The following is a 230,686-nucleotide window of genomic DNA, read 5'->3' on the forward strand; positions in this document are numbered from 1 at the left end:
TGACTTTTAACACAATAAACGCTATTTTTGGCGGGGGACCGGGGGAAGATTAACTTAAAGTGTTTTACGATTTAATAATTAAAAAAGATAAAAAAAAATATAAATCTTTATATCTGACATTAAAAATATTTAAATAAAATTTTATTAAATATGGTTATATATAGATATTTCTGGATTGGTAGTGAAAAATGGAGAGAAAAGGCAGATTAACTTCATTTCCAAGATTGGCATACCACCAACTACACCGTTTGAAGCAGCATTGGTAAGCTATTTCACCCGAAACCCTCTTATTTAGTTAAAAGGCTAGGGCAATCACCCAAAAGAAACCTGCCTCTGAAACCTGTTTTTCAAGGCCGCAACCGAACCATAACCGACCAAAAGCTTATAAAAAATAAGGGCAGCAAGCTCAAAATTACCTGAAAACTAGTAATGGCTTAACCTAGCCCAGGCAGAGGAACGTTGGCCTTCAACTCTACTCTATGGTAATTGGGCTTGCCTCTTGGCAAAGAGAAGGGCAAAAGGCTGATAAAAAGAAAACCCCCACCGTTGGTTTGGTGAGGGTTGAAAGGTTAAAAGCAATCTATAGGTTCCGCTTCTAACTATAAGGTGAACATCCGTAGATGCCTTGGTTAATCAGTACCTGTTTTAGGCCTGCTTTCCTGAAAATAGCCATAAAACGTACCTACCTCTTGTTCTGCATACCAGAGCTAAAATATTTGCCAGACCTATCTGGTGAGGCTCTGCCGGAGAAACAGGTTTTAGCTGTTCTTGTCATATAAAGACTCCAAGGCTTCGGGCAGGTAGTTGTACTCAAAGGTAAACCCAGTCTGCAGTATTTTTGTGGCGCTCACGCGGCTACCTCCCAGTACAATCTCGCTCATTTCGCCCATCATCAGCTTCAGACCGAAGGCCGGAATATTAGGGAACACCAAAGGCTTGTTCATGACCTTGGCCAGGGCTTTGGTCAATTCTTCATTGGTGGCGGGGTGCGGGGCCACCGCATTGTAGACACCCTGCATCTGGCGGTCTTCTATGGCTTTGATGAACAGGCGGCACAGGTCATCAATATGAATCCAGGACATGTACTGCTTTCCCGAACCCAGGGCAGAGCCAGCCAGCATTTTAATGGGTTTGGCAATTTGAGGTAGGGCGCCGCCCTTGTTGCTCAACACAATGCCAATCCGGAAAATAACCGTCCTGATGCCCAGGTTGTGTACCTGCCACGACGCGTGCTCCCATTGTTTGCAGACCTCAGCCAGGAAGTCAGAGCCGTAGCTGCTTTCCTCCGTCATGAGCTTGTCTCCGGAGTTGCCGTAAATGCCCACCGCCGACGAGCCCAGGTAGCCTTTTACGTGGTGAGGGGTTTTCTCCAGGTAGTGGCAGAGCAGGTTGGTGCTCTGGACGCGGCTATCCAGAATGTCTTGCTTGCGGGAAGCCGTCCATTTCTCTCCGGCTACGCTGGTGCCTGCCAGGTTAATGATGTAGTCTGCGTATTTAATGGCATTCTCATCTATCTGCGATTTGCCAATATCCCACTTAAAGGTTTTATAAGAGGCGTATTTATCTGGGTTTCGGCTCAGGTGGGCCACCTCATAGCCGCTGTCAATCAGCATCTCTGATAAACGTGATCCCAATAATCCGGTGCCCCCGGCAATCAATATCTTTTCTGACATGCTGCTTTCTCTACAATCTAGGCGCTAACCTGCTTATACGGTTTTATTCCTGAAGGGGAAAAACAGTTCCCGCTCATTATAAAGTAGTGAAAATGGAAACACGTGCTACGTCTGAAAGATTCACCTCCCGCCACTTTCCTGCCGCTTTTTATTTAGGGTTTCTGATCGCCTGCAGAAACTCCAGCCGGTAGCCATCCTGCTCAAACAAACCTGAGTACTCAGAGGTGATGGTGCTGCTGCTCACGTCGTTCACGCCGCGGCTCATCACGCACAGGTGATCTGCCTCAATGAGCACGGCCACGTTGTCAGATTTGAGCACGTCACGTAGTTCCTGGGCAATCTGGCGGGTAAGGCGCTCCTGCACCTGCGGCCGGCGGCCGTAATACTGCACAATGCGGTTCAGCTTGGAAAGGCCAATCACGTGCTCATTGGGGATATAGGCCACGTGGGCTTTGCCGATGATGGGCACAAAGTGGTGCTCACAGCTGGAGTACAGGGTAATGTCACGCTCAATGAGCATCTGGCGGTAGCCGTACTTGTTCTCAAACAGGCGGGCCACCGGGCGGTTCTTGGGATTGAGGCCGTCAAAGATCTCTTTCACGTACATTTTGGCCACGCGGCGCGGCGTTCCTTTCAGGCTGTCATCTTCCAGGTCTAGGCCCAGCAGCTGCATGATCTCCGTGAAATGGTGGGCAATGCCGTCTATCTTCTGCTCATCTGTGAGGTCAAACGCGTCTGGGCGCAGGGGGGTGTCTAAAGAACCGGCCACGTGCTCTTCTTCGGGATCTTCCTCGTTCCAATCCCTTCTATCCATGGTATTCAACAAAATTTCTTTCGGTTTCAAATAAGGTGACGGACAAGGCAAAGCTTTCCGGTAAGTGGGGGCGTAAACGCTGCCAGGTAACTACGGCTATATTCTCAGCGGTGGGATTCAGGTTTTTAAACTCCTCAGTGTCCAAATTTAGGTTTCTGTGGTCAAATTTATCTAAAATTTCCGCTTTTATCAGCAGGCTCAGCTTTTTCATGTCATAGACATACCCCGTGTCTGGGTCTACCGGCCCGGTAAGCTTTACAATAAGGTTATAGTTGTGCCCATGGTAGTTGGGGTTGTTGCAGAGGCCAAAAACCTTCTGGTTCTGCTCGTCAGACCAGGCGGGGTTATGAAGCCGATGGGCCGCGTTAAAGTTTTCCTTTCTACAGATGGTAACGTTCATGCAGGTTAAACCCCAAACAGGGCATTTTGGTTTTAGGCCTTTTGTTGGTGGGCAGCCGAGTGAGCTTTCAGGCCGGCCAATTCTGTTTTTTTGCCTAATTTAAGGGTCTAATTTCAGAGTAGTTTATCATGCGCGTAAAACGTACACATTTTTTGGCCATCGCCTTGCTGGTGGCATTTTTTGGATTGACTTCCGTTGCCAGGGCGCAACGGGCCGCCGTAGAGGAAACCGAGCAGGAGATCAACGGCATCAAACACAAGGGCCAACGCCTCCTTATCCAGCTGGACCCCAAGACCGTGGAGAAAGCCTGGGCCGGTTACCTCAAGGAGAAATCTGGCGGAGCGGTGAAAGGCCCCTCTATGTTGCCCACCGCCAAAGCCCAGGCCTCCAAAGGAATCTACACCGTGGAGCAGGGCAGAATAGACACCATCACCAGTAACCCCGTACGCATTGTCTCTAAAGTGGAAGGCACCCGCGAAGGAACCCAGGTGTGGTGGACGTTTGACATGGGCAACGCCTACCTCACCAAAAAAGAAACCGCCAAAGAGTGGGCTGCCGCCGAGGCCCTATTGCAGCAATTCGCCCGCAACCTGTATATCCAGGACGTGCGGCAGCAGATCGCAGACGCTGAGAAAGTGGTGGTGAACACCCAGGCAGACGCAGACCGCGTGGTACGGCAGGCCGATGAGCTCAAAAACAAGATCGCCAGGAACCAGCAGAAGAAACTGGACCTGGAGGCCGCCCTGGCCGCGAATGCCCAGGAACTGGAACAGCTGAACAAAGACGTGGCGCAAAACCTTAAGCAACAGCAGGAGGCCCAGAAAGAGGTGGAGAAAATGCGCCATGCCGTAGAATTAGTGAAAGGCAAGCTGGAGAAGATCAACTAACCTTACTAGTGAGCGTGTTTTGGAGGTGTTTTCACTAAAACAGGCTGAAAACGGAAACTTCCCTGGCTTTTGAAAAGAGGGCTGTGAATTTAAGTTGACATCTCCTTCAGGTTAAAGTTAAAACGGCGAGGCCCTCTGTTGCAAAACAGAGGGCCTCGCCGTTTTAAAGCTATTTTCCGGAAAACGTCCTCAAAACGCAGGGCGTGGCTTAGTGTGTCCAGGACCCGAATTTGCCTGCCTGGTAATCGGCGTAGGCTTGTTGGATCTCGGCCTGGGTGTTCATCACGAACGGCCCCTGCGCCACCACGGGCTCATTGAACGGCGCGGCATGCCCGAAGAGCAGAATGCTGTCCTCAGAAGCCTCTACCGTTAACTCTGTTCCATCATTATTGAATTCCACCAGATTCCGGAAGGGCACCTGCTGGCCGTTCACCGTGAGGGTGCCTTTGATAATGTAAAAAAAGATGTTGCGCTCAGCGGGAACGGGCACAGCCAGTTTTCCGCCCGGCTTAAAGTAAACGGTGCTGAGCACAATGTCTGAGAGGGTCTCAAAGGCGCCTTTATGCCCGCCCCAGGTGCCGGAAACCAGGTTCACGGTTACCCTGCCATCATCTAGCGTGAAGCTGGGAATTTGCTCCTTCTGCAGGCCTTCATAGCGGGGCTCGGTCATCTTGTATTTGGCCGGCAGGTTCACCCAGAGTTGCAGAATCTCCAATGGGCCGCCGTTTTGCTTGAACGCATCAGAAGAAACCTCGGCATGGATCAACCCGCTGCCGGCGGTCATCCACTGCACGCCACCCGCGGTAATCACGCTCTCATGACCCCCCGAGTCTTTGTGCATGATGTCGCCTTCCAGGATAAAGGTGACAGTTTCCATGCCTCGGTGCGGATGCGGACCGAACGGCAGGCCCCGGTTGTTGGGCTTGTACTCCTGGTACCCGTGGTGGTTCAGGAACAGGAATGGGTCTACCTGCTGCAGGCTACGCGAGGGCAGCGGCGAATAGGTGATCAGGTCAGCGATAGGGGAGTATTCGGCTTTATGGATTTTCTTGATGGTTCTCATGTGGGTACCTTTAATACGGTGCTATATACGCAGCCTGCCGCAAACCAGTAGCCCATGGTTTTCTCTGGGTAAGTATCTTTTCCCCTGATCCTACTGCAGGCAATGCTTTTCAATAGCCATGGCTACCCCGTCCTCGGTGCTAGGAGCGGTCACTTCCTTGGCCACGGCTTTCACCTCCTCGCGGGCGTTGCTCACGGCTATGCCCAACCCCACGGCCTGCAGCATCTCTATGTCATTGTAGTTATCACCGAAGGCCATCACAGACTCCAGCCCGAAATCATATTGATGTTTCAGGAGCATTTCCAGCGCCGAGGCCTTGGAAATGGATTTGGGCGCAATCTCCAGGTAAGTGTTCTTGGACCGGTACACATGCAGCTGGTCGTCAAAGGTCTGGGTGAGATTTTGATAAATGCCCTGGATTTCCTCCTCGGGGCCCATACACATCACCTTGTGCGCGCCGATGGCTTGGCGTTGCCATTCCTGCACTACCTCCAGGGTGGTTCCTATGGTTGGAGTAACCTTGGTGTTCCTGATTTCGCGCTGGGTCCAGTAATCTTCCTGCGGGGCGTGCCAGGCATCATCCTGGTACAGGCTCACGTGAACGCTGGTGCCCTGCGCCAGTTCCTGAATGTACGCGCAAAGCTGCGCCGGAATCTGCACCGTGTCCAACACCTGGGGTTCCTTGGTGCCGTCCTCAAACAGCAGCACGTACCCACCGTTGAAACAGATCAGGGGGTGGTGTAGAATGCCCAGTTCTTCCTGCAAATGGCGCATAGCACTAGGCATCCGGGACGATGCCAGAATAAACGGCATATCCTGGGGCAGGCGTTGTACGGCAGCAATGGTTCTGGCAGAAAGCTCGCGGTCACTGTCTAGCAACGTGCTGTCAATATCGGTGCAAATGGCGCGGATGTTCATATGGGTAAGGGGAAGCATAATGTTAGTTTGCCAAAGGTACGGGAGTTACCATGTGATTTGGCATTAAAGTAGGCGAAAAGCGTTTCAGGGGTGTTTTAGGGAAAACAAGCTCGAAACACTAAGACCTTAATAAACCGCAGACTCTCCCCTTGAGGGGAGCGCAGAGGGGTGTTTACATAGGAGAGCAGGCATTGAGTGAATCTCATAGACCAAAGTCACGGAAGTAAATCCGCGCCATAGAGGAGTTATATGAGAAGCCACTGGCGCAGACACTCGTAGGAGCTGCGCGCACTACGAGATCTTTTGATCGGATAGCATCGTAATTTCTAATCCCAACTCAGAACTCCCTCCTTAAATTTCTCGCTTCTCCATGCCCAAAATCTCTCTAAAGGTTTCTTGGCCAGGGATGAGCCGTTTCAGGTTTTCCAGGAGGGTAATAGAGCGATCAATTCTGAGTTGAGAGCTTTTCACGGCGCTTACGTGGTTGATGATGTAGCGCTGCATGCCGGGCTTGAGTTGGTCAAAGCGGGCCTTGCCGGCGTCGTCCTGGCGCAGAAGCTCGGCCAGTTCCTCGGGGACCGGCGTGCCGAACTCGCTGTCGTCTTTCTGCAGGAGAACCGAGGCGGGGCTGCCTTCCTTTAGGCCAAGCTGTTTCAGGCGCGCCTTGGTGAGGGTGATGTAGGCCCGGCCCTGGCCCAGCGCCACAATGCCACATTGGTAAGTAATGGTGCTGTTCACGGTGCAGTGCAGCCGCACGTTGAATTTTCCGCCTAAGGCCTGCACCACGTTGGCGGGCACTTCCAGGTAATGGGTGCCCATGAGGTGCTCTAGCTTGCCAATGTGGGTGGTGAACTGAAGGGGAGTCATAGCGGTGAGGGTGGAAAGGGAAATCCGTTTTGGGGCTGTTTTCTGCAAAACGGCCCCAAAACGGATTTTATATATTTTCAGGAAAGCAAAGCCCGTCTACGCTTCTTGCCGGAAGGCCTTGAACTGGTTGATCAATCCGTTGGTGGAGCTGTCGTGGCTGGTGACTTCCTCGGTAGAGGTCAACTCCGGAAGGATTTTCTTGGCTAGTTGCTTGCCCAGTTCCACGCCCCATTGGTCAAAGCTGTAGACGTTCCAGATCACGCCCTGCACGAAGATCTTATGCTCGTACATGGCAATCAGGCTGCCCAGGGTTCTGGGAGTCAGTTGCCTGAACAGGATGGAGTTGGTGGGCCGGTTCCCTTCAAAGACCTTGAAGGCCTTCAGGTTCTGGACGTCCTGCTGGGTGCACCCTTGCTGCTGCATTTCCTCGGTTACCTGCTCCTCGGTTTTGCCGTTCATCAGGGCCTCAGTCTGCGCGAAGAAGTTGGCCATCAGTTTGGCGTGGTGATCGCCGATGGGGTTATGGCTGAGGGCCGGGGCCAGGAAATCACATGGGATAAGCTTGGTGCCCTGGTGGATGAGCTGGTAAAACGCGTGCTGGCCGTTGGTGCCCGGCTCGCCCCAGATGATGGGTCCGGTCTGGTAGTTCACGGTCTCGCCGTTGCGGTCTATGTACTTTCCGTTGCTTTCCATATCGCCCTGCTGGAAGTAGGCCGCAAAGCGGTGCATATACTGGTCATACGGCAGCAGCGCGTGGCTTTCCGCCTCATAGAAGTTGTTGTACCAGATGCCTAGCAAGGCCAGAATCACGGGCAGGTTCTGCTCTAGCGGCGTCTTTCTAAAGTGGTTGTCCATGGCGTGGGCGCCGGCCAGCAGTTCCCTGAAGTTCTCATAGCCTACGGTGCAGGCAATAGACAAGCCAATCGCCGACCACAGCGAGTAACGACCACCTACCCAGTCCCAGAACCCGAACATGTTCTGGGTGTCAATGCCAAACTCGGCCACGGCCTGGGCGTTGGTGGAAAGCGCCACGAAGTGCTTTTTGATATGCTCCTCGTCCCCGGCCTGCTCCAGAAACCAGGTGCGCGCGCTGTGGGCGTTGGTCATGGTCTCCTGGGTGGTAAAGGTCTTGGAGGCAATCATGAAGAGGGTGGTCTCCGGGTTGATCTTTTTCAGGGTCTCAGCAATGTGGGTGCCGTCCACGTTTGAGACAAAATAGGTAGTGATGTTGGGTTTCTGGTAGGCTTTGAGCGCCTCGGTGACCATAACCGGACCCAGGTCAGAGCCGCCAATGCCAATGTTCACAATGGTGTCAATGGGTTTGCCAGTATAGCCTGCCCAGGCTCCGTTGACCACGGCATTGGAGAATTTCTCTACTTGCGCCAGCACCCGGTTTACCTCGGGCATCACATCCTTTCCGTCTTCCAGAATGGGGGTGCCAGACAGGTTGCGCAAGGCCACGTGCAACACGGCGCGGTCCTCGGTGAAGTTGATTTTCTCCCCGGTAAACATGGCTTCAATGGCCTCCTGCAGCCCGCATTCCTCGGCTAGCTGCACCAGCAATTGAGTGGTTTCCTGGGTAATCCTGTTCTTGGAGTAGTCCAGGAGAATGTCTTCAAAGGTGACGCTAAACTTCTCAAACCGCTGCGGGTCTGCCGCGAAAGCGTCTCTCAGGTGATGGTCTTTGGTTTGCGCGTAGTGCTGCGTTAGTTTCGCCCAGGCTTGGGTAGTGGTAGGATTTATGGATGGAAACATGCCAGATTCTTTTAGTCAATGTTAAGAGGAGCGAAGATAGGGATTGTGGCTAGTTTAGGAAACCGTTGGGTGAAAGTTAGGCGTTAGATGATAACCAGGTACTTCTGTTTTAAGGCGGATTTCCTGAAAACAGGCCCAAAATGGAGCGCATGTCTACTGCACCCACTTTTGGATCAGTTGGTCGGCGTAGGCTTCGTCTTTCCAGCCAACCAGGCGGGTGGGTTTGCGGGCATCTACGTTCAGGTACCACTGCTGCAGAATGCTCTTGACCGCCGGGTACCGGGCCGAGAAATCACTGTACGAGTTGGGGGAGATGGTCTGTTCGCTGGGCTTGGCCGGTACGCTCACCACTATATGACGTAGCTCGCCGCCGCTTTCCAGAATCAAAACGCCCACGGGCAGAATCTCCAGCACCGTACCCGGCTCTTTCTGGTTGCAAAGCACGATCACGGGCACCGGTGCGGCGGGCCTTCCGGTCACCGAGTCTACCAGGGTGGAGGGGATAAAGCCCTCGTTGCCCGGATAGGGGAGGAATTCCAGCTTGCGGGGCTGCCCGGCCTCCAGTTGCGGGACAAACTTCTTCTCCTGCCGGTCATACACCTGCGGCAACGTAGACCCCGAAGGCGTTTCTATCACCGCCTGCCACTGCTTGGTATCGGCTATGGCCGGTAACTCCTGGTAATTGGTGGTGCAGCCTGCAAAGAAAAAAAGCGCCAGAAAGAACAGTGAAAGCTGCCGGATTTTGATTGCAAAAGATGGTAGGAAGATGGGCATGAAGAGAGAAAAGCGTTTTGGGCCTGTTTTCCCTAAGTTAGGCTAAAAACAGCATTTCACACCAAGCCCACGAGGAGAATCAGCTGCAATTTTTATGGCTTTGCAAGAAATATTTTCAATACTGGTTCTGAATGCCATCTAACATTTTTGCCCCTCCCAAAGAGTCTTGTGAACGAGCTGTAATTGCTTTTACTCAAGCGTTATTACCGTTCGCCCACAATTTCCTTTCAGGATGACAGCAAGAGGGAAATCATGCCATCCTTCACTCAATCACTCATTAACCTACTGCATCTCATCCAGCAACCGGAATGGGTTTAGCTTCTGGAGGTCCACGGAGTACCGGATGTTGCGGGTAAAGTCCTTGAAACTCTTGGGCAAGTCACCGGAGTAATTGCTGCCCGCCACCGGAAAATAAATCTGGACGGCCTTCCGCAGGAAGGTCCATTGCAGGCCCGTGCCGTAGAAAAGTTTGTCTTGCTCCTGAATACGGCCCAGGTCCAGGTAGGCAGCCAGCGGGGTCACGGGTAAATCTGCCGTCAAGTTAAGGGTAGCCATCCATTCTTTGCTGATGACCGGGACTCTGTTACGGAAACCTCCATCCTGGCGGTCGGTTTGCCTAATGGCGGCCGGGTTGCTGGCGCTGGGCGTGAACATGTCCTGGCGGTTAAAGAAAGGCGTCTGCTTGAGGTAATCTGGGCTTCCGGCCAAGCCCAACACAAACAGGTTTTGGGGCGATTGATCTCCGGTCATGACACCTACAAAGCCGCGCAGTCGTATTTCCTTGTCTTCTTGGTACTTGCGCCAAGCGTCAACGGAGAGCCGCAGCCGGATGGGGTTGTAATCTGTAAAGCCTTTTTCAGTCAGGATCACCGGGGAAGAGGGAATCAGGCGGTACCGGTGCATGGTTGCGTCCAGGTCTACCTTAATGCCGGCTATGGCGTTTTCTGTGAATAATTGGTAGGCCACTCTGGGCGCTTCCAGGTCAGTGACCAGGTCATCCAACACAATATGATAGGCCAGAGAAAGCTGCTGGCGCGGCGTGCCTGGGGTGTTCAACCGATTCTTGAAGGTGAGGCTGGGCGTAAAGGCCTTAAAAGTAGCGAACCGCTGCGCCTGCACGCTTATTTCTACTTTCCTCAGGAATCCCTGCGCAGGAATTCGGTACCGTACCTCAGCTAACCCCGTCAAGTGGCTGCTCCCGAAGCCGTACATGGGCATGACCAGATAGTTGAACCTGTGCTCGGTGAGTAAGGAGTTATAAAAAGCGGCGCCCACCTGCAACTTGTCTACGCTGTTATAGCCGGCGGTAGGTGCCCAAAAAAGCTGCTTACGGTCGTTCCGTTCTACGCCGGCCAGCGGCTGTAGGTGCAGGGGCTCGTCTTTGGGGAATAGGCGGCCCAGGCGGTATTGGTTGTCGCGGCGATCTAGTTCCGGGAACAGATACTCGGGGTCCAGCATCACGCGGTCAATGCCCCGGGCAGTGAAGGTGACCGTCTGTTCCTTCTGCCCCGGCTTGGTCCAGTAAGATTCCAAGAGCTGGCCCTCTGCGTTTAGCGCGGCCACCTGCACTGGCAACAGCAGCTTTCCGGTCTCCGTTACTACCACCTGCGTTTCGCGGGCAGAGGCATACACCTTTTTTAAATGCGCATCTGGGATAGTGGTAGACGGCAGATACTCCTGGAAAAACCAACCCAAAGACTCCCCGGTAGATTTTTCCAGCACGGCCTGCAGGTCCTTAGGCGCCGGGTGCCGGAACTGCCACTGGCGGTAATACTGGTGCATGGCGCTGTCCAGGCGGGCAGTACCCAAATACTTCTCCAGGTACAGAAACAGCTGCGCGGTTTTGAGGTAAACGCCGGTGCCATAGTTGATGCTCCTGAACGAGGCCGCCGGACCCGTGATAGGTTGGTCAAGTCCCCGGCTCGCCGCCGACAGGTAGGCCGGGGCGTCAATGCCGGCGGGTGGCAGGTCATCCACAGATAGCAGCTTGCCCAGAAAATTCTGGTTCACCTCACTGGAGACCATGCCGGCATACGGGCTGCGCTGCGCCTTCGTCCTGAACTCATAGTAAGAATTGATGCCCTCGTCCAGCCAGGGGTGCTCGCGCTCGTTGCTGCCCAGAATACCGTAAAACCAGTTGTGCCCCACCTCATGAATAATGGCGGCTGGCTCGGTGACGGTCACCATAGGGTACTCCATTCCCGCGCCGGCACTCAGAGCCGCATCTACCGCCGTAGCCTGACTGTACGGATAGTCACCTAACCACAGGGAGTAAGAATACACCGCATCATTGATGTCCTGCACCGACTTTACCCATTCCCCGGCGTCTTTATTGGTGAACAGCAGCCAGGTGGTGACCGCGCGTTTGGAGTAAGGCAATTTAACTTCGCTTTTGAGCACGTTAAACCGCTTGTCCGCGAACCAGGCGAAGTCATGAATACGGTCTTGTTTGTAGTGCAATGTTTTGGTGGCTTTCGCAGAAGGCGGAAAGGCCAGGTCCTGCGCATCAAACTCTTTCCTGGCGGCTGTCACCAGGGCCAGGCTATCCATGCGGGCTTGTTCCTGCGGGTTCTGCAATTCGCCGGTGGCGCCCACGGTGTAGTTGGCGGGCAAGGTAATGCGCACATCAAATGACCCGAACTCCGAGTAAAACTCGCCCTGATCCAGATACGGCATGGGGTGCCAGCCTTCCTGGTCAAACACGGCTGGCTTGGGGTACCACTGCGAGATCTGGTAAGACTGCCCCACATGCCCAAGCCGGGAGAAAGAATCGGGTAGCTTCACCTGGAAGGGCGTAGTGACCGTGATTCTGCTGCCTGGCGCCAGCGGCTGGTTCAAGATGAGCTTCATGATATCCGGGTTCCTAGGGTCAAGTTCCCATTTCACCGGCTGCCCGTTTACTTTGAAATCAAGGCCTGAAATGGAACCCCGGGCTTCTTGAGGCGAAAAATGAAAGGTGGCATCATTGTTTACCAGTTGCTGCTTGGCGAAGGCGGTGTTGCGGTCCTGGTAGGCGTTGGGCCACAGGTGGAAGTACAGAAATGTAAGCGTCTCCGGGGAATGGTTCACGTATTCCAGTTGCTCTTTGCCCGTGAGGGTATGGTTCTGATCATTGAGCGCGACCTCAATTTTGTAATTCACTTCCTGCTGCCAGTACGAGAGCGTTTGGGCAAAGCTGGTAAAGGAAAGCAGGAGCAACAGGGGGAGCAGGAGACGGGAAGGCAGCATTAACAGAAAGATTTGCTTCAAAATACGATTTTCTATGCAATAGCGGGGCTGCAAAGAAAAGAACCTTTTCCCTTAATTTCTCATCGGCTTGCCGCCTGGCATTATGTTTATCGCGGGCAAAGGTGTATTTTAGACGTTTTAGTGCCGTTTTCCTGAAAACAGGCTCAAAACGCAAACCCACAGCTTTTACTTCTACCGCATATGAACACATTCCAAAAATGGACAGCCGTGGCTGGCCTGCTGGCTGTGGCCCACACCGCCCCGGCCCAGAACACCAATCTGCACGCCCTCATAGACCAACAGGCAGATAAACTGGAGAGCAAGGTCATCCAATGGCGCCGTGATATCCACCAGAACCCTGAACTAAGCAACCGTGAGGTAAAGACCGCCGAGAAAATAGCCAAGCACCTGAAAAGCCTGGGTTTTGAGGTACAGACCGGTGTGGCCAAAACCGGCGTGGTGGGCATTCTCAAAGGTGGCCAGCCCGGACCCGTAGTGGCCCTTCGCGCCGATATGGACGCCTTGCCCGTGACTGAGCGTAACAGCCTGCCCTTTGCCTCTAAGGTGAAGACTACCTTCAATAACCAGCAGGTGGGCGTGATGCACGCTTGCGGCCATGACACCCACGTGGCCATGCTCATGGGGGCCGCCGAGATTCTGGCCCAGCACAAGAAAGACCTCAAAGGCACCGTCAAGTTCATTTTCCAGCCCGCTGAGGAGGGAGCCCCGGCCGGGGAAGAAGGCGGCGCCGATGTGATGGTGGCCGAAGGGGTGCTTGCCAACCCCAAAGTAGACGCCATTTTTGGCATTCACATTAACTCCGCCACTGAGGTAGGCACCATGAAATACCGTCCGCAGGGCACCATGGCCAGCTCAGATAACTTCAAGATCAAGGTGAAAGGCCGGCAGGCGCACGGCGCGTACCCCTGGATGAGCGTAGACCCCATCGTGGTGTCGGCGCAGATCATCAACGGCATCCAGACCATTGTGAGCCGCCAGATGGAGCTCACCAATGAAGCCGCGGTGATCACGGTGGGCGCCATCCACGGCGGGGTAAGGACCAACATCATCCCTGAGGAAGTGGAGATGATTGGCACCATTCGGTCGCTGGACCCCAAAATGCAGGACCAGCTCCATGAGAAACTGCGACGTACCGCCGAGATGATTGCCGCCAGCGCCGGCGCTACCGCTACGGTGGAGATTGTGAAAAACACGCCTATCACCTATAACCACGAGAAACTCACCGCCCACATGCTGCCTTCGTTACAGACGTTGGCGGGTCAGCAGAACGTGGTGCTTACCAAAGCCGTAACCGGGGCCGAGGATTTTGCCTACTACCAGCAGAAAGTGCCGGGTATGTTCGTGTTTGTGGGGGGTATGGCCAAAGGGCAGGACCCCTCTAAAATGCCGGCGCACCACACACCAGATTTCATGATTGACGAAAGCGGCCTGAAATTAGGCGTCCGCACGCTGGCCTACCTGGCCGTAGATTACCTGAACAACCCGTTGAAATAACACTTCACGAGAACTATTTAAGGCATTGTGTTTCGGCCCTGGTTTCCCAAAACCTGGGCCGAAATGGTTTATTAAAGATGCTGTAGCCTAATCTTTCAAGGATGTCTTGAGGTTCACAATCTGTCCACAAGCATTGCCCTCATTTTCGTCCCCCTTTGAAGGGGGTAGGGGGATGGCCGCACGTTCTGAAAAGTACGTTTCAAGCGTATTTTCCTTAAAACAGTCTCAAGGGGCCAGCGGTTGTGACAGGTGGCCAGGAGAGGGCCTGTATAAAAGCCCTACAACGGAAGCAGGGCAACTTTACTAATGATTATTCCAACACCGGCCACCGCCACCCGCCCCATAAAATTCCTTTTCTTGATTGTGCGGCGTACTTTTGTGTTTACGGGCTGTTTTTCCTGAAACGGCTCCAAACTACTTAGCTACTTATGCTTCTCCCTAATAGAATATTTCCCCTTTTTGTTAGCTTCCTGGCCCTGGCCACTGCCGGTTTTGCCCAAAGTGCTACGGCACCCTCCCAGCTAGACCAACTGGCAGACAAGGTAGAACCCAAAGTCATTCAATGGCGCCGCGACCTGCACCAGAACCCCGAGCTGGGAAACTTTGAGGTGAAGACTGCCGAGAAAATCGCGAAGCACCTGAAAAGCCTGGGGCTGGAGGTAAAGACCGGGGTAGCCAGAACCGGTGTGGTGGGTATTCTCAAAGGCGGACAGCCGGGGCCGGTAGTAGCCCTGCGGGCCGATATGGATGCCTTGCCGGTGGTGGAGAACAACACCCACAACCTGCCCTTCGCGTCTAAAGTGAAGACCACCTTTGAGGGACAACAGGTGGGCGTGATGCATGCCTGCGGCCATGATGCGCACGTGGCCATGCTTATGGGCGTTGCCGAGGTGCTGAGCGTAATGAAAAAAGACCTGAAAGGAACCGTCAAGTTTATCTTCCAGCCCGCCGAGGAAGGCTCGGCTCCCGGGCAGGTGGGTGGCGCGAAGCTGATGGTTCAGGAAGGTGTGCTGGAAAGCCCTAAGGTAGACGCCATTTTCGGGCTGCACATTAGGTCAGATGTGGAAGTGGGGACCATTACCTATCGGCCGCAGGGCATGATGGCCAGCTCAGATAACTTCAAGATTACCGTAAAGGGCCAGCAGGCGCACGGCGGAACCCCCTGGATGGGTGTGGACCCCATCGTGACCTCGGCCTACATTGTCACCGCGCTGCAAACCATTGTGAGCCGGCAGATGGACGTGACCAACGCCGGTGCCGTCCTTACGGTGGGAGCCATTAACGGCGGCGTGCGCGCCAACATTGTGCCCAACCAGGTGGAAATGATCGGGACCATCAGGGCCCTGGATGTGCCCATGCAACTACAGATTCATGAGCGCCTGAAGAAAACCGCCACTAGCATTGCCACCGGAGCCGGGGCTACCGCCGAGGTGGAGATTCAGGAGATGACGCCAGTGACCTACAATCATGAAAAACTTACCGCGCACATGCTGCCTTCGCTCCAGCGCGTGGCCGGTACCAGCCAGGTGAAACTGACTAAGCCCGTGACTATTGCCGAAGACTACGCCTATTTCCAGCAGAAAATACCGGGCCTCTACCTTTTCCTGGGCGGCATGCCCAAAGGTCAGGACCCTGCTACGGCACCTTCGCACCACACCCCAGATTTTTACATTGAGGAAAGCGGCCTGAAGTTAGGCGTGAAAGCGCTGGCGGCTCTGGCTGTTGACTACCTCAACAACCCTTTGAAGTAACAGCTGTTTTGAGCCTATTTTCCAGAAAACAGGCTCAAAACAGCTTACTGGTCCTGCTTCATCTTATAGGCTAAAGTACAGGGCCACTATCAAATTAAATTTACCTTATACTCCTCTCTTTCAGATTTTGAAACTAGCATTAGTTACCTATGAGGCCATTAACAGCTATGGCTCCATTAGCAGCGCCGAAGACGGGTTGCTCACCGATTTCCTCTCCGCCAAAGGCCTGGACATTACCCCCGAAGTATGGGACAACCCCGCCGTTAACTGGGAGCAGTATGACCTTGCTATTTTCAAATCGCCATGGGATTACTTTGACAAGTTTGCCGCCTTCCGGGCATGGCTGGACAAGATGGAAACGCAAGGCCTCCGGACCCTGAACCCCATCTCCACCGTGAAGTGGAACGCCGACAAGCACTACCTGCTGGACGTGGCCGCGGCTGGCCTGCCCATTGTGCCCACGGCCTTATTGAAGAAAGGAACAACCGTGCACCTGCACGAGTTTTTCACTCAGTTCCAGACCGAGAAGCTCATTATCAAACCCAGCGTAAGCGGCGGTGCGAAGAACACCTTTATTGTGCCCCGCGAAGAAGAGGAACTGGCCATACCCAGGCTGCAGGAACTGTTGGCGTCTGAAGATTTTCTGGTGCAGCCGTTCATGCCCCAGATTCAGGAAGAAGGGGAGTGGTCGTTTCTGTTCTTTAATGGGCACTACAGCCATTGCCTGCTTAAGTCGGCGAAGGCCGGTGATTTCAGAGTGCAGCATTTCTTTGGGGGGACCATCCATCCGCAGGAAGCACCCGCGCACCTGTTGCCCCAAGCCCAGAAACTGGTGGACCAGTTCGCCAAAGGCTGCCTCTACGCCCGCGTAGACGGCGTAGCGGTAGGCCAGGAACTGCAATTGATGGAGCTGGAGTTAATTGAGCCCTTTCTGTTCCTGCACACCAACCCGGAAGGCCTTGAGAATTACTACCGCGCCTTAATGGAAATGCTGTAAGAGATTTCTCTTGAATGCGTAATTAGAAAAGCCTTCGGGGTTTGAGCTTGTTTACTGGAAAACAGGCTCAAACCCCGAAGGCTTTTCTTTAGTTCTAAATAAGCTGTACCAAAGGCAAATATCTATTTGTTTTTGATTTTAGGTAAGTGCCTTCTTTTCTTCTGAAATGTATTCAAGTAAAGAAATGAGTATTTCTATGTTCCAGTTGTCTTTGTAATATAAGTTTAACCAAATGGAATTGTCTTTACTGTCTGTAAAAGTGAGGCGGTCAAATTTTTTGTCGAAATGAAGATTTTGCCACAAGATGAAAATTCGCTCTTTTTGAATTAAGCCTTGCTTGTGACTTATAATACCATCATCGCGTAATTGACAGCCAGCAATATTTACAAGCCTATTCTCAGACCATTCTCTAAGATTTCTTTGGAATATTCTTTGAGTTAAGGGGTCCCAAACCTTGTCTAATATTTGATTAAAAAGGTGTAAGAAATAGCGGTCACTTATACCAAGATAGCTTCTTAAGTGAATATCTATTTGATTTTTTTCGGTTTTGAAGCCAATCTGGTAGTGTTTGCCAATAGAAAACTTATAAAACTCTACACTGCTGATCCAGAACTTGAGCTCTGTGATGTCTGATTTAAGAATAGTCTGCCCATCAAACAGAATACTATCTTCATCTATGGCCAATTCTATAGTCTTTACTTCGAATGAACTGGGTTTAAGAATTTCCTTCACTTTAAGCTTGGCGTTGTTTTATTACCCAAACAGGTTAATGCTCATACCGCCGTCCACGGCAATGCATTGGCCGGTAATGTAGGCAGCAGCGGGCATGCACAGGAAGGCCACGGCCGCAGAAACATCCTCTGGGTTGCCAATGGTGCGCGAAGGGGTGCGGCTTAACACGCTTTCCAGGTATTCTGCGTTCTGAAGCACCTGCTCAGCTAGAGGGGTTCTGATGTACCAGGGCGCCACGCAGTTCACCCGTATGCCGTCTGGTGCCCACTCGCCGGCCAGGTTCTTAGAAAGCTGGATAATGGCCGCCTTGGTCATGCCGTAGATGGCGCCGGTGCGCACGTGCCCCAAACCTGCCACCGACGACACGTTCACCACATTGCCTTGCCCAGATTGCTTAAGGAGCGGGTGCGACAACCTGCAAAGATCAAACGCCGAGGTGAGGTTGGTCTGCAGCAGGTAATTATATTCCTCTGGCGTGTAGTCGCCAATTTTCTTGCGGATGTTGGTGCCTACGTTGTTCACCAGAATATCAAGCGCCCCCCACGTGTTCTCCACCAACTGAATGAGGTTATGGCGGTCGGCGGGCTGGCTGACGTCTGCCACCATGCCCGAGGCGTTCAGGCCACGGCCGCGCCAATCGGTGACGGCCTGGTTTACTTCCAGTTCCTTGCGCGCCACAATCAGGACCTCGGCCCCCAGGTTAAGTAATTCTTCCGCAATGGCGGCGCCTATGCCTTTGGTGCCTCCGGTTACCAGAGCCTTGCGGCCCTCTAAACTCCAACGGTTGTTCTGCATTTGTTCTTAATAGAAGAAGATAGAATGAAAAAGCAAGTGTACGCAGAAATTAACAGATTGCTCCATTATTGGTTGCTAGTTGTTGATTGTTCTATTGTTGATTGTCAATTGCTGACCTTAGAAAACGTGAGGGACGCGACTAAGACTTGTTTTTCTTCTGTCTCTTAGCTCTCACAAGCTTGTCGTCTATCTGATAGGAAAACAAAATAAACTGTTTAGTTTGGAACAGGAAGCACAAGAATAGACAAGCCAGCCGCCCTTGTTGGTGTTCTCACCAACAAGCTCTATAGCGGGATAAGATGGATTGGCCTTTCAGTTTGCTGGTGAAAGCACACAGCAAGGGCGATAGCTAGTGGCGGGTCCTTTGCTAAACAGTATCAAAAATCAACTATAGAGCAATCAACAAAAAATCAGAGCAACAAAAAAAACCGATCGGTGAGGATCGGCTTTTTGAAACTATAGGTAAAACTAGCTTTTGAAAGACTAGCTTCTTCTTTCTTTGATACGGGCAGCTTTACCAGAAAGGCCTCTCAGGTAGAACAGACGGGCTCTTCTAACTTTACCTCTGCGGATAACCTCAATCTTCTCGATGTTTGGAGAAAGAAGCGGGAAAATACGCTCAGTCCCGATTTGGTTAGACACTTTTCTTACCGTGAAAGTCTCGCTAACACCAGAGTTTCTGCGTTGCAATACCACGCCTTGGAATTGCTGGATACGCTCTTTGTTACCTTCACGTATTTTCACGTGAATATTCACGGTATCGCCAGCAGCAAAAGCAGGGATAGATGCACGCTTATCTGTGTATTCCTGCTCTACTAATTTGATTAAATCGCTCATGACTATAATATAGTGTCTATTTTATCTGCAAAATTCGGAGTGCAAATATAGACGTTATTTTTGTAATTGTAAATCAGTCAGTACTTTTTTTATTCTCAGCCAGTAAATCTGGCCTCAAACGCTTGGTCCGCTTCACAGCCTGGTCAAACCGCCATTCCTCTACCTTAGGTGTATTGCCAGACAACAAAATGTCCGGTACGCTACGCCCTTCAAAGTCGGCGGGCCGGGAATACACCGGGGGGGCCAGCAGGTTATCCTGGAACGAGTCTGAAAGCGCACTGCTCTCATCATTCAACACCCCAGGGATGAGCCTGATCAGGGAGTCTGCCAACACCGCCGCGGCCAGTTCACCGCCAGACAATACATAGTCTCCTATGCTAATCTCATGGGTAATGAACATATCCCGCACGCGCTGGTCCACACCTTTGTAGTGGCCACACAGAATGATTACGTTCTCCAGCAGTGACAACCGGTTGGCCATGGGCTGGTTCAGCGTCTGGCCGTCTGGGGTCATGTAGATCACGGCATCATAGCTGCGCTGGGCCTGGAGCTCCCGTATGCACTTGGCAATGGGCTCAATCATCAGGACCATGCCGGCGCCTCCGCCAAAGGCGTAGTCGTCAATCTGGCCGTGCTTGTTGATAGCGTACTTGCGCAAGTCATGCAGGTGCACCTCCACCAGGCCTTTGTCCTGTGCCCGCTTTAGAATAGAGTGGTCAAAGGGGCCGGTAAGCAGGTGAGGCTGGCAGGTGATGATATCAAACCGCGTCATCGTCATCATCTTCCTCGCCTTCCAGGGGTGGTTCTTCCACCTGGCGGTTAGAGGGTTGGGTGTAGACTTCCAGCAGGCCCTCAGGCAGGTTCACATAGATCTTGCGTTCCTCTTTGTTGGTGCGCAGCACAATCTCGTCCTGTACCGGTATCAGTACCTCGTGGCCCTGGTAGTCCATGGCCAGTAGATCCTGATTGGGCAGGTCAAAGAAGGTGCTTACCGTGCCTAGCTCGCCCAACTGCTCATCTACCACCGTGTAGCCAATCACCTCATGGAAGTAGAACTGGTCTTCTTCCAACTCGGGCAGTTGGTTCAGGGGTAGGTAAATAGCGGTGCCTTTGAGTTTCTCGGCATCGGCCACGGTTTTCACATCTTCAAACCTGATGATGCTGCGGCCGCGGTCCTGCGGGTTGAGGTCATCAATGAAAAAAGGAACCAGCTTCCCGTTTATCAACAGGAAAACTGATTCCAATTCATCGTACTCTTCCGGAAAGTCAACGTCAAAGAACGCGACCACCTGGCCTTTGGTGCCATGCGTCTTCATTATGTACCCCAGCTGAAAGCAGGCGTCTAACGTCATGGCCGGTAAAATTAAGCTTGTGCTTCTTCAGTAGCGTCAGCGGCAGGAGCCTCAGCTTCGCCTTCAGTGGCTTCACCTTCGGCGGCGGCAACTGGAGCTTCTTCTTCTACTACTGCTTCTGGCTCAGGCGTGTTTTTCAAACGGATGGCCTCTGCACGGGCAGCGTTTACTTTAGACTCAGCCTCTAAAGCAGCTTTTTGCTTAGCAGATTTTTCAGTACCTAATTTCTCTACTTTACCAGTGATTTTAGCGTCTTTGGCAGCTTTCCACTCTTGGTAACGGGCATCAGCCACGTCCTGGGTGATAGCACCTTTGGCAACACCAATCTGTAAGTGTTTTCTGAACATAACACCCGTGTAAGAAAGCATGGCTTTCACGGTGTCAGTTGGTTGCGCGCCTTTCAATACCCAATCCAACGCTTTGTCTTCGTTGAAGTTGATAGTGGCAGGGTTGGTTAATGGATTGTACGTACCCAGTTTCTCAATGAAACGACCATCACGTGGTGAACGGGCATCTGCAACTACGATATCATACATCGCAGCTTTTTTGCGGCCTCTGCGGGCCAGTCTGATTTTAACAGCCATAGTAAACTTTGTTAAAGCGCCGGAACCCGTCCGGCATTGGGGTGCAAATGTACGCACATAATTTTAAATGTGCTAACGGTTTGTGAGATGAAGATTTGAGAATGAGGAGATTTGGAAGTTAAGGGTACGTTTTAGAGCCGTTTTTCTGAAAACAGCCCTGAAACGGAAATGCGCTAAGCAGCTTTACCGGAACGGCACCAGGCTATAAGAACCACGCCCAAATAAATCGCCGGACAGAAAAAATCTCTGGGGCCGGGGAGTGGTCATGGTTTCCAGCAGAGAAGGTCCATATTGTTGCCGCACCCACGCAGGACTGTAGCCTTGCAGCCGAAGCAGGGTAGGGAAAATGTGCTCATGGCTGTAGCCCTGGCGGGTCTTTGCCGCCCTAGTGGCTCCTGACAGCTGGCCGGGGTCCCATATCCATAAAGGCACGGCGGCTTCTTGCGGGGAGGTGTCATGGACGGAGGCGTGCGTGAGGCTGAGGCCAGCCTGGGTCAGGTTCTGCCCGTGGTCTGAGGTATAGACTACCACGGTGCTGTCTGCCGGAGAAATACTGTGCATAAGCTGCCGCCAGAAATGGTCTACCGTCCAGCGCAGGGAGTTATGGTAGGTATTGAGGGTGCGTTCCGGGTCTTTGTAAATACTGCGTGGGGAAAGGACCGGGGTGAAAACGGCCGAGTCTGCCGGGTAGGTTCGGGCGTAGGGCCAGTGCGCGCCTACCTTCACCACAAACGCAAACACTTTGGTTTTTTCCTTGGCCAGCTGCGCCAGCCGATTGGCTACCCACATGTCGCGGTCATGGTAAGGCTTCTTTGGGTGCTGGTTAGCGGGGCGCTCCACGTAGTCAATGTACTTTAAGTCTTCAGGAGACATGAAATTCTGCAGTACCTCGCCGCCCTGCTGGGCATCAATGTAATAGGTAGTGTACCCTGCCTTCCGGGCAAACTGGAAGATATTTGTGCTGGAGAAGGTGTGAAAACCGGTATCGGGCAGTTCGCTCATCCGGGTACCGCTCATTAGGGCAATGTTAGAGCCGCCGCTCTGGTTGGTCATAGAGCTGGCTATGCCAAAATCCTGTATCTGCTCCCGCACCGAGTTCAAAAACGGAGTGGTCAGCAGGTGGGGGTTGTGCAGTGTCAGTTCAGTGGCGGTAATGCTTTCATCCACAATCAGGAACAAATGCGGAACGCCCTTAGCCACCGTCGACACAGGCACCGGCCGACGGACCGGTTGGGGCAAGCGGTCGGTGACGGCGGCCAGGATAGTAAGCGGCACCCGGTACGCTGCTGGAAAATCATCCACCACGCCGGTAGTACTTTTGATCTGATAAAAGATGGCACCTGCGGTAAGGGGGAAGAGAATGGCGGACCAGGGGGCGGCCCGCCAGGCTACCTTCTTTCTGGCCCAGATGATCCCTGCCGTAATGGCTAAAGCCGAAGCAAAGGCCGCCGCTACCTGCCAGTTGTAATTCTGCACCGCGGTGTCCGCCAGCGCCAAGTTGTTCCAGGCCAGCACCGCATCGGTGTACATGAAATTATAGCCCGTTACAAACCGGAAGGTAAGGCTGATGATCATGCAGGGGAGAAGAAAGGCCAGCAGGCCGTAAGCCAGTAGTTTGCTCCTGTTGAAAAGCAGCAGCAAAAGCCCGGTGAGGGAGACTCCCAGCAAGAGCAAATACTGGAGCAGATGCACCAGGCTATCCTGAAAGAGAAGGAAGGATGTGATAAAGTAAAACCGGCCGGGCCGCATCTCCACTACCAGGACAAATAAGGCCAGCACGCACCATAATAAGAAAGGAGTATGCCTCAATAAGCGGAGCCTCCTGGATTTCCTGTAACTTGCTCTCTCAACCATTAAGAACCGAAGGTAATGGAACTCGTGCAATCTGCCAATCTAAAGGACTCGCTGCCAGGGCGCATAGACCAATTAGATGTGCTGCGCGGGTTTGCCCTGTTGGGCATTGGCCTGGAGAATATCTTTTCCATGCATACGCCCAATGCGTTTTTCTCTGACTACGCCGCCAATTACGGACAAGGGCTTAACCACTTTCTGCTGCTAGGGCTCATGGTAATAGTGCGGGGAAAGTTCTACCCGATATTTTCTTTTCTGTTCGGGGCATCCGCCGCCTTAGGTCTCCCAAGCCAAGGCGCGGGGTTCTTCCTGCGGCGGTTAGGCGGTCTTTTCCTGTTAGGAGCGCTGCAGATAGTTTTTATCTGGGAAGGCGATGTGCTGGTGCAATACGTTTTCATGGGGTGCCTGCTGTTGCCTCTCAGAAACTGGAGCCCACGCGCATTGGCGGCGGCAGGAGCTTTTTTGTTGCTCTTTAGCTTTGCGGGCAGGATATGTGAACCCCCCTTAGGGGTAACTGCTCCGGAAAACCTGGCCATATATGAGACGGGTACCTTTTGGGAATTAGCCTCCTTCAGGCTTCAGGAATACCAGAAGCATATCTTTACCTGGACTGCCTTGCTGTTTTACAGCCGTATTTTCGCGTTTATGCTGTTGGGTTTTGCCTTCGCCAAAGGGAAAAGCATTCAGTGGCTGGCCTCTCCGGCGCAAGTGAGAAAAGTCTTTATGGGGCACTTGGCCATAGTGGCAGTTGTTGCGTTGCTGGTGCAGGTTGCCGGGTGGCGGGGTGGGGCTGGTCATATGCCCTGGCTAAAGGAAGTAAGCGTAGGTATTTACTTCTATGCCGCTGTGGTTTGTTTAGCCGCCTTGCCGGGTCTGCTTTGGCAACTGCCCGGGTTTCGTGCCTGCCTGGAGCCTCTCAAATATTTGGGCAAGCTCACCCTTACCCATTACCTGTTCCAGAACCTGTTGTTTAGCCTGCTGTTTTACCGGTACGGGTTGGGTTTGTTCGGGGACCTGGCGCCCTGGCAGATCTCACTCTTATACTTGGCGGTAATTAGCTTGCAACTGGCCGTGTCTAAGTGGCTTCTGCGCAAATGGAAGCAGGGCCCTGCCGAACACCTGGTGCGTTGGGTGGCCGGGAAAAAGAAGAAGGCGCCTCTTGGGTAAGAGACGCCTTCTTCTTTTCTATGGCTAAACCTTTAGGAGGGGTTACGCTCTGGCTTTCTTCAATTTAATGATGCCAATCTTATCCAAGGTCCAGATAACCGGGTAGGTAGGATCCACTTCGTACCATTTCACCCCGAAGTTTACGCGGTTAGGCAGTTTGTGGTGGTTGTTCTGGAACAACTCACCGCCGGTTAAGAAGTCAAAGAAAAGCGAGTTGCGGGACTTGTCATGGTTGTCAAAGTTCTGGTAGCCGTATTTGTGGCCAGACCAGTTCACGATCGCGCCGTGCAGAGGACCCATCAGGAAGTGCAAGGGCAACAGCAAATACATCCACCATTCCGTGGCGAAGTTGATGTAGAAAAGCACGTACCCCACGCCCCACGCCAAGCGGGAGCCCCAGTGGTCGCCTATGCTCTCCAAAGGACGCCAGGTAGGGTAGTTGCCGTCAAAACGCATCTCGGGCTCCACCCGATTGTTGAGGAAATCATTGTAGATATTTTTGGTCTTCCACATCATGGAAAACGCGTTGCCGGAGAAATGCGGGGAGTGCGGGTCGCGCTCAGTGTCTGAGAACGCATGGTGCATGCGGTGCATGATAGCATAAGCCCTGGGCGATAAGTAAGAAGAGCCCTGGCTGATGTAGGTAAGCATAAAGAAGAATTTCTCCCAGAACATGTTCATGGTGAACATTTTGTGGGCGGCATAGCGGTGCAGGTAAAACGTCTGTACAAAAAGCGACAGGTACCAATGCACTACAAAGAAGATAAGAATAATCATGCTGGGTGATCCAATTAATAAGGTGAAGTCACAAAGTAAGCGGTATCCATGAAACAGCCTTCTGGTGAATAAGTTCACAAAGCTACAACGTTGGCGGCAAACCCTGCAAAAACAGATCGTAGAAAAACCGTTTTAATGACGAAAATCATTTTCCGGGCCGGAAATGAAAATCTAGTAACTACGGTTGGAACGGCTGCCAGGCGGCAATGCCGGGAGGAAGGGCCTCTACCGTAATCCAGGTTTTAAGAATGGGGTGCTCAAAGCCAAGAGAGCGGGCATGAAGGCAGATGCTCTTGTTGGGCAGGGGCTCTGGCGCGCCGTATTTGAGGTCGCCCAGGATAGGGCATTTGAGCGAGGCAAGCTGCACCCGTATCTGGTGGGGTCTGCCGGTCACGGGCCTTACTTCCACCAGGTATTTGCCTCCTACGCTTTTGAGTAGGGAGTAACTGAGTTCGGCGCGCTGGCTGCCGGGTTTTTCCTGGGTAAGGGCTTTGGTGACGTTGCGTTCCTGGTCTTTTATCAGCCAGTGCACCAAGGTGCCGCTTTCAGGCTGCGGCGCGCGTTGGGTAATGGCCCAATAGACTTTTTCCGTTTTACGGGTCTTAAACTGCTCGTTCAGCCGGGTCAGGGCCTTGGAGGTTTTAGCGAGAAGCACCACACCGCTCACGGGCCGGTCTAGCCGATGCACCACGCCCATGAACACGTTGCCCGGTTTCTGGTATTTCTCTTTTACGTAATCCTTGGCCAGTTCTGAGAGCGGCTTATCGCCGGTCTCGTCCCCCTGCACCAACATCCCGCTCGGCTTGTTCACCACCAGCAGGTGGTTGTCTTCAAAAAGAACGTCAAGCTTGGGAGAGGGCATAAGAATAGTTGTTGGTGTTTAGTTATTAGTGATTAGTTAAGGGAACAAAGTGTGTTAGGAGAGCTTAACTGTTTTGGGGCTGTTTTGTGAAAAAGAGCCTAGAAACAGGATATCGGCGTAGCCGATTCAACAACTGGACTAGTGAACTCTCTAATCACTAATAACTAAACACTAACAACTAGTAAGCTTCTTCGGCGGAAGGGAAGTCCTGGGATTTTACGTCTTTGATGTAGCTGGTCACGGCCTCGGTGATGGTCTCATGCAGTTCGGCGTAGCGGCGCAGGAAACGGGGCTTGAATTCCTTGGTGATGCCCAGCAGGTCATGAATCACCAGCACTTGACCGTCTACATGCGGACCGGCGCCAATGCCAATGATAGGGATATGCAGCTCATCAGCCACGCGCTTGGCCAGGGCCGCCGGAATCTTTTCCAGCACAATGGCAAAGCAACCCAGTTCCTGCAGCAGGCGGGCGTCTTCCAGTAATTTATCGGCCTCGGCTTCTTCCTTGGCGCGCACAGAGTAGGTGCCAAATTTATAGATGGACTGCGGGGTTAGGCCCAGGTGGCCCATCACCGGTACGCCGGCGCTCAGGATTCGGGTCACGGAGTCTTTGATCTCCAGGCCACCCTCCAACTTCACGCCGTGGGCGCCAGACTCTTTCATGATCCTGATGGCCGAACGCAGCGCCTCAGAGGAATTACCCTGGTAAGAACCGAACGGCAAGTCTACTACCACAAAGGCGCGTTTCACGCCCCGCACCACCGAGGAGGCATGGTAGATCATCTGATCCAGGGTAATAGGCAGGGTAGTCTCATGGCCGGCCATCACGTTAGAGGCCGAGTCCCCTACCAGTAATACGTCTGTTCCGGCGGCATCCAGGAGGGTGGCCATGGAGAAGTCATAGGCGGTGAGCATGGAGATTTTCTCGCCACGCTCTTTCATGCTATGCAGCTGGTGGGTGGTAACTATTTTGACTTCGCGTTTCTGAACCGACATAACTTTTGGGTATTGGGCTTGGGCAAAGGTAAGGAGTGCGGAAATAGGAAGTAAGATTAAGAATCAGAAATTCTGATTTTCTAAATAGGTGGGTTGAATGCGTCTGGGCAAGCGCTAAAAGACCTTTTCCGTTTTAGGGCTGTTTTCAGGAAAACGGGCCTAAAACAGGAAGACCACCGTTTTGCGGTGGTCTTCCTGTTTCTAGAACTGGCGCCCGGTGGCGCTTTCGCTTCTTCGTATGCGCAGGTCCTGCAGAATAGAGGACTTGGCGTTGATGTTGATGGAGTAGCGCTGCAAGGCCCCAAACGGCACCCAGTCAATGGACATCTGCCAGCAGTGCAAATCGCGGGTAATGCCTATGTTGGTGTAGCTTAAGAGCTGGTTCTTGAAGTCATAGGTGGTGGTGTAGGTAAAGGCCCATTTGTCTGTGAGCGTGACCGACCCGTTGAAACCCGCCGAGGTGGCGTTGTTCATGAGCTTGTCGGTGAGGTTGTCTCTGGTAAAGTTAGAGGTCATGTCTACTGACAGGGTCCAGGGGATGTCAAACTCCACGTAATCTGCGGCCGTGAGGTTACGCTGCAAGGCCGGCAGGTTGGTGGTGGGCGGCGCGCCAGATTCCGCTTGCTGCTTCCTGGCCGTGGGGTTAAACTCAAAGCTGGTGTTGAAGAACACGTTCATGAGCCGTGCCGGCTTAAAACCGCCTTCCTCCAGCAGGAACTGGTTGCGGCGCTGCCCGTTCACGTAGCGGTAAGGGTCAAAAGTGGCACCGGTGGTAAAGGAAAGGGTATTGAACAGGCGGGTGCTCAGGTCAATGTTGATGTTAGACATCTTGAAAGAGTCGGCGGCGAAGTTGTAGGCCGATCTAAGCGCGAAGCGGTCCACCAGACTCACCTTTTTGTACACCCCGGCGCTGTCTGTCTTCACCTTCATCTCAATGTTGTTATCAATCCCGAAGGAGATGGCGCTGTTCAGGCCGGCGCCCGGCACGTTGCCCTCCAGCCCCTGGAACCTGGAAAGCAACTGCGTTCTGCCCAGGCTGTCTTGCTGCACCCGTTGGTAGAACCCAAATTCCTCGCGCCCAAAGTCTGGCCTGAAGTTATAGGAGATGTTAGGGGTAAGCGTGTGCCGGATGGCCTCTACTTTCTTTCCCTTGATCTGGGCAATGCCGTACAGGTTGGTGGTCAAAGACACGCCACCCTGGTACTGGTAGGTTCTCTGCAGGCCTTTGGTAGTATCAACCGCCAGGAAGGAAGAGCCAGGTATGCTTCTATAGGTATATTTTTTGGTGAACCAGCTCTCACTGTAACTCACGCCCGGGGTCAGCTTAAAGTATTTGAACAGACTGATGGTCCCCAGGGTGATAGGAATATCATGGTTGATGCTCTGGCGGCCGTTTTTCAAGATAGCAGACAGGTTGCTGCCATTTATCGCCAACACGGTGTCACGACCTCTGCCGGCAGAAAAAGGATAGCCCAGGCTTTGGCCGCTGGCCAGGTTATTGGAGACATACTGGCGGGCGTTCAGGTTATACCCTATCCGGATGCCCTCAATCCAGCGGCCGGTCAGGGTGCCGCCAAACCACTCAATAGGGCTCTGGCTGGCCACCCCAAAACTAAAGTCTGGCAGGGTAAAGCTCATCACCTGGGCTGGCACCTGCTCGCCGTTGGCGTTAAGCTGGCTTCTGGTGGTCTGGCTCTGGGAAACCGTCACCGCGTAGTTGATAGGGGAATTGGGGCTGCTCTTTCGGTAAGAGATGGTGGAGTTGAAGTTAGGCGAAAGCGACTGCCGCGGATCCAGGGAGTTACGCTGGTTGTAGAACTGGCTACCGGCGTTTACGCTGGCAGAGAACTGACCTTTGCCGGGACGTGTCACAGGGCTGTGGCTCCAGCTTATCCAAACGTCACGGGAGTCTGTGCGGTAATTGTACACCTGGTCTGTGCTACGGCCAATGCCCACGTCTTCGCTGCCTTTAATATAGGTGTGGCTCACCGAGAAATTTCCGTTGAACTTGTAGCGCTTGGTGTAGGTAGACTGCACGCGGGCGCCATAGCCCCCCAGGGAGTAGATGTCGCCGGTAATGCGCATGTCCATGTACTCATTCATGGCCCAGTAAAAACCGCCTTCACGCAGGTAGAAGCCTTGCTGGGCAGACTCACCGAAGGTAGGGATGATCACCCCTGAGCCTCTTTTGCGGGGTGAGGGGAAGAACCCGAACGGAAGCCCGATGGGCGTGGGCACATCAGCGAACACCAGATGAAAAGGCCCGGCAATGACGCGGTCATTGGGGATCACCTTCATCTTGGTGGCTTTTATGTAGAAGTGCGGGTGCTCCAGGTCACAGGTGGTGTAGCGGGCATGCCGGCCGTAGATGTTGCCTATGGAGTCGCGTTTAATGGTCTCGGCGTGAATGTAGCCTTCGCCCTGGGTGGTCACGGCGCCAATCACGCGGCCCTTCTTGGTTTTATAGTTATAGGCAATGCGCTCGGCCTGGTAGGTCTCGGCAGCGTTCTTGAAAAGAGGCTTTTTCTGGAGCACGCCCGCAGAGTCTAAAATACCGTCTGCGGTAAGGATATTGGTTTTCCAGTTGATCTGGATAAGGGCCGCGTCCAGGGAGATTTCGCCATAGTCTATATGGGCATCACCGTACAGGTACATGATCTGGTTGATGGCGTCATACCTGATGGAATCTTTGGCCTTATAATTGATAGTGGTCTCAATGGCACCGGTAGGTTTTCTTTTAACGGTGTCCTGGGTAGCTGAAGCAGGTTTAGCGGCCGGCAACACGGCGGCGGGAGCCCCGGTTGCGGTGGTGGCCCGCTTAGGCGCTACCTGGGCAGATCCCTCCTGAGCGGAGAAAAAGGCAGCCACGTAGAAAAGGGCAATTGCCAAATACTGGAGGGATCTCTTCGGATTCAAGTAAAATTTTTGTTATTTTGTTAATTAGGACAAAGTTATTAACAATAGCTTTTAACTAACGCATCTCGTGAAAAATATTGTCTCTCTCTCCGTGTTTGCTTTTTTGTTGTTTACCTCTTTCACCACTTTTGAGCGGAAGGATGTAAGAATACGAACCATTGTCATTGACGCCGGCCACGGGGGAAAGGACACGGGTTGCAACGGGGCCTCGGCCAGGGAAAAGGAGATAGCCCTGAAAGTGGCGCTGCAACTGGGCGAGCTGATTGAAACCAACCTGCCCGACGTGAAGGTGATCTTCACCCGTAAGAATGATACGTTTGTGGAGCTGATTGATAGGGCCGGCATCGCAAATAAAAACCACGCCGACCTTTTTGTCTCCATCCATTGCAACTCGGGCCCCAGCAACGCATTCGGTACCGAGACCTATACCATGGGGCTGCACAAGTCCAGCGGCAACCTGGCCGTAGCCACCCGCGAGAACTCCGTAATTCTGCAGGAAGACAACTACGAGAAGAAATACAATGGCTTCAACCCCAGCTCCCCCCAAAGTCATATTCTTTTCAGTTTATACCAGAGCGCCTACTTAGACAATAGTCTGCGGTTCGCCCAAAAGGTGGAGCAGCAGTTCAAGCACAAGGTGGGCCGCAGCAGCCGCGGGGTAAAACAGGCGGGATTCCTGGTACTCTGGAAGTCGGCTATGCCTAGCACCTTGATTGAGATTGGTTTCCTCACAAATCCAAAGGAAGAGCAGTTCCTGAACGATAAGACCAACCAATCGTATATGGCATCAGGCATCTATCGGGCTTTCAAAGAGTATAAGCAAGAGCTGGAGGCCATGAACTAACTAACCATACCCCTGTGAAATTTTCCAAAGAACTCAAAGTAGCGTTGCTGGGCATTGTAGCCCTGGTAGCGCTCTACGTGGGCTTCATGTTCCTGAAAGGGACCAATATACTTTCCTCCAACAAAACCTATTACGTTGTCTATGATTCTGTAGAAGGCCTGGCGGTTTCTAACCCCGTGCTGGTAAACGGCTATAGGGTGGGTTTGGTAAAAGAAATGAAGCTGGACCAAAAGAAAGGCAACAAAATTCTGGTCACCCTGGACATTGAGCAGGACATAGCCGTTGGGGACTCCACCATAGCCATGCTGGTAAGCTCAGACTTGTTGGGCAGCAAAGCCATTGACCTGTACATAGGCCGTAACAAACACGTATATAAAGGAGGGGAATACCTGATCCCGTACGTGAAGCAAAGCATCACGGACATGCTTTCAGCGAGGGCTATGCCGGTGCTGGGTACCGTAGACTCTACCCTGCAGCGCCTGAACATGTTCCTGGACAAGGACGCCAAACGCAGCATCCAATCCATCTTACTGAACGCCGAGGCTACCTCTGCCACCCTAAAGGCGATCACTTTGGCCAACCAGGGGAACATTAATGAGATTACCTCCAACCTGGCGCGGCTTACCTCGGCGTTGCGGGGCACAGAATCTAAGTTCAACCAGCTGGCCAATAACCTCAACACCATCACAGACACCCTGGACGTGGAGTCTATGAACCGGGCCATCAGGGGGCTGGACAGTACCATCACGCAGGCGCAACTGGCCATGCAGCGTATTAACCAAAACAACGGGAGCCTGGGCAAACTCATGAACGATGACTCGCTCTACAGTAACCTCAACGCCTCCAGCGCCAGCCTGAACGAGCTTTTGATAGACCTCAAGGCCAACCCCAAACGCTACGTGCATTTCTCCCTGATTGGCGGCGGCACCAAAGTGAAGGAGGCCAAGACCGTGAAAGAGGCTGTAAAGGTGAAAAAGGCAGATACTGTAGAAAAGGCCGGTACCGTAGACCAGTAACCTTAACCTACGCCACTTAAAACCCGTTTTAGACCTGTTTTGCAGAAAACAAGCCTAAAACGGGTTTTTCATTTTAGGGCCGTATAAAGTATTCACCTAACAAGTGTTAGGCAAGCCTGTTTTTGCTATATTTGTACAGCACACATACCCACCACCAACCTAACCAAACAGCAATTCCTCCCGCATGGATTTAGAATTCAACAAGAACGAAGACAGTCTTAAACAGCTTTCCTTCCAACTCAAGAGCAGACACAGCAAAGTAGCGCTGGGCGGTGGCGAGAAAGCCATTGCCAAGCAGCACGAGAAAGGCAAACTCACCGCCCGTGAACGCATTAAGTACCTGCTGGATGAGGATTCTGAGTTTCTGGAGATTGCCACCTTTGCCGGTGAGGGCATGTACCAGGAGTATGGCGGCTGCCCGGGCGGTGGGGTGGTGGCCGGTATTGGCTACGTGAAAGGGCGCCAATGTATGGTGGTGGCCAATGACGCCACTGTGAAAGCGGGCGCCTGGTTTCCTATCACAGCCAAAAAGAACCTGCGTGCCCAGGAGATAGCCCTGGAGAACCGCCTGCCGGTTATTTACCTGGTAGACAGCGCCGGCGTATTTTTGCCCATGCAAGACGAGATCTTCCCGGATAAAGAGCACTTTGGGCGCATGTTCAGGAACAACGCCATCATGAGTTCTGAGGGCATCGTGCAAATCTCGGCCATTATGGGTTCCTGCGTGGCGGGCGGCGCGTATTTGCCTATCATGAGCGACGAGGCCATGATTGTGGAAGGCACCGGCTCCATTTTCCTGGCCGGTTCTTACCTAGTGAAGGCCGCCATCGGTGAGACCATTGACAACGAAACGTTAGGCGGCGCCTCTACCCACTCAGAGATCTCGGGCGTGACCGACTATAAATTTGAGACCGACCAGGAGTGCCTGGACCATATCCGGAACATCTTTGACAAGATGGGCGAGAACCCTAAGGCCGGTTTCAGCCGCGTAACCTCGGCAGCCCCTAAGCTGGACCCCAAGGAGATTTACGGCCTGCTACCCCAGGACCGCGTAAAGCCCTATGACATGATGGACATCATCAATCGTCTGGTAGACAACTCTGAGTTTGAGCCTTACAAAGACCTGTACGGGCAGAGCCTGATCTGCGGCCTGGCCCGCATAGACGGCTGGGCCGTGGGTATTGTGGCCAACCAGCGAAAGATTGTCAAGAACAAGAAAGGCGAGATGCAGATGGGCGGCGTGATCTACTCAGACAGCGCAGACAAAGCGGCCCGCTTTATCATGAACTGCAACCAGAAGAAAATTCCGTTGGTGTTTTTGCAAGACGTGTCTGGCTTTATGGTAGGCAGCAAAGCCGAGCACGGCGGCATTATCAAGGACGGCGCCAAAATGGTGAATGCCATGAGCAACAGCGTGGTGCCCAAGTTCACCATCTTAATAGGCAACAGCTATGGCGCGGGTAATTATGCCATGTGCGGCAAGGCCTATGACCCGCGTTTGATCTTCGCCTGGCCCACGGCCCAGTTGGCGGTGATGAGCGGCGCCTCAGCGGCCAAGACCTTGCTCCAGATCCAGGTGGCTTCGCTTAAATCTAAAGGCGAGGTGATTACCCCTGAGGCCGAGAAAGAGCTGCTGGACAAGATCACTGCCCGCTACAATGAGCAGTTGAGCCCGTACTACGCGGCGGCCCGCCTCTGGGTAGACGGCATCATTGATCCCCTGGAAACCCGCAAGGTCATTTCTATGGGCATTGAGGCAGCTAACCACGCACCTATCACCAAGCCTTTCAACGTGGGCGTGATCCAAACCTGATTTTAATTAGGAATTAGGAATTAAGAATTAGGAATGGAAAAAGCTGGGCACGAGCTGAGCCTTTTGCGTAAAAGCAGGGGAGGGCCGGGGTAGAACGCGTTTTGGGGCTACTTTTAGAAAAACAGGCCCAAAACGTATTTGCCGGTTTATGGCTGCCCACGTGGGAAAGACAAAATTGGCAGAGACGTTTTCACCCACAGATTCAGCAGAATCCATTCTTAATTCCTAATTTTAGATTCTTAATTAAAGAGTTTTGACCAACAAAGAACTAAAGGCGCTTATCTCACTGCTGGACGATGAAGACCCCGGGGTGGTAGAGCATGTGCAGCGGAAAATAGTGGAGCTGGGGGAAACCATCACCCCTTTTCTGGAAGAGGCCTGGGAGGAAAGCCTGGACCCCGACCACCAGAAAAAGCTGGAAGACCTGATCCATGACCTTCAGTTTGAGGCCCTCTTGCGGCGCATGAAAGCCTGGAAAGAAGAAGGCGCCTCTGACCTGCTGTACGGTATGTGGTTGGTGAACACCTACCAGTACCCGGACGTGAGCCTGGAGCAACTCAAGCAGACCCTTGCCGAACTCTATTATGAGGCCTGGGTGAACGTACGCCCCGAGATGCACCCCTATGACCAGGTCAAGGCCCTCAACCACGTGCTCTTCAAGCTGCACCACTTCGGGGCCAATACCAAGAACTTCCATGCGCCGGCCAACTCCATGCTCAACCAGGTGCTGGAAAGCAAACGCGGGAACCCCTTGACGCTGTGCGTGATCTATATGACCCTGGCGCAGAAGCTGGGCCTGCCCGTGTATGGCGTGAACCTGCCCAACCTGTTCATTCTTACCTTTAAAGGCGACGTGCTTCCGCAGTTCTACATTAACGTGTACAACCGGGGCCTAATCCTGTCTAAAAGCGATATTGATAATTACCTGCTGCAACTCAACCTCAACCCCATTGACATTTTCTATGAGCCCTGTGAGCCCATTGACATTGTGCGGCGGGCCCTGCGCAACCTCTCCCTTTCGTATGAGAAACTGAACGAACTGGAGAAGGCCACCGAGATTGAGAAACTGCTGGATGTACTGGGCGTGGAACCCACTACTTCCCACAGAACCAGTGAAGAAGCCGGCGAAGACGAAGAAGGTACTGAAGACGGAGATTTCACAGACGAGGAGGACGAATAGCGTTTTGAGCCTGTTTTGGTGAAAACACCCCTAAAACAGAAATAACCCATACCCACAGCAGAAGGTCGCCCGGCAACAGGCGACCTTCTGCTTTTTCTGTTCCCCTGTTTTAAGCCTGTTTTTGGGAAAACAAGTCCGAAACAGGTGATTCATTTGCGCATCTTTCTATCTTTAGCGCTTCATTTACAGCAGCATGATACAGAAGAGTACCCGCTTAGATAACGTTTTCTACGAGATTAGAGGTCCCATCTTTGAGAAGGCCATGGACCTGGAGAAGCAAGGCTACCGCATTACTCGCCTCAACATTGGTAACCCGGCGCCCTTCGGGTTTGACGCCCCAGATGAGATTGTGCATGACATGATTGTGAACCTGCGCAACGCCCAGGGCTACACAGATTCCAAGGGGATATTCGCGGCCCGCAAGGCCGTCATGCACTACGCGCAAAGCAAACACATACAAGACGTAACAGTAGAAGACATTATTATAGGCAACGGCGTGAGTGAGCTTATCCTCATGGCCATGCAGGCGCTGCTCAACCCCGACGACGAGATCCTGATCCCCTCGCCGGACTACCCGCTCTGGACCGCTGCCGTGAACCTCTCGGGCGGTAAGGCGGTGCATTATGTCTGTGACGAAGCCTCAGACTGGTACCCAGACCTGGCGGACATAGAAAGCAAGATCACCCCGCGTACCAAAGGCCTGGTACTCATTAACCCCAACAACCCCACTGGCGCCGTGTACCCCTCCGAGGTGCTGGATGCCATAGTGCGGCTAGCCGAAAGGCACCAGTTGATTGTGTTCTCAGATGAGATCTATGACAAGATCCTGTATGACGGCACGGTGCACCACTCCACGGCCGCCTTATCCAATGAGGTACTGTTTCTCACCTTCGGGGGGCTGTCCAAGAACTACCGGGCCGCTGGATTTAGGGCGGGGTGGGTGATCATCAGTGGCAAAAAACACGTGGCCAAGTCGTACATAGAAGGGTTGAACGCCCTGGCCAGCATGCGCCTGTGCAGCAACGCGCCTGCCCAGTTCGCCATCCAGACGGCCTTGGGCGGTTACCAGAGCATCAATGACCTGGTGTTGCCTAGCGGCAGGCTGCACAAGCAGCGGGAGGTATGTTATGAGAAACTGACGGCCATACCTGGTATTACCTGCGTTAAGCCTACAGGGGCGTTCTATATGTTCCCGAAGATTGATACGCGTAAATTCAACATCGTCTCAGACGAGAAACTGGTACTGGATCTGCTCATTGACCAGCACGTGCTGCTGGTGCAGGGCTCGGGGTTCAACTGGAAACAGCCCGACCACTTCCGGGTAGTGTACCTGCCCACGGTAGAAGAACTGACCACCACGCTAGACAAGCTCCGGCAGTTTCTAGCGGATTATGACCAAAGTCTGCTAGACGAATAAAGGGTGGTGTTTTGGGCCTGTTTTCAGAAAAACAGGCCCAAAACACCACCCTTTGAAATTATCTTAAGCTACGTTGTCAGGCGTTAAGCCGGCACGTACTGCAGAAAGCTAAGGTTCTCTTCGCGCAGCGTATTATTAGCCATTTCTGAGAGATTGTTGGCCGTCACGGCTTTGATCTGGGCAAAAATATCATTGAGGCCTTCAATGGTGTTCAGGTCCAGAATGCTCTTGCCCATCATCATCATAAAGCCCATGTTGCTTTCCTCGGCCATGGCCAATTGCCCCATCAATTGCTCTTTGGCCGTGTGTAACTGCACAGAGCCCATGGGTTTCTCGCGCAGCAGTTTCATCTCCTTCAAGACCAGGCCAATGGTGCGCTTGAGTTGCTTTTTCTCGGTGCCAAAGTAAATCCCAAACAGACCGGTGTCTATATAGGTAGAGTAATTGGCATCAATGGTGTAGACCAGGCCGTGCTTTTCACGGACGGCCAGGTTCAGGCGGGAGTTCATGCCAGGCCCGCCCAGAATGTTCACCAGCATGAAGAAAGTAAGCCGGCGCGGGTCAGAGAGCGGGTAGGCCGGGCAACCAATCACGCAGTGCGCCTGCTGAATGGCCTTCTCCACCTCCAGAGTCTGAGGCGTGTAGCTGTCAAAGGTAAGCCGCTGGCGGGGCTGGGTTTTCTCGGGTACCTGCCCAAGGTATTTCTCGGCTAGCTTTACCACGCGGGCAAGAGGCCAGTTGCTCACCGAGCAGAACACCAGCTTATCGGTGCTGAGGTTGCGGGCAATAAAGGCCTGGAAATTCTCGCGGGTAAAGCCGCTCACGCTCTCGCGGGTGCCCAGAATGTTGTAGCCAAGGGGGTGGTTCTTGAACACGACGCTGTCAAACTCGTCAATGATGGCGTCCTCGGGGGTGTCCAGGTACATGGCCATCTCCTCCAGAATCACGCCGCGCTCCTTCTCAATCTCCTTGGTAGGGAAGGTGGAGTTAAACGTGATGTCGGTGAGCAGCTCAAAGGCTTTCTCAAAGTGGTTCTCCAGCACCGAGGCGTAGAAGCTGATCTTCTCCTTGGTGGTATAGGCGTTGAGTTCGCCGCCCACGCTTTCCAGCCGGTTGAGAATATGGAACGACTTCCGTTTCTGGGTACCTTTAAAGGCCATGTGCTCCCAGAAGTGGGCCAGGCCCTGCTCATGCGGTAACTCGTCACGGGAGCCAATGTCCATCATAAAACCGCAGTGCGCGATTTTGGTATGAGGCACCTGCTTGTGCAGCACTCTAATGCCGTTGGCTAAGGTATGGATATGGTAATCAGGTAATTTCGTCAAAGTCAATCTTTTTTATCAAGGGATAAACCCACTTGTCTATGGTTTGTTTTTCAACCGTGGCAAGCAGCCTGCAAAGGTACGGAGGAAAGATGTGAAACGGATGAATTTTAGGAAGTCGGGGTTACCTGTTAAGGTTTTTATACCTAACCCCACCAAAAGGCTGCGTATATCTGATAATGAGAAAGAGATTACTGCAATATGTCCGTAAGTACTACAATCTGGTCATCAAGAGTATAGCCTTCTATCCGGCGCTCATTTCATTGGCTTTTCTGTTGGTGTCCTACCTCATGCTTACCATTGATTTCTCGCCTTACGGGAAATCCATAAAAAGCCAGTGGGATTTCCTGACCCTTAAAGACGCCAGCACTGCCCGCACCATTGCCGCCACCATTGCCGCCGGCATTTTGTCTTTGACAGTATTTAGCTTCTCCATGGTGATGATCATGCTGAACCAGGCGGCTTCCAATATGAGCAACCGGGTGTTGGACAGTATGATAGGCAACCGGTTTCAGCAATGGGTGCTGGGGTTTTACATAGGAACCATTGTGTACGCCCTGTTTCTGCTGAGCACCATACGTGATATTGATTCAGGAATCTATGTGCCGGCCTTAAGCGTGTACCTGCTCATTCTGCTCACCGTGGTAGATATTTTCCTGTTTATCTATTTCCTCCATTACGTGACCCAGTCTGTAAAATATGAGGTCATTATAGAGCGCATTCATAGGCAAACCCGGCAAAAACTGGAGCAGCAACTCCCGCTCAGGCAAGTCCCTGGTGAGGTGCTTCCGCTTTTAGTGCAGGCCCACGAGGTGAAAATGCTGACCTCGGGGTACTTTCAGGGGTTTGACCATAAACGGCTGGTGGAGTACAGCGCCCGGAAGAACTGGATTTTTGCTTTTCTGTACCCGGTGGGAACGTTCATCCTGCAGGGAAGACCCTTTGCGAAGGTTCTCTCCCCGCAGCCCATTACCCATGAGGAATACGACCAAATTCAGCTGCTTGTAGACTTTTACCGAGGCGAACCCATAGCCAGTAATCCCCTGTATGGCTGTAAACAGTTGGTAGAAGTAGCAATTAAAGCCCTAAGTCCCGGCATTAACGATCCGGGTACGGCTGTTCTGAGTTTGCATGTATTAGTAGATCTGCTTTCTTTTTACCTCACGCACTTTTCGCACCACCTCTTTTATGATGAGGAAGGCGGGCTACGCATTGTCACGGAAGAGACTACCTTCCAGGAGATATTCCAGAGCACGCTGCTTCCCATCTGGGATTATGGCAAAGAAGACAGAATTCTGAGAGAGGCCATGGAGCAGATCCTGAAGCAATTGCTGGAACAAGTCCCTGAAGGAGAGAACAAAGAAGTGATTAACGCGCTCTGGCTGCGGGTAAGGGCGCAGGAGGCAATGCAACCATATTAGCCAGAAGAAAGCAACCATAGCACACGCCCCCGAAGAAAGTTTAGTGGCTATAACAACTCATTATGGAAAAAGTATTTTTTGACAGTTGGGAAAGTGTTCTCAGGACCTTGATCATAGGTGTGCTGGCCTATGCGGTGCTGGTGCTGCAGTTAAGGGTGTCAGGCAAAAGGACCCTCTCAAAGATGAACGCCTTTGACTTTATAGTAACCGTAGCATTGGGCTCCACGCTGGCCACGGTATTGCTGTCTAAAGACGTCGCCTTATTAGATGGCCTTCTGGCTTTTGGGTTATTGATCCTGTTGCAGTTTGTCATAACCTGGCTTTCTGTAAGGCATGCCGCCATTAGTGATTTGGTAAAGGCCAAACCTGTATTACTCCTGTTCCAGGGTAATTATCTTTGGGAAGCCATGAAAGCAGAACGCATTACCAAAGAGGAGATTCTGGCCGCCATGCGGAGCCAGGGAATAAGCGCCGTAGAAGAAGTGGGGGCCGTAGTGCTGGAAACCGAAGGCAGCCTTAGTATTATCAAAAAAATAGAAGGCAATGAGAGCAGTGTGCTGGAAGACGTAAGCAAAAGGGAGGCCTAAAAAGTGGCTTGCATGGTCTCAAAAACCACTGTCTGAGGTTTATGCCAAGTGAATACCTGTTCATGTTACCCCGCAAACACCTGCTCGTACAGCCTATGCAGCTGCGGAATAGTGACACCCGGCCGGAATATTTGGGCGTGTTCCAGGCCTTGCTTCACCATCATTTTCTGCCGGTCTGGGCTGGAGAGGATATCCTGAATGGCCTGGGCCATGGCCTCGGGGTCAGTAGGGGAGACGTACCGGGAGCCAGATCCGCCGGCCTCAGAAAAGCAGGAGCCGGTAGAGGTAATCACAGGCACGCCACTGTTCAAGGCCTCCACAATAGGTATCCCGAAGCCTTCAAAGATAGACGGGTACACAAAAAGGGTAGTCAACTGGTAAATGATAGGCAACTCCTGAAACGGGATGTAGGGCAGAAACAGGACCTTTTCCTCCAGGCGGTGCTGGGCAATAAAAGCCTGCATCTCTTTGTAATACTCGGTCTTGCGCCCGATGAATACCAGCGGGACCGGTGCCCCGGCGGCATGCCAACCTTGCAGCAGATGCAGTTGGTTCTTCCGACGTTCCAGGGTGCCTACGCACAGGATAAACTCCTGGGGCAACCTATACTTTTCCCGCACCGCGTTTTGGGCCTCTTTTTCCGGAATCAGCTGAAAAACAGGGTCACAGTCCTGGTACACCACCTGCACCTTGTCACGGCCCACCCCGAAAAATTCCTCCAGATCCTGGGCTGTCTGCTCACTTATGGCCACAATCTGGTGCGCCATGTCACAGGCGTCTTTGAACTTTTTGCGGTAAATGTAGCGGTCAATGGTAGGGTAGAGTTCGGGAAACCTAAGAAAGATAAGATCATGGATGGTGACCACCAGTTTGGTGCGGTCGCGGTCCAGGCCGTAAGGCAGCTCATTGCTGAGGCCGTGGTACACCTGCACCCCGTGCTTGGGCAGGGCAGCCCGCAGCCCGAAGGTGCGCCACAGAGAAGAGAAGCGCTTGCCCAGCCCGTCCGGCTGCACCACCTGGGTCTTGGCCACCGGCGGGAAAAAGTCTTTGAAAATCTCTTTCCGGCGGGGCGTGAACAGGGCGTACTCCTCCTGGGGGAAGTGCGTCATCATACCCGAGATGACAAAGCGGCTGTAGTTTCCCAGGCCAGAGGTATTGGTAAAGGCGCGCTTGGCGTCGTATCCTATCTTCATAAAGCAATTGCAAGGTAGGCTTATTTCTCTTTTTCTGCCACGTCTTCTTCTCCTTTCCCTGGTATCTTTTATCACCCACCGGTAAAGCAGCCAGAAAAAATAATTTAATAAACTAAAACTTTAGTTTGAAAACTAAGTAATTAGTTATATGTTTGAGCAGTTGCCTAACCTACACCCTATGAAAGAGTTAACCAAAGCAGAAGAACAGGTCATGCAGATTCTCTGGCAGCTGGGCCAGGGGTTTGTGAAAGACATTCTGGACCAGTTGCCTGAACCCAAGCCCGCCTACAACACCGTCTCCACCATTGTCCGCATTCTGGAGAAAAAGGGCTTTGTGGGCTACAAGGCCTACGGCAAAACCCATGAGTATTACCCCCTCATTGCCCGCGACGATTACCGCCACTTTTACCTCAAGAATTTTATGGCTGGTTACTTTGGCGGGTCGCTCAAACGGTTGGTTTCCTTCTTTGCCAAGGAAGAGAACATGGACCTGAAAGAGCTGGAAGAAATGTTGAAACATGTAAAAGAAGACCTTAACAACCCTGAAGATGAATGAGACCTTGCTGCAGTACCTGTTAGAATCAGGCATAGGCCTTGTTCTGCTGTATCTCTTCTTTGTGCTGGTGCTCCGGCGCGAAACCTCTTTCCAGTTCAACCGCCTCTACCTGGTAGCCTCTCTGCTGCTGGCTTTTGCGGTGCCCCTCACCAGACTACCGGGCATTAATCTTTGGCCTACCCAGCAGGAGCAGGAAGTAGTCACGCTGCCGGCCTTTGACCAGGCGCCCCTGGATATGACTACAATAGCCCCCGTTATGGAGAGTCCCCAGGAGCCATTTGACTATTGGCTTCTGCTGTACCTGGCTTACGGGGTGGGGGTGTTGGTTTTCGCCATCAGGTTTTTGGCCCAGATAAGGCGGCTCCGGCATTTTGCGCGGCAAACGGGTACGGCTTTCTTTCTGCCCGGCCAGGTGCCCGTTATCCTTACCCACGGGCAACTGCCCACGTTCTCTTTCTGGCGCTCCATTTTCTTTGATAACAGCCAGGCGCTGAGCCCCCAGGAAACCGAACGAATTCTGCAGCATGAGCAGGTGCACATACACCAGCGGCACACTCTTGACATTCTGCTGGTGTCTTTGGCTGGCATTGTTTTCTGGTTTAACCCGCTGCTGCTGCTCTATAAAAAGGCCTTGGAACAAACCCATGAGTTCATTGCCGATGCCCACGTAGCCAAAGACGCCGGTACCAGCGCCTATTCCTCCTTACTGGTAAAACAGGTGCTCAGAACCGCAGATTTCCCCTTAGGCAGTTACTTCTTCCTCAATAAATCCCTCACCCTAACCAGAATCAAAATGATGAAAAAATTACATCAATCGCCCCGACTCAGCCGGTTGTTGCTGGTAGTGCCTACCGTGGCTATTCTTTTGGTTGCCATCGCCGCCATGCGCCCGGCCCCGGTGGAAGTACCCGGCGCTCCTGAAGGAACTTCCCAGTTGGTAACCAAAGTTAAAGACACGCCCGTAGTATTTCCGGGTGGCCCCGATGCCTTGAGTGCCTTTGTGAAAAGCAATTTTGAGTTGCCTGAGGTTGCGTTCCAGAAGAGAAAGAGCCCCAATGATTTTGTGAAGGTGACGGCAGTAGTAGAGGTAACTATTCAGAAAAATGGCGCTCCGGTGTACCGTAAAACCACCAGCCTGCAAGTAAACCCCAACACGCCGGAAGTAGGGGTGGCGGTGCAGAAACAGTTAGAGAAACTGGTGCAGCAAATGCCGGCCTGGGCACCTGCTCAGAAAGATGGCCAGGCAGTGGAGTCTGTAGAGAAGTTCTCCGTTTCCCGGACCAGCGGCAATTTTGTGAAGCTGGAGGGTACCGATGCCAGCCAGCAACAGAAAACCAAGGTAACTTCTGAGGCAGCCAAAATTCCAAGCAAAGAAAACGCAAAAAAGGGCAGTACAAATGTTGTCCCAGAAACTGTACTGGTCTATTATCCTTCTCCAGATAAGATACCTGCTGATTACAAAAAGGAAAAAAAGTCTTCTGGAGATGTGGTAATGCCAATTAGGACGACCGCCTCTGGCGAGAAAATTTATATGATTGCAGAGAAGATGCCAGAGTTTCCGGGAGGAGTGCCCGCCATGCGAAAATTCTTGGCAAGTAAAATCAGGATTCCTTTAGCGGCTCAACACTCTGAAATAGAAGGTACAATGATTGGTGCCGTGGTAGTGTCAACCTCGGGCACAGTGAGCAGTGTGGACGTAGTCCAGAGCCTGTCGCCTAGCCTTGACCAGGAGATGAAAAGAGTACTTAGCGCACTTCCTGCCTTTACCCCCGGTGAATTAGAAGGAAAGCGGGTACCAGTACTATATCTTGTCCCTTTCAGAATAGTGGCCAAACGCGCAGCGGAAACAGCTACAAAACCCACAGACATTAAAACTACTACCGTAGAAGGCCAGCCTGTTTTCATAGCCGTAGAGAAAATGCCAGAGTTCCCCGGTGGTATGGCAGCCATGATGCAGTACCTAAAGGAGAACACCGTTTACTCTGAGGAAGCCAAAGCCGCCAAAGTAGCAGGAACCGCAGTGGCCTCTTTCATTGTCACCAGTACGGGAAAAGTTAGGGAGGTGACGCTGCTCAAAAAACTGCACCCTAGTATAGACCAGGAGCTCATAAAAGCCCTTCAGAATATGCCACTTTGGAGCCCGGGCATGCAAAACGGCAAAGCAGTGAATGTCAAATTCACTGTGCCCTTTAGAGTCACTAGGCAATAAATTGAAGTATTCCAAAAAACTAAAAAGAGTGCCCGGAATTCTCTCCAGGCACTCTTTTTTTTGGTTGATGGCATAGCTGAACGTTATCTTCTTTTGGATGGAGGTGAAAACCTTCACTCGGTACAGCTACCGCCACACCAACTCCATCACCGTTGTGCCCACTTGCAGCGTGGTATGCGTCTCGCCGGGCAGGCGCTTCACTACAATTCTTTTCACGCGGGAGGAAAGCTTCTGCTGGGCCATGACCAGGGTAGGCGACTGTTTCCGGAAGAGCACAATGCCGCCGTTGTCTGCAATGTTATTCCTGGATTTGGGCTTGTAAATGAACCGGTTCCCGTGCACTTCCAGGGGGACGGCCTTAGGGAAAGCCGAGAGGTTGTGCGCCAGTTCCAGGGCTTTGCCAGCATTGGGCACCCCATAGCCCACGTAGTTATTCCCGAAGGGGTAGAGGTGGCTGCTTCGGTGCAGAATATCGGTGAGTTGGGCGGCGGTAAGGGAAGGTTTTTCTTCCAGCAGGCAAGCAATGAGGCCGGTAATGATGGGCGCCGAGAAAGAGGTGCCCGAGCTGGCAAAGCAGGCTACGTCTGGCTTCAGGTACGGCAGAAAACCGGGGCCGATGCCGCTGTAGCCCTGCTTGACCCAACTAAAGTAATCGGTGGCGCCTACGGTGAGCACGCCGGGGGCGTCGGCGGGGGTATTCAGGATCTGCCATTTCTTGTTGCCACCGTCATTGCCGGCCGCAATCACCAGCATCATGCCTTTCTGCTCCACGGCCATCTGCACGGCCTTGGCAATGTAGCTGCCGCCGTCCATCTGGTCGGGCCGGTAATTCTCAGCGGGGTTGTCAAAGCCAGTGCCGTACCCCAGGGAGGAATTCACCAGCCGTACGCCCAGGCTGTCCATCCACTCCAGGGCGCGTACAAAATACTCTTCTTCCACGCGGGACTCCAGGCTGCCATGGTCAGTGCGGGCCAGGTAATAGTCTGCCTCGGGGGCCAGACCACTGATCACTTTCTGGTAAGGGTCATTGCCTCCCAGACAGAGCAGCACCTCGGTGCCATGGGCATCTAAACCACTTTCCTTTTCCCCGTAAAGGTCCTGGCGACCCGGGCTTACAAAGTCGCGGTATTGTTTTATGCGGCCATTCTCAAACAAGGTAGCCAGACCCGGCTTCTCAGGGGCCTGATAAAAACCGGCATCTATCACGCCAATCTTTACGCCCCGGCCGGTAAGGCTCTGCACAAAAAGCGCCTCAGATTTCAACTGAGACAACGCCTTGGCAATATAGTTGGGCTGGAAAGGAACGGCAGTAGAAGTGGTTTGAAAATACCCGGTAATGGGGCGAATCTCTTGTATATAACCCGCCTGCTGCAACGCCGTTGCCTGGTGAGGCAGCACCGAGATGACGGCCGCGTTCAACCACTTGGAAACAGAGGTGACCGAGAAGCCGCGCCGGGCCAGGCTGTCCAGGTAAGGCTGGTGCACCGGCGCATCGCTTGGCTGGTGCACGGGCAGGTGCTGAAGACGCCGCTGGGCCACGGCTTGCTCGCTTACCCATGGCCCTTCGGCCAAGGCCGGTTTGTCCTTGAAAAGCACCCAGTACCGTTGCTGTGCCTGGGCCGCCGGGGTAAAAAGCCCGGAGACAACTAAGACACAGAAAAAAAATAGTTTAGTACAAAGGCCCACGCCAGGAAGATTAAATGAAGGCTATTTGCCTGCAAATTACCATTTAAAATCATACATTTAAGCTTTCAAAAAGTGCCTGTTTCAGGCATGTTTTCTTAAAAACAGGTCCAAAACGCCTGCTGCCCGCCGGTTGGCACCACAAACTCTACTGCTATGAAATACGAGTCTATCGGGAAAGATCTCTACATCCACAACCGCCAGAAGTTTGTTCCTTACCTCAAGCCCCATTCACTGGCCATCTTCCACTCCAATGATGTCATGCCCACCAACGCAGACGGCACCATGCCCTTTAGGCAGAACAACGACCTGCTCTGGCTTAGTGGTATAGACCAGGAGGAAAGCGTATTGATTCTTTTCCCCGATGCCCGCGAGGAGCGCCTGAAGGAAATCCTGTTCGTGCGGGAGACCAATGACCATATTCTCACCTGGGAAGGCTACAAACTCACCAAAGAGCAGGCCCGCGAGGTGTCCGGTATTGAGACCATCTTCTGGACCCATGAATTTGACAGCATCCTCAACTCGCTCATGCCTTACGTGGAGAATGTGTATCTCAATTCCAATGAGCACCTGCGCGCCGTGGTGGAGGTGGAGACCCGTGATGCCCGTTTCATAAAGAAAATACAAGCCAAATACCCGCTGCACAACTACATGCGCAGCACCCAGCACCTGCATTACCTGCGCTCCATCAAGCACCCCCGTGAGATTGAGCTCATGCGCACCGCCTGCAACATCACAGAGAAAGCCTTCCGGCGGTTGCTTAAGTTTGTGAAGCCCGGCGTGATGGAGTATGAGATTGAGGCCGAGATCTCTCATGAGTTCCTGCGCAACCGCTCCCGCGGACCAGCCTACGGGTCTATCATCGCCTCTGGCGCCAACGCCTGCATCCTGCACTATGTAGACAACTTCCGGGAGTGTAAAGACGGTGACGTGCTGCTTATGGACTTCGGGGCCGAGTATGCCAACTACTCGTCTGACCTTACCCGCTCCATACCCGTGAACGGTAAATTTACCCCGCGGCAAGCCGAAGTGTACAACTCCGTGCTGCACGTCATGGACACGGCCAAAAAGATGCTGGTGCCCGGCAACACCCTGGACCAGTACCACAAATTTGTGGGCAAGGTGATGGAACACGAACTCATCAAACTAGGTCTTCTAAACGAAGGCGACGTGCACAACCAGAACCCAGACGCCCCGCTCTACAAGAAATACTTCCCGCACGGCACCTCCCACTTCCTGGGTCTGGATGTGCATGACGTGGGTGACAAATACCGTCCGTTTGAGGAAGGCATGGTCTTCACCTGCGAGCCGGGTATCTACATCAGGGAAGAAGGTCTGGGCATACGCCTGGAAAATGACTTCCTCATCACCCATAACGGCGCGGTAGACCTTATGGAGAACATCCCGCTGGCGCTGGAAGACATTGAGCGCGAAATGCGCAGTTAATCAAGATTATAGTTAACCTGTTTTGGGGCTGTTTTTACGAAAACAGCCCCAAAACAGTATGTGCTTTTACCAAGGGCCCTGGCCCTTAAAGTTTTTTAGAGTGAACGTGAGTACCAAACAACGAGTAGCAAGAACCAGCCGTACGCTTTCCTTTTTCTGGGTCTGGGGCTTTTTCTGGGTGGCCTTTTCCGCCGCTGGGCAAACAAAAGAGCTTCCGTTACTAGATGGCCAGGAAGACCCCAACACCCGCCGCCTGAGCCTGGTGGAGGTGATCAAGATGGCCAAGGAACTATCGCCCAGCTACCAGCAGGCGCTTACCCAGCTGGAGAACCGTACCTGGCAGTACCAGACCTATAAAAGCAATTACCTGCCCCAGCTCAAGCTGAATGCCACCCTGCCAGACTATACCAAAAGCATTAACCCCATTGTGCAGCCGTCTGGTAATATTGAGTTCCGGCGCCAGCACGTGGCCACTACTTACACTGAACTTGCCCTAAGCCAGAACATTGGCCTGACCGGCGGTGTGGTTTCCGTGAACTCCAACCTCAAGAGGATTGACGACTTCATGCGGCCCTCCAATGTGAGCCGGCATTCCTACTCCTCGGCCCCGGCAGTGGTAACGTTGAGCCAACCTATTTTCCGGTCTAACTACCTTAAATGGGACCGCCGCATTGAGCCCCTGCGCTATGAAGAGGCCAAACGCAGCTTCTGGGAGGAGATGGAGCGTATTTCCATCAGGGCCACCGACCTGTATTTCTCCCAGCTGCAAAGCCAGATTGGCTTTGACATCGCCTCTAAGAACGTGGCCAACAATGACACGCTTTTCAAGATTGCGCAAGCCCGTTTTTACCAGGCCAAGATCAGCGTAAACGAACTTCTGCAACTGGAGCTGAGTTTATTGACCTCCCGGCAAAGCCTGGAGCAGGCCAAGCTGGACATAGAGACCAGTACCCTGCGCTTGAGGTCTTACCTGGGCATCACCGATGATTACCCCATCAGGCTTTCCACGCCAGACGCCATTCCGCAATTTGAGGTGAATGAAGCCTTTGCCCTGGAGCAGGCCAAAGAAAACCGGTCCCGCATGGTGGGGCTCAAACGGGAGGAACTGGAAGCCGAGCGCAACATGGCCCAGGCCGAGGGCGATGCTGGCGTGAATGCGAACCTATACCTGCAATACGGCCTGGTGCAACAATCAAATTCCGTTGGCGAAGTATACCAAGACCCCTCTGAGCAGCAACGCGTGGTGATGACCGTGAGTGTGCCTATCATGGACTGGGGTCGCACCAAGTCTAAACTAGGTACTGCCCGCGCCAACCAGAAGCTGGTAAAAGCCAACCTGGAGCAGCAAAGGGCCAATTTTGAGCAGGACGTTTACCTGCAGATCAAACGCTTTAAGATGCTGCGCGAACAGATGAAGATTGCCCAGCAAGCCAACGGCCTGGCCGAGCGCCGCTTCCTGGGCGCCCGGGACCGCTACCTTTCCGGCAAGATTGGTATCCTGGAACTGAACCAGGCCGCCACTGAACGTGACTCGGCCCGCCGAAGCTACGTAAGTAACCTGCGTAACTTCTGGGACGCCTATTACAACGTGCGCCTGCAGACCCTTTATGACTTTGAGATGAACCAGCCGCTGGTGTTGCCGCTGCCGTTTTAAGTAAGGTTGTTGTTATCACTGCTATTTTTCTGTCATCCTGGAAGGACCTTGTGGGCGAACTAGTAAGGCGTTGTGGTAAGCGCTATTACCGTTTGGCACAAGGTCCTTTCAGGATGACAGAATAGGAGCGAAGCCTAGGAGAGAAGAAGGATAAAATTGAAAGTAGGGGCAATCCCTTGTGGTTGCCCTACTCTGGAACGCGATGCTTAGCAAGTGTAATCATCCCCCTACCCCCTTCAAAGGGGGACGAAATGCGATTGGGTTATTTGCTGTCATAAAACTTGTTTTAAGCCTGTTTTTAGGAAAACAGGCTTAAAACAGAAAGTCCCGCAAGCAAAACTTGCGGGACTTTCTGTTTTATAAGGTAATTCTTTAACGTAAGGTGAAGCGAGGCTTATCCTTTACTAGCCAACAGGTACAACACCGCCATTCTAATGGCAACGCCGTTTTCCACTTGGTCAAGAATAATGGAGTGGTGGGAGTCTGCCGCGTCTGAGGTGAGTTCTACCCCGCGGTTAATGGGGCCGGGGTGCATGAGCACAATCTCTTTGTTAAGCTCATCCAGCATCTTTTTGTTGATACCGAAATACATGGCGTACTCGCGCAATGACGGGAAAAGTTTGCCTTGCTGGCGCTCCAGCTGTATACGCAGCACGTTGGCCACATCGCACCATTGCAGAGCCTCGCGCACGTTCCAGAAGACCTTTACGCCTAGCTCGCCAATGAACTTGGGCAGCAGGGTAGGAGGCCCGCAGACGGCTACCTCGGCCCCCTGCATCTGCAGGGCAAAAATATTGGAAAGGGCTACGCGGGAGTGAGTAATATCCCCGATGATGGCTATTTTCTTGCCGGCTACCTCACCAAGTTTTTGCCTGATGGAGAAGGAATCCAATAAAGCCTGGGTGGGATGCTCATGGGTGCCGTCGCCGGCGTTCACGATGTTGGCCTTGATCTTGCGCGATAAAAAATGCGGGGCACCGGGGCTGCTGTGGCGCATAACTATCATGTCTACCTTCATGGCCAGAATGTTGTTGACCGTGTCCAGCAGCGTTTCGCCTTTCTTTACGGAACTCCCCGAGGCCGAGAAATTGATCACATCCGCCGAGAGGCGTTTCTCTGCCAGCTCAAAGGAAAGCCGGGTGCGGGTGGAGTTCTCAAAGAAGACGTTGGCAATGGTGACATCGCGCAGCGAGGGTACTTTCTTAATGGGTCTGTTTAAAACCTCCTTGAACTGGTCAGCAGTCTCAAAAATCAACTGAATGTCCTGGGGGGTGATCTCTTTGATGCCCAACAGGTGCCGGACGCTAAGCTGTTGCATGAGGTTGTTCTTGGTCTGGGGTAATATCTAATAGCCAAATGGCGTCTTCACCGGCGTCTGGGCCTTTCCAGGTTACTTCTACCCGCTGCGAGTGCTGGGAGTCAACCCGTTGGCCGGTATAGGTGGCTTCAATGGGCAAATCACGGGTGTATTGGCGGTCAATAAGCACGAGGAGTTCTACCTGCGCCGGGCGGCCGTAGGAGATCATGGCATCCATGGCGGCGCGCACCGAGCGGCCGGTGTAGAGCACATCATCTACCAGGATCACCCGTTTGCCTTCCAGGGAAAAGTCTACGTGGGTGGCATTAGGGGCGAGAGGAGTGGCGCGGCGCCGGAAATCATCACGGTGGAAGGTTATGTCCAGGTAGCCGGTCTGTACGGTCACGCCCAGAATGTCCTGGAGGGTTTGCTGCAACCGATCTGCCACGTAAATGCCGCGGGGCTGCAGCCCCAGGATCACAGAATCAGAAAAATCATGGTGCGTTTCTATCAGTTGGTGCGCCAGGCGCCTGATCATGATCTGGAACAGCGCGTGCGGAACAATGAGGCGTTTATGCATGACCCGGGTTTTGGGCAAATATAAAGACTTACCGTTTGCCGCGGCACTAAAAAATCATTTATCTGCGGAAGAAAGGCGCTACCGGTCAGACTAAAAGTTACTCCTTTTAAAAGCCAAAGGCATGGTTATGCCGGCTAGATTTAATAAAGAGCCATCTGCTGAAAGCAAAAGTTATTTCACGGCCGCGGCCTCACCGGCAGCGGCGGGTTGCTCAAACGAGATGTTCTGCAGGTAGAACACCGTGCGGCCATCTCCGCCGGCGGGCTTAATGCGTTGGAACCCGAAGGCCACAAAGTTGCCGCCGTACCAGTGACTGATGCCTTCATTGTTGCTGGAAACCATTTTCTCAGATTCAGCCCCTACGCGCACTTCCACTTTCTCTTCGTCTGAATAGGTGGTGTTGGGGCTCAGGGTCTTGTACCACAGAAATTCATCCTCGGGGTAGAGAAGGGAAATGGAGCCGTCTGGGGCCACGCCGGCCTCCACTGTTGGGGCCAGGTCTGGATAGGTATTGTTCTGGAGCTGGTAGGAATTGTCCCAGAGCAGGTTGCCCTCTTTGTCAAAAACGCAGGCGATTACATGGCTGAAACGGTAGCCCTGGGCCCGGTCCAGGGCTCTTCTGGGCTCGGGAGACATTCCGTAGGGCATATGGCGGCCGTAGTTGAAATAGTTAAAGTTGTCGCCGCGGTATTGCGGGTAGTAGATTTCGCCCACCAGGGCATACCCCTGCGGGTGCGGCATAATAGGGTGCAGCAACATTCTATACCTGAGCACCAGGGGCTTTTCTTTGGCTTCCTGACGGGCCAGCTTGGCTTTCATGCGGCGTTGGGCCCCCGGACCCAGGTAATCAAAGAAATGGTTCAGCTTGTTGAAATCATGGTATTTGATATCGCCGGCAAGGCCGCTAGTGTACAGGCCTTTGGAGAAGATGGAGGTGCGGTACCCAAAAGTGCCTATCAGGAGCTTGCTGAGGGTGTCACCGGGGGCGAGGCGGGCCGCCTGCAGCACATTGTCTACGCGTTGCTGTACCTCGGGCTGAATGAAATACGTGCCAATGACTTCTCCTTTGGTGTTCATGCGCTTGGCCTGGATTCTGGAGCGTAAGCCATTAGACTCAGACACCACAAATTCCACGGCCCGGGTAAGCGTGTCTACCCTAAACTCGCCCAGGTCCTCTTCCATGCCAAAGACCGCCGGCAGAATTTTTATCTCTTCCTGGGCGGGGTTCAGGTGCAGCATGTTCAGGCTAAATTTCTCTATTCCACTAATAAACACCTGGCCGTCTATGGCGGCAATTTCATTAATGGTAATGTAGGTAGAAGGCAGTACGTGCTCACTGGACGTTACGCCGCCGGTTTTGGTGTTTACCTGGTAGAGCAGCAGCTTTTTACTAGAGGAGGAGGTGGAAAAAAGCAGGTAAACTTTGCCACGTTCTGCTGTCACCATGAACAGGTCATGGTAAGGTTTATGCTCCTGTTTGGTCTGCCATACCTGTTTCAGGTGCCGGTCAAACCTGGTCAGGACAAAGTCATTCTTGCCAAACCAGCTATTTCTTTTGGTGGTGATCACCAGCAGTGTGCTGTCTGGCAGGGGCTGCACCCAATGGTCCTCGTCAAAGGAATCGCTTTCTATTTCTGCTCTATAGGTTTGAGCCGGCGGGGCAGGTTTTTCCTTGTCTTTGTCCTTCTTTTTAAATTGGGCATGGGCAGCAAGCGCCACCCCCCAGCAAAGCAGGAGCAGCAGGAACTTGCGGAAATCTCTTCTGAACAGCACGTACATAAAACTCTTTTAGAAGATTCAAGGCCACGCCTGCTACCTGCCAGAAATGGTCGCTGCTTATTGGCCCAGGTTCAGGAGAAGGTCAAATTCCTCTGGCGTTAGGGGCATAACCGATAAGCGTGACTGGCGCAGCAAGGCGATATTCTGTAAACGGTCATCTTTCTTGATCTGGTCCAGGGTCACGGGCCGGGCAAAGGGTTGCTCGGGTTCCAGGGTGACCGCTACCCAACGCGGGTCATCGGCTGAAGGATCTGGATACGCCTCCTGGCTCACTCGGGCTATGCCCATGATGGCCTTCTCTGAAACACTGTGGTAATACAGCACCAGGTCATTGGCCTGCATTTTCTGTAAGTTGTTTCGGGCCTGATAGTTACGGACACCGTCCCAAGTGGTTTTGCCGTCGCGGGTTAAGTCAGTCCAGGCGTATTTTTCAGGTTCAGTTTTTACGAGCCAATAGTTCATATACGGGTAAAACGCAGCGCAGGTCCATGGGAGCAAGGCTGTAAAATGGTTAGGTAAAAGGAAAGCGGTTTAAGGAAGGTCTCTCTTCAGGCGAAGCCTGATGACTTCTTCTGAAACGGAGACAATCTCCAGGGTTTCTGGTTGGTGTTTTGGGTTATCAAACTGCACGTGGATCTCGTTTTTCCCGTGGGCTTTCCAGCGGCCCGGCTGTTCTTCCAGGCCGTCTGTGGGGGCAATGCCGTAGCGCACAAAAGTACCGTTCTCCTGCATAGAAAAACCGGTACGGCCTCTGGAGGGCGGGAAGTCAAAGGTATTGGGCCGGTAAGACCGTACCTCCGCGGAGTCTTCCTCATAGGAGTGCAGCCACGTTTTGCCGTAGACCGCAGAAGGTAAGTTAGCCGAAGACCCGCATTTTGCCGCCGCCAGAATAAGGACCACCAGGCCCAGCCAGAAATAGTGTTTCATGGGTTGTAAGAAGTGCTTCTGCATTCACTCAAAAGCAATCTAGGCCCAATATACAAAAAAGTGTCTTGACTTCAGAGGGTTCTCCCGTCCATCTGGTTTTTGTGTTTTAGGGTCATTTTGCGGAAAACGGGCTGGAACCGGAAAAACTTATGCGGCTTTGAATAAACCAACTGGCGCGAGTCTTCAGACTCGTGACGAAGGATGAAGTGAGTCTTCAGACTCACGGGGGCCAGGATCGGAAATGTTTGTGTTTAGGAATGCGTGGCATCGCTGCCGCAGCGAGGGTAGTCCGGAGACTACCCAGTATCCCAAGTCACGATTCTGAAGACTCGCGCCAGTGCCTCTTATTCTATTTTCTCTCCTGTGTAAACACCCCCTTCGCCCCCCTCAAGGGGGGAGTCTGCGGTGAAGAGGCGGGACAGCGTTTTGAGCCTGTTTTCCAGAAAACTGCTCTAAAACGCAGAAACACAATTATCACTGAATTACCACGCATTTCCCGATTCCAGTCTTTACTCCGAGCGCCTCGCTTGTGGCCCTGTAATAACTTTAGCTAAGAGCGATAAGCAAAGATAGGCCGCAAGGGCAGTGCGAGGGGGAAAGACGGGGCCCCGCGGCCGTGAGCGCTCGGAGGGAACCAATGCAACAACAAAGCATAAGGACTCAGGCAACAGCGGCCAATCCAAGGCGAAAGCAATATGCGTGCACGCCAGCGAAAAGCAAATTCTTTATCCTTAAATTAGCTAATCCCTTAAAACCGTCTTAATCGCTTATCCCATACCCAGCAATCACACAACTCAAAAGGATGTTCTTATCTTTGTTCAAACCACAATCCCAACCCACCGTGGAGAACAAAGACCTCATCCGTATGTTCCGGCTAACGGCTTCCTTGATGGAGCTGCATGACGAGAACCCGTTTAAAATAAGATCCTATACCAATGCCATAGCGGTGCTGGAGCGCCTGGAATCGCCCATTCACCAGATGAGCCAGGCCCAGTTGGAGAAGCTGGACGGCATTGGCAAAGGCATGGCCGCTAAAATCATGGAAGCCATCCAGGCTGGAAGCCACGCTGACCTGAACCGACTGCTGGAATCCACCCCCGAGGGCGTGGTGCAGATGCTCAACATCAAGGGCATCGGGCCAAAGAAAATACGCACCATCTGGAAAGACCTGGGCGTGGAAACGTCAGAGGGTTTGCGCGAGGCTTGTGAGAAAAATGAATTGTCTAAACTGAAAGGCTTCGGGGCCAAAACCCAGGAGACTATTCTGCAGGCGTTGCAATACTCAGACGCCAGCAAAGGAAAGTTGCTTTGGGCCGAGGCCGAGCCCCTGGCGCTGGATTTGCTCTCTTTCCTGAAAAACAGGCCCGAAACGGTATCTGCTGAACTGGTGGGAGACATGCGCCGCAACCTGGAAATCATTGACACGCTGCAATACCTCATCAGCCTGAAGGACGACGCTAATTGGCCCAGTTTCTTGCAGGAGTTGCCTGGGATAGCGCCGGTAGAAGCCTTTTCCGGGCCGTTTGTGTGGCGCGGTCAATTAACAGAAACCGGTCTTAAGTTGGAGATACGGCTGGTGCCGGAACGCCGCTTTGCCAACCAGGTGTTGCTGTACTCGGCGCCCCCGCAGTGGCTCACGCAACCTTTGAACCCCACCGGCGATACCCTTATGGCCGAGGCCTACGGCGAGCCCGCTGCCTCTGAGGAGGAAATCTTTGCCCGGGTCAACCTGCCGTTCATTGCCCCGGAGCTACGCGAAAGCGGGCGCGTGCTGGAACTGGCCCAGGAAAACAAGCTGCCCACCCTGCTGCAGGACAAGGACCTCAAAGGCATTCTGCACAACCACAGCACCTACTCAGACGGCGCGCATACGCTGGAGCAGATGGCGGTGCATTGCAAGCAACTGGGCTATGAGTACCTGGGCATTTGTGATCACTCCAAATCGGCGTTCTATGCCAACGGGTTGCAGGAGTTCAGGGTACAGGCGCAGCAAAAGGAGATTGACCAACTTAACCAGCAGCTGGGGCCGTTCCGGATTTTCAAAGGGATTGAGTCTGATATTTTAGCCGATGGCTCCCTGGATTATGACCCGCAGGTATTGGCCTCTTTTGACTTCATTGTGGCCTCCATCCACAGCAACCTGAAAATGGACATCGTGAAAGCGACCGATCGCCTGGTGACTGCCATCCATAACCCGTACACTACTATTCTGGGCCACCCTACAGGCCGGTTGCTGCTGCGCCGCGAAGGCTACCCCATTGACCATAAAGTCATGATTGATGCCTGCGCCGCCAATGGGGTAATCATAGAAATAAACGCCAATCCCCGCCGCCTGGACCTGGACTGGCGCTGGGTGGAATATGCCCTCAGCCAGAACGTGCTGCTCAGCGTGAACCCAGATGCCCACAGTATGCGCGGCTATGAAGACATGCGCTACGGCGTGCTGGTAGGGCGAAAAGGCGGCCTAACCGCCGATATGACCTTCAATGCCAAAAGCCGGGACGAGGTGGCCACCTATTTCGCGGAGCGGAAGAAGGCAAAGGGGATATAGACCTCTGCCTTTTTCATTCTACTTCACCTCAAAAGTAAAAGGCCTGGTCCGAGCTATTATCGCTCGGACCAGGCCTTTTTTTCTTAATCAGCTTGAAGCCGAAAACTTTGTTAATGCCCCCTTGCCTGTGGGTTCTGGGCGGCCAAAGGGTCATAGCTAATAAAAATATTGATCCAGATGGCCCGGGAAAGCTTAAAGATGGCCGGCATGAACAATACCAAGGACAACAGCAAGGCTCCCATGAACATCCAAAGGGTTAGTTCCTCTGAGAACAGCATCATAAGCCCTACAATGGCCAGGGTAGGCCCAGCGGTAAGGCCATAGCTAATAAACATGGCACCGTAGTAATAGCCGGGTTCCGGCTCATACACCTGCTGGCATACGGGGCAGTGATCCAACATTTTGGACATTTTACTATACCCTAGCAGACTGTTATTCTCAAACAAATCTCCCTCATGACAGCGGGGGCATTTCAATTTAGCAATGCTGTATAGTTTTGAGCCTTTTCCTAACATTGGTTTATGGCGTTGGTCAAACGGTTAAAAAATAGGGCCTGACTGTCAAGCAGCAGGACATCTACAGACAAAGGTACATTTATGCCCCGCCCAGCCTTTCATACGATTACGTAAAATTGTTACAAGAATATGTTTTAGGGTCATTTTTCAGAAAACAGGCCTAAAATGCATGGCTTAACCTAATGCAGCGCAGGAAGCCGGTAGAGAAGAGTCTGTCAGGCGGCGCTTGAGTGCAGAAAGAGGAAAGGGCATCTTGTGGGCTGGGGCAGAAAAATCAAAGGCTCCCAAATTGCGATCTATAAATATAGTTCCAGAGGGGAAGGTAACCTGTCTCTCCAAAAATATCTCTTTCATAAAAAACTGCCATAGGTAACTGTAATAAAAGCAAGGGTTTGGCTACTAACGCTTGTGAGCCGGTGCCTGATGGAGGTTTTCAAAGAAGACTTTTATTCAGCTTTCTTCAAAGAAGCCTTTTGCCTGGTCTCGTTTTCATAATTGATTTTAAGCCAACCCCTCCATTGCCTAAAATCACGCACGCAGCGCAGTTTTACCCTTTTAGATATTTTTCAAAATTAAATCCAGTATGTTTTCAAAGAAGCATCTTTTGGTTGCGGCAGCAACGGCATTGCTCTCTTCTACGGCTGTGCAAGCACAGAAAGTAGAATACACAGAGTATGATTTACCTAATGGTCTGCATGTGATCCTGCACCAGGACAAAAGCGCCCCTGTGGTGGCGGTGTCTGTGATGTACCACGTTGGCTCTAAAAATGAGTCATTGAACCGTTCGGGCTTTGCCCACTTCTTTGAGCACCTGCTGTTTGAAGGGTCGCAGAACATCAAGCGCGGCGAGTTTATGAAACTGGTGTCCAGCAACGGGGGCCAGAACAACGCCAACACCTCGCATGACCGCACCTTTTACTATGAGGTATTTCCTAGCAACCAGTTAAAGCTGGGCTTGTGGCTGGAGAGCGAGCGCATGCTGCACCCTGTCATCAATGAGATTGGCGTGAAAACCCAGAACGAGGTGGTGAAAGAGGAGAAGCGCATGCGCATTGACAACCAGCCGTACGGCCAGTTCAGCAATGAGATCTTCAAGCGCCTGTTCACCAAGCACCCGTACCGCTGGCAGCCCATCGGGTCCATGGCCGACTTGGATGCCGCCAAGCTGGAGGAGTTTCAGGCCTTCTTTAAGAAGTTCTACGTGCCTAACAACGCGGTCCTTTCCATTGCCGGCGACATTGACATTGCCCAGACCAAGGAACTGGTGAATGCCTACTTCAGTGCTGTGCCCAAGGGTGCCCCGGTTGAATACAAGAAAATAGAGGAGGCTCCGCTTGCTAAAATGGTGGTGGACACGGTGTATGACGCCAACATCCAGATTCCGGCCATTATGTCGGCGTACCGGGTGCCGGGCATGCCAGACAAAGACTCCAAAACCATGCAGATGATCTCGTCTATTTTGTCCAGCGGCGCTAGTTCCAAGCTGTACAAGAAGATGGTGGATGACAAGAAAAACGCCCTGCAGGTGGGGGCTATTAACCTCACCCTGGAAGATTACGGCGCTTACATCACCTTTGCCCTGCCTAACAACAACACCCCACTGCCTACGCTGCTCACAGACATAGATGAAGAGGTGGCCCGTTTGCAGAACACGCTTATCTCAGAAGAGGATTACAAGAAAATCCAGAACCAGTTTGAGAACAACTACGTGACCGCCAACTCCAGTATGTTGGGCGTTGCCGAGAACCTGGCCAGTGGCTACACTTTCCACAACAAGAATACCAACAACATTAACCAGGAACTGGACAAGATACGGAGCATCACCCGCCAGGACATTCAGGCTGCCGCCAAGAAATACCTGCAGCCCAATGCCCGGGTAGTCCTGTACTATTTACCGGCTTCCGCGAAAGCGGCTAAATAATCTTTAACCTATTGACCGCTGCCTGTGCCAGCCCTTTTTGCCAGGCCAGCCTTATCTAGAAATCATGATGAAAAAATATTTATTACTGTTTGCCAGCGCCCTTGTTCTGTTCACGGCAGAGGGACAGGTGAAAATAGACAGATCTCAGAAGCCAGCCGCCGGTCCGGCCCCCACCATTACGTTCCAGGACCCGGTTACCTTTAAACTGAAGAACGGCATTACCGTGTTGGTGGTGGAAGACCATAAACTGCCCCGTGTGTCTGCGTCTTATTTCATTGATGCCGGTCCTATCACCGAAGGCCAGAAAGCCGGGGTGATGAGCCTGATGGGCCAGATGCTGAACGAAGGCACCAAAGACATGCCGAAGGCTGCTTTTGACGAGGCCACAGATAAGATAGGCGCTAGCGTGAACCTTTCTTCTTCCGGCGGAAGCGCCGCAGCCCTTACCCGCTATTTCAAGGAAGCGTTTACCCTTATGGGCAAAGGCCTGAAAAATCCGGCCTTTACGCAGGAGTCGTTTGACAAGATCAAGACGCAGGCGTTGACGGGCATTAAGAGCAATGAGAAAAACGTGAAGGCAGTTTCTGGCCGCGTGGTCAATGCGCTGGCCTACGGCAAGAACCACCCCAGCGGCGAGTTCACCACCGAAGAATCTATCAAGGCCCTTACCCTGAACGATGTAAAAGAGGCGTACAATAAGTTCATCACGCCTTCCAGAGGCTACCTGACCATTATTGGCGACATTAAGCCTAATGAGGCCAAAAAGCTGGCCGAGGATGTATTGGGTGATATGAAAGGTCCAGGCCTCACGTTGCCTTCTCTGGCCTCTGTGGCAAATCCTGCCAAGACCGAGATCAACGTGGTAGACATGCCCAATGCGGTACAGTCTGAGATCACGGTGACCAACCTGGTAGACCTGAAGATGAACCACCCAGACTATTTCCCGGTGCTGCTGGCCAACCAGATTCTGGGCGGGGGCTCAGAAAGCCGCCTGTTCAATAACCTGCGCGAAAAACACGGCTTTACCTACGGTGCCTACTCCGGCATTGGGGCCAGCCGGTTCCAGAGTGCCTTCTCTGCCTCAGCCTCGGTGAGAACCGCCAAGACAGACAGTGCGGTGGTGGAGTTTATCAAAGAGATAGACCACCTGCGCAAGGAGAAAGTATCTGACCAGGAGCTGAGCAGCGCGAAGGCCCTTTATAACGGCTCTTTTGCCTTGGGCCTTGAAAACAAAGGACGTACGGCCACGTTTGCCCGTAACATCTTAATCAATGACCTGCCTAAAGACTTCTACCGCACCTACCTGCAAAAGGTAAATGCCGTGACCAAAGAAGATATTCAGAGGGTAGCCCAAAAGTACTTCAACAGCGCCAACACCCGCGTGGTGGTAGTGGGCAACTCCAGCCAGATGCTAGGTGACCTCAAGAAACTGAACTACCCGGTAAAGCTGTATGACGTATTCGCTAACCCAATTGCAGAAGGAGCAGCTTCCTCTTCGGCAGCGGCAACCACCAATGTAAAAGCCACCGATGTATTCAACAACTACATTAAAGCCCTGGGCGGTGAAGCTGAACTGAAAAAGGTGAAGTCTATTCTGGCCAACATGACCATGAACATGCAAGGAGCCACCTTGGCGGTAGAAGCTAAATACATGGCCCCTAATTATGAAGCCATGACCATGTCTATGGGGGGAAATCCAGTGATCAAATCCAGGTTTAACGGCACCGCCGGTTACCAGGAGCAAATGGGTCAGAAAAAAGTAATGACGCCAGAGGAGATCAAAGAGAAGGCCGTTGTGACCACCCTGTTTGAGCAGCTGGATTACGTGAAGAACCCAGCGTTCAAAGCCGAGGTGAAGGGCGTAGAGAAAGTAAATGGTTCAGATGCCTATAAAGTGGTGATCACCTATCCGGCCGGTAAAACCAAAACCGAGTTCTATGACCTGACCAGCAAACTGTTGGTTAAAACAGAAGAAGCCACTACCGCCAACAATATGACGGTGAACAACAGCACTGAATTTGGTGATTACAAGAAAGTGGGCGCTATCCTGTATCCGTATGCTATCACCATTACAGTGTCTGCGGCTGGTCAGCAGCAAGTACTAGACATGAAAGCCCAGTCTGTGAAACTGAATGAAGGCGTAACCGCGGCAGATTTCAACTAATCAGCAAGGTGTCACAAAGTAAAAGGGGAGCAACCGTCACGGTTGCTCCCCTTTTTTGTTGGTATTCTACAGTTTATGTATCTTTTACTGTAAGTGCTTTTCTTTTTTAATCAATTGAATACGGGAAGCTGTTTTTGAGCCGTTTTTCAGAAAACAGCCCTAAAACGGCTACGTGTTTATCGTTTCACCACTACCTTTTGCACCATGTTGCCGTGGGAGGTTTGGAGGTGCAGTAGGTAAAGACCTGCGGGCAACCCTGCTACTGGAAAGGCCCATCCGTCCGGTGTTTTACTGGGAACGGGCAATGGCACCGGGGCACCCAGCGCCGTGTATAGGTACGCACCCCGCAATTGTAGGTAAGCTGGTAATTTCAGGTTTAACGTAGACGCGGCTGGGTTAGGGTACGTGGAAATCATTTGGTGCCAATCATCAGAAAGGCCGGTAAGCAGAGGTTCTGCTGCCGCGTACAGCAACATATCTCTTGTCACGGTCCCTATCAGGCGGCCGTTGCGCCATTCCTCCACCAGAATAGCCAGATTGAAAATGCCTTGTTGGCTAGGCGTATTCCAGGTCAATAGTCCCGTTTCCCGGTGCAGGTTCAGGCCGGCGGGTGCCGTAGGGTTGGCAGGTCCCAGAAAATTCTCCAAGCCACTAATTCCGGGTGTCTGTATTCCAATGGGGTTTCCGCAGGCGGTTTGCCCGTTGGAAGTAGCCGGAAGCACAATTTTATAGGAGAGACTGTCGCCGTCTGGGTCCAGGGCTCTTGAATTATGTGCAAAAAGCTGGTGGCGGATGGGAATATCCAGAAGCGGCCGCTGAAACACCGGGGATTTGTTGGGGCTAAGCAAGGGGTCTACCGTAATCATGCTTTGCAAAAAAAAGGTAGGCTTAATGGAAGACGCTATGTTCACCAGCCCGCCCTGATTGCTGTCTCCTATGTAGGTCACTTTAAATTCGCCGGGCCTGGCATAGGTGTGCTCAAACTGGTAGGTATTTACAAAGGTGTTCAGGGCCGCATCGGGCAGCAATACTCTGGACGCGCGGGTTACCCGCTGGTTAGTACAATCCCCAAAGTGCAGGGTAGCCTCCAAGTCTTCCGCGTAAGGAGGGGCCACACTGTAGGTAACCAACGTGAAAAAGTACCTTAAAGGGTTGCGGGCGGCGGTGGTATCGCTTTTATAGTAAATCTGGCCTCCTCTTATATGCGACGCCTGAACGGACTGTCCCCAAGCCAGGAAAGCCAGGAAGAAGAAAGGAAGCAGGATGGGTTTTCTGGTTTTCTTACAAGAATAGAGCATGATAGGCAGGGGGTTAAAGTAAATAAAATATGGAATAAGATTTTTGATAGAAATAATTATACGAATAGTAAGATTAAATGTAGAAAGAAAATTGCTTACGCACAAGGCATAACGTGAAGAATCACAGCAAGTAAGCAGGTGCTTTTTGGGCAGGTGTTAAAGGGGGGAAACCCAGGAAACTAGTATCTTGCTTCCTGTTTTAAGCCCGTTTTTAAGAAAAGTAGGCGAAACTAACCTCTGTATTCTGTATGCTTATTTTTCTAGTACTGCTGTACCTGGCCCTCAACGTGGCCCTGGGCCTGTGGGCCGCCCGCCGGGTACACAATTCTGCGGACTTCATGCTGGCGGGGAGGGCGTTGCCTTTGCCTATGGCTACGGCGGTGGTGTTTGCCACCTGGTTTGGCTCAGAGACCATTCTGGGTGCCTCTGCCGAAGTAGCCGAGGAAGGCCTGATGGGCATGGTGGAAGACCCGCTGGGCGCGGCCCTTTGCCTGGTGCTGGTAGGGTTGTTCTTTGCCCGGAAGCTCTACCGCATGCGCCTGCTCACCTTCGGGGACTTTTACCGGGTCAAGTTTGGGCGTACCGCCGAGGTGGTGGCTTCTTTCTGCCTGGTCATTTCTTACTTCGGCTGGGTGGCCGCGCAGATGGTGGCTTTGGGCATTGCCTTTAATTTGCTGTTGGGCACCACGCTCACGCAAGGCATCTTGATGGGCAGCTTTCTGGTGGTGCTGTATACCTATTTTGGCGGTATGTGGAGCGTGAGCGTGACCGACTACGTGCAGACCATCATGATTATCCTGGGCCTGCTCATTGTCACGGGCTGGGTCATGCGCGAGAAACCCCTCTCTGAGGTTACCGCCACCTTGCCCGCAGATTTCTACCGAATCACCCCTAAAACCGGCACCTCTTTTTCTGGTTGGCTCAACTACCTGGCCCTTTGGATGACCATCGGTCTGGGCTCCATTCCGCAGCAGGACGTATTCCAGCGGGTCATGGCTTCCAAGTCTGAACGCGTGGCGGTAAGTGCCTCATTGCTGGCGGCTTTCCTGTACGTAACGGTGGCGCTGTTGCCTTTGGTGCTGGCCCTCTACGCTAAAGTGCTTCACCCGCATTTGGTGGGTAATGATGCGCAGCTGCTGGTGCCCAGCCTTATTCTGGGGTATAGCCCGCTCATCATCAAGGTGCTTTTCTTCGGGGCGCTTATCTCGGCTATTATCAGTACGGCCAGCGGCGCCATCCTGGCCCCAGCCTCCATCCTCAGCGAAAACCTGATCAAACCCCTATTTAAGGAGATGACCGATAAAAAGCTGTTGGCCTTGTCCAGAGGCAGCGTGCTGGTGGTGGCCGTCATCTCGCTGGGGTTTGCCTTGTCCAAGAGCAATATCCATGAACTGGTGAGTGAGTCGTCGGCGCTGAGTCTGGTGAGCCTGCTGGTGCCGCTGGTGGCGGGCGTGTATCTCAAGAAGCCCTCGGCTATGGCCGCCATGCTTTCCATGGTGCTGGGCATGGGCACGTGGTTGTTTTGCCTCACCTTAGAAACTACTGTGAACCCTATGCTTTATGGCTTGGCCGGAAGTATGGCCGGTTACCTGTTGGGCATGCTTTTACCCCGGAAAGAAGTTCCTGTTTCTTTGGAACAGGAGCGGGCCTATCAATAACCGTTTTAAGCCTGTTTTAGCGAAAACAGTTCTAAAACGGTTAGGTGGTATCCCTAAAGCCACTTACCCTTTTGTACCTTTTCCTGGGTAGACGCGTTTTTGTAAAGAGCACGAAGCTGCGGCCTTGTCTTTTTACTTAAAAAGAAACCCATGGAAATTACCCAGATAGTATTGGCTAGCCGGCCGAAAGGAAACCCCACACTAGAGATTTTCAGGTTTGAGAAAGCTGAGTTACCAGCCTTGCAGGAAGGGCAGGTACTGTTGGAACCGCTGTACATCTCCGTGGACCCCTACATGCGCGGACGCATGAACGATGCCAAGTCCTACACGCCGCCTTTTCAGGTAGACGCCCCGTTGGAAGGGGGCGTAATAGCCAAGGTGGTGGAATCTAAAAGCGAGGCCTTGCAATCCGGCGATGTGGTCTTGGGTGCTTTGCCCTGGGCTACCCAAACCGTAGCCGAGGCCCGGAAGCTTCAGAAGATTGACACCAACCTGGCGCCCGCAAGCTACTACTTGGGTATTTTGGGCATGCCCGGCCTGACCGCCTATTTCGGGTTGCTGGACATCGGGCAGCCGAAGGAAGGGGAGACGGTAGTAGTGTCTGGCGCGGCCGGGGCTGTGGGCATGGTGGTAGGCCAGATCGCCAAACTCAAGGGCTGCCGCGTGGTAGGCCTGGCGGGATCAGACGAAAAAGCCGACCTGCTGAAAAAGGAATTCGGGTACGATGAAGTGATCAACTACAAAACCACCCAGAACCTACGCGCAGATTTAAAAGCCGCCTGCCCCAACGGCGTAGACGTGTATTTTGACAACGTGGGCGGTGAAATCACCGATGCCGTCATTTCGCTCATCAACTTCCACGCCCGCCTCATCATCTGCGGCCAGATTGCCCACTACAATGACCAGCAACCACAACTAGGACCTCGTTTCCTGCCCCTCATCTTAACCCGCAGTGCGCTAATCAAAGGCTTCATCGTGAGCAACTACCACGCCCGCTTCCCCGAAGCCATGCAACAACTGGCCACCTGGGTCAAAGAAGGTAAACTCCATTACCAGGAAACCATCCTGGAAGGCTTCGAGAAACTTCCAGAAGCCTTTCTAGGACTGTTTACTGGTCAGAACCAAGGCAAGATGCTGGTGAAGGTGTAAGGTTAAATTCGGTTAAAAACGAGAAAGCCTCTTGAACTAGTATGTTCAAGAGGCTTTCTCGTTTTTGGCTTGTTTTCTGGAAAACAGGCCAAAAACGTTAATTATAGAGAGGGTTAGCGGCAGTTTCAAGGCAGAGGCAAAAGGAAAAGAAAAGGCGCTTTTCGGGAGTTACTAATCCCCCGTGGCCTGTAAATGAAGGAAGGGTCCCTAAGGGGATTGCAAATCCCCATATCGATACTTCCGGATTGCAAATCCTGAAGAGCGGCTTTTTTACCGCGCATTCCCCGTAGGGACAGGGCTTGACCTGTCCGTGACGCATTGCCCTCTTCCTCTTCCCCCTTTGAAGGGGGTAGGGGGATGACCATAGCGGCAATTCATAGCCAATGCTATTCTAACTGGCAACCTAAATCCCCTCACCCTAACCTTCTCCCTCAGGGAGAAGGAATTGCGTTTTGAGGCTTTTTTCCGGAAAACAACCTCAAAACGGTTTACGCCAGCAACTCCTTTATCGCTTTGTCTACTTTCTCAAATTGAAAGCCTTTCAGCACCTCGTCCATCAGGCCTTTGATATCAGCCGTGCACAGATTCCCGATGCTGCCTTCATGGGTGTGGTGCACTTTCTCGGGACGCTCAAATTCGCCTTTTTCAATGGCCAAGCCTACGTTTTTGTAGGCATCCCGGAACGGCACGCCACTAAGTACCTGGTTGTTCACCACTTCCACGCTGAAGAGGTATTGATATTTCTCATCCTTCAGGATGTCTGGGTTCAGTTTCAGGTGCGGCAGCATGAAGGTCATCATCTCCAAGCAGTTCCTGATCTCGGTGAAGGCCGGGAAGAAGCTTTCCTTGAGCAGCTGCAGTTCGCGGTGGTAGCCGGAGGGCAGGTTGCCCAGCAGCATCTGAATCTCGGTGGGAAGGGCCTGTAGGCGGTTGCACTTACCGCGCATGATCTCAAACACGTCGGGGTTCTTTTTGTGCGGCATGATGCTGGAACCGGTGGTCAGTTCATCTGGTAAGGTCACAAACGCGAAGTTCTGACTCATGTACAGGCAAACGTCCATGGCCATGCGGCCCACGGTGCTGGCGATGGAGGCCAGACCCATACTCACGCTGCGCTCGGTCTTGCCGCGTCCCATCTGGGCATAGACCACGTTGTAGTTCAGCGAATCAAATCCCAGCAGATCTGTGGTCATCTGGCGGTTCAACGGGAACGAACTTCCGTACCCGGCCGCCGAGCCCAGCGGGTTCTTATTGCTGATTTTGTAGGCCGCCTGCAAGAGTTGCAGGTCATCTACCAGACTCTCGGCATACGCGCCAAACCACAGGCCAAACGACGACGGCATGGCTACCTGCAGGTGCGTGTAACCGGGCAGCAGAATGCCTTTGTTCTTCTCGCTCAGTTCCTGCAGGGTATTGAACAGCGTATGCACGGTCTCCACAGTCTCTTTGATCTCATGCCGAATGAACAACTTGAGGTCCAGCAGCACCTGGTCGTTGCGGGAGCGGCCACTATGGATCTTCTTGCCCGCTTCGCCCAACCGGCGCGTCAAGAGTAGTTCTACCATGGAATGGATGTCCTCTACGCCCGGTTCCATAGAAAATTCGCCACGCTCAATGGTCTGGTAAATAGCCTTGAGTTCGCGCTGCACGGCAGCCAGGTCTTCCGGCTCCATCAATCCTATGCTTTCCAGCATGCGGGTGTGCGCCAGCGAGCCCAGCACGTCAAAAGGAGCTAGTTGCAGGTCCAGTTCGGCGTCTTTGCCCACGGTAAATTTCTCAACGTTCTGCGCGACGGAGGTTTCTTTTTGCCAGAGTTTCATGCTACGCGGTAATAACGGGTGTCAATAATTGTATGTACAGGGCAATGCCCTCTTCCAGTTCGGAAAGGTAAATAAATTCATCGGCGGTATGCGACCGGGCCGAGTCGCCGGGCCCCATCTTGAGCGATGGGATATCCAACAGCGCCTGGTCTGAAGTGGTAGGGGAGCCATACAGGTTCCTACCCAGCTTGATACCTGACTGCACAATGGGATGCTCCCGGTCAATGGACGAGGGCTGCAACCGCGTAGACCTTGGCGTGACCTCGCTCTTCACGTGCTCTCTTATGATGCTTAGCACTTCTTCGGGCCCGTAAGCATCCGTCATGCGCACGTCTACGGTGAATTTACATTGGTCAGGCACCACGTTGTGCTGCGAGCCAGCCTGGATCACGGTCACGCTCATCTTCACCGGGCCCAGAAAACTGCTTTCCTTTGGGAATCTATACGTCCGGAACCACTCAATATCAGGCAGCGCCTGGTAAATGGCGTTGATGCCTTCCTCGCGGGCGGCATGTCCGCCCTGGCCATGGGCCACGCAATCCAGCACCATCAGGCCTTTTTCGGCCACGGCCAGGTGCATCTGGGTAGGTTCGCCTACTATCGCAAATGCTATTTCGCCAAGCTCTGGGTACACCAGCTCAATGCCGTTCCTTCCGGAGATTTCCTCTTCGGCGGTAGCCGCCAGTACCAGGTTATAGGTTAAATCTGTGCGATCATAAAAGTGTAGGAACGTGGCTATCAACGAAACCAGACACCCACCCGCGTCATTGCTGCCCAAACCGTAGAGTTTGCCGTCCTGCACGGTGGGCGTTAACGGGTCAAACGTCCAACTGGGATGCGGCTTTACGGTATCATGATGTGAGTTGAGGAGTACCGTGGGCAAAGCTGGGTTGTAATGCTTATTGAATGCCCAGACGTTGTTTTCCTTACGGTGAATCTCCACACCCCGCGCCTGCAGAAACTGCGCAATCGCCTCGGCAGTCCCTGCCTCCTCACGGGAGAACGATTGGATGGAGATGAGCTGCTTTAGTAATGCGAGTGCGTCTTGGTATAAGGTGTTGGTCATTCTTTAGTTTGTTTTTCCACTGGCACGAGCCTAGAGACTCGCGTCACATTTTTGTTTTGGGCCAGTTTTCAGGAAAACAGGCTCTAAACGGAAGATGCCAATATTCGTCTCTACTTCTCGTCAGTATACAATTTCTCTGCCTTCTGCGCCGACATTCTAATGCCTTTGATCATGGCCGAGCTGAAGCCGTTGTGCTCCATCTCATTGAGGCCGGCAATGGTGCAGCCTTTGGGCGAGGTTACTTTGTCAATCTCGTTCTCAGGATGGCTCCCGAAGTGCAGCAGGAGGGAAGCCGCACCTTTGGCGGTTTGAGCCGCCATACGTAGGGCATCCCCAGCATGGAAGCCAATCTCTGTGCCGCCCTGGGCTGCTGCCCTAATGGAGCGCAGGAAAAAGGCAATGCCGCAGGCCACCAGAGCTGTGGCTGAGGACATGAGTTCTTCCTCAATTTCCACGGTTTCGCCTACGGCCGAGAAGATTTCCTTTACCAGTTCCATGTTCTGCGGGGAGGCGTTCTTGCTGGCAATACAGGTCATGGACTCTTGGATAGCGATGGCGGTGTTGGGCATGGCGCGCACCACTTCCACCACTTTGCCAATGCGCGTAATAATGTCGGTTACGGCCACGCCGGTCACAATGGAGATGAACAGGTGGCGGCTGGGGTCAATGCTCTCTGAGATGTTGTCCAGGACACTATCCAGTTGCTGCGGCAGTATGCTGAGCACAATGATATCTGCCTCGGCTACGGCCAGCGCGTTGTTGCTGGAGGCGCGGTAGCCTTGGGCCACCATGGGTTCTAGCAGCTTGGTGTTGCGGCGGGTGAGGGTGATGTCCTCGGCGCGATACTTCCCGGAGGCTACCATGCCCTTTGCCAGCGCGATGCCCATGTTGCCGCCGCCCAGAATGGCTATTTTCTTGTACTGTTCGCTCATTGGTTCCTGTATTTTAAGCCACTGTTTAAACTATACTTTCTCCTGAAAGGACATTACGAATGAATTAGGTGAGCCTAAAGTAAACGCTGTTACAGCTTGCCCACAAAGTCCTTTCAGGATGACAAAGAGGGAATTTATCACCACGTTTTTCTCTGTTTTGAGCCTGTTTTTTAAAAATCAGGCCAAAAACGCAATTAAGGAACTGGCTTCCAGACCCGGTAGTATGTGCAGCTCCTACGAGTGTCTTTAGAGCGTAATCCTGGTTCCTGCTTTTCCGCCTGCGGCGATGTCCTGAAGCTCGGCGGCATCGCCAATAATGACTGCTTTTACGCCCTGTTCCAAGGCAGCAAACGCATTGTCCAGCTTGGGGAGCATGCCCGCAAAAATGGCCCCTGTGTTTTTCAATTCCTGATAATAGCTTGGCTGAAGGTGATGAATAACGCTGGATTCATCGGTTACATCCAGCAGGACGCCTTTTTTCTCAAAGCAGTACACCAGGTTCACCTCAAACTGCCGGCTCAAGGCTACGGCCAGGGTGGAGGCGATGGTATCGGCGTTGGTGTTAAGCATATTGCCTTCGCCGTCATGGGTGAGGGCCGCAAACACTGGGACAATGCCTTGGTGGGCTAAAGATGTCAGAAACTCCACGTTTACTTTCTCCGGACTTTCCACGTCGCCCACAAACCCGTAGTCAATATCTTCGACAGGGCGCTTGTGGGCGGGAATGACGTTGGCATCGGCGCCGGTCAAGCCCAGGGCATTGCATTTTCTGGCCTGTAGTTGCGCCACAAGGTTCTTGTTCAGCAGACCCCCATAGACCATGGTCACCAGGTGCAGGGTATTGGCATCGGTGACGCGGCGACCGTTGATCATGATGGGCTCCATTCCCATTTTCTTCCCTATCTCAGAGGCAATGGTTCCGCCGCCATGCACTAGCACCTTCAGGCCCGGCACCAGCGCGAAATCCGTCAGGAACCTCTCCAGGTTGTCGGCGTTGTCCAGCACATTGCCGCCAATTTTGATGACGTTTAGTTTTTGAGACACTAGATGTTGGACGTTAGATTTAAGATTTCCTTCTCCTTGACCTGTCTCCTGGCAGGCCAGTTGTTATTGGTGCGTAATCATTTCGGTCTGTCAGGGGACAGACCGAGGAGGCTGTATTGAGGAGGCTTCCTTCTCTCTTTTTCTGTCATCCTGAAAGGACCTTGTGGGCGAACTAGAAATGCGTTTACTCTGACGTCATTACCGTTCGCTACCAAGATCCTTCCAGGATGACAAAGTGGGTAGGAGAGGATGGGTAGGCCTAAGTTGTATTACTTTATCCCTTCCAGCAACCGTTTCAACACCGCCTGCGCGGCGAATTCACGGTTGGCGGCTTCCTGCACCACCAAAGAGTTGGGGCCGTCCAGAATTTCATCGCTGAGCTCCACGTTGCGTCTTACCGGCAGGCAGTGCATGACTTTTGCATTATTGGTATTGGCGAGGTGCTGGTTGGTGAGCATCCAGCTGGCGTCCTGGGTGAGTACTTCTCCGTAGTTAGGCTGGAAGGTGGACCAGTTCTTAACGTAAATGAAATCAGCGCCTTCCAAGGCTTCCTGCTGGTTGTAGGTGATGGTGGCTCCGTTGGTGAACTGCGGGTCCAGCTCGTAGCCTTCGGGGTGGGTGATGACAAAGTCCACGTCCGCAGCGCACATCCATTCGGCAAACGAGTTAGGTACGGCCTGCGGCAAGGCTTTCACGTGTGGTCCCCAGGTCAAGACCACCTTCGGCCGACGGCCTTTGGGGGCGTGCTCGGTAATGGTCACCAAATCTGCCAGACTCTGCAACGGGTGGCGGGTAGCGGATTCCAGGCTTACGAAGGGCACGTTGGCGTACTGGATGAACTTCTTGAGAATCTCCTCTGAGTAGTCTTCCTCTACGCTCTGCAGCTTAGGGAACGACCGAAGACCCAGCACATCGCAGTACTGGCCCATCACAGCGGCGGCGTCCTTGATGTGCTCCACGGTGGTGCCGTTCATGATGGCGCCGTCCTTTGTTTCCAGGGCCCAGCCTTCCTGGCCCATGTTCATCACCATCACGTTCATGCCTAGGCTTTGCGCAGCTTTCTGCGTGCTCAGGCGGGTGCGTAAGCTGGGGTTCAGGAAAATAAGGCCCAAGGTCTTGTGCTTGCCCAGGCTCTCATAGGCGTACGGATGCTGCTTTAACACCAGCGCTTCGCGCACCAGGGCCTCTAAATCTTCTACGTCGTGAACGGAGGTGAATTGCTTCATATTTTATGTGGTATCAAGTATCGCGTAGCAAGTAGCACGACACTAGGTTTGACAAAAACTAAAATCTTGATACGTGCTACGCGCTACGTGATACTAGCCCTGCAAATGCTTCTAAGAACCGGTCAATCTCGGTCTGCGTCACATTTAAGGCGGGCAGGATGCGGATGGTGTTTTTGTTAGAGGCCGAGCCGGTGAAGATGCGGTACTCGTCCAGGAGGGCTTTGCGGAGCGGGGCGCAGGGCCCTTCCAGTTCAATGCCCACCATCAAACCCTGGCCGCGCACTTCGCGCACGCCCGGTAAGGCTTTGGCTTTCTCCATGAGATAGTCGCCCATTCTGGCGGCGTTCTCCATCAGGTTTTCCTGCTCCATTACTTCCAATACGGCCAAAGCGGCCACGCAGGCCAGGTAATTCCCCCCGAAGGTGGTGCCCAGCATGCCGTGCTTGGCCTGAATCTCCGGCGAAATCAACACACCGCCCACCGGGAAACCGTTGCCCATGCCTTTGGCGATGGTAATCAAGTCTGGCCGGATGCCCGCATGCTGGTGCGCGAAGAACTTACCCGAGCGCCCGTAACCCGACTGCACCTCGTCCAGAATCAAGAGCGCGCCGTGTTTCCTGGCTAGTTTTTCCAAATCCTGTAAAAACTGGGGTTCCGGAATGACTACGCCGCCCACGCCCTGAATGCCTTCAATAATGATGGCCGCCACTTCATTAGACGAGAGTACCTCTTCTACCGCCACAGAATCATTCATGGGCAGAAACACCACGTTGCCAGATTCATTGACCGGAGCTACAATGGTAGGGTCATCGGTAGCGGCTACCGCGGCAGAGGTCCTGCCATGGAACGACTTCCGGAAGGAGATGACTTTCTTGCGGCCCGTCACAAAAGAAGCCAGTTTCAGGGCGTTCTCGTTAGCCTCGGCGCCGGAGTTCACCAAAAAGAACTGGTAGTCTGGGTAGCCGCTCAGTTGGCCAAGTTTATCCGCCAATTCCTGCTGCTGCGGAATCTTCACGGAGTTGGAGTAGAAGCCCATGTTATTCAGCTGCTCCGTGAGGCGCTTTACGTAATGCGGGTGGCTGTGCCCGATGGAAATCACGGCATGCCCGCCGTACAGATCCAGGTATTCGGTGCCGTTGGCGTCCCAGAGCGTAGAGCCCAGGGCCTTTACGGGCGTTATGTCAAAGAGGGGGTAAACGTCAAATAGGTTCATGGTATAGACGTAAGATTCAAGACGTAGGACTTTCCGTTTTCGGCCTGTTTTCTGGAAAACGGGCTCAAAACAGAATTTAAATTTCTTTGGCGCGAGTATTTAATTCGTGCAGGGTACTAATTTCTTTACTATAGCAACTATTTTTTTGTCATCCTGAAAGGACCTTGTGGGCAAACCAGAGTAGCGTTTTAGTAAATGCCTTTACAGTTCGCACACAAGGTCCTTTCAGGATGACAGTAAGTTTGGCTAGATGCAACCACGTTACGTTAGTCGCTTATTTTAAACCTGTTAAATTAAATCTCTCAGGTTTTCCGTTTTTGGCCTGTTTTTCAGAAAACAGGCCAAAAACGGAAATATTAAAACCCGATGGCCTTCAACTGCAGGCCGGCCCTTTCCTCTAAACCGAACAGCAGGTTCATGTTCTGCACGGCCTGGCCCGAGGCGCCTTTCAGGAGGTTGTCAATCAGGCTTGTGATAACCAGTTGGTCGTCGTGCTTCTCTATATATAAGAGACATTTGTTCGTGTTCACCACCTGTTTCAGATCTGGGTTCTTGTCGGTGACCAGGGTATAAGGGTGGCCTTCGTAGAACTGTCGGTACAGGGCTTGGGCTTCCTCCAGACTCAAATCTGAAGTCATGTAGGTGGTGCACAGGATGCCCCTGCTGAAGTTACCGCGGTAGGGCACGAACCGGATGGCGGGTTGGGCGTCTGCCTGCAGAGCCTGAAGGCTCTCCGTAATCTCACTTAGGTGCTGGTGCCCGAAGACCTTGTAGCTGGAGATGTTGTTATTGCGCCAGCTGAAGTGCGAGGTCTCGGCTAGTTTCTGGCCTGCGCCGGTGGAACCGGTGATGCCGCTCACGTGTACCTCGGCGGGCAGAGAACCGTTTTGCGCCAGAGGGAGCAAGGCCAACTGAATGGCAGTGGCAAAGCAGCCTGGGTTGGCGATGTTAGAAGCGGTTTTAATCTGCTCGCGGTTCAGTTCGGGCAGGCCATACACAAATTGCCGATTGCCTAGGGAAGACTTCTGGGTTAACCGGAAATCCTGGCTCAGGTCAATGATTTTCACCGAGTCGGGTAGTGGGTTGGTGTCCAGGAATTTTCGGGCATCGCCGTGGCCTATGCAGAGAAAGAGCACATCTACGTTGGTGCCCAACTCATTGGTAAAGACCAATTCCGTGTCGCCCAATAGATCAGTGTGAGTGTCTACCACCGGTTTGCCGGCCTGGCTTTGGCTATGCACGAAGCTGATGGCTACGTGCGGGTGGTGCACCAACAGGCGCAGCAGCTCACCACCGGTGTAGCCAGCTCCGCCCACAATGCCCACTTGTATTAGGTTATTTTGCGCCATCTTCGCCGTTGATTAAGCGGTACATCATGGTCTGGTTCCCGAAGATCTTGGAGAAGCCTTTCACGTCTTCGCCAGACCAGGCGTTGTTCATCTCGCCGTATGACCCGAATTTAGAAGACATCAAATCATGGTCTGACTCAATGCCCTCTACCTGGAAGCGGTAGGGCGCCAGAAGCACGTATACTTTTCCGGTCACGGTTTTCTGCGTGTCTGCCAGGAAGGTCTCAATGTTGCGCATGGTAGGGTCCAGGAACTGACCTTCGTGCATCCAGTTGCCGTACCAGGTGGCCAGGCTGTCTTTCCAGTAAAGTTGCCATTTGGTGAGTGTGTGTTTCTCCAGGGCATGGTGCGCTTTGATGATGATCATCGGGGCAGCCGCCTCAAACCCTACGCGGCCTTTAATCCCAATGATGGTATCGCCCACGTGAATGTCGCGGCCAATGGCATAGGCGCCAGCAATCTCTTGCAACTTCTGGATCACGTGCACCGGGTTGTCAAACATGACGTCATTTAACCCAACCGGCTCCCCGTTTTTGAAGTGCAGGGTAATGCGCTCCGGCGTTTCTTTAGAAAGCTGCGTAGGGTATGCCGACTCCGGCAAAGCCTGGTCTGAAGTCAGGGTTTCCTTTCCGCCTACGGATGTTCCCCAGATGCCTTTATTAATAGAGTACTGCGCCTTCTGGAAATCCATCTCCACGCCGCGCTCTTTCAGGTAAGCGATCTCTTCCTCACGGGACAGTTTCAGGTCCCGGATGGGGGTGATGATCTCCACGTTGGGGATGAGGATGTTGAACACCATGTCAAACCGCACCTGGTCGTTGCCGGCGCCGGTGCTGCCGTGGGCCACCGCCTCGGCACCCACTTCTTGGGCATATTTGGCAATGGCCATGGCCTGCGAGATACGCTCGGCGCTCACCGAGAGGGGATAGGTGTTGTTTTTCAGCACATTCCCGAAGATCAGATACTTCAGGCAGGTCTGGTAGTAGTTGTCGGTTTCGTCTAAAGTTACGTGGTGGGCCACGCCCAGACTCTCGGCCCTCCGGGCGATTTCCGCCAGTTCCTCCTCAGAGAAGCCGCCGGTGTTCACAATGGCCGAATAGATTTCATAACCTTGTTCCAGCAGGTACTTCACACAAAAGGATGTGTCTAAACCGCCACTGAACGCGAGAACTACTTTTTTCATTTTATTGAGTGATTGAGAGATTGAATGATTGAGAGAGTTTTTATTGAATGATTGAGAGACTAAATGATTGAGAGAATGGGTAAATCTTTATTATCTCAATCATTTAGTCTCTCAATCATTCATTATCCGCCTTCGGCGGAACGAAGAGCATAGCCGTGCACAGGCAGTTGCTGCGGTCCTTGGCGGTTAAGATGTCAAAGTTGACGCAGCTGCGGCAGCCTTTCCAGAATTCCTCGTCTTTGGTGAGTTCTGAATAGGTCACGGGGCGGTAGCCCAGGTCTGAATTGATTTTCATGACCGCCAGCGCCGTCGTTAGCCCAAATATTTTGGCATGGGGGTATTTGGTGCGGGACAGTTCAAAGATTTTCTCCTTAATACGCTTAGCCAGACCGCTCTTGCGCAGGTGCGGCGATACAATGAGGCCAGAATTGGCTACGTACTCGCCGTGGCCCCAGGTCTCAATGTAACAGAACCCGGCCCAGCTGCCATCACCGCTGAACGCAATGACGGCCTTGCCTTCGGTCATTTTCTTGGCCACATAGTCTGGGGAGCGTTTGGCAATACCGGTGCCGCGGGCCTTGGCAGAGGCCTCCATCTCATCGCAGATCTGTTGGGCGAAAGGGGTGTGCTCTTCCGTAGCCACCACCACAGTAAAATTATTTTGAGTAGTTTCCATGGAAACAGATGCAATTGGCTGCAACTCCACAGCCGAAGCGTACATACGCATTGCTATATGGTTTGATAAAATAAATAAAGAGAAAAGGGGTGTACCCAATGGTAACATTGGCATACAGAGATGAGTCCGGTTTGGTTGTAGTCAACAACCTAGCCAGTGGCCTAGCGCCTGGGTCGGGTAAGGTAAATGGGTTGAGAAAAAACTGTTCTAGGAAGAACAGAAAAAAGCGCACTCCCCAGTATGGAGCGTTTTACCGTTGTGAGCACAACTGATAAAAGCGACTTTTTATTCATTTCTAAGATCTATAATAAACGAGCGGCTTGTGTGTTTTCGCTTCGCCGCAAAGTTTTCATATTAATAATGTGAAAAGCAAGACTTTGGTTCAAAAAAGCTTTATGATCTTAATTTGGCAGTAATAAGTGTTGTTTGTTGGTAATCAATTGGATTAACGCTGTTTTTGTTAGCTATATTATAAAAAAGGGAAGTGCAGGTTTTTGTTCGCCAGAAAGGCGGACAGAAAGGGGAAATAAAGCCTATATATAAATTATTATATATTTTATGAGTTAGGTTTTATTGTGGTTTAGGGGGAAGAGAAAAAAAATGAGGAAAATTGCTTTCAGATTTAGGGTTTTTGCTTACTAAGCTGTCATATAATGTGTTAGGTGAAGTTTTGGTAATGATTTCTTTACTTCGGCTTATGGCAAAAAATCAGGAATTTGTTATTAAATATCTTTTCACCTAATATTAGCTTTCCAAAACCTATTATTAACTAACTAAAACTAAAATGAAGAAACTCTTACTTTTTAGTCTTCTTCTGCTGTCAATGGTCATCCAAGATGCCATTGCCCAGACTAAGACTATCACAGGAAAGGTTACTGAGGCAGGTAACAACCAAGGAATGCCTGGGGTGACTGTATTAGTAAAAGGAACCCAGGTGGCAACAGCCACAGGTGCTGACGGGTCTTATTCTTTAAGCGTCCCGGCTGGAAGCACTACGTTAGTATATAGCTTTGTAGGCTATAAAACTGCAGAACGCGCCATTGGCAGCAACACTACATATTAACGTAGCGCTGGCCACTGACTCTGAGCAACTGCAAGAAGTTGTGGTAACAGCTTTAGGTGCAGAAAGAACAAAAAATTCACTCCCCTATTCCGCGCAGCAAGTGCAAGGTGAAGCTATCACCATTGCCCGTAACCCCAATGCTGTGAACTCGCTGGCTGGTAAAGTTGCCGGTCTGAACATTACCCAGAACAACACTATGGGTGGATCTACCAACGTAGTAATGCGTGGTACTAAATCCATTACTGGTAACAACCAGGCCCTGTTTGTAGTGGACGGTGTTCCTATCAGCAACGCTAACACTAACAGCTCTAACCAGAGAACTGGCCGTGGTGGTTATGACTATGGTAACGCTGCCGCTGACATTAACCCAGATGATATTGAGTCAATGAGCGTACTGAAAGGTGCTGCTGCTACGGCTCTTTATGGTTCACGGGCTGCCAACGGTGTAATCATGATCACTACCAAAAAAGGTAGAAGAGGTCTTGGTATCACCATGAACAACGGTGTAACTGTAGGTTTTGTAGACAAGAGCACTGCTCCTAAATACCAAAAACAATATGGTGCTGGTTATGGCCCTTATTACGGTCCAGATGAAGATTCTTACTTCAATGAGCGTGATATGGACGGCGACGGCAAAGTGGACTTAGTGGTTCCTTTCACCGAAGATGCTTCTTACGGAGCCCCTTTTGATCCAAATTTGATGGTATTCCAGTGGAACTCCTTAGACCCAACTTCTCCGCTGTACCGTAAGGCTACGCCATGGATAGGCGCGAAGAACGATCCTAACTACTTCTTTGACAAGGCAGTGTCTGTAAACAACAGCATTGTATTAGATGGCGGAAATGACAATGCCAGCTTTAAATTAGGCTTTACCCGCAACGAGGACAAAGGTATTCTGCCAAACAGTAACCTGACCAAGAACATGATCAACTTTGGCGCTACTTACAATGTATCTCCAAAATTGACTACCAGTGCTTCAGTTAACTTTACTAAAGTAGAAGGCTTGGGCCGTTACGGAACTGGTTACAGCTCCTTCAACCCAATGCAGCAGTTCAGACAGTGGTGGCAAACCAACGTTGATGTGAAAGAGCAGAAAGAGGCTTATTTCCGCAACAAGCAAAACATCACCTGGAACACGCGTAGCGCTACTGACCTGAGACCTATCTACTCTGACAACCCTTATTGGGTACGTTATGAGAATTATGAGAATGATGAGCGTTACCGCTATTTTGGTAATGTAATGGCTACTTACAAGTTTACTGACTGGTTTAACTTGATGGGTAGAGTAACTCTTGATTCTTATGATGAGATGCAGGAAGAAAGAAACGCCATTGGTAGCACCGGTACGCCGTACTACACCCGTTTCAACAGAACTGCCAGAGAGTACAACTATGACCTGATTGCCAATTTCAACAAAATGGTAGCTGGTGGTGATGTAAGCTTATCTGGTTTAGTGGGTGCTAACATCCGTAGAAACTATTCCAGCTCTCTTTCTGCTATCACCAACGGTGGTTTAGTAGTGCCAAGATTGTACGCTCTTTCTAACTCCAGAAGCCCAATCAATGCTCCTGTAGAATATGACGAAAAACAAGGTGTGGATGGTGTATTCGCCAGCGCCACAGTTGGTTACAAAGAGACTCTTTTCTTGGATGCAACGCTTAGAAGAGACAAGTCTACTACCTTGTTATCACCAAACAATGTGTTCTATTACCCTTCAATTGCTACCAGCTACGTGTTCTCTGAGCACCTGAAAGAAACATTGCCATGGATGAGCTATGGTAAAGTTCGCTTGAACTATGCTGAAGTAGGTAATGATGCGCCTCCAATGTCTATCTATGATGTATATGACAAACCAACCGGATGGGGTTCAACTCCTTTATTCTCTCTGTCTGGTACTAAAAACAACCAGGAGTTAAAGCCAGAAAGAACCAAGTCTACAGAGGCTGGTCTTGAAATGGCGTTCCTGCAAGGCCGTGTTGGTTTTGACCTGACTGTTTATAAAACAAACACTGTTGACCAAATCCTTCCTGTAAGCGTTTCTACTGCCACTGGCTATAACTCTAGATTTGTAAACTCTGGAGAGGTAGAAAACAAAGGGGTAGAGGTTTCTGCTTTTGTAACTCCTGTTAAGAGAGATGATTTCTCTTGGACCATGAACGTGAACTGGTCTTTGAACAGAAACAAAGTTCTTTCATTGTATGATGGTGTTCAAAACATCTCTTTGGCTACTTACCAAGGTGGTATGTCTTCTAATGCTACCGTAGGTCGTCCGTTTGGTATGCTGCGTGGTCAAGGCTTCGTGTACAAAGACGGTCAGAAAGTAGTAGATGAAGATGGTTATTACCTGCATTCTTCAGCTAGCACTGAAATTGGAGACCCTAATGCAAACTGGAGAGGTGGTGTTTCTAACACTTTAACCTACAAAGGTGTGTCTATGTATTTCTTAGTGGATGTGCGCCAAGGTGGAGATGTATTCTCTTTGGATAACTTCTACGGCTTTGGTACTGGTCTTTATGAAGAAACTACCCGCACCAATGATTTGGGTAACCCATCACGTAGCCCAATTGCTCAAGGTGGTGGTGTAATCTTGCCAGGTGTGAACGAAGATGGTACTCCTAACACAACCCGTGTTGAGAACGGAGAAGGTCTTTATGGTTACTACATGCCACAGGAAGCCCATATCTATGACGCTAGCTACGTGAAATTGAGAGAGGTTTCTTTGAGCTATTCATTACCTGCTGCATTTGTTGCAAAATTGAAACCATTCGGTGGAATTGATGTTTCAGTGGTTGGAAGAAACCTTTGGATCATCCACAAAAATCTGCCTTATGCTGATCCAGAAGATGGATTGAGCTCTGGTAACTTAGGTCAAGGATATATTTCTGGTAGCTACCCAACTACCCGCAACCTGGGCTTTAACCTTAGATTCAAATTTTAATTAGGACAAAATGAAAAGGATACTATATTTCTGCATCCCAGCTTTGCTCTTCATGGCTCCGTCATGCGTAGATAGCTTAGATGACTATAACATTAATAAAAAAGCCGCTACAGATGCACCAGGCGCAACCCTTGTAACCAGTGCAGAGCGTAGCTTGGCTATTATTACCTCTAGTTCTAGTGTTAACAACAACCCATTCAGATTCTATGCTCAATACTGGGCGGCCACTACGTACCCAGACGAAAGTCAGTTCGTAATTGCCACCAGACAAGTAGACAGAAACTTCTGGGATCCATTGTACCGCGATGTTCTGGCAGATTTAAAGGAGGCAAAGAGGCTGATCACTGCTGATGCTTTCTTAGATCCTAAGATCAAGGCCAACCAGTTAGCTTCTATTGAGACATTAGAGGTGCTTGCCTGGTCTATCCTGGTAAACACGTTTGGTGACGTTCCTTACTCACAGGCGCTTGACATCACCAACGTTTTGCCAAAGTATGATGATGACGCTGCTATCTATGCAGACCTGATTGTACGTCTTGACAAAGCCATTGGAATGTTTGATGCTAGTGCTACTGGTTTAGGAACCGCTGATTTGATTTACAGCGGCAGCACTGCCAGCTGGATCAGATTCGCGAACTCTCTTAAACTGAGATTAGGCATGACCATTGCCGATGTGGATGCAGCTAAAGCTAAAACTATGGTAGAAGCCACCGCTGGAAAAGTATTTACTTCAAATACCCAGCACGCGGCTATCAAATTCCTGGCTACTACTCCTAACACTAACCCGGTTTATTCTGACCTGGTATTGAGCGGAAGAGCTGACTTTGTAGGAGGAAACACGCTGGTTGATAGAATGAATACCCTGAATGACCCAAGAAGAGATGATTACTTCAAGGCTTTGGCGAACGGGACTTTCAAAGGTGGTACAGTAGGTGCACCAAACTCCTATGCTGCTAACTCTGCCCCAGGCGCCAAGTTAGAAGATCCTACCATGCCAGGTGTTCTTTTATCTTATGCAGAAGTTGAGTTCTTATTAGCTGAAGCAGTAGAAAGAGGATTTAACGTAGGCGGAACCGCTATGAGCCACTATGATGCAGGTGTTACTGCCTCTATTCTTGAGTGGGGTGGAACTACTACAGAAGCTACTCTTTACTTAGCTCAGCCAGAGGTGAACTACCTAACGGCTCCTGGTACGTACAAGCAGAAAATTGGTACCCAGAAATGGATTGCCCTTTACAGCAACCCAGTACAAGGCTGGACCGAGTGGAGAAGATTAGATGCCCCAGCGTTGGTAAAACCAGCTGCTGCCATCAGTGCTATTCCGCTTCGTTTAACCTACCCAACTACAGAATTTAACAGTAACGGTGACAACGCTAATGCAGCTGCAACTGCTATTGGCGGTAACACAGTTACTTCTAAAATCTTCTGGGACAAATTCTAAGTTACTCTAAGCTCTCAAGGGCTTATAGATCAAAAAGCTCTGGCAGAAATGCCAGAGCTTTTTTTATGGGCTTGCCTGACCAGATTAATAGCTTGCAGAATCCATGCATATAGTCCTCCTGCCATCGCAATGCGTATTGCTGGGTTTTAGTTTAGCTTACAATACGTGTTCCTAAAGCAAGCAGAATAGGCTAGTACCTAAAATAATGTTTGAGATAGAACTGGGAAAGATTCAGGGGATCTATTGCTTTAAGGCCCGGATAGGCTTTAGATAAAGAAGCGGTGTAAGTAACCGCAAAGACACAAAGCCTATGGCCGTATAGGTGACGATATACTTAAATAAAGTGAAACGGATCTGATGGTAACAAGTCGTTTGGAAGACTAAGCCTAAGAGAATGAAGGGGGCTTTAAGCATCAGATGCCGGGTATTTCTTTACTGCATTGAATAAAAAAATGGTTATAAAAACCTGGGCCACCTGCAAAAGAGATCTGTCTTTTACGGGTGGCCCAGTTCTATAAGGAGATACTTCTAAAGGAAGATGAAGGCTATCGGTTAGTCATTTTAGAGCTTAAAGCAGTGTTGCGGTCTAGTGGTGGTTAAATTGCAGCCGCAACAAGTTGGCGTAAATCCCTTCAGGGTTATAGGCTAACTCCTCATGGGTGCCGGCCTCGGCAATCTGGCCACGGTCAATCACCAGAATCTTGTCTACTTTTCTAATGGTAGCCAGGCGGTGGGCAATAATGATAGTGGTGCGGTCCTTCATCAGCTCATCCATGGCGCCCTGTACCAGCATCTCAGACTCAGAGTCCAGGGAACTGGTGGCTTCATCTAAGATAAGAATAGCCGGGTCTTTGAGAATGGCGCGGGCAATGGCAATGCGCTGGCGCTGGCCACCAGACAGTTTAATGCCGCGTTCCCCCACCACGGTTTCCAGCCCTTCGGGGAAAGATTGGATGAACTGCAGGGCATTGGCCTTTTGGGCGGCTACCATTACTTCTTCTTCGGTGGCGTTGGGCTTTCCGTAGGCAATGTTTTCTTTGATAGTACCGCCAAACAGCAGAACCTCCTGGGGCACAATACCCAAGTTGCTCCGGAGCTCATGCAGGTGCATCTGGCTGATGTTCTGGCCATCTATGAAAATACCCCCCTGGTCTACCGGGTAGAAACGCATGAGCAACTGGGCAATGGTAGACTTGCCGGCGCCGCTGGAGCCCACTAGGGCTATTTTTTCGCCAGACTTGATCTCAAAGTGAATGTTCTGGAGTACTTGCAGGTCTGGTCGGGTAGGATAGGAGAAACCCACATGGTCATAGCGTACGTTACCGTTGAACCTTACCGGAGAGGTAGCAGCGGCCGCTAAGTCCTGCTGTTCTACCGGCATGTCCAGAATCTCCAGAATGCGCTCAGAAGCTCCTATAGACACCTGAATCTTGGCGTATAAATCTCCTAAGCCGGCTACGGAAGCACCAATAAAGGAGGTGTAGAGGATAAAGGAAGTAAGCTGGCCAAAGGTAAGGTCTCCGCGCTGTACCAGGGTTGCACCGTACCAGATCACCAGAATAATGCCGCCAAACAAACCTATGATAATAAACGAGATGAAAGCGCCCCGGTAAAAAGAGGTACTAATGGCCGTTTTCACGGACCGGTTCAGGGCCTGGCGGTAGCGGTTGATCTCAAACAATTCATTAGTAAAGGCCTTCACCACCTGTATGGCTTGCAGCGTTTCTTCCACAATCACGTTGGTGATGGCCAGCTCATCCTGGGTTTTGCGCGATAGCTTCTTAAGCCGCTTGCCAAACACCATGGCCAGAATCACCAGCACCGGAAACGTAGCCAGCATGAACAAAGACAGCTTCACGGAGATGAACATGATAAAGCCGATGCCCACCAACAGCGTGGTCACCTGCCGGAAAAGTTCGGCCAGGGTAATGGAGAACCCGTCCTGAATGTAGCTTACGTCTGAAGTGATGCGGCTGGTGATCTCGCCCACGCGGCGGGTTTCAAAGAAGGTGAGCGGCAACCCCATAAACTGGGAGTAAAGGCTTTTGCGCACATCGGCAATGGCGTTTTCGCTTACCTGGGCAAAGAAATAGACTCTAAAAAAGGAGAAGATTCCCTGCAGCACAATAACGGCAAACAGAATAAGGGCAATAAGATTGATGTTCTGGCCCAGGAACGTGGATTTGCCTACGGCTGCGTCAATAAGCTGTCCGGTTACCGCCGGGAATGCCATGAACGTAAGGCTGGAGAACAGCAGGAACGCCAGGCCAATATAAAACTTGCCTTTGTAAGGCAAAAGAAATCTGAATATCTGAAGGCCGCGCTGCAGTTTTTCTTTGCTGAGCTTGGTTTTTCCTTCTGTCTCAAGTTCGGGTGCGGTACCCGGCCCGAAGCCTCGTTTTGCCATGCAATCCTTGTTGTTTGGTAAAAGTCATCCTGCCCATTGGCAGCATCTGCGTTGCCTGTTCCTGGAACGGTGCTGTTTTGGGCCTGTTTTCTTAAAAACGGGCTTAAAACAGGGTTCGGCTAATAGAACAAAGAAAGCAACCCGCAAAGGTAGGCATTACCCATGACTTACCACAGCCCCGGTAGAGGCAGATGGCCGAAGGGAGGAAAATTTGTCCTTTTTCCCGGAAAAGAGCCATAATCCCAGAAACGTGAGCAGGCCATTCAGCAGCAGAATCTCAAACCCAAACTGGTAGCCCCAGAACCAGTCAGCAGAATTCAGGCTGATCACGTAGGTCAATACCAAAGACAGAACCGCAATAAAAGGCACGGCCTGATCCCGGACAGCCCGCCTGGTCAGTAACCCAAAGCTATACAAGCCCAGCAACGGACCATAGGTGTAGCCCACCAGCGTGAAGAGCGTGGCAATAATGCTCTGGTCATTGTACAGTTTAAAGAGCAGAATCACCCCCAACAATATAGCTGAGAAACCCAGGTGCACCTTATTTTTAAGCGGAATCCGCTCCGCCTCGGGGCGTTGTTGGAAATTAAGGAAGTCCACGCAGAAAGCGGTAGTAAGGGAGGTAAGCGCGGAATCAGCGGAGGCGTAAGTGATGGCGGTAATACCCAGGATAAAGGCAATACTGGCCACCGGCGGAAAGTGGTGCAAGGCCAATTCCGGAAACACGTCATCGCCTTTTGCGGGCAGGGCAATTCCTTTCTGGTTGGCATAGAAATACAGCAGAGCCCCCAGACAGAGAAACAGCAGATTGACCACCACCAGGATTACTGTAAACCAAAAAATGTTCTTCTGCGCCTCGGGCAGGCTTTTACAGCTCAGGTTCTTCTGCATCATGTCCTGGTCCAGGCCGGTCATGGCAATGGTTATGAAAGCGCCGGCCAGCAACTGCTTCACCACGTAGTTAGGCGCCTTGGGATCCCACTCCCAGAGGTGGCCATAGCCGCTGTCTTTGATGGTCTGAATGGTGCCGGCAAAGGAGAGGTGCAGTTCGGTAGACACCAGCCAGATGCTCAGGCCCAGGCACAGTAGCATGGCCAGGGTCTGGAGGGTATCGGTCCAGATAATGGTTTTCATGCCGCCCCTGAACGTGTAAAGCCAGATAAAGCCAATGGTAAGCGCCACGGTGCCGGCAAACGGAATGCCCAGGGGCCCAAACACCGCCAATTGCAGCACGCCGGCCACCAGATACAGCCGCAGGGCCGCGCTTAAGGTGCGCGAAAGCAGGAAAAAGGCGCTGCCCGTTTTATAGGACCAGAACCCGAACCGCTGTTCCAGGTACGTATAGATAGACACCAGCCGCAAGCGGTAATATAAGGGTAGCAGAAACAGGCCAATGACCAGGTAGCCCAGCGAGTAGCCCAGCACCATCTGCAGGTAAGTGAAACCGGTCTTCTCCACCATGCCCGGAATAGAGACAAACGTGATGCCCGAGAGGGTGGTCCCGATCATGCCAAACGCCACCACGTACCACGGCGAGGCCCGGTTAGCCAGAAAGAAACCCGCCGTAGACTCACCCTTCTTGCTGGTCACCAGCGAAATGACCAGCAACAGGCAAAAATACCCGACAATAATACCTAAGATAATAAGTGGCGACATGGATAGGTGACTTCTTCTTTGTTTAAATGCTCACAAAAGTACGGCAAAGGCCTGTAATCAGCGGTGTTTTGTTTTAGGCCTGTTTTCCGGAAAACGGGCCTAAAACGGGAAATGGTGCGGGAAAGGCGAACCAAGGGGTAAAAGAAAAGCCCCTGTTTCGGGCCTATTTTCTGTAAAACAGGCCCGAAACAGGGGCTAAAAAACTTAGGTGGATAAAGGTTATTCGATGGCGGTAACGTCTACAAACTCAGAGTTCTTACGGGAGATAGAAAGCAGCCCCAGGAACGTTAACAGGCCGTTCAGCAACAGTACCTCAAACCCGAACTCATAGCCATAGAACCAATCTACAGAGTTGGCACTGATGATGTAGGTGAGCACCGGCGCCAGCACGCAGATAAAAGGCACCAAGTTGTCGCGCACCGGGCGTTTAGTAAACACGCCAAACGAGTAAAGACCCAGCAACGGACCGTACGTGTAACCGGCCACTTTGAAGACCGCCTGAACCACGCTTTCGTCATTAATGACCTTGAAGATGATGATCACCAGGGCCAGCATGGCAGAGAAGCCAAGGTGTACCCAGTTCTTGTACCTGATGCGCTGCGCCTCGGGGCGATTCTTAAAATCAAGGAAGTCTACGCAGAAAGAGGTGGTCAGCGCGGTAAGGGCTGAGTCAGCCGAGGCGTACGTAATGGCCGTAATCCCCAGAATGAAGGTGATGCCCGCCACCGGCGAGAAGTATTTCAGGGCCAGTTCCGGGAACACCATATCGCCTTTTTCCGGAAGGGTTATGCCTTTGGCCTCTGCGAAGAGGTACAACAAGGCGCCTAGGCTCAGGAACAGGATGTTTACAAACAGGATAATGATAGTGAACGAGAACATGTTCTTCTGTGCCTCTTTCAGGTTTTTGCAGCTCAGGTTTTTCTGCATCATGTCTTGGTCAAGCCCTACCATCACAATGGCAATGAACATACCAGAGATAAACTGCTTCAGGAAGTAGCGTTGGTCTTTCCATTCCCAGAAAAACACCTGCGAGTACTTGCTTTCTGAGATGGTGTTCACCATGCCCTGGAAGGAAAGGCCCAGGGAATCATTGATCATGACAATGGTAATACCCACGCAGACGAGCATGGCCAGCGTCTGGAAAGTATCGGTCCAGATAATGGTTTTCATACCGCCCCTGAACGTGTACACCCAGATCAGGGCAATGGTAATGATTACGGAGATCTCAAACGGTACGCCCATGTCATCAAACACGGCCAACTGCAGCACCCCCGCCACCAGGTACAGACGGAACGCTGCCCCCAGCGTACGGGCCAGCAGGAAGTAAGCTGCACCCGTTTTATAAGACCAGAACCCGAAGCGCTGCTCCAGATAGGTGTAAATGGACACCAGGTTCAGGCGGTAATACAGCGGCATTAACACCAAGGCCACCACAAAGTACCCCAGCATGTTGCCCAGAATAAGCTGCAGATACGAGAACTGCACCTTTTCCACCATGCCCGGCACCGAGATAAACGTCACCCCCGAAAGCGAGGTACCGATCATCCCGAAGGCCACAATGTACCACGGCGACTTCCGGTTAGCTAAGAAGAAGGAGTCAGTAGATTCGCCTTTCTTGCTGGTGAGAAAAGAAATGAAGATGAGAACGCAGAAATAGAGGGCAATGATGACCAGAATAAACGTTGAAGACATGCGCTGGGACTAGGGTTTTGGTTTGTCTGTATGAAGCAAATATAAGTAAAAAAGAATACCCGGGCTCTTTATCATAGACCATTGTAGAGGAGGCTGGCTACCACCTAAAAAGAAACCCTTCCGGCAGTAAGCCGAAAGGGTGAAAGTTAGTATTTGCCAGGAAGGGATGCCAGGTTAGTAGCCCCAGGGAGAATTGAAGCCGCCGCCGTAGTAATCGCCATACCCGTAATTATTACCGCCATTGCCGTAGCGTATACCGCCAGACACCGTCACGTTAGGAGCCACTTGGTAGTGGGCCTTGAACTGAAAGCCCTGGCTGGGGTAGTGGCCATAGGTGAACGGATTGCTGTTGTAGCGGTTGTTAAGCGAAGGGTTAAGGTCTTTCCAGACGCTGCCGCTCAAGAGAAGTTTTTCGGTCATGGCATAGGTGCCGCCCACGTGCAGCAGGTATTGCCGGGCCGGGGTAGCCGCCATCATGGTAGCAGAAGCGCCCTCGCGGGTAGAAGCCCTAAACATAGGCCCGCCCCAGGTCTGGAGCATGGTCAGGGAGCTGAACACGTGCACGCGGGGGCTCACCCGGTACTTCACACTTGGCTCCAGGTAAGAAACCGACCCTAAATTGCTGAAGCCCGCACCCGCGTTAAGGCCGTAGCTTACCCTGGGCACAAAAGCTGCCGGAGCCTGCATGGTGTCAGGGGCCACAGAAGCAGTCTGCGCCTGCGCCTGCCCGGGAAGAGAAAGACCCCAGCAAACCAGCGTGAGGCTGAAGAATCCTATGATAGATTTATATAAGGTCATATTGAAAGGCTTTCCAAAGTAAGTGGCAAGGGCCATTGCCTTGCGTCTCTCCCACTAAGATAGTGTATTTACCCGTCTAACGAAACAACTGCTTCCCTAGTCTATTCCTTAAAACCGTTTTGGGCCTGTTTTTAAGAAAACAGGCCCAAAACGTACATAGGTTTCCGTCCCTTATTTCGCCTGCGGGCGAAGCCAGGCTTCCCGGCGGGCTTTGGCTTTGGAAGAAACTTTCTGACCGGTTTTCTCCAGCGGGACCAGGTTGAATTTAGGTTCGGGGGCTAAGGTGAGGGCAACGGTTTTCTTCTGGCCTTGCTGCACCACTTCCAGCTGTACCTGGTCGCCGGGTTGGTGTTTGGTCAGGAGACTGTCCAGCATTTTGTAGCTGGTGAGCTTCTGGCCGTTCATGGTGAGCAGCGTGTCGTCGCGGTCCAGGCCGGCCTGGTAGAGGGGGCTGTTTGAAAAGGTGCCCTGCGCAATAACGGCTTTGTCATTCTGGAACTTCAGGCTTTCCCAACCCAATACCGGCGTTTTGGAGGGCTGCAACTGTAAGCCCATTTCCTGGGCCAGGGCCGAATACGGCATAGATTCCTTGCCATTAATGTGCTTCTGGAAGAATTCCTGCGCGAAACGGGCATCTTTGGTCAGGTCAGCCAGGGCTTTTTCCAGGTCAGGCAGGGTATACGGTTTTTCAGGCTTGCCAAAGCGTTGCCAGAGCAGGCGCATGTAGTCATCTAGGGTCAGGTTCTTGAATTTGGTGCGCAGGGTAAAGTCCAGGCCCAGGGCGATGGCGTTGCCGTAGGTGTAGTAGGAGATGTAGGTGTTGGTGCGGTTGGTGGCGTCCACGGAGCGCGAGGCATCTACAAACGGGGCCTGCTGGCTCATCTCCACCGGCGTGAAATACGCTTTGCCCGGAGAAACAGCCAGGGCCAGAATGGGGCTGGCGGCGGTCTCCAAGTAATTGGCTTGGTCGGTGACGCCGGCGCGGTGCAGAAGCAGGTTGCCGTAATAGCTGGTAAACCCTTCGGCCAGCCACAGTTCCCCGCTCATGTTGGCGTCATTGAAATTGAAAGGCTCCAGGCTCTTAGGCCGAATGCGCTCCACGTTCCAGGCATGGAAGAACTCATGGGCCAGGGTGCCCAGGTTTGGGTTCATGCCGGTTTTAAGGGTTCTTGAACTGGTAATGACGGTGGAGTTGCGGTGTTCCATGCCATCGCCGGGCGTGCCGGGCATGTAGCAGGCAATAAAGGTATAGGTGCCGAAGTCAAAGGCCGGTAGCTCGCCAAACACGGCCTGGCTTTCCTGCACAATACGTTTGGCTTTCTGGGTGTAGTCGTCCAGTTCCTGGGCCGTGCCTTGGTGGTGCATGCCAATGCGTATCTTCTGCTCGCGGCCTTTCTCGGTGACGGTCCATTCGCGCCACTGCAGGTTGGCCAGTTCGGTGGGGCTGTCCATGAGGTACTGGAAGTTGGGCGCCGAAAAGGTGAGTGGGACCGTTTCGGGTTTTAGTTGGGTGGCGGCGGTCCAGTTGCTGCCCGCGGGGGCAATGAACTTCACCTGTACCGGGGCGTTCTCCAGGGCCTGCGCGTACATGAAGGTGGCCGGGGCGTTGAGGTGAGCGTGCGCCGGGCTAACCCCGGCATAGGTGCCGTCCGGGTGGTCGGCAAATAGGGTGTATTTTACGGTCACCGTGCCGTCATGGCCGGTGATGTTCCATTGGTGCAGGTTGGGGCGGGTAAACGTGAGGGGCTGGCCTTTTCCATTGGTGGCAGATACGCTGTAGACGTTCTTCGCGAATTCATGCAAGGCGTAGCGGCCCGGCGAGGAGCGGGCCATGCGCACCTCCAGGGTGGGGGAGGCAACGCCGGTAAAGGTGGCAGTCACGCTGGCCTCATGGTGCAACGCATTCTCAAACGAAACCTGGTAATTGACGCTTTGCTGGGCCTGGGCCGGCAGACCTAAGCTGCAGAAAGCCACGGCCAGAGCAACCCAAAAGTTTTTCTTCATAGAGGAGGAATATTTGGCCTCAAGTTACACAGGAAAACCAGATTCCGGCACACCCTTTTCTGTGTATTGTGCTATCCTTTTTCTGGTGACTTCTGCCACAACTGGGCCTTGATAAAGCAGTGAAAGAAGAATGCCTGCCGAAGAGGTACAAAACCGGCCTGCCGGAAGATCTCTTCCATAGGCGAAAGCCCTGTGCCCGAGATGCCGCTCACCAGCCTAAAAAACCGGTACATGGCCCAGAGCAAAGGTTTCTGCCAGGCTTTCTGAAATAGGTTTGGGGAAAGGAAAAAATCTGTGTGCAGCCATTGTCCCTGGGGCATAAGCGCCTGGCTTAGCCGCTGCACCATAGCTGTCACTTCCTGCTCGGTGAACAGGTCCAGCACAAACGGGGTGATAATCACGTGAAACTTCTCCTGAGGCAGAAGCGCCAGCTCGGTGCCCAACCTGAATTCTATGCGGCTACTTTCTGGTAAACCCCGCACGCGTCGGCGCGCTTTCTCCAGCATGGCGTTTGAGGCCTCCAGATACAACACTTGTTTGGGGTTACTTTTTTTGAACAGCTCCGGGAGAAGCCACCCCGTGCCTCCGCCTAAAACCAAGACAGTGGCCCCATCGGGAATCTTTGAAAGGAAACGGCATTGGGCCTTCTTCTGCGAATCTTTAAAGACCACGCCCGCCAGCGCGTCATACACCGGGGCAATGAAATCAAAGCTTGACAGGGAAGAAGGCATGACCAGGAAGAGAAGGGTAAAAGCAGAAGCCGTTTTGAGGGTGTTTTCCCAAAAGTAGCCCTAAAACAGATTCCAGCTTTTATTAACCAAGATTATTCTGGCAGGAGATGGAGTCCCCATCTGTTCTCAACCTTTGCCCATAAGCCTTAAAAAGATGTTAGGCATGCTGGTAGTGGCGGTCCAGGGTGTCGCGTAGCTTCTGGAAGATAAAGTCTATTATTTGTTTGAGCATGCTTTCCGCAGAACCTTTGAATAGCTGCCGGTACTCCTCTACCTTGTCCTGGAAAAGCAGCGAGACAAAGGTGGTGCCCACGGGTTTTTCGGGGTTCTCAGAGGCTCCGGCGCCCAACAAGCCGGTGACAGCTATACAGACATCGGCTTTTACCAGTTTTTGCAGGCCCAGCACCATTTCATTGGTTACCTGCTGGCTTTCAGCGGTGTACAGGTCCAGGGTTTTTTTCTTTACCCCCAGTACTTTCTGTTTGACGATGGTGTCATAGGTGACCATGCTGCCCAGGAAGACTCCGTTGGTGCCCAGCGCCTTGCTGAACTCAGCGGCCAGGCTACCCCCGGTACAGCTTTCGGCAAAGGCTACAGTGAGGTCATGGTCCTTCAGGTTCATGACCAGCTGGGTAAGGTCTTTTTTATTCATAGGATGGCGAGTTCAATAGGGATAGTACTGTAGAATGGGACAATGGGTTATAAGCGGGTAGGTCAACACCAACGCCGCTGCGTACGTACGTTAAGAAGTTTCCCGTTTAGGGCCGTTTTAGAGAAAACAGGCGCTAAACAGAATATGACTAATTGGAGGTATGAAGAAGACGTTTCGGAAATTTGTGGCTTCCCTGGCCCTATTCACCGTGGAGCTGGTGGTGCTATGGGCAGTGTTCATCTTATGCATTATCCTGTTTTTCTGGCTGGCGCGTGCCGTGCTGCCGGGCCATGAACTGGGCTTTGACAAAATGGCCTTCGCCTGGGCCGATGCCCGGGCCAACCCGGTCCTGACGGAGATTATAAAGGGCGTCACGTTCCTGGCCTCGCGTAATTTTATAACGGGGGCAGGGCTTATGATGATCGGGTATTTTCTGTTTGTGAAAAAGCACAAGTGGTACTCGCTCAAAGTGCCGGTTATTGCCATTGGCAGTATCTCGCTTAACCTGTTGCTCAAGTATATCTTTAACCGGCCCCGGCCGTTGGTGCCGCACCTGGTAGATTCTTACGGCCTTAGTTTCCCCAGCGGGCACGCCATGATCAGCGCCTCTTTTTACGGGCTGCTTATTTACCTGGTCTGGAAACACGTAGAGGTGCCGGCCTGGCGGTTTCTGCTGGTCTTTTTGATCTCCTTGCTTATTCTCTTCATCGGCTTTAGCCGCGTGTACCTGCACGTGCACTACGCCACCGATGTGGCCGCCGGGCTGGCCGCCGGGCTGGGTTGGGTGATTCTGGCCAATGCCCTCATTAACCGCATGGAGAAATTCTCTAAACGTAACCTGAACCCGGTGGTGAAAGGCGAGGAGCCCCACCGTATAGTGTAAGGCACGGGGAGCTTTTTATCCTTCTGGGAAAACAGGTGGGCAGGGTCTTTGGTAACAACGCTGAATTTTTTTCTGGAAACGGTTTTTCTAACCCGTTGGAAATCAAGGGGCAGAAAACAGATGCCTTGAAAACTGGAAAAATATTTGCCAAAAAGGCCTCTGGGCTATTGCAGTTAAACAAAAAGCAGTATTTTTGTATTCCCTAAAGCAATGAAGGGATATTGTTGCGCTGGTGGCGAAATTGGTAGACGCACTGTCTTCAGGTGGCAGCGCCTTCGGGTGTGGGAGTTCGAGTCTCCCCCAGCGCACGTAAAAAGCCGGTCTCTTTTTGAGGCCGGCTTTTTTATTTTTGTCCCGCCGGGTTCCCCTTAGGCCTTCGCCTTGAATCTTTCTACCGTGCCTCTTGCGTACAACCCCAAAACCGCACCAGATGAAAAGGCTAAGAGAACATACAGAAAAGGGGATAGCGGCTTTCCTGGCGGTGCTGTCTCTGGAGATAGTCATTGCGTGGCTGGTGTTTATTGGTTCTGTGTTCCTCTTTTTCTGGATGACCCATACCGTGTTTGTGGAGCAGGAACGGGACCTGGACCGCGCTGCCTTCGCTCTGGCGGGGGAAATTACCACCCCACAGACCACCAGTGTCATGTACTTCATCACGTTTTTCGGGTCTAAGAATTTTCTGATAGGCGGGTCTATTGCCTTGGCATTGCTGTTCGTGTTTTTTGAGCGGTGGCGGTTCTACTCCGTGAAGATCATTGCCATTTCTGCCACCACCACGCTGTTTAACCAAAGCATGAAGTTCTTCTTTGACCGGCCCCGGCCAGAGACTGCCTTTCTGGAACAGGGCGGCAACAGTTTCCCCAGTGGCCACGCCATGATTGGCGGTGCGTTCTGGGGCCTCATCATTTACCTGATCTGGACCAACGTGCGGCAGAAAGGGGCCCGGTGGTTTCTGGTTTCACTGGTGGGTTTCTGGATCCTGCTCATCGGCTTTAGCCGCGTGTACTTGAATGTGCATTATGCCTCAGATGTGCTGGCGGGCTGGGGAGCGGGGCTTTTCTGGCTCATGATCGCTATCTCGCTGCTGAAGCGGCTGCAGACCCGGCTGGGCCGAAAAGTGGAGCGGCAGATGGAGGAGTAAGGCCGTTGGCTACCGGCGGTTTTCTACCGTATGTGGGTTTACTTTGCTATTATTGCGGTTGCTTCTAGCGCCAATCTTCTATTTTTGTAAATAAATTGACCAATTTACGTCTGCAAATCTTTAGACAGCCAGACAGACGTAATCTGTAAAACCGTTATCCATGATTATTACGCCAAAAGTACGCGGGTTCATTTGCCTTACCGCCCACCCCAAAGGATGCGAGCAAAATGTAGTGAACCAGATCAACTACGTGAAATCCAAAGGCCCAATTGAGGGTCCTAAAAGAGTATTGGTGCTGGGTGCCTCTACCGGTTTTGGGCTTGCCTCCAGAATAACCAGTGCCTTTGGCGCGAACGCCGCCACCATTGGTGTCTTCTTTGAAAAACCTGCCGCCGAAGGAAAGCCGGGTTCACCGGGTTGGTACAACACCGCGGCCTTTGAGAAAGAGGCCCAAAAAGCCGGCCTGTACGCCAAAAGCATTAACGGCGACGCTTTCTCTGACGAAATCAAAAGAACCACCCTTGACCTGATCAAAGCCGACCTGGGCCAGATTGACCTGGTGATCTATAGCCTGGCCTCGCCTCGCCGGGTACACCCTAAAACCGGGGTTATCCATAATTCCGTGCTCAAGCCTATTGGCCAGCCGTTCTCTAACAAGACCGTAGATTTCCATACCGGAAACGTGTCTGAGGTGACCATTACCCCGGCCAGCGACGAAGACATTGCCAATACCGTGGCCGTGATGGGCGGCGAGGACTGGGAAATGTGGATAGACGCACTAAAGGCCGAGAACCTCCTCGCACCAGGTGCCACCACCGTGGCCTATTCTTACATTGGACCATCGCTCACCGAGGCCGTGTACCGCAAAGGCACCATTGGCCGCGCCAAAGACCACCTGGAGGCCACCGCCTTCACCATCTCAGACAAGCTTAAGGACCTGAACGGCAAAGCCTACGTGTCGGTGAACAAGGCCCTGGTGACCCAGGCCAGCTCGGCTATTCCGGTAATTCCGTTGTATATCTCGTTGCTTTATAAAGTGATGAAGGCGAAAGGCCTGCATGAAGGCACCATTGAGCAGATTCAGCGCCTGTTCCAGGAGCGTCTTTACACCGGCGGCGAAGTAGCGGTAGATGAAAAAGGCAGAATACGTGTAGACGACTGGGAAATGCGCGATGACGTGCAAGCCGAAGTGGCCGCCCTCTGGGAGAAAGCCAGCACCGAAAGCCTCCCCGAGATTGGCGACCTGCAAGGCTACCGCACCGACTTCTTCAACCTGTTCGGGTTTGAAGTACCTGGCGTGAATTATGACGAAGACGTAAACGAATTGGTAGAAGTGCCAGGCCTGGTAGGGGCATAAGGCACGTTTTATCTTATCTGAAAGGACCTTGTGGTCTACCTGTATGGACTCTGTTAGAAGAGCCAACGCAGATAGACCACAAGATCCTTTTTATTTAATCCGGAAAGGAAATAGACGGGTAGTGAAGTGGGATAAGAAATATGTTTTACTGAGATATCTCAGGCAACAGTTTTTGGTAGAGCTTCAGGTTCTCTTCATCAAACACCACAAAGGTGACCTGTTCTGGCAAAGCGTGGTGAGCCAGGAACTCTTTCACGGTCTTTACCGCTATCTCGGCGGCTTTGGTTTTGGGGAAGCCGTATACTCCCGTGCTGATGTTGGGGAACGCGATGGTTTTAAGGCCGTGGTGCTGGGCCAACAGCAGGGAATTGCGGTAGCAGTGGGCCAGAAGCTCGGGTTCGTCCCGTTCGCCGCCGCTCCAGACCGGACCCACGGTATGGATCACGTACTTTGCCAGAAGGTTGCCGGCCGTGGTAATGACCGCCTCACCGGTTTCGCAACCACCCTGGCGGGCCACTATCTTGCGGCACTCCGCCAGAATAGATGGTCCGCCCGCCCTATGGATGGCCCCATCTACGCCGCCACCGCCCAGCAGGCTGGAGTTAGCCGCGTTGACAATGGCATCTGCCGCAACCTTGGTGATGTCTCCCCTAAGTAACTGTATTCTGCTGGCTTCCATGGCTTGGGTTAATTTCTAGTGATTAGTTGTTGGTGATTAGTGATTAGGAGTAGGTAGTGTAAAGCATTTTACGTTTTGGGGCTGTTTTCCAGAAAACAGGCTCAAAACGGGATGAAGGATAATCAGATATAAAAATAACTCTTACAGGTAGCCTATGCTTTATACTCTCTTCACTTCCTAACAACTAATCACTAGTTACTAATCACTACCGCTAGCAACTAAACCTTCACCCGTACCCGAAGGGCTTTGAGGCCACTTACACCTTGCAGTTCTTCTACCTCTAGGTGTTCAATCTCGTCATAGAGGATGCCTTTGTTCTGGAGGTACTCAATGTATTCCAGGTACTCGTTGGCTTCACGGGCCTGGGAGTAGGCAATGGCGATTTTGCCGGGCTGGGTGAGGCGTTCCTCAGAGTCGCGCACCAGGGCTTTGTCTACCCGCTTCTTCACAATCTCATACCTGATGTTGTAGGCGCCGTCTACGTCAAACTTGCGCTCATCTTGCCTGAACCTGATGGCCAGCGGCTGGCTATGGATCAAAATGAGCTGCGTGGTTTCCAAGGGCACTTTCAGTTGGGGCTTGAGATTATGCGCCAGGCGGGTCACCTCACACATCACCATCAGTTGCCACAGGCGTAGGTTCCGCAGGAACATGATGTCAAACGGCTGCCGCTCTTCCAAAGAGGCCCCCACGTAAATGTTGAACTCCACGCCATCGGTCTTGAATTTCTCAAAATAGTGCGGGTACATCTGCTGGGCGTTGAGCTCTTCTTGCTCTATGTACTCAGAAATGGTCTCATTGATGAGCGTGAGGCTTTCTTCAAAGGCTTTGCGGCGCTTGTACAAGATGCCCAGTTGGGGATCCATGGCGTCACGGTAGTTCTGGATGTAGGGCAGCAGGTCTGGGTGCGTGGCTTCCAGGAACTCAAACATAGGCTCTACCTGGGTGCGCAGCATCTCAAAGATGAGGATTCCGTCCTGAGACAGGAACCCTTTCTTCAGAAGCCGGAGGTGCTTAGACACCGAGAACCGAAGCTCGTCCAGAATAGGCAGCGCATGCACTTCCAGGGCCTTTTTCAAGATACGCTCCGCCAGTTGCAGGTGCTCGGTTAAGTCGCCCAGAATGGCGGTGTTCCGTTCGGTGCTGGAACTGCGCACATCGGCGGCGGCGTAAAGCGGGTACACATCCGGGAAAATGATGGGTTCCATCTCCACCGGGCCTCCGGTCACGTTCATTTTGTCCAGCATGTTGAGGGCCGCCTCCCTGAACCGCCACTCCAGCACGGGGTGAATAGCGGTGAATTTCTCTCTTATCACTGCCTGCACCCGGGCCTCAATCTCCTCTGAGTTCCGGTTGACCGCCACTGAGAAAAGCGGAAGGAACTGGTCCATTTTGGCCAGGGAGAAGTTGTCCAGGTCGCCGGGGTTGGGCGAACCCAGCTCCAGAATACCAATGGGCTCATCGCCGTAGCGGAGCAGGGCCAAGACAATATTCCTGATGCCCATGGCCAGCATTTCCTCGCGCACGCCGTCTGGCAGCTGCTGGCTCTTGGCCACATCTTTGATCACCAACGGTTGCCCGTTCTGCACCAGGCTGTCATAAATGGCTTTGAAGCCCACATAACTGCTGCTGCTGGGCTCACTCTGGAGCAAAAAGCTGTGGTTGATCTTGTTCCCGAAGTTCACGAACGTGCTTCGGTTCTTGTAAAAGGCCGCTACCCCCAGCTGCAGGTGCGGACGCTTAAAGAAGATGCGCACCTTTTCCTGCAACTGCTCAAACCGGTCGGGGGCCAGCATCACGTCCCGTTCCAGCAGGTCATTCTTCAGAGATGACAATACCTCCTGCACCGTCACGTCTACCAGGTGCAGCGTGTAGAAACCGTTGATCTCAAACAGGTCTGGAGACAAAGCCTCCATCCAGATATCCATGTTCCGGATGTTGTCCAGCAGGTATTGGATGTCCTTCTCCGCAAGCTCAGGCAGGGGCTGGGTGTGGGTGATGTTCAGGAACTGGGTGTTAATCTCGACGTTGAAGTGGCGGTACAGCCCCAGTTGATAATCTGGGACGGTATAGATCAGGAACTCCTCATGGGGTACCTGCACCCCATAGAACTTCTCCAGAATAAGAAAATACACCATGCGCACCCGGTTGAAGAGCATGCGGTGCTCGTCAATGTTAAGGGGGCGCTTGAGTACGTTCTGGTCGGTGAGGATGATCTGCTTGAAGAGGTCTGTATAGTAAAAGCTGACGTCATAGAGCGGTCCCACCGTGCCAATGGCTTCCACCTCACGGGTGGCCGGCGGAAAAATGGCGGTCATGAGCAGGTCAATGACGCACTCATGCTGGGCCAGCACCTTAAGATCGGTGATGGGCTCCAATAGTTCGGGCGCCTCCTGCAGCAGCCGGTTTATTTCCTGGGCACTCAACAAAAAGCTGCTTCGGCAACCGTCTTGCTGTTGTTGCCAATAGTCTATAATCGGTTTAAAGCTTAAATGAGCCTTGAAAGGAAATTTAGAGACGCTTATCTGGTGTTCTTGGGAGTGCATACACGGCTTTTAACGCAAAATAGGCCTGACAGATACAAAATACCTGATATATAATGAAGATACTATATTAGATATGGCAGGGGAGCCCCGAACAGGAGTTGCCCAAGCCCTGAAACAGAAAAGGCCTGCCCATGGCAAGCCTTTTCAAAGAGCGGTTTTTAACCAATTACATGGTAGGCAATACTACGGTGTCAATCACGTGGGTCACGCCATTGCTGGAGATCACATCTGCCGTGGAAACGTGGGCCCCGTTGATCATGACCATGTTGCCTTTGCGGGTAACGGTTAAAGTCTCTCCATTCACAGTCTTCAGTTTCTGGCCGTTTTTCAGGTCTTTGGCCTGCAGCTTGCCCGGTACTACGTGGAAGGTCAAGACAGACGTAAGCTTAGCTTTGTTCTCTGGCTTCAATAGCGTCTCTACCGTTCCGGCCGGTAACTTGTTAAAGGCAGCGTTGGTAGGCGCGAACACCGTGAAAGGACCTGTGCCCATCAAGGTTTCCACCAAGTCCGCGGCTTTCACGGCCGCTACCAGGGTGGTGTGGTCTTTAGAGCCTAAGGCGTTGGCCACAATGTTTTTAGAAGGCACCATTAAGGCACCGCCCACCATCACGCCCTCTTTTTTCTCCATGCCCGTGGTCTTAGCGGTTTTGGCTTTTTTAGTGGCCGAGGTTTGGGCAGAAACAGAAAGGGAAGTGAAAACAGTAGCTCCCGCTACCACCATCATAAGAAAGGTTTTTTTCATTGGTTCGTGTTAAGGTTATTAGGTTTGTAGGTAGATATGCCAGACCTACGAGGGCTCCCTAACAACTGGATTTCCAAGGCTAGAAAATAAATTACCAGCCAACTGCAGGACAAGAAATTATGGTGATTTGGGCCTGGTTTGGCCGAGGAAACGAAGAAGCCATCGGCAGAGACGCTCACAGGTCCTGTGCACGCTACGCGGTCTCTGGAGTGGGCGGCTTTGCGTTTTAAGCCTGTTTTCTGGAAAACAGGCTTAAAACGTGACAAATGAAAATCCTTACTCCCCCTCGGTTTTAATGCGGCTGGAGAGGACGGCGACGGCTATGCCCATGAGGGCGATGAGGGCGAAGGAGAAGCGCAGGCTGCTGATGCCGGCCACCAGGCCAATCAAGGGCGGGCCAACCAGGAATCCGGCGAAGCCGATGGTGGAGACGGCGGCCAGGGCCATGCTGGGGGCCATGGTTTTGGTTCTTCCGGCTACGCTGTACACCAGCGGGACCACGGCAGAGACGCCGGCGCCTACCAGAAAGAAGCCTAGAATAGCGGTCCAGAGACCAGGGAAGAGCACGGCAATGGCCAGGCCTAGGGTGGTTAAAATACCGCTGGTCTGCAGCACGCGCTTGAGCCCGAAGCGGGTGGTAAGCCTATCGGCGATGAAGCGGGTGAAGGCCATGGTAGACATAAACGCAGTGTAGCCGGCGGCAATCCAGGCCTTTTCGGCGCCCACCACTTTCTGGAAATAGACGCCGCTCCAGTCAAACATGGCGCCTTCACAGATAAGCGAGCAGAACGCGATCAGGCCCAGGCCCATCAGTTCCTTGTCGGGTTTCACAAACAGGGGCTGGTCTGCGTCGCGGGGTGCGTCTTGCGGTAGCGCGAATTGGTAGGCAAGGGCCACGCCCGCCAACACCAGGGCCATGATGAGCAGGAAATGGGGCAGGGGTTCTACGCCCATGCCAATCATGAGCGTGCCAATAGCCGCGCCGCCAAAGCCCGCCAGGCTCCAGAGCCCGTGGAAAGACGCCATAATGGATTTTTGGTACAGATGCTCCACGCCCACCGCCTGGGTGTTCACAGAGATATTGCCCATGTTACTCGCAAACCCGAAGGCAAACAAAACCACCACCAACTGCAGCACGCTCTGGCTCATGCCAATCAGGACCAGGGTGCTGCAATACAGAAGCAGGGCGAAGGTGACCACTTTGCGGCTGCCTATTTTAGAGGTAAGCCAACCGGTGAAAGGTAAAGAAAGCATCAGGCCTACGGGTAAGGCAAACAAGACCATGCCCAGCTCAGACTCAGAAAGATGCAGACGGTTTTGGAGAGAAGGAATGCGGGCGCCCCAACTGGAAAAGCAGAGCCCTAAGAGAAAAAAGAGAACGCCTACGGCTATTCTATGGGCTTTGCGGGAAACGGGGGAGGCAAGGGTAAACAACATGGTAAGAAATGCTTTCGGCAAAAATAGCCCTTTTATATGGGCCTGGTGTACAAGAGACACGTAAATGTAGGTACATGGTTCTAAGCAGCCACAAAAAAGAACCGCCGCCCCACCAGAAAGAACGGCAGGGCGGCGGCTGTAATAGAGAAGGAAGGCGTTTTAAGCCTGTTTTGGCCAAAACGGGCCTAAAACGTTATTTTTTAGGAGCACCTTTTAAAATGGTGAGCATGTTCATTTCAAGGGTGGGGTAGGCGGTCTCTACAATGCGGCCCACTTCCTGGCCATTGCGGTACAGAATGATGGTGGGAACGGCGGTGATGTTGTAGGCTTTCTCTTCGCCGGTAGGAGTGGTTTTGTCTTCACGCAGGCTGATCACCTCTAAGCGGGAATACGGAATGCGGGCCTGGTCCATGACCTTGTACAGGCGGGGCAGTTCCCGCTGGCTGTCCATGCACCAGCTGCCGGTGAGGGCCTTAAAGGAAATACCCTGGAGCAAGGGTTGCAGCTCTTCCATGATCTTGGCGTTGGGCTGGTAGCGCATGTAGGCCGGGTGGAACCAGCTGCTGTAAGGCTCTTTCTCATACGCAATGCGGGTGGTAGGGCCAATCAGGATAGTCTCGCCGCTCTTGGTTTTCTCCTCGCGGTTCTCATTGGGGTTAATGCCAGAGGTTTCTGAGCTGGAATAGGTGGTGGTTTGGCGCGCGCAGGCACTGGCCCCCAATGCCAGCACGGTCACAAACAGCAATCGGTAAGATAACTTCAACATAAGGTATGGGTTTAAAGGCAGCCGCCAGGAAAAGGGACCCTTTCACTGGCGGATTTTTATGTTCTTACGGAAAAATAAACTCCTAGATGGCTTCCAGCGGGCGGGGAGCATCTAAGTCTACAAACTCACCTTCCCAACGGGCAATCACGGCGGTGGCCAGACAGTTACCGATCACATTCACCGAGGTACGGGCCATGTCCATGAGTTCGTCAATACCCAGAATGATAAAGATAGGCTCTACGGGCAGGTTGAAGGAGGCGGCAGTGCCCAGCAAGATCACCAGAGAGGCGCGCGGCACGCCTGCAATTCCCTTGCTGGTAAGCATAAGCGTGAACACCATCAATAACTGCTGCTCCCAGGCCAGTTCAATACCGGCGGCCTGAGCCACAAAGATGGAGGCCAGGGAAAGGTAGAGGGTAGAGCCGTCCAGGTTGAAGCTGTAACCCATGGGCATGACAAAGGCCACTATCTTACGCGGCACGCCAATAGACTCCATGGCTTCCATGGCGCGCGGCAGGGCGGCCTCAGAGCTGGTGGTGGCAAAGGCAATGGAAACCGGCTCAGCAATGGCTTTTACAAACATTTTTACCGGAATCCGGAAGGCTAGCGCCACCGGCAGCAACACAAATAACAGGAACGCAATGAGCGCCACATAGAGCGTGGCCAGCAGTTTAAAGAGGTTTACCAGAATACCAAAGCCCATGTGGCCCACGGTGTAGGCAATGGCCGCGCCCACCGCAATAGGCGCGAAGTACATGATGATGTTGGTGAACTTGAACATGGTCTCGGCTAAGCTCTCCGTTACCTCTAGCAATGGGCGGCGCTTGCGCTCATTGAGCATGGCCAGGCCAATCCCGAAGAGCACGCTGAACACCACAATCTGCAGTACCTGACCTTCGGCGATGGATTTGGCAATGTTCTCTGGGAAAATATGCAGGATAATGTCTTGCCAGGTCTGGGCCGGCGGGGCGGTGATCTCATTGCTGGTCTGGCCTTTGAGCACAATACCATCGCCGGCACGGCTCAGGTTAATGGCCGCCAAGCCAATGAAAAGGGCTACGGTGGTCACCAACTCAAAGTACACCAGCGCTTTCACGCCCATCTTACCTACCTGCTTGAGGTTGGAGTGGCCGGCAATACCCACCACCAGCGTGGCAAATACCAGCGGCGCAATGATGGTTTTCACCATCTTGAGGAAGATCTTGCTGAGCACGTTCAGGTTTTGGGCAGCGTCTGGGAAGGTGTAACCAATCTCGGCACCGATGACCATGCTGACCAGAATCCAGGTGGTGAGGGATTTCTTCTGGACGGCAAACATGACTAACACGATAATGCCGGCCCAGCGGGCAATGGCCAGGGCCAGAGGAGGTAACGTGAAAAGGCCGTAGTTCTGCGCCAGGGTAAGCACTACCGCCACGGTTAGAATCACAAAGGCCACTAAGGCGAGCGTGGATTTTTTCATAAAAGAGTTAAGCGCCCATCCGGCAGGAAAGCGGAGAGGAGAGGGTTTTTAATGGATTGTTGAATGCCTGCCACTGGGGCAGTTACCGTCTTGCAATCGACAAATATACTTTTTTCTTCCGGTTCCTAAAACCCCGATTTTTGGTCCCTGCTTTTGCCCGGGCAGCTTGAAAACCCTTATTTTTATTGGGCTTTCCTTCTTTTTTGCTACACTTGGGTGTAATAACCTTTCTTACCGCTTATGTTATCATGGACTATAGAGGCGCACGACCTAGCGCTGCGTTTCACCTGGAAAATCTCCCGCAACGCCACCGACCTGAAGACCAATCTTTTTGTGACCGTGGGCGACGGCCAGTTTCAGGGCCGGGGCGAGGCAGCCCCCAACACCCGCTACGGCGAAACCCCTGACCTTCTGCAGGAGCAGTTCGCCAACCTGCAACGCAACGGCTTGGCCGCCATTGAATCTGTGGAAGAACTGCAGCACCTCATGGCGCAACACCAAGCCTACCCGGCGCTTAGGTTCGCGATTGAGTCTGCGTACGTGCATTACCTCTGCCGCAAGAAGGGGCAAACGGTGACCGAGTTTCTGGGCGTGACGCCGGTGACCTCGGCGCCTACCGCTTTTTCTTACCCCATCATGGACCCGGGCAAGATTGCCGCCTTCACCAAAGAGCACGGCCTGCACCGCTTTGAGTACCTGAAGGTGAAGGTGAACCAGGAAAGCGGCCTTGATATGCTGGGCGAAGTAGTGCGGGCCTCGCCCCGGCAAGGCCTGATCATAGACGCCAACGAGGCCTGGCAAGACCCAGACTCCCTGCTACGGTTCTTTGAGGGGCTCAAAAAATACCAGGTGCTCATGATTGAGCAGCCTATGCCCTCGGCGCTGCAGGAAGAGTACCTTTACCTGAAGAAGAAAAGCCCCTATGACCTGTTTGCTGATGAATCTGTTACGGACCACGCCGACTGGGAGCTGCTACAACAGCAGTTTCATGGCGTGAACATGAAACTCATGAAAGCCGGCGGCTACCTGAACGGCCTGGCTATTCTCAACAAGACCCGCTCTTTGGGCCTGAAGACCATGATTGGCTGTATGATGGAAACCAGCATGGCCATCTGGTCTGCCCTGCAACTAGCCCACGGCGTAGATCTGCTTGATCTGGACGGGATGCTGGTTGTGAAGGACGAGCCTTTCGGGTTGGTGAAGGAGGAAGCGGGAAGGCTGTACCCCGTGGAACAGCCGTAAGTCGTTTTTGGGGTGTTTTTAGGAAAACGGCTCTAAAACAGAGTTGGTTTATGGAACTCTGAGTTCGGTAAAAAAAGACTTAGCCGATAGAAAGTACCATCTCCATACATAGTGCAGATAAGACGAATAACTCCGTTAGCAGCTAGTTGTACAAAATAATAATTATGAAGCAGTTTCTTCTAATAGCATTTATGTTGCTCGCTTGGCAGTTTGGCTTTGGCCAGAGGCTAAGTCAAGAAGAATTAGTGAACTTCTATGAATCAGCAATCAGCGACTATTACTCAGATAATGTATTCAACCAAGAAGAAAAGGAGCATCTTATATTAAGCGACAGCCTACCGACAGGGATTCGATTAACCTATCCTGACTTCACCATCAAACCTGTGAACGAAGATGCTGCCGTAAAAATCATCGAGGGAAGAAAAGAGAAAAGTGGCAGGCTAGACAAAATCTTCTTCAAAGAAATCAGCCCAGACACGATGGACATAAACATCGGCGGATGGAGTGTCACGGTAAAACGTGTATTAAGAATCTATAAGGGCAGGCTGATAACAAAAGACATAAACTTTGCCGCTGGCTGTGGCGGAACAATGGGATATATTCCCAACGCAAGATTGGTTTACAACAGAGAAAGCAGAAAATGGGATTACTATTCCTATGCTACGTTGCTTGAGAGGAGAAAAGCAGAATTAGAGACCAGAAGAAAATAGAAATTACTTTGTACAACACTGTATAAACATCAAGCTACGGCCGACGGTCTTGCTCGTTGTTTATACTAACCGTTAGGCATAATTCAACGAATTATAAATCAAATTTTTTTATGAATCAACAAGCCTTCCTTTTTTATAAATCATTAAAAGATAACAACGATAAAGAGGAAGTACTTCTAGGTTTAGATAATTTTAAAATATATCTGGCTAACCTCTGCAAGAATGTCTGTTCTAATGGATTGAAAGACAAATTTATACATAGATGGATTTTTAAACATGAACTGGGTAGCGAAAAAGACTACGAAAACTATTGCAAGGCTAATCTTTTCGCTGCAACAAATAGTCTTGAAAGAATTAAAAGTCAATTAGAAGGGAAAGAAATAAATAATGTAACCAGAAGAATCCTGGTTGATTTTGTTTGTGACCTTAAGCCTTGTATCGATAAATTTGATAAATATCAAGACTACTCATGGTTAATAATAAATACAAATAGCCATATTAGTAATTTTTATTATAGTCTATCAAATCACATCTTTTTCAATGGAGAACCAAATGACCACCCTGAAGAAAAATTAATATTATCTTCATCAACCCCTTTTACAATTAGGCAGAGTATCGAATACAAAATAAAAAGAATCTTAGGCATTGATTATTGGCTGATTGAGGGCAGGCCTGATATCCAAGCTATACCTAAATGTTTTAAAGCTATTGCAGCTAACAAACAATACTATAAGATTTACAATTTAGATTTTGAAGCTATAAAGGCTATACATTCTTGGACAAATGTCTATATCCATGGCGGATATCGCCCAGAACCATGGCGGACGGAAACAGCATTATTTTGTTTAAAGGATTTATTTTATTCTGGGCAAACTTCAGTTAAGAATTCGTTTTCCTTATACGCAGGAGTGGAGGTTTTAGAAACTGATTTACAAGTTCTAATGAAAAATACGGAAGAAATTATTAGAGCCGGTAATAGTAAGCCAATTGAAATAAAATGGTTAAGCAAACCAGAAGTTGCAATTATAAAAAATAAAAAAATTAGCCAACAAGGTGCATAATTCATGATGCCGCCGACGGCCTTGCACCCTTCATGCACTACTAACCATTGTGTTTCATTAAAAAAAAAGAAGTGGAAATAAGAACTTACAAACAGGAAGACAAGGCTTTGGTGATTGCCCTACTAAAGTTGAATACTCCTGAGTTTTTCGATCCAACGGAACAAAACGATTTAGAGGAATACCTGGATAATAAGGTTGAAGATTACTTTGTTGTTGAGGAAAACGCTGAGGTTATAGGAGCAGGTGGAATCAACTATTTCCCCGAAGAGAAAACCGCCCGTATCTCTTGGGATATAATCAAACCTGATTTACAAGGTAAAGGAGTTGGCAGAAAACTAACGGAATACAGGATCAACCACTTGAGTAGGAATAAAGAAATTGAGTTAATAGTTGTAAGAACCACGCAGCTGGTTTACAAATTCTATGAGAAAATGGGGTTTAAGCTAAACAAAGTGGAGAAAGACTTTTGGGCTCCTAATTTTGACCTATACCAGATGGAATTAAAGAATAAAACTAATGCCAATATTGAGTAAGATGGCCGTTCTTTAGCCTAAACGGTAGCACATCTTTAAAGGAGGAACAAGGTTTTTATAGCCTCAAATGATAGAATACTAAAAGCAGTTTAACATTCCGTAGTCTCAACTACTGTCTTTCCCTGCCGCTTCCAGGAGCCCGGGGCAATTGCAAATTATATGGAATTCAGAGAAGCTTCTATCCAAGACATACCCCAAATACAGATTGTCCGGCATTCAGTGAAAGAGAATGTCCTGTCAAACCCTGCGCTGGTGACCAACGAGGACTGTAAGGAATTCTTGACCGAAAGAGGAAAAGGGTGGGTGTGTGACGTAGATGGCGAGGTGGTAGGATTTGCCATTGCAGACCTAAAGGACAATAACATTTGGGCCTTATTCCTCAAACCCGAGTTTGAAGGAAAAGGTATTGGCCGTCAATTACACCAACTCATGCTGGACTGGTACTTTGCAAACGGGAAAGAAAACGTGTGGCTAGGAACCTCACCTAACACCCGGGCAGAAAAATTCTACCGGAAAATGGAATGGTCTGAGACCGGGCTTCACGGTACTAAGGAGATAAAGTTTGAGATGACTAAGCAATATTGGCTGGCAAAGAACAACAAGCCTACCTCCTAAAAAGAAGCACAGCAATACGTTTCATTTGCCTTAACTTCTTCACCAAACCACTACTGCCCCTTTTTGTTCTCCGCGTCTATTTGCTGCTGGGCCTTGGCCAGGTCAGCGTCCAGTTTCTGAAGCCGGGCGGCATCTGGCTTGCTCTTGATGGTTTTCTCCAGAAGCCTGTTTTTCTCTTCCAGCAGGCGCATTTTCTCCTGCAATAGTTTCTGGCGTTCATGCTGCTGCTGGGCTTGCATTAGTTGCTTGCCAATGCCGGCGGTGTCTCCGGTTACGGTGGTGGTTCTCTCTACCACAACGGGGGAGCGGGTAAGATTGCCCTTCATATCTATACGGTCGCCTTCTTTTAACTGAACCACTTCGCCTCCGGGTAATGTCAGTTGCCCATTGGTTTGGAGCACGGTGCCATTCTTAAAGGTGCGGGCATTGGCAATAGGCGTGAACTTGTTGCCCTGCACTTCTACCGGCACTCCGTTTCTGATGATTACGCCCTGGCGCATGGGCGTGACGCTGGGGGTGGTGGTGCGACCACTTTCCCGTTTCTGGATAGTAGCCTTCTGGGCCTGGGCCAGCACTGGCGCTAGCAAAAAGGTGAATAGCAGTCCGGCAGAGAAAAGAAAACGAAGTAGCATAGGTTAGGGGTAAGGAGTTTGTTGCTTTTACGGAGTTTTAAGAAAAACGGGCCAAAAACGTCCGGCCCGGCTTTTAAGTGGTCTTCTGGGTTTTCTTCCGCTCTTTAAGGTACTGGAAAAGGCCCGGTAAAATGGAGAGGAAGATAATGATAGGGATGGCATAATGCAGGTAGTCTTTCAGGTGCGGAAACTGTTGGCCCAGGTAGTAGCTGGCCAATACCAGGGAGCAGATCCAGAGGGTGGTGCCTACCAGGCTCAACAAAATAAAGCGGCCCAAGTGCATGCCCGTCACTCCAGAAAGCAGCGGGTTAAACGTGCGCACTACCGGCACAAACTTGCCCAGCACAATGGCAGACTTACCCTTCTCATGGTAGAACTTCTGGGCGCGTTCCAGGTGCTTGCGCTTAAAATACCAGGTGTCTTTTTTGTGGTAGAGCCCTTTGCCCATGCGGTGCCCAATGGAAAAGCCCAGCAGATCGCCGGCCACCCCGGCTATGATCATGCTCACCAGCAAGACCACCAGCGGAACCGGTAACACATTGGCCCCCGCCAGCAGGCCCGTGGCCAGCAACAGAGAGTCACCCCCGGGAATGACCAATCCAATCAGTAAGCCCGTCTCCACAAACACCACCGCCAGAATGAGCGTGAGCCCTCCATACCGTATCATGTTTTCTGGGCTGGAGAAGAGTTCTGCTATGGAAACTAGAAATAAATCTGGCATAATCTTACTAGGGCATCTGTAGTTAGGAGCAATACGCACAACACAAACCCTATGTTGGTGTATTTACTAGCTATTCCCCGTATATTTGGGCCAGGGCTATGTTGCTGGTTTTGCGGCAGGTACCTATCTTTGGCTAACTCCACTACACTGGGCGGGAACGCATGAACATAGAAGAAGAAATTAAGCAGAGTACCTTCAAAGACGCGTACCACAAGGCTTACATTAATATACTCTATACCTCTAACTGGTTGCAGCAAAGGCAGTCTGCGTTGTTCAAGCCTTTTGGGGTTACCTTGCCGCAGTACAACGTGCTGCGCATTCTGCGGGGCCAGTTCCCCAAGCCTGCCACCGTGAACCTGCTCATTGAGCGTATGTTAGACAAGACCTCTAACGCGTCACGCATTGTAGACAAACTGGAGGCCAAGAAACTGGTTACCCGGGAGCAGTGCCCCACAGACCGCCGCACCGTAGATATTCTCATCACCCAACAAGGCATGGATCTGCTCAAGGAAATGGATTCCATTGAGGGCGGAAGCCAACTGGGCATCCTGACTCAGGACGAGGCCGACCACCTTAGCCTGTTACTGGATAAAATAAGAAGCTGACTTTCCCACATACCCTAACCTCTCTATTTACCTTCTAATTACCATACTTCCATGAAAAAATTCTTACTATCTGCGCTGGTAGCTGCCGCTGTCGGTGTTTCGGCTTTTCAAATGGCTACCCCGGGTGCCGTCACTACAAAACAAACAGTCTCTTCTGCCAAGGCAGAAAACCTGCAGAGCTACAAAGTGAGCATGGAGGAAAGTAAAATCACCTGGATAGGCCGCAAGGTAGGGGGGGAGCATACCGGCAACATTAAACTAGCCACCGGTTCTATGCTGTTTGACAGATTCAATCTGCGCGGCGGTACCTTCATCATGGACATGACCACCATTACCTGTAATGACCTGCAGGGCGGTTCTAATGAAAGACTGGTGAAGCACCTGCGCTCAGATGATTTCTTCTCGGTAGAGAAGAACCCTACCGCCTCGTTTGCCATCACTAACCTGGCGCCTAAGCAAAATGCCAAGGCGGGCACGGCCAATTACACCGTAACCGGTACCTTAACTATTAAAGGCATTAGTAATGAGATTTCTTTCCCAGCGCTGGTAATCGTTAAAAAAGGTGTGGCTACCACTAAGGCCACCCTTAAGTTTGACCGCACCAAGTGGGATATCAAATTCCGGTCTGGTAACTTCTTTGAGAACCTCGGCGACAAAGCCATTCAGGATGACGTAGAATTGCAGCTGGAACTGGTAGCCAAAGAGCAAGTGGCGGCCAAAAAAGACAAGAAAGCAGACAAGAAAGAAAAAGTAGCCCGTTCATAAGGCTCACGTAATGAAGAAATCCGCCGGAGGCTCCCTTGCTTCCGGTAGATTTTTTTATTGGGGTAAAAATATAAAACCCGGAAGCTTGGTTCTGAGACCAGGCTTTCGGGTTTTATCATTTACGCAGGAAGACAGCTAGACTAGTGGGGTGCTTCTTACCGGGGTACGGTTATAGTCGGGTTCCCAATCATTGATAGGCAGGCAAATGCCCGGCGGAAGGTCCAGATCGGGTAAACCGTCATTGAGCGGCTCACCTCCGTCATCGTCATTATCATCTTGCGGGGGCACGCTTATTCTTTTACGCGGTGCCAACGCAAGGAAAGCTATCAAGGCGAACATCGCCAAGGTGTATACGATCATCATAAGATCAAAGGCATTAGAAGTCTCACATCACATTCACAGTCATTTTCTACCCGGTGTCACTTCTTGTTTCAACGTATTGGCGTCATGCTATGTTAGCCCCTGGGGGAAAAAAATTAACAAACTTAGCAAGGGGGTAGGTTTTGCCGAAAGGGGGGTGTAGTTTTGTCTCAGTTTAGGGGTGCCTTAAGATAACGGGCTGAGATCATACCCATTGAACCTGACACGGGTAATGCCGGCGAAGGGAAAAACAAGGGAAACAAAACAAGTGGAAGTACCGGCCCCTGGTGGCTTCTGTATGTTTTACCAATTTTCATCACTTACCCATGAAAAAAGTACTGGCCCTCTTAGCGGGCTGCCTGTTGCCGTGGCTTTCCATGGCGCAGATCACGCTGTCTGGCCGCATCACAGATGCCGCCACCCAATCTCCATTAATCAGTAGCACCGTTTCTGTCTCGCCGGGCAACCGCGCCACCGCCACAGATGCCGCCGGCCGCTACACCCTGCCTAACCTACCCGCTGGTGAATACACCGTGCAGGTAAGCTACCTGGGTTATGCACCTGTAAAGCAAACCGTGCAGCTGCAAAGCTCCCAGACCCTTGACCTGGCCCTCACCCGCACCAGCGTGGCCAGCAAAGAAGTTCTGGTGACCGCCACCCGCGCCAACGAGAAAACCGGTACTACCTACTCCAACGTGAGCAAGCAGGAACTGGAGGACCGCAATTTTGGCCAGGACTTACCGTACCTGCTGGAAAACACCCCTTCCCTGGTGACCAACTCAGATGCCGGCGCCGGCGTGGGCTACACCAGCATGCGCATACGGGGCTCTGACATTACCCGCATCAACGTGACCGTGAACGGCATACCGGTGAATGATGCCGAGAGCCACGGGGTTTTCTTTGTGAACATGCCAGATTTCGCCTCTTCTTTGCAGGACGTGCAGGTGCAGCGCGGGGTAGGTACCTCTTCCAACGGACCCGGGGCTTTCGGCGCCAGCCTGAACCTGCAGACCCAGGACGCCCGCCCAGAGGCCTATGCCCGCACAGATAATGCCTATGGGTCTTACAACACCTGGAAAAACAACGTGCAGTTTGGCACCGGCTTGCTGGGCGGTAAGTTTGCCGTAGACGGGCGTCTGTCACGGGTTTCTTCTGATGGCTATATTGACCGCGCCACCTCAGACCTCAAATCCTTTTACCTTTCCGGGGGTTACTACGGCACCAAAGACCTGCTCAAGGTGGTCATCTTTGGCGGCAAGGAAGTGACCTACCAGGCCTGGAACGGCGTGCCCCAGGACATGCTGGAAACCAACCGCACCTTCAACTCCGCGGGCACCGACTATGGCAAGCGCAAAGATCCCTATGACAATGAGGTAGATGACTACGCTCAGAACCATTACCAGCTGCATTACGCCCATGAGTTTTCGCCGGAACTGTCTTTGAACGCGGCCCTGCACTACACCAAAGGCCAGGGTTTCTATGAGCAGTACAAGGTGAACGCCCGCTTTTCTGGCTATGGCATTGCCCCGGTCGCCATTGGCGGCACCACCATCTCCAGAAGTGATCTGGTGCGCCGCAAGTGGCTGGACAATGATTTCTACGGCACCACCTATTCCTTGCAGTACAACGGCAAAGGTAAGCTGTCTGGGATCTTGGGCGGCGGCTGGAACCGTTACGCCGGCGACCACTTTGGCGAGGTGATCTGGGCGCGGTACGCTTCCTCGTCAGAGATTAGGCACCGGTACTATGACAACAGCGCCGAGAAAACAGATTTCAACGTCTTTGCCAAGCTCATGCTACAGGCCACGGAGCAGTTAGGCTTCTTCGGTGATGCCCAGATTCGTACCATTGACTATACCGTGAACGGAATGGATGATGACCTCCGTGATGTGACCACCAAAGCCAGTTACTCCTTCTTTAATCCCAAAGCGGGCGTCACCTTCGGCATCACGCCGCAGCAGAACCTGTATGCCTCGGTGGCGGTAAGTCACCGCGAGCCCACCCGCTCAGATTTCACCGATCGCCCGTCCACAGACCGGGCCAAACCTGAGCGCCTGCTGGACTATGAGGCCGGGTACCGCCTGAACCAGCCGGTGGGTAACCTCAACGGCACCCCGCTGCTCCTTACCGCTGATCTCACCTATTTTTACATGGACTACAAAGACCAGCTGGTGCTCACCGGAAAGATAAATGACGTAGGCACGGCCCTGAGAACCAATATTGACAAAAGCTACCGCACGGGCGTAGAGCTTTCGGCCGGCCTGGGGCTGGGCCAAATAGCCAAGTTCACCTCCAACCTGGCCCTGAGCCGCAACCGCATTCAAAACTTCACAGAGGTGCTGGCCATTGACTACAACCCAGAGGATGTGGTGGTGAATGAGTATGAAGAGACCACCATTGCCTATTCCCCAAGCTTGGTCACGTCTAACCAGTTGGAGGTGCAGCCATTGACCGGACTGCGGTTTCAGTTCCAATATAAGACCGTAAGTGAGCAGTTCCTGGACAACACCGCCAGCCAGGAGCGCCGCATAGCCCCTTATGGCGTAGGCGATGCCCGCGTGTTTTACCGCTTCCAGCCCGTGGCCTGGATGAAGGAAGTGGAGGTAGGTTTCTTGCTGAACAACGTCTTCAATAAGCGGTATGAAGCCAACGGCTATACCTTCACCGAGCTTTACTCAGGTGACAACACCCGCTACGATTACAATTACTACTTCCCGCAGGCGCCCCGCAATTTCCTGGCGCAGGTAAGTCTGCGTTTTTAGCCCGTTTTTCAGAAAACAGCCCATAAACAGAAATTCCCGGTAGTTGGCACTACCGGGAATTTCTGTTTATGGGCTTGGTGATTCAGGGGGAACCGTAGAGACAAGACACTGCCTTGTCTCTACCACGCATTTCTTTTCTGTTTTGGAGCTGTTTTCCGGAAAACAGCTCCAAAACAGAAAACCCCTTCTGGCAGTTACATTGTTTGCTAACAAGTGTTGGCGCACGCCCAGATTCTTGTTAAGTTTGGGAGAAGACATTTTCCCGAAAGGGCGTTAACCTTACAACTATGGCTACAGACAATTCCGTTGCTCCAGATTATTTCAATATAGATGATCTGCTTACTGAAGAGCACAAGCTCATCAGGCAGTCTATGCGGGAATTCGTGAAACGCGAGATCTCGCCTAACATAGAAAAATGGGCCCAGGACGCGCATTTCCCCAGTGAGATTGTGCCTAAGTTTGGCGAAGTAGGCGCGTTTGGTCCAACCATCCCCACGGAGTACGGCGGCGGTGGCCTGGATTACATCAGCTACGGCATTATCATGCAGGAGATTGAGCGCGGCGACAGCGGTATGCGGTCTACGGCTTCAGTGCAGGGTTCTTTGGTGATGTACCCCATCTATGCTTACGGCTCTGAGGAGCAGCGCAAGAAATACCTGCCCAAACTCGCCAGCGGTGAATGGCTGGGCTGCTTTGGACTGACCGAGCCTGACTTCGGGTCTAACCCGGGCGGCATGGTGACCAACATAAAAGACATGGGCGACCATTACCTGCTCAACGGCTCTAAGCTCTGGATCTCTAATTCCCCTGAGTGCCAGGTGGCGGTAGTTTGGGCCAAAAACGAGCAGGGTCGCATTAAAGGCCTGATTGTAGAGCGCGGCATGGAAGGCTTCACTACCCCAGAGATCCACAATAAATGGAGCTTGCGCGCTTCCTGCACCGGCGAGTTGGTGTTTGACAATGTGAAAGTGCCCAAAGAAAACCTGCTGCCAAACGTGGATGGCCTGAAAGGCCCGTTGGGTTGCCTGGACTCAGCCCGGTACGGCATTGCCTGGGGCGCCATTGGGGCCGCTATTGACTGCTACCAGTCGGCCCTCAACTATGCCAAGCAGCGCATTCAGTTTGACAAGCCCATTGCCGGTTTCCAGCTTATTCAGAAGAAACTGGCCGAGATGGTCACCGAAATCACCAAAGCCCAGTTGATGGTTTGGCAGTTAGGGGTTTTGAAGAACGAAGGAAAGGCCACCACCCAGCAGATTTCCATGGCCAAGCGCAACAGCGTGGACATGGCCCTGCACATCGCCCGTGAGGCGCGGCAGATCCATGGCGGCATGGGCATTACCGGCGAGTACCCTATCATGCGCCACATGATGAACCTGGAAAGCGTAATCACCTATGAGGGCACCCATGACATTCACCTGCTCATTACCGGCGCAGACATTACCGGTATACAGGCGTTTAAATAGTTGTTAGTGATTAGTTGTTCGTTGATAGAACGAAAGAATAGGGGAGAGGCAGTTGCGGGAACGTGGCTGCCTTTTCTTATGGGCTCTGCTTTGAGCAACAAAAAAGGCACCCGTTTCGCCAGATGCCTTGAGTGAATGTCCGCTAGAAAGTAGATTAGTAGGTGTTGGCGTTTTGGGCCTGTTTTTCAGAAAACAGCCTTAAAACGCCTTTTCCTGTAAAGGGTTAAGAAGCAATGGGCTTGAGTTGCAGGTGGAAGGTAATGTTCAGGTTTTCTTTGGTCTGCACCATCCCCTTGAATTTGGTGGGCGGCACCAGGTTGAAATCAGAGAACTTTACCTCGCGCTCGCCAATCAGGTGAATGTTCTTGTTGGCGTCTACAGATATTTTGTAGGTAACCTCCACCCGTTTGCGTACCCCGGCCAAGTCTATGTCTACCCAGCCGGTAATGTGCTCTGGCTTGCGGCTAAGCTCCGGAAACTTGTTCAAAGACAGAAAATTAATGCAAAGCTGCGGATACTGTTTGGCTTTCAGGGTTTTCTGGAGGTCGCGGGTCATGACTGGGTTATGGCAGTCAAAGTTCTCAATGTCCAGGTTCAGGCTTCCCCACAGCTTCACCATTTTGCTGTTCTCCATGACAGAGAGGGTGTCTACCTGGTCATATCCGTTGATCTCGCAGACAAATTTATTGACGTTGGTACTACCGTTCACACGCAGATTGCTGCTGGCGCTAATGACCCATTTTGCACTGTTGTACCCTTTGCTTGTGGGGGCCCAGGCTGCCAGCGTGGTAAGGACCAAAGGAAGCAGACACCATACAAATAAGTTTCTACTACGCATAGCCATTTGATTTTCTGTTTTAGTAAAAAGCTGGGCGGAAGTACCACCCCCACCCAGCTTTTGGTAAGATTACATTATCACTTTTAGAAGCCTACTACCGCCTGGATCACATAGCCTTTGAACTCACCGTTGTGACGAAGGTCAGCGGTTGGGAACTTGTTGTATTCCTGGATCACATATTCACCTTTCAGTAAGATGTTTCTGGTCAGGAACCAGCCGGCACCCAGGGCTTTGCGGTCAATGCTAATGTCTTCAGTGTAAGTGATAGGCGCAGCACCGGTCACGTTGGCTGGTCTGGCTTTCACTTTGTTGTAACGGGCTCCTACGAAGACGTTCTCAGAAGGACCGAATCTGTAGATCAGGTCAGCAGCGTATTGGCTGGCTTTTCTTTCACTGGTTTCAGATTTAGTTCTACCATTGGCTCTTTCATAGGTACCAAAGAACTCCAGGCCACTGGCTTTTACAAATCCGTTGAACTGTAAGGCATCTACTTTTTTGCTGAAACCTGGGTTAAATCTACCAGAAGAGAACTGGGCACTGGCGGTGCTTCCTACTCTTTCCAATGCCATGAAGTAGTTAGAACCGGTACGGTCACCGGCGTAAAGGGTCTGGCCGCCGGAGCTGTTGTTCATGTAGTAAGAACCAGTTAAGCGTACGCGCACATTATCCATTACGTCTTTGTCTACACCGGCTTTGAAATAAACGGCCGGAGACTTACGGGTGTTGTCATCTTGCGGAGTTGGTGTCAGTTCATCAATGTTCCCTTTGATCATACCGTTGGTAGCACCCACTAAGCCTAAGAATCCGTTCTTTCTAACCAGCACCTCACCGCCAATCTCAGTGGTAAAGGCATCCATGATGTAGTTTTCTGCAAACGGGTTGTAGATAGTGTTACCCCCGTCTGAGCGCCGGAAGTGCTGGTCTCCGTAGTTGATCTCCATGTGGCCCACTCTAATGGTAGTCACAGACATGATATCATCCCAAATCTGGCCTTTGAAAGGCAGTTTATCAAACTGGATGTATCCGCCTTTTACCCAGGTCTCATTGTGGTGACGGCTAGACAGGTAGCTGGTTAAGTTCAGTCTGATACCGTCTGCCAGTTGCACGTCCATGAACAGGTTGGCGTTGGCGGTGTTAAAGCCAGGCGTCATTTTGTACAGGTTGTTAGAGGCATTGTTTGGGGTGTTGCTGTGCTTCAACCCCTGGAAAGACTGGGTAAAGCCCGCTCCAAACATTAATCTAAGGCCATCAAACGCTATAGTGTCTTCTTTAGGATCTTCAAAGACATTGATGCCTCTTTTGTCATAAGGCCGAAGGTTAGAAACCGGGCCAAACACTTGGGCATTGGCGGTCTCAGAGAACAAGCATCCTGCCAGTAAGAGAGAGCCAATAACGGTGGTAAATTTTGTTTTCATAATCGTGGTTTTTAAGAAAGGTTTTTAATAAGAGTCAGACTATTTATTTTTTATAGTTGAGGGCGTATTTGATGGTAAGGTCATTGCCTACCTTCATAGCACCGGCCATAAAGCTGGGAGGTGTCAATTTGTAATCGGTTTGTTTTATTTTCTCAGTGCCGGTAATGCTTAAGGTGTTGTCTGGGTTTACCACCACGTTCACATCCATGGCAATGGGTTGCTTGGCACCGGCAATGGTCAGGTCTCCAATGGCTTTCACCAGGAACTTGTTTTTACTTACCGGAGTCACTTGGGTAGAGCGCAGGTTATAGACAATTTTTGGGTACTCCTCTGCTTTGATCGCTTTGTACATGCGGCTGTCCATAGAAGAAGATTCGCTCTTAATGGTTTTGACCGCTACCGTAAACGTGAAGTTGCTGATAGATTGCAGGGCGTTGTTGCTGTCAAACTTGAACTCGCCTTTGCTGTCCATGGTGGTAGAGGCCATTTCCCAGTCGTGCACATTAGAAGTACCTAGTACTTTAATGGAACCCTGTTTGCCAGGTACCAGTCCGTAAGCGGTTTGGGCTTGGGAGAACTGAGGAAGCGCAAAAAACAGGATAGCCACTAAAAAGGCCGGGATGACGTTTAAGCGGGAAATGAAATTCTGAGTTTTCATGACTGTATGTTTTTTTATTTTGACTGCTTTTATTTGATACAAATGTAGACCACAACTGAAGGGCGTAACATGACCGTAGTTAGGGGGACAGGTGATGTTTATCAGTTATTGAAGTAAAAGGGCAAACAGCTACCAAATTGGCAAATGGCAGTGGTTCTTTATATGGCAGATTGTAAGGTGGTTATAGAATAGTGGCCCTTGCAGGGGACTCAACTACAGAAACAAGCCAAAAAATAAAGAGGGTACGGGTTAATATAAAAGATAGCAAGTATCCTTTGTAGAAGAGTAGAGAGAGAAAGGAAGGTTTTGTTGCTCCTTAAGGAAAGGCCTGTAGAAGGGCCGGAGGCAATCAAAGAAAGGTAATAGGAGGAAAGGGAAGACGTTGCCAGGAACGCTTCTAAGGCATATAGAAGAAAGGAAAGAAAAAGGGCTTATTTATAATTAAGATTCAGGATAATCTCCAAGCCAGCATGCAAAGGCCCGCAAATATCACTTAAATCAATCTTTTCGCTTTTTTTGGCTAATTGAAAGGCCTGCTTTTTCTGGTCAATCTCAGACATTCCTCTATTAAGGTACTGCAGCGCCTGGCGGGTGGCAAGCTGTACGTGCGCTGAGTTGTTGCTGAACCGTAACTGATCTACAAGTTGCAGAATCTCCTGGCATTGGGCCTGGAGCTCAGTTAAAGCTTCTTTTTCATCAATCGCTTCGCACTCCAGGTTATCCATCATAACTTTTAAAGAGGCGAATGTTTCTATATTCATGGGTGTGGTGTAAAAAAATGGGCTGGCACTATAAAGGCTAACAAAGGTATTGCCATAATCGGTCCACAATTATTGAATGATTTGAAAACAAAAGTCTCAAGTAACTGGCGAAGAATAATTTTGCTAATGTAGTTAGATTAAAAGGATCTGTTAGTAAAAATAATAGCAAAAAGATAGGCTTTTGCGCCCTGCCCGGGAGCGTTTTTAGCGGTTGATGTGTTATCTTTACAACTGAATCTTTGCTTTACGCCAGGATATTTTACACATGAGAGAAGACTATTTAAGCGGCGAAGCCGATAACCTTTCACCCGCCGAAAAGGAATATGACAAGGCGCTCCGGCCCCTTGACTTCAGCGCCTTTGCGGGCCAGGACAAAGTGGTGGAGAACCTGAAGGTGTTTGTGGGCGCAGCCATCATGCGCGGCGAGGCGCTGGACCATGTGCTGCTGCACGGACCTCCGGGCCTGGGTAAAACCACCCTGTCCCACATCATCGCCAACTCCCTGGGCTCTAATATCAAGATAACGTCTGGCCCTGTGCTGGACAAACCCAGTGACCTGGCCGGCCTGCTCACCAACCTGGAGCGCAATGACGTGCTCTTTATTGATGAGATCCACCGGCTAAACCCCATAGTGGAGGAGTACCTGTACTCGGCCATGGAAGATTACCGCATTGACATCATGCTGGACTCTGGCCCTAACGCCCGGTCGGTGCAGATCTCCTTGAACCCGTTCACGCTCATTGGCGCCACCACCCGGTCTGGTCTGTTGACCTCGCCGTTGCGTGCCCGTTTCGGGATCAACTCCCGGCTGGAATACTATGACTCCAAGCTGTTGACCTCCATTGTGCAGCGTTCCGCCGAGATTCTGGGTTCGCCCATTCATGAGGATGCCGCCTTTGAGATTGCCCGCCGGAGCCGGGGTACGCCACGTATCGCCAACAACCTATTGCGCCGTACCCGTGACTTCGCGCAGATCAAAGGCGACGGAACCATTACGGTAGACATTGCCAAGTTCGCCCTTAATGCCCTGGACGTAGACCACAACGGCCTGGACGAGATGGACAAACGCATTTTACTCACCATCATAGAGAAATTCAAAGGCGGACCCGTGGGCCTTTCCACCATTGCCACCGCCTGCGGCGATGAGGCAGAGACCATTGAAGAAGTATACGAACCGTTCCTTATCCAGGAAGGCTACATTAAGCGTACCAGCCGCGGCCGTGAAGCCACCGAAGCCGCTTATCGCCACCTGGGCAAAATTCCGCCCAACCACGTGCGCAGTGGCACCCTCTTTGACCAAGCCGAATAAGCTGTTTTGAGCCCATTTGGCCAAAACAGGATCAAAACGTAAAAGTGTTTCACCCTCACCAGTTGTAAAGCTGGTGAGGGTTTTTTATGGGTTTGGGATTCCCTTGTGGTTTTATGGGTGGCTTTAAGTCTTTTTTTGGCAAAGAGAGCTGGAAGCAAAATTGTAGCGGCGTTACACTGTAACGCCGTGGCTCCATGAAACAAAGGCATCTCCATCATTACAGACCTGTCTTTATAACAGAAAACAGTGTTGCAAAAGCAGTGTTTGGGAGCTTGAAAAGATATTACTGCGAAGCACCACGGCGTTACAGTGTAACACCGCTACAGACCAAATAACTTCGTTGTTCGGCATTCCAAATCTGGAAATCCTTGATTTCGTTTTGACATATTATCTAGAAAACAACTCGCGCTATTCGGGATTTGTAATCCCGAATTCCAGAAAAGCGGATTTATAATCCGCCTGCCGGTCTTGCATCTGGACCCGTTTAGCAATGCGTGGGGAGGGGATTGCAAATCCCCCTTTCGGAACTTCCGGATTGCAAATCCGGAAGAGCTTTGGAGCTAAGAAATTGGAAGACCTAGTAGTGCGTGCAGCTCCTACGAGTGTCTCTGCCAATGTTTCCATGATTTCTGTTTTAGGCCTGTTCTCTGAAAAACAGCCCAAAAACAGAATTTTTACGGCAACTGAAATTCTTTTCCGCCAATTTTGTTGAAAGAAAGGCAATTACCTTTACACCCATGCTGAACCTCGCGCCCAAACATACCCAATTCATCAAGCAGAAAGCCCTGGAGCTCGGGTTTATGTATTGCGGGGTGTCCAAGGCCGATTTTCTGGAGGAGGAGGCGCCTAGGTTGGAGAATTGGCTCAACCAGAACAAACATGGCCAGATGCACTACATGGCCAACCACTTTGACAAACGCCTGGACCCGCGCCTGCTGGTAGAGGGGGCCAAATCGGTGGTGAGTCTGTTGCTGAACTATTACCCGGAGGAAACCCAACCCGAGGACACGTTTCAGATCTCTAAGTACGCGTACGGCCAGGACTACCACTTTCTCATCAAAGACAAGCTTAAGACCCTGTACCAGTTTATTCAGGAAGAGATAGGCGAAGTAGGTGGACGCGTGTTCGTGGATTCGGCGCCGGTCATGGACAAGGTATGGGCGAAGAAAAGCGGGTTGGGCTGGGTAGGCAAGAACAGCAACCTTATCAGGCCCGGGGTGGGCAGTTTCTTTTTCATCGCGGAGCTGATCCTGGACCTGGACCTGGAGCCGGACGGGCCTATCAAAGACTACTGCGGTACCTGCACCAAGTGCATGGATGCCTGCCCCACCGATGCCATTTCTACCCCCTACGTGGTAGACGGCAGCAAATGCATCTCTTATTTCACTATTGAGTTGAAGGACCAGATTCCGCAGGAGGTAGAGGGAAAATTTGGGAACTGGGTATTTGGCTGCGACATCTGCCAGGACGTGTGCCCCTGGAACCGGTTCAGTAAACCGCATCAGGAGCCCCTGTTAAAGCCACATCCTGAGTTGCTCCACCTTTCCGCAGGGGATTGGAGGGAGCTGACTCAGGATGTGTTTGGAGAAATTTTTAGAAAATCGGCTGTAAAACGCACGGGCTACGCCGGGCTTACCCGTAATCTGAAATTTGTAGCCAATGAACCGGCCCCGTTAAGCGGCCATCACGTTCCCGAAGACTTTGTCTAAGATAGGGCTGTAAGAAGAAGAGAACCGCTTGTAGCACCAGTCGCGCAGCGTCTCTAACTCTGAGCGCACCAGCATCCGCATGCTTTTTCTCAATTCCTTCTCAAACAACTTAGAGTCAAAGCTTACTTTGTCTAAAATTAATTTTACGTACTCCAACATGACTTTTATATAAATAGGTATAGGTGAGTGTATTGTGTTAGGATTCCTTCTTCTGGATTAAGATATACGCAAAACAGGCGCTTTTGTCTAAAGGATTTATACTGAAATTTTAAAATAATACCATAAAAAAAGGCAATCTGTTAAAGATTGCCTTTTAAGTTTTTGGGTAGTAACTGGTTACCGGATGAACGGAGTCACAATAGCTAATACCTGGTCTTTGGTCAAGGGCTCATCAAACGCTTCAGAGGCTGCCTCAGCGGTAATATTGATGCCGTTGGCGTTCATAATGATGTTCACCGTAGCTTGTGTGGTTAGTTCCTCCCCGTCATAGATAGGTTGGGTAGCTGCGGGCAGACCGCCTCTGTCTTTCAAAGTAATCCATGGTTTTACAGGAGCGGCAATGGTAGGTACATCACGGCGCATTCTCCGGATGTGGGCCGCATGGCGGGCTTCTACCGAGTGAATCTGCAGGGCTGCCTGTAGTACAGCATTGCTTGCTACCAGATTACCGGCCTGGCCTTTGTAGGCACGTACCCCGGTGTCTTCAAATGCCTGGGCAACGGCTAGCATGGTACCGTAGTTAGTGAACACATCTGCAAAAGCGCCTCTGGCGGTGTAGTCAAAGTTGGCAGCGGTAAAGGTTACCGGGGTGCCTTGCAAGCTGGTGATGGTGGTACGCAGGAAAGCCACGTGCTGGGCTTCATGGTCTCTGATCAAGGTAAGGGCTCCCTGGGCGGCGGCATTGGCACCTACTGCAGGCGCGGCAATCACTGCTTGCTTATAGAACTCAGACTCCAGATACTCTAAGGTCAAGGCGAAGTTCAACACTTCCACAATGGCGGTGTTGCTACCGGTCTGGGCGTAGGCTTTGTTCAGCATAGACCCAAAGGCCAACGGAACGGCGGTGGCGGCCAGTTTCTTGCCGAAGCCGGCAAAGTGCTTGAAAACGTTCCGGCGAGGGTCTAAGCGCTCAAATACTTCCGGATCTACTTTTTCAATTTCTTTTATTACGTTGAATATATTCATGGCTTTGTTTCTCCTTTAATTATTGTGTTGGTAAACCGGTAGCTACAATGGTTTCTTTGATGAACGGCTGTGCGCGCTGCAATACCTCAGAAGGCATTAAGGCTACATCCAGTCCGTTAGAATCCACGATCATTCTGCCAGCAATAATGCCGGAGTCACCTTTGGCGAAATCTCCGTTGCTGATCAGGTCTCTGATCTCGGCGGCGTGGCGGGCTTCCACAGACACAATCTTACCGGCCAGGGTCAGGTAGGTCAATCCGTTACCGGTATCGGTGAAAAGTTTCCCGGCTCCGTTGTAGGCGGCTACGCCCAGGTCTTCAAACGTTTTGGCGGTAGCCAGTACAGAGGCGCGGTCTGAGAAATTAACGGCAGAGAAGTTAGGGGTAAGGTCCTGAATTCTGGAAGCAGCCGGAATGGCGGCCTTGAAGAACTCGCGGTGCGCTACCTCATGGTTACGGATGTCTGTCAGGATAGAGCGCTCCAGGGCGCTAGGGAACGTGGTAGAGAAAGCGGTATGGGCCACCACCTGGGTGTAGAAGGCGGCTTCCAGTTGCTCCAGAGCGTAAGCGTAGTTCAGGATTCCCACGTCGCCGGTACCCAGGTTTACGCTGCCAGAAGTGTTAGGCATGCTGTCATCGTCGTCATCGCAACCTGCCAGCAGCAAAGCAGAAACAGCTACGCCGGCACCGGTATAGCGCAGAAAGGAACGTCGGTTCAAAGGATTGTTCAATTCCTGGAGGGTATCTTTCTCAGGAACTGGGGTGGTGTTTTTTGCCATAGTTTTAACTTGTTGAAGGTGAAACAAATGCTGCTACCGGAATCTAACCAAGGCCCGGAGTCTGCCTTCCGCCTTTTACATGATTGGGCGGAAGTAGCGAGACCTACGACAAGAGTTATAGACCTGGATTTCAAGGGAGGAAAAAAAATCAAAAAAAGCAGGATTATTTTTTGTTCGCGTCCGTGGTGAGCGGATAAGGGTGGGAGCCTTGGCTGGTAATTCGTACTTTTGAAAGAATTGGAACGGCCGTTTTAAGGCCGTTTTCCTGAAAACAGATGAAAAACGCGCTCTTCCTTCTTTTATGGCTTTTCTGTTGGGCCCCCCTCTGCGCCGCCCAGGAACTGACCGTGGAGTATGGCGCGGCCAGCGTTCCCATTGACCAATATTTTACTATTTCCTTAAAAGCCCCGGCTACCAAGCCCACCAAGGTAGACGGGTTCCCCGAGATTGAAGGGATGCAGAAGAGCACCCAGAAGTCCTCTACCACCACCTACACCCGGGGCAAGGTGGTATCTGTGGTGTACACGCTTACCCAGCAGTACGCCCCTTTAAAGGAAGGCGACTTTGCCATAAAGCCCTTTACCCTTACCGTAGACGGGAAAGCCGTGGCTGTGCCGGGCTTCAAAGGGAAGGTAGGACCAGTAGTCCCGGCCACGGCTACCCCCGTAGATAGTTTACTGGCCGCTGCTGCCCCCATTGGCGCCCCCGAGTTTATGGAGGTAAAGGAAAATGCCTTCCTCACGCTGCATGTGCCCAAGCAGACCGCGTATGTAGGGGAGGCCGTGCCGGTGTCACTCTGGTTTTATGTGGCAGACACAGACCTGGGCCTGCTGGATTTTTACCAGTTTGAGACCCAGATTGTAAGCATCATCCGCAGTCTCAAGCAGCGTAGCGCCCTGGAAGAGACTGTACCCCAGGAGGAAATCCTGCCCGAGAAAGTGAAAGTGGGCGACAAAGACTTCACCCGCTACAAACTCTATGAAGCCATCCTGTTCCCCATCACGCCCCAGGACCTGAGCTTCCCGGCGGTGAACCTGCGCATGATCAAGTACAAGATCGCTAAGAACCCTTCCTTGCTCATTCAGAACCGCCAGCCGGAATTCAAGACCTATGCCACCCAGATTAAAGCCGTGAACGTGAAGGCCCTGCCGCCGCACCCCCTGCGGGACCAGGTACCGGTGGGGGTGTTCCGGTTAGAGGAGCAGGTCTCCCGCAACACCATCTCTTTAAACCAGAACCTGGTGTACCACCTACGCATTGGGGGCGAAGGCAACATCAAAACCTTACCGCTGCCCCAGAACATTGCCGTCTCTAGCAAGCTGGAGATTTACCCACCTGAGATCAGGCTGCAGGAAAACATCAGGCAGGGGAGGATCCTGGGCGACAAGACCTTCCGCTACTTTATAGTGGGCCGACAGGCCGGCGAGTTTCCGTTGCGCGAGTTGTTCCAGTGGGTGTATTTTAACCCGGTTACCGCCCGCTATGACACCTTAAGGCCCAGCATTACGGTGCGGGTAAGGGGCCAGGAAGATCAAAATAGTTTTATAAGGGCCCAAGATGTGGGTGATTTTTACAATATTGCTGACACAGAGAGCAATCAGTTGATTAGTCTGACCCAATTGAAGGAGGTGCGCCTGTACACGAATATCGTGTTGGCCGTGATGTTGGGGGTTAGTTTGTTTATCTTCATACTAAAGAGGAAATGAGTAACACGTACGGGTCCATTTTCCGGATCACAACTTTTGGGGAGTCACATGGTACGGCCGTTGGCGTCATTGTAGACGGTTGCCCCGCGGGCCTGCCTATCACCATAGAAGAACTGCAGGCCGGCCTGGACCGCCGCCGGCCGGGCCAGTCAAAGATCACCACGCCCCGTGACGAGAAAGACCAGGTGCAGATTCTGTCGGGAATTTTCCAGGGTTATACCCAGGGCACGCCCATCGCGCTGGCCGTCTATAACAAAGATCAGGCAAGCCATGACTACTCCCACATTGAGAACGCTTTCCGGCCTTCGCACGCAGACTACACCTACACCGCCAAGTACGGCACCCGTGACCACCGCGGCGGCGGCCGAAGCTCGGCCCGTGAAACCCTGGCGCGCGTGGCGGCCGGAGTGCTGGCCCAGAAGTTCCTGGCCCAGAAAGGCATCCAGATCACCTCTTATGTCTCACAGGTAGGCTCCATTCATGCCCCCGCAGACTACTCGCAGCTGGACCTGAGCCAGGTAGACAGCAACATTGTGCGGTGCCCTCACCCAGAGACGGCCCAGGCCATGATCAAACTTATAGAAGAAACCCGCGATAAACTAGACACTATTGGCGGCGTGGTTTCCTGCGTGATCAAAGGCGTACCCGCCGGGCTGGGCGAACCGGTGTTTGACAAACTGCACGCCGAGTTGGGCAAAGCCATGCTGAGCATTAACGCTGTGAAAGGCTTTGAGTACGGCAGCGGTTTTGAAGGCGTAAGCATGTACGGCTCTGAGCACAATGACGTCTTTTACACCGATGAGGAAGGCCACGTGAAAACCCGCACCAACCACTCCGGGGGTATCCAGGGCGGCATCTCCAATGGCCAGGACATCTACTTTAAAGTGGCGTTCAAACCAGTGGCCACTATCTTGCAGGCCCAGACCACCATTGACAAGACTGGCGAGGAGATTGTGCTGCAAGGCAAAGGCCGTCATGACCCTTGCGTCCTGCCCCGCGCCGTGCCTATTGTAGACGCCATGGCCGCCCTGGTACTGGCAGATTTCGTGCTGCGCCAACGCGCCAATAAGATTGATTGATTCTGTTTTGGGCCTGTTTTCCAGAAAACAGGCCCAAAACGCAAGATCTTTTAAAGCAGCTTTCCTTTTCCAGGGATGGCTTATAATAAAAAAAGGTGTTTTGGGGCTGTTTTCATGAAAACAGCCCCAAAACACCTTTTACGTTCCCGCCTTACCTTTACAGAATCTCTATGATCCAGATCAAGGCCAAAACCGGCAACAGGTAAATAAGCGAATATTTGAAGACGTACTGGAAGAAGGGAGGCATCTTCACGCCCGCCTGCTCGGCAATAGACTTGACCATGAAGTTAGGGCCATTGCCAATGTAGGTCATGGCGCCAAACAGCACCGCGCCGGTAGAGATAGCCTCTAAGATTAGACGCGTTTCCGGAGACTGGGCCAGACCCACGGCGAAATCATGCACCTGGGCAGGGTTGGCGTAGTTGAGGTGGTACTTGGCCATGCCCAATGACAGGAAGTTGGCATAAGTAGGGGCATTGTCCAGCACCCCAGAGAGAGAACCCGTTACCCAATAGAAAACCGAAGGCGTCAGTTGGGCGGCAAAAGCTGGGGAAGAAGCCAGTTCCGCGGACAGCTGGAGCGCCGGCATCATGGTAAAGAAAATCCCGAAGAACAGGAACACCACCTCCAGGATGGGGTCAAACGAGAAATGGTTACCGTTTAAAGCGGTTCGGCTGGCAAACCTGAAGCACATAAAAGCGGCTGTGAGCTGGATGATCTCCCGCACAAAAGAAATCTTGACGCCGCCTTCCAGCGGAATATAGGGGAGCCACTCATAAGAAGCCGGGTTCAGGAACGTCGCGCCAATGATCACCGCCAGCCAAACCAGGTTACGCTTGCCTTTGAGGTAGAACTCAGTGGTGGCCTCGTTTCTGGCTTTTACGCTGGGGCTGGGGGTAAAGCTGGGTTTGTTGCGCCGATCCAGCACAAAGAAGATGACGCAAAGGGCTCCTACGGCAATCGCCCAGGGGGTGAACAGGTGCTGGAGAGTCCAGAAAAACGGTACACCCTTCAGGAAACCAATGAACAGCGGTGGGTCGCCCAGGGGCGTGAGCATACCGCCGGCGTTACTTACAATAAAGATGAAGAACACGATCTGGTAAGGCTTTATGCGGTGGTTGTTCAACCGGATGAACGGCCTGATGAGCAGGAGCGAGGCTCCGGTGGTCCCTATCACGTTGGCAATGACGGCGCCAAAAAGCAGAATGGCCACATTCATGATCGGGGTAGCATTGGCGTTGGCGTTCACATAAATACCGCCGGCGGCAATGTACAGGGAGCTGAGCAGAATAGCGAAGGAGGCATACTCGGCTAAGGTCTCAATGGGCATGTGGGTGTCATGCAGCACCAGCAGGTAATAGGCCAGCACCAGCAAGCCTAAGCCTACCGCAATGGTTTTATAATATTTATGCCAGAAATGCGGGAAAAAAATGGGGCCCGTGGCAATAAGACCAATCAAAAGAACAAAGGGGGCAATGAGAAAACCAGGCACGTTGGGTAAAGAGGCAGCCAGTAAAACAGTGGCGTTGAGCATAAGGGCACGGTTAATGGAAAATCTGGAGGGGCAAAGGTACGCTTTCTCCTGAAAACGGAAGACGTTTTTAGCCCCCTTTCCGGCAAACGTGCCTAAACCAGGCAGGGGTGGTACCCAAGAAGTAAGCGTCAGGTATCGGAAATTCTAACTATTTTTGGAAACTTAATTAAAGACCCATAAGTTTTTACTATATAACTAGATACAGCCATGACTGATAATACCACCAAACCGGTTTCTGTGTATGCAGAGGCCAACCCTAACCCGGAGTCAATGAAGTTTGTCCTGAATTCCACTTTATTAGGGGAAGGCGGCAGCGTTGATTACCCTAGCGTAGAGGACGCGGCAGAATCACCGTTCGCGCAGGAGCTTTTCAACTTTGACTACGTGTCACGGGTGTTCATTGCGAGCAACTTTGTTACGGTCACCAAAAATTCGCCTATCCAGTGGGCGCAGCTTATCCCAGAGCTAAGAACCTTCATTAAGTCTTACGTAGAGGCAGGCGGACCTATTTTCCTGGGTACCCCAACCACTACCACTGCGGCCACGGCCTCAGCTGAAGTGTCTGCTGACCTGTCTGCCGAAGACGCCGATATCTCCCAGAAAGTGATTGACCTGTTAGAGAACTACGTGCGCCCGGCCGTGGAGCAGGACGGTGGAAACATCACCTTCCGTTCTTACAAAGACGGCGTGGTGACCGTAAACCTGCAAGGTTCTTGCAGCGGTTGCCCCTCTGCCACTGTTACTCTCAAAGCCGGTATTGAGAACCTGCTCAAGCGTATGGTACCTGAGGTACAGGAAGTAGTAGCCGAAGGCGTAACGCTCTAAGCTCCCCCGTTATCCATAACAAAAAAGGCCCTGGTTTTCCAGGGCCTTTTTTGTTGAATTTGTATTTCGGCCGGTAGGCCGATGATGCTAATGCAGGGGTCTTCTTTTGACCATGCCGCCATCTGTGTCATCAATGCTCTGCTGAATTAAGAAGGCTTTGGGGTCAATGGCTTTTATCTCTTTCCGGAGGGCAGGTATCTCCAGACGGGTGACCACGGTGAAGATAATGTCAATGGCCAGGTTGTTATCGCCGCGTTTGCCAAAGCCTCTTTTGCCCTGGTAAATGGTCACGCCGCGGCCCAGTTTCTCAGTAATGGCTAGGCGTATCTCCTCGCTTTGGGCAGAGACAATGGTCACGCCGGTGTACTGCTCAATACCGTGCAACAGAAAGTCAATCATTTTAGAGGCCGCAAAGTACGTGAGGATAGAGTAAAGGGCTACCTCTACGCCCAGGAACACGGTGGCCAGGCAGAAGATGAAGATGTTAAGGATAAGGATCACGTCACTTACTTTGAGCAGGGGATAGTTCTTACTCACGAGTACGGCGGCAATCTCGGTGCCATCCAGCACGGCCCCGCCCCGCATGGCCAGCCCTATGCCCAGGCCAATGAACACCCCGCCAAAAATGGCCGTGAGCATTTTGTCTGGGGTGACGTCTGGGAAGGAGACAAAGAGCAACACCAGGGAAAGACCTATAATGGCCAGCGAGCTTTTAATGGCGAACACGTGGCCCACGTACCGGTACCCCATGAAAATGAACGGCAGGTTCAGGATCACGATCAACAGGGAAAGCGGTATCCCGAAGATATGGGTCAGCAACATGGAAATACCCGTTACGCCGCCGTCAATGAAGTGGCTGGAAAGCAGGAATCCCTTCAGGCCCATCCCCGCCGACAGTATCCCAAGCAAGATGAGGCTAATGTTCTTTGCCTCTGACCTCAGGTTTATTTTATTAGAAGAATGGGCTTTTGACCCAAGGCTTTTTGGGTAGTGGGGGGTAGATACGGGAATCACAAAGAAGGTTCAATTAGAAAAAGGCGTGCCCCAAGGGGGGTACAGACTTCATAAATTACTTAAAAACCAGAAAACGCGAAAGCTTTAATGCGCAAGGAAGCTGCTGCGGCTTTCATGAATGGAAAAAAGCCCTGTTCTGGTTCTGAGGCAGGAACTGAACAGGGCTTTCTAAAGACATAAGGGTTATTGCAATTTCAACAGGCCAAAGGTCTGCTCTACTTTTTTGCCCTCTACCACCTTAGTGGTTTTCCAGTCTATATAGTTCTGGGTATTGCTGCTGGTGATCACCTTAATGCTCTGTGCCTGGTCAGACACGGCTACCTTTTGGGTTTTGGCGTCTACGGTATAACCCGTAGAGGTTCCGTCCTGGAACTTCAGCTTGTTTTTGGAGAAGGTCCAGTGGATGCTGCTGGTGGGGTACTCAATGTCCTCTTTTTCCAGTTTGCCGGTTTGGTCCCACTGGCGGGTGGTAATCTCCCGCACTTCCCAGGTGCCTACCAGAATAGAGGCCAAAGAGCCCGGGGCAGACACCAAGCAGGTGAAGGAGGACAGCGCCAGTACAGTGACGAAAGCTAAAAGATATTTTTGCATGGGTCTTATGAAATTATTTGGTAAATCAAGATCTAAAGAGCTGCGAACAACTGAGAAAACACGCCCCTTAGGTACGGGGAAACGTGTTGCCAAAATTAAGCATTATCAATGGTCTTTTTTCGCTCTGCTTTTCTTAAAAGGGTACGTTTTAGCAAAAGTCTTCTCAGAAACGCTGACATGTAAACAGCTAGTGCGCCGCAAATCAATCCCTTAAGGCTTAGTGCCACTATGTCATTTATGCACACCGGTTATTACTGGCCAGTGTTACCTTTCTTAAAGACAATAAAGCTGAAATTAGTAAACCCCATATATGGCAAAGGAAATAATCAGGAAGATTTTAGGGTGAAGGTTTCTAATTTAATTGTTTCTTTAGGAAGATTAACGAACCCAAATGAGTACAACAAAAGAATTGAATAGGTCACTGGGCCTACGGCTGGTAGTGGTGGTGGTGATTGGTAACATCATAGGCTCTGGGGTATATAAGAAGGTGGCCCCCATGGCTGCCGAGCTGCACTCCCCCGGTTGGGTCTTGATCTGCTGGGCCCTGGGCGGTCTCATTACCTTGTTTGGGGCCTTGAGCAATGCAGAGGTAGCCGGCCTGCTGGCAGACACCGGAGGTGAGTATGCCTATTACAAACGCATCTACAACCGCTTCTTCGCCTTTATTTATGGATGGTCTTTGTTTACCGTCATCCAGACGGCAGGCATCTCGTCCTTGGCCTACGTGTTTGCGCAGTCACTGCACAGCATTGGGCCCATTCCAGAGGTGTTGCCCTCTTTGGCGCAGGTGAGCCTGGGCGGCGTGTTCTTTCCCTTCGCTGACCTCAATGTGAAACTCACTGCCATTTTGCTTATTGTGATCTTGACCTGGATCAACACCAGAGGCTTGATAGCCGGCACGGGCCTGAGCACGGGTATTCTGGTACTGGTGTTTGCCGGTATCTTCCTGATCATTTTCCTGGGCCTAAGCAGCCCGGAAGCAGATTGGAGCAGAAGCTTTGACCTGAAGACCACTTCCAATACCGCCGTCACTTTCAGTGGCGTCTTTGCCGCCATGCTGTCAGCGTTCTGGGCCTACCAGGGCTGGGCGGCCATTGGGTTTGTGGGCGGTGAGATCAAAGACCCGCACCGTAACATCCCGCGCGGCATCACCATTGGGGTATTGACCGTGATCCTAATTTACCTGCTGGTGAACGCCACCTATCTGGCGGTGCTTCCTATTCCGGCCTTAGAAGAGGTGTACACGGCCGGCAATAAGATAGCCGCCATTGAAGCCGTGAAAAGTTTCTGGCAAACCGGAGGATTGTTTATTTCCGTCCTCATCCTGGTGACCACCCTGGGGTGTACCAACGCCACTATTCTGGCAAGCTGCCGCACGTATTTCGCCATGGCGCGCGAAGGGCTGTTCTTCCGGAAGGCTTCCAGCCTGAATGAGGCGCAGGTGCCGGCAAACTCCTTGGTCTTCCAGTGTGTGTGGGCCTGTATTCTGGTGCTGTCCGGTACCTTTGACCAACTCACAGACATGATCATCTTCGCGGTCTTTATTTATTATGGGGCTACTACGCTAGGGGTGTTCATCCTGAGAAGGAAAATGCCAGACGCACCTCGTCCGTACAAAGTATGGGGCTATCCGGTGGTACCGGCCATTATGGTACTGTTCTGCATTGCCTTGTTCTTCAATACCATTATTGTACGGCCCCGTGAAGCCGGCATAGGCATGATCCTGATGCTGACCGGAATTCCTATGTACTGGTGGTTCATGCGGAACGCTACCAAACAGAACCCTTCAGCCGAGTAATAACCTGCCTTAGCCGGTTTTATGAATTAGCCGAGTCCTGTTTCAGGGCTGTTTTGCTCCAAACAGCCCTGAAACAGGACCCGGCTTTTGCTACCTGAGCAACTGAATTCAAGTAAAAATGGAAGAAGGAAATCGGCTGGCCATTGTTTGAGAGACACCTTTCCCTTTTGGGCCTGTTTTCAGAATAACAGGCCCAAAACGCAGAGAAGATGAAATGCCGGGAAATTCCTTCAGGGTTTCAACAAAAATAAAGGGCATAAAAAAAGCCAGACCTAGGTCTGGCTTTTTTTATGAAATGGGGTTCTACTTATTTAGAAGCCACTACCGGTTTTACCGCCACCAGTTTCTCTCTGTCAATTTTAGTGGTGTCCACTACAATTGGCGAGGCAATAAACAGGGTAGAGTAGGTACCGGTCAAAGAACCAATCAACATCGCGAAGGAGAAGCCTCTAAGGGTCTCACCACCAAAGATGAAGAGCACAATCACTACCAGTAATACCGTTAAGTTGGTGATGATGGTACGCCCGAAGGTGCTGTTCAACGCAGGGTTCACAATGTCACGGAACTTAGCGCGTGGGTTCTCATTGGTGTATTCCCTGATACGGTCAAATACTACCACGGTGTCATTGATAGAGTAACCAATAATGGTAAGAATAGAAGCGATGAATACCTGGTCCATCTCAAAAGAAAGCCCGAACAGGTTAGCAATAGTGAAGGCCGAGAACACGATCAAAACGTCGTGGATCAAGGCTATTACCCCGCCCAAGCTGTACTGCCAGCGGCTGAAACGGAATGCCAGGTAGATGAAGATACCGGCAAAGGCCAGTAATACCGCCACAACAGCTGTCTTCTGAATGTCATCTGCCATGGTAGCACCCACCTTAGCGGAGCTAATAATGGTAGGGTTCTCTCCCTGGTATTGCTGCAAGCCCTGTACCAACGCGTTTTTCACGTTTTCATCGGCTTCGGCAGACTCTTCCTGGGCCAGGTAACTGGTGGTTACCTTCAGGCGGTTAGAAGCACCGTAGGTTTTCACCTCTGTACCAGCGCCTTTGAACTCATCATCCAGGGCAGAACGTACATCAGAAGCAGGAACGGCGTTTTTGAAGTCAACCACATAAGAACGGCCACCTCTAAAGTCTACGCCCAACGGCAATTCGCCTTTAATGAACACCGCCGCAATACCTACCAGAATAAAGATAGAGGAGAAGATGTAGGCTTTCTTACGGTTGCCCAGAATGTCAAACTTGATGTTCTTAAACCAGTTTTTAGATACGCTAGTTTCCAGAGACAGATTGTTGGCATTTTTACCGGAAGTCATCCACTCAATCAGTAAACGGGAGATATAAACCGCTGTAAAGAAAGAGGTAGCAATACCAATCATCAAGGTAATGGCAAACCCTTTCACCGGACCAGACCCGAAGAAGTACAGGATGATACCCGCCAATAAGGTAGTCACGTTGGAGTCAAAAATGGAGCTGAACGCTTTGTCATATCCTTTCTTAATGGCTTCCTTCACGTTTAAGCCAAGGGCCATTTCCTCTTTGATACGCTCAAAGATCAGTACGTTCGCATCCACAGACATACCCATGGTTAAAATCATACCGGCAATACCTGGTAAGGTAAGGGCCGTTCCAAATTGGGCTAATACCCCAATGATGAAGAAGATGTTGAAGAACAGGGCAATGTTAGCAATAAGGCCACCTTTGCTGTAATAGGCAAACATGAACAATACTACCAGCACCATACCGGCAAGAGAAGAAAGCAAGCCTTGGTTGATGGCTTCCTGACCCAAAGACGGACCTACAATGGCCTCTTCCACAATACGGGTAGGGGCAGGCATTTTACCGGCCTTCAAGATGTTTGCCAAATCCTGGGCTTCTTCAATAGAGAAAGAACCAGAGATAGAAGAGTTTCCTCCGCTGATTTCGCTCTGTACCGTAGGGGCAGAGTATACATAGTTATCCAGAACGATAGCCACTTGGCGACCAATGTTGTCACCGGTCAGGCGCTGCCATTTCTTAGAACCGGCGGCGTTCATGCCCATGGTGATCTCAGGACGGCCAGACTGGTCATAATCCTGGCGGGCATCAGAGATGTACTCACCGGTCAAAGGCGCTTTGCCGTCACGGCCTCTTTTGATAGCATACAGTTCCAGGAACTCAGAACCGTCATTAGAGACAATTGGCTTCACGCCCCAAAGGAACTTAAGGTTCTGCGGGAAGATGGCTTTGATCTCAGGAGTGTTGAACAGGGCGTTCACTCTGGCCGTGTCACGTACGTTGGTGCCTAAACCACCCGGAAGGGTAGTGAACAGACGGGCCAGCAGTGAGCTTTGGTTAGGGTTGATGGAGTCTTTCTTGGCAGCGGCGCTATCGGCGGGCTTGCTTAACTGGGCGGCCAGGGCCGAAGTGTCTTTGCCGGCGGCAGAAGTTAAGGAACTGGCAGAAGTGTCAGCGGCAGAGGCCAGGGAGGCAGAAGAAGTGCCTTTCAGTTTGTTGGCGGCTTCCTGTTTTACCAGGTAGTCATTCATCTGCGTGAAATAAGGACCATATTCTTCAATGTTCCATACTTCCCAGAACTCCAGGTTGGCAGTTCCCTGCAATAATTTACGAACCCGCTCTGGGTTGTCTACACCTGGCAACTCTATCTGGATGCGGTTAGTGCCTTTCAGATGCTGGATGTTGGGCTGGTTCACCCCGAATTTATCAATACGGGTACGCAGGATGTTGAAGGAACGAGCCACGGCGTCATTCACCTCACGGTTGATCTCTGCCAGAACCTCTTTGTCTGAGGAGTTGTAGCTCAGGCTACGGGTGGTGCTGTTGGCGAAGATGGTAGCCAGTTTAGTGTTAGGCTGCAACTCCCGGAAAGAGCGATAGAACAGGTCTACAAAGTTCTCCTGGCTGTTAACCTGCAGTTTCTGCGCTCTGGCAATAGCCTGCTCAAACGCCGGGTCTTTGCGGTTGCCCGCCATGGCTCTGATGATCTCTACCGGAGAAATCTCCAGCGTTACGTGCATACCGCCTTTTAAGTCAAGGCCAAGGCCCAGTTCGCTTTCCTTTACCTGCTGGTAGGTGTACTCAGCACCAAGGAAGTTGAACACAGGGGCTTTCCAGACAGAGTCCAGGTAGCTTTGTTTTTTGTAGTGGTCTACATTGCCATTAGCATCAGTGGCAAACTGGGCAGCGTCTTTTTCAACGCCTCTGGAGACCAGGGAGAACGAGAGATAGTACAGGCATAGCGCCGATACGATCACCGTCAGGAACAGAATAAATCCTTTGTTACGCATTGGTGAATAAGAAATAGATAAAGTTTGAAATGAATGGTTTGAAAGCAAGCAAAAGACTGGGTGCAGCTACGGCAGACCAATAACAGTCTGGTAGATAAGAAGATAAACCCAGAAAATTCAAGAGAGGAATCCCGGCAAAAGGCCTGAAATGAGCCTGTGGCTACCTGGAAAAGGCGCTAGGGAGCGTTGGGGGAAATAGGTTGCGTAGCCTGAAGCTGAAGGAAAAAGGTCCAGTACGGTACGCCTAAAGGCAATTTAACTACCTGGGGCGCAGGGGCCACAAAGGTGAGGGGCAAAAACGCCGCCGGTTCCGCCAACTGAATATCAGCCGCAGAGTTGGTGGCCTCAAAAGAGACTTTCTGCTTTAAGACAGAGGTATCTGCGTCACGGCCCAAGTGTTTTACCTCGGTTTGCTTGGCAGGGGCAACATGGGCATAGGCAGGAAGGGCCCGGTGGTTCACCGTAAGCACCAACAGCAAAGCAATGCTAGTGCAAAGCAGCCGCCAATTACGTTGTATGTAGTGCCCTTGTTTCATGTCTGTAAGCAAAGGTAGAAGATTCTTGAAATAAAACAAAAGCCTCTGCTGGGGGTGAAACAGCAGAGGCTTTTAAGAAGTGCCCGTAAAGGGATAGATTATTTTCCGGTTTTGGAATTGAGATACGTAACCAGCACCTCTAACCCGGTGTCAAAGTTATTGTTATTAGGGATAATCACATCAGCATCATACTTAAACGGTTTGATGTACTTTTCATAGGTAGGGGCCACGTGGTTAATGTAGCGGTACAGCACGTCATCCAGGTCATAGCCGCGTTCTACCTTGTCTCTGATGATTCGGCGCTGCAGCTTAATGTACTCCTTGGCATCAATGTACACTTTCAGGTCCAGGAGCTTGGCCACGGCCTCAAAGTAGAACACGAAGATTCCTTCCACCACCACAATAGGCGCCGGTTTGAACTCCAGCTGGCGCGGCACCACGTTGGGGTTGTTGAAGGTGTATTCTTTGCGGTGAACGGTTTCGCCCTGGCTTAGGCGCAGAATGTCCTGGGCGTAGGCCTCACTGTCAAAAGAGGTGGGCAGGTCAAAGTTGTGAATGCCTTTGTCGTCACGGTGCTGCTTGTCGCGGTCCAGGTAATAGTTGTCTTGAGATACGAGGCAGATGTCCTCGGGTGCATACGAAGCCAGTAGTCTGCTTAGGAATGTGGTTTTCCCTGAAGCGCTCCCTCCCGTAATTCCTACAATAAATGGCTTTTGATGCATAAATACGTATGGTTTACGGGATGCAAAATTAGCCTTTTGTGCGCACGCTGCCTAATGCCTTAGAAAAGAATTTTCATCAGGTGCCGGTTTGCACGTACCGGTGGTGCAGAAAAGAGACCAGTTGCTGCACGGCCCGGCCCCGGTGGCTGATTTCGTTTTTCTCCTGGCTGCTCATCTGGGCAAAGGTGCGGTCATGGCCCTCCGGTACAAAAATAGGGTCGTAACTGAAGCCTTTGTCGCCGCGTGGTTCTTCTATGATGTGCCCTTCCACCACGCCGTTGAACAGGTGCTGCTCGCCCTCCTCCAGAATAAGCGCAATACAGGTCCTGAACCGGGCCTTGCGGCTGGCCTGGCCTTTCAGTTTGTCTAAAACTTTTTGCATATTGGCCTGGTTGTCACGGGCCGGGCCGGCGTAGCGCGCTGAATACACACCTGGCTCATTGTCAAGGGCCTCTACCTCCAGCCCGGTGTCATCTGCAAAGCAAAGCACCTGGTACTTTTCCCAGACATAGGAGGCCTTCTGGAGCGCGTTGCCTTCCAGGGTGTCCTGTTCTTCTTTCAGTTCCTCGTGGCACCCAATGTCCTCCAGGCTGATGAGTTCAAACGGGTCTCCCAGCAATTGCTGGATCTCCTGTATTTTATGGGCGTTGTTAGAGGCGAAGCAGATTTTCATGGAGTATAGGCTAGGTAAGTAAGCAACGGCAATGATACTACCTGGCGCCGGTAGTTCAAACGCCGTAATTTGTCTTGTTTTACGGAGCAGGGCCAGAAAATATGCGAAACCAGAAAAAGATTCCGTTTTAGCCCAGGAGCACAGAGGCAGAAATGTTTGGCATTTCCTCATGCTAATCTTAACTCTGCGGGGTTTTTAATAGGTGGTCAGGCTTTTTGATGTAATTTTGCCGCAGCATTTTCTGGGCGCGGTGGCCGGCGGGTCAAAAACCTTGCGGGCCGGGTCCCGTTTCAGAGCTGTTTTCCGGAAAACAGGCTTAAAACAGAAAAGACCGGTAAACCCGGGAAAGCAGGCATTCCGGGCCTTTTTGGCAGGATCTCACCCCTGCGTTTCATCCTGAAAGGGGAGAGGCCGCAGGTGATTTATAAAGAGGATAGATGAAGTTTATTAATGATGACGAAAGGCCGGTAAGAAGGAGCCGCGGACAGGCTATCTCCAATAAAGTGAGCCGGTTTTTCGTGCAGCTGTACGATATCGCCTCGTTTATCGGTCGGTTTTTCAGGGAGGTGTTCATGCCCCCGTATGAGTTCAAGGAGATCATACGGCAGTGTTTTGAGATAGGCGTGAAGTCTTTGCCGCTCATTTCCTTGACGGGCTTTATCATTGGTATTGTGTTCATGAACCAGTCCCGGCCCTCGCTGGCCGAGTTTGGGGCCACCTCCTGGCTGCCGTCTTTGGTGTCACTAGCCATTGTGCGCGCTCTGGCCCCCTTGGTGACGGCCTTGATTGGCGCCGGCCGCATTGGCTCCATGATTGGCGCTGAGCTGGGGTCTATGAAGGTAACGGAGCAGATTGAGGCCATGGAAGTATCTGCCACCAACCCGTTCAAGTTTCTGGTAGTAAGCCGGGTGCTGGCCACTACGCTGATGATCCCTTCGCTCATGATGTACACCATGCTGGTGGCGTTGCTGGGCGCGTTTTTGAACGTGAACGCCAATGAGGGCACCAGCTTTGTGACCTATTTCACGCAGGTGTTTGACGCCATTACCTTCCTTGATATTTTCTCTTCGGTCATTAAATCTGCTTTTTTTGGGTTTACCATTGGGGTAGTGGGCTGTTATAAAGGCTACCACTCCTCTAAAGGCACCGAAGGGGTGGGCAAGGCCGCCAACTCTTCGGTGGTAACCGCTATGTTCCTGGTGTTTATTGAAGAGCTGCTGTCATTGCAGATCATCACGGCATTGCGTTAACGGTATAGGAGGCTATGAAGAAAGAAGCGGCAGTAATAGACAGAAATACCAAGGTCATCTCCATCAGGGGACTGGTGAAATCGTTTGGTGACCTGCACGTGCTTAGGGGCGTGGACCTGGACCTGTACAAAGGCGAGAACCTGGTGGTGCTGGGCAAATCCGGTACCGGGAAATCGGTGTTGATCAAGATTATCTCAGGGCTGCTCACCCAGGATGCCGGTATGGTGAACGTGCTGGGAAAAGAAGTAAGCCAGCTGAAAGGGCGCGAGCTGGACCAGTTGCGGCTCAAGATTGGGTTCTCCTTCCAGAACAGCGCCCTATATGACAGCATGACCATCAGGCAGAACCTGGAGTTCCCGCTGGTGCGCAACCGCCGCGACATGACCAAGGGAGAGGTAAACAAAATGGTGGAGATTGTGTTGGATGCCGTAGGGCTGTCGCAGACCATTAACCAGATGCCGTCTGAGCTTTCTGGGGGGCAGCGCAAGCGGATTGGTATTGCCCGCACGCTCATCCTTCAGCCCGAGATCATGCTATATGATGAGCCCACCGCCGGTCTTGACCCTATTACCTGTATTGATATTAACAACCTGATCAATGAGGTGCAGGCCCGTTTCCATACCTCGTCTATTATCATTACCCATGACCTTACCTGCGCCAAAATGGTGGGAGACCGCGTGGTCATGCTTTTAGACGGGCAGTTTCAGCGCCAAGGCACGTTTGAAGAGGTGTTCGCCACCGATGAGGAACGGGTGAGATTATTCCATGATTACAATTTTATAGACTAAATGAGTGCAACAGATAATAAGCGTGCCGTTATAGTAGGAGTCTTTGTGCTGCTGGCGCTGGTGATCCTGATAGCCGGTATTTTTGTGCTAGGTGGCCAGCAAAAGCGCTTCACAGATACCATTCAGGTGTCGGCGGTGTTTGATGACGTGACCGGCCTCAAAACTGGAAATCACGTGATCTTCTCCGGCGTGCGGGTAGGGGTAGTGAAGAAGATTGCCTTCAACGGCCCTTCTAACGTGTCCATCACCATGGACATTACAGAGGAGTCACAGAAGTACATCCATAATGACGTGAAAGCCAAGATTGGCTCAGAGAGTTTGATAGGCAATAAGACCATTGTGCTGTACGGCGGTACCCCTGAGGCGCCGGTGGTGCAGAACGGAGACCTCATTGCCACTGAGACCCAACTCAGCACCGAGGACATGATGCAGACCCTGCAGGAAAATAACAAGAACCTGCTGGCCATCACCACCAGTTTCAAAGGCCTGAGCGCGAACCTTGCCAAAGGCGAGGGCCTGGCCGGCAAATTGCTCACCGATGAGACCCTGGCCCAGAACTTCAACGCCATCCTGGAAAACCTGCAGCGCACCTCAGCCACCACCATGCGGGTTTCCCAATCGCTGGCCCAGTTTTCTAACAAACTGAACACCAATGGCGGGTTGGTAGACGAGATGCTCACAGACACCGCCACCTTTAAAAAGATACAGGCCACGGCAACGCAGCTGGAGGCGGTCATGGCCGCTACCGCAGACCTCACCCAAAAACTCAACAGCACCTCAGACAAGCTCAACAGTAACAATAACGCGTTGGGGGTACTGTTGAATGATGAGAAATTTGCCCTGGATATGCAGTTGACCATGCAGAACCTGGAGGCCAGCACCGACAAGCTGGACGCCAACATGGAAAGCCTGCAGCACAGCATCCTGTTGAACGGCTTCTTCCGGAGAAGGGCCAAGCGGGAGGCCAAGCAGAAAGAGCGGGAACAGCAGCGCTTAGACAGACTGAATAAGCTGGAGCTTAACCAGGACAAGAAAAGCAAGTCTACCGTACCGGTGACCGTGCCTAAAGACACCACGCGGGTAAGAGACACTTTGCAGAACAAGCAATAAACCAGTTGCTCCCATAATGAAAGAGGCCCGGCAGATAATTGCCGGGCCTCTTTCTATGTAAAGTTTTTTGCGCTGCTACGCTTACAGCAGATGGGCCTGCCAGATGCTGTCTGTCTTTACCACCCGTATGTGCTCGCGCAGGGTAGTGGCCAGAGAGTACCCGGTGTAGGTGGCGGCAATGGGATAAGCGGTATGGTGGCGGTTAATGAGCGTGGCAATCTCCAGCTTCTTGCAGTCTTTCTCCAGGAACGCCCTGAGCGTGTAGGCCAGGGTCTTACCGGTGTTCAGTACATCATCTACCAGCACCACCGCCGTATTGGAGAGCGGCGGCAGGGCGGGTTCAATCTCAATGGGGTGGGTGAGGGGCTGGGTTTTGTGCAGCCGCACAGACGTTAACTGAATGTCAATGGGCGAGATCTCCCGTAGTTCCTGCGCCAGGGCCTGGGCCAGAAAGTAGCCATTCTCCTGAATGCCGGCCAGCACCAGTTGGGTTTCCTCAAAGTTCTGCTCATAGATTTCAAACGCCATGCGCTTGATTTTCTGCAGGATCTGCTGGTGCGTAAGGATAAGGTTCTCTTTTGTTAGGACCATGAGTGCGTGCTGTTTCGGGGCCAAATTAGGTAAAATATCGCCAAACCAACTGCGTGAATGGCGCTATACTAGGTTTTTTGAAAATATTTAGAGGCAGGGGTTTTAATTCTGAAGGAGATGTGCTAATTTTGCAGTCCTATTCCAGAAATCCGAAGTTAAAAATATAGAATAATGAAAAAGGACATCCATCCTGAATACAGAGAAGTAGTTTTCCAAGACACTTCCAGCGATTTTAAATTCGTGACCCGCTCTACCATGAACTCTAACGAGACCATCACCATGGAAGACGGCAAAACCTACCCTGTTGTGAAGGTAGAGGTTTCTTCTGCTTCACACCCTTTCTACACAGGTAAAAACCTGTTTGTGGATACTGCCGGACGTATTGACAAGTTCAAACAGCGTTACAAGAAATAAGCCTAATTTACGGCTAGCCGTATAAGAGTCTTCCTGATTTTTCAGGGAGACTTTTTTATTTTTGACCTATGAACATTGTCCTGTTTGACGATCCTGCCCTGCGGGCCAACCTCTTGCCGCTTACTTATACCCGCCCGGTGGCGGAGATCAGGATTGGCATCATGACCATTGCTGAAAAATGGCGTTTCCTTTCCAGGGATCTGGTTTCTTACCTTACAGAGGGATACCTGCAAGCCAAGTTTGGGCAACTGGTGAGCCAGGAAAACAACCTTTACATAAACGGGGCGGTCTGCCCTACGGCCGAGTTGCTGGAGCAGATACGCCAGTTGCCGGTAGGCGCCACCCTGTACATGGATGACATGCTGGTAGCCCTCAACGCCGATTCCCTGGAGTTCAGGACCGTGACGGAACTGTACCATCACACCGCCTCTAACGGCAACCAGGTCAGTGCCTCGCAGGTAACGGTGGTGCGCCATCTCTGGGACATCTTCCGGCAGAACGGTCCTCAGATAAGGGCAGACTTCAAACTGATCACCCATGGCCGGGTAAGCCAGCCTATCTCTGACCCGCATACGGTAGCCTATCACGCAGAGGATATCTTCATTGAGGAAGGGGCCATTTTCAAAGCCGCTATTCTCAACGCCGAGAATGGACCTATCTACATTGGCCGCAATACCCAGGTGCAGGAAGGGACCGTGATCAGGGGCCCGTTCGCCATCTGTGAGGAAAGCGTTATTAACATGGGCGGCAAGATGCGCGGCGATGTGACCATCGGTCCGTATTGCAAAGTGGGCGGGGAGATCAGTAACTGCGTGTTCTTTGGCTACGCCAATAAGGCGCATGACGGGTTCATGGGTAACTCAGTGGTAGGGGAGTGGTGTAACCTGGGGGCAGACTCCAACACTTCTAACCTCAAAAACAACTACAGTAACGTAAAGCTCTGGAGCATTGCCCAGGAGAAGTTTGAAGACACCGGCCTGCAGTTCTGCGGCCTTATCATGGCAGACCATGCCAAATGCGGCATTAACACCATGTTCAACACCGGTACTGTGGCTGGGGTAGGGGCCAACGTGTTTGGGGCCGGGTACCCCAAAAACTATATTCCGTCCTTTACCTGGGGTGGGGTGACGGAGTCAGACACGTTCCAGATGCCTAAGTTCTTTGAGGTAGCGGAGAAAGTGCTGGGCCGCCGTAACCAGCAAGTGACCGCCGAAGACCGCAAGATCTACCATCATATTTTTGACATTACCCGCGCTTCCCGCACCTGGGAAAACGAGTAGCCGGGGCGTCATTGTCCGTAAGCTTTTTTTGGGTCAGGCGTTTTTGCTCTATTTTTCAGAAAACAGGGCAAAAACGCCTGACCCATGTTATCTTTACAGAAGCATAGCGGCCGGGCTTTCCTGCCGTCTTGAATCTTTAAATTTTACCTCCGTCAGTGTTCTTTTCTCAGATTTACGGCCACCAGGAAACCAAGCAGCTGCTGTTGAACTCGGTTGCCTCGCAGCACGTGGCCCACGCGCAATTATTCCTTGGGAACGAGGGTGGGGCCAACCTGGCGCTGGCGCTGGCCTATGCGCAGTACCTGAACTGCGAGGACCCCAAACCCGATGATTCCTGCGGCGTGTGTTCCAGCTGCACCAAGATCAGCAAGCGCATCCACCCGGACTTAAACTTTGTGATGCCGGTCACTAAAACCAAGGACCAGAGCGAGGCCCTGAGCAAGCATTTTGTAAAGCAATGGCGTTCGTTCCTAGACGAAAGCCCCTTCCAGACGCTCAACGGCTGGATGCAGTACATTGGCGCTGATAACAAGCAGGGCAACATAGCCAAAGAGGAAAGCCGCGAACTCATCCGGCTCACCTCACTCAAAGCCTTTGAGGCCAAATACAAGGTCATCATCATCTGGTTACCCGAGCTGTTGCACGCCACGGCGGCCAATGCGCTTTTAAAGCTGCTGGAAGAACCGCCGGCGGCTACGGTGTTCCTGCTGGTGAGCAACGCCTCAGACAAGATTCTGCCTACTATTCTTTCCCGTACCCAGCTGGTGAAAGTGCGGTCCTTCACGGATGAGGAGGTGATCCAGTACCTCACCGAGCAGCAGGGCATAGAAAAGGAGCGGGCCTACCAGGTGACGCAATTAGCGGAAGGCAACCTGCAGGCCGCCCGCGTGCTGAGCCAGGAAATGACCTCTGACTATTTCACCTTCTTCCTGTCCTGGATGCGCCTGTGCTATAACCACAAGTTTGACGGCGTGCTGGAACAGAGCGAAGACTTCCAGAAGCTGGGCCGCGAGAACCAGAAAAACTTTTTGCAGTTTGCGCTGGGGCTGCTTCGCAAGGTGTTGCTGTACGGCGTGGACCAGCAGCTCATTACGTTTCTCCCTGCCCCGGAGCTGGACTTTGTGCAGAAGTTCGCCAAGCTCATTCACCAGGGCAACGGCGCGCAGCTCACCCATGAATTAAATGAGGCGCATTACCACATTGAGCGGAATGCCCACCCCAAAATCACGTTTTTAAATACCTCTATCCAGATAGCCCAACTCATTCGGCCGGTTTCTTAACTTTGTCCTCTATGGAAGCAGCAACTACAACTCCCGTTCGCATTGGTACCCGCGGAAGCCGCCTGGCCCTGTGGCAAGCCCACCACGTGGCCGACACCCTGCGCGCCGCGGGCATGGAGGTAGAGATCATCACCATCACAACCAAAGGCGACCTGGTCCTGGACAAGTCATTGGATAAGATTGGCGCTAAAGGCGTGTTCACAGAGGAGCTGGAGGAAAGCCTGCGCGACGGAAGCATTGACATTGCCGTGCACAGCGCCAAAGACGTGCAGTCCACCATCCCCGAGGACCTGGAGCTGCTGGCCTTTATGGAACGCGAGAAAGTGCACGACGTGGTTATCTCCTTTAACCCACTGTTCAAGCTGGGCGAGGGAAAGCAGGTGATTGGCACCTCCTCCACCCGCCGCAGGTCCATGCTCAAGCGCTTTTACCCCAACGTGATCACCGCTGAGTGCCGCGGAAACTTGCAGACCCGCATCCAGAAACTCAAAGACGGCCAGTATGACGCCATTCTGCTGGCCTATGCCGGCGTGGCCCGCATGCAGTATGACCACATGATTGCCCAACACCTGCCACTGGATACCTTTATTCCGGCCGCCGGGCAGGGCAGCGTGGCCATTGAGTGCGCCAAAAACCTTCCCTTAGAACGCAAGCTGGACCTGAAACTGGCCCTGGACCACAAGCCTACCCATATCTGCCTGGCCGCCGAGCGCGCATACCTGCGCACCATGGAAGGCGGCTGCAGCATCCCTACCTTCGCGCTGGCCACCCTGGCCGGTGAGCAGGTGAACCTGCAGGCCGGCATCATCAGCTTGAATGGCGAAGAGCTCATCTTAGAGACTCTCTCGGCCCATATCAGCCAGGCAGAAGTACTGGGTGAGCAGTTGGCCCACGCGGTGCTGAGCCGCGGCGGCGACCGTATTCTGGAATCCATCAGAAAGGAGAAAGCATAATCAGCGCCCTGCGCTTGAATAAATAGAATTGATAAAACCGTTTTCAGCCCGTTTTCCTGAAAACAGCCCCAAACTGAATATGAAAAGACAATTGTTGCTAGTCATGCTGCTGGCTTTGTGCAGTACCGTGGGCTTCGGCCAGAAGAAAAGCAAGAAAGATTACCTGGTCACCATCTCCACGCCCCAGGGCGATATGCGCCTGGTCTTGTTTGAAGACACGCCTAAACACCGCGAGAACTTCCTGAAGCTCACCAAGCAGAAGTACTATGACGGCACCACTTTCCACCGGATAATTGACGGGTTCATGATCCAGGGCGGCGACCCCAATACCAAAGATTCTGACCCTGCCAACGACGGCACCGGCAGCCCGGACTATACCATTCCAGCCGAGATCCTGCCTAACCACCAACACACCTATGGGGCTGTAGCGGCTGCCCGCATGGGCGATAACATGAACCCCCAGAAGGCGTCCAGCGGGTCCCAGTTCTACCTGGTGGAAAACCAGGAAGGCGTGCCGTTCCTGGATAAGAACTACACGGTCTATGGGCAGGTGATTGATGGTTTGGCGGTGATTAATAAAATTGCCGAGCAACCCAAAGACTACCGCGACCGCCCTACCACTGACATTAAAATGAAGGTGACCGCCAAGAAGATGAGCAAAAAGAAGATCACCAAACTTTACGGCTACCGCTACGAATAACCTGCCCATGAAAACCATCCTTATCACCGGTTCCAATGGCCTGCTGGGTCAGAAATTGGTAGACCTGCTCCACACCGAGCCTAACATTAAACTGATTGCCTCTTCTCGGGGCACCAACAAACTAGCTGATATCTACCCGAATGTGGCCTTCGTGGCCATGGACGTAACCAATGCCGAGCAGGTAGAAGATGTAGTAGCCAACACGCAGCCCACGCACATCATCCATACGGCGGCCATGACCAACGTAGATGACTGCGAAAGCCAACGCGAGGAGTGCTGGAAACAGAACGTAGACGCGGTAGCCAACCTGGTAAAGGCTTGTGAGCACCACGGCGTGCACCTGATCCACGTGTCTACAGACTTTATCTTTGACGGCGAGAACGGACCTTACACCGAGGAGGCCGAAGGCCATCCGGTCAACTTCTACGGGGAGAGCAAACTGGCCGCCGAGGAACTGGTGGAGCAGGCCGCCTGCAAGTGGGCCATTCTGCGCACGGTGCTGGTGTTTGGTATTGTGCATGACTACGGCCGCTCCAACATTGTGCTGTGGGTGAAAGGCAGCCTGGAACAGGGCAAGCAGATTAAAGTGGTGAATGATCAACTGCGCACGCCAACCCTCGCCGAGGACCTGGCCCAGGGCTGCTGGCTGGCCGCCAAGCATGACGCCCAAGGCATCTTCAACATCTCCGGCGAAGAACTGCTTACCCCGCACCAGATGGCCCTGCAGGTTGCTGATTATTTCCACCTGGACAAAAGCCTGATTGAGGAAGTAGACGGTTCCATCTTCTCGCAGCCCGCCAAACGCCCGCCGCGCACCGGTTTTGATATCACCAAAGCCAAAACCAAGCTGGGCTACCAACCACATACTTTCAAAGAGAGTATTGCTATTGTAGCTAGCCAGATCTAGCAGTAAGATTCATGAAGAGTTAAGAATCCGTTTTGGGCCCGTTTTTATTAAAACGGCCCCAAAACGGATTCTTCTTTTAAGGACCTGCGGGGACGGAGCCTACTTGACACCAAATGCCTGATAATCCGTAGAGTACGTCTATGCTGAACCGCTTCCTCCATGCCATTAAGACGTATTTCTCGTTCTCGCAGCGGGAGCTAAACCAGTTCCTGGTCTTGATCTTTCTAATGCTGGCATTACTGGTGGCACCCTTTTTCCTGTTCCAGGAAGACGAGCCCTATGACCCCAAAACCGATCAGCAGATATTAGATAGCTTGGTGGTGCAACTGGATACCAAAGCGGAGGAGGCAGCGGCGGTCAGAACCGAAAAATACCGGGCCAGGGAAATCAAACTTTACCGGTTCAACCCCAACCAATTAACGATGGAGCAATGGCAGGAACTGGGCCTGAACAAGTACATCGCGCAGCGAATCTTGAATTACCGCGCCAAGGCCGGCGATTTCAAGAGCAAGGCGCAACTGCAGAAGATTTACGGCCTGCCAGACTCCCTCTTCCAGCGGTGGTACCCTTATATTGACTTACCTGATGAAGGCGCAGGTTACGCCCGGACCAATTCAGGCGGTGCGTCGTTTTCGGGGTCTTTTCCGGAAAACAGGCCCAAAACAGGATATGCCCGCAAACGATGGGAACTGCAGCCCTTTGACCTGAACACCGCAGATACCTCGGCCCTTAAGCAGATCAGGGGCATTGGCAGCAAGCTGTCGGCGCGTATTATCAGTTTCCGGGATAAGATGGGTGGCTTCCACACAGAGGAGCAAGTCAATGAGGTCTACGGGCTTACGCCGGAGGTGGCAGACAGCGTGAAAAAGTATGGGTTCATTGGCAAGGCTTTCCAGCCCCGCAAGCTCAACCTGAATGTGGCCACCTTTGAGGAGCTTCGGCAGCACCCCTATATTGGCTATGCGCTGGCCCGCGCCATTGTGAGTTACCGCACCCAGCACGGCCCTTACGGTACGGTGGAGGATCTCAGGAAAATCAAGGTACTTCAGGAGCCCGCCTTCCAGCGAATGCAGCCTTACCTAAGTGTGCAATAACCTATCCTGCTCAAATCATCCCACTATTGCCTCTAAGAACTAGTGTTTTAAGGAAAGAGATGCTGGTTTCGCCATTGCTCCCCACTTTGTTGTATAGCACTCTTGCCTAACTATTTGTGGGATAGAGGTTTATTCCTGAAACACAGGCAAGGAATCAACACTGGAAACCGTAACTAGTATTGAGTAATTTTCATCTAATTTATGGATTTAATGTACTTAGTATATAATATATATAACTTAGCAAATAACAAATGTGTTAAACCTGCTCCAGGATCGTATACTTATCTGCTCCCCACATAGATTGCTCTACTCCCCAAGAGATCGAAATAAGAAAACTTTTTCACTCTTAATGCTTTCGCCATGGCTTTGAAAACCGTTGGTCCTGGAGTTGTTTCCCACAAAAGATCTGAGTCAAACCTGAAAGCGCTGCAAAAAGAGATGCAACGCCTGAAACTGAACCAGGCGCAGATCACAGAGCCTGAATCTGAAGTGCTGTCAGTCATTTTAGAGGACTGCCCAGACTTATACCTCCTACTAACTCCAGAATTGCAGATTAAATGGGTTTCCAATGCGTACCTGAACACTACCGGGCGTTCTCGGGAAGAGCTTATTGGTAAATTCATTTCAGAAATCTACCCCCCGGAAGCCTCTTCTGCTAAGGAGGCAGAGTTTACCCAAGAGCTGCAAGATTCCCTTACCCAGGTGCTGACCACCGGTAACCACCATGAAATGGGTCTGCACCGTAGCGAGCAACCTGCCCCCCCAGGGGAAGACGGGGATTCCATTGAAAAATTCTGGCGCGTGCTCCATAAACCCGTGGTCAATGAAACCGGCGAAATCATCAGTATTATCCATAAGATGATTGACGTAACGGCTTTGGTGCAGAAACAGCGTCTTATAGAAGGCCTTACCCAGGAGCGGGAAGCCATACAAGCCGCCCTGGGCCAGGCGCAGACAGTGCAGCAGAAACTAAGGGAAGAGCAGCGCCGCCTGAAACAGGCAGAGGCCTGTGGCCATTTGGGTAGCTTTGAGGTGGTGTTCCCTGAGCGCGTGGTGTTTTGCTCAGATGAGTTGTTCCGCATTTACGGCATGGAACCCCAGAGTGAGCCCATCATCTTTGAAGGCTTCTCTTCCTACATTCACCCAGATGACCGGGACCGGTACAAGCAGGCGGTCCATAGTTTTTACCAGGAGAACCGGAGCCTGGACCTTATCCATAGAATTATCAGACAAGATGGCCAGACCCGCATTGTGCATACCCGCAGCGAAACCGTGCTGGATGTGGAAGGACGGGAGGTAAGCATCTTTGGCACCATGCAAGACATTACGGAGCAAAAGCTGGCCCAGGACCAACTGGAGGCCAGTACCGCCGTGCTGCGGCAGGCCGAAGCCGTGGGGCATACCGGTAGTTATGAGGCAGATGTGGCTACCATGGTCCTCCACTGCTCAGATGAGATGTACCGTCTGCTGGGGTATGAGCCCCAGTCCCTTGAAATCACCCTTGATTTTGTTGATGCCAATTCACACCCAGATGATGCGGCCCAGATCAGGCAACAACTGCAGAACTCCCTGGCCACCAAAGAGCCTTACCAATACGTGCGGCGCATCTACTGGCCAGACGGCCAGATGCGCTACATTGAAGGCAAAGGCACAGTGGTCTGTAATGAAGAGGGGGAAGCTGTAAAATTGGTAGGCACCATCCATGACATCACAGACCAGGTAAGAACAGACCTTATCCTGGACACCATCAATGAGGTCTGCTATGAGCTGGATGAGCAGCTGAGGTTCCGGTACGCCAACAAAACGGCCTACACCACCTGGGGGAAAGTGCCAGACGAAATTCTGGGCAAAGAGTACCTGGAGGTTTTCCCGGAGGCCAAAGAGTATGCCTGCTTCCAGATGATTCTGCAGGTGCACCAGACAAAGAAACAGGCCTTAAAGGAGGTTTATGACCCGTTTGAGAAGAAATGGCTGTTCTATAACGTCATGCCGGCCCATTCTGGCCTTATAGTCCTGTATTTTGACATCACTGAAAAGGTAGAGGCCCTGGAAGAAATATCGCAGAAACAGGAACAGCTCAACTTGCTGGTGGAAAGCGTGCCAGATCTGATCTCGCGCTGGAGCAAAGACGGAACGTGCGTGTATTGTAACTCTAACTTTGAGAGTAAATTCAATTTAGAGCCAGGTTCAGCGGAAGGCAAAAAAGCCTTTGAGATTGGGTCACCCTCAGAGACGGTCATTTCCTTTATGTCCTGCCTGAAAGAGGTGTTTGCCTCGGGCCAGCCCAAAGACAGCGCCTATGAGTTCAGGCTCCAGGGCGAGCCCCTTTCCCTGGTGGCCCATCTTATCCCGGAAAGGGCGCCAGACGGGTCAGTAGAAACGGTACTGGTAATTGCCTATGACATGACCCAGGTCTGGCAGGCGAAATCTGAGATCAACAAACACCTCAACCTCCTTAAGCAATCTGAAGAACTGGCGGGGCTGGGCAGTTGGGAATATGACATCTCCTCTGGCACCATTACCTGGTCAGAAGGCATGTGCCGCCTGTTCAAGGTAGAGCAGGGCCACCCCGGCTCCCCTGAGGTTTACCTGCAATATGTGCTGGACGAAGATCTGGAGATTGCCCAACGCATTGTGGAGAATTTACGGGTGCACCACCAGCCTTTTGAAGAAACCCTGCGCATTAAGTACCCGCACGGCATAAAGATTCTAAGGATGAAAGGCGTAGTGGTAGAAGGCAGTGACGGCAAACCGGCCAAGATCCTGGGCGTGGACTGGGACATCACGGAGATGGAACGCCTGGTAAATGAAAATGAAAAGATCAAGCTAAGCCAGCAGAATGAGCTGCTCCTGGCCATTCTGGACACCCAGGAGACTGAAAGGTTGCGTATAGCAGAGGCGCTGCACAACGGCATTGCCCAACTCATGTACGCCGTAAAGCTGAACCTGAACCAGGTGATCCTGGACCGGAAGGCCATGCAAGACCGGCAGGTGAAAGAATGCGTAGGCAAGGCAGACCGTATTCTGGTAAAGGCCATTCAGGAGGTACGGAGCCTGTCACATGAACTCATGCCTACCCCTTTGTCTGACCTGGGCCTGGAGGCGGCTTTCAAAGACATCTGCGCCACCCTGTCCAGTAAGAACCTGCAACTAAACTGCTGGGTCTTTAACCTGCATACCCCTCTAGAGAAACATCTGGAGCTGGCGGTGTACCGCATAGCCCAGGAACTGGCCAACAACATGGTCAAACACGCCCAGGCCACGGAAGCCAGCCTGCTGTTGCGGGAGCAAAGGGGCGTGCTGGTCCTGGAGGCCGAAGACAACGGCAAGGGCTTTAACCCTCTGCAACTGACGGGCAAAGGCATGGGCCTTAAGTCTATTCAAGACCGCGTGAAACTGCTGAACGGCACGGTGGAAATAGAAACCGAGCCAGACCAGGGCACCTCCATCAGTATCTATATTCCTATTCCGGCTACCCAAGGTCCTAAAGGATAACGTTCATTGGCGGCATTGAGGGCGCCGGCCGGGCTGCGCAGGTAAGTTCCTGCGCAGCCCGGGCGGCGCTTTTTGGCATAGGATTTTCCGGGCCTCACCTGGCCCAGGAGGCTGGCATATCAACTGGTCCCTTGGCCGCCATTCCCTTCCCAATTTGCAATCCCGTTCGCATTGCTTAATTTAACCCACCGGGGCGACTTTGCCTCTATACCCTTTAGAAAAGCAGAAAGGTCTGGGGACCGAAGGCCCAAATGCACCATTCTGGCAGGAAAATCCGTTTATCCTCCAGAACCGGGCATTCGTACCATTCCTGACTTGCCCTGCTACCTGATTTCCTGTTCCTGACCATACCTGATGACCGCTACGTCCACGTCACTTCCCCATCTGCTCAAGCAATACCAGCGCCGCCTCCTGAACCTGAGCGGCTCTAACCGTTCCCTGGTATTGCTGAAACCCTCCGCCAGCCTGCACCTGGACCTGCACGTCCTGGACCACGCCCACAAGGGCCCGTCTTTTAGCTACGTGCAGGACCTGATGGCCGGCAAGCAGACCATTACCCTCTGTGAGGTGGCAGATGCCCGTGACGCCGCGCTGGCGCCCTTAACCAAGAGCCTGAAAACCATTCAGCGGCGGGCCAACATGATCTGGGAAGAGCGGGGTGCCAAAGAGCTGTTTGTAGGCTGGCCCTTTGTGGAAGGCGCCTTCCCGGACGGTACCCTGGTGCGCTGCCCGCTGGTGTTTTTCCCCGTGGAGCTCAAGGTCAGTGACAAGCGGCAGTGGCAACTGGTCCGGCGTGAAGATTCCCCCGCCTTTTTCAACAAGAGCTTTCTGCTGGCCTACGCCCACTACCTTAACGTGGCCCCGGACGAGAACCTGATGGAGGAGGACTTTGAGGATTTCCCTACGGATGCCCTGGAGTTCAGGACCAGGCTGTATGAGACGCTCAAAGCCAGTAACCTGGAAATAAACTTCAACCAGGAACTGCTCCAGGATGTGCTGCTGCCATTCAAGGCCTACAAGCGCGAAGACCTGGAAAAGACCTGGAAACCAGGCCAACTCAAGCTCCAGCCCGAGGCCGTATTAGGGATCTTTGCCCAGGCCGGTTCCTACCAGCTCTCAGACTATGATGACCTGCTGGAGAACCCGCCCACAGACTCCTTAGAAGAACTGCTCTTGCCCCAGACCGAGGTCAACCAGGCCCATGCCCAACTAGAGCAGCAACTCTTCACCGCCTTTGACGCAGACGCCTCGCAGGAGGCGGCGCTCCGGCAGGTAAAGTCGGGGCAGAGCGTGGTGGTGCAGGGGCCTCCGGGCACCGGTAAATCACAGCTCATCTGCAACCTGGTCTCAGATTACCTGGCCCGCGGCAAAACGGTGCTGGTGGTCTGCCAGAAACGCGCCGCCCTGGACGTGGTGTACCAGCGGTTGTCTACCACCGGCCTGGAGCAGTTCTCGGCGCTGGTGCATGACCTCAACCTGGACCGCCCCGCGGTATTTGCCAAAATACGCCGCCAGATTGAGCAGGTAGAAGAATACCAGAAACAGAATGCAGGCCTGAGTAACATTCAGGCGGAGCGCCAGTTCCTGGAGACCAGCCGGCGCATCAACCAGATCTCAGAACGCCTGCATGAATTGAAGGAAGCCCTCTTTGACACCAGCCTCAGTGGGTGGTCAGCGAAAGAACTGTACCTGCGCAGCAACCCCCGGGCCCCGCACCTGCCCGCCGAGGGAATTTTCCGCGGCCTCTCGGCCAGCACCTGGCACGAATGGCGCCCGCGGGTGCTGCATTACCTGCAAGACGCCGTGGCGCTGCAGCACCCAGATTTCCCGTGGAACGACCGACGTTCTTTTCACCTGCACACCTTTGCGGAGCGCCAGAAACTGAACCAGCTGCTAAAAGACATTCCCGCCACGGTCCAGACCGCCGCTGAGCAGGTAAGCCCCCTGCTGCCCGCGCAGGCTGAGCCCTGGGACGGACTGCAGGCGCTTTTGCAGGAACTGCACACGCTGCAGGCGGTACAGACGGATTTGCAGGACAAAGCCGTTTTGAGGCTGTTTTTCGGAAACCTGAACCAAACCAAAGAATACAAGCAGCGCGAGACCCAGCTTCAGCAATTACAGCGAGCCACGGCTGCCGCGCAGCTACCTCTTACGCACGCAGAAGCACAGCAACTCACGCAACTGCTGGCCGCCTATGACCAGGCCCACAGCGGTTTTATTGGCAAGATTGGTTGGAGCTTCTCCTCAGATAAAAAGAAACTGGCGGCTTTCGCCGAAGGCAAAAAACTCACGAACCCAGAGACCGCTGTAGAGCACCTGCGCACTGGCCTCAAAGAATGGGAAGCGCTGCAAACCCAATGGAAAAGCCTTCAGGAACTGGAACCTACCCTGGAGATTCCGGCGCATGATTTCTTTGCCCCTGAAGCAAAACAGGAACTAGAGGCGCTGCTACAGGCCTGGGAGCAACGCAAGGCCCTGCACAAACTCACGGCCTATGAGGTGCTGCCCCATGAACTACTACAGCTGGCCCCCGAGCGTTTTAAAGCCGTTTTTTCTGAAACACTGCCAAAACTCCAGGAGCTGAAAGAGCAGGTACGGGAGTGGGAACGCTGGCTTACCGGGTCACAGATAGAACTGTTGGCCACTGACCCCGCCGCCCCGCAGAAGTTCATGCTCAGCCTGCAAGAGAACTTTGACCGGCTGGTGTCTTTTGACGCGCTGCTGCAGACCTTTCCCCCGGAACTGAAAACCTGGCTGGAGGAGGTTCGCACCGCCGTGCCCGAAGGCGTGGAAACCCAACTGCAGACCCTGGAGAACAGCGTGCTGCTGGCCTGGCTCCAGCACATGGAGGCCCACCATTCGGTTTTGACTATTGTGAGCACGGGTGAACTGGACCGCCTAGAAACCGAGCTGCAAGAACTCATCAAGCGCAAATCTGAACTCAGCCGCCAGATTATTCTTTTGAACCTGCGCGAGCAGACCTACCAGAACATGGAGTACAACCGCCTGGGCAACCCGGTCACCTACCGTAGGCTGCTCACCCAGGTAAGCAAGAAGCGGCTGCTCTACCCACTGCGCAAACTCAACGCTCAGTTCGGCGATGAAATACGGCAATTGCTGCCGTGCTGGCTGGCCTCACCTGAGACGGTGTCGGCGCTCTTCCCGTTGGAACGGGTCTTTGACCTGGTGATCTTTGATGAAGCCTCGCAGTGCTTTGCTGAGGTGGGCATTCCGGCGCTGGTGCGCGGTAAGCAGGCCGTGGTGGCCGGTGATGAGCAGCAGCTGGGGCCTTCTGATCTGTACCGCGTGCGGTTCGAGAATGAGGAGGAGGAGACTGAGGAGCTGTTGGTGGAATCACTGCTGCAACTCAGCGCGCTGCACCTGCCGCAGGCGCTTTTGTCTGAACACTACCGCAGCCAGTACCCAGAGCTCATCCAGTTCTCCAACCAGAATTTCTACCAGCACAAGCTGCAGTTGATTCCAAGGTTTGAGGCCATGAACGCTGCTGAGCCTGCCATCCAGTACCTGAAAGTAGAGGGCGTCTGGGAAAACCAAACCAATAGGGTAGAGGCTGAGCGCGTACGCGACCTGGTGTTTGAGCTCATCGCCAAGGGCGAAACCAATATTGGCGTGATCACCTTCAACTTTCCGCAGCAACAGCTGGTGCAGGACCTGCTGGAAGAACAGGCCTTTGCGCAGAACACCACGCTGCCCGAGGAGCTCATCATCAAGAACATTGAGAACATACAAGGTGACGAGCGGCAGTACATCATCTTCTCCATTGGTTACGCGCCAGATGCGCAGGGCGTGGTGCGCGCCATGTTTGGCAGCCTGAACGCGGCCAAGGGCGAGAACCGGCTGAACGTGGCCATTACCCGGGCCATCAAGCGCGTGTACGTGGTCACCAGCTTGTGGCCAGAACAGTTCCCCGTAGAGAATGCCAAGCACATTGGCCCAAGGCTGCTGCGTGATTACCTGGCCTTCGCCCGCGAGGTGAGCGAGAAAGGCTTCACGCCCCAGCCCGCCCCGCCGGCCAACATCCCGTCGGCGTTGCTGTTGTACCCGCTGCTTTTGGCCAGTTTTGGCCAAAACGCCTCCGAAACAGAAATATCTGCAGAACTTCCTTTCGCCGACCTTACTTTCCGCAACGGAGAACGCTACCAGGCCGTAGTGTTAACCGACGACGACCTGTACTACCGTCGGCCCTCCGCCAAGGCCTCTCACGCCGATGTTCCGCTACGCCTTCGGGCCCGGGGCTGGAAATTCGGGGCCGTGTACAGTCGTCAGTTCTGGAGCCAGCCCGATCAGGTCTGGCAGAGACTGCAAGAATTGTACAAACACCATGAAAGATAAATTACTTGAGATTTCCGTTGGGCTTTGCCTGTTGATTATGGTAGCCTGTGACACCGGCTCCGCTACCAAAGAAGAAGCCACCGCAGATACCACCGCCAATAAAGTGAGTAAGAAAAAGAAAGACAAGAATGCCTCTACCCAGGGCTTCGCCGTGAACAATACCTATGACCTGCTGGAGGTGAGCAAGATGGGCAAGAAGACCGTGCCCGAGAGCTCTGGCCTGGAAACCTCTGCCGACGGGAATTACTGGACGCACCCAGACGCCGGCAATGAGGCGGTACTCTACAAAGTGAACCCCTCTGGGGAACTGTTGGAAACCATGGTGGTGCAGGGCGCCAAGAACCATGACTGGGAAGACATTGCCCGCGGCGAAGACGGCTTCCTGTACCTGGGGGACATGGGCAACAACGAGAATGATCGCCAGAACCTGCAGATTGTGAAGGTAGACGAGAAAGCCAAAAAAGTAGTAGGCACCATCGCCTTCAAGTACGCAGACCAAATGGAGTTTCCGCCCAGAAAGAAGCAGATGAATTTTGACGTAGAGGCCTTTCTCATGCACGGCAACAATTTCTACCTCTTTACCAAGAACCGCGGCAAAGGCGACTGGGTGAAACTCTACAAAGTAGCCAACCAAACCAGCGGCACCCAGATTGTGACCGTCCTAGACAGTCTCCAGATCAACACCCAGATTACCGCCGCCGACATCTCGCCCAACGGGCGCCACATTGCATTGCTGGGCGAAGGCTGGGTGTACCTGTTTGACACCGACAGCCCAGAGCAGGTATTTAAAGGCAAGAAAGAGCAGATTCCTTTAGGTAAAGTTGGTCAGGCCGAAGGGTTGGTGTTTGTGAATGACACAGACATGATGATCTCTAATGAGGCTGGCCGTCTGTTCATGCTCACCTTGAAAAAGTAGGCCTTGGGCACATAAGTAAACGTAAACCTGTGAGTTATTTAAACCCTCACAGGTTTTCTGGTTCTAGGGCCATTTTCTGGAAAACTGCCGCAAAACGCTGGGGTTGATTTTCCGTTCTAAAGAAGCAAAGGGAGTTTACCTATTCCTTTGCCTTGCATCAAACTAAAATTGCTATGTCTGAAATCATCTTAGTAACGGGTGCCACCGGCACCATAGGGTCTGCCACCGTAAAGGCGCTGGACAGTTTAGGGGCCGATGTGCGGGCTGGGGTGAGGTCCCTTATCAAAGGGGAGAACCTGCGCCGCCTGCCGGGGGTAGAACTGGTGGAACTCAACTTCTCCCACCCGGAAAGTCTGCGCGTGGCCTTTACCGGCGTATCTACGGCGTTTCTGATCACCCCTTTCACAGAAGACCAGGTACAGATGGCCAAGCAGTTGGTAGATGCGGCGCAGGAAGCAGGCGTGCGGCACGTGGTGCGGCTTTCGGCGAGCGGGGCAGAGGCAGAACCCGGCATCCAGTTGGGCCGTTGGCACCGTGAGGCTGAAGACTACCTCAAAGGCAAAGAACTCAATTATACCCTGCTGCGGCCGGGGGCTTTTATGCAGAACTTCGTGCACCAGCACGCGGCTTCTATTAAGTCTGAAAACGCTTTTTACATGCCTATGGGGCAGGGCCGTGTCTCTTACATTGATGCCCGTGACATAGGTGAGGTGGCCGCGGAAATCCTGCTTCGGCCGGAAGGCCATGACGGCAAAGCCTACACCTTAACCGGTCCTGAGGCCCTGTCTGGAGAGGAGATAGCGGAAATTTTCTCATCGGTGCTGGGCCGGGAGATCAAGTACGTAGACGTGCCAGAAGAGGGCGCCCGCAACGCCATGCAACAAATGCAATTACCCAATTGGATGATTGACAGCCTTCTGGAACTGTACAGCATTTCGCGCGCCGGTTACGCCTCTGGGGTGACCAGTGATGTGCAGGAAGTGATAGGCCGCCGGCCCTATACCTTTAGAGAGTTTGTGGAAACCTACCACGACTGTTTTTAGGATAACATAAAAGGAAAAAGGAGGGATCTGTTTTGGGCCTGTTTTACAGAAAACAGGCCCAAAACAGATCCCTCCTTTTTTTAGGGGAAATTCTAATCTTACCCATAAGGCTTCCCCCGTTTTTAGGCCCTGGGCAAAGAAAAACCGACACTTAATAAACGCCAGCTGATTCCCCTTTCCATTTGGCCAGGATGATGGTGAACATGTAAGAAAGGATCCTTGCTTTGGAAGAAAGACCTTACACGTTTACCAAAAAAAAAGCCCCGCTGAAAACAGCAGGGCTTTTCTATTAGTTGCTAGTGACTAGCGCTTAGTCACGGTCTTCTCTAGAAGAAGAACCGCCACGAGAGGAGCGTCCGCTGCCGCCTCTGCTGCTGCCAGATGATCTATCATCATGCTGCGAAGAACGGCCGTAGTCAGAACGGTTCTCATAACCAGATCCGCCGCCGCCGTATTGTGACTGGCCGCCTTGTCCCTGGCTGCCGTAGCCGCCGCGGGAACCCATGTCTGAAGAGGAAGAACCGTAGCCGCTAGAGCCGCCGTAGTTGCTTCCGCCCTGGCCATAGCCACCCATGCCGAAGTCGCGGTTCTGGCTACCATAACCGCCGCCGCTCATAGAGCCGCCCTGGCCTCTGTCTGACCCGGAAGAACCGTACCCACCGCGTGAGCCCATGTCTTGGCCCATGTTGCCGTAGTTAGATCCGCCGTAGCTTCCGCCTTGTGAGCCATGGCCTGAGCCGTAAGATGATTGGCCGTACTGGCCACCGCCTTGTGAAGAACGTGAACCGAAGTCCCCGCCTTGTGAGTTAAAGGTGCCGTAGCCACCCTGGCCACTCTGACGACCACCACTCATTGAGCCGTAGCCGCTGCTGTCGCCGCCCTGGTGGCCGCGCTGACCGCCTTGCCACTCTTGGTTACCGCCTTGTGAAGAACCGTAGCCACCGCGTGAGCCCATGCTACCGCTGTCCATAGACCCGCCGTAGCCGCCACGTGATCCCATAGAGCCGGAGCCGTGCTGGCCGCCGCCCATGGAGCCTGAGCCGCCGTAGCCGCCTTGTCCGTAGCTGGAACCGCCCTGGTGCTGACCGCCGCGGCTGCTGCCTTGGCTAAAGTCTGAATTACCGTCATAGCCGCCGCCTTGTGAGCCGCCGCGTGAACCGTATTCCTCACCATAAGAGCCGCCTCTGGAACCCATAGAGCCATACTGGCCGCTACCCTGGTTGCTGAAGCCCTGGCTGTAACCGCCCTGGCCACGGCTTTGGTCGCCGTGTGAGCCGTAGCCGCTTTCACTGCCGTAGCCCATCTGGTTGCCGTAATAACCGGAGCCACCGTAGTTAGAGTAACCGCCGCGGTCAGACTCTGAGCGGCTGGAGTTTCCGGCGTAGCCGCCTTGTGAACTCATGCCATACGGGTTGGAGCCCATGCCTGAGCCGCCACCGCCCCAGTTACCTTGTGAGCCGTAGCCGCCTTGGCCGCCACCCATAGAACCATAGCGGTTGCTTTGGTCATCTTGGTTGCTCCAGGAGCCACCGCCTTGTGAGCCATAGCCGCCCTGGCCACCGCCGTATTGGCCGCCGCCTTGGCTGCCGTAGCCGCCTTGGCTGCCGTAGCCGCCTTGGCCCTCATTGAAGTTTCCTCCGCCAGACTGGCCGCTCATAGAAGAGCTTCCTTGTTGGCCGTAGTCACCTCCCTGTGATCCGCCGTAGCCCATGCCGCTGCCCATAGAGGCAGACGAGCCTTGCATAGAGTTGTCTGAGCTGGAAGAAGATTTGCCGGTAGATTTTCCTGTGGAAGATTTGCTGCCGCCAGATTTGGAAGTAGTGGAAGAAGAGGTGCCTGATTTTGAAGTGGCCTTAGGGGTAGTAGAAGATTTGCTGCTACCTGAAGTGGAAGAGGAGGTTGCTTTTTTAGAAGAACCAGAAGAGCTGCCAGTGGTAGGGGACATGGAAGTGCCTGAGCTACCTAACCCTGATCCTGATCCGCTTTCACCCATGTTGCTGGTAGTAGAACCAGTGATGCGTTGTGAACTCATAGACCCAAGGTTGGCATCTGAGTTTGAGCTTTTACCCATGCTTCCAGATGATGAAGAAGAAGCGTTTGAACCTGTGTTGCTGCTTGAGCCAGAGGTTGATCCTAGACTGCTGTTTTGCTGCTCTTTTTGATTGTCTTTCATGGTTAAATCTCCTTTTTTAATGGTTGTTGAATTGTTAGTTAGATAAGAGGTTTCCATGCCAGAGAAAATGAAATTTCATTTCTATCTTCTTCAGCAAGTGCTTAATCTATACGGGCAGGTGTGGGCATGGTTAACTCTTCTCATTATGAATTTTTAAATGAGAAGGTTTTAATAGGAAATAAACCGGAACCAGAGAGGCGTTTTAGCAGGCAGTTTTATGAAAATGATTTTTAAAGCAAGGCTGGGTGTAAAATGGAGTGGGGCGGGTAATGAAAAACGCCCTCTGTTTTGGGGCCGTTTTTAGAAAAACGGCCCCAAAACAGAGGGCGTACTATCTTTCTTTTTAAGTACCAAGTCTGCCTGTTAAGCAGCTCTGTTTTTTGCTGGAAAAACCCTTCTGAGACACTTGGCAATACGTATTGCTTTACCCAACAGATAAGCCCTGGGTGCCCCACAAATGGACGTCCCGCACCGCGTGCTACTAGGTGAAAACACAGGAGTCACCACTTCTCCTGCGGGTCTGTCCGGTAGCCGCAAAAGCGAGGGGAAAAGGTTAAAAGGAATGCTGGATTCTGGTCTGCCCTCCTAAGGAAAACAGGGATAAAGCAGAGGTGATTCTGTTGGCCATGCAGCCACTGCAAAGCCTATGAATTTCTTTGCCTAAGATTTGCTATTGACAGACGCCGAGGTGGAGTTTTCTACCTGGGGTGGCTTCTCTACTACCGGGTTATGCAGCAGTTCATGGGCGTCTTCTTTTTCTTCCTGGTTAGGTTCTGGCACATCATGCTCTTCGGCTTCCTGCGGCTCATAGTTTAACCTGATGAAAATAGGGAAGTGGTCTGAGCCAAAGAACCGGAGGGTCTTGATCCTGATTAGGCGGAACGCCGGGTCATAGAACACGTGGTCAAGGGAGTACCGGAAAAAAGGAATGTGGGCATTGTAGGTGTTAAAGAACCCACGGCCAATACGGGGGTCCAGCAGGCCGCTTATTTTTCTGAACAGGTTGGTGGTATAAGACCAGGCCACATCATTCAGGTCACCGGCCACAATAGAAGGGTGCGGCGAGTTCTTGGCCATCTTGGCTACCATGAGCAGTTCGGCCTCACGGGTGTCTGTGTCTTTGTTGAGGTGCGGCGGCTGCGGGTGTACGGTGAACAGGTCAAATATCTTTCCGGTAGGCAACACCACCTGCATGTAAAAAGACGGAATGCCTTCTTCCACCAGGTAGCGCACCTCAGTGTTAATGAGTTTGAACTTGCTGAAGAACATCATGCCGTAGGTGTTCTCCAGGGGCTCTTTGATGCAGTACGGATAGCGCTTGTCCAGTTCAGAGATAGCGTTTGCCCAGCCGTGGTCTGGTTCATTGATGAGCAGCATGTCTGGGTCTGTCTCTCTTACCACCTCCAGAAACTTGGGGTATTTCTTGTTAGACATGCGAACGTTGGAGATCATGAACCCGAAGGAGTTCTTGGGGGCTTTTATTCTGGACCGCAGGGCCTGTACCTTGGCCAGGGGAGTAAACTGGTACACGTGCACCAGCTCGTTCATGATGGCCAGCCCGATAAGACCCGCGAAGAGCTTTTGTGAAAGGCTATCAAACCCCACCAACCACTCATACAGGCCCAGTGTGAGAAAGCCAAGCACAGCCACCTGCACCCGGGGGAAGTCCAGTGCCCTGATCCACCAATAGGTGCTTTTCACTAGGGTGAGCAAGGAGGCTATAATGACAAGGCTGCCAAGTACCTCAAGGGCCGTTTTCATAAATATTTGGTTTGGTTCGTTCACATACTCATTTCTGAGTATAGGGTTGCCCCGGGAGAGATGTTCTGGCAGGGGTAAAAAAAATAGCACTGGTTTTGGGCTTAATTTAAGAAATCAGGCCTAAAACAGTGCTACTTCCTATTTACCCGAAAATGTTTATTCTGCGGCTTTCTCTACCCGCACCCCCACCGCCATGATACCGGGCAGCGGGTCCTGGCGCATGTATTGGTTGAGCTTGAGCCGGTATTTGCCTGCCTGCGGGAAGCGCACGTTTTTAAGGGCCTTGAACTGGTGGTCAAAGATATCACCGGCCCCTTTGCCCCGGGGCTCACCGGTCTTGGGGTCCATGAGGTACATCTCATGCAGCCTGGAGCTTACCTGCTTTCCGTCTGGTCCATACAGGTAATGGCGCAGGTACAGGTTGTAAAACGGGTAATGCAATGCGTTACGCACGTTAAAGTACACGTTGTATTGCTGCGTGGTGTCTGTAATCTCAAACTCAAAGGCCGGGGCCAGTTTCACGGGCCACTGGTTATTGGCAATGTCCTGGTTTTCTTCAAAGACCCGGTTGGTGTCACAGCTGGTAGCCAGCAGTGCCAACAGACCCAGGCACAGGAAAAGATGGAGGCGCTTTCTCATTTATCCTTCTGGGGTTGGGGTGGGTGCCGCGCCCTCGCCGCCACCCGGCTTGCGGTTGCGGTGATTGCGGTTGCGGCTTCTTCTGGCCCGTTGCTCGCCTTCCGGACGTGGGCCACGCTCTGCCTGTTCTGGTCCGGCGGCTCCGTCTACGGTGGGTTGCGGGCGGTTTTGCTGGGGCGGACGCGGTCCTTGAAGGCGCTCTGGGCGGGGCGGACGGTTCTCCCGGTTCTCGCCTCTGTTCTCCCTTGGCGCACGATTACGGTCACCACCACGCTCACCTCTGGGTTTGCCCTGGCCTTGCGGCTGCTGGCCTCTGTTCTGGTCGCGTTCTGGCTGCGGAGTTCCTTCGGGGGTTTCTGGTCTGGAGGCTGCGCGCTCCGGGCGGTTGCGTTGCTCCTGGCCTTCGGAGCGGCGGTTGCCACGGTCACCGCGTTCGCCACGGTCACGTTCCGGGCGGGGTCTGCCCTCAGAACCTGCTAGTCTTGAGGTGCCAGTAGGTCGGTCCCTTCTTACCTCCGGGGTAGCGGCCGTAGCCACCGCTTGGGCAGGGTTTTCAGAAGACGGGGCGCCACCTTTGTTCTTTTTCTTGTTGCGTTTCTTTTTGCTTTTGCCGTATTGGTCGTCCAGACGGTCCAGGTTGCCTTCCAGGGCTTCCACAAAGTCTACTACCTCTACTTCCTCTTTCTTCACTTCATGGGCCAGGTTCTCGGGCATTTCGCCGGCGGCATTCATCTTGATCACTTCATGCACGCGCTCTACCGTCACCGGAAACCAGTTGCTGTCGCCGCGGTACCCGAACCACATAATGCGCCGGAAAATATCTGTCTTCTGCAGGAAGGCATCGCCAGCCTTGGTCTGCAGTGGGCGGTTCAGGTTAGGGATGTCTTTGAGGGCATCCATGTACGTTTCCAGCTCATAGTTGAGGCAGCACTTGAGGCGCCCGCACTGACCGGAAAGTTTGCTGGGGTTCAAAGACAGGTTCTGGTAGCGCGCCGCCGTAGTAGACACACTCCTGAAATCGGTGAGCCAGGTAGAGCAGCACAGCTCACGGCCGCAGGACCCAATGCCGCCTAAGCGGCCGGCCTCATGGCGCAAACTAATCTGGCGCATCTCAATCCTGACCTTGAATTCCTCGGCCAGCTTTTTGATGAGCTCCCGGAAATCCACGCGGTCATCTGCCGAGTAGAAGAAGGTAGCCTTGGTTTTGTCTGCCTGGTACTCTACATCTGAGAGTTTCATGCGCAGCTTGAGTTCCTGCACAATGGCCCGGGCACGGTACATGGTGGCGGGTTCCTGCTCGCGCGCGGCGTTGAACTTCTCCATATCCTTCTCGGTGGCCACGCGGTAGATGGTTCGCAGCTCGTCATTGTTCTGCACCTTCTTCTTGTTCATCTGCAGGCGCACTAATTCGCCTTTGAGAGACACGTGGCCAATGTGGTGGCCGTTAGGTACGTCTACCACCACGGCATCGCCGGTGATGAGCGGCAGGCGGTTTACGTTCCGGAAAAACTCTTTACGCCCGCCCTTAAAGCGGATCTCAACTATATCAAACTCTTTAAAAGACACGGGTATTTCCATGTCTGAGAGCCAGTCAAATACATTTAACCGATTGCAGCCTCCCGTGCTACAACCGCCGTTGCTTTTACAGCCCGCAACTACCTCGGTGCCATCGGCAGAGGTCGTCTTGGTGCCGCAGCCGCCACTAGAACATGAACTACATCCCACAGGTTAATTCCTTTATATAGATAATTCTTGTTTTCAAAAAAGTAAGGGGCTCAGGCCAGGGCTTGTTCTTGACTGTCAAGAGGTTGTGCCAGGCGCCAGGCGCTGGAAGGAAGGGATTGAAAGCAGTGACAGGGGTCCTTTTTTCTTTACTCACCCGCCTTCCGGTCTTTTATCTGAGACCCTAATTAACAAATATATAAACTAAATCCGAATTAGGCGGCACGTTTGGCCAAGTTATCAACAGCGCGTTTTGAGCCCGTTTTCCGGAAAACGGCCACAAAACGCCTGAGACACAGGAGAGGAGGGCACCCAGTGGAGCCAGCAGGGAAAGAGAATTTTGGCGAAGGGGCGAAGGGTAAAAGACCGGAGCCAGGCAAAGGCCGGTTTGCGGACGGGCAGCTAAATTCCTTACTTGGGTAGTGAAACCCTGGCCTCTTTTCTCATGACCTTTACCTTCGCTGACACGCTTTCTACAGGCGCCCTTTGTACGCTCTTCAATTCCGCCTTCTCAGATTATGTGCTGCCCATGGTGCTCACAGAGCCCGTCATGACCCTGAAACTCACCCGCGACGGCACCAACCTGTATCTGTCGCCGCTGGCCCTGGAGCAAGGCAAACCGGTAGGTTTTATCCTGAATGCGCTTGGGACCTGGCAAGGAAAAAGAACAGCGTACAACGGGGGAACGGGCGTGGTGCCCGAGGCACGGGGGCAGGCGCTCACGGCGCAGCTGTATGCCTATGTCCTGCCCTTTTTGAAAGCCCAAGGCGTGGAGCAGTGCCTGCTGGAGGTGATACAGCAAAATACCAGGGCGCTGGGGGTGTACAGCCGCCTGGGTTTTAAAGTGACCCGTTCGCTTAAGTGTTTCCGGGGAGTTAAAGCAAATTTACGCTGGCATACCCATACGCCGCAGCGAGTGAACTTTTTGAAGGTAGCTTTCCCTAACTGGCCCCTCTACCAACGCTTCTGGGACGTAGCGCCCAGCTGGCAGCACCAAACCGCCTCCATAGACCGCAGCCAGGGGCACGTGCAGATAGTAGAGGCGCAGGTAGATGGCCGGTGCGTGGGCTACGGCATTGTCTATCCTTTGACCGGAGCCGTGGCGCAGCTGGCAGTAGACAAAGCCTGGCGAGGGCAAGGCATAGGACAGGCCCTGCTGCAGGAATTTTTGCCATTCACTACCCAGCCCGCGGTGAGTATGGTGAATGTAGAGGACGGGGCAGACAGCCTGCTGCAGTTTTTGCAAAACAGAAATATGACTGAGACCCTGAGCCAATATGAAATGGTGTGGGCGGTGTGAAGTACGTTTTAAGCCTGTTTTCGGGAAAACAGGCTTAAAACAGATGTACCAGCACGATTGGTCATCCCGGGCCTTCAAAGGGGGACGAAATGCAGGTTGTAAGGCGGGCGCCTCAGGGAAGTTGAAAACCTCCGGCGGGGTGGGTGTAAGTTGGAAACTTAAATCAGGGAATAGGGAGCCGCTCTGTTGTGGAAGTAGCTATACCTATACCCTTATACACTTTTCACAATCTTGCCTTTTTCATTACCGGTTTTACGGCCCCAGCTGGCAATCTCATTTAAGAGAGGAATAAGGGAGGTCCCGAAATCGGTTAAAGAGTATTCTACCTTTAGGGGTGGTTTAGAGGTGTAGACTTTCCGCTTGATCAGGCCGTCTGCTTCCAGCTGCTTTAACTGGATGCTCAGCATCTTTTCAGTGATCTGGGGCATAAGCGCTTTTAGCTCACTGAACCGTTTCTTGTCATTCCTCAGGTACCATAACACCACCGTTTTCCATTTGCCCCCAATAAAGTGCATGGTCACATCCATGGCGCAATGGAATTGCTGCTGGTCAATTTCAATGACTACTTCGGTATTATCAACAATCATGGTTTTCAGATTATTTTAAACTATCTAATTTGACAGTTATTGCAAAGTTAAGAAGCTGTCATTAGGTTTGCAACTGTAAAAATGATAGTTTAACTAAAGAGCAAATACAATGAATATTTCAGTTTTAGGAACAGGTTCGGTGGGCCAGGCGCTGTCCGTACGTTTAGCTGGCTTAGGCCACCAGGTGTTTATGGGTACCCGCAACGTAGCCGATAGCCTGCAAAAGACCCAACCCGATAACTGGGGCAACCCCGCTATTGGTACCTGGGCGAAAGAGCATACCGAGGTAGAATTACTTTCCTTTAAAGAAGCAGTTGAAAAAGGCAATGACCTGATTGTTTTTGCCCTGAACGGCAAGGCGGTTTTTGAGTGCCTGGATGCCGTGGGCGAGGCAGCCCTGAACGGAAAGGTACTGCTTGACATTTCCAATCCGCTGGATTTTGGCCAAGGATTTCCGCCCTCGCTTTTCGTTTCCAACACGGACAGCCTGGGAGAGCAGATCCAGAACAAATATCCTGGTTTAAAAGTGGTGAAGACCCTTAACACCATGAGTAACCCGGTCATGGTGAACCCACACATCTTGCAAGGAGACCACAGTGTCTTTGTCAGCGGAAATGACGCGGAGGCCAAGGCAACCGCTACCCGTCTGTTGAACAGCTTCGGGTGGGAAGACAGAAACATTATTGACCTGGGTGATATTACCACCGCCCGCGGTACGGAAATGGTCCTGCCTTTGTGGGTTCGCTTATACGGGAAACTGCAGACGCCTTTCTTTAACTTTCATGTAAATACCGCTAAGGCTCAGTAGGTGGTAAAGCTTTAGGTAAGTAACCAGACCTTAGAGAACCTTCATTTAGTTTTGGTTGCTCTAGAGATGAAAATTAGCGATAACACAAAAGGCCACTGGTAAAGCACCGGTGGCCTTTGCATTGGGCCGCTGCCCTTAATTATGATCAAACCAATGGTTTCTGTAAGGCAGTAAGGCATTAAGTCTTACTGGAAAAGAACGATAATTCGTCTGTGCGTTTTAGGGCTGTTTTTAGGAAAACGGGCTAAAACGAGCCTTACCTAATTTGCCGCGTTTTATCAGGTAGAACCACCGGTAGAGGGTAGGACAATAAACCCTACAGCGGCTCCAGCACCGGCGAGAAGTAATTGACCAGGGGCCGTTGGTGAAGCAGGTCGGCCGCGACCAGAAATTGCAGGTAGCTTTGGTAAATATCCCGTTTCTGCTGCACTTTCAGGCTCTGTAACTTAAGGAGTTGGGCATTCATTTTAAGGCTGATGATCGGGTTTTTGCGGTTCAGTTCACTAAGGGCCGAAAACATGGATTTTAGGTCATAGGTAGATTCCTTTTCCTCCAGGGTTTGGTAGCGCAGCAAGTTGCCCTTCAGCGATTTCTGGAGATGCTCTATTTCTTCACGGGCTTTCTGTTCCTCCAGTTCCAGTTCGTTTCTTACCTCTATCATTTCCAGTTTTTTTTCGGTCATGTCCCCTTTGTTGGGGTTGAAGAGCGGAATCCGGATACCCGCCGAAAGACCGTATGGATGCTTTCCGTTGGAGGGCTGATAGTCTGTTTGTATAAAGCCGGGGTTTACCTTGGTACGTTGCAGGTCATACTCAGAACCTGCCAGCTTAAGCCGCTCCTGGTAATACCCCAGGCGTGCGGTGTAAAGCGGAAGTGTGAGCAGGCTGTCCAGGAGTTGGTGGAGGCGCTGAGGGGGCACCATGTTACTGAAGGTCCAGTTATTTTCCTGTAAGCCGGTGGAAGGGTAAAGTTGATGCACCACATTTTTTTGCTTTTCCAACTCATACTGCAGCCCCTCCAGGGATGTCTGCTCCTCCAAAAGCTCAAGCCTAAGCTTGACATAGTCGCTCTCATCAAAGAAGCTGGAGGAACGCTGGTTTTCAAGAATTTTGACCTGGTTTTGCAGGTTGGCTAACAGCTTTTGCTTTACAGTGATCTGCTCTGAGACAAAAGCTAATTCCAGTACCAGTGTATAGCGGGCCTCCAGCACCTCTTTCATGGCCAGGCCTTGTTCCGCGGTTAGAACAGATTGGTAGGCTTTGAAATACCGGCTGTTGCTTTTTAAATGCCAGGGGTTGGCAAGGCTCAGGCGCAGCCCATAGTCATGCTCGCCTTTGTAAAGTTCATTGTTCTTGAACCTGAACTCCAGGTCCCTGAGCGGGGCCAATCTGTAGGGCTTATGGTGGAGGTGCTCCAGCTTTTTTGAATAGACCTCAAGAGTAGGGTCCTGCGCGGCGGCGCCCAGAAACTCTGCCATTCTCACCTGAGCCTGGGCAGACAGGGCAAATGACAGCGGCAGAAGCGCCAGCAGCAAGGCCTTTACCAAAACGCTTGCCTTCATTTAATCAATACTTTCTCCCCGGTGGCAAAGCTGTTTTTCTCGTCTACCTTTATGAAGACCTCTTTCCCAAATGCCTTGACCGCGGTAGACTTCTGCAGGATGAGGGGCAGTTCCACAATGGCGCCAAAGCCAATCACCTCTCCCTGTACGGCATTGCGTTTATCGTCAAAGGAACTCACGGTTACCCGCTGCCCCAGCACGGCATGATGGCTTGCCGTCCCCACGGAGTACCCCACTACAGAGCTGGGGTGCTTAGGATTGATGGTAATAATGGGCGCGAAGGCGTCCACTTCCTCTCCGTTTAAGACAGAGACACTTTTGATCACCCCGGGCTCCGTAGCGTATTTGTTGAGCTTTTTCTTCTCATCCACCAGCAGGGCGAGTTCCCTGTTGAGCAGGTCCATCTGGTTATCCAGCACCATCAGGCTGGTCTGGTGGTCTTTTCGGAAGTCTTTCATCCTGATGCCGGCGGCCTGCTGGTGGAGCTTTCTCTTTTCCACCAGGGAGTTGACCCGTAAGTCTTCGGGCCCAAGCCCAGCTTGCAGGGGAGTGGAGGGCCCGGCAGCCAGGCCGTAGCGGTCGGTGAGCCTTCTGTTTAGCGCCTGTTCTGAGGCGATCATCTGAATCTCCGCATCCAGTTCCTCCAACTTGATACCGTTTTCCGCCGCCATGTATTCCATCTTAGAGACTAGTAGTTGCTTTTTTTCTTCCTTCTCTTTTTTGAGTGACTTTATCTGGGTTGAGAGTTTCATGATCTGGATGTCAAGCTCCGCGTTTTCCATTTCAAGCAGCAGGTCGCCGGTTTCCACTTCCTGCCCGGGTACCACGTGCACGCGTTTGATTCTACCAGACCGGTCAGAGCTGATCTTATATTCCTTGGCATAGGTAACCCCTATATTGGAGAACGTACTGCCCCTGAAATACCTCGCGTTAATGAACAGCATTCCGGCGAAGAGCGCGATGATAAACAAGTAAAATCCGCTTATTCCTCTCATAACCTTCAAGAATTACCTATACCCGTATGATTAATCTTCAGCTGCGTCACGCCGTTCACACGGCTCATGTCCAACAGGAACTTGTCTTGTTCTGCGGCCTTCTGCATCACTACAAAATACTCATACCTGATCTCGTTCTTGCTGCGGTCCAGGCACACGGTTTTTAGGCCGCTTTCTACGCAGTACTGCTCCATCAGGCGCTGGAGGGGGGCTAATCCCTCGGGGCTATCTAAGGCAAAGAGGAGAAGGGTCTTTTGGTTCTGGGCCTTGAATTTGGTGACATGCAGGATGACCGCGGCCACGCAAAACACCAGCGTACCTGCAAAGGAAATAGAGTAGCCATACACGCCTATGGCCAGGCCGGTACTTAGCGCGGCGAACAGGAACAGTACATCACGGGAATCATCTATGCGGGTTCTGAACCGGATAATGGCCATGGCGCCAAACACCCCCAAGCCCCTTGCCAGGCTATCGCCAATGGCCATCATGAGCATGGCCGTGATAATGCCCCCTAGCACCATAGACTGAAAGAAGTTCTTGGAGTAGCTGTCGCCGCGGTAAGTGAGTTTGTGGGTAATGGCGACAATGGAAGACAGCAGGAAGGACCACACCAGAGCATATAGGACATTGACCAGGGCGGGGTACTCAAAGCTTGGCTGATCAGGGAAAATATCTAGCATAGTGGGAAGCTATCTTAAATTTTTCTTGGCATAAAGCAGATGGAATGGTTTGGCAGCATCCTCTAAAAGGGAAATGCTGTCCGGCGAGGGTTTAATCAGCAATGCACCTGTCCAGAAAGTCTGGGAGTTGCATAGAAGGAACCAGTGCGTTCCTGGGGGTACTCTTCAAAGCAAAATTGCCTTGCCGCGCCACCAAGGGTAACTGGTTATGGTAGGAAGACGGTAATGCCTGCCTTGCCGGTTGAGCTGTCTAAAGCAGCAGCTGAAACCGGCAAGGCAGGTACTATCCTATAACACACCAAGCGCCGCGATGGAGTAACCTGGTTGTAAGTCTGCAACAGGTACGCGCAGGATTCTAAAGACGACAGATAGCTATGCCTTTGGCTTGAAAAGCGAGCAGCGTGTATCTATGCCTTCCATCAGAGCGGTTTCACCCTCCATGCCCAGCCGAAAAAAGGAAAAGGAGGAGTGCCCTAGGTAAGGCTATTTTGAAAGAACCTTACCTGGGGTAAAACAGAATAGGTACTAAATTAAATAAATATTGCAATAAAATATTAAAATAACAAAATTATAAGGAGGGAATTTATACTGAATTTACACTTCAAGCCGATACTCTACTTTCAAGCAAAATGAGTGTTCTTGGGTAAGTTGTTTAAGGTGTTCTGTTCCTAGAGTACCCGTAAGAGTACTAGGTCTTTCTACTGTCACGCAGAGTTAATGAAAGTATATTAATTGCCAACTGATTCCGAATTAAAGGCGGCAGGGATTGTATTTTCAACTTCAGATAATGACCTTTAGGTGGAGCGAATTTGGGGACGTTGCCCTTGCTCAGTGACTTGTCTAGGACACGAAATGGAATTTACTACCCAGCCAACCTTAGAGAATGAGAAAGTAATCCTGTTCCCCTTACAGGAAGATGATTTTGAGGCGTTGTATGCCGTGGCGGCAGACCCGAAGATATGGGAACAACACCCCAATAAAGACCGCTGGAAAAGGGAAGTGTTCCAGACGTTTTTTGAGGGAGCCATTCAAAGCAAGGGCGCCTTTAAAATAGTAGATAAGTCTACCGGTCAAATAGCGGGCAGTACCCGCATCTATGATTACAACCAACAGGACAACAGTATTTTGATTGGGTATACCTTCTTTGGCACGGCCTATTGGGGCAAAGGGGTTAATCATTCGGTAAAAGCCTTACTGCTGGACTACCTTTTCCAGTTTGTGTCCAGGGTAGACTTCCATATTGGGGCCGTGAACAGGAGGTCTCAGGTAGCCATTGAGCGTGTAGGTGCTACTAAAGTGGGAGAGCAGGAGGTGGCGTACTTTGGCGAACTGCCCAAGCTGAATTATATCTACCGCCTTGAAAAAGAGGAATGGCTTGCTAACCGGGTAACCACTCCTGAGCCAGGCCTTAATCTCAAAGCCGACGAATAGAAATGACGTACCGAACTTGAACCTACCTTTTTAAAGGGAGACAGAATTGAATAAACGGTTAGTATCCATGTAAAAGGCCACCGGTAGTATGCCGGTGGCCTTTTACATAGGTAATGGGTTCAGGTGGTTATTGCCTGAGGAGAAGCAGCGTCTGCGCGCCATGTTTGGTGAAGAGGCGTACCATGTAAAAGCCGTTTTCGGCTTGGGTGGGGGCCCAGGTTAGCAGCACCTGTTCATTGGCCTTGGCTTTGGCGGAAGGCCACCTTTTCATAAGCGTACCAGTGGAAGAATAGATCTCCAGGGTATATTCCTGGGCCTGCGGGAACGTGAAGGCCAGGGTGACACTGGTGGTGAAGGGATTGGGGTAGGCATGCAGTGAGGCTAAGAAAGGTCGTTGGGTAGGTAACCCGTCGGGAGCCTCGCAGTCACCTAGTTTATCCTCGGGGTGATGTTCCAGGTGGGCCTTTACGGCCAAAGAGGATACACACAAAGACTTTCCGTTATGGCAGACCATTACTTTGCTGTCCATGGGCCCGCAGCGCACATCTGTGACCGTAATAGTCACCGAGGCCGTAGCGGTGCAGCTTCCGTTGGCGGCCGTTACCGTGAAGGTGTAGGTGCCAGGCAAGGTAGGGCTGAAGGTAGTTGTGGCGGTGTTGGTGCTGTTCAGGCCCATGGCGGGGCTCCAGGAGTAAGTAGTCCCGCCGCTGGCTGTTAAGGTCACGCTCTGTGGCCCGTAACCCAGGTAAATTTGGGACGGGTCTCCGCCGGTATAGGTGCTGGAGGTGGGAGTAAGCGCAATAGCCGGGGTAGGGGTGGTGCAGGCCGCTTCAGACATTTTCACTGCCCAATAGTCATAGCCCCCCAGGTTGGGTTGGGTCTTGTCTCCGCTGACCGGTGAATCTGAGGAGCCGCCTAACAGGTAACCACCATCACCTGAGTTGGCAAGGGAGGTTAGCACGTCATCTTTGCTTCCGCCAAAGGTTTTGTCCCAGAGCTTGGTACCCATGGCGTTTATCTTCACTACCCAATAATCGCCGGCATTGACATCATTATCTCGCCGTGGCTCTGTTTTATCATCGCTAACATCAGAATTAGACCTGCCGCCCACCAGGAAGCCTCCGTCCGTTGTGGCCAAAAGGGCGCCCAAGCGTTCATCTCCATCACCCCCCAAGGTGCGGTCCCATTGAATGACCCCAGTCGCGTTTATCTTCACTACCCAGTAATCCCGGCTGTCTGAGTAGCTGCTTTTATTGGGTTCTGTTTTGTCATAGCTGGCCTGAGAGTCTGAGGAGCCACCCAGAAGGAAGCCGCCGTCTGTAGTAGGCACCATGTCTATGAGACTCTCGCCACTCTCACCGCCTCCTTCACCGCCAATGGTTCTATCCCATTCCTTACCGCCAGTGGCATTGATTTTCACCAGCCAGAAATCAAACTCGCATTCATCATCACAAAACCGTTTCTGGGGGTCTGTTTTGTCTCCGCTCACGGGTGAGACAGAGCCGCCGCCCAGTAAATAGCCGCCATCTGTGGTTTGCAGCACCGTATGGAGAATATCCTGGGCATTTCCGCCGAAGGTTTTGTCCCAGAGTTTAACCCCGGTGGCACTCAGTTTTACTACCCAATAATCTATGCCGCCCCGCGAAGGCTCGGTCTTGTCTTCCCCTACCCCGGAAGAAGACCAACCCCCCAGGAAGTACCCACCGTCTGAGGTCTGGATCAAGTCTTCTAGCACATCTGTAGAGGTGCCACCTACAGTTACATCCCATTGTTTCAGGCCGTCGGCATTTAGTTTTATAACCCAGTAGTCTGTGCCAATGCTTCCTACGCGGGCAGTGGTTTTGTCTCCGCTGATAGGCGATTCTGACAGCCCACCCAGAATATAGCCTCCGTCTGAGGTCTGCTGCACGGCGGCCAACTCATCTCTTCCCGAACCTCCAAAGTTGAAGTCCCATTGCTTATTGCCCGCCGCGTCTATTTTCACAATCCAGTAATCTGCGCCGCCCCGGCTGGCCTGGGTTTTGGTGCCGCTAATGCCTGAATAAGTGGTGCCCCCCAGAATATAGCCCCCATCCTGGGTATGCTGGAGGTGCTCTAACTCATCGTTGCCAGCGCCTCCGTAGGTTTTGTCCCACTGCTTCACCTGCCCAAGGGCCAGTGAAGAGAAAAGAAAAAAGCAGGGCAGAAGGGAGAGGACCCAGAGTACAGTGAAAGGCTTAAGGCTAAAGAAGGAATTGCCTTTAGTAAGAGATAAATTTGTCACCATAACCAAAAGAAAATAGAGAATTAAAAGGAAGGAAAGGCAGAATAGAGTCAACTTTAAAGGAGCCAAATGGTAGCATAAGTTGAACCGGAGGATAAATGCCAATGATTGTCTGGAAAGGGAAAGGAACGCCACCACCCACTGGCCGTAAAGCGCACAGAAAAGGTGTACCGAAGAATAGAAAAGACAGTTACTACAGCAGGTAGGATAAAAGTATAGTACGAAAAGTGAAACTATTTAGATAAAATAAAGAATATATTGTCTAAAAACAAGTTAAAAATACCAGTTTATAGGTAAGAGACTTTGCCAGATATTGAGCTTTAACCAAATGGGACACATGATACTTGACCAGGAAACCATAGAACTAAGCCGACGCATCTGGGCTTACCACCAACTACACCATAACTTACACCCGGCAGATGCCATTCTGGTTCTGGGTAGCCATGACACCCGGGTAGCCGAGCGGGGTGCCGAACTTTGGCTGCAGGGTTACGCGCCGTGGCTGGTTTTCTCGGGTGGGTTTGGCCGCTTAACCGAGGGAAATTTTGCCGAGGCAGAGGCCGAAATCTTTGCTAAGATTGCCCAAGATAGGGGAGTACCTCTAACCCAGATTCTGATTGAAAATCAGTCTTCCAATACCGGCGAGAACATTACCTATTCTTACCAATTGCTGCAGGAGAGAAACGTGCCGCTGCAAAGCCTGATTCTTGTTCAAAAGCCCTACATGGAGCGGCGTACTTACGCCACCTTTCTAAAGCAGTGGCCTGGCCCAGAGGTAGAGATTATGGTCACCTCTCCACAACTGAGTTTGGTAAACTACTGCAATGAAGAGATACCCATGGAGCAGGTCATCCATATCATGCTGGGAGACCTGCAGCGCATAAAGCTCTACCCAGCCCTGGGCTTCCAGGCGTATCAGGAGATTCCGGCAGATGTGTGGGACGCCTTTGAGCAGTTGAAACAGAAAGGCTTCACCGACCATTTGTTGCCGGAAGAGGGGTAGGTGTTTTAGGGCTGTTTTTAAGAAAACATGCTTAAAGGAGAGGGAATATGATTTTTAGTTACCTTAGGTGTTATGAAAGGAAGATGGTTGTTTTGTAAGTAAGGCTACTCCACACATAGGGCTAACAAGCAGAATAGGTTGGTTTATACTCTAGTTAGGCAATAGTAAAAGATAGGGAAATGAAGTTATTCAATTTTAATATTTCATCTCAAAGATCTAGTACTTGCTCTTGCGACAAATATCATCCCCTCGGATTATCGCGGGATGAAATAAGCAAAAGGATCAAAGAAAGTAATGGCATAAAAAAAGGACTAGAACTAAAATCAGAAACCTCTCAAGGTCAGCAGCTTTACCAATGTCCCTATTGTCAACAAATCTGGCAAAGTAACAGGGCATGGAATTGGGGTAATAAAGAATACTTAATTAAAGTCCCTGCCATTGAAATAGAGGACTGGAAAGTTGAGCCCTATATGCAGCCTGACCAGATGTTGATTTATTCTGCATTGATGAGTGAGTATTTTGAAAAGAATATCCTTGCTGATTCAGAAAAGCTATGTAGCAAAGAAAGTTGCATAAAACCTGCTCTGACAACAAGCGTTCTTTGCAAAGACCACTTTATCCAGAACCTACAAGAGTTTAATCTCTTACCCAAAAGACCCAGTGGGCGTCCATTTGAACCTTATCATTTTGAAAATTCTGGCCTTAAAATGTAAATAATAATAAATACCATTGTCTAAAAACAGCTAACCTCAAACTTCGGCCGATGGCCGCCGGCGCCGTTTATCTAAGTCCGTTACCTTTTTCAAATTTATCCCTTAAAAGAAAATCCCCGCTGGTTAGACCAGCGGGGATTTTCTGCTTTTAAATCAAGCAAAAAGCGAAGGCTAATACTTCCTACTGCCGCTCTTCTTGCCGTATTTCCAGACCACAATGGCCGCAATGGCCAGGGAGACGATGGCCGCTTTTTCGGCCAGGCCTTTGCGGTCATGCTTCATGTCTGACTTCATGCCCTTCTCTGCGAAGATATTAGGCACCTTGCCGCTTTTAAAGTCTTCAATAATGCCTTCCACCACGTTAATGCGGTCCGCTAAAATGAGAGGCAGCCAGTGCCTGTATTGGTTCTCACTGTGCTTAAAGGCCATGCGCCGGATCATGCCGCTCAGTCCCGAGGGTGGGGTAGAGGTTCCGAAAACCGAAGACAGGTTTGGCCTTTCCGTGGAGTGAAGCACTTCTACCTCTGGCTGTTGTTGGGTAGGCCGTTCCCAGTCGCCGTACCCTTCGTGCGTGTCATTTGAGCGTTTGCGCATGGGGTAAGTGGGGTCGTTCTTGGGGTCTGCGTCAATGCCCCAGCCTTTTATATGTGAATAGTTACTTGCTAAATTTTCCATGGTGCTATTGGTTTACATTCTGGCAGATGGTGGAATAAGGACAGTCTTGATACAGTTGTCCTGCTTTTCAGAGAACATACGGTAGGCATCAGAAACCTCTTCTAGCGGAATGCGGTGCGTGATCAAGCCCTTAGGGTTCAGAACCCCGTTCTGTACGTGCTCAATCAACCTTGGCAGAAGTCGCTTCACCGAGGCTTGGTTGGCTCTAATGGTAAGGCCTTTATTGACCACGTTTCCAATTGGAACCAAGTTATCGGTAGGGCCATAAATACCTACTATGGACACAATGCCACCTTTCTTTACAGAGTTAATAGCCCAGTGAACCGCAGTAGCAGAACCCGCCTGCAGCAATAACTTTCTACCGGTAATGGTCTGCATGGTGTTACCAGAGGCTTCAGCCCCAACGGCGTCAATGCAGACATCGGCACCCATCCAGTCAGTTTTCTTTTTCAGGAACTGTACCACGTCCCCGTCCATTTCTTTGAAGTTATAGGCCTCGCATTGGGAGTAGTTCATGGCGAACTCCAGGCGATAGTCTATCTCATCTACAATGATCACGCGGCCGGCGCCAAACAACCAGGAGCAACGCGCCGCCATAATGCCAATAGGACCTGCGCCAAACACCACCACCGTGTCGCCAGGCTGGATACCCGCCATTTCAGCGGCTTGGTAACCGGTGGGTACCACGTCTGTTAATAGCACGGCATCATCTGGGTCCATCCCTTCGGGGATGATGGTTGGACCTACGTTGGCGTACGGTACGCGCGCGTATTCGGCCTGGCCGCCATTATAGCCACCAGCCGTGTGCGAGTATCCAAAAATACCTCCCACCGCTGTAGCCTCTGGGTTAGACTCATGGCAGTTGCCGTATAGTTCCTGCTTACAGAAAGCGCACTGGCCGCAGGCAATATTGAAAGGCACCAATACATGGTCGCCTACTTTTATCTTGGTTACCTCTGATCCTACTTCCTCCACCACGCCGGTGAACTCATGACCAAACGTCATGCCTACACGGGTATCTGGCACGGCCCCATTGTATAAGTGCAAATCTGATCCGCAAATACAAGACCGCGTTACCCGCACAATGGCATCCTGCGGATGCTCTATTTTTGGCATGGGTTTTTCATCTATCCGGACCCTTAAAGGCCCGCGGTAATTCATGGCTAACATACGTGTTTCCTGTGGGGTTAAAGTGAGACATCATTTATGTGGCCCGAAGCCGGATAAAGTGGCGAACCCTGAGAGGCCAACCCCTTAAGACTTTCAGTACCGCTGCTAAAATGATACTTATGCCCCCACTTTAAGTTTCAGGATGGGCGGTAATCCCCCTGAATTACGTATTTACCCGTATGTTTTAAATGATTTATACCGTATTAATACGTAATAACAGATCTTGTTTGCTGTTTGGACGTGCTGTTTTAGGCCCGTTTTAAGGAAAATAGCCCTAAAACAGACAGTATAATTTTGCTTGACCAAGTTAAAAATCAAAGTCAGGTTTGCCTTTGAGAGAAGCAGTATCCTTTAGCTTTGCGTATTTTTGCGGGCCTAAAGACAATCGTCTTACTCAAAATTTTTACAGAACACCAGAGCCAAATTAACCTTATGAGCATCACTATCAGAGCCATTACAGAACAGGACAATGCCCCACTGGCCCACCTGATACGAAAGGTGTTCAGAGAATTCAAGATTGACCGCCCGGGTACGGTATACACAGACCCCACCACCGATGCCCTCTACCAACTTTTCCAGACCCCGGGCAGTGCGTACTTGGTAGCCGAGAAAGATGGCGTGCTGGTAGGTGGCTGCGGCGTTTACCCTACTAATGGCCTCCCATCTGGCTGCGCCGAACTGGTGAAGTTCTATTTGTCTGCGGAAAGCCGGGGCCAGGGTATTGGCGCGCAATTGCTACAAAGGAGCCTTCAACTAGCCCGGGAACTAGGCTACCATCAACTCTACCTGGAATCTTTCCCTGAACTGGCCAAAGCGGTAAGCATGTACGAAAAGGCAGGCTTTACCCCTTTGCCCCACGCCCTCGGCAACTCCGGCCACTTCGCGTGTAACATTTGGATGCTGAAAGACTTGCGGGAAGAAGAGGAGGCGAGTTAAAAGAGAGGGGTTTTGGTATAGGTATCACCGGAGTTTGTCCTGATGTAACCGCAAGTAGAGACGGGTCGCGGTCTGTCCGCTGGGCTCTGGTAGTAGGACCGGCTCTCTTATGATTTACAGGTGGAGGGGCTATTATAGTTGTTGGTGAGAACACCAACAACGGCGGCCACAACGGCGGGAGTCCTGGGCACAAAGGCAGGAAGAACCAGATAACGCTCTTCCGGATTTGCAATCCGGAAGTTCCGAAAGGGGGATTTGTAATCCCCATGAGCGACATCTTTGAATGAAGAGTACAGAAGATGACACTTCTGAAAAGCCATAGATTGCTCTCCTGTGTAAACACCCCCTCACCCCCCTTAAGGGGGAGTCTGCGCTTAGTAGACGGTGCTGTGGTTATTAATTGGTATTGCGTTTTGAGCACGCTTTCCGGAAAACGTGCTCAAAACATAGCATCGCAGCCTTTCACACATTTACCCTTTCCAGCCTTTCGGCTGAGCGCCTAGCACTCGACCCGGTGCCGCGGCAGCGGCAGGCCCTGCGGGGCCAGGCGAGAGGGTACAGCGCGAGGGCGGAAGGCGGGGCCCCGCGGCCGTGAGCGCTCGGAGGCAAGAAATGAAACAGTACAGCTTGTAGAGCTTTAGACAAACCGTCAATAAAGGGCGAAAGCAAATTCTTATCCCAATGCTCTCACTGCAAGACAAAAGCCAAAAAAAAGATTAAGCCACTGCGCTACTTCCCTAACCATTCCTTAAAAGCGGCAGCGCGTTCATTACTGATGATGATCTCCTTGTCAGTGGTGGGTTTCACGTACACTTTGAGGCGACCCTTGAGGTAGGGGTGAATCTCGTCTATGGAATGGATGTGGGCAATGAACTGGCGGTTGAGGCGGCTGAACTGTTCCGGGTCCAGAAGCTCCTGCAGGGTGTCCAGAGTGAAGTCGGTGATGAAGCGCTGGCCGGAAGTGGTAATGAGAAAGACAATCTTGTCCTCGGCGTAGAAGTAGGCAATCTCCTCGGTGGGGATAGACCGGATCTTCTGCCCGCTCTTCACCAGAAAACGGTTCTTGTAGTGGTGCGTTTCCTCAGTGGTTCTGTTGCGGTTGAGCAGGGCCATGATCTGCTCCATGTCCAGGCCCGAAGTAGCGGGTTTAGTCTGGTACAGCGACTTGAATTTATCCATGGCAGCCGCCAGGTCTTCGTTGCTAATGGGCTTTAGCAGGTAGTCTATGCTGTTGACCTTGAACGCTTTCACCGCATACTCATCATAAGCCGTGGTGAAGATGATTGGGCATTTTACCTCTACCTTCTGAAAGATCTCAAAGCTGTTGCCGTCTGAGAGGTGAATGTCCAGGAAAGCCAGGTCTGGGGCGGGGTTGGTCTCAAACCATTTCACCGCGTTCCTGATGGAGTCTATAGTAGCCAGGATTCTGATACTGGGGTCATAGCGCAACAGTTGGGCTTCCAGTTTCTCAGAGGCCAGGTATTCGTCTTCAATCAGGAGGATGTTCATCAGGCGGCGTTGTTAAGGAGCGGTAATTTAGCAATGAAAGTTTTTTCGGTCACCTCCACGTCCACTTTTTTATCGGTGATGAACTTGTAGCGGTTGATGATGTTTTTGAGGCCTACCCCGGTTGACTCCTCGCGGCTCTCGCGCAGCTGCAGGTTGTTTTTGATGATAATGTAGTCGTCCTCAATAAACACATCTATGAACAAGGGCTCATCACGGCTCACAATGTTGTGTTTAATAGCGTTTTCCATGAGCAGTTGCATGGTGAGCGGGGCCACCTGGTGGTTAAGCAGATGGTCGGGCACGTTCACATTCACGCGCAGGTTCTCTCTAAACCGGATCTTGAGAAGGAACAGGTAGGAGTAAATAAAATCAAGCTCGGTGTGCAGGCTTACCAGTTCCTTGTCTTTGTGCTCCAGCACGTAGCGGTACACTTTAGAGAGCTGCTCCACAAACTTGGCCGCCATGTCCTGGTCTTTGTAGATAAGCGAAGAAAGCGCGTTGAGGCTGTTGAACAGGAAGTGCGGGTTCACCTGCTGTTTCAGGGACTCAAACTGCACCTTAATGGTTTCTTTCTTGAGCTTTTCGGCCTGCATGAGGTAGCGGTGCCACTGGTTATAGAAGTAGATACCAGACCTGATAAAGTGCACGAACAACAGGATAATGCTGCCAAACACAAACACTTCCTTTATGTTCTGCACTGCCTCTACATCAGTGAGGTTGTAAAACGTGAGGCCCAGGATCAGGCGGGGCAGTACCTCAAACAGTACCATCACCAGCAGGATGTACATCTGCACGGCAATCCATTCATACACAAATCTCCGTAGGCCATACTCACGCCAATCATACTTCTTGCTTAGGCGTTTGGCAATGCGGCGGGTGCCTTCCAGAATCACGTTCACCATGAGGGCCGTGTTCAGCATCCGGTAAATATCGCGGGCCTCAAAGGCCTGCAGGCCCGTGCGATGGATAAAGAAAAAGGTCCAGAAGATAAGCAAGGCAATACCCGTATTGGCCAGGTAGCGCACCAACTTCTTATGTTTAAAATGGAAGGGTCTCTTCATATTTGTTTCAGGCCTTACCAAAGGCATATCTAAAATTTTGTGGCAATCCATAAGATTTAAAACCGCAGACCAACGCGCAACTGGATTGATGTCTTATCTTCTATTTTGAAGGCGTTTTTTGGAAATCAGCCTCAAAACAGCCATCGGTTTAAAATTTCCCAAACTTCACAATCAGGGAGAAGGAGGGAGCGCTCATATCTTTGTCTGTAGACACGGGCAGGTTCACGCCTTTGGCGAACCGGTAACTGAACCCCAGGCCCAGGCGCATAAACCTGGCCAGGTTCAGCTCGGCCTGCAGGCCGGGCTCCAGAATGAAAAACGTATCTGTGTCGTATACCTCATAACTGTAAGAACCGGTATTGTTGCGGCCCATGGCGTTGTTGGTATAGGCCGCGCCTCCCATGCCAACCACCAAGGGGAAAGAAAAGTGCACTAACCGGTCGGGGTTAGGGATATATTCCAGGAGCACACCGCCGTAACCCGCCTGCAGAAAGGCGTTGTTGGACTGCTCAATCTCCCCTATGCCATTTCTGGACATCAGCCCGTACCCGGCCAGACCCAGCCCCACTTTCTGGTTCATCATCCAGGCGGCCTTTCCCCCCATCATAAGCCCAGACCTGTCTTGCCAATGCGTGAGTTGCAGCAAAGGGGCAAAGTAGTAACTATGGCTCACCTCGCCGGTCAAGAGGGTTTCCTGCTTGGGGGTTTCCGGCAGCTGCGCCCACCCAAAAGTCATACAAGCCAAGAAGAACAAAATAGTACTGACTCCTTTTTTCATAGATTTGCTGGTAGAAAATTCTGCAGGGACTTCTCTTTTGCGGCAAATAATTGTTTTATCTGTTGGTACACAAGTGAATACCGATAAAAGCGGATAATACCCTGCTGAAAATGTGTTTCCTTGTCTTGGGGTTTTCCAAGCCCTTTTTAAACTGAAATCTATGAATTCTGCCTGGATTTATTTGCTACTTGCCGGCCTTTGTGAGATTGTCTGGGCCATTGGCCTTAAATACACCGATGGATTTTCCAAGCTCTGGCCCACCGTAGGGACTGTAATTGTCATGATCCTGAGCTTTATTCTCCTAGCCCAGGCCATGCGCACCCTTCCCGTGGGCACCGCCTACGCCTCCTGGACAGGCATTGGCGCCGTAGGCACGGCTATTCTGGGCATGGTCCTCTTCAACGAACCCAAGGACCTGGTGCGGCTGGCTTGTATTGGGTTGATTATAGTAGGGGTGTTGGGGTTGAAGTTTCTGGCGAAGGAATAGAGGAGAAGGGTGTAGCTGCTTGGCTAATGTGCGTGTAGTTTGCTTTCGCTGGCGTGGTGGCTGCCTATGCCTTAGTCATTATGCTTCTAAGTTTCATTTGTTCCTCCGAGCGCTCACGGCCGCAGGGCCCCGTCTTTCCCCCTCGCACTGCCCTTGCGGCCTATGCTTGTTTATCGCTCTTAGCTAAAGCTTTTGCAGGGCCACAAGCGAGGCGCTCGGAGTAAAGACTGGAATCGGGGGAATGGACACAAAGAGTCATTAGCTCTTCCGGATTTGCAATCCCCGGCGGTTGCGATTTTGTCCTTGGTTCCCGACGGATTGCAAATCCGCTTATCAGAAGTTCGGGATTACAAATCCCGAACAGCATGGGTGGCTTTGTTTTAAGCCCATTTTTTGAAAAACAGGCTCAAAACGCTGGAGCGCCCACTAAACGCAGACTCTCCCCTTGAGGATTGCCCAAACGAGAGTTTGAGGCAGCGAGCGGAGCTCTGAAGAGGGGTGTTTACACCGGAGAGCACGCATTCAGTCCCCCTTTGAAGAAGTTAGGGGATGACACACTTCTGTCAATCAACCCCGTTTCAAGCCTGTTTTCCGGAAAACGATGCGAAAACGTTACTGCCAACGGTACGCGTAAAGCGCATCTTGCGTGGTGAGGTAAAGGAATTTGTCTCCGGCCAGCACTTGGCGGTAAGGGGGTGCTTGATCTGGGAGGGCGACGGTGCGGGTTTTGAAATTGTAGAGGTGTTGGAAGTGCAGCTGGTTGCCTGAGAGGTAATAGAGCTCATCGCCCAAGAAACCCACGTAGGTGAGGTTGGGGAGGGCAATCTTCTTCTGGTAGTTGCCCATGTTGTCAAACACGAAGATGCCGGAAAGGCGGTCTACCATGTACAGCTTGTTCTGGTACTCCCGCAGGAAGGTGACATCTTGCTGCTGACGGGCCAGAAGTAACTCAAGTGGGTTCTCGTAGACAATTTGGTTGACCCGGGTGTCAATTTTCAGGAGCCGAAACGTGGTTTCGTCAAAAAGCCAGAGGCGGTCATCGGCGGCCAAGGTAGCGGCCCGGATGGTGCCTTGAGTATACTCCCGTAAATCGGCTAGACCGAGAGGCGTGAGGAAGCGGTCCAGCAGCTGCACCCGTTGCCGGTCCTCGTAGAATACCGTGATTTTGGCGGGACTCCAGGCTTCTGCCATGGCCACGCGGCCCTGTATGGGTGGGGAGAAGGTATTGATGACTTTGCCTAGCGTGTCTAGCTGAATAATATTCTGGCGGGCATCAGAAAGGTAAAGGCGGTCGAACCGGTCAATGGAAAGCAGGCTGTTCCCTTTGGCGGGTAAAGTATAAGCCAAAGACCAGGCAGGTGACTGCGTCTGGGCCAGCGCCGGCAAAAGAGGCAGCCAGCCAAGCAGCCACAGGCAAATATTACGCAGGCTCGTTTTCAAAGTAGGTGAGGCTAAGTTCCTGGCCATCATATACGGCGTAAGAGCAAAAATTGACCCATTCTCCCAGGTTCAGGTAGCGGCTGCGGTCACCAATAGGTAAATCTAGCGGTAAGTGCCGGTGCCCGAACACGTAGAAGTCATGGTGTTTCGCTTTCTCCATGTCCTGGCAGTAATGTACCAGCCATTCATCTTCGCCTAAAAATACTTCGTCCTGCTTGGTATTCTGTATCCGGCTGCGGCGCGACCAGAAGCTGGCCAATCCAATACCCATGTTAGGGTGAATGCGCGCAAACAGCCATTGGCTTACCGGGTTGGCAAATACGCGCTTGAGCACTTTGTAAGTGTAGTCCTTGGGGCCTAAGCCATCGCCGTGGCCAATGTAAAAAGTGTGCGGACCAATCTGGGTGGAAATGGGTTTCCGGATGATGGGGATGTTCAGCTCTTTGGGGAAGTAATCAAACATCCACATGTCATGGTTGCCCGTGAACAGGTACACGGGAATGCCGCTGTCAGCTATCTCGGCCAGCTTGCCCTGTAACCTGATAAAACCTCTGGGGATGGCATGCTTGTATTCAAACCAGAAGTCAAAGATATCGCCTAAGAGGAAAATGGCGTGGGCATCTTCCTTCACCTGATCTAACCACCGGACAATCTTTTTCTCGCGCGCCAGGCTCTTGTCAGGGGTGGGTACCCCTAAGTGGAAGTCTGAGGCGAAATATACTTTCTTACCAGGGGGAAGAGGGTTAATCGGTGTGATCATCAATAAGGAAAAGAATGAGTTCTTTGGGGCCGTGGGCACCCATAACCAGGGTTTTCTCAATATCGGCGGTCCGGCTGGGGCCACTCACCAATGATACCATGGAAGGCAGGCGGTTGGCGTATTTTTCCTGCACAAACTGCAGCGCCTGCTTAATGTCTGGCACCAATTGTGACAGCTTGGCCACCACCAGGTGCATGGCCGGGTACACAGACAGCCTTCTGCCGCTGGCATTGGCAGATGACACCAGTATGCTGCCGGTGCGGGCTACCAGGGCCTCGCAGGTGGTAAGGGCAGCTTCGGCTTTGTTGATGAAGTCATCTTCAGAGCCATTGAAATGGATGCCGCCGGCGTGCAGTACTTTTTTGAGCATGGGTTCCCACACATATAGGTTGTCCAGGCCGCGTTCTTTCTTGAACTCAAAAAGCTGGTCAAAAAAGTCTTCCTCGCTCTCACAGTACACAAAAACGCCGCTGTTCCTGATAAAGGCCTCGGCAAACTGCACCGATAGGTCTTCCAGCAAGGGACCGTAAACAGACGTGCTGAAGTCTGGGGTAGGAGGCAGAAAAGGCGCTGACTTTGCCAGCGCCTCTCTTACCTTCCGGAGCACAATCTCTTTAGATTTGGCTTCGTACATGCGGTATCTGTTTTTAAGCTACTTTTTAGAAAACACCTAAGAACCAGAGGTAGTGCCTTCCCCGGTAGAAGATGGCGTGCCGGTTGGCTCTGCGGCCAGAGGCGTATCTTCCCCGTTTTCCTGGGCACCGGTTGGGTGCGTTACGTGCACTTCAGCGGCTACCTCGCTTTGGGTCTTGCTACGGTCTGTTCCGGCGGTGTGGGCCTGGTAGGTGGTGAGGCCCGCAAACGGACGTTTACCCACCAGGCGCTCCAGGTCATTCTGGAAAAGGATTTCCTTCTGCAGCAGTTCCTGGGCCACCAGTTCCAGTTCCTCGCGTTTCTCAGCCAGCAATTTTAAGGTGCGTTGGTAGGCATCACTCACCAGCAGGCGTACCTCAGAGTCAATCACCTCAGCGGTGGTTTCAGAATACGGCTTGGTGAAGGTGTTGTCCGGCTGCTTGGAGTCATAGAAAGACAGGTTGCCAATACGGTCGTTCATACCATACATGGTCACAATGCTGTAGGCCATTTTGGTAATGCGCTCCAGGTCACTCAGAGCACCGGTAGAGATTTTCCCGAACACGATCTGCTCGGCGGCCCGGCCACCAAGGGCCATGCACATCTCGTCTACCAACTGCTCTGTGTTGTACAGGAACTGCTCTTTTGGCAAATACTGTGCATATCCTAACGCGGCCACGCCACGTGGAACAATGCTCACTTTCACCAACGGGTCACAGTGCTCCATGAACCAGCCCACAATAGCGTGGCCAGCCTCATGATAGGCTACAATTTTCTTTTCTTCCGGAGAAATGATCTTGTTCTTCTTCTCCAAACCACCAATCACGCGGTCAATGGCGTCATTGAAGTCCTGCATGTCAATGGCTTTCTTGTTACGGCGGGCCGCGATCAAGGCTGCTTCATTACACACGTTGGCAATCTCAGCCCCGGCAAAACCAGGGGTCTGGGCGGCCAGCTTACGGGCGTCAATATCAGAGGCCAGCGTAAGCGGCTTCAAGTGCACGTCAAAGATCTCGGTACGGCCGTTGATGTCTGGCTTGTCAATGCTGATCTGGCGGTCAAAACGGCCCGGGCGCAGCAACGCTGAGTCCAGAATGTCTGGGCGGTTGGTAGCGGCCAGGATAATTACCCCGGAGTCTGTAGCGAAACCATCCATCTCTACCAACAGGGAGTTCAGGGTGTTCTCGCGCTCGTCGTTCCCGCCAGGCATCTGCCCGCGGCTACGGCTACGGCCAATGGCGTCAATCTCATCAATAAAAATGATACAAGGCGCTTTGGCTTTGGCTTGCTTGAACAGGTCACGCACGCGGGCGGCACCTACCCCAACAAACATCTCCACAAAGTCAGAACCTGACAGAGAGAAGAAGGGTACGTCTGCCTCGCCGGCAACGGCTTTGGCCAATAAGGTTTTACCGGTACCCGGAGGGCCAACCAGCAAAGCACCCTTCGGGATCTTACCTCCCAGAATAGTGAACTTGGTGGGGTTCTTCAGGAACTCTACAATCTCCTGTATCTCTTCTTTGGCTTCCTCCAGGCCGGCCACGTCTTTGAACGTGATCTTTACCTTGTTCTCAGCGTCAAAAAGGGCAGCCTTAGACTTGCCAATGTTGAAGATTTGCCCGCCGGCTCCTCCGGTGGCCATACGGCGCATCAGGAACCAGAAGCCTACCATCAACAAAATGAAGAACGGCCAGCCCATGAGTAATTCCAGCAGGCCGGTACGTTTCTCTATCTCTAAGGGAACGCGCTGCTCACGCGGCACATTTTCCTGCAGTTTGTCCAAGTCTTGCTTGAAAGACTCGGCCGTGATAATAGGGAAATGGTAGTGGGCTCCCTGGCTGCTGCCAGTAATACCGCCTCGGCCTTCCAGCTCTGCCCGATATTTGTCGTTCTTGAGGGCTTCGTCTTTCAAAGTCACCTCTGCCACATTGTTATTGACAACCGCTACTTTCTTTACATCTTGTGCCAGCAACATTTCCTCAAAACGAGGCTGCCGTATCTCTACCGTGGCGTTTAGGTTGTTATAGTAAGTAAGGCCGAAAATAAAAATCACAAGCGCCGCCAGAACCCATATCTGCATAGTGGGGCGGGGCGGGGTGGTGGGGATTATTTTCCTTTTCTTCTTATTCTCTGGTTTTTCTGACATGGATTGTTCTCTTCAATAAAGGGTAAACCACCTGTGCAGGCAGTTGTTTAAACTACCGCAGACGTAGAGCCTTCTGCCGGCGCTACATGCGTGATTTCAGCGTCACCCCAGAGTTCTTCCAAGGCGTAGAAATCACGTTTTTCCCGGAGGAAGATATGGGCCACTACGTCTACGTAGTCCAGTACCACCCACTCGCGGTTGGTACGGCCCTCACTCTGCCAGGGATTCTCTTTGGCTAATTTGAAAACTTCTTCCTCAATGGATGAAGCAATTGCATCTAGTTGCGTATCTGAACTTGCTGAACCAATGATAAAATAGTCTGCAACGGCGTTCTTCAGGGATTTCAGGTTAAGAACAACTATATCGACTGCCTTTTTTTCCTGCATACCTTTGATGACCAGTTCTGCCAATATGTCGGAATTGTCCTTAATCGTGGTGTGTTTCATTTGGGAAATATAAATTTGATCTTCAAAATTACTAAAGTCTTTGCAAAAGTTCTCTGTTAATACACTCTTTATAGGGCAACAACTGGTTTTTATGCCAGAATGTGCCTCTACTAACACAGAGGCCCATGTGCTTCTTAACAAAAATGGCGCCACGGACGGTTGTGTCATAGTGGCGGGCGCCCAAACCGGCGGGCGCGGCCAACGTGGCAATACCTGGGACGTGGAGCCTGACAAGAACATCACGTTGTCTGTCATTTTAAAGCCCTCTTTCCTGGAGGCCCAGCATCAGTTCGCCCTGAACATAGCGGTGGCCCTGGCGGCGCTGGACCTTTTGCTGGAGGTATTGCCCCCGGGCAGCAGCGTCAAATGGCCCAATGACCTGTACCACCAAGATAAGAAACTGGGCGGCATTCTCATAGAAAACACCATCAGTGGCCGGTACCTGCAACACAGCGTGGTAGGGATGGGAATCAACGTGAACCAGGTGTCCTTTGCGCATGAGCGGGCTACCTCCCTGGCCCTGCTGGCCGGTCAGGAATTCCCCCTTACTGCCTTAACAGGTAAGTTGTTAGAGAACCTGGAGCGGCGTTACCTGGCTTTGCGAGCCGGGGCGGCCGGCGCCCAGAAGCAGGAGTTCCTGCAACACCTGTACCGGTACCAGGAGTGGCATAACTTTGAGGTGCAAGGACAGATAGTGAAAGGGCAAATTGCCGGCATAGACGCGGCCGGCCGACTGGCTCTCCTGATTGAACAGAAATTGCAGTTCTTCCAGTTCCAGGAGGTGAAGTTTGTTATTGGGGACCACTGATTCTGGCCTGATTTTTGAAAAACAGACCGAAAGCAGCTTTGGATTGTTAAAAGGGGATATTGTTCTTTTAAAGGATAGGGTTGTTAAATATTTGCAAGTTTAATTTGGGCCTTTAACCCTTGGTTCTTATATTTGACCAATTCTGAACGTAGGAACCAGCTTCTTTCTTATATGGCATGAAAATTTTTACACGCGTTTTCCTGGGAATTCTTTCCCTTGGTATAGTTTTAGGTAGTAATGCGGCCACTCTGGGAGTAATACCCGGGGGCATACCTGTTGGTAGCCGCCACATAGAAACTTCTTCAAAGTCTGACACCGCCTTGTTGGGTTGGCGTACGCCAGCCAGTTTAACGGTCACAGACTTTGGTATTCTGTCTGTGCTGCAATTTCCGTCTTATAACCCCAACGCGAAAAAATATTCTCCCTTTCTGGCCACCTCTAAAAGCAACGTTGGCTTAGTGTCAAAGCTCACGCGTCGTTCTGTCGCTAACTCTTATGCCAGCACCGCCAGCATTAGGGTATTGGCTAGCCAAGGGGTGAAAGAGCCTAAACTGATTCCCTCGCTTAACGCGTATCCTAACCCGTCCAGGGGCTTGACTAAAATTTCCCTGAGCTCCTTAGGCGAGGAAAAGTATAAAATCAGGATCTCCAACGCCATTGGTAAGGTGTACAAAGAGATTCCGGTGACGCAGCCCACCTCTACAGAAACCATTATGGTAGACCTTTCGCCACTGCCGGCCGGGGTGTATTTCTACAGCCTGCTGGTGAATGAGAAAATGGTGGAAACCAAACGATTGATCTTGCAGCAACAATAGGTTGCCCTGCCCATAAAACAGAAAGAGCCAGCACCTGCTGGCTCTTTTTTTTATTTATTGCCGCTGGCTGCGTCTACACTTTCAGAAAATTGCTAATTTCGAGGGTTCAATTCTAAACACATCATGCTTCAATACAATCGGATCAACAATCTGGTGGGCTGGCTGGTATTTGCGGTGGCCACCATCGCGTATGTACTCACCCTAGAGCCAACCGCCAGTTTCTGGGACAGCGGAGAGTTCATTGCCTGCTCTTATAAGTTATTGGTACCGCACCCTCCGGGAGCGCCGTTCTATCTGTTATTGGGCCGCATCTTCTCCATGTTTGCCGGTGATCCGTCACAGGTGGCCTGGTGGGTGAACCTGCTTTCTGCCCTTTCCAGCTCCTTTACCGTGTTGTTTCTGTTCTGGACCATAAGCATTCTGGCCCGCAAACTTCTGGTGCCGGCCCCTGCAAGAAAGTCTGTGGGAGCTGCTGTGGCCGTGGAGGAGGACATAATAGTGGAGCCTACCCTAGGGCAGACCATTGCCATTATGGGCAGTGCAGCCGTGGGTGCCCTGGCGTTCACTTTTTCAGATTCTTTTTGGTTCTCGGCTGTTGAGGCCGAGGTATACGCGCTTTCCTCTTTCTTTACTGCGTTTGTGGTATGGGCCATGTTGCGTTGGGAGGAGCGGGCGCATGACGCCATGTCAGATAAATGGTTGATCCTGATCGCGTACATGGTGGGCCTTTCCATTGGGGTCCATTTGCTGAACCTGGTAGCCATTCCGGCCCTGGCGTTCATCTTCTTCTTCCGTCTTAAAAAATACTCTAACAAAGGCGCCATCATTACCATGGTGGTTAGTGCCGTGATTCTGGGCATAGTGCTGGTAGGCGTTATCCCGGGCTTGCCCTCTATTGCGGGTTGGTTTGAGGTGTTGTTCGTGAACAGCTTCGGGCTACCGTTTGGGGCAGGCGTGATCTTCTTTGTAGTGATGTTCATTGCCGCCATTGTGTGGGCCGTGAAATATGCCATCAGAAAGGGCAACCGTACGCTGCACACCGCCTTGCTTAGCTTCATCTTTGTGTTGATCGGGTACTCGTCTTACATGATCATCCCTATCCGGTCTAATTATGACCCTACCATTGATGAGAATGACCCTGAGAACATTGTAAGCTTTGTTTCTTACCTCAAGCGCGAGCAATACGGCGACCGTCCGTTGCTGTTTGGGCCGCAGTTCAACGCCGAACCGATTGACCAGAAAGAGGGCGCTGCCCAATACATTAAAGGCAAAGACAAATACATTGAGGTAGAGCGCAAAATAGAGGCGGTCTATGACTCCAAAGATAAAACCCTGCTGCCGCGTCTGTACAGCAACCAGCCGGGCCATATTGCCCAGTACAAGAAATGGGTAGACGTGCAGGAAGGCCAGAAACCTACCATGGGTCAGAACTTCAGCTTCCTGTTCAATTACCAGATGGGCCACATGTTCTGGCGCTATTTCGGGTGGAATTTTGTGGGTCGCGAAGGCGATATCCAGCACTCCGGTGTGCTATGGCCTTGGGAAGGTAATGAAGGTCTGCCGGAGCGTGTGGCAGAAAGCAAAGCCCGCAACAACTTCTACATGCTGCCGTTGGCCTTAGGTATTCTGGGCCTGATCTTCCAGATCAGAAGAAAACAGCGCGATGCCTTTATCGTGGGGCTTCTTTTCATCTTCACGGGTATTGCCATTGTTATCTACCTGAACCAGCCTCCTATTGAGCCTCGGGAGCGGGACTACACCTTTGCCGGGGCCTTCTATGCCTTCAGCATCTGGATTGGCCTGGGCGTATTGGCCTTAGCCGATTTTCTGCGCAAGACCCTGAAGTCTGATGTATTGGCCGGAGGCATTGCCACCGTGCTTGGTTTGCTGGTACCCGGTATCATGGCTGCCCAGGGCTGGGATGACCATGACCGTTCTGACCGTTACCATTCCGTTGACTCGGCTAAGAACCTGTTGAGTTCCGTAGCGCCAAACGCCATTCTGTTCACCAACGGTGATAATGACACTTTCCCGCTCTGGTACGCCCAGGAGGTGGAAGGCTTCAGGACCGATGTGCGCGTAGCCGTCCTCAGCTACATGAACACCGACTGGTACCTGGATCAGATGAAGCGGCAGGCCTACAAGTCTGAGCCGTTCCCCATGATCCTGGAGAATGAGAACTACCGCCAGGGCATCAATGACTACCTGCCGTATGTAGAGCGCAAGGAAGTGGCCGGCGGCATTGACCTGAAGCAGTACATCCAATTGGTGAAGCAGAACCACCAGGCGCTCCAGATCGGGGACCGCTCGGGCCGTACCTACCTGTCGTTCCCAACCAAGAACTTCTTCCTGAACATAGACAAGCAGGCGGTGATTGCGGCCAAGGCCGTACCAGCCGCCTTCCAGGATTCAATCGTGAGCCAGATGCGCTGGACCATCAAGCAAGGCGGCCTGGAGAAGAAACACCTGGCTATGCTGGATTTGATCGCTAACAACAACTGGAAGCGCCCTGTCTATTTCTCCACCACGGCAGACAATTCAGACTTCCTAGGTCTAGAGAACTACCTGCAACTGGAAGGCCTGGCCTACCGCGTGGTGCCGGTGCTCAGCAGAGACCCGGAGCAGACCGGCTATATTGCCAAAGACATCATGTATGACAACATGATGAACAAATTCTCCTGGCGGAACCTGGGCCGCGAAGACATTTTCTATGATGAGAACTACCTGCGCTTCCCGGCCAATGCCCGTGACAAATACTACCAGCTGACCATTGAGTATCTGAAGGCAGGAGACAAAGCCACGGCCAAGAAAATCATGGATTACGTCTTCACCCAGCTCCCTGACAAGTCTATCCCGTATGACTACTACATTCCGCCGTACGTGGTGCCGTTGTACCAGGTAGGGGAGCAGAAGCGGGCCCAGGAAATTGTGAATGTGATGTCGGCCCGTTCAGATAAGGCCTTGCGGTATTTCATGGCCCAAAGCTCCATGTTTGAGACCGAGATCAGGATTAATCTCTTTATCATGCAGCAGCTGATCCAGGTGGCCCGGCAGGTGGGCATGACCGAGAAAGCCGCTGAGATTGAGCAGAACTTTATGCAGCACTACAGCCAGATGGGCAGATAAGCCCTTGGTGAAACACAAGAAAGGCCGGTAGCAGTACCGGCCTTTCTTTTTTTGATTTCAGGAAAGATGCAAAGGGGCGTTTTCTGTTTTGAGTCTATTTTTGCTAAAACGGGCCTAAAACGGAAATCCTTTGGTGTCTGCCAACAAACTCCCTCCACGCAAAAAGCGGCAGCCTATTGTTACCCTACCGGGGTTGAAATGGGCCAACTGATGGGTATTACATTTTTCTGCGGAAATACGGCTACCTTTGTGCCCGTAGGCGGAGAACAGGTTTGTCTGGCCCGCAAAATATGGCATTCATGGAAAACAGAAATTACAGAGATAGAGAAGGCGGCGGAAAGCCAAGGCATTTCACCACGCCTAAGGTAGATAAGATGGAAATGGTGTTCGGGCTACGGCCCATTCTGGAAGCGTTGCACGCCGGAAAAACCATGGAAAAGATTTACCTCTTGAAAGGGGTGAAGCACAGCATCAGCCAGGAGATTACGGAGCTGGCCAAAGCCGCCGATATTCCTATCTCTTTGGTGCCCGGCGAGAAGCTGGACCAACTAACCCGCAAGAACCACCAGGGTGCGGTAGCCTACCTCTCTGCTATTTCCTATTCCCCGCTAGATGAGATTGTAGCCTCTCTCTTTGAAAAAGGAATAGATCCATTGCTGGTGGTGCTGGACCGTATTACCGACGTGCGGAACTTTGGCGCCATTGCCCGTAACGCCGAGTGTATGGGCGCGCACGCCATTGTGATCCCTAGCCGCGGAGCCGCCCAGATTAATGCCGATGCCCTGAAAACCTCGGCCGGCGCCCTGAACCTTATTCCGGTTTGCCGCGAGCCTAACCTCAAAGACACCCTACATTTCCTGAAGCAGTCTGGCATACGCGTGGTGGCCTGTACCGAGAAAGCCGAGGAGAACCTTACCGATGCCGGCGTGGACCTGACCGGACCCATTGCTGTACTCATGGGCAGTGAGGAAGACGGCATCTCACCGGAGTACCTGAAACGCGCCGATCTGCGTGTGAAAATACCTATGGTAGGCCAGATTCAGTCTTTGAACGTGTCGGTGGCCAGCGGCATTGTCTTGTTTGAGGCCATGCGTCAAAGAAAGGCAGGCTATTAAGTTAACCTGGCAGTTGGTGTAATAACCAATCTGCTGCTCAAACATTAAAAAGGGGATTTGCCGAAGTTAGGTGCAGTATTTGTAAATTCAGAAAGGGCAGATGCAGCCTTTTAACCGGTACAAGGGTCTCCTAAGAAAAGCCATGGCTATGAAAAATACCTTCCTGCTTCTTTTACTTGCCTTTCTGTCCTTCTCCTGCCTGGAGAAAGAAGACGAGGCTGTCGCAGTACTGCCAGACGGTACCTACACAGGAACCTTTACCAGAAGCAATAACCTCGGAGATGAGATGCCTAAAGTGGCGCAGGTCACTTTGGTGGTAAAAGGAAACACCTTTACAGGCACCAGTGATACGCCCCATTACCCCGCCATTGGTTCGGGCACTTACAAAATAAACGGGCAGGACATCACCTTTGAGGATGAAAGATTCTGGACCGCTGACTTCGACTGGACGCTCATTCTCAAAGGCACTTTCGCTCTGCAAAACACGAACGGGATTATTACCCTCACCCGCCGGCAGGGGAACCTGACCGATGTCTACCAGTTATCCCGGAAGCAGGAATAGGCAACTACTGAAGCCACAAAAAAAGAGCGGGTCCCCTGAAACCAGGGGACCCGCTCTTTTTTAAAGCCTGCCAATACAGTTATATGTAGTTCTGGCCTTTAATGGCTTTGGCGTCAGAGACAAAGTCTTTTACTTTCTGCTCATCTTCGCGGCGGCACACCATGAGTACATTGTCATGCTCGGCCACAATAAAGTTCTCCAGCCCCTGCAGCACCACCAGTTGGTTTTGAGGCGTCTTCACAATGCAGTTGTGCACGTCATAGAGCAGCACGTTTCCATCTATGACGTTGCCCTCAGAAGACTTCTCAGACAGGCTGTAGAGCGAGTTCCAGGTGCCCAGGTCAGACCAGCCAAAGTCGCCCAGGATTACATACACGTTATTGGCTTTTTCCATAAGACCGTAGTCAATGGAAATGTTGCGACAGTGGGAGTAGGCTTTATTGATGAAGGCTTCCTCTTTATCGGTGTCAAAGGCGGCTTTGCCTTCCTCAAAGGTCTCGGCCATGTCACTTAGGTATTCCCTGAAGGCCTGCAGAATGGTCTGTGCGTTCCAGATAAAGATACCGGCGTTCCAGACAAACTCGCCGCTGTCAATAAACATCTGGGCAATCTCCAGCGAAGGCTTCTCTGTGAAGGTCTTCACCTTTTTAAGCACATGCTCAGAATCTGGCAGGAACTGGATATAGCCGTAACCAGTGTCAGGGCGGGTAGGTTTAATGCCCAACGTGACCAGAATGTTGGCCGTGGCCGTGGCCTGTAAGCCTTCATGCACGCAACTGATAAAGGCGTCTTCCCTTAGTATCACGTGGTCTGAGGGGGCAATCACAATATTGGCGTGCGGATTCTTCTTGGCTATTTTGTAACAGGCGTAGGCAATGCAGGGGGCGGTGTTGCGGCCAATTGGCTCTTGTAGAATCTGATTTTCAGACAGTTCCGGTAAATGTTCCCGTACTAGTGCGGCATAGTCACGGTGCGTGACTACGTAAACATTTTCCGGGGGGCATACTTTCCTGAACCGCTTAACTGTGGTCTGGATCATGCTTTCACCGGTTCCTAAGACATCATGAAACTGTTTGGGGTAGTTTACCCGGCTAATGGGCCAAAAGCGGCTCCCAATGCCTCCCGCCATGATGACAACAAATGTATTATTGTTCATGTTATACAAGTCCTTCTTTAAGTAAGTCATGCAGGTGCACGAATCCTGCAAAGGTACCGCCTTTGGTGACAATTAACTGCGTAATGTTTTTTTGCTGCATGATAGCCAGGGCTTCCACGGCATAGGCGTCACAGTCAATGGTAAGTGGCGAAGGGGTCATGATAGCTGCCGCGGTAATCCCAGACAGGTTGTCAAAATTGGAGAGCATGCGCCGTAAGTCACCGTCTGTGATAATACCGGTTAAGGTACCAAAATTATCCAAGACCGCGGTGGCGCCTAATCTTTTGGAAGAGATCTCAATGATGATTTCCTTGAGGGTGGCGTCTTCTTTTACCTGCGGGGCGGCATTAAGGCTGTAAATGTCTTCTACTTTCAGGTAAAGCCTTTTGCCCAGGGAACCGCCCGGGTGCAGGGCGCCAAAATCCTCCTTACTGAAATCGCGGGCTTCCAGCAGGCAGACTGCCAGGGCATCACCCAAGGCCAGGTGCGCCGTGGTGCTGGTGGTAGGGGCCAGGTTATTGGGGCAGGCCTCGCGCTCAATGGTGGCATTCAAGACAAAGTCGGCCTGCTGGGCCAGATAGGAATCCACGTTGGAAACCAGGGCGGCTAACTGCGTGCCTTTGCGCTTCAACAACGGAACCAGCACCTTGATCTCTGGGGTATTGCCGCTTTTGGAGAGGCAGATTACAAAATCATTGGCCTGAATCATACCCAAGTCCCCATGGATGGCGTCGGCGGCATGCATGAATAGGGCCGGGGTGCCTGTAGAGTTGAGGGTGGCCACAATCTTGGAGGCAATGTTGGCGCTCTTGCCTATGCCCGTGACCACCACCCGCCCGGTGGAGTTTAAGATTGCTTGTACGCAGTTCTCAAAATCCTCATTTATATAGTCTGTCAGCTTAAGAATGGCGGCGGCTTCTTCTTGCAAGACATTTTTTGCAATGCTTTTGATATTTTTCGTGATATTCAAGTTAGATTTGTATTAGACAAGACAACAAAAAGACAGTACTTATAACACTTGTTTGCAATAACAAGCTCTTTTCATGTTAGTAAAACAAGAATCATTAAAGGACAAATTAAAGGAAGTTTTTGGCTATAGTCAATTCAGGGGAAACCAGGAGGCGATTATCCAGAACATCATGGCTGGCAAGAACACGTTTGTGATCATGCCTACCGGCGCCGGGAAATCACTTTGCTACCAGTTGCCCGCCCTGGCAATGGAAGGGACCGCTATTGTGATTTCGCCTTTGATTGCGCTCATGAAAAACCAGGTGGATCAGTTGAACGCGTTTGGGGTGAATGCCCAGTTCCTGAACTCCACTCTCTCCAAAGCGGAGATGAACAAAGTGAAGAAAGAAACGGTGAGCGGCGCCGTGCGGTTATTATACGTAGCGCCCGAGTCCCTTACCAAAGAAGATACCCTGGATTTCCTTCGTCAGGCCAAAGTGTCTTTTGTAGCCATTGACGAGGCCCACTGTATTTCTGAGTGGGGCCATGACTTCCGGCCGGAGTACCGCAAGATCAGGGGCATCATTGACAACATAGGCAACCTGCCCATCATTGCCCTCACGGCCACGGCCACGCCCAAGGTGCAGCTGGACATCCAGAAAAATCTGCAGATGGATGATGCCTCGGTGTTCAAGTCGTCGTTTAACCGCACCAACCTGTATTACGAGGTGCGGCCCAAGCACAACACCAAGAAGCAGCTCATCCAGTACATCAAGAAACACAAAGGCAAAAGCGGGATTATCTATTGCCTCAGCCGCAAGAAGGTAGAGGAGATAGCCGAACTTTTGCAGGTGAATGATATCAAGGCCCTGCCGTACCACGCCGGGCTAGACTCCAACGTGCGCATGGCCAATCAGGACGCCTTCCTCAATGAGGACGTGGACGTGATTGTGGCCACCATCGCCTTTGGTATGGGCATTGACAAGCCAGACGTGCGCTTTGTCATTCATTATGACACGCCTAAGTCCATAGAAGGCTACTACCAGGAAACTGGTCGCGGAGGCCGCGATGGTCTGGAAGGCAACTGCCTCATGTTCTACAGCTATGATGACATTGTCAAGCTGGAGAAATTCAGCAAAGACAAGCCTGTAACCGAACGCGATAACTCCAAGCTGTTGCTGCAGGAGATGGCCTCTTACGCCGACTCAGCCGTTTGCCGCCGCCGCCAGCTGCTGCACTACTTTGGTGAGCAGTATGACAAAGACTGCGGTTTCTGTGACAACTGCGTGCACCCTAAAGAGAAATTTGAGGCCGAGCAGGAACTGACCTATGCCCTGAAGGCTGTGGTGCAGACCAACCAGCGCTTCGGGATTGAGCACCTGGTACACGTGCTCATCGGTCTGAAAGACCAGTACGTGGAGAGCTACGGGCATGACCAGATAGAGGTGTTTGGCGTGGGTAAAGAGCAGGAACCCCAGTTCTGGAATTCCATTGTGCGCCAGGCGCTGCTGTTTGACTACCTGGAGAAAGACATAGAGGCCTTCGGGGTCTTGAAGCTGACGGAGAAAGGGGAGAAGTTCCTGAAAAGCCCGCATGCCATCAAGTTCTCCAAAGACCACAACTTTGACGAGGAGGTGCAGCAGGAAGAAGAGAAAGAGGAAACCCAGGCTGCGGCCGGGCATGACGCCGTTCTTTTTGACATGCTCAAGGCCCTGCGTAAGAAACTGGCAAAGGACATGAACCTGCCGCCCTACGTGCTCTTCCAGGACCCGTCTATCAAAGAGATGGCTACCACCTACCCCACCACCAAAGAAGACCTGGCGCATATTGCCGGCGTGGGCATGGGCAAGGTGCAGAAGTTCGGGAAGCCGTTCCTGGAACTGATCGCCAAATACGTAGAGGAGAATGACATTGTCACCGCCGCCGATGTGGTGGTGAAAACCACGGTGAACAAGTCAAAGCTCAAGATCTACGTCATTCAGCAGATAGACAAGAAAATGGACCTGGAGGAGATTGCCGCCTCTAAAGGTATTACCATGTCTGAGCTGATTGAGGAGATTGAGCACATTTGCTATTCCGGCACCAAACTCAACCTGGACTACTATATAGACGGGGTGTTGGATGATGACCGCCAGCAAGAAGTGATTGACTATTTCATGACCTCCACCACAGACAACATGGCCACGGCCATTAAAGAACTGGGCACCGATGATTACACCGAGGACGATCTGCGCCTGATGCGCATCAAGTTCCTGTCTAAATACGCGAACTAAAAAATGGCCGCGGAACTATAGAAAAACGAAAAGCAGGTGTGTGAGCACCTGCTTTTTTGTTTCCTTTGTAAACCACTCCGTTTCGGGGCCGTTTTTGGAAAAACGGCCCCGAAACGGAAAAAGTACCTTATTTGTATTGCCTGGGCAGCGGCCCGGGCCCTAACCAAGAGTGTATGAATGTTCTGATTATTGGAGCGGGTGGCCGCGAGCACGCCCTGGCCTGGAAACTGGGCCAAAGCCCTTACAGCGAGCATATTTACGTGGCCCCCGGCAATGCCGGCACGGCCCAGGTAGCCACCAACGTAGATATCTCCATCACCAACTTTGAAGAGCTGGCCAAATTCGCGACCGATTTCAATATCATGATGCTGGTGGTAGGGCAGGAGGCCGCGCTGGTAGAAGGCATTGCGGACTACTTCGCGGAAAAGGAATACCTCCAGCACATCCTGGTAGTAGGCCCGCAACGCGCCGGCGCCCAGTTGGAAGGCAGCAAAGACTTCTCCAAGCAGTTCCTCCTCAAGTACGGCATCCCCACGGCCCGGTACCAGACCTTTACCACCGACACCCATGACCAGGCCCTGGAATACCTGCAGACCCATGCCTACCCGGTGGTGTTAAAGGCAGACGGCTTGGCCGCCGGAAAAGGCGTGGTCATTGCCAAAGATTATGAGGAGGCCAGCTTTGCCCTCACGGGTATGTTAAAGCATCATAAGTTTGGTTCGGCGGGCCACAAAGTGGTGATTGAGGAGTTCCTGCAAGGGATTGAGCTCTCAGCCTTTGTGTTGACCGATGGTCAGGAATACGTGCTGCTGCCAGAGGCCAAAGACTACAAGCGCATTGGCGAGGGAGACGTAGGGCTGAACACGGGCGGTATGGGCGCCGTCTCGCCGGTTCCGTTCGCCAATGAGGCCTTTATGCAGAAAGTGCGGGAACGCGTCATAGAACCCACCCTGAAGGGCTTGCAGCAGGAAGGCATTCCGTACAGCGGGTTCCTGTTCATTGGCCTTATGAATTACAACGGTGACCCCTTCGTGATTGAGTACAACGTACGCCTGGGAGACCCGGAGACCGAGGCGATTCTGCCCCGCATCAAATCAGATCTGTTTGAGCTGTTCAAGGCCTTGCATGACCATGAGCTGGGGCAATACCAAATAGAAGTAGACCCCCGTTCTGCCACCACCATCTTCCTGGTTTCCGGCGGGTACCCCGAGGACTATGAGACGGGGAAAGTAATCAGTGGCTTAGAAAAGGCTCTGCCCGAAGACACGCTTTGCTTCCATGCCGGCACCAAGCAGAGCCAGGACGGCACCGTGGTCACAGACGGTGGCCGCGTGATTGCCGTAACCGGACTGGGCGTGAACATGGAAGAGGCCCTCAAGAAAGCCAATGCCGCCGCGGCCCAGATCAAATGGCAAGGCCGCTACTTTAGGCATGACATAGGCTTTGACCTTAAAAAAGCGCCGGCCTCCAAGTTTTAAGCTCTCTGAAGCATAAGGTGCTTGAACATCTGCTATAGGCCCCAGGGCAAGCCTCTTTCCATTAGAAAGAGTAGGGATTGCACTAAAATGACAAAGGCTGGTACTGTTACCGGCCTTTGTCATTTTAGGCTACCGTAAGGAAGATGATCTTTGTGGCAGCATTCAAGAAACTTAAGCCTGAAGCCCATGACACCGCCTCCTGGTCCTGACTATACTACTGCCGAGGAAGCAGTTAAATTGATAAAATCTGGTGACCGTGTCTTTGTCCACGGGGCCGCCATGACCCCGCTCCGGCTCATAAACGCGTTCTCCGCGCGCGGCGAAGAACTCCGGGACGTGGAGGTCATGCATGTGCATACAGAGGGCCCCGCGCCTTATACCTATCCAGAGCACGCGGGTCATTTCAAGACCAACGCCTGCTTTGTAGGCAGTAACATCCGCGAAGCGATCAACGCCGGCACGGCAGACTATATCCCTATTTTCCTGAGTGAGATTTCCTTCCTGTTTCGGCGCAACATTCTGCCTCTGGACGTGGCCCTGGTGCAGGTATCTCCGCCAGATAAGCACGGCTATTGCACTTTGGGGGCGTCAGTAGACGTGGCCTTGTCGGCGGTAGAGACAGCTAAGATGGTGATTGCCCAGGTAAACCCGCACGTACCTCGTACCCACGGCGATGGGGTGGTGCACATAAGTAAGTTCCAGGCGAAGGTTTGGGTGGAAGACCCGCTGGTGGGCCATTGCAGCAAGGCGCCAGGCCAGTTAGAGGCGCAGATAGGCAAACTGGTGGCCGAACTGGTAGAAGATGGGGCCACGCTCCAGATGGGCATTGGCGGAATACCAGATGCCGTGCTGGCGCAGTTGGGCAACCACCAACACCTGGGCATCCATACCGAGATGTTCTCAGACGGCATTATCCCGCTAGTGGAGAAAGGCGTCATTACCGGGGGTAAAAAGAAAATCCTGAAAAATAAGATTGTCTCCTGCTTTGTGAACGGCTCACAGAAAGTGTTTGATTTCTTGAATGACAACCCCATGGTAGTCATGAAGGAGGCCGTTTTCACCAATGACACCGCCATTATCAGGCAGAACCCCAAGGTAACAGCCATCAACAGCGCCATTGAAGTAGACCTCACCGGCCAGGTCTGCGCCGACAGCATTGGAACCTACCAATTCTCCGGGGTGGGCGGCCAGATGGATTTCATGCGCGGGGCCGCCCTTTCTGAAGGTGGCAAGCCGATCATTGCCTTGCCCTCTATCACAAGTAACGGCACCTCTAAGATTGTGAACATGCTCCAGGCGGGCGCCAGCGTAACCACCACCCGGGCGCACGTGCGCTACATAGTCACAGAGTTCGGCATAGCTGACCTGTACGGCAAGAACCTAAGGCAGCGGGCCAAAGAACTGATCCGCATTGCGCACCCCACCCACCAGGCCGAACTGGAGCGGAAGGCCTTTGAGCGGTTTAAGATTTTTTAATTGTTGATTTCGGATTGCTAATTGCTGATCAAAGCAGTGAACAATCAATAATAAATACGTTTTAAGCCTGTTTTCCTGAAAATGGCCCTAAAACAGGAAGGCCTGACTTTTTACAGTCAGGCCTTCCTGTTTTAGGGTAGTACGGAGTGCTTAGCAGTACTCCTGGAAAGCGCCTTGCAGGTTGTCTACAATGCGGGTAAGGTCGTTGCCTTCAATATGGTGGCGCTCAATCATGTGCACCAGTTCACCGTCTTTGAACAAAGCAATAGAAGGAGAGGATGGAGGGTAAGGCAACATGAATTCGCGGGCTTTCGCTACGGCATCGGCTTCCATGCCGGCAAATACGGTTACCAGTTTAGCGGGTTTTTGGTCGCTGCTGGCCACGGCCATTTTAAGGGCGGGGCGGGCTTTTGCGGCAGCACAACCGCACACAGAGTTTACGGCCACCAAAACGGTGCCTTCTTTCTGGTTTAATACGGCCTCTACTTCTTCAGGCGTCATTAATTGCTCAAAGCCGACAGAGGTTAGGTCTTCCCGGATTGGGGCTACCATATATTCAGGATACATTGCCATGGGTATAGGTGATTTTAGGTGAATTCTGGTTATGACGTAAAATTACGAAATCAAGGGCAAAACACCGCACCCACGCTTCTGGTTTCCAAAAGGATAGTTATTCTTTCCCCTGAAACTGCCCGGGCTCCGTCCAGCGGGAGAATGGAAGAGAATGGCTCTCGATTGATCGGCCCAAGGGAGGACAAGATTGGGCCCGGCAGTACGGCAACCGGTTGCTGAATGTGGAAACCTTTCACGAAAACTTTTGCTGCAAAGCTAGAACCACATTTATAGAAATGTTACCTTTGCAGGGCAAAACCTTCACAATAGCCCTTCTCCTGCTGCAAGCCTGTTTAAAAAGGCGGAAAGTAGCAGGCGGTTGATTTAATTTTAAGAAAGTTTCTTGGAATTTAACGGGCAAGCTTGTAGTTTTGCAAACTCATTTAGAATCAGAGTCAAAAGCATTTATCTATATTCACAACCATGGCTAACCATAAGTCAGCATTAAAGAGAATCAGATCTAACAACGCGAAACGCTTGCTGAATCGCTATCAGGCGAAAACTACCCGTACCTTTGTAAAGCGTTTAAGAAACACAACCGACAAAGCTGAGGCGCAGGAGCTGTTCAAGACGGTATCTGGTATGCTGGACAAGCTAGCCAAGAAGAATGTGATCCACAAAAACAAAGCGGCCAACAACAAGTCTAAACTGGCTAAATTTGTAAATAGCTTAGCTGCCTAGTTTTTTTAGGTAGTTTTATCCTTCTTGGGTAAACCATCAGAAGCCTTGCTATATGCAAGGCTTTTTGTGTTGCGGCCATTTTTAGTTGCTAGGGCGTTTCTCCTTTCTCCTTGGTTCAAGTTTCCAACTTGGACCTATTATGGCGGAAGCTTTCAGCTTCCCTGAGGCGACAGCCTCAGCTCACACCTTCCTATGTATGGGGCGGATTTGCTTCCGTGACTTTCACGCATAACGTCCCCCATTGAAGTCAGGGTAACCCCTAGGAGTGATGAATTTCGTTTTGAGCCCGTTTTCCCTAAAACAGCCTCAAAATGCCAACGGTTTGGAACGGATGAACAAAAGAGAAGGTAGGTTACTGCTTGAACCGAAACGGACAGGTCAAGCCCTGTCCCTACGGCAGAAGTAACAGAACGCCATCTTACTTACTCGCCTTTCCTGTAACGCCAATCAAGAGATTGTCTGTCTAGCTTGCGTAGGGTGCTGCCGCTAACTCTACGCACAACATTTAAATCCGAAGTATTCCTTGTAGGGACAGGGCTTGACCTGTCCGCACGCATTGCCCTCTTTCTCGTCCCCTTGAAGGGGTAGGGGATGACCACTTTTGCAGATCAACCCGTTACCAACCCGTTTTTCCAAAAACAGCCCCAAAACAGAAACGTCAAACTATATCCTTCCTGTAAAAAGCAAGCCAGGATGCTGCCTGCCCAAATCAAAAGGCACATAAAAGCAGAAGGCCCGTCTCTATGGAGACGGGCCTTCTGCTTTTATAAAATCTAGCTACTAAAATCTAGCGGCTCCTAGTGCACAATGCTCAACTTGATCATGTTGGCGCGTTTTTTCTCCATTACTGGCATAGAACCAATGTTGATGAACACGTCGCCTTTTTCCAGGTGGCCTTCACGCAGCAAGATCTCCTTCAGGTCAGAGATGGTATCATCTGTAGACACAAAGCGGTCATAGTAGAACCCTCTGATGCCCCAAACCAGATTAAGGGTAGTGAGCAGCGCGCGGTTGTCTGTGAAAATGAAGATATGCGATTTCGGGCGGTGCTTGGCCAGCTGGAAAGCGGTGTAACCAGACTTGGTCAAGCCAATAAGGGCGCGGGCATCGGTGTCGCGGGCAAGGCCTACGGCGCTGGCCACCACGGTGTCATTCATGAAAGTGTCTCCCTCTGGGTTGTAGACAAAATTACGGTGGAACACTTCGGCCTGTGACTCTACAGACTGAATAGTGCGGTTCATGCTCCGGATAGTCTCAATAGGGTAGGCACCGGCGGCGGTCTCCGCGCTCAGCATCAACGTATCGGCCCCATCCATAACGGCGTTGGCAATATCGTTGGTCTCGGCACGGGTGGGGCGTGGGTTAGTGATCATGCTTTCCATCATCTGGGTAGCAATAATCACGGGCTTACCAACGGCCTGACATTTCTCCACAATCATCTTCTGGAGCATAGGCACTTCTTCCATACCTATCTCCACCCCAAGGTCACCACGGGCCACCATGACGGCGTCTGTGGCTTCAATGATGGAGTCAATGTTGCGGATAGCCTCTGGCTTCTCCACCTTGGCAATCACACGGGTGTCTTTGCCGCGCTCGGCAATAATACGCTTGATCTCATGGATGTCTTCCACCTTGCGTACAAAGGAAAGCGCCACCCACTCCACGTCATTGTCCAACCCGAAGTGCAGGTCCTGGATATCTTTCTCGGTAAGGGACGGGGCCGTCACCACGGTGTCTGGCAGGTTAATACCTTTGCGGGGTTTCACCACGCCGCCGTATACCACCTCAGTCAAAACTTCCTTGTCGCCGTCGGTGCTGATCACCGTCAGTTCCAGCTTGCCATCGTCAATCAGAATGGCGTCACCGGGGCGCACGTCATGCGCCAGGCGCAGGTAGCTGGTAGAAAGGCGGGTAGAGGTGCCTACAGATTTGTCGCAGACAATAGTTACTTGCTGGCCGGCTACAATCTCAACGGCGCCGTTCTCTATATCATTCAGACGGATCTTTGGGCCCTGCAAATCCTGCACCAGGCAAATATTGAAACCTTCTTCGGCATTGATAGCGCGTACGTGCTCAATTACTTTAAGGTGTTCTGGGTGGGTGCCGTGAGAAAAGTTAAGGCGGAAAACATCTACCCCTTCCTGAATGAGGGCGCGAAGGCGTTCAGGGGTGTTGCTGGCGGGGCCAACGGTGGCAATAATCTTGGTTTTGTTGAAATGGATAGCCATGCGCTAAAAAAGCAGGTTTTCTTTAAAACGTAAACAATGTGGGTCAAAGGAGCGCACGTACTGCACCAGCGGTACGGCATTTAAGGTCTGGAGGAGCTCTTGCTGTAAATGGGTAAGCCCGCCAGTTATTTGAATGACATAGTCATACTCTTTAATATCCGGTACCAGAAAAGGGGAGGCCAGGGTACTGGTGCCTACAGACCGGTTGCGCAGCAGGCGCAGGGAGCCGTGTTCGGCGCGGTGCAGGTAATTGGAGATCACCAAGCGGCCCTTGTTCAGAAAATCAATACACAGGTCTGATTGTTTTACCAGTCTTATCCTAAAACACTGGTTCAAAGCCCAAGCCAAGGTGTGTTCTTTGCTGGATGAAACCACTCCATAAAGATCGAAATCAAAATCATGTTCTATGTCTAGACGGAAAGATTTCATGGAATGTGGTACTCTGTTGTAAGTTTGATATTGGGATGGCAAGTTAAAGAAGGGAATTGGAAACACAAGTACCCTTTCTAGAAAAGTGCCATAATAAAACTATTGCTCACAATTTGTTTGACATTGTGTTGCCAAATCTATTTCTTTGCACTGTGTTTTAAAAAACTTCTAAAAAAATGTCAGAAATCGCAGAAAAAGTAAGAGCTATCATTATTGACAAATTAGGCGTTGAAGAATCTGAGGTAACGCCTGAGGCTAGCTTTACAAACGACCTGGGTGCCGACTCTCTTGATACCGTAGAATTGATCATGGAATTTGAAAAAGAATTCAATGTATCTATTCCAGACGATCAAGCTGAGAATATTGCAACGGTAGGCCAAGCGATCAGCTACCTGGAAGAGCACGCAAAATAATTTTTGCACCTTCTCCTTTTCTTTTATTGATCCAATTTTACCTATTCAATACAGGTTCTTTCCCTCTACTAGCAGCGTATGGAGCTTAAGAGAGTTGTCGTAACTGGCCTTGGTGCAATTACCCCCCTGGGGATAACTGTCTCTGAATACTGGAACGGCCTCGTGAACGGGGTGAGTGGGGCAGCGCCCATTACTCGCTTTGATGCATCAAAATTCAAAACCCAATTCGCCTGCGAAGTTAAAGGGTATGATCCGGAGCAATACTTTGAGCGTAAAGAGGCCCGCAAGATGGACCTCTTTACGCAATTTGCTGTTATTGCTGCCGACCAAGCAGTAAAAGACGCCAATCTGGAGGATGAGTCTCTGGACAAAGACCGCATTGGCGTGATCTGGGGTTCTGGCATTGGCGGTCTGCGCACCTTTCAGGAGGAATGCGTGAACTTTGCCAACGGCGACGGGACCCCCAGGTTCAATCCCTTCTTCATTCCCAAAATGATCGCCGACATTAGCGCCGGTCATATCTCTATCAAATACGGGTTCAGAGGCCCCAACTTTGTCACGGTGTCTGCGTGTGCTTCGGCTACTAACGCCCTTATTGACTCTTTCAACTATATCCGGTTGGGTATGGTAGACATTGTCATGAGCGGTGGTTCTGAGGCAGCCGTAACCGAGGCCGGAGTAGGTGGTTTCAATGCCCTGAAAGCCCTTTCTGAGCGCAACTCTTCTCCAGAGACCGCCTCCCGCCCGTTTGACAATGACCGTGACGGTTTTGTGTTAGGCGAAGGGGCCGCGGCCATTGTGCTGGAAGAGTACGAGCACGCCAAAGCCCGGGGTGCTAAAATCTACGCCGAGATCATTGGCGGCGGCATGTCTGCCGATGCGTACCACATCACCGCTCCTCACCCTGAAGGATTAGGTGCCTTGAATGTGATGAAAAACGCCTTGAAAGATGCCGGTATCAAACCAGAACAGGTAGACTACATCAACGTGCACGGTACTTCTACTCCATTAGGTGACGTAGGGGAGGCCAAAGCCATTGAGGCAGTTTTTGGTGACCACGCCTATAACCTGAACATTAGCTCTACCAAATCCATGACAGGCCACCTTTTAGGGGCAGCCGGCGCAATTGAGGCCGTAGCGTCTATCCTGGCTATCCAGAACGGTATTGTTCCGCCTACCATTAACCACTTTACAGATGATGAGCAGTTTAACCCTAAACTGAACTTCACCTTTAACAAAGCACAGAAGCGCGAGGTAAACATTGCCTTGAGCAACACCTTTGGGTTTGGCGGCCACAACACATCTGTGATTTTCAAAAAGTTCAGTGAGTAGTGTTGAGCCCGATCAGACCGGTCTTTCGCGCGATCAACAAATTCTTTTATAAAGATAAGGCCTTTGTCAATGCCGTGACCCACATTACGGGCATGGCACCTGACAACCTGCACCTGTACCAATTGGCGTTCACGCACACTTCCTTTGTGCGCCAGAACCTGAAAGGGAACCAGGAAACCAATGAGCGCCTGGAATTTCTGGGAGATGCCATTCTGGGCGCAGTCATTGCCGAATATCTTTTCAAGAAGTACCCTTACAAAGACGAAGGTTTCCTGACGGAGATAAGGTCCCGCATGGTGAACCGCGAGTCTCTGAATAGCCTGGCCGTAAAGGTTGGGCTTAATTCGTTGATCAAGGTTGACAATATCTCTGGCGTGACCCGCCACAAGTTCATCAATGGCAACGCCCTGGAGGCCCTGGTAGGCGCCGTCTACCTGGACAAAGGCTACAAAGACACCAAAGACTTCATCCTGAAGAAACTGGTGAAGCCGCACTTTGACCTGCACCAGCTTACCACCACCACCAGCAATTTCAAGAGCAAGCTCATAGAGTGGGCGCAAGGCCAGAACCGTAGCATTAGGTTTGAGATTGTGGGGCAGAAGCAGTCTGGCAGCACCACAGAGTTTACCGCCGCCGTGGTGGTAGATGATGACATCATCGCCTCTGGCAGCGGCCTCTCCAAAAAGAAGGCCGAGCAAGCCGCCGCCGAGAAAAGCATGGAAGTGCTGAAGGCCGCCGGCACCCAACTCCCGTAACCCTTTCCGTTTTAAGCCTGTTTTCCTGAAATCAGCCCCAAAACAGGTTGGCCAGGAATTATATGCCCTGGCTAAAGCAAACTCTTTACTTCCCTTCTTTCTTTCCTTTTTCTGGCGGGTCCAAATTCTGGCAGATAGTTGCTTCTGCCCGTAAGCTTCTTAGTTTTGCAATGGCTTGAGACCTTGCCCAAAGGTCTTTTCCTAACTCAGAACCTGGTTCCTGCGTTAGAAAAGCCATTAACCCAACCGCACTATGAAACTTGCCGGCGCCGCCCTCAACCAGACCCCCCTTGACTGGGAAAATAACCTGAACAATATCAAAACGGCCATTGAGCAGGCCAAAGAGCAGAAAGTAGATATCCTTTGCCTTCCTGAGATGAGCATTCCCGGGTACGGCTGCGAAGACCTTTTCCTGAGTGAGTGGTTTTCTGCCGAATGCTTTGAAAAGCTGCTGGAGATAAAGGAGTGGTGCGAGGGCGTAATAGTCTGCGTGGGGCTTCCCATCCGGCTGAACGGCATTACCTACAATACCGCCTGCGTGATCAAGAACAAGGAGATTGTAGGCTTTACCGCCAAGCAATTCCTGGCAAATGACGGTGTGCATTATGAGACCCGCTGGTTCAGTTCGTGGGTGGCCAACACGGTGCAGGAGTTTGAGATGCTGGGGCAGAGCTACCAGATTGGCGATATCATCTATGAGCACCAGGGCGTGAAATTCGCGTTTGAGATCTGCGAGGATGCCTGGCGCAACGAGAACCGGCCCGCCTACCGGCATAAGCCCAAGGGCGTGCAACTCATTATCAACCCCAGCGCCAGCCACTTTGCCATGAGCAAGACCGATGTGCGCTACCACCTGGTGGTAGATGCGTCTAAGCAGTTTGAATGCACCTATCTCTACGTCAACCTATTGGGCAATGAGGCCGGTAAGATGATCTATGACGGCGAGATTCTGATCGCGCAGAACGGGAACGTGGTACTACGCAACCAACTGCTCTCCTTCAAAAGCGTGGACTTTGAGTGCGCCGAGGTTTCTTTTGACAGCCCCTTGCCTGTGGTAGACGTGACGCCCTTGCCGCCGGTAGACGAGAACATAGAGTTCATCTCCGCCATCACGGTGGCCTTGTTTGACTACCTGCGCAAGAGCCGCAGCCGGGGTTTTGTACTTTCATTAAGCGGCGGTGCCGATTCCTCTCTGGTGGCCGTGGCCGTGGCCGAGATGGTGCACCGCGCGGTGGAAGAGATAGGCCTGGAGGAATTTGCGCGCAAGACCAACTGCTGTACGCCCAATGAAGTTTCTGATTTGAAGCTACTTTCCGGGAAAGAGCTCAGAAACGCCTTAGTGGGCAAATTGCTGGTGACCGCTTACCAGGGCACGGTCAACTCCTCAGACAACACCTTCCAATCTGCCCAGGAACTGGCCAAGTCCATTGGTGCGGTGTTCTACAACTGGACCATTGACGAGGAGGTAAGAAGCTACCAGAGCAAGATAGAAAACGCCATCGGCCGCAGGCTTACCTGGGAGCATGATGACATTACGCTGCAGAACATACAGGCCCGCGTAAGGGCCCCCGGCATCTGGATGATGGCCAATCTTACCAACTCCCTGTTGCTGGCCACCTCTAACCGGTCAGAGGCCTCAGTGGGCTATGCTACCATGGACGGGGACACGGCCGGCAGTATCTCGCCTATTGCGGGCGTAGACAAGGCCTTTGTGCGGCAATGGTTGGTGTGGGCCCAGCAGCACCTGGGCTATGACGGCCTGCAGTACGTGAACAACCTGCAGCCTTCGGCGGAGTTGCGGCCGCTGGCCAATACCCAAACCGATGAAGAGGACCTGATGCCGTACCCGCTCCTGAACCAGATTGAGCGCATGGCATTCTATGACCGCCTCTCGCCGCAACAGGTGTTTGCCAACCTTAGGGGTACGTACCCAGATGACCAGCTGAAAAGCTTTGTGCAACGGTTCTACACGCTCTGGAGCCGTAACCAGTGGAAACGCGAACGCTACGCCCCGGCCTTCCATTTAGATGATTACAACGTGGACCCACGCAGCTGGTTACGCTTCCCTATCCTGAGCGGAGGCTTTAAGGAAGAACTGACCGAGGTGGGAATCCGTTAACTTAGTATGGAGAAAAGCCCCGTCTGTTTTTGGCCTGTTTTGCGGAAAACAGGCCAAAAACAGACGGGGCTTTTTTTGTTCAGGGTTTTACATCTCCCTCTGGTTTCTTCTTATACGCACACTCGGTTCCGTTTCTGACGCTATAACTGTTTTAGAGGTGTTTTGGGTAAAACAGGCCTGAAACGTGACAGACCCAAATTCAACCGTACCTCAACTTAATCCTCAATAGCCTTCTATGGAAACGCTGGAATGCCCGCCCTACTTTAATATGCTGGAGCAGAAAGTCTGGGCCTTTGCCGTTGAGGCGCACGGGGAACAGCAGCGCAAGTTCAACTTTGAGCCGTACGTGCGGCACCTGGAGCGGGTAGCCCAGACGGTCATGGCCTATGGCGGAACCACGGGCATGGTCATGGCGGCGCTCTTGCATGACGTGCTGGAAGACACGCCCGTGACGGTGCCGGAGCTGCAAGCCTTTCTGGAAGAGGTGTGCCAGGACACCATCACCAAACCTGAGGAGGTCCTGCAGATGGTCATTGACCTCACCGATCAGTTCACCAAAGCCCAGGCTCCGGGTCACAACCGCAGGCGCCGCAAAGAAATGGAACGCCAGCGGCTAGCCACTATTTCGCCCCGGGCCCAGACTATTAAACTAGCTGATATCATTGACAACACCCGCGATATCATTGCCTATGACATTAGCTTTGCCAGGGTGTACGTGCCGGAAATTGTGGCCGTACTGGAGGTCCTAAGAAATGCGGAGCCGTTCCGGTTGTATATGCTGGCCTGCTATGAGGCCCAAACAGCTTTGTACCGGTTGGAAGACCAAAGAGAGAACCGCAGTCTGGAGGAAGAAGAGGACTTGGGTTTTTGAGCCGTTTTGGCCAAAACAGGCGTAAAACGGAAACCTGCGGCTAAGCCAAAGCCTTCCTTTTGCCAAATCTGGTTTAACCATGGGCAAAAAAAAGGAGCACCTGTTTGGCAGGTGCTCCTTTTTTGATCAAGATCTACAAAGCTTAGTTAGACTCTCCCGCTTTGGCGTCATCGTTTCTGATGGATTTCTTACTTCGCTTGGGCTGCTGGTTCATTTCCATTTTCCCGAAACGGTAGGAGAAGCTCACTTTCACGCCCCGGTTATAGTTTTGGTTGATGGTGTTCTGCACGAAGTTTCGGTTCTCAAGTTCTGAGGTTACCTTCATGGCTTTAGCGAATGGATTGTCTATGCCTACGCTCAAGGTGCCTTTCTTCTCCCAGAGCTCCTTGCGCACGCTAAAGCTGGAGAAGTAGTAGCCGGAGAACTTGCCCTGGATGGTAGGTCTGGGTGAGCTGTAGTTCCCGAAGAACTGCGCAGCTAAACCTTTCCCGAAGTCATAGCCGGTGTTCATGTTCACGTTGTACTGCCAGGCGGCATTGTTCTGGAAGGTGCTCTGCAGGTTAATGTAGTTCAGGTTCAAAGATCCGCCCACGTTCCATTTGGGCATTGGCTTGGTGTTGCCCGAGAGGCTTAACCCGTAGGTGGCGTTTTTACCAATGTTGCTGTAGGTGGTATACGCCACGCCCTGCTTCTGCCAGTTAGCCTCATTGATGGGCAATGCGCCCGGCTCGCCCACAATATTCCGGATAGATTCAATGGCATTGTTGGTCTGACGCCAGTACACAGACATGTTGATGGAGCTGGTCTTGAAATAGCTGCTGTAGCCCAGTTCATACGCATGCGTCAACTCAGGCTCCAACTCCGGATTCCCAAAGGAAACGTTCTTGGGATCGTTCTCATTCACGTACGGGTTCAAGTACCAGATCTGCGGGCGTTGGATACGCTGGGTGTAGCCTACTCTTAAGGTCTGGTTCTTGATAGTGCGGGACAACATCACATTAGGGATGAAGTTGCCGTAATTGTCTGTGAACGCCGGCCTAAAAGGGGCTATATAATTGCCCTGCAGGTTGGTGTACTCATAGCGGGCGCCGCTTTTTACGTTGTAGTTTTTGCCCAGCTTAAAGCCGTAAGAGGCATAGGAGGCGTACACGTCCTGGTCATAGGTGAAGGCATTGGGTTCGGCTTCCTCGTTGGGATTTCCGGCGAAGGTACGGCGGTAAAGGGCGTCACTTTCGGCGCGCCGTAAAATGGCCTTGGTGCCAAATTCCAAGAGGGTTTTGTTCTGGAAAGGGTGGGTGTAGTCTACCTGCAAGGTAGCTTCGCGGTTACCGCCTTCATTGGTATTGCGAAGGGTTTCCAGCAGCCTGGGGTTATTGCTATAGCGTTGCAGAATGTCATTGTCCTGGCCAGAACTGTTGTCCATGGCGCCTTTGGTCCATTGGCCCAGCACGGCCAGTTCCTGTTGTGGCTTAAAGATATGGGTGTAACCCAGGTTCAGGTCCAGGGAGCTGTGCTTGTTTTTACTGCTGGTGGCAGACTGTATTTCCTCGGTGCCGTCCTGGTAGGTAGTAAGGGAATGCTGTGCGCCTTTGTTGTTGAACCGGCCCTGGTACAGGTTCACGCCCGCCGAAATGCTGTTCATGGAATCCAGATCGGCGTCAAAGCCTACCTGGCCAAAAACGCCGCCGCCGCGCCGGCTGGAAGAACCGTTCTGGTTAAGGGAACTGGAGAAATCCTCGGCCGTGGACCCTGTCTTGATAAAACGCTCCAGCTCGCTTTCGTTTTTGTTGTTGTATTGCTGGTGCGTGCCCAGGTTGGCGTTGAAGCCTATTTTGCCGCGGCGCACATTCACGTTGGTGTTGCCATTGGCGCTGCGGTTACCTACCGAGGTGCTCACGCTTCCGTTCACGCCCGTGATGGAGTTCTTCTTGGTGATGATGTTGATGATACCGGCGGTACCTTCGGCGTCATATTTGGCCGAGGGGCTGGTGATCACCTCCACGGTCTTGATCATGTCTGAAGGGAACTGGCGCAGCGCGTCTGCCACGCTGTTGGCCATGATGCTGGACGGCTTGTTGTTGATGAGCACCCGCACATTAGAGGAGCCGCGCAGCTGCACGTTCCCGTCCAGGTCTACGGTGAGCGAAGGTACTTTCTTGAGCACGTCTGAGGCATTGCCCCCAATGTTGGTGATATCCTGTTCGGCGTTGTAGACCATGCGGTCCACCTTGTCTTCCACCAGCGGCTTTTCACCTATCACCGTTACTTCCTTTAATTTGTTCTGGGTTGACTTGAGCATGATATTACCCAACACCATTTCATTGTCCTGCTCAGAAAGCGTAAACGCGGGCCGGGTGTAGGTCTCATACCCAATAAAGGAAACCGTGACCGAGTAAGTGCCATGAGCCACCCGGGAAAGCGTGAACCGACCGCGTTCATCAGTCACGGTGCCGTCTATTGGCTTGCCGGTAGCCGCGGAAACCAGGGAAATGGTGGCGAACTCCACGGGTTTAGAGGTGGAGGCATCTGTGACCACACCTGTGATCTTGCCAGTGGCCATCCGTTGCCCGCCGCCACCCGCTGCCGTAGCGGTAGAAGGAAGAGGAATCTGGGAAGGAGTTTGGGCCAAAAGGCTGGAGACAGAAGCCAGACCCAGCAAGGCCGTAAGGAATAGGTGACGCATGAAGGATTTTTTGAAGGAAGGTTATAGAAGGATAGAATAAGAATATAGGCTTGGATTGAGGACCCCTGAGTGACACTGCCAGAAAAGACTCGCTTCTCTGGCAGTGTCACTCAGGTAAAGAATTTGTTAATGGCTTATGCTTTATAAAATGAAAGATACATTCTGGGGTAGGGAAGGGGTTGGTACCTTATAGACAATGGTTAGCGGTAATAGTTGCACGTGGCAGGCATATTTTCTGAATAAGGGCCGTTTTCCTGAAAACAGGGCTAAACTGGCTTATTAGTAGCCGTGTTGGTTGCTTTATTACATCTCCTGAAGCACTTATTATGTGTTCTTGTTCAAGGCATTAACACGTGCCTCCGCCAGGCTTTATCTTTATTTATTCGCTAGACCTCTTCTTGGATAGTAGCTGGAAGTAAGAAGTTATCATACCAGAGAAAAGCGTGCTATTCCTGTTTATAATTCTATCACCGGCGGTGTTGAAATCTTAACGGCACTAAATATTTAAGTATTGTATATAGTAACTTTAATATTTTAAGAAGGCTCTACCTGAAACCTGTTTTGGGCCCGTTTTCCTGAAAACAGCCGTAGAACAGAAAAAGAAAAGGCGATGCCATTGCTGACACCGCCCTTCTTCACTAACTAAACCTAACTCTTATTGCACGCCACCGGTGTCACCCTGCTTGGCATCATCGTTTCTAATAGATTTTTTGCGTTTAGGCGGTCCCTGCTGCTGCAGCTTGCCAAAGCGGTATTCAAAGCTCATTCTAAAGCCGCGGTTATACTGGGTTATAAGCGCGTTGGTGCTGAAAGGAAGCCCTGTGGTTTGGTTGTAGCCTGCCATGCGGTTGTCAAACTTGAGAGCCGCCCTGAACGGGTTGTCCATGCCTAAACTGATAGAGCCTTTTTTCTCAAACAACTCTTTCCTGATGGCCAGGTTATGGTTGGAAAAAGAAGAGTTCTTGCCCTGCAATGACACCCTGCGGGAGTTGAAAGCACCCGAGAACTGGGCGCTTATGCCTTTCCCGAAGGTATAGCCGGAACTCACGTTGATGTTGTACATAACCCCTGAGTTAGAGGCAAAAGGCGCGTTCAGCTCCACGTAATACACGTTCACGTTTCCGTTCACGTTCCAGGCCGGCACCGGTTTGGTAGAGCCCGAAAGCGTTACCCCATAGGTTTTGTTCTTGGCGATGTTGTTGAAGGTAACAAACGTAGTGTCATTGGTGACCTCTGAGACCTGCTCAATGGCATTATCAGTGATGCGCATGTACGCAGAGGCATTGATGGAAGAGGTCTTGAAGAACGTGCTGTAGTTGATCTCGTACGCATCGGTTAACTCCGCATCCAGTCTTGGGTTACCAAAAACCACCAGGTTAGGACCCTGCTGCTGACGGTACGGGTTCAGGAAGAACAGCTGCGGGCGCTGAATACGCTGGGTGAAGGTGGTGCGCAGCTTCATGTTCGGCTTTAAATCATACGCCAGCGTAATGTTGGGGATGAAATTGTCATAGTTGGTGGTAAAATCCTGGGCGGGGTTCACAAAGTCGCCGGCCACATCTGTGAACTCATACCGGCCCCCAAACTTCAAGGCGGTCTTTTTGTTCAGGTTAAACCCGTAAGACAGGTAAGAGGCCAATACGTTCTGGTCATAGGAGAAGCCGCTGTTCAGGTCTACGCCGTTGTAGAGAGACTCACTGGAAACATCACGAAGGATGCCTTTGGCGCCAATTTCCAGCAGCGTATTTTTGGGCATGGGGTGCGCGTAATCTGCCTGGAAGGTGAGTTCCTTGTTCAGGCCTTCGTTCTCATTGAGGGTAATGGCTCTTACCGGGCCCTCCATTTCATACCTGGTCTGGTTTACGTTGTTGTCTTGTTGGGTCTGGCTGTAAAGCGCCAGTAAGGTCAGTTCCTGCTGCGGTTTCTTGAATAAGTGGGTATAGTCCATGTTCAGGTCCATGCTCAGGCGCTTGTTGTTGTTCTTCATGGAAAGGCGGTACTGGTCCAGCAGCCTAGGCTGTGTAAAGCCTGTCTTGCCTTCGTTCTGGTCGGCCTGCGTGAAATCTGCCTGTTGGTGCGACCGCAGTTTAAAGCTGCCAGAATTGACCCTAATGCCCGCAGACAAGGTATTCTTTTCATTAATGTCATAGTCCAGGCCTAATTGCCCAAACCCGAACATACCGTCTACCGTGCTGGTACCCAGTTGGCTAGTGGTGTTCTCCGTGGTGCGCTCTTTTTCAATGAAAAGGGTATTGGGGTTATCGCCTTCCTCCTGAAGTGTTCTGGGGTTGTCTTTGTAGATGGCCTGATTGATCTGGGTCATGTCCATGCCGCCTTTGCTGTAAAAACGGTTGGCGCCCGCATTCACGTTTACGCCCACTTTGCCCTGCTTCAGGCTGAGGTTGGTATTGGCGTTGCTGGAGCGCGTACCGCCGGTTAACGCAACAGAACCGGTTACTCCCTGCAGGCTGTTTTTCTTGGTGATAATGTTCACAATACCAGCCGTGCCTTCAGCGTCATATTTAGCCGATGGGCTGGTGATCACCTCTACGCTCTTGATCACGTCTGCCGGAATCTGCTTGAGCGCGTCTGCCACGCTGCCCGCCATCACAGTAGAAGGTTTACCGTTAATGAGCACGCGCACGTTAGAGGAACCGCGCATCTGTATGTTTCCGTCCTGGTCCAGGGCAATTGAAGGTACTTTCTGCATCACATCGGCGGCGGTGCCCCCGGTGTTGGTCAGGTCTTTGTCGGCGTTGTACACCAGGCGGTCTACTTTGTCTTCAATGAGGGGTTTCTCGCCCACCACGGTTACCTCCTGCAATCTGGTCTGGGAGGCGCTCAATGAAATCCGGTTCAGATTTGCGTCTGAATCCTGCCCGGAAATAGTCACGCCTTTCAGTTCTTTGGTGTCATAGCCAATAAAACTGATGTTCAAGGTGTAAGTACCGGAGGCCACGCGGGTAAGGGTAAAGCGACCTTTCTCATCCGTAACGGTGCCATCAACGGTTTTGCCGCTGGCATTGACCAGCGCAATAGTGGCAAACTCTACGGGTTTGCTGGTGGTAGAATCTACCACCACGCCACTTATCCGGCCGGTGCCCTGTGGCGTGGCTGAAGCCGAGGAAGGAGCGGGGGCCGATGGACCCTCCGCAGGACGGGAATTGGTGGGAGCCTGTGCCCAGATAGAAGCGGTGGACGCGCAGCTTAAAAGGGTGAGGAGTAAAAGCTTTTTCATAAAGGTGTAAAGGAAAAAAGAGCAAGGTTGCCAGGGAAAGGGAAAGCCAGAGACGGGCACTGCCAAACTTGCCGCCCACCTGCCAGACACCCTTTATCTGAGCAATTGAAGCATTAGTATGACCAAGGAGGAGAATATTACAGAGGCGAAGACAAAAAGAAAGGTTTTAACAAAACCTTAACTTCTGCCTTAAAAAGCAGGAAAAAAGAAACAGCGAAGCTACTCCAGTCAAGGAGCCCGATGGGGAAAGAAGGGAATAAAAGGGATTAAGGAGTGTAAATGCCTGCGCTAGAAACACATCTGCGCACAGGCTGGAGTAGCCACAGGTAATTGCCCCAGATCTTAAAGATTAGCTATACCAGCTCTATGTTAGGCTAAGGTAGTGACAAAGAAAGCAGAGGCCCAATTTGCCTCGGCGAAGAAAAGAACTATGTTAGAAAGCAGCAGCCATTCCTGCAGGCTACACCCAGCCTTCTTTAATGGCTTTGGCCACTAATTCTGAAGAACTGGCTACCTGGGCTTTGGCCAGAATGTTTTTACGGTGGGTATTTACAGTGTGCATACTTATGTGTAATTCCTCGCTTATTAGGCGACTGGGTTTGCCGGCAATGATCATGCTCAGGATTTCCTTTTCCCGTTTGCTCAACACTTCTTTCTGAGGAGAGAAAGCCTGCTTAGTTTTCACGTCAATATAGGAGGGTTCGCCGTCTAAACCAATAAAGGAAAGCATGGGGTTGCCGTCGGGCTTCAGGTGCGTAATGTCTGTGTGCAAATCCAAGCTGCGCATAAAGCTGCCCGGTGTGTCACCTACCTGTATGCATATAGCCTGCTGAAGAATCCTGATATACTGACCATCTGCCTTTTGGAGCCTATAGTCATACCTCACCTTGTACTTCATGCATTGCTCAGGTTCCAGTTGGTTAAAGAAATCTACCACGGTAGCCTCAAAGTTAAGGAAGAAGGGCAGGTCCTCTGGGTGGATTTTCTTTATGATGGTAGGGACCGTGAATTCTTCCGGCTGGTAGCCTAAAATGGAGGTCATATTATCACTTACAAACTCAACGGCAGCGTCTTGGGTGTTGAAAATAAAATAATAGTACTCGCCTACATGGAAAACATTGAGCAATTTTTTATGGATGACCAATTCACGCTCTAAGGCAGGAATATAGGAGCCTTTGTTGATTTCTTTCCAGATCTTCTTTGCTTCGTCGTAAATGATCAAATCCATTAGTAGGTAGTTTTAGTATCTTTTCTTGTATAAATAGCCCAAAGGGGTTTTGATAATTCTATAAATATTTAATATTTCTAATTGTTAATTTTATCATGTCGAGCTCCTGTTTCTTATGTAAAGTAGAGGCAAAAATTTTAGTTGCCGTTTCTCGCGTAAACCCAAGCGCAGCGCAGTTTTTAGCTTTTAATGGATAAGCCGTTGATACGGAGGAGGTTTTGAAAGCTTAAGGTAAATACTTACTACTTTTAGCCTTTCTGCACCACTCGTTTTCAAAAGCCGTTCCACTAATATAAAAATAGTAAGCGGTTTTAGCAATAATTCTCACCTTTGGCATAAACCGAAAAGGCAGGGTGCAATAAATGGTTTAGGATTATTTTAGGGAGAACGGCCCCGAAACGAAAAAGCCCCGGTGGTAAATTTCTTACCGCCGGGACTCTCATTTTCATAACTTAGCCTTAGTGGTTGGCCATAAGCCTGAGCACCGCCCCATCCAGGTCTGGGGTGACTTTGATCTGGCAGGAGAGGCGGCTGCCAGCCCGCAGGTTAGGCAGGTTCTCCAGCATATACAATTCGTCATCAGACGGCTCGGGCAATTCAGGAGATTCCATAAGTTCCACGTGGCAGGTGGCGCACAGGGCCATACCGCCGCAAGTGGCCATAATTTCCAGCTCATGGGCTTTTAAGGCCTCCATCAGGCTCAGACCCATGTCGGTGGGCAGAGAGAGAGCCACCTTTTCTCCGGCTTCGGTTTCTACATAAACAGTGATATCTTCTTGCATGGCCTTACATGGTGGGCACTCCGTTCACGGTAGTGTATTTCAAAACGAATTTCTTATCTGGGTAAATAAGCGAGTAGGCGCTCTGGGCCATGAGGGCCGCCTCATGGAAACCGCAAAGGATCAGTTTCAGCTTACCCGGGTAGGTGTTGATATCGCCAATGGCGTAAACGCCTTCTATATTAGTGCTGTAGTCTACGGTGTTCACCACAATAGCAGATTTCTCCAGCTCCAGGCCCCAGTTCTCCAAGGGGCCCAGTTTAGGCACCAACCCGAAAAGCGGGATAAAGTAATCGGTTTCCAGAGTATATGGCTCTGCTCCATCTGGCACAATGGTCACGGCGCTCAACTGGCCGTCTCCGTGCACTTCGGTCACGTTGGCTTTCAGGAGCAGGTTCATGTGGCCCTCTTCAGAGAGGCTAGTCACGCGGGCCGCCGATTCCGGCGCGCCCCTGAAGGTAGTGCCGCGGTGCACTAAGGTGAGTTCTTTGGCTACGTCGGCTAGGAAAATGGCCCAGTCCAGGGCAGAGTCTCCGCCGCCGGCCAGCACCACGCGCTTGTCACGGTAATGCTCAGGGTCCAGGATCATGTAGTTCACGCCTTTGCCGCCTTCGTAGTCGGTTAGGTTTTCAATGGCCGGTTTGCGGGGCTCAAAGGAACCCAGGCCGCCGGCAATCACCACCACCTTGCAGAAAATCTCGGTGCCTTCAGAAGAAACCACCCTAAAGGAGCCGTCTTCCTGTTTGTCCAGTGTTTCCACGCGCTCGCCTAAGGTAAAGGTGGGGTGGAAAGGCTTGATCTGCTCCATTAAATTGGTCACCAACTCGCCGGCCAGAATGAAAGGGAAGCCCGGGATATCATAGATAGGTTTCTTGGGGTAAATCTCAGAAAGCTGACCGCCCACCTGGGGCAGGGCATCAATCACGTGGCACTTCATCTTGAGCAAGCCTGCCTCAAACACCGCAAACAAGCCCACCGGCCCGGCGCCAATAATACAGATATCAGTAGTTACAGTTGACATAATAGGTAAATGTTGCAAAAAGGGGCGGTCAGGTTTCTGCCTGTGGGCCCGTAAAAAATGGCAAATGCCCTGCTTTGGCAAAAGCTTTGACGTTTGCGCCTGCAAAGTAACACGTTTTTACCCTAAAGTGTTTCCTCCAAAGCCGCAGAACCAAAACTGATTCTTGTCACTTTTGGATTAAATCGTAATTTTAGCCGTTCTAACCTGTTACTACATGCTAAACTATATCACCTGGGACGTATCTCCCGACATCTTTTCCTTAGGTCCGGTGACCGTTCGCTGGTACGGATTGCTCTTCGCCATGGCCTTTGTGGCCACCCAGCCCATTGAGAAATACATCTACCGCAAAGACGGCCGCAAGGACGAGGATGTGGACATTCTCACCATGTACATGATTGTGGGAACCGTGATTGGCGCCCGCCTGGGGCATTGCCTCTTCTATGACCCGGTGTATTACCTGTCTAACCCGCTGGAAATTCTCAAGATCTGGGAAGGCGGCCTGGCCAGCCACGGCGGTACCATTGGTATTCTATTGGCGCTCTATATGTTCTGCCGCAAATACAAGTTTGATTACCTCTGGGTGCTGGACCGCATTGTGATAGTGGTGGCCGTGGGCGGGATGTTTATTAGGTTAGGCAACCTGATGAACTCTGAGATCATTGGCAAACCCTCAGACCTGCCCTGGGCCTTTAAATTCGTGCGTAACAATGAGCTGTTCAACGGCGTGCCCGCCTATATGGATCCCCGGCACCCCAGCCAGTTGTATGAAAGCCTTTTCTGCCTGGTGCTCTTTATTATGCTGTACACCCTCTGGAAGCGCGGGGCCGGCCAGATTAGAGGGTTCCTGTTTGGGCTGTTTGTGACCCTGCTCTTCACCTTCCGGTTCCTGATTGAGTTCACCAAAGAGAACCAGGAGAAGTTTGAAGACGAACTGCCTTTGAACATGGGCCAATGGCTGAGCATCCCGTTGATCTTGATTGGTATTGCCGTTTTAATCTATTCTTTAAGGCAACCCCGACAGCCCAATACGGTAGCCAGCAGCAAGGCGGTTTAGGCCTGTTTTACCAAAAACACTCTTAAAACGGCCGGGCCCCGCTCTTACTAAGAGCGGGGCCCGGCCGTTAATTTTATAGGAGGTGCGCGCTACAGGCTAAACTGGAACAGGTTCCCTTCTTCGTTGCTGATGATCAGGTTGCTGTTGTCTTTGAAGAGCACCGCCTCTGCCTGGCCTACCTTGGGCAGGTCCAGCACTTGGGGCTTCTGCCCGAAGAACTGGTTGGTGCCTTTGGCGACGGGGTACAGATAAAGCTTGCCATAGGTCAGAACTGCCAGGTGGCGTCCGTCTGGGCTTAGGTCAGCGGAGGTGACCAGGCCGGGGAGTTCCTGCTTGCGCAACAGTTTGGCGGTGTGGGTGCCGGGCGTGTCTTCCAGTTCATACAGTTTGGCGTACCTAGAGGCGCCCCGGTCTTTGGAGATCAGATAGAGCTTGCTGTTATACCAGAAAAAAGCCTCACAGTCAAAGTTGCGGTCCCGCTTTTCCAGTTTGCCGCTAATGGGCTGGTCTTCATACTTGAAATGGATTTCCTGGACCTTGAACCCGTTTTTAGGCGATACTTTGTAAATATGCAGGTCGCGGCGTTTGTTGCTGTTGTTGCCCGTGTCTCCTATGTAGAGAAAGCCTTTGGTGTCCTGGGCCAGGTCTTCCCAATCGGTGTTGGTGGTGCCGCTGACGGTTACTTGTTTGAGCAGTTTCCCCTTCTCGTTGATCTTATAAAGCACAGGTCCGTTGCCGGCGTCATTGTGGGTCCAGTAAGTGTTGGCCTCATCGGCTAGTTCCAGCCCCGAACTCTCAACTATGGCCTCTGGCAGATGGGCCAGATGGCGTAAAGGTCCGGCGGGTGCCAGGGCGGGCACATTACTGCTTAAGACAAACGCAACGGGTAAGGCCAAAAGAGCACACCGTTTGGTAAAAGACAAATGTTTCATTCTGGTTCCTGTAAAGTGGGTAAAAGACTCGCCGGCAGGCGGCGGAACTTTATTTAACGAAACCAGGAACTAAGGGGTTGAGAAAAAAGTGATTTACGCCTTTTCTTCCGTTTTAAGGCTGTTTTTAGTAAAACGGGCCTAAAACAGAAAAGCCATTTAACCAGGCATAAAAGTAACAGCTTGCCAGGCCAGGGTCTTGTAATTCTTTACTTACCGCCAGTAGAGTTGTTGACCTGGGGCTTAGTTCTCTGCCGCACCAGGTACACCAGGAGCAGGTACACCATGCAGGGTAGCCCCACCCACAGAAACTCACTTTTGAGTACCGCTACCCCCCGGCTGCTAAAGAAATTCTTTACCCCAATAGGCGAAACCTGGATGGGGCGCCAAGGGAGAAAGTACCGGGTATTGTCAAAAGGGGAGAAGATGGCCACGCCCAGCCCGCCGGAGGTCATGGCATCCAGGAGGGGGTGAGAGGCAGTGCAAAGGAAAAAGAAAAGCACATACTTAAATCCGCTGGCGGAAAAGAGAGAAGTGCGCCGGTAGAAAAGAAACGTCACTAACAGACCCAGCAGCAACGCAAAGACCAGCGAATGGGAGAAGCCCCTGTGCCCCAGAAAATGCTCGTAAGGAACCCCAAATTTAAACATCACCACATCAGCATCTGGGAACACCGTGCAGAAAGCCCCTAAGCCCAAAAGTTTAAAGGTCTTTCCTTTCAAATTGGCGCCTTTCCCCAAGGCCACCGCCACCAGGGCATGGGCGAATGCTGATGCCATTCTGTCTTTTGCGTTAAAGGTTAGCTGGCAAGTAAAGGCATTCTCGGGCAACAAGCAACTTCAGAAAAGACAAACGCAGGATAGGGGAGCTTTGTGTAAAGAAATTGCCCCTCAACCAAGTCCTTAAAACAGAGGCGCCGGCACTTGGTCTAGTGCCGGCGCCTCTGTTTTACGCCCGTTTTGGCCAAAACGGGCGTAAAACGCGTTGCCAAGGGTTAAACCCCAATGTCTTCGTTCCAGAGGGCCGGCTTTTCCTGGATGAACTGCTGCATGAGGGAGTAGCACTCCGGGTCATCTACCACGGTTACGTCCACGCCCCGGGACCGGAGCAGTTCTTCCTCGCCCAGAAAGGTTTTGTTCTCGCCTACCACCACCTTGGGTATGCCATACAGCAGAATGGTACCCGAACACATGGAACAAGGGGAAAGGGTAGTGTAGATGGTGCACTCGCGGTAGACAGAAGCCGGTTGGCGGCCTGCGTTCTCCAGGGCATCCATCTCGCCGTGCAGAATGGCGCTGCCTTCCTGTACCCGTTTGTTGTGGCCCCGGCCGATGATCTTGCCCTGGTGCACCAACACCGATCCAATGGGGATGCCTCCTTCTGCATATCCTTTTTTAGCCTCGTCTAGCGCGGCCTGCATAAATTGATCTGTCATTAGTGTGGGTTTTAAGTTATACCTCCTTTAAAGGAACCTATGAGATGCGTACGCGGCCAAGGCCGGAAGGGATATAAAGGGAGCTACAGAAAGCATATCGGCGGGAAGCCGTTACCAAGAAATAGGAGCTTTGTAGCCAGGTAATGTAAAAGTGAGCGGGGTGCTGTTTTGGGGCCGTTTTACAGAAAACGGCCCCAAAACAGCACCCCGCAAAAAGGGTTTAGAGAAGAAACGAGATGTGTTACACCAATCCGGCATGCGGTATGTCTACGCTGCCTTTGTGGTCTAAGGCGGCAAACTTTTCTTTGACCAGTTCGGCCAGAATGCCGGTGAACTGCTCCTCAATGGCCTGGTGGAGCTGCCGTTGCCACTGCCGGCTAATGTGGGTGTGCGAGAGCTTGAGGGAGGAATAGATGCTTTCCGGCATTTCGCCGCTTTTGCCTAACAATAGCCAGCTGAAGAGGGCAAAAAGACCGCCCATCATTTTGTCTCTTTCAGGCAAAGGAAGCTGGTGGCAATAGATGGCGCGCAAGGGGTCATGCTCTACCGCCTCACAGAAAGACTCCACCAGTTGCCTGATATCCTCTTCTTCTATAAGTCCGTTGAGAACCTGTTCCAGTTTTACAGTTGCAGTCATGGTTTCAGGTGGGGATTTGGAAGTGAATGGAAGTAAGCCTGGCCAGAATAGATGCCCTCGCCTTGGCCACCTCGGCCAGCTTTCCTTTAAAGTTTTCCTCCAAAGCCTCATAGAACAGGTGAATCCATCTGCCAATGTGGGCGGTGGGGAGATGCAGGAACGCGTAGTTGGAGAGGGGGTGGTGCAGATACGGCGAGGCCTCTAACAGCACAGAGCGCCAAAAGTGGAGCATGAGCCGTTCATTCTGCGCAATCTCCTTTTCCACGGAAGGTGGAATAAGGTGGTGGAGGCGGCCTTTCTCTTCAAAGGCTTTTACCAGCAGCGCAATGTCCTGCACAGATCTGATATCGGTTTCGGGTACGGAAGTGGTAGACAGCATACTATTCGTAGGGTTTAGGGTACGGCGCGCTACTCTTGATACAGCAGGAATAGGGCAGGAACGGGAACTCTATGTTAATTGGCCCTTAAAAGCGGCCATACCTTTGTGATTGCTTTCGGCAACCCCGGGAGCGCAGGGGAAAGGAACCAGATAGCACCTAAGGAAAATACTTCTGGGTTATGCTACGTAAACGCTTCTCTCTAAGAAGGAAGACCAACCAGACAGACGTTTTAAAGAAGCAAGTGCTGGTTAAAGGGGAAGCAGAATATAAAAATAGCAGAGGGAGCCCTCACTACTTTTGTAGGGGAAACGAGTGTTGTAATAAGGCCTTCTTACCAAAGGCGGAGGCTAACTTAGGTAAAGATGATAATAAATATAAACAAAATAAATGATACTTATCACCTTTAAGCCTAAAAATTAAAATATTAGCAATTGAGATTATCACCATTTAGTTACGGTAACCTCCTTGCTTGGGTAGGACAGAAAGAACATGTGCCTTAGCCATCAAACCATTATGGCAGATCAACCGTCCTACCTGATTCCTCCGCCACCTGCGTTAAATGTAGCGCTCGGCAAACCTGAACAGGTCTCCTTTGTATTGGCTGAAGTCCTTGGAGAAGGCGGCTATCTGCTGTTTGTGCTTCAGGTGTACCTCACGGTACAATTGGTCGTCAAACGGGGCTTTTTCCTGGGTAAGTTTCTGGAGGTATGCCTCATGCTTTCGCACCTCCTTTTTGAATTGGGGAAGCAATTCTCCCTGGTAATAGATGATCAGCTGCTGAAAATGGTCCACGTGCCTTTTGTCATCGGCGGTAGCCTTTTGGGTGACTTTCTCCAGAAGCTTTTGGTAAAAGTTAAGCTCAAACCCCCAGAACTCAATTTCCTGCAGCCATGTCTGGCTTTCCTGGTGTAGGTCAGAGATCCCTATTTCAAGCAGGTGTTTCGGCGAAGCGGTGTGCTGGGTTTCCATCTTTTTCTAGGTTTTAGTGCGACGAATAACTGGCCTTTTGCTAAGACGAATATCACCAAACCTTGCGCCAAAAGCAATTTTATTATTGTTAATTTTATAAAAACTTTAAATAAATTAATACAATAAAGAGTTGGTTCTCTCTTACTTTTATTCTTTTTCCAGAATAAGTGCTAAAACTACGAACGCTAGTTGGATAGGGGAGGGAGAGACAGGAGGCAAAGCTAAGGAACAGGGTCATAGCCGTGTCCGCCCCAGGGGTGGCAGCGGCCAATACGCTTTAAAGCCATCCAGCCGCCTTTAAAAGGGCCGTATTTTACAATAGCCTGCTGCGCGAAGGCGGAACAGGTAGGCGTGAAACGGCAGCTGCCGGGAGTAAGCGGTGAAATAGTGTAGCGGTAAACCCAGACAATGCCCAGAAAGAGTTGCCTGAAAAGCCAATTCAAAAGATTCATAGTGCGGCGAGTATCGCGAAAAAAAGTGACAAATCATTACCTTTGCCAGGTAACAAACTAACACACGTAATGCTGAAAAAAGTTTATACTATACTTCTGGCCCTGGTGGTAGCCTCTGGTTTCACCGCCCGCGCCGATGAGGGAATGTGGTTGCCGCTGCTGGTAAAGCGCCTCAACCACGTAGATATGCAGAAACAAGGCCTGCAACTCACCGCCGAGGAAATCTACAACGTGAACAACGCCAGCCTCAAGGACGCCATTGTGCAGTTTGGCGGCTTCTGTACCGGTGAGTTCATCTCTAAGGAAGGCCTGTTGCTGACCAACCACCACTGCGGCTATGACGCCATCGCCAACAACTCCACGCCCGAGGACAACATCCTGAAAAACGGCTGGTGGGCTATGACAAAGGAGCAGGAGAAGAAAAACGACGGCCTGTTTGTAGACATTCTGGTGCGCATGGAAGACGTGACCGGCCAGGTGTTGCAAGGCATTACGCCGCAGACCCCAGAGCAGGAACGCACCAAACTGGTGGGTGAGCGCATGAAGTCCCTTTCTGATGCCGCCAAAAACAACGGCCAGTACGTGAGCTACGTGCGCGATTTCTTCAATGGCAACGAGTACTACCTGTTTGTGTACGATCGCTTCTCAGACGTGCGCCTGGTGGGCACGCCGCCAGAGAGCATCGGGAAATTCGGGGGCGATACGGATAACTGGATGTGGCCCCGCCACACCGGCGACTTCTCTATGTTCAGGGTTTACATGGCGCCAGACGGCAAGCCGGCCACCTACTCTGAGAAGAACGTACCGTACCGTCCTAAGCACCACCTGCCTATCTCCATGAGCCCTGTGAAAGAAGGCGACTTCTCCATGGTGTTCGGGTTCCCGGGCCGTACTACCCGTTTTATGGCCGGTTCTGGTTTGGGCATGGCCGTTGACCAGTCTAACCCTATGCGCATTAAGCTGCGTGAGCGCCGCCTGGCCCTTATGAAAGAAGCCATGGATGCCTCTCCCGCAGACCGCCTGAAACTGGCCTCTAACTACGCCAGCATCAGCAACTACTACAAATACTTCATTGGCCAGAACGAGGGCATCAAGCGTATGAAAACCCTGGACAAGAAAGCCTCTGAAGAGAAAGCCTTCCAGACCTGGACCGATGCCGACGCCAACCGCAAAGCCCTTTACGGCAGCGCCCTTTCAGACATCAACGCCTCTTACGCCGGTCAGCGCGACTATAACCTGTCGGCGATCTACCGTTCTGAAGCCGCTCTGGCTCCGCAGCTGATCTCACACGCCTACCAGTACACCCCGCTCTACAATTACCTCAAAGAAGGCAAGGTAGATAAAACCAAGCTGGACCAACTGGTGAAAGGCTACCAGGACATGAACAAAGAGTTCTACGCCAACTACGTGCCATCTTCAGACCAAAAGATCTTTGCCGAGCTGATGAAGATGTACTACACAGACGTTCCTAAAGCCCAGCACGCCGCCATTTTCAAAGACCTCACCACTACTTACAAAGGGGACTTCAGGAAATGGGCCGCCGATGTGTACAGCAAGTCCTTCCTGGCTTCAGAGGCCAAAGCCAATGCCTTCCTGGCGAACCCTTCTCTGAAGACCCTGGAGGCGGACCCCGCGTTTAAGTTCATGCGCAATGTACAGACCAACTACCAAGAGAACATCATGCCTAAACTGAACGAGTACAACGCTTCTTTGGCCAGAGCCAATCGCCTGTACGTGGCCGGTCTGCGCGAGATGAACCCCAACAAGGTGTTCTATCCAGACGCTAACTCTACCCTGCGCCTGAGCTACGGTACCGTAAAGGACTATGAGCCCCGTGATGGCGTGAACTACAAGTACTACACCACCCTGCAAGGCATCGCTGAGAAAGAAGACCCGTCTAACCCAGAGTTTGTGGTGCCGGCCAAATTGATGGAACTTTACAACAAGAAAGACTATGGCCGCTACGGCCAGGACGGTGAACTACGTGTAGGCTTTATCACCAACAATGACATTACGGGTGGTAACTCCGGCTCGCCGGTGATCAACGGCCGCGGTGAACTCATTGGTCTGGCCTTTGACGGCAACTGGGAAGCCATGACCGGCGACCTGGTGTTTGACCCTGAGTACAAGCGCTGCATCAACGTAGACATCAAGTACGTGCTCTTCATCATGGACAAGTTTGCTGGTGCCGGTCACCTGGTAAACGAGATGACCTTGGTAGACAAGGGTAACCCTAACACCACCTTCAACCCTTCCATCAATGACGTGAAAATGGATGGGAAAATGGAGATTGAAACGCCAGAAGGCGAAATCAAGATCAAGAAGAAAGGCAACGAGACCAAAATCAAGAAAGAGACGAAGAAGCAGAAGAGCTAATCTGTTTTTAGCCTGTTTTCTGAAAAACAGCCCTAAAACGCCCGGTGCCTAGCATCGGGCGTTTTTTTATACCCTTGGGTACCTTGTGTTAGAATTATGTTGTGCGCAGATTTAGCGTCAGCGGTCTTGGCACAGCAGGGCAGCCAATCTCCAGATGGGCGTGGGGTGAAGATGCAGCTACTAATTCCTTGAGCCATCTGTCTGAGCTGTTTTCACGTTTCGGGCCTGTTTTTTTGGAAACGGGCCTAAAGCAGCTGGTTCTAGGCCATAACATTTCTATGGTAGGTGCATCAAAAGTTCTTTGCCAGTGTTTGGGGTTCCTATGCTTTTGCTTAAAATAATTCGCTTATAATTAATACTTTAGAAATAAATCTCCGTAGTACATGCGTTGGCCAATCCCCTAGCCTATGCAGCATCTTCTACGCGTTAGCCTGCTTCTTATTCTTCTTTTTTGCTCCTTCCCGGGCAAGGGGCAAATCAACAACGCTGCCGTGGGGTCAAGAGCCATTGGCTTAGGCGGTGCAGCCGTTACTTTGCCAGATTTATGGGCGCTCAGTAACAACCCAGCGGGCATGGCGGCTCTTAAAGAACCAGCCCTTGGGGCCTATGCCCACAACCGCTTCTCTTTAAAGGAACTTACCACTGTGGGGCTCCTGGCCGTGCTGCCTTCCAGTAGATGGGGCACGGTAGGCCTGGACGTCCAGCGGTTTGGTGGTGAGTATTATAATGAGCAACGGCTAGGGATTGGGTTGGCGCATCAACTAGGGGTAGTACGCCTGGGCCTGAAGGCAGATCTGCTGCAGGTGCGGGTGAAGGAGTGGGGCAGCCGGAAGGCAGTGGCCTTGAGCCTGGGTGGGCAATCTGAGTTAGTGCCGGGGCTAACGTTTGGGGCGCACATCTATAACCTGAACCAGGCCAAGCTAGCTGAGTTCCAGGACGAGCGCGTGCCCACCGTCATGAAAATGGGGTTAAGCTACCAGGCCTCTACCAAAGTCTTGCTAGTAGCCGAGGCCGAAAAAGAGTTGGAACATCCGGTAGCCATGAAAGGCGGCATTGAATACCAGGTTTTACCGGCCTTAACGCTCCGGACCGGCTTTAACTCCGGCACCAGAGCAGGCACCGCGGGCGTGGAGGTTTCGTTCAAGCAGTTTCAGGTGGCGTATGCGGTGGGCGCGCAGCACCAGTTAGGCTTGAGTAATTACCTGTCGGTGGGGTATGTGCTGCAAAAACGGGAACAACCATGAGATCCCGTTTCTGGCTCGTTTTCCTGATTTTAGGCCTAAAACAGTTTGTCGCTGCCCAGGAGGTGGCACGACCGCCCATAGATGTGGAGCTTATGGTGCAGGAACTCTTCGCGCAACAGGATGATGAGAACGCCATTGCCTATGAAGATCTCTACGAAAACCTGCTCCAGTACTACCGGCAACCCCTGGACCTGAACCGTGCCTCCCGCGAGGAACTCCGCAGTCTCTGGCTCCTCTCTGAAGGTCAGATTTCGGCGCTGCTCCAGCATATCCAGGACAATGGCCGTCTCATCAGTCTGTATGAACTGCAGACTATTCCGGGGTTTGATTTGCTGAGCATCCGGCGGTTGTTGCCCTTCGTGACCGTGCAAACCCTGGGACAAATAGGGCAGCGCACCTGGCAGGAACGCCTGAAGAACGCCGATACGCACACGCTTCTGCTCCGCTATGACCGTACCCTGCAGCAACGCCGCGGCTATACCCCGCCCGAAGGCCGCTCTATGACCCGCTATCTGGGCTCGCCAGATAAATACCTGCTCCGGTACCGCCTCAGCCAGCCCAAAGATTTCAGTTTTGGCGTGACCGCCGAGAAAGATGCTGGCGAGGCCTTCACGTGGAACCCTGGCCAGCGGCAATATGGCTTTGACTTTCTATCGGCGCACGCCCAACTCTATGACCGCGGCGCTTTTAAGACCATTGCCCTAGGTGATTATCAACTGCAGTTTGGGCAGGGGCTGCTGCTTTCCAGCGGACTGGGCGTAGGCAAGGGCAGCGAGACCATTACCACCATCCGGCGAAGCCAATTGGGTATCCGGCCACATACTTCCTCGCTGGAAAGCAATTTCTTCAGGGGTGGGGCGGCTACTCACCGTTGGCGCGGCTTGGAATCTACCCTTTTCCTGTCCAGCCGTCGGGTAGATGCCTCTTTAGGTGAGGACCTGGCCGAAGATACTACCTTGTTTACCTTGGGAGGGCTCCAGACCTCGGGTCTACACCGTACGCCTACGGAACTGGCCAACCGGCAACGGGCGCGGGAACAGGTGCTGGGCGGTAATATCACGTATCGTAACCCAAGCCAAACCTATAGCATTGGGCTTACGGCGGTGCATACCGCTTTTAATCTAACGCTGCAGCAACGCACTGAGCCGTACAACCTCTTCGCTTTTAGCGGGACTAGGAACACCGCCGTAGGCCTGCACTACAGCTACCTGTGGCAGAACCTGAATTTCTTCGGGGAATCTGCCCGGTCCGGGAACGGCGGGCTGGGGACTGTAAATGGGGTGTTGGTGAGTCTGTCAGAAAAAGTAGAGGTGGCCCTGGTGTACCGGTACTACGCCCGGAATTTCCAGACCTTGTACGGGGCCGCGTTTGGCGAAGGCAGCCCGAACCAGAATGAAAGTGGCCTATACACCGGCGTGAAATTGAAACTGGGTAACCGTTGGCAGCTTACCGGCTACTATGACCGCTTCTCTTTCCCATGGCTGCGGTACCGCATAGACGCGCCCTCCTCCGGCGAGGAATACCTGCTGCGCCTCCAATTCATGCCCTCCAAAACCACACTGCTCTACGGACAGTACCAGTATGAGCGCAAAGCCCGCAATGAAAGCATAGCAGGAGAGCCACTTTCGCAGGTAACCGAGACCAATGCCCACCGTTTTCTGCTGCTATTGGATGTGAGCCCACTGCCTAGTCTAAGGCTGAGATCTAGGGTGCAGGCCAGCCAGTTTCAGCAAAGCGGCCCGGCGCGCACCGGCTATTTTACGGCCCAGGATGCTAGTTGGGAATACAACTACACTCGCCTCAGCGCCCGCTACGCCCTCTTTGACATCGATGACTATGATACCCGTATCTATGCTCCTGAGCAGGACGTGCCCTACGCCTTCTCCATTCCGGCGTTCTCCGGCCGCGGCACGCATGTCTACCTGCTGGCCCAGCAACGCCTCACCCGAAGCCTGGATTTCTGGGTCAAGCTCAGCCATACCCATTACCGCGGGCAGAGTACAGTGAGTACCGGCCTGGAGCAGATCAACGGCCCACGGCGCACTGACGTGCGGGTGCAGGCGCGGTACCGGTTTTAGGGTGTTTTCAGGAAAACTGGCTGGAAATGATACCGCGCTTAATCTGTCAGCGGAAGCGCCACACAGGGGATTGGATAAAGATGGAAATTACAAAGGCTCAAATCTTGCCATTTGCTAGAGGGCGATTTTTACGGCTTCAGCGAAACTGGGTACTCTGCCATCATGGTCTTCTTAGGAAGCTGGAATGGCTGTATCTCATAAATGAAAAACGCATATGGGTTAACGTACTTGCCCCTGAACGTAGCCTTATAGGTTACCGGGAAAGAGGCCCATTGATAGGGCAACTCAGTCCGGCAGATCAATATTACCGGAGCATTTTTTTGCTGCGCCAGGGCCAGCGCCCAGTCCAATAGAATATAAGGCCTTAAATCATTGGCGTCATTATGGTCCAGGGTGTAGAAGCTGCGGTAATTGCCAGTAGGCAAATTGTAAATCTGTTTGCCATAATAGGCCGTGACGTTAGACGTGGTCACTACTTCAGCAGTAGCTATCACCGAGGTAGCGGGTACCGTCTTTAAAAATTCGTTTACCTCTTTACCGCCGTAGAAAGGATTCTTCCAGTCAATATACAAGGCAAATGCGCCTGCTATTACCTGTACCACACCAGCCAACAGGAGAACCGGAGTCAGAAGGGAGGAAAATTTTTGTATAAAAGAATCAGCCTTAAGAGATGGTTTGTCTGTCGGGTAGTAATACGTTTTAAGCCACAGTAGAACAATACTGAAAATGAAAAAATGGCCGTGGTGGCGCATGCTACCTTCCATTTTAAAGGTAAAAAGGAAAAGTAAAGCCGAACACAATAAGATAAGGCCTAGTAATAGGCGTTTCACAGGGTAGAGACTGGCAGAGACCAGCAGCAGCAATAAAACGGAAAGCGGAATTTCCATCCTGGTTTGCAGGAAAGAGGTGTTCCAGAAAAATACGTTGAAATTTGGGAGAGGGAAAAATGCCTGCCAGGGCCGGGCTGCCGCCTGCCAGAAATAGTAGAGGTGAAAAAAGTTGAAAAAGGACCCGTCGGTTTCATTGGGGCGGAACATGCTCCAGAAAGAGAAAAGGCAGGCAACTCCCCAGATCAATATTCCTGCTGTTTTCTGGACTACTGAGGTAGGAAGCCAATTGAGCGAGTTCTTCCAGAACCGGAAAGCCTCAGAAAACAGAAGGAGCCCTAATATCCCAGCCATAAAGAAACCAAACAAGTTGGTTTGGGCGTGCAGGGCCAGTAAGGCTACATAAAGGTACCAATGCGAAAACCGTTTGGGGTAAAGCGTGCAGATCAGGAACAAAGAAAGCATCTCCAGAGCATACAGCCTGCTAATGATCCCGTACTCAAACAAGCCATAATACCCAAAGCAAAAGCAAAGCTTTAATACCCTTGAAAACGGGGCATGCCGCAGAAATACGTACACAAAGCCGGTAGCAAAGGTGGCCTGGGTAAGTTGGAGGGCCTTCAGGTTTTGGGTAAAGTGGGTGAGCCCGTACAAGAGGCTGTACCAAAGGTTGGGGTGGCCTTCGTAGCGTTTGTTGTAGAGCATCTCCGGGTAGGAGTTGCTGTAGAGAGCCAGGAGCCAGGGTTCGGTCTCGTCAAACCACAGTTCATGGAAGGGCATAAACCAGGCCAGCAGCAGGGCATAAACCACCGTGAAGAAGAGGGCAAACGTACTGTCGCGGGAGAGAAAGCGCATGAGCAGAAGAGTTAAACGGATTTAGACTGCTCGTGGTAATCCTGCTCCGTGTTCACTTCCCAGATATTGGTTTTATCGGTGCGGCCCTGGGCGATGTTCTCTACCGCCAGCATTGCCGTGAGCATAGAATGGTCCTGGTTATTGTATTTGTGCATGCCGTTGCGGCCCACCAGAAACAGGTTCTCAATTTGGTCAAGGTAGGCCTGCACCTTCGGAAATTCATTATAGGAGCCAAAGTAGGCAGGGTACGCTTTCGGCATTTTCACCACGGTGCCATCTAAAACCTGGTCTTTAGAGATAATTCCCAGTCGGTCCAGTTCCTCAATAGCCAGTTGCTTCAAGTCTTCGTCTGGCATCTGCCACAGGGCATCTTCCTCCTGGCAGAAATACTCCACGCCCAGCCATACTTTGCCCGGTTCGGTTATCAGATACGGGCTCCAGTTGTTGAAGAGCTGCAAACGACCCGCCTGTACATCGGGCTCCTGAATGTAAATCCAGTTGTCCTGGATAAGGCCATGATCAGCTTCCTCAATGGCCAGTTTGTTTAGGAGCAGGCCAACCGAGATAAAATTGCGGTAGGGGAGGTGTTCAGAAACTTCCTTTATCTCCGCAGGCACCACGTCACCCAGGGCACGTATCAGGCTCCGGATAGGCATGGTGGAAATAACGTAGTCAGGGTTCATCTGGTAGGTAGCGCCAGAAACCATGTCCTGAATGGTAGCAGAGATGATTCTTTTTTCTTTCAGCTCCAGCCCCACTACCTTTTGCTGCATATGCACTTCACCGCCTTGCTCGCGCACTTTGCGTGTTACCACCTCCCACAGGTGCCCGGGGCCCAGCTTGGGGTACAGAAACTGCTCAATCAAAGACGTCTGTACGTTCTTCTGCATAAAGTCTGCGGAGGGCGAGAAGAATTGCTGCTTCAGGAAGTGCTTCACCGCCTGCGTGATAGAAAGGGCTTT

At 51.9% G+C, this 230,686-nt stretch carries 190 protein-coding genes, 1 tRNA gene, 1 pseudogene and 1 riboswitch (1 of these 193 only partly in view); of the genes and pseudogenes, 84 read left to right on the forward strand and 108 right to left on the reverse strand.

Features of this window, described 5'->3' with window-relative positions; translation table 11 throughout:
* Window positions 1–758 precede the first annotated feature (758 nt).
* The 3 genes from TH63_RS01700 to TH63_RS01710 all read right to left on the reverse strand — a co-directional run bounded on the left by TH63_RS01700 (window position 759) and on the right by TH63_RS01710 (window position 2,887).
* A complete protein-coding gene (locus TH63_RS01700; protein ID WP_048919404.1) occupies window positions 759–1,673 on the reverse strand; it encodes a TIGR01777 family oxidoreductase in 915 nt (304 codons plus the stop codon).
* A gap of 148 nt (window positions 1,674–1,821) precedes the next feature.
* On the reverse strand, window positions 1,822–2,487 hold the full coding sequence (gene folE, locus TH63_RS01705; RefSeq protein WP_048919405.1) for a GTP cyclohydrolase I FolE: 666 nt from the start codon (window positions 2,485–2,487) through the stop codon (window positions 1,822–1,824).
* Window positions 2,480–2,887: a 6-pyruvoyl trahydropterin synthase family protein gene (locus TH63_RS01710; RefSeq protein ID WP_048919406.1), complete on the reverse strand. Its 408-nt coding sequence runs from the start codon at window positions 2,885–2,887 to the stop codon at window positions 2,480–2,482. The genes folE and TH63_RS01710 overlap by 8 nt, the downstream gene beginning before the upstream one ends.
* A 128-nt stretch (window positions 2,888–3,015) precedes the next feature.
* On the opposite strand from TH63_RS01710, the gene TH63_RS01715 reads away from it, so the two are divergent.
* Window positions 3,016–3,774, forward strand: coding sequence for a hypothetical protein (locus TH63_RS01715; protein ID WP_048919407.1), 759 nt, complete (start codon window positions 3,016–3,018; stop codon window positions 3,772–3,774).
* Window positions 3,775–3,982: 208 nt separating this feature from the next.
* Here TH63_RS01715 and TH63_RS01720 read toward each other — a convergent pair whose 3' ends face one another.
* From TH63_RS01720 to TH63_RS20450, 6 genes are all read right to left on the reverse strand, one after another.
* Window positions 3,983–4,837, reverse strand: a complete 855-nt coding sequence (locus TH63_RS01720) for a pirin family protein (RefSeq protein ID WP_048919408.1) — start codon at window positions 4,835–4,837, stop codon at window positions 3,983–3,985.
* Between the two features lie 90 nt (window positions 4,838–4,927).
* Entirely contained in the window at window positions 4,928–5,755 is an 828-nt protein-coding gene (locus TH63_RS01725; RefSeq protein WP_048919409.1) for a Cof-type HAD-IIB family hydrolase, read from the reverse strand.
* 351 nt (window positions 5,756–6,106) lie between these two features.
* Window positions 6,107–6,622: a YdeI/OmpD-associated family protein gene (locus TH63_RS01730; RefSeq protein ID WP_048922517.1), complete on the reverse strand. Its 516-nt coding sequence runs from the start codon at window positions 6,620–6,622 to the stop codon at window positions 6,107–6,109.
* Window positions 6,623–6,718: 96 nt separating this feature from the next.
* Window positions 6,719–8,377, reverse strand: coding sequence for a glucose-6-phosphate isomerase (pgi, locus tag TH63_RS01735; protein ID WP_048919410.1), 1,659 nt, complete (start codon window positions 8,375–8,377; stop codon window positions 6,719–6,721).
* A 153-nt stretch (window positions 8,378–8,530) separates the two neighbouring features.
* Window positions 8,531–9,151 (reverse strand): inorganic diphosphatase, encoded by a 621-nt coding sequence (locus TH63_RS01740; protein ID WP_048919411.1) that lies wholly within the window; start codon window positions 9,149–9,151, stop codon window positions 8,531–8,533.
* Window positions 9,152–9,433: 282 nt separating this feature from the next.
* Window positions 9,434–12,379 carry a M1 family metallopeptidase gene (locus TH63_RS20450; RefSeq protein ID WP_048919412.1) on the reverse strand — a complete coding sequence of 982 codons (2,946 nt, stop codon included), beginning with the start codon at window positions 12,377–12,379 and terminating at the stop codon, window positions 9,434–9,436.
* Between the two features lie 201 nt (window positions 12,380–12,580).
* On the opposite strand from TH63_RS20450, the gene TH63_RS01750 reads away from it, so the two are divergent.
* From TH63_RS01750 to TH63_RS01760, 3 genes are all read left to right on the forward strand, one after another.
* Window positions 12,581–13,894: an amidohydrolase gene (locus TH63_RS01750; RefSeq protein WP_048919413.1), complete on the forward strand. Its 1,314-nt coding sequence runs from the start codon at window positions 12,581–12,583 to the stop codon at window positions 13,892–13,894.
* Between the two features lie 428 nt (window positions 13,895–14,322).
* A complete protein-coding gene (locus tag TH63_RS01755; protein ID WP_048919414.1) occupies window positions 14,323–15,645 on the forward strand; it encodes an amidohydrolase in 1,323 nt (440 codons plus the stop codon).
* A 127-nt stretch (window positions 15,646–15,772) separates the two neighbouring features.
* Window positions 15,773–16,642, forward strand: coding sequence for an ATP-grasp domain-containing protein (locus tag TH63_RS01760; protein WP_048919415.1), 870 nt, complete (start codon window positions 15,773–15,775; stop codon window positions 16,640–16,642).
* A gap of 138 nt (window positions 16,643–16,780) precedes the next feature.
* Here the strand turns inward: TH63_RS01760 and TH63_RS01765 are convergent, their stop codons facing one another.
* The 7 genes from TH63_RS01765 to TH63_RS01795 all read right to left on the reverse strand — a co-directional run bounded on the left by TH63_RS01765 (window position 16,781) and on the right by TH63_RS01795 (window position 22,721).
* Window positions 16,781–17,326 (reverse strand): hypothetical protein, encoded by a 546-nt coding sequence (locus TH63_RS01765; protein WP_197088618.1) that lies wholly within the window; start codon window positions 17,324–17,326, stop codon window positions 16,781–16,783.
* A 69-nt stretch (window positions 17,327–17,395) separates the two neighbouring features.
* Complete coding sequence (locus TH63_RS01770) at window positions 17,396–18,169, reverse strand: SDR family oxidoreductase (protein ID WP_048919417.1); 774 nt, start codon at window positions 18,167–18,169, stop codon at window positions 17,396–17,398.
* A gap of 483 nt (window positions 18,170–18,652) precedes the next feature.
* The gene (gene rplS, locus TH63_RS01775) at window positions 18,653–19,006 is read right to left on the reverse strand and encodes a 50S ribosomal protein L19 (RefSeq protein WP_048919418.1); all 354 of its coding nucleotides are present in this window, start codon (window positions 19,004–19,006) and stop codon (window positions 18,653–18,655) included.
* Window positions 19,007–19,079: 73 nt separating this feature from the next.
* A complete protein-coding gene (gene trmD, locus TH63_RS01780) occupies window positions 19,080–19,778 on the reverse strand; it encodes a tRNA (guanosine(37)-N1)-methyltransferase TrmD (protein ID WP_048919419.1) in 699 nt (232 codons plus the stop codon).
* Complete coding sequence (rimM, locus tag TH63_RS01785) at window positions 19,765–20,358, reverse strand: ribosome maturation factor RimM (protein ID WP_048919420.1); 594 nt, start codon at window positions 20,356–20,358, stop codon at window positions 19,765–19,767. The genes trmD and rimM overlap by 14 nt, the downstream gene beginning before the upstream one ends.
* A gap of 11 nt (window positions 20,359–20,369) precedes the next feature.
* On the reverse strand, window positions 20,370–20,942 hold the full coding sequence (locus tag TH63_RS01790) for a 30S ribosomal protein S16 (protein WP_048919421.1): 573 nt from the start codon (window positions 20,940–20,942) through the stop codon (window positions 20,370–20,372).
* 183 nt (window positions 20,943–21,125) lie between these two features.
* On the reverse strand, window positions 21,126–22,721 hold the full coding sequence (locus TH63_RS01795) for a sulfatase-like hydrolase/transferase (RefSeq protein WP_048919422.1): 1,596 nt from the start codon (window positions 22,719–22,721) through the stop codon (window positions 21,126–21,128).
* Between the two features lie 90 nt (window positions 22,722–22,811).
* Here TH63_RS01795 and TH63_RS01800 point away from each other — a divergent pair, with 90 nt between their 5' ends.
* Window positions 22,812–23,960 carry a DUF418 domain-containing protein gene (locus tag TH63_RS01800; RefSeq protein ID WP_048919423.1) on the forward strand — a complete coding sequence of 383 codons (1,149 nt, stop codon included), beginning with the start codon at window positions 22,812–22,814 and terminating at the stop codon, window positions 23,958–23,960.
* A gap of 42 nt (window positions 23,961–24,002) precedes the next feature.
* Here the strand turns inward: TH63_RS01800 and TH63_RS01805 are convergent, their stop codons facing one another.
* The 4 genes from TH63_RS01805 to TH63_RS01820 form a co-directional block, all read right to left on the reverse strand.
* Window positions 24,003–24,737, reverse strand: coding sequence for an acyl-CoA desaturase (locus TH63_RS01805; RefSeq protein ID WP_048919424.1), 735 nt, complete (start codon window positions 24,735–24,737; stop codon window positions 24,003–24,005).
* A gap of 178 nt (window positions 24,738–24,915) precedes the next feature.
* Window positions 24,916–25,599, reverse strand: a complete 684-nt coding sequence (locus tag TH63_RS01810; protein WP_048919425.1) for an RluA family pseudouridine synthase — start codon at window positions 25,597–25,599, stop codon at window positions 24,916–24,918.
* A gap of 178 nt (window positions 25,600–25,777) precedes the next feature.
* A complete protein-coding gene (gene panB, locus TH63_RS01815) occupies window positions 25,778–26,596 on the reverse strand; it encodes a 3-methyl-2-oxobutanoate hydroxymethyltransferase (RefSeq protein ID WP_048919426.1) in 819 nt (272 codons plus the stop codon).
* A gap of 201 nt (window positions 26,597–26,797) precedes the next feature.
* Window positions 26,798–29,485, reverse strand: coding sequence for a putative LPS assembly protein LptD (locus TH63_RS01820; RefSeq protein ID WP_197088619.1), 2,688 nt, complete (start codon window positions 29,483–29,485; stop codon window positions 26,798–26,800).
* 94 nt (window positions 29,486–29,579) lie between these two features.
* Between TH63_RS01820 and TH63_RS01825 the strand changes: the two genes are divergently transcribed.
* The 5 genes from TH63_RS01825 to TH63_RS01845 all read left to right on the forward strand — a co-directional run bounded on the left by TH63_RS01825 (window position 29,580) and on the right by TH63_RS01845 (window position 35,782).
* Complete coding sequence (locus TH63_RS01825; protein WP_048919428.1) at window positions 29,580–30,356, forward strand: N-acetylmuramoyl-L-alanine amidase family protein; 777 nt, start codon at window positions 29,580–29,582, stop codon at window positions 30,354–30,356.
* Window positions 30,357–30,370: 14 nt separating this feature from the next.
* Window positions 30,371–31,372: an MlaD family protein gene (locus TH63_RS01830; RefSeq protein WP_053093719.1), complete on the forward strand. Its 1,002-nt coding sequence runs from the start codon at window positions 30,371–30,373 to the stop codon at window positions 31,370–31,372.
* 184 nt (window positions 31,373–31,556) lie between these two features.
* The gene (locus TH63_RS01835) at window positions 31,557–33,185 is read left to right on the forward strand and encodes an acyl-CoA carboxylase subunit beta (RefSeq protein ID WP_048919429.1); all 1,629 of its coding nucleotides are present in this window, start codon (window positions 31,557–31,559) and stop codon (window positions 33,183–33,185) included.
* A gap of 253 nt (window positions 33,186–33,438) precedes the next feature.
* Window positions 33,439–34,365: a transglutaminase-like domain-containing protein gene (locus tag TH63_RS01840; RefSeq protein ID WP_076606379.1), complete on the forward strand. Its 927-nt coding sequence runs from the start codon at window positions 33,439–33,441 to the stop codon at window positions 34,363–34,365.
* A 193-nt stretch (window positions 34,366–34,558) separates the two neighbouring features.
* Window positions 34,559–35,782: a pyridoxal phosphate-dependent aminotransferase gene (locus TH63_RS01845; RefSeq protein ID WP_048919430.1), complete on the forward strand. Its 1,224-nt coding sequence runs from the start codon at window positions 34,559–34,561 to the stop codon at window positions 35,780–35,782.
* A gap of 83 nt (window positions 35,783–35,865) precedes the next feature.
* Here TH63_RS01845 and TH63_RS01850 read toward each other — a convergent pair whose 3' ends face one another.
* The gene (locus TH63_RS01850; RefSeq protein WP_231583530.1) at window positions 35,866–37,107 is read right to left on the reverse strand and encodes a M16 family metallopeptidase; all 1,242 of its coding nucleotides are present in this window, start codon (window positions 37,105–37,107) and stop codon (window positions 35,866–35,868) included.
* A 176-nt stretch (window positions 37,108–37,283) separates the two neighbouring features.
* On the opposite strand from TH63_RS01850, the gene TH63_RS01855 reads away from it, so the two are divergent.
* Window positions 37,284–38,525, forward strand: coding sequence for a DUF2254 domain-containing protein (locus tag TH63_RS01855; protein WP_048919432.1), 1,242 nt, complete (start codon window positions 37,284–37,286; stop codon window positions 38,523–38,525).
* Window positions 38,526–38,587: 62 nt separating this feature from the next.
* Window positions 38,588–39,112 (forward strand): DUF421 domain-containing protein, encoded by a 525-nt coding sequence (locus TH63_RS01860; protein WP_048919433.1) that lies wholly within the window; start codon window positions 38,588–38,590, stop codon window positions 39,110–39,112.
* Window positions 39,113–39,177: 65 nt separating this feature from the next.
* Here the strand turns inward: TH63_RS01860 and TH63_RS01865 are convergent, their stop codons facing one another.
* Window positions 39,178–40,305, reverse strand: coding sequence for a glycosyltransferase family 4 protein (locus TH63_RS01865; protein WP_048922520.1), 1,128 nt, complete (start codon window positions 40,303–40,305; stop codon window positions 39,178–39,180).
* 178 nt (window positions 40,306–40,483) lie between these two features.
* On the opposite strand from TH63_RS01865, the gene TH63_RS01870 reads away from it, so the two are divergent.
* Window positions 40,484–40,861 (forward strand): BlaI/MecI/CopY family transcriptional regulator, encoded by a 378-nt coding sequence (locus tag TH63_RS01870; protein WP_048922521.1) that lies wholly within the window; start codon window positions 40,484–40,486, stop codon window positions 40,859–40,861.
* Window positions 40,854–43,070, forward strand: coding sequence for a M56 family metallopeptidase (locus TH63_RS01875; protein WP_048919434.1), 2,217 nt, complete (start codon window positions 40,854–40,856; stop codon window positions 43,068–43,070). The genes TH63_RS01870 and TH63_RS01875 overlap by 8 nt, the downstream gene beginning before the upstream one ends.
* Before the next feature lie 126 nt (window positions 43,071–43,196).
* Here TH63_RS01875 and TH63_RS01880 read toward each other — a convergent pair whose 3' ends face one another.
* Window positions 43,197–44,756 (reverse strand): S8 family serine peptidase, encoded by a 1,560-nt coding sequence (locus TH63_RS01880; protein WP_076606380.1) that lies wholly within the window; start codon window positions 44,754–44,756, stop codon window positions 43,197–43,199.
* A 153-nt stretch (window positions 44,757–44,909) separates the two neighbouring features.
* On the opposite strand from TH63_RS01880, the gene TH63_RS01885 reads away from it, so the two are divergent.
* Both TH63_RS01885 and TH63_RS01890 read left to right on the forward strand, forming a co-directional pair.
* On the forward strand, window positions 44,910–46,199 hold the full coding sequence (locus tag TH63_RS01885; protein ID WP_048919436.1) for an aminopeptidase P N-terminal domain-containing protein: 1,290 nt from the start codon (window positions 44,910–44,912) through the stop codon (window positions 46,197–46,199).
* 106 nt (window positions 46,200–46,305) lie between these two features.
* Window positions 46,306–47,853 (forward strand): TolC family protein, encoded by a 1,548-nt coding sequence (locus TH63_RS01890; RefSeq protein ID WP_197088620.1) that lies wholly within the window; start codon window positions 46,306–46,308, stop codon window positions 47,851–47,853.
* Between the two features lie 394 nt (window positions 47,854–48,247).
* Here the strand turns inward: TH63_RS01890 and TH63_RS01895 are convergent, their stop codons facing one another.
* The 5 genes from TH63_RS01895 to TH63_RS01915 all read right to left on the reverse strand — a co-directional run bounded on the left by TH63_RS01895 (window position 48,248) and on the right by TH63_RS01915 (window position 52,436).
* The gene (locus tag TH63_RS01895; protein WP_048919438.1) at window positions 48,248–49,171 is read right to left on the reverse strand and encodes an aspartate carbamoyltransferase catalytic subunit; all 924 of its coding nucleotides are present in this window, start codon (window positions 49,169–49,171) and stop codon (window positions 48,248–48,250) included.
* Entirely contained in the window at window positions 49,158–49,730 is a 573-nt protein-coding gene (gene pyrR / locus TH63_RS01900) for a bifunctional pyr operon transcriptional regulator/uracil phosphoribosyltransferase PyrR (RefSeq protein ID WP_048922522.1), read from the reverse strand. The genes TH63_RS01895 and pyrR overlap by 14 nt, the downstream gene beginning before the upstream one ends.
* A gap of 171 nt (window positions 49,731–49,901) precedes the next feature.
* The gene (locus tag TH63_RS01905; RefSeq protein ID WP_048919439.1) at window positions 49,902–51,509 is read right to left on the reverse strand and encodes a hypothetical protein; all 1,608 of its coding nucleotides are present in this window, start codon (window positions 51,507–51,509) and stop codon (window positions 49,902–49,904) included.
* Between the two features lie 57 nt (window positions 51,510–51,566).
* Window positions 51,567–51,971 (reverse strand): EVE domain-containing protein, encoded by a 405-nt coding sequence (locus TH63_RS01910; RefSeq protein WP_048919440.1) that lies wholly within the window; start codon window positions 51,969–51,971, stop codon window positions 51,567–51,569.
* Between the two features lie 69 nt (window positions 51,972–52,040).
* Window positions 52,041–52,436 carry a hypothetical protein gene (locus TH63_RS01915; protein WP_076606574.1) on the reverse strand — a complete coding sequence of 132 codons (396 nt, stop codon included), beginning with the start codon at window positions 52,434–52,436 and terminating at the stop codon, window positions 52,041–52,043.
* An 841-nt stretch (window positions 52,437–53,277) separates the two neighbouring features.
* Between TH63_RS01915 and TH63_RS01920 the strand changes: the two genes are divergently transcribed.
* On the forward strand, window positions 53,278–54,987 hold the full coding sequence (locus TH63_RS01920; RefSeq protein ID WP_048922524.1) for a helix-hairpin-helix domain-containing protein: 1,710 nt from the start codon (window positions 53,278–53,280) through the stop codon (window positions 54,985–54,987).
* Window positions 54,988–55,097: 110 nt separating this feature from the next.
* Here the strand turns inward: TH63_RS01920 and TH63_RS01925 are convergent, their stop codons facing one another.
* Complete coding sequence (locus TH63_RS01925; RefSeq protein WP_048919441.1) at window positions 55,098–55,502, reverse strand: DUF983 domain-containing protein; 405 nt, start codon at window positions 55,500–55,502, stop codon at window positions 55,098–55,100.
* A gap of 643 nt (window positions 55,503–56,145) precedes the next feature.
* On the opposite strand from TH63_RS01925, the gene TH63_RS01930 reads away from it, so the two are divergent.
* Complete coding sequence (locus TH63_RS01930) at window positions 56,146–57,423, forward strand: M16 family metallopeptidase (RefSeq protein ID WP_231583532.1); 1,278 nt, start codon at window positions 56,146–56,148, stop codon at window positions 57,421–57,423.
* Window positions 57,424–57,487: 64 nt separating this feature from the next.
* A complete protein-coding gene (locus tag TH63_RS01935) occupies window positions 57,488–59,587 on the forward strand; it encodes an insulinase family protein (RefSeq protein ID WP_048919443.1) in 2,100 nt (699 codons plus the stop codon).
* A gap of 176 nt (window positions 59,588–59,763) precedes the next feature.
* Here the strand turns inward: TH63_RS01935 and TH63_RS01940 are convergent, their stop codons facing one another.
* A complete protein-coding gene (locus TH63_RS01940) occupies window positions 59,764–60,885 on the reverse strand; it encodes a T9SS type A sorting domain-containing protein (protein WP_048919444.1) in 1,122 nt (373 codons plus the stop codon).
* A 248-nt stretch (window positions 60,886–61,133) separates the two neighbouring features.
* Here TH63_RS01940 and TH63_RS01945 point away from each other — a divergent pair, with 248 nt between their 5' ends.
* Together TH63_RS01945 and TH63_RS01950 are read left to right on the forward strand one after the other, a co-directional pair.
* Window positions 61,134–62,543 (forward strand): sodium:solute symporter family protein, encoded by a 1,410-nt coding sequence (locus TH63_RS01945; RefSeq protein ID WP_048919445.1) that lies wholly within the window; start codon window positions 61,134–61,136, stop codon window positions 62,541–62,543.
* A 150-nt stretch (window positions 62,544–62,693) separates the two neighbouring features.
* Window positions 62,694–63,692 (forward strand): NADP-dependent oxidoreductase, encoded by a 999-nt coding sequence (locus tag TH63_RS01950; protein WP_048919446.1) that lies wholly within the window; start codon window positions 62,694–62,696, stop codon window positions 63,690–63,692.
* Between the two features lie 488 nt (window positions 63,693–64,180).
* Here TH63_RS01950 and argH read toward each other — a convergent pair whose 3' ends face one another.
* From argH to TH63_RS01995, 9 genes and pseudogenes are all read right to left on the reverse strand, one after another.
* Entirely contained in the window at window positions 64,181–65,512 is a 1,332-nt protein-coding gene (argH, locus tag TH63_RS01955) for an argininosuccinate lyase (RefSeq protein ID WP_048919447.1), read from the reverse strand.
* Between the two features lies 1 nt (window position 65,513).
* Complete coding sequence (locus TH63_RS01960; RefSeq protein ID WP_048919448.1) at window positions 65,514–66,578, reverse strand: M20 family metallo-hydrolase; 1,065 nt, start codon at window positions 66,576–66,578, stop codon at window positions 65,514–65,516.
* Window positions 66,579–66,688: 110 nt separating this feature from the next.
* A complete protein-coding gene (gene proC, locus TH63_RS01965; RefSeq protein WP_048919449.1) occupies window positions 66,689–67,510 on the reverse strand; it encodes a pyrroline-5-carboxylate reductase in 822 nt (273 codons plus the stop codon).
* Window positions 67,511–67,756: 246 nt separating this feature from the next.
* A complete protein-coding gene (gene argB / locus TH63_RS01970) occupies window positions 67,757–68,554 on the reverse strand; it encodes an acetylglutamate kinase (RefSeq protein ID WP_048919450.1) in 798 nt (265 codons plus the stop codon).
* Between the two features lie 269 nt (window positions 68,555–68,823).
* A complete protein-coding gene (locus TH63_RS01975; RefSeq protein WP_048919451.1) occupies window positions 68,824–69,780 on the reverse strand; it encodes a Rossmann-fold NAD(P)-binding domain-containing protein in 957 nt (318 codons plus the stop codon).
* Between the two features lie 76 nt (window positions 69,781–69,856).
* Window positions 69,857–70,993, reverse strand: coding sequence for an aspartate aminotransferase family protein (locus TH63_RS01980; protein ID WP_048919452.1), 1,137 nt, complete (start codon window positions 70,991–70,993; stop codon window positions 69,857–69,859).
* 356 nt (window positions 70,994–71,349) lie between these two features.
* Entirely contained in the window at window positions 71,350–72,342 is a 993-nt protein-coding gene (argC, locus tag TH63_RS01985) for an N-acetyl-gamma-glutamyl-phosphate reductase (RefSeq protein ID WP_048919453.1), read from the reverse strand.
* Window positions 72,329–73,525 (reverse strand): argininosuccinate synthase, encoded by a 1,197-nt coding sequence (gene argG, locus TH63_RS01990; RefSeq protein WP_048919454.1) that lies wholly within the window; start codon window positions 73,523–73,525, stop codon window positions 72,329–72,331. Before argG ends, argC begins: the two co-directional genes overlap by 14 nt.
* A 130-nt stretch (window positions 73,526–73,655) precedes the next feature.
* Window positions 73,656–74,201 (reverse strand): annotated as a pseudogene (locus TH63_RS01995) (GNAT family N-acetyltransferase); the annotation flags it as partial.
* Window positions 74,202–74,985: 784 nt separating this feature from the next.
* On the opposite strand from TH63_RS01995, the gene TH63_RS20835 reads away from it, so the two are divergent.
* Genes TH63_RS20835 through TH63_RS02005 form a run of 3 tightly spaced genes read left to right on the forward strand, consistent with a single transcriptional unit; the run spans window position 74,986 to window position 79,643 of the window.
* Window positions 74,986–75,264, forward strand: coding sequence for a carboxypeptidase-like regulatory domain-containing protein (locus TH63_RS20835; RefSeq protein ID WP_316931940.1), 279 nt, complete (start codon window positions 74,986–74,988; stop codon window positions 75,262–75,264).
* Window positions 75,242–78,202, forward strand: a complete 2,961-nt coding sequence (locus TH63_RS02000) for a SusC/RagA family TonB-linked outer membrane protein (protein ID WP_316931941.1) — start codon at window positions 75,242–75,244, stop codon at window positions 78,200–78,202. Before TH63_RS20835 ends, TH63_RS02000 begins: the two co-directional genes overlap by 23 nt.
* 52 nt (window positions 78,203–78,254) lie before the next feature.
* A complete protein-coding gene (locus tag TH63_RS02005; protein ID WP_231583533.1) occupies window positions 78,255–79,643 on the forward strand; it encodes a SusD/RagB family nutrient-binding outer membrane lipoprotein in 1,389 nt (462 codons plus the stop codon).
* Between the two features lie 586 nt (window positions 79,644–80,229).
* On the opposite strand, the gene TH63_RS02010 is transcribed toward TH63_RS02005, so the two are convergent.
* The 7 genes from TH63_RS02010 to TH63_RS02040 form a co-directional block, all read right to left on the reverse strand.
* Window positions 80,230–82,050: an ABC transporter ATP-binding protein gene (locus TH63_RS02010; protein ID WP_048919456.1), complete on the reverse strand. Its 1,821-nt coding sequence runs from the start codon at window positions 82,048–82,050 to the stop codon at window positions 80,230–80,232.
* 156 nt (window positions 82,051–82,206) lie between these two features.
* Window positions 82,207–83,706, reverse strand: a complete 1,500-nt coding sequence (locus TH63_RS02015) for a sodium:solute symporter (RefSeq protein WP_048919457.1) — start codon at window positions 83,704–83,706, stop codon at window positions 82,207–82,209.
* Window positions 83,707–83,925: 219 nt separating this feature from the next.
* Window positions 83,926–85,398, reverse strand: a complete 1,473-nt coding sequence (locus TH63_RS02020; protein ID WP_048919458.1) for a sodium:solute symporter — start codon at window positions 85,396–85,398, stop codon at window positions 83,926–83,928.
* A gap of 174 nt (window positions 85,399–85,572) precedes the next feature.
* Window positions 85,573–86,196 (reverse strand): hypothetical protein, encoded by a 624-nt coding sequence (locus TH63_RS02025; RefSeq protein ID WP_156180303.1) that lies wholly within the window; start codon window positions 86,194–86,196, stop codon window positions 85,573–85,575.
* Between the two features lie 171 nt (window positions 86,197–86,367).
* Window positions 86,368–88,200, reverse strand: coding sequence for a M61 family metallopeptidase (locus tag TH63_RS02030; protein WP_076606381.1), 1,833 nt, complete (start codon window positions 88,198–88,200; stop codon window positions 86,368–86,370).
* 71 nt (window positions 88,201–88,271) lie between these two features.
* On the reverse strand, window positions 88,272–88,931 hold the full coding sequence (locus TH63_RS02035) for a class I SAM-dependent methyltransferase (RefSeq protein ID WP_048919460.1): 660 nt from the start codon (window positions 88,929–88,931) through the stop codon (window positions 88,272–88,274).
* Window positions 88,932–89,088: 157 nt separating this feature from the next.
* The gene (locus TH63_RS02040; protein ID WP_048919461.1) at window positions 89,089–89,583 is read right to left on the reverse strand and encodes a CinA family protein; all 495 of its coding nucleotides are present in this window, start codon (window positions 89,581–89,583) and stop codon (window positions 89,089–89,091) included.
* A gap of 160 nt (window positions 89,584–89,743) precedes the next feature.
* Between TH63_RS02040 and TH63_RS02045 the strand changes: the two genes are divergently transcribed.
* The 4 genes from TH63_RS02045 (at window position 89,744) to fabV (ending at window position 92,964) form a co-directional block, all read left to right on the forward strand.
* On the forward strand, window positions 89,744–90,466 hold the full coding sequence (locus TH63_RS02045; RefSeq protein ID WP_048919462.1) for a phosphatase PAP2 family protein: 723 nt from the start codon (window positions 89,744–89,746) through the stop codon (window positions 90,464–90,466).
* A gap of 226 nt (window positions 90,467–90,692) precedes the next feature.
* A tRNA-Leu gene (locus TH63_RS02050) sits at window positions 90,693–90,774 on the forward strand.
* A 122-nt stretch (window positions 90,775–90,896) separates the two neighbouring features.
* Window positions 90,897–91,607 (forward strand): phosphatase PAP2 family protein, encoded by a 711-nt coding sequence (locus TH63_RS02055; protein ID WP_076606577.1) that lies wholly within the window; start codon window positions 90,897–90,899, stop codon window positions 91,605–91,607.
* Between the two features lie 160 nt (window positions 91,608–91,767).
* The gene (fabV, locus tag TH63_RS02060) at window positions 91,768–92,964 is read left to right on the forward strand and encodes an enoyl-ACP reductase FabV (RefSeq protein WP_048919464.1); all 1,197 of its coding nucleotides are present in this window, start codon (window positions 91,768–91,770) and stop codon (window positions 92,962–92,964) included.
* A gap of 145 nt (window positions 92,965–93,109) precedes the next feature.
* On the opposite strand, the gene TH63_RS02065 is transcribed toward fabV, so the two are convergent.
* From TH63_RS02065 to TH63_RS02090, 6 genes are all read right to left on the reverse strand, one after another.
* Window positions 93,110–93,643 (reverse strand): O-acetyl-ADP-ribose deacetylase, encoded by a 534-nt coding sequence (locus tag TH63_RS02065; RefSeq protein WP_048919465.1) that lies wholly within the window; start codon window positions 93,641–93,643, stop codon window positions 93,110–93,112.
* 218 nt (window positions 93,644–93,861) lie between these two features.
* Window positions 93,862–96,189: a GAF domain-containing protein gene (locus TH63_RS02070; protein ID WP_156180305.1), complete on the reverse strand. Its 2,328-nt coding sequence runs from the start codon at window positions 96,187–96,189 to the stop codon at window positions 93,862–93,864.
* A gap of 166 nt (window positions 96,190–96,355) precedes the next feature.
* Entirely contained in the window at window positions 96,356–96,931 is a 576-nt protein-coding gene (locus TH63_RS02075; protein ID WP_048919467.1) for a fasciclin domain-containing protein, read from the reverse strand.
* A 276-nt stretch (window positions 96,932–97,207) separates the two neighbouring features.
* Window positions 97,208–98,368, reverse strand: a complete 1,161-nt coding sequence (locus tag TH63_RS02080; protein ID WP_048919468.1) for an MFS transporter — start codon at window positions 98,366–98,368, stop codon at window positions 97,208–97,210.
* Window positions 98,369–98,561: 193 nt separating this feature from the next.
* Window positions 98,562–99,134, reverse strand: a complete 573-nt coding sequence (locus tag TH63_RS02085; protein WP_048919469.1) for a thioredoxin family protein — start codon at window positions 99,132–99,134, stop codon at window positions 98,562–98,564.
* A gap of 82 nt (window positions 99,135–99,216) precedes the next feature.
* Entirely contained in the window at window positions 99,217–100,596 is a 1,380-nt protein-coding gene (locus tag TH63_RS02090) for a dicarboxylate/amino acid:cation symporter (protein ID WP_048919470.1), read from the reverse strand.
* Window positions 100,597–100,836: 240 nt separating this feature from the next.
* On the opposite strand from TH63_RS02090, the gene TH63_RS02095 reads away from it, so the two are divergent.
* From TH63_RS02095 to TH63_RS02115, 5 genes are all read left to right on the forward strand, one after another.
* The gene (locus TH63_RS02095) at window positions 100,837–101,838 is read left to right on the forward strand and encodes an enolase C-terminal domain-like protein (protein WP_048919471.1); all 1,002 of its coding nucleotides are present in this window, start codon (window positions 100,837–100,839) and stop codon (window positions 101,836–101,838) included.
* A 164-nt stretch (window positions 101,839–102,002) separates the two neighbouring features.
* Window positions 102,003–102,548: a hypothetical protein gene (locus tag TH63_RS02100; protein WP_048919472.1), complete on the forward strand. Its 546-nt coding sequence runs from the start codon at window positions 102,003–102,005 to the stop codon at window positions 102,546–102,548.
* 110 nt (window positions 102,549–102,658) lie between these two features.
* The gene (locus tag TH63_RS02105; protein ID WP_048919473.1) at window positions 102,659–103,609 is read left to right on the forward strand and encodes a hypothetical protein; all 951 of its coding nucleotides are present in this window, start codon (window positions 102,659–102,661) and stop codon (window positions 103,607–103,609) included.
* Between the two features lie 71 nt (window positions 103,610–103,680).
* Window positions 103,681–104,142, forward strand: a complete 462-nt coding sequence (locus TH63_RS02110) for a GNAT family N-acetyltransferase (protein WP_231583534.1) — start codon at window positions 103,681–103,683, stop codon at window positions 104,140–104,142.
* A 159-nt stretch (window positions 104,143–104,301) separates the two neighbouring features.
* Window positions 104,302–104,757 (forward strand): GNAT family N-acetyltransferase, encoded by a 456-nt coding sequence (locus TH63_RS02115; RefSeq protein ID WP_048919474.1) that lies wholly within the window; start codon window positions 104,302–104,304, stop codon window positions 104,755–104,757.
* A gap of 50 nt (window positions 104,758–104,807) precedes the next feature.
* Here TH63_RS02115 and TH63_RS02120 read toward each other — a convergent pair whose 3' ends face one another.
* Window positions 104,808–105,389, reverse strand: a complete 582-nt coding sequence (locus tag TH63_RS02120; protein ID WP_156180307.1) for a DUF6799 domain-containing protein — start codon at window positions 105,387–105,389, stop codon at window positions 104,808–104,810.
* Between the two features lie 73 nt (window positions 105,390–105,462).
* A complete protein-coding gene (locus TH63_RS02125) occupies window positions 105,463–106,056 on the reverse strand; it encodes a DedA family protein (protein WP_048919476.1) in 594 nt (197 codons plus the stop codon).
* A gap of 215 nt (window positions 106,057–106,271) precedes the next feature.
* On the opposite strand from TH63_RS02125, the gene TH63_RS02130 reads away from it, so the two are divergent.
* Both TH63_RS02130 and TH63_RS02135 read left to right on the forward strand, forming a co-directional pair.
* Window positions 106,272–106,715 carry a MarR family winged helix-turn-helix transcriptional regulator gene (locus TH63_RS02130; RefSeq protein WP_048919477.1) on the forward strand — a complete coding sequence of 148 codons (444 nt, stop codon included), beginning with the start codon at window positions 106,272–106,274 and terminating at the stop codon, window positions 106,713–106,715.
* A 51-nt stretch (window positions 106,716–106,766) separates the two neighbouring features.
* Entirely contained in the window at window positions 106,767–107,480 is a 714-nt protein-coding gene (locus tag TH63_RS02135; RefSeq protein ID WP_076606383.1) for a YceI family protein, read from the forward strand.
* Between the two features lie 135 nt (window positions 107,481–107,615).
* On the opposite strand, the gene TH63_RS02140 is transcribed toward TH63_RS02135, so the two are convergent.
* Window positions 107,616–107,843: a hypothetical protein gene (locus TH63_RS02140; RefSeq protein WP_048919479.1), complete on the reverse strand. Its 228-nt coding sequence runs from the start codon at window positions 107,841–107,843 to the stop codon at window positions 107,616–107,618.
* A 164-nt stretch (window positions 107,844–108,007) separates the two neighbouring features.
* Window positions 108,008–108,105: riboswitch (TPP riboswitch) on the forward strand.
* A gap of 61 nt (window positions 108,106–108,166) precedes the next feature.
* Between TH63_RS02140 and TH63_RS02145 the strand changes: the two genes are divergently transcribed.
* A complete protein-coding gene (locus TH63_RS02145) occupies window positions 108,167–110,602 on the forward strand; it encodes a TonB-dependent receptor (protein ID WP_048919480.1) in 2,436 nt (811 codons plus the stop codon).
* Window positions 110,603–110,889: 287 nt separating this feature from the next.
* On the forward strand, window positions 110,890–112,068 hold the full coding sequence (locus tag TH63_RS02150) for an acyl-CoA dehydrogenase family protein (protein ID WP_048919481.1): 1,179 nt from the start codon (window positions 110,890–110,892) through the stop codon (window positions 112,066–112,068).
* 223 nt (window positions 112,069–112,291) lie between these two features.
* On the opposite strand, the gene TH63_RS02155 is transcribed toward TH63_RS02150, so the two are convergent.
* The 4 genes from TH63_RS02155 to TH63_RS02170 all read right to left on the reverse strand — a co-directional run bounded on the left by TH63_RS02155 (window position 112,292) and on the right by TH63_RS02170 (window position 115,740).
* Window positions 112,292–112,906, reverse strand: a complete 615-nt coding sequence (locus TH63_RS02155; RefSeq protein WP_076606578.1) for a YceI family protein — start codon at window positions 112,904–112,906, stop codon at window positions 112,292–112,294.
* Window positions 112,907–112,989: 83 nt separating this feature from the next.
* Window positions 112,990–114,321 (reverse strand): hypothetical protein, encoded by a 1,332-nt coding sequence (locus TH63_RS02160; RefSeq protein ID WP_048919482.1) that lies wholly within the window; start codon window positions 114,319–114,321, stop codon window positions 112,990–112,992.
* Between the two features lie 43 nt (window positions 114,322–114,364).
* Complete coding sequence (locus tag TH63_RS02165; RefSeq protein ID WP_048919483.1) at window positions 114,365–114,979, reverse strand: YceI family protein; 615 nt, start codon at window positions 114,977–114,979, stop codon at window positions 114,365–114,367.
* Between the two features lie 431 nt (window positions 114,980–115,410).
* A complete protein-coding gene (locus tag TH63_RS02170) occupies window positions 115,411–115,740 on the reverse strand; it encodes a hypothetical protein (RefSeq protein ID WP_048919484.1) in 330 nt (109 codons plus the stop codon).
* A gap of 265 nt (window positions 115,741–116,005) precedes the next feature.
* Between TH63_RS02170 and ruvB the strand changes: the two genes are divergently transcribed.
* Window positions 116,006–117,049: a Holliday junction branch migration DNA helicase RuvB gene (gene ruvB, locus TH63_RS02175; protein ID WP_048919485.1), complete on the forward strand. Its 1,044-nt coding sequence runs from the start codon at window positions 116,006–116,008 to the stop codon at window positions 117,047–117,049.
* Window positions 117,050–117,786: 737 nt separating this feature from the next.
* Window positions 117,787–118,758: a tRNA epoxyqueuosine(34) reductase QueG gene (queG, locus tag TH63_RS02185; RefSeq protein WP_048919487.1), complete on the forward strand. Its 972-nt coding sequence runs from the start codon at window positions 117,787–117,789 to the stop codon at window positions 118,756–118,758.
* Here the strand turns inward: queG and TH63_RS02190 are convergent.
* The 3 genes from TH63_RS02190 to TH63_RS02200 form a co-directional block, all read right to left on the reverse strand.
* Entirely contained in the window at window positions 118,723–118,917 is a 195-nt protein-coding gene (locus TH63_RS02190; protein ID WP_048919488.1) for a hypothetical protein, read from the reverse strand. The genes queG and TH63_RS02190 overlap by 36 nt on opposite strands.
* Before the next feature lie 177 nt (window positions 118,918–119,094).
* On the reverse strand, window positions 119,095–119,943 hold the full coding sequence (locus TH63_RS02195) for a ferritin-like domain-containing protein (RefSeq protein ID WP_048919489.1): 849 nt from the start codon (window positions 119,941–119,943) through the stop codon (window positions 119,095–119,097).
* 19 nt (window positions 119,944–119,962) lie between these two features.
* The gene (locus TH63_RS02200; RefSeq protein ID WP_048919490.1) at window positions 119,963–120,721 is read right to left on the reverse strand and encodes a ferritin-like domain-containing protein; all 759 of its coding nucleotides are present in this window, start codon (window positions 120,719–120,721) and stop codon (window positions 119,963–119,965) included.
* A 275-nt stretch (window positions 120,722–120,996) separates the two neighbouring features.
* Between TH63_RS02200 and TH63_RS02205 the strand changes: the two genes are divergently transcribed.
* Together TH63_RS02205 and aroC are read left to right on the forward strand one after the other, a co-directional pair.
* Window positions 120,997–122,427 (forward strand): BatD family protein, encoded by a 1,431-nt coding sequence (locus tag TH63_RS02205; RefSeq protein WP_048919491.1) that lies wholly within the window; start codon window positions 120,997–120,999, stop codon window positions 122,425–122,427.
* Window positions 122,424–123,506, forward strand: a complete 1,083-nt coding sequence (aroC, locus tag TH63_RS02210) for a chorismate synthase (RefSeq protein WP_048919492.1) — start codon at window positions 122,424–122,426, stop codon at window positions 123,504–123,506. Before TH63_RS02205 ends, aroC begins: the two co-directional genes overlap by 4 nt.
* Before the next feature lie 157 nt (window positions 123,507–123,663).
* On the opposite strand, the gene TH63_RS02215 is transcribed toward aroC, so the two are convergent.
* A complete protein-coding gene (locus TH63_RS02215) occupies window positions 123,664–125,040 on the reverse strand; it encodes a sodium:proton antiporter (protein WP_048919493.1) in 1,377 nt (458 codons plus the stop codon).
* 207 nt (window positions 125,041–125,247) lie between these two features.
* Here TH63_RS02215 and TH63_RS02220 point away from each other — a divergent pair, with 207 nt between their 5' ends.
* Complete coding sequence (locus TH63_RS02220) at window positions 125,248–125,865, forward strand: NifU family protein (RefSeq protein ID WP_048919494.1); 618 nt, start codon at window positions 125,248–125,250, stop codon at window positions 125,863–125,865.
* 87 nt (window positions 125,866–125,952) lie between these two features.
* Here the strand turns inward: TH63_RS02220 and TH63_RS02225 are convergent, their stop codons facing one another.
* Together TH63_RS02225 and TH63_RS02230 are read right to left on the reverse strand one after the other, a co-directional pair.
* Window positions 125,953–126,774 carry a YitT family protein gene (locus TH63_RS02225; RefSeq protein ID WP_231583535.1) on the reverse strand — a complete coding sequence of 274 codons (822 nt, stop codon included), beginning with the start codon at window positions 126,772–126,774 and terminating at the stop codon, window positions 125,953–125,955.
* A 288-nt stretch (window positions 126,775–127,062) separates the two neighbouring features.
* Window positions 127,063–127,470, reverse strand: coding sequence for a hypothetical protein (locus TH63_RS02230; protein WP_048919495.1), 408 nt, complete (start codon window positions 127,468–127,470; stop codon window positions 127,063–127,065).
* Window positions 127,471–127,477: 7 nt separating this feature from the next.
* On the opposite strand from TH63_RS02230, the gene TH63_RS20455 reads away from it, so the two are divergent.
* Window positions 127,478–127,684, forward strand: coding sequence for a hypothetical protein (locus TH63_RS20455; protein ID WP_197088621.1), 207 nt, complete (start codon window positions 127,478–127,480; stop codon window positions 127,682–127,684).
* 177 nt (window positions 127,685–127,861) lie between these two features.
* Complete coding sequence (locus TH63_RS02235) at window positions 127,862–129,268, forward strand: APC family permease (RefSeq protein ID WP_048919496.1); 1,407 nt, start codon at window positions 127,862–127,864, stop codon at window positions 129,266–129,268.
* A gap of 307 nt (window positions 129,269–129,575) precedes the next feature.
* On the opposite strand, the gene secDF is transcribed toward TH63_RS02235, so the two are convergent.
* The 4 genes from secDF to TH63_RS02255 form a co-directional block, all read right to left on the reverse strand.
* Window positions 129,576–132,560, reverse strand: coding sequence for a protein translocase subunit SecDF (gene secDF, locus TH63_RS02240; protein WP_048919497.1), 2,985 nt, complete (start codon window positions 132,558–132,560; stop codon window positions 129,576–129,578).
* Window positions 132,561–132,736: 176 nt separating this feature from the next.
* Entirely contained in the window at window positions 132,737–133,096 is a 360-nt protein-coding gene (locus TH63_RS02245; RefSeq protein ID WP_156180309.1) for a hypothetical protein, read from the reverse strand.
* 98 nt (window positions 133,097–133,194) lie between these two features.
* On the reverse strand, window positions 133,195–133,818 hold the full coding sequence (locus TH63_RS02250; protein ID WP_048919499.1) for a uridine kinase family protein: 624 nt from the start codon (window positions 133,816–133,818) through the stop codon (window positions 133,195–133,197).
* Window positions 133,819–133,894: 76 nt separating this feature from the next.
* A complete protein-coding gene (locus TH63_RS02255) occupies window positions 133,895–134,491 on the reverse strand; it encodes a non-canonical purine NTP diphosphatase (RefSeq protein WP_048919500.1) in 597 nt (198 codons plus the stop codon).
* Window positions 134,492–134,928: 437 nt separating this feature from the next.
* Here TH63_RS02255 and TH63_RS02260 point away from each other — a divergent pair, with 437 nt between their 5' ends.
* Genes TH63_RS02260 through TH63_RS02270 form a run of 3 tightly spaced genes read left to right on the forward strand, consistent with a single transcriptional unit; the run spans window position 134,929 to window position 137,639 of the window.
* The gene (locus tag TH63_RS02260) at window positions 134,929–135,741 is read left to right on the forward strand and encodes an MlaE family ABC transporter permease (protein WP_048919501.1); all 813 of its coding nucleotides are present in this window, start codon (window positions 134,929–134,931) and stop codon (window positions 135,739–135,741) included.
* A 14-nt stretch (window positions 135,742–135,755) separates the two neighbouring features.
* Window positions 135,756–136,529 (forward strand): ABC transporter ATP-binding protein, encoded by a 774-nt coding sequence (locus tag TH63_RS02265; RefSeq protein WP_048919502.1) that lies wholly within the window; start codon window positions 135,756–135,758, stop codon window positions 136,527–136,529.
* Entirely contained in the window at window positions 136,530–137,639 is a 1,110-nt protein-coding gene (locus tag TH63_RS02270; RefSeq protein ID WP_082161525.1) for an MlaD family protein, read from the forward strand. It begins immediately after the preceding gene.
* Window positions 137,640–137,720: 81 nt separating this feature from the next.
* On the opposite strand, the gene TH63_RS02275 is transcribed toward TH63_RS02270, so the two are convergent.
* Window positions 137,721–138,230, reverse strand: coding sequence for a phosphoribosyltransferase family protein (locus TH63_RS02275; protein ID WP_048919503.1), 510 nt, complete (start codon window positions 138,228–138,230; stop codon window positions 137,721–137,723).
* A gap of 171 nt (window positions 138,231–138,401) precedes the next feature.
* On the opposite strand from TH63_RS02275, the gene TH63_RS02280 reads away from it, so the two are divergent.
* From TH63_RS02280 to TH63_RS02330, 11 genes are all read left to right on the forward strand, one after another.
* Entirely contained in the window at window positions 138,402–138,644 is a 243-nt protein-coding gene (locus TH63_RS02280) for a type B 50S ribosomal protein L31 (RefSeq protein ID WP_048919504.1), read from the forward strand.
* A 68-nt stretch (window positions 138,645–138,712) separates the two neighbouring features.
* A complete protein-coding gene (locus tag TH63_RS02285; protein WP_048919505.1) occupies window positions 138,713–139,924 on the forward strand; it encodes a GlmU family protein in 1,212 nt (403 codons plus the stop codon).
* Window positions 139,925–140,079: 155 nt separating this feature from the next.
* Window positions 140,080–141,204, forward strand: a complete 1,125-nt coding sequence (locus tag TH63_RS02290) for a DNA polymerase III subunit (RefSeq protein WP_048919506.1) — start codon at window positions 140,080–140,082, stop codon at window positions 141,202–141,204.
* Between the two features lie 11 nt (window positions 141,205–141,215).
* Window positions 141,216–142,157: a hydroxymethylbilane synthase gene (gene hemC / locus TH63_RS02295; RefSeq protein WP_048919507.1), complete on the forward strand. Its 942-nt coding sequence runs from the start codon at window positions 141,216–141,218 to the stop codon at window positions 142,155–142,157.
* A gap of 79 nt (window positions 142,158–142,236) precedes the next feature.
* Window positions 142,237–142,857 carry a peptidylprolyl isomerase gene (locus TH63_RS02300; protein WP_076606579.1) on the forward strand — a complete coding sequence of 207 codons (621 nt, stop codon included), beginning with the start codon at window positions 142,237–142,239 and terminating at the stop codon, window positions 142,855–142,857.
* A gap of 7 nt (window positions 142,858–142,864) precedes the next feature.
* Window positions 142,865–143,764 (forward strand): SDR family oxidoreductase, encoded by a 900-nt coding sequence (locus TH63_RS02305; RefSeq protein ID WP_048919508.1) that lies wholly within the window; start codon window positions 142,865–142,867, stop codon window positions 143,762–143,764.
* Window positions 143,765–143,904: 140 nt separating this feature from the next.
* Window positions 143,905–144,858, forward strand: coding sequence for a ComEA family DNA-binding protein (locus TH63_RS02310; protein ID WP_082161526.1), 954 nt, complete (start codon window positions 143,905–143,907; stop codon window positions 144,856–144,858).
* 360 nt (window positions 144,859–145,218) lie between these two features.
* Window positions 145,219–148,353 carry a PAS domain-containing protein gene (locus TH63_RS02315; RefSeq protein WP_048919509.1) on the forward strand — a complete coding sequence of 1,045 codons (3,135 nt, stop codon included), beginning with the start codon at window positions 145,219–145,221 and terminating at the stop codon, window positions 148,351–148,353.
* Window positions 148,354–148,707: 354 nt separating this feature from the next.
* Complete coding sequence (locus tag TH63_RS02320) at window positions 148,708–152,706, forward strand: AAA domain-containing protein (RefSeq protein ID WP_048919510.1); 3,999 nt, start codon at window positions 148,708–148,710, stop codon at window positions 152,704–152,706.
* Window positions 152,696–153,622, forward strand: coding sequence for a hypothetical protein (locus tag TH63_RS02325; RefSeq protein ID WP_156180315.1), 927 nt, complete (start codon window positions 152,696–152,698; stop codon window positions 153,620–153,622). Before TH63_RS02320 ends, TH63_RS02325 begins: the two co-directional genes overlap by 11 nt.
* A gap of 173 nt (window positions 153,623–153,795) precedes the next feature.
* On the forward strand, window positions 153,796–154,665 hold the full coding sequence (locus TH63_RS02330; protein ID WP_048919512.1) for an SDR family oxidoreductase: 870 nt from the start codon (window positions 153,796–153,798) through the stop codon (window positions 154,663–154,665).
* A gap of 310 nt (window positions 154,666–154,975) precedes the next feature.
* Here the strand turns inward: TH63_RS02330 and TH63_RS02335 are convergent, their stop codons facing one another.
* Entirely contained in the window at window positions 154,976–156,409 is a 1,434-nt protein-coding gene (locus TH63_RS02335; protein ID WP_156180317.1) for a hypothetical protein, read from the reverse strand.
* Between the two features lie 4 nt (window positions 156,410–156,413).
* Here TH63_RS02335 and TH63_RS02340 point away from each other — a divergent pair, with 4 nt between their 5' ends.
* Window positions 156,414–156,827, forward strand: coding sequence for a hypothetical protein (locus TH63_RS02340; RefSeq protein ID WP_156180319.1), 414 nt, complete (start codon window positions 156,414–156,416; stop codon window positions 156,825–156,827).
* Window positions 156,828–157,498: 671 nt separating this feature from the next.
* On the opposite strand, the gene TH63_RS02345 is transcribed toward TH63_RS02340, so the two are convergent.
* The 3 genes from TH63_RS02345 to ricT form a co-directional block, all read right to left on the reverse strand.
* Window positions 157,499–158,599: an endonuclease/exonuclease/phosphatase family protein gene (locus TH63_RS02345; protein WP_048922532.1), complete on the reverse strand. Its 1,101-nt coding sequence runs from the start codon at window positions 158,597–158,599 to the stop codon at window positions 157,499–157,501.
* A 156-nt stretch (window positions 158,600–158,755) separates the two neighbouring features.
* Window positions 158,756–159,238, reverse strand: coding sequence for a gliding motility lipoprotein GldH (locus TH63_RS02350; protein WP_048919515.1), 483 nt, complete (start codon window positions 159,236–159,238; stop codon window positions 158,756–158,758).
* Window positions 159,239–160,963 carry a regulatory iron-sulfur-containing complex subunit RicT gene (gene ricT, locus TH63_RS02355; RefSeq protein WP_082161527.1) on the reverse strand — a complete coding sequence of 575 codons (1,725 nt, stop codon included), beginning with the start codon at window positions 160,961–160,963 and terminating at the stop codon, window positions 159,239–159,241.
* 412 nt (window positions 160,964–161,375) lie between these two features.
* On the opposite strand from ricT, the gene TH63_RS02360 reads away from it, so the two are divergent.
* Window positions 161,376–162,260, forward strand: coding sequence for a GNAT family N-acetyltransferase (locus TH63_RS02360; RefSeq protein WP_048919517.1), 885 nt, complete (start codon window positions 161,376–161,378; stop codon window positions 162,258–162,260).
* 212 nt (window positions 162,261–162,472) lie between these two features.
* Here TH63_RS02360 and TH63_RS02365 read toward each other — a convergent pair whose 3' ends face one another.
* The gene (locus TH63_RS02365) at window positions 162,473–162,847 is read right to left on the reverse strand and encodes a winged helix-turn-helix transcriptional regulator (RefSeq protein ID WP_048919518.1); all 375 of its coding nucleotides are present in this window, start codon (window positions 162,845–162,847) and stop codon (window positions 162,473–162,475) included.
* A gap of 109 nt (window positions 162,848–162,956) precedes the next feature.
* On the opposite strand from TH63_RS02365, the gene TH63_RS02370 reads away from it, so the two are divergent.
* Window positions 162,957–163,655 carry an NADPH-dependent F420 reductase gene (locus TH63_RS02370; protein ID WP_048919519.1) on the forward strand — a complete coding sequence of 233 codons (699 nt, stop codon included), beginning with the start codon at window positions 162,957–162,959 and terminating at the stop codon, window positions 163,653–163,655.
* Window positions 163,656–163,971: 316 nt separating this feature from the next.
* Here TH63_RS02370 and TH63_RS02375 read toward each other — a convergent pair whose 3' ends face one another.
* From TH63_RS02375 to TH63_RS02385, 3 genes are read right to left on the reverse strand one after another with little or no spacing between them, the layout of a single operon-like run.
* Window positions 163,972–165,216 carry a TolC family protein gene (locus TH63_RS02375; protein WP_048919520.1) on the reverse strand — a complete coding sequence of 415 codons (1,245 nt, stop codon included), beginning with the start codon at window positions 165,214–165,216 and terminating at the stop codon, window positions 163,972–163,974.
* A complete protein-coding gene (locus TH63_RS02380; RefSeq protein ID WP_082161528.1) occupies window positions 165,213–166,211 on the reverse strand; it encodes an HlyD family secretion protein in 999 nt (332 codons plus the stop codon). Before TH63_RS02380 ends, TH63_RS02375 begins: the two co-directional genes overlap by 4 nt.
* Window positions 166,212–166,216: 5 nt before the next feature.
* On the reverse strand, window positions 166,217–166,891 hold the full coding sequence (locus TH63_RS02385; protein ID WP_048919522.1) for a DUF4956 domain-containing protein: 675 nt from the start codon (window positions 166,889–166,891) through the stop codon (window positions 166,217–166,219).
* An 852-nt stretch (window positions 166,892–167,743) separates the two neighbouring features.
* Here TH63_RS02385 and TH63_RS02390 point away from each other — a divergent pair.
* Window positions 167,744–168,322 (forward strand): GNAT family N-acetyltransferase, encoded by a 579-nt coding sequence (locus TH63_RS02390; protein WP_048919523.1) that lies wholly within the window; start codon window positions 167,744–167,746, stop codon window positions 168,320–168,322.
* A 127-nt stretch (window positions 168,323–168,449) separates the two neighbouring features.
* On the opposite strand, the gene TH63_RS02395 is transcribed toward TH63_RS02390, so the two are convergent.
* Window positions 168,450–170,588, reverse strand: a complete 2,139-nt coding sequence (locus tag TH63_RS02395; protein WP_048919524.1) for a T9SS type A sorting domain-containing protein — start codon at window positions 170,586–170,588, stop codon at window positions 168,450–168,452.
* Window positions 170,589–170,922: 334 nt separating this feature from the next.
* Between TH63_RS02395 and TH63_RS02400 the strand changes: the two genes are divergently transcribed.
* Window positions 170,923–171,588: a YdcF family protein gene (locus TH63_RS02400; RefSeq protein ID WP_156180766.1), complete on the forward strand. Its 666-nt coding sequence runs from the start codon at window positions 170,923–170,925 to the stop codon at window positions 171,586–171,588.
* A gap of 179 nt (window positions 171,589–171,767) precedes the next feature.
* Complete coding sequence (locus TH63_RS02405) at window positions 171,768–172,301, forward strand: hypothetical protein (protein ID WP_048919526.1); 534 nt, start codon at window positions 171,768–171,770, stop codon at window positions 172,299–172,301.
* A gap of 171 nt (window positions 172,302–172,472) precedes the next feature.
* Here the strand turns inward: TH63_RS02405 and TH63_RS02410 are convergent, their stop codons facing one another.
* Together TH63_RS02410 and TH63_RS02415 are read right to left on the reverse strand one after the other, a co-directional pair.
* Window positions 172,473–172,976, reverse strand: coding sequence for a hypothetical protein (locus TH63_RS02410; RefSeq protein ID WP_048919527.1), 504 nt, complete (start codon window positions 172,974–172,976; stop codon window positions 172,473–172,475).
* A gap of 12 nt (window positions 172,977–172,988) precedes the next feature.
* Window positions 172,989–174,146 (reverse strand): zinc-dependent alcohol dehydrogenase, encoded by a 1,158-nt coding sequence (locus tag TH63_RS02415; RefSeq protein ID WP_048919528.1) that lies wholly within the window; start codon window positions 174,144–174,146, stop codon window positions 172,989–172,991.
* 432 nt (window positions 174,147–174,578) lie between these two features.
* Between TH63_RS02415 and TH63_RS02420 the strand changes: the two genes are divergently transcribed.
* Window positions 174,579–175,082, forward strand: a complete 504-nt coding sequence (locus TH63_RS02420; protein ID WP_048922533.1) for a GNAT family N-acetyltransferase — start codon at window positions 174,579–174,581, stop codon at window positions 175,080–175,082.
* A gap of 729 nt (window positions 175,083–175,811) precedes the next feature.
* Here TH63_RS02420 and TH63_RS02425 read toward each other — a convergent pair.
* From TH63_RS02425 to TH63_RS02435, 3 genes are all read right to left on the reverse strand, one after another.
* Entirely contained in the window at window positions 175,812–176,591 is a 780-nt protein-coding gene (locus TH63_RS02425) for a LytR/AlgR family response regulator transcription factor (protein WP_048919529.1), read from the reverse strand.
* Window positions 176,591–177,652 carry a sensor histidine kinase gene (locus TH63_RS19750; protein WP_053093721.1) on the reverse strand — a complete coding sequence of 354 codons (1,062 nt, stop codon included), beginning with the start codon at window positions 177,650–177,652 and terminating at the stop codon, window positions 176,591–176,593. The genes TH63_RS02425 and TH63_RS19750 overlap by 1 nt, the downstream gene beginning before the upstream one ends.
* Window positions 177,653–177,800: 148 nt before the next feature.
* Window positions 177,801–178,430 (reverse strand): hypothetical protein, encoded by a 630-nt coding sequence (locus tag TH63_RS02435; protein ID WP_156180323.1) that lies wholly within the window; start codon window positions 178,428–178,430, stop codon window positions 177,801–177,803.
* A gap of 160 nt (window positions 178,431–178,590) precedes the next feature.
* Here TH63_RS02435 and sugE point away from each other — a divergent pair, with 160 nt between their 5' ends.
* Window positions 178,591–178,917, forward strand: coding sequence for a quaternary ammonium compound efflux SMR transporter SugE (gene sugE / locus TH63_RS02440; protein WP_048919531.1), 327 nt, complete (start codon window positions 178,591–178,593; stop codon window positions 178,915–178,917).
* Between the two features lie 612 nt (window positions 178,918–179,529).
* On the opposite strand, the gene TH63_RS02445 is transcribed toward sugE, so the two are convergent.
* The 5 genes from TH63_RS02445 to rsfS are packed head-to-tail and all read right to left on the reverse strand — an operon-like array spanning window position 179,530 to window position 184,342.
* Entirely contained in the window at window positions 179,530–180,357 is an 828-nt protein-coding gene (locus tag TH63_RS02445) for a hypothetical protein (RefSeq protein ID WP_076606385.1), read from the reverse strand.
* Window positions 180,338–181,117 (reverse strand): UDP-2,3-diacylglucosamine diphosphatase, encoded by a 780-nt coding sequence (locus tag TH63_RS02450; RefSeq protein WP_048919533.1) that lies wholly within the window; start codon window positions 181,115–181,117, stop codon window positions 180,338–180,340. The genes TH63_RS02445 and TH63_RS02450 overlap by 20 nt, the downstream gene beginning before the upstream one ends.
* On the reverse strand, window positions 181,101–181,751 hold the full coding sequence (locus TH63_RS02455) for a LutC/YkgG family protein (RefSeq protein ID WP_048919534.1): 651 nt from the start codon (window positions 181,749–181,751) through the stop codon (window positions 181,101–181,103). Before TH63_RS02455 ends, TH63_RS02450 begins: the two co-directional genes overlap by 17 nt.
* Before the next feature lie 36 nt (window positions 181,752–181,787).
* The gene (ftsH, locus tag TH63_RS02460; RefSeq protein ID WP_048919535.1) at window positions 181,788–183,896 is read right to left on the reverse strand and encodes an ATP-dependent zinc metalloprotease FtsH; all 2,109 of its coding nucleotides are present in this window, start codon (window positions 183,894–183,896) and stop codon (window positions 181,788–181,790) included.
* 47 nt (window positions 183,897–183,943) lie between these two features.
* Window positions 183,944–184,342, reverse strand: coding sequence for a ribosome silencing factor (gene rsfS / locus TH63_RS02465; protein WP_048919536.1), 399 nt, complete (start codon window positions 184,340–184,342; stop codon window positions 183,944–183,946).
* A 91-nt stretch (window positions 184,343–184,433) separates the two neighbouring features.
* Here rsfS and TH63_RS02470 point away from each other — a divergent pair, with 91 nt between their 5' ends.
* From TH63_RS02470 to TH63_RS02490, 5 genes are all read left to right on the forward strand, one after another.
* Window positions 184,434–185,150 carry a biotin--[acetyl-CoA-carboxylase] ligase gene (locus TH63_RS02470; protein WP_048919537.1) on the forward strand — a complete coding sequence of 239 codons (717 nt, stop codon included), beginning with the start codon at window positions 184,434–184,436 and terminating at the stop codon, window positions 185,148–185,150.
* A 176-nt stretch (window positions 185,151–185,326) separates the two neighbouring features.
* On the forward strand, window positions 185,327–185,965 hold the full coding sequence (locus TH63_RS19755) for a T9SS type A sorting domain-containing protein (protein ID WP_082161530.1): 639 nt from the start codon (window positions 185,327–185,329) through the stop codon (window positions 185,963–185,965).
* A 123-nt stretch (window positions 185,966–186,088) separates the two neighbouring features.
* Window positions 186,089–189,091, forward strand: a complete 3,003-nt coding sequence (locus TH63_RS02480; RefSeq protein WP_048919538.1) for a glycosyltransferase family 117 protein — start codon at window positions 186,089–186,091, stop codon at window positions 189,089–189,091.
* Between the two features lie 299 nt (window positions 189,092–189,390).
* Window positions 189,391–190,206: a 23S rRNA (guanosine(2251)-2'-O)-methyltransferase RlmB gene (gene rlmB / locus TH63_RS02485; RefSeq protein WP_048922536.1), complete on the forward strand. Its 816-nt coding sequence runs from the start codon at window positions 189,391–189,393 to the stop codon at window positions 190,204–190,206.
* Window positions 190,207–190,354: 148 nt separating this feature from the next.
* Entirely contained in the window at window positions 190,355–190,768 is a 414-nt protein-coding gene (locus TH63_RS02490) for a hypothetical protein (protein WP_156180325.1), read from the forward strand.
* 79 nt (window positions 190,769–190,847) lie between these two features.
* Here the strand turns inward: TH63_RS02490 and TH63_RS02495 are convergent, their stop codons facing one another.
* Together TH63_RS02495 and TH63_RS02500 are read right to left on the reverse strand one after the other, a co-directional pair.
* A complete protein-coding gene (locus TH63_RS02495) occupies window positions 190,848–191,924 on the reverse strand; it encodes a mannose-1-phosphate guanylyltransferase (protein WP_048922537.1) in 1,077 nt (358 codons plus the stop codon).
* 1 nt (window position 191,925) lies between these two features.
* Window positions 191,926–192,894: a KpsF/GutQ family sugar-phosphate isomerase gene (locus tag TH63_RS02500; protein WP_048919540.1), complete on the reverse strand. Its 969-nt coding sequence runs from the start codon at window positions 192,892–192,894 to the stop codon at window positions 191,926–191,928.
* A gap of 73 nt (window positions 192,895–192,967) precedes the next feature.
* Between TH63_RS02500 and recQ the strand changes: the two genes are divergently transcribed.
* From recQ to TH63_RS02515, 3 genes are all read left to right on the forward strand, one after another.
* Entirely contained in the window at window positions 192,968–195,145 is a 2,178-nt protein-coding gene (gene recQ / locus TH63_RS02505; protein WP_048919541.1) for a DNA helicase RecQ, read from the forward strand.
* A gap of 173 nt (window positions 195,146–195,318) precedes the next feature.
* Complete coding sequence (purD, locus tag TH63_RS02510; RefSeq protein ID WP_048922538.1) at window positions 195,319–196,623, forward strand: phosphoribosylamine--glycine ligase; 1,305 nt, start codon at window positions 195,319–195,321, stop codon at window positions 196,621–196,623.
* 186 nt (window positions 196,624–196,809) lie between these two features.
* Window positions 196,810–198,099, forward strand: coding sequence for an acetyl-CoA hydrolase/transferase family protein (locus tag TH63_RS02515; protein WP_048922539.1), 1,290 nt, complete (start codon window positions 196,810–196,812; stop codon window positions 198,097–198,099).
* 150 nt (window positions 198,100–198,249) lie between these two features.
* Here the strand turns inward: TH63_RS02515 and TH63_RS02520 are convergent, their stop codons facing one another.
* Complete coding sequence (locus TH63_RS02520; RefSeq protein ID WP_048919542.1) at window positions 198,250–198,666, reverse strand: BrxA/BrxB family bacilliredoxin; 417 nt, start codon at window positions 198,664–198,666, stop codon at window positions 198,250–198,252.
* Between the two features lie 468 nt (window positions 198,667–199,134).
* Between TH63_RS02520 and rpsT the strand changes: the two genes are divergently transcribed.
* Window positions 199,135–199,392 (forward strand): 30S ribosomal protein S20, encoded by a 258-nt coding sequence (gene rpsT, locus TH63_RS02525; protein WP_048919543.1) that lies wholly within the window; start codon window positions 199,135–199,137, stop codon window positions 199,390–199,392.
* A 797-nt stretch (window positions 199,393–200,189) separates the two neighbouring features.
* Here rpsT and pyk read toward each other — a convergent pair.
* Window positions 200,190–201,620, reverse strand: a complete 1,431-nt coding sequence (gene pyk / locus TH63_RS02530) for a pyruvate kinase (protein ID WP_048919544.1) — start codon at window positions 201,618–201,620, stop codon at window positions 200,190–200,192.
* A 3-nt stretch (window positions 201,621–201,623) separates the two neighbouring features.
* Window positions 201,624–202,049 carry an IPExxxVDY family protein gene (locus TH63_RS02535; protein ID WP_048919545.1) on the reverse strand — a complete coding sequence of 142 codons (426 nt, stop codon included), beginning with the start codon at window positions 202,047–202,049 and terminating at the stop codon, window positions 201,624–201,626.
* 176 nt (window positions 202,050–202,225) lie between these two features.
* Between TH63_RS02535 and TH63_RS02540 the strand changes: the two genes are divergently transcribed.
* The 5 genes from TH63_RS02540 to TH63_RS02560 all read left to right on the forward strand — a co-directional run bounded on the left by TH63_RS02540 (window position 202,226) and on the right by TH63_RS02560 (window position 207,539).
* Window positions 202,226–202,462, forward strand: a complete 237-nt coding sequence (locus tag TH63_RS02540; protein WP_048919546.1) for an acyl carrier protein — start codon at window positions 202,226–202,228, stop codon at window positions 202,460–202,462.
* A 78-nt stretch (window positions 202,463–202,540) separates the two neighbouring features.
* Window positions 202,541–203,794: a beta-ketoacyl-ACP synthase II gene (gene fabF, locus TH63_RS02545; protein ID WP_048919547.1), complete on the forward strand. Its 1,254-nt coding sequence runs from the start codon at window positions 202,541–202,543 to the stop codon at window positions 203,792–203,794.
* A gap of 92 nt (window positions 203,795–203,886) precedes the next feature.
* Window positions 203,887–204,549, forward strand: a complete 663-nt coding sequence (gene rnc, locus TH63_RS02550) for a ribonuclease III (protein ID WP_156180769.1) — start codon at window positions 203,887–203,889, stop codon at window positions 204,547–204,549.
* 253 nt (window positions 204,550–204,802) lie between these two features.
* A complete protein-coding gene (gene nadE / locus TH63_RS02555; RefSeq protein WP_048919548.1) occupies window positions 204,803–206,668 on the forward strand; it encodes an NAD(+) synthase in 1,866 nt (621 codons plus the stop codon).
* Window positions 206,669–206,903: 235 nt separating this feature from the next.
* Window positions 206,904–207,539: an HD domain-containing protein gene (locus TH63_RS02560; RefSeq protein WP_048919549.1), complete on the forward strand. Its 636-nt coding sequence runs from the start codon at window positions 206,904–206,906 to the stop codon at window positions 207,537–207,539.
* A gap of 142 nt (window positions 207,540–207,681) precedes the next feature.
* On the opposite strand, the gene TH63_RS02565 is transcribed toward TH63_RS02560, so the two are convergent.
* From TH63_RS02565 to TH63_RS02585, 5 genes are all read right to left on the reverse strand, one after another.
* The gene (locus TH63_RS02565; RefSeq protein WP_048919550.1) at window positions 207,682–210,222 is read right to left on the reverse strand and encodes an outer membrane beta-barrel family protein; all 2,541 of its coding nucleotides are present in this window, start codon (window positions 210,220–210,222) and stop codon (window positions 207,682–207,684) included.
* A gap of 655 nt (window positions 210,223–210,877) precedes the next feature.
* Window positions 210,878–213,460 (reverse strand): TonB-dependent receptor domain-containing protein, encoded by a 2,583-nt coding sequence (locus TH63_RS02570; RefSeq protein WP_076606386.1) that lies wholly within the window; start codon window positions 213,458–213,460, stop codon window positions 210,878–210,880.
* A 460-nt stretch (window positions 213,461–213,920) separates the two neighbouring features.
* Entirely contained in the window at window positions 213,921–214,688 is a 768-nt protein-coding gene (locus TH63_RS02575; RefSeq protein ID WP_197088623.1) for a LuxR C-terminal-related transcriptional regulator, read from the reverse strand.
* A gap of 458 nt (window positions 214,689–215,146) precedes the next feature.
* Window positions 215,147–215,470 carry a 2Fe-2S iron-sulfur cluster-binding protein gene (locus TH63_RS02580; RefSeq protein WP_048919551.1) on the reverse strand — a complete coding sequence of 108 codons (324 nt, stop codon included), beginning with the start codon at window positions 215,468–215,470 and terminating at the stop codon, window positions 215,147–215,149.
* Window positions 215,471–215,474: 4 nt separating this feature from the next.
* Window positions 215,475–216,488, reverse strand: coding sequence for an NAD(P)/FAD-dependent oxidoreductase (locus TH63_RS02585; RefSeq protein WP_048919552.1), 1,014 nt, complete (start codon window positions 216,486–216,488; stop codon window positions 215,475–215,477).
* A 214-nt stretch (window positions 216,489–216,702) separates the two neighbouring features.
* On the opposite strand from TH63_RS02585, the gene lgt reads away from it, so the two are divergent.
* A complete protein-coding gene (gene lgt / locus TH63_RS02590; protein WP_048919553.1) occupies window positions 216,703–217,542 on the forward strand; it encodes a prolipoprotein diacylglyceryl transferase in 840 nt (279 codons plus the stop codon).
* 89 nt (window positions 217,543–217,631) lie between these two features.
* Here lgt and TH63_RS02595 read toward each other — a convergent pair whose 3' ends face one another.
* The 7 genes from TH63_RS02595 to yidD form a co-directional block, all read right to left on the reverse strand.
* Entirely contained in the window at window positions 217,632–218,474 is an 843-nt protein-coding gene (locus TH63_RS02595) for a hypothetical protein (RefSeq protein WP_197088624.1), read from the reverse strand.
* Between the two features lie 206 nt (window positions 218,475–218,680).
* Window positions 218,681–219,250 (reverse strand): metal-dependent hydrolase, encoded by a 570-nt coding sequence (locus TH63_RS02600; RefSeq protein WP_048919555.1) that lies wholly within the window; start codon window positions 219,248–219,250, stop codon window positions 218,681–218,683.
* Window positions 219,251–219,465: 215 nt separating this feature from the next.
* A complete protein-coding gene (locus TH63_RS02605) occupies window positions 219,466–219,906 on the reverse strand; it encodes a nucleoside deaminase (protein WP_048919556.1) in 441 nt (146 codons plus the stop codon).
* 241 nt (window positions 219,907–220,147) lie between these two features.
* Complete coding sequence (locus tag TH63_RS02610) at window positions 220,148–220,543, reverse strand: hypothetical protein (protein WP_048919557.1); 396 nt, start codon at window positions 220,541–220,543, stop codon at window positions 220,148–220,150.
* Window positions 220,544–220,547: 4 nt separating this feature from the next.
* A complete protein-coding gene (locus tag TH63_RS02615) occupies window positions 220,548–220,922 on the reverse strand; it encodes a globin family protein (protein ID WP_048919558.1) in 375 nt (124 codons plus the stop codon).
* Window positions 220,923–221,478: 556 nt separating this feature from the next.
* The gene (locus tag TH63_RS02625) at window positions 221,479–221,892 is read right to left on the reverse strand and encodes a hypothetical protein (RefSeq protein WP_048919560.1); all 414 of its coding nucleotides are present in this window, start codon (window positions 221,890–221,892) and stop codon (window positions 221,479–221,481) included.
* 221 nt (window positions 221,893–222,113) lie between these two features.
* The gene (yidD, locus tag TH63_RS02630) at window positions 222,114–222,344 is read right to left on the reverse strand and encodes a membrane protein insertion efficiency factor YidD (RefSeq protein WP_048919561.1); all 231 of its coding nucleotides are present in this window, start codon (window positions 222,342–222,344) and stop codon (window positions 222,114–222,116) included.
* 69 nt (window positions 222,345–222,413) lie between these two features.
* On the opposite strand from yidD, the gene TH63_RS02635 reads away from it, so the two are divergent.
* The 3 genes from TH63_RS02635 (at window position 222,414) to TH63_RS02645 (ending at window position 228,042) form a co-directional block, all read left to right on the forward strand.
* Window positions 222,414–224,720 (forward strand): S46 family peptidase, encoded by a 2,307-nt coding sequence (locus TH63_RS02635; protein WP_048919562.1) that lies wholly within the window; start codon window positions 222,414–222,416, stop codon window positions 224,718–224,720.
* Window positions 224,721–225,127: 407 nt separating this feature from the next.
* The gene (locus tag TH63_RS02640; protein ID WP_156180329.1) at window positions 225,128–225,964 is read left to right on the forward strand and encodes a PorV/PorQ family protein; all 837 of its coding nucleotides are present in this window, start codon (window positions 225,128–225,130) and stop codon (window positions 225,962–225,964) included.
* Window positions 225,961–228,042 (forward strand): ComEA family DNA-binding protein, encoded by a 2,082-nt coding sequence (locus tag TH63_RS02645; protein ID WP_048919564.1) that lies wholly within the window; start codon window positions 225,961–225,963, stop codon window positions 228,040–228,042. The genes TH63_RS02640 and TH63_RS02645 overlap by 4 nt, the downstream gene beginning before the upstream one ends.
* Window positions 228,043–228,170: 128 nt before the next feature.
* Here the strand turns inward: TH63_RS02645 and TH63_RS02650 are convergent, their stop codons facing one another.
* On the reverse strand, window positions 228,171–229,724 hold the full coding sequence (locus TH63_RS02650; RefSeq protein ID WP_048919565.1) for a hypothetical protein: 1,554 nt from the start codon (window positions 229,722–229,724) through the stop codon (window positions 228,171–228,173).
* Window positions 229,725–229,735: 11 nt separating this feature from the next.
* Window positions 229,736–230,686 carry the 3' portion of an NAD(P)/FAD-dependent oxidoreductase gene (locus tag TH63_RS02655; protein WP_048919566.1) on the reverse strand. Its footprint extends 630 nt past the window's final position, so 951 of the gene's 1,581 nt are visible here — the last part of the coding sequence; its start codon lies off the right edge, out of view; its stop codon occupies window positions 229,736–229,738.

Source organism: Rufibacter radiotolerans (genome assembly GCF_001078055.1).
GTDB classification, from domain to species: domain Bacteria; phylum Bacteroidota; class Bacteroidia; order Cytophagales; family Hymenobacteraceae; genus Nibribacter; species Nibribacter radiotolerans.

Excerpts from the sequence above, each read along its gene's own strand:
- TH63_RS02120 (WP_156180307.1), bottom strand. The coding sequence starts at position 105,389 with ATGCTACTTCGTTTTCTTTTCTCTGCCGGACTGCTATTCACCTTTTTG.
- pgi (WP_048919410.1), bottom strand. The coding sequence starts at position 8,377 with ATGTTTCCATCCATAAATCCTACCACTACCCAAGCCTGGGCGAAACTA.
- TH63_RS02575 (WP_197088623.1), bottom strand. The coding sequence starts at position 214,688 with ATGGATTTGATCATTTACGACGAAGCAAAGAAGATCTGGAAAGAAATC.
- TH63_RS02515 (WP_048922539.1), top strand. The coding sequence starts at position 196,810 with ATGACACCGCCTCCTGGTCCTGACTATACTACTGCCGAGGAAGCAGTT.
- TH63_RS02055 (WP_076606577.1), top strand. The coding sequence starts at position 90,897 with ATGAAAAGGCTAAGAGAACATACAGAAAAGGGGATAGCGGCTTTCCTG.
- TH63_RS20455 (WP_197088621.1), top strand. The coding sequence starts at position 127,478 with ATGAAATTATTTGGTAAATCAAGATCTAAAGAGCTGCGAACAACTGAG.
- TH63_RS01950 (WP_048919446.1), top strand. The coding sequence starts at position 62,694 with ATGGAAATTACCCAGATAGTATTGGCTAGCCGGCCGAAAGGAAACCCC.
- TH63_RS02010 (WP_048919456.1), bottom strand. The coding sequence starts at position 82,050 with ATGGCAAAACGAGGCTTCGGGCCGGGTACCGCACCCGAACTTGAGACA.
- TH63_RS01710 (WP_048919406.1), bottom strand. The coding sequence starts at position 2,887 with ATGAACGTTACCATCTGTAGAAAGGAAAACTTTAACGCGGCCCATCGG.
- TH63_RS02600 (WP_048919555.1), bottom strand. The coding sequence starts at position 219,250 with ATGGCATCAGCATTCGCCCATGCCCTGGTGGCGGTGGCCTTGGGGAAA.
- purD (WP_048922538.1), top strand. The coding sequence starts at position 195,319 with ATGAATGTTCTGATTATTGGAGCGGGTGGCCGCGAGCACGCCCTGGCC.
- TH63_RS02390 (WP_048919523.1), top strand. The coding sequence starts at position 167,744 with ATGGAATTTACTACCCAGCCAACCTTAGAGAATGAGAAAGTAATCCTG.
- TH63_RS02245 (WP_156180309.1), bottom strand. The coding sequence starts at position 133,096 with ATGAAACAAGGGCACTACATACAACGTAATTGGCGGCTGCTTTGCACT.
- TH63_RS01945 (WP_048919445.1), top strand. The coding sequence starts at position 61,134 with ATGCTTATTTTTCTAGTACTGCTGTACCTGGCCCTCAACGTGGCCCTG.
- TH63_RS02480 (WP_048919538.1), top strand. The coding sequence starts at position 186,089 with ATGCTTCAATACAATCGGATCAACAATCTGGTGGGCTGGCTGGTATTT.
- TH63_RS02650 (WP_048919565.1), bottom strand. The coding sequence starts at position 229,724 with ATGCGCTTTCTCTCCCGCGACAGTACGTTTGCCCTCTTCTTCACGGTG.
- TH63_RS02305 (WP_048919508.1), top strand. The coding sequence starts at position 142,865 with ATGAAAACCATCCTTATCACCGGTTCCAATGGCCTGCTGGGTCAGAAA.
- TH63_RS02065 (WP_048919465.1), bottom strand. The coding sequence starts at position 93,643 with ATGGAAGCCAGCAGAATACAGTTACTTAGGGGAGACATCACCAAGGTT.
- TH63_RS02310 (WP_082161526.1), top strand. The coding sequence starts at position 143,905 with ATGCTGAACCGCTTCCTCCATGCCATTAAGACGTATTTCTCGTTCTCG.
- TH63_RS02640 (WP_156180329.1), top strand. The coding sequence starts at position 225,128 with ATGCAGCATCTTCTACGCGTTAGCCTGCTTCTTATTCTTCTTTTTTGC.
- TH63_RS02645 (WP_048919564.1), top strand. The coding sequence starts at position 225,961 with ATGAGATCCCGTTTCTGGCTCGTTTTCCTGATTTTAGGCCTAAAACAG.
- aroC (WP_048919492.1), top strand. The coding sequence starts at position 122,424 with ATGAGTAACACGTACGGGTCCATTTTCCGGATCACAACTTTTGGGGAG.
- TH63_RS02615 (WP_048919558.1), bottom strand. The coding sequence starts at position 220,922 with ATGCTGTCTACCACTTCCGTACCCGAAACCGATATCAGATCTGTGCAG.
- TH63_RS02470 (WP_048919537.1), top strand. The coding sequence starts at position 184,434 with ATGCCAGAATGTGCCTCTACTAACACAGAGGCCCATGTGCTTCTTAAC.
- TH63_RS01720 (WP_048919408.1), bottom strand. The coding sequence starts at position 4,837 with ATGAGAACCATCAAGAAAATCCATAAAGCCGAATACTCCCCTATCGCT.
- ftsH (WP_048919535.1), bottom strand. The coding sequence starts at position 183,896 with ATGTCAGAAAAACCAGAGAATAAGAAGAAAAGGAAAATAATCCCCACC.
- TH63_RS02130 (WP_048919477.1), top strand. The coding sequence starts at position 106,272 with ATGAACATAGAAGAAGAAATTAAGCAGAGTACCTTCAAAGACGCGTAC.
- TH63_RS01725 (WP_048919409.1), bottom strand. The coding sequence starts at position 5,755 with ATGAACATCCGCGCCATTTGCACCGATATTGACAGCACGTTGCTAGAC.
- TH63_RS02635 (WP_048919562.1), top strand. The coding sequence starts at position 222,414 with ATGCTGAAAAAAGTTTATACTATACTTCTGGCCCTGGTGGTAGCCTCT.
- TH63_RS01855 (WP_048919432.1), top strand. The coding sequence starts at position 37,284 with ATGAGAAAGAGATTACTGCAATATGTCCGTAAGTACTACAATCTGGTC.
- rsfS (WP_048919536.1), bottom strand. The coding sequence starts at position 184,342 with ATGAAACACACCACGATTAAGGACAATTCCGACATATTGGCAGAACTG.
- TH63_RS02215 (WP_048919493.1), bottom strand. The coding sequence starts at position 125,040 with ATGCTCAACGCCACTGTTTTACTGGCTGCCTCTTTACCCAACGTGCCT.
- TH63_RS02200 (WP_048919490.1), bottom strand. The coding sequence starts at position 120,721 with ATGGCAAAAAACACCACCCCAGTTCCTGAGAAAGATACCCTCCAGGAA.
- TH63_RS01755 (WP_048919414.1), top strand. The coding sequence starts at position 14,323 with ATGCTTCTCCCTAATAGAATATTTCCCCTTTTTGTTAGCTTCCTGGCC.
- TH63_RS20450 (WP_048919412.1), bottom strand. The coding sequence starts at position 12,379 with ATGCTGCCTTCCCGTCTCCTGCTCCCCCTGTTGCTCCTGCTTTCCTTT.
- TH63_RS19750 (WP_053093721.1), bottom strand. The coding sequence starts at position 177,652 with ATGAAGAGACCCTTCCATTTTAAACATAAGAAGTTGGTGCGCTACCTG.
- TH63_RS02095 (WP_048919471.1), top strand. The coding sequence starts at position 100,837 with ATGTTATCATGGACTATAGAGGCGCACGACCTAGCGCTGCGTTTCACC.
- TH63_RS01905 (WP_048919439.1), bottom strand. The coding sequence starts at position 51,509 with ATGTACGTGCTGTTCAGAAGAGATTTCCGCAAGTTCCTGCTGCTCCTG.
- TH63_RS02455 (WP_048919534.1), bottom strand. The coding sequence starts at position 181,751 with ATGTACGAAGCCAAATCTAAAGAGATTGTGCTCCGGAAGGTAAGAGAG.
- TH63_RS02610 (WP_048919557.1), bottom strand. The coding sequence starts at position 220,543 with ATGACTGCAACTGTAAAACTGGAACAGGTTCTCAACGGACTTATAGAA.
- TH63_RS01915 (WP_076606574.1), bottom strand. The coding sequence starts at position 52,436 with ATGAAACACTATTTCTGGCTGGGCCTGGTGGTCCTTATTCTGGCGGCG.
- rnc (WP_156180769.1), top strand. The coding sequence starts at position 203,887 with ATGGCACCTGACAACCTGCACCTGTACCAATTGGCGTTCACGCACACT.
- TH63_RS02035 (WP_048919460.1), bottom strand. The coding sequence starts at position 88,931 with ATGCCTTCTTCCCTGTCAAGCTTTGATTTCATTGCCCCGGTGTATGAC.
- secDF (WP_048919497.1), bottom strand. The coding sequence starts at position 132,560 with ATGCGTAACAAAGGATTTATTCTGTTCCTGACGGTGATCGTATCGGCG.
- TH63_RS02280 (WP_048919504.1), top strand. The coding sequence starts at position 138,402 with ATGAAAAAGGACATCCATCCTGAATACAGAGAAGTAGTTTTCCAAGAC.
- TH63_RS02080 (WP_048919468.1), bottom strand. The coding sequence starts at position 98,368 with ATGTTGTTTACCCTTGCCTCCCCCGTTTCCCGCAAAGCCCATAGAATA.
- TH63_RS02535 (WP_048919545.1), bottom strand. The coding sequence starts at position 202,049 with ATGAAATCTTTCCGTCTAGACATAGAACATGATTTTGATTTCGATCTT.
- TH63_RS02325 (WP_156180315.1), top strand. The coding sequence starts at position 152,696 with ATGAAAGATAAATTACTTGAGATTTCCGTTGGGCTTTGCCTGTTGATT.
- TH63_RS19755 (WP_082161530.1), top strand. The coding sequence starts at position 185,327 with ATGAAAATTTTTACACGCGTTTTCCTGGGAATTCTTTCCCTTGGTATA.
- TH63_RS02320 (WP_048919510.1), top strand. The coding sequence starts at position 148,708 with ATGACCGCTACGTCCACGTCACTTCCCCATCTGCTCAAGCAATACCAG.
- TH63_RS01730 (WP_048922517.1), bottom strand. The coding sequence starts at position 6,622 with ATGACTCCCCTTCAGTTCACCACCCACATTGGCAAGCTAGAGCACCTC.
- TH63_RS02565 (WP_048919550.1), bottom strand. The coding sequence starts at position 210,222 with ATGCGTCACCTATTCCTTACGGCCTTGCTGGGTCTGGCTTCTGTCTCC.
- TH63_RS01910 (WP_048919440.1), bottom strand. The coding sequence starts at position 51,971 with ATGAACTATTGGCTCGTAAAAACTGAACCTGAAAAATACGCCTGGACT.
- TH63_RS02300 (WP_076606579.1), top strand. The coding sequence starts at position 142,237 with ATGAAAAGACAATTGTTGCTAGTCATGCTGCTGGCTTTGTGCAGTACC.
- TH63_RS02495 (WP_048922537.1), bottom strand. The coding sequence starts at position 191,924 with ATGAACAATAATACATTTGTTGTCATCATGGCGGGAGGCATTGGGAGC.
- folE (WP_048919405.1), bottom strand. The coding sequence starts at position 2,487 with ATGGATAGAAGGGATTGGAACGAGGAAGATCCCGAAGAAGAGCACGTG.
- TH63_RS01925 (WP_048919441.1), bottom strand. The coding sequence starts at position 55,502 with ATGTTAGGAAAAGGCTCAAAACTATACAGCATTGCTAAATTGAAATGC.
- TH63_RS02040 (WP_048919461.1), bottom strand. The coding sequence starts at position 89,583 with ATGAATAAAAAAGACCTTACCCAGCTGGTCATGAACCTGAAGGACCAT.
- TH63_RS02085 (WP_048919469.1), bottom strand. The coding sequence starts at position 99,134 with ATGTTGAAGTTATCTTACCGATTGCTGTTTGTGACCGTGCTGGCATTG.
- ruvB (WP_048919485.1), top strand. The coding sequence starts at position 116,006 with ATGAGAGAAGACTATTTAAGCGGCGAAGCCGATAACCTTTCACCCGCC.
- pyk (WP_048919544.1), bottom strand. The coding sequence starts at position 201,620 with ATGGCTATCCATTTCAACAAAACCAAGATTATTGCCACCGTTGGCCCC.
- TH63_RS02005 (WP_231583533.1), top strand. The coding sequence starts at position 78,255 with ATGGCTCCGTCATGCGTAGATAGCTTAGATGACTATAACATTAATAAA.
- TH63_RS02315 (WP_048919509.1), top strand. The coding sequence starts at position 145,219 with ATGGCTTTGAAAACCGTTGGTCCTGGAGTTGTTTCCCACAAAAGATCT.
- TH63_RS02520 (WP_048919542.1), bottom strand. The coding sequence starts at position 198,666 with ATGTATCCTGAATATATGGTAGCCCCAATCCGGGAAGACCTAACCTCT.
- TH63_RS02165 (WP_048919483.1), bottom strand. The coding sequence starts at position 114,979 with ATGAAAACTCAGAATTTCATTTCCCGCTTAAACGTCATCCCGGCCTTT.
- TH63_RS02025 (WP_156180303.1), bottom strand. The coding sequence starts at position 86,196 with ATGACCTTATATAAATCTATCATAGGATTCTTCAGCCTCACGCTGGTT.
- hemC (WP_048919507.1), top strand. The coding sequence starts at position 141,216 with ATGGAAGCAGCAACTACAACTCCCGTTCGCATTGGTACCCGCGGAAGC.
- nadE (WP_048919548.1), top strand. The coding sequence starts at position 204,803 with ATGAAACTTGCCGGCGCCGCCCTCAACCAGACCCCCCTTGACTGGGAA.
- TH63_RS02395 (WP_048919524.1), bottom strand. The coding sequence starts at position 170,588 with ATGGTGACAAATTTATCTCTTACTAAAGGCAATTCCTTCTTTAGCCTT.
- trmD (WP_048919419.1), bottom strand. The coding sequence starts at position 19,778 with ATGACGCGGTTTGATATCATCACCTGCCAGCCTCACCTGCTTACCGGC.
- TH63_RS02115 (WP_048919474.1), top strand. The coding sequence starts at position 104,302 with ATGGAATTCAGAGAAGCTTCTATCCAAGACATACCCCAAATACAGATT.
- TH63_RS02015 (WP_048919457.1), bottom strand. The coding sequence starts at position 83,706 with ATGTCGCCACTTATTATCTTAGGTATTATTGTCGGGTATTTTTGCCTG.
- TH63_RS01975 (WP_048919451.1), bottom strand. The coding sequence starts at position 69,780 with ATGAAGCAATTCACCTCCGTTCACGACGTAGAAGATTTAGAGGCCCTG.
- TH63_RS01980 (WP_048919452.1), bottom strand. The coding sequence starts at position 70,993 with ATGAACCTATTTGACGTTTACCCCCTCTTTGACATAACGCCCGTAAAG.
- rimM (WP_048919420.1), bottom strand. The coding sequence starts at position 20,358 with ATGACGTTAGACGCCTGCTTTCAGCTGGGGTACATAATGAAGACGCAT.
- TH63_RS02335 (WP_156180317.1), bottom strand. The coding sequence starts at position 156,409 with ATGCAAGGCTCGTCTGCCTCTATGGGCAGCGGCATGGGCTACGGCGGA.
- TH63_RS01960 (WP_048919448.1), bottom strand. The coding sequence starts at position 66,578 with ATGACCAACACCTTATACCAAGACGCACTCGCATTACTAAAGCAGCTC.
- TH63_RS02580 (WP_048919551.1), bottom strand. The coding sequence starts at position 215,470 with ATGCAAGAAGATATCACTGTTTATGTAGAAACCGAAGCCGGAGAAAAG.
- argH (WP_048919447.1), bottom strand. The coding sequence starts at position 65,512 with ATGAAACTCTGGCAAAAAGAAACCTCCGTCGCGCAGAACGTTGAGAAA.
- TH63_RS02275 (WP_048919503.1), bottom strand. The coding sequence starts at position 138,230 with ATGGTCCTAACAAAAGAGAACCTTATCCTTACGCACCAGCAGATCCTG.
- TH63_RS02195 (WP_048919489.1), bottom strand. The coding sequence starts at position 119,943 with ATGAATATATTCAACGTAATAAAAGAAATTGAAAAAGTAGATCCGGAA.
- TH63_RS01860 (WP_048919433.1), top strand. The coding sequence starts at position 38,588 with ATGGAAAAAGTATTTTTTGACAGTTGGGAAAGTGTTCTCAGGACCTTG.
- TH63_RS02595 (WP_197088624.1), bottom strand. The coding sequence starts at position 218,474 with ATGAAACATTTGTCTTTTACCAAACGGTGTGCTCTTTTGGCCTTACCC.
- fabF (WP_048919547.1), top strand. The coding sequence starts at position 202,541 with ATGGAGCTTAAGAGAGTTGTCGTAACTGGCCTTGGTGCAATTACCCCC.
- proC (WP_048919449.1), bottom strand. The coding sequence starts at position 67,510 with ATGAGCGAACAGTACAAGAAAATAGCCATTCTGGGCGGCGGCAACATG.
- TH63_RS02030 (WP_076606381.1), bottom strand. The coding sequence starts at position 88,200 with ATGAAGAAAAACTTTTGGGTTGCTCTGGCCGTGGCTTTCTGCAGCTTA.
- TH63_RS02415 (WP_048919528.1), bottom strand. The coding sequence starts at position 174,146 with ATGTTAGCCATGAATTACCGCGGGCCTTTAAGGGTCCGGATAGATGAA.
- TH63_RS02560 (WP_048919549.1), top strand. The coding sequence starts at position 206,904 with ATGGAAACGCTGGAATGCCCGCCCTACTTTAATATGCTGGAGCAGAAA.
- TH63_RS02375 (WP_048919520.1), bottom strand. The coding sequence starts at position 165,216 with ATGAAGGCAAGCGTTTTGGTAAAGGCCTTGCTGCTGGCGCTTCTGCCG.
- TH63_RS01715 (WP_048919407.1), top strand. The coding sequence starts at position 3,016 with ATGCGCGTAAAACGTACACATTTTTTGGCCATCGCCTTGCTGGTGGCA.
- TH63_RS01875 (WP_048919434.1), top strand. The coding sequence starts at position 40,854 with ATGAATGAGACCTTGCTGCAGTACCTGTTAGAATCAGGCATAGGCCTT.
- TH63_RS02400 (WP_156180766.1), top strand. The coding sequence starts at position 170,923 with ATGATACTTGACCAGGAAACCATAGAACTAAGCCGACGCATCTGGGCT.
- TH63_RS01865 (WP_048922520.1), bottom strand. The coding sequence starts at position 40,305 with ATGAAGATAGGATACGACGCCAAGCGCGCCTTTACCAATACCTCTGGC.
- rpsT (WP_048919543.1), top strand. The coding sequence starts at position 199,135 with ATGGCTAACCATAAGTCAGCATTAAAGAGAATCAGATCTAACAACGCG.
- yidD (WP_048919561.1), bottom strand. The coding sequence starts at position 222,344 with ATGAATCTTTTGAATTGGCTTTTCAGGCAACTCTTTCTGGGCATTGTC.
- TH63_RS02230 (WP_048919495.1), bottom strand. The coding sequence starts at position 127,470 with ATGCAAAAATATCTTTTAGCTTTCGTCACTGTACTGGCGCTGTCCTCC.
- rlmB (WP_048922536.1), top strand. The coding sequence starts at position 189,391 with ATGGAAAACAGAAATTACAGAGATAGAGAAGGCGGCGGAAAGCCAAGG.
- TH63_RS02220 (WP_048919494.1), top strand. The coding sequence starts at position 125,248 with ATGACTGATAATACCACCAAACCGGTTTCTGTGTATGCAGAGGCCAAC.
- TH63_RS02045 (WP_048919462.1), top strand. The coding sequence starts at position 89,744 with ATGAAGAAGACGTTTCGGAAATTTGTGGCTTCCCTGGCCCTATTCACC.
- TH63_RS02100 (WP_048919472.1), top strand. The coding sequence starts at position 102,003 with ATGAAGCAGTTTCTTCTAATAGCATTTATGTTGCTCGCTTGGCAGTTT.
- argC (WP_048919453.1), bottom strand. The coding sequence starts at position 72,342 with ATGGCGCAAAATAACCTAATACAAGTGGGCATTGTGGGCGGAGCTGGC.
- TH63_RS01700 (WP_048919404.1), bottom strand. The coding sequence starts at position 1,673 with ATGTCAGAAAAGATATTGATTGCCGGGGGCACCGGATTATTGGGATCA.
- TH63_RS01770 (WP_048919417.1), bottom strand. The coding sequence starts at position 18,169 with ATGCAGAACAACCGTTGGAGTTTAGAGGGCCGCAAGGCTCTGGTAACC.
- recQ (WP_048919541.1), top strand. The coding sequence starts at position 192,968 with ATGTTAGTAAAACAAGAATCATTAAAGGACAAATTAAAGGAAGTTTTT.
- TH63_RS02160 (WP_048919482.1), bottom strand. The coding sequence starts at position 114,321 with ATGAAAACAAAATTTACCACCGTTATTGGCTCTCTCTTACTGGCAGGA.
- TH63_RS01740 (WP_048919411.1), bottom strand. The coding sequence starts at position 9,151 with ATGCCCATCTTCCTACCATCTTTTGCAATCAAAATCCGGCAGCTTTCA.
- TH63_RS01870 (WP_048922521.1), top strand. The coding sequence starts at position 40,484 with ATGAAAGAGTTAACCAAAGCAGAAGAACAGGTCATGCAGATTCTCTGG.
- TH63_RS01790 (WP_048919421.1), bottom strand. The coding sequence starts at position 20,942 with ATGGCTGTTAAAATCAGACTGGCCCGCAGAGGCCGCAAAAAAGCTGCG.
- TH63_RS02155 (WP_076606578.1), bottom strand. The coding sequence starts at position 112,906 with ATGCGTAGTAGAAACTTATTTGTATGGTGTCTGCTTCCTTTGGTCCTT.
- TH63_RS02285 (WP_048919505.1), top strand. The coding sequence starts at position 138,713 with ATGAACATTGTCCTGTTTGACGATCCTGCCCTGCGGGCCAACCTCTTG.
- TH63_RS02170 (WP_048919484.1), bottom strand. The coding sequence starts at position 115,740 with ATGAATATAGAAACATTCGCCTCTTTAAAAGTTATGATGGATAACCTG.
- TH63_RS02625 (WP_048919560.1), bottom strand. The coding sequence starts at position 221,892 with ATGGAAACCCAGCACACCGCTTCGCCGAAACACCTGCTTGAAATAGGG.
- TH63_RS01885 (WP_048919436.1), top strand. The coding sequence starts at position 44,910 with ATGAAATACGAGTCTATCGGGAAAGATCTCTACATCCACAACCGCCAG.
- TH63_RS02330 (WP_048919512.1), top strand. The coding sequence starts at position 153,796 with ATGTCTGAAATCATCTTAGTAACGGGTGCCACCGGCACCATAGGGTCT.
- TH63_RS02270 (WP_082161525.1), top strand. The coding sequence starts at position 136,530 with ATGAGTGCAACAGATAATAAGCGTGCCGTTATAGTAGGAGTCTTTGTG.
- TH63_RS02205 (WP_048919491.1), top strand. The coding sequence starts at position 120,997 with ATGAAAAACGCGCTCTTCCTTCTTTTATGGCTTTTCTGTTGGGCCCCC.
- fabV (WP_048919464.1), top strand. The coding sequence starts at position 91,768 with ATGATTATTACGCCAAAAGTACGCGGGTTCATTTGCCTTACCGCCCAC.
- TH63_RS01810 (WP_048919425.1), bottom strand. The coding sequence starts at position 25,599 with ATGCCCTCTCCCAAGCTTGACGTTCTTTTTGAAGACAACCACCTGCTG.
- TH63_RS02450 (WP_048919533.1), bottom strand. The coding sequence starts at position 181,117 with ATGATCACACCGATTAACCCTCTTCCCCCTGGTAAGAAAGTATATTTC.
- TH63_RS01895 (WP_048919438.1), bottom strand. The coding sequence starts at position 49,171 with ATGCAACAGCTTAGCGTCCGGCACCTGTTGGGCATCAAAGAGATCACC.
- queG (WP_048919487.1), top strand. The coding sequence starts at position 117,787 with ATGCTGAACCTCGCGCCCAAACATACCCAATTCATCAAGCAGAAAGCC.
- TH63_RS02345 (WP_048922532.1), bottom strand. The coding sequence starts at position 158,599 with ATGAAAACGGCCCTTGAGGTACTTGGCAGCCTTGTCATTATAGCCTCC.
- TH63_RS01835 (WP_048919429.1), top strand. The coding sequence starts at position 31,557 with ATGGATTTAGAATTCAACAAGAACGAAGACAGTCTTAAACAGCTTTCC.
- TH63_RS01800 (WP_048919423.1), top strand. The coding sequence starts at position 22,812 with ATGGAACTCGTGCAATCTGCCAATCTAAAGGACTCGCTGCCAGGGCGC.
- panB (WP_048919426.1), bottom strand. The coding sequence starts at position 26,596 with ATGTCGGTTCAGAAACGCGAAGTCAAAATAGTTACCACCCACCAGCTG.
- TH63_RS02425 (WP_048919529.1), bottom strand. The coding sequence starts at position 176,591 with ATGAACATCCTCCTGATTGAAGACGAATACCTGGCCTCTGAGAAACTG.
- TH63_RS02140 (WP_048919479.1), bottom strand. The coding sequence starts at position 107,843 with ATGATGATCGTATACACCTTGGCGATGTTCGCCTTGATAGCTTTCCTT.
- TH63_RS02070 (WP_156180305.1), bottom strand. The coding sequence starts at position 96,189 with ATGCACTCCCAAGAACACCAGATAAGCGTCTCTAAATTTCCTTTCAAG.
- TH63_RS02265 (WP_048919502.1), top strand. The coding sequence starts at position 135,756 with ATGAAGAAAGAAGCGGCAGTAATAGACAGAAATACCAAGGTCATCTCC.
- TH63_RS02250 (WP_048919499.1), bottom strand. The coding sequence starts at position 133,818 with ATGCATCAAAAGCCATTTATTGTAGGAATTACGGGAGGGAGCGCTTCA.
- TH63_RS02585 (WP_048919552.1), bottom strand. The coding sequence starts at position 216,488 with ATGTCAACTGTAACTACTGATATCTGTATTATTGGCGCCGGGCCGGTG.
- TH63_RS01935 (WP_048919443.1), top strand. The coding sequence starts at position 57,488 with ATGATGAAAAAATATTTATTACTGTTTGCCAGCGCCCTTGTTCTGTTC.
- TH63_RS20835 (WP_316931940.1), top strand. The coding sequence starts at position 74,986 with ATGAAGAAACTCTTACTTTTTAGTCTTCTTCTGCTGTCAATGGTCATC.
- TH63_RS01805 (WP_048919424.1), bottom strand. The coding sequence starts at position 24,737 with ATGATTATTCTTATCTTCTTTGTAGTGCATTGGTACCTGTCGCTTTTT.
- TH63_RS01940 (WP_048919444.1), bottom strand. The coding sequence starts at position 60,885 with ATGCTCTATTCTTGTAAGAAAACCAGAAAACCCATCCTGCTTCCTTTC.
- TH63_RS02235 (WP_048919496.1), top strand. The coding sequence starts at position 127,862 with ATGAGTACAACAAAAGAATTGAATAGGTCACTGGGCCTACGGCTGGTA.
- TH63_RS02605 (WP_048919556.1), bottom strand. The coding sequence starts at position 219,906 with ATGACAGATCAATTTATGCAGGCCGCGCTAGACGAGGCTAAAAAAGGA.
- TH63_RS02435 (WP_156180323.1), bottom strand. The coding sequence starts at position 178,430 with ATGAAAAAAGGAGTCAGTACTATTTTGTTCTTCTTGGCTTGTATGACT.
- argG (WP_048919454.1), bottom strand. The coding sequence starts at position 73,525 with ATGAAAAAAGTAGTTCTCGCGTTCAGTGGCGGTTTAGACACATCCTTT.
- TH63_RS02540 (WP_048919546.1), top strand. The coding sequence starts at position 202,226 with ATGTCAGAAATCGCAGAAAAAGTAAGAGCTATCATTATTGACAAATTA.
- TH63_RS02570 (WP_076606386.1), bottom strand. The coding sequence starts at position 213,460 with ATGAAAAAGCTTTTACTCCTCACCCTTTTAAGCTGCGCGTCCACCGCT.
- rplS (WP_048919418.1), bottom strand. The coding sequence starts at position 19,006 with ATGAGCGATTTAATCAAATTAGTAGAGCAGGAATACACAGATAAGCGT.
- TH63_RS02380 (WP_082161528.1), bottom strand. The coding sequence starts at position 166,211 with ATGAGAGGAATAAGCGGATTTTACTTGTTTATCATCGCGCTCTTCGCC.
- TH63_RS02260 (WP_048919501.1), top strand. The coding sequence starts at position 134,929 with ATGAAGTTTATTAATGATGACGAAAGGCCGGTAAGAAGGAGCCGCGGA.
- TH63_RS02135 (WP_076606383.1), top strand. The coding sequence starts at position 106,767 with ATGAAAAAATTCTTACTATCTGCGCTGGTAGCTGCCGCTGTCGGTGTT.
- TH63_RS02410 (WP_048919527.1), bottom strand. The coding sequence starts at position 172,976 with ATGGAAAATTTAGCAAGTAACTATTCACATATAAAAGGCTGGGGCATT.
- TH63_RS02405 (WP_048919526.1), top strand. The coding sequence starts at position 171,768 with ATGAAGTTATTCAATTTTAATATTTCATCTCAAAGATCTAGTACTTGC.
- TH63_RS02420 (WP_048922533.1), top strand. The coding sequence starts at position 174,579 with ATGAGCATCACTATCAGAGCCATTACAGAACAGGACAATGCCCCACTG.
- TH63_RS02370 (WP_048919519.1), top strand. The coding sequence starts at position 162,957 with ATGAATATTTCAGTTTTAGGAACAGGTTCGGTGGGCCAGGCGCTGTCC.
- TH63_RS02255 (WP_048919500.1), bottom strand. The coding sequence starts at position 134,491 with ATGAAAATCTGCTTCGCCTCTAACAACGCCCATAAAATACAGGAGATC.
- pyrR (WP_048922522.1), bottom strand. The coding sequence starts at position 49,730 with ATGCATAAACGCCTCATTGTTCCGCACGCGCTGTTCCAGATCATGATC.
- TH63_RS02150 (WP_048919481.1), top strand. The coding sequence starts at position 110,890 with ATGGCTACAGACAATTCCGTTGCTCCAGATTATTTCAATATAGATGAT.
- TH63_RS02125 (WP_048919476.1), bottom strand. The coding sequence starts at position 106,056 with ATGATACGGTATGGAGGGCTCACGCTCATTCTGGCGGTGGTGTTTGTG.
- TH63_RS02350 (WP_048919515.1), bottom strand. The coding sequence starts at position 159,238 with ATGAGAAAGCGCCTCCATCTTTTCCTGTGCCTGGGTCTGTTGGCACTG.
- TH63_RS02020 (WP_048919458.1), bottom strand. The coding sequence starts at position 85,398 with ATGTCTTCAACGTTTATTCTGGTCATCATTGCCCTCTATTTCTGCGTT.
- TH63_RS02090 (WP_048919470.1), bottom strand. The coding sequence starts at position 100,596 with ATGAAAAAATCCACGCTCGCCTTAGTGGCCTTTGTGATTCTAACCGTG.
- TH63_RS02105 (WP_048919473.1), top strand. The coding sequence starts at position 102,659 with ATGAATCAACAAGCCTTCCTTTTTTATAAATCATTAAAAGATAACAAC.
- TH63_RS02190 (WP_048919488.1), bottom strand. The coding sequence starts at position 118,917 with ATGTTGGAGTACGTAAAATTAATTTTAGACAAAGTAAGCTTTGACTCT.
- TH63_RS02145 (WP_048919480.1), top strand. The coding sequence starts at position 108,167 with ATGAAAAAAGTACTGGCCCTCTTAGCGGGCTGCCTGTTGCCGTGGCTT.
- TH63_RS02075 (WP_048919467.1), bottom strand. The coding sequence starts at position 96,931 with ATGAAAAAAACCTTTCTTATGATGGTGGTAGCGGGAGCTACTGTTTTC.
- TH63_RS02385 (WP_048919522.1), bottom strand. The coding sequence starts at position 166,891 with ATGCTAGATATTTTCCCTGATCAGCCAAGCTTTGAGTACCCCGCCCTG.
- TH63_RS01845 (WP_048919430.1), top strand. The coding sequence starts at position 34,559 with ATGATACAGAAGAGTACCCGCTTAGATAACGTTTTCTACGAGATTAGA.
- sugE (WP_048919531.1), top strand. The coding sequence starts at position 178,591 with ATGAATTCTGCCTGGATTTATTTGCTACTTGCCGGCCTTTGTGAGATT.
- TH63_RS02365 (WP_048919518.1), bottom strand. The coding sequence starts at position 162,847 with ATGATTGTTGATAATACCGAAGTAGTCATTGAAATTGACCAGCAGCAA.
- lgt (WP_048919553.1), top strand. The coding sequence starts at position 216,703 with ATGCTAAACTATATCACCTGGGACGTATCTCCCGACATCTTTTCCTTA.
- TH63_RS01750 (WP_048919413.1), top strand. The coding sequence starts at position 12,581 with ATGAACACATTCCAAAAATGGACAGCCGTGGCTGGCCTGCTGGCTGTG.
- TH63_RS02490 (WP_156180325.1), top strand. The coding sequence starts at position 190,355 with ATGAAAAATACCTTCCTGCTTCTTTTACTTGCCTTTCTGTCCTTCTCC.